Here is a 177,783-nt window from a genome sequence, read left to right as displayed (position 1 = left end):
GCCGACGGCGCTCCACGGACGTGATGACTTCAATTGGATGCTTGGTCATAGGACTACTCCTAGTGTTTGCACTAGGACTTCCGATGTTCGCATCAACCTCGCAAGGCGGCCTTCACCGGGCGCTTACCTCAAAATCTACGGCGGCAACTAAGCGGTGATCGTTGCCTTTGATGTTGAAGACGATCCTCTGAGCGCTGACGACGCTTGCAGTTGCATATAGTCGCTTCACGTCAGAGGAACTGGTCCAGTTCGCCTTGCTCACTTCGTCGAACCATGCGTCGAGGGCCGCTTTCACCGCAGGCTGCCCCTTGTCGCCATCCAGCTGTTCGACATATTCCCGCAGCGTGCGTCGGGCTATGATCCTCATGCTGCACCTATAGCATGAGACCGAATTGGTCTCAATTCGGAATCTCTCGATTGTCCCGCGAAGGCCATCGCGGCGCTTTCGGGTATTCGACCGCGTCGGCGGCTGAAGAACGTGATCCAGGTGCGCGAGTTCGGATCCGTGTCGCCAGGAGGCCAATGACCCGGCAGACGATAGCCTGCTTTCCCATCTTTGCTCGCTCGCACGTCAACCACATCGAGTGTTCCTAAGCCATGAAGACCGAGCCATTTTTGCCATTGGAGGACCTGCTCGGTCCTGGTGTCCGCCACAAAGATTGCGGGAACTGCTGGCTGCATACCGGTTGATACCGAGCACTCCTCGCGCGCGTTAGGTTTATATATTTTTTCTTTCTCTGGATTCGGTGGACGTATGTGACCACCTTTGTCGGACAGATGTGACTGCCTTCGCGGACGAATCTGACCGCCATCGTTCGGGCGTAGGGTGACAATTCTGTCCGTCTTTTCACGTGCCTCGGATGCCCGTAGGATCGACAACGCAGACGGACGATATTCTGTATTGTGGCCTGTGCCATTCCCGCGCCGGACGTCGAACCACTCTTTGGCTTCGAGTTCCCGGATCGCACGCTGGATGGTCTTGACGCTCTTGCCGGTCGCGTCGGCAATCGTTTGATAGGACGGCCACGCCTTCTCGGTGTGGCCGTTCATGTGCGTGGTGACGATGTACAGAGCCACCGATCGAGCGTTGTCGCTGAGTTCCTTGTCGCAGCTCAGTTGCTGGAGCCACTGCAGCTTCACTTCGCGAAAGGGACGGTGATTGGTCATGCTCCCCTCCCATTCGATTTCGCCCTAAGGGACGACGTGTCAGCATTTGAACTGGAGGTCGTTCTGGTCCATGGGGCGCCTTCATTGAGGAGGCGAAAAGCTTCACGAAGTCTTGACAGTATTGCTGTAAGTGATTGATTTATGGTTGGGTGTTTGACGGCGAATGTCAACCAAGTGTGCAGTATTGCGACAGCAAAATCGGATTGAAAATCCGCGTGTCGGTGGTTCAAATCCGCCTCCGGGCACCATTTTTCCAGTTTGAGAACAGCTTTCGTGCCAGGCGCGGGTTCAGGTGCCGTGGCTTTGTTCGCCGATCACTTCCCATTCGCCACGAAATCGCAAATCCACTGCCGCATGTGCCGCTGGGCCGGCAGGGGGGTGATGTTGTGGTCGGCGTCGGGCAGGGTGTCGAGGCGGACATGCTCGAACGCGCGAAGTCCGGCGCGGTCCTTGCCGAAATAGAGTGCGAGCTGTTCCAGGCTCTCGTCGCGCTCGCTGCAGAGGAAGTTGATCATTACCCCGCGCCGGTCGAGATCGCGGAAGATCGCGTGGCACTCGGCGCGGAACCGTCCGTATTTCGACAGGTTCGGGAAGATCGGCGCGAGCGCGTGCGAAAGACGCGACACGATATGGATCGACAGGCCGCGCAGCACGCCGCGAATGCTGATTTCGCCGGAAATAAGCCGTTTGAAGGTCTTCGGGTCGGTCAGACGCCGCTTGTATTCGCCGATCGGGCGTGGGCCCATGCGCGCCACCTCGACCAGGCTTTCCTCCGGGTCCCAGATCAGGCGCAACTGGTTGATGAGGGCGAGCGCGGTGACCCGGGCATCCCGGTGTCCGGCGTGGAATGCGCCATAGGCGCCGCTGCATCGCCCGATCAGTACATAGTCGCCGGGGCAGGCCTGATCCAGATAGTCCAAAGCGTCGCAGACGTCGCGGATCGGACCTTGGGTATAGAGGACCTGATCCGGATCGCCGGCTCGCGCCGGGCTGTCGCAGATGTTGGAGACGTCGAAACGCAGGGAGGGAATGCCGCGGCGGGCAAGTTCGCGGGCGGCCTCGACCCAGCAGCGCGCCCAGCCGCCGTGATGGTCGTAGCCGGAGTTGAGAAAGACCGCGACCTTGCCCCCTTGCCCCGCCGGCCTTGGGGAAGCCGGCCGGCACAAGACGCCGAAGAGCGGCGCTTCGGGGCGAAAGACGACGCCTTCCTCGGTGAACCCGTCGCCGACGAGACGTGCCGGTGCGTCGGGAACGCCCGCCGTCGCCTCGGCTCTGTCTTCGCGGGGAAATGTTGCCGAGCACCACTCGGCCATCTCGGCGATCAGCGCTTGCGGCACGATCGAGGCGGTCGGGTCTTCCATCAGCTTGTCGTAGCCGTCAAAGGGGAGCACCGTGACCTGATGGCCCGAGGCGCCGAACCGCGTCGCCGTTTCACTGTCGGAGGGGACGGCGGGGCGGGCGGCGACGAGGCAGGGCAGGGAGACTGCCCATGGTGTCATATCGATGCCGGTCGACTGGAGATCGACGGCAACGCCGCGCGGCAGCACCAGTCCGCCGATCGAGACTTCGCCCTCGGGCAGGGCCTCGGCGGGAAGTCCGAGCCCCTCGAGGATCACCTTGGCCCGAAGATTGGTCTCGCGCAGGAACCTTTTGCCGCTGGCGACCGGCGCGGCCAGAATGAGGCCCGCGACGTCGGATCGAAGATGCGCCACCCGCTCGGCGATCAGCGCGCCGGGACCAAGGCCGAAAACGACCACCTGCCGGCAATCGGCCGCGCCCTTCAGGCTGTCGCAAGCCGCGATCGCCGCATCCGTCCAGGATTGCAGATCCTCGCCGCCGGCGAGATCCAGCGAATCGACGGTGCCCGGATAGTCGAACCTGAGGACCGGGAAACCTTCGGCGGCCAGCGCGTCGGCGAGGCAGCGGAGAAATTTCCGGGTGCAGAGTTCGTCGAAACCCCAGCTGCGGCACAGGACGATCCCGGTCCGGCCTTGGCCTGCCGCGTCCGGGAGGGTCAGGTGTCCGGCGCAACCGGCAAACGCGATCGGTAAGGTTTGCGTCATGTCTTAGTCATCCGAGCGGCGGGTGGGAACGACGAGCAGCAGCAGGCGATAGATGAGATCTGACAGCCGACGCGGGAGTTTGGAAGGAAGATTGGTCGCCAGCGCAACGACATCGTTGTGCGGAACGACGCGAAGCACGCGCAAGGCGATCGCATAGACGAGTGCACCGCAGGCGACGGAAAGCACGAGGCCGACAAGGCCCTGGATCTCAAGCAGTACGCCATAGGCAACCGCCGCGCAGACAAGGGCGGCAAGTGCGATCAGCAGCAGGTCCTTGACGTTGAGACCGATCCGCAGGCGCATCCAGCAGAAGGCGATGAGCCAGGTCAGCCATAGCCCATGCACGCCCGTTCGAGCCCAGGCCGATCCGAGTCCGGCGCCCTCGGGGATGATGAGCGCGAAACTCAGCAGGGAAACGACGGCGGTAATGGGCGAGGCATAGACGAAGAAGCCGCTGCGCTCGCAGGCGCCGATGATGATCGTCGGAACGGTGGACAGCGCGGTGATGAAGGCGAAACCGACCAGCACCTGAGCCATGGGGACCGACTCGCGGAAATCCGGACCGAACAGCAGCGGCAGCAACTCACCCATGATGGCCGCGCCGCCGAAGCAGATGGGCAGGATGAGCAGGCTGAGCCAGCGCATGATGCGGTGATAGGTCAGCCGGATCCGGTCGAGATCGCCGCTGTCGTGATGACGGCCGATATGCGGCGTCAATCCGCCCAGCATCTGGGTGGGGAGTTGGACGACCAGCCCGGCCAGTGTCAGCCCGGCCGCATAGTGGCCGATTTCGGTCGTGCCGTAATAGAGGCCGAGGAAGAAGAACTCCATCCGCGTCCAGATGAACATGCCGACCGCGGCGGAGAACCAGCTGTCCCGGCCAAGGGCTTTCATTTTCGGCGTGACGACGATGCCGGGATCGGGTTTCTGGGCGATATAGCGCCACAGTCCCACAGCCTGGGGAAGATGGCGGCCCACATGACCGGCAAGGGCGCCGGCGACCCCGAACAGATAACCGCCGATGGCGATCAGCGGCAGCTGGATGAGGCAGCCGATGAAGGTGAGCCTGGTTGTCTCGGCAAAACGATTGAGCCCGCGGGCCGCGCTCTCCGAAAGGCTGGCGATCGCATAGGACAGGAGGATGAGGCTGGTCATCGCCCAGGTTGACGGCGCGTGTTCGGTGACGTGGTCGGAGACCTGCAGCCACAAGGCATAGGCGACGAGCCCCGCCGCGACAAGCACGGTCGGCACCAGGAAGTAGGGCAGAAGCACCCGCGCCAGGCCGCCGCCCGGATGGCCGGGCCGGTCATAGGTCGGTATGTAGCGCAACAGCAGGTTCGGTATGCCGAGACCGACCAGCGTCGAGGCGGTCATGGCGATGAACAGCGCGAAGGCGACCTCGCCGGACCCCTGGGGGCCCAGCAGGCGCGCGACGATCACGCTTCCGGCGAAACCGAAGGCCAGGGAAATAATGCCGGCAAGGGTGCTGAAAGCCGACGAGCGGATGAAGGTGGCCATGATTGTCCTGCTGATATCCGCTTTCGCGGACGTTCACGTGTCTAGATTGCGCCTTGGCCGAGACGCTCCGCCGGCCGCTTGCTGCAGCCGGCCTTGCGATGGCGATTGGCCATCGGTTTCCCGCAGCAATCGCGCGACAACCCTGCGTCGGATGACGGGTTCGGTCAGGAAGAGCTTGATCATGTCGAAATACCTGCCTTTGGCCCTGGCGCGGTGAAAGCGCCCGATGGGAGCCTTGGCGCGAAGGTCGGCGAGGCGCAGTTCGAAAGCCTGCCTTTCTTCACCCGTCAGGCGGGCCCACAGCTCGCTCCGTACCTGCTCTAGGGCCGTAATGAGCGGACGCGTATCGGCCGTGCTGCGGGAGTGGGGCGAGGACAGGCCACTGATCGCGCCGACCGGCGTCGTGTAGATATAAAGCGGCTCATCGACATAGTAGGCACGCCCGCCGGCGGCCAGGATGCGAAGGTTGAACAGCAGATCCTCGCCCGCCCTCACATCGTCGCGGTAGACGATGCGATGCCGCCGCAAGAAGTCGGTGCGCACCAGCGGCTGAAGATAGCCGAAATCGTGCCGGTCGGCAGCCGAGGGCAGGAGAAAGTCCGTCATCGTCAGATAGCCGTCGGACAAGCCGGTGTAGACGGGTCCGGCCTCCGCGCCCGCCGCAGCGTCATAGGCCATGAGATTGTCGGCGATGAACTCCGCCTCGTCCGCGTGGCGCAAAAGCCGCTGCAGCCGGTCGGGACGCCAGAGGTCGTCGGAATCGAGCAGGGCCGTCCATGTGCCCCTTGCGGCCTTGAAACCCGCATTTCGGGCAGCGGAGGGACCCATATTGCGGGGTTGGCGCATGACGAGCACGCGCGCGTCCCCGGCAAATGCGCGTTCCACCAGTTCGGGGGTTCCGTCGGTCGATCCGTCGTCGACGACGATCACCTCCATATGCACATCCCGCTGCGCGAGCGCGCTTTGCACCGCGTGTACGACGCAGTCTTTCGTGTTGAAACACGGAATGACAACGGACACCAGTGGTTCTGTCATGAATACTACCCCGTTCGCGGATCGGGATATTAAGGAATCATTTCTTTCGATTCCGTATACTGGCGCGGTCGACAGTCACACTATTGCACGGGTCTCTCATGCCGACGTCATTTTATCTCGACAATGTTCGAAATCTCCTGCGCAATCTGCGCCAGGAGCCGATCTCGGCATTGCCGGGTCGTCTGGCGGCCATTGCCAGGCCGAAGATGTTCAGGCTGTCGGAGGAAGCAGCCCACCGCACCGGTGCCGGCGCAATCCTTGCCCGCGCCTATCGCGGCAAGGGCATTGCCCTGATGTTTCACGAGATTCATTCCGACGTCGACGGCGAATTGCGCACGGGCTGCAGCGCCGCGCAACTCGCCCGGATCATCGATGCCGTGCGGGCCGACGGTCGCGACATCGTGCCGATCGGCGAGGGGCTGCGCCGGCTGGCCGAGCCGGACAGCACGCCCTTTGCCTTGCTGACCTTCGACGACGGCTATCGCGACAACCGGACGAACGCCCTGCCGGTGCTCGAACGGGCGCAGGCGCCGATGACGCTGTTTGCTCCGACCGGCATGATCACGCGCGAGATAAATGCGTGGTGGCTGGGTTTGCGCGAGCTCATCAAGACCTCGGCCGTGCTCGATCTTCCCGCCATGGGGCGCAGCTTCGATTGCGGGGATCTTGCCAGCAAGATGTCGGCCATGAGAATGGTCACGGGCTGGATCGGCACCGACCAGTCACGGGCGGACGCCTTGGCGCCCGTCTTCGCGGCCAAGGGCATCGATCTCGCGACCCTCGTCGAACGCTATGCGATGGATGAAGCCGAATTGCGGACGTTTGCGGCCCATCCCCTCGTCGAGATCGGCGCCCATACGCAAAGCCACCGTTTCTTATCCGCTCTCGATGAGGCGACCGTGCTCAACGAACTGAAGTCGAACAAGGCCTATCTCGAAAATCTGCTCGGCCGGCCGGTCCGCTACCTCGCCTATCCCTTTGGCACGCCTGGCGCCTGCGGCGAACGCGAGGCGCGCTTGGCGGCCCTGGCCGGTTTTGAGGCGAGCTTCACCACCCGCGCCGGCCATCTTTTCTCCGAGCATCTGCGACACCCTCAGCTTCTCCCCCGTATCGATGTCGGCTATGCGCCGCAAAGTCGTGCCGCTCTCGCCAGCCGCTTGAACGGCTTGCACCGGGCGATGACCACCGGCTTTGGCAATCCTGTCGCGATCGGCACCTGAAGCCGGCGGCTGCTGGCCGGCGACGTAAAAAATATCCCCATTCAGCTCCTGGGATCGGAACCATCCGGCGCTTCACGCGTTTGCCGCGATCAGGAGGAGTCTGGGATGACTGAAGTTTTTTGCGACATTGTTCCGCACGCCCGCGGGTGGGTCTTTCTCTCGGAAGGCGTACAGTCGCCGTCCTATCCGACCTATCGGATGGCCGTGGAGGCGGCGCAGCGCCACATGCAGACGGTGGCGAAACGCCGCTCGTTCGTGCTGCGGCAACAGAATTTGGATGGAAAAATGTTGGCGATCGCCGGCACGGCCGTCCTTTATCAGCCGCGCCTCTCGTTATAGCCGCTCATCGCACGATTTGGCCTCGAGCAAGGATGCGAAGTCGGGCACAGCGAGCCCGATCATAGTCCCGGCCCGCGTTCGGAACGCCGAAGCTTGGTCAACCGACCTGCAAGTCGTGGGTGATCTTCTCGACTCCCGGAACCGCCAGGACGATCTCTATCGCCCGGTCGATTTCGGACTCGTCCAACAGGCTGCCCGAAAGGAAGATCGTGGTTCCGGAGGCCGTGACAGAGATGCGGCTGGCGTCGATCCCCTGGGAAATGGCCAGCTGGCGCGCCACCGCGGTCTCAAGCGGTTCCTGATTGTCGTGCTCGAGCTCGACGACCGGCTTCTCGTCGTGAAAGCGCTGCGGTTTGAATACCATTGCCGTCTCCTTTGGCCGTTGATGCGCGGAAACGCGCCGGGGCGCTTCTTGTTCCGCGCGCCACGAATTTTTTCAGTAGCCGCCGATCACAGGCAGGATCTCTCCGGAAATGTAGCTGGAGCATTGCGGCGAGGCGAGGAAGACCTGGGCCGGCGCCAGTTCTTCCGGCTGGGCCGGACGCTTCATCGGCACCTGGCTGCCGAACTTGGCGACATCCTCGGCTTCCCGATCGGAAGGGTTCAGCGGCGTCCATACGGGACCGGGAGCAACCGCATTGACGCGGATGCCCCGCTTAATCAGGTTGGCAGCCAGCGAACGCGTAAACGCGTGTATCCCGCCCTTCGTCATGGAATAGTCGAGCAGATTGTCGCTGCCCTTGATACCGACCACCGAGCCGGTGTTGATGATCGAACTCCCGTTCTTCAGATGCGGCACGGCTGCCTTGGTCACGTGAAAATAGCCGTAGAGATTGGTCTTCAGGGTCTCGTCGAAGTGTTCGTCGGAAAGATCCTCGATCCGTTTCGAATGGACCTGGAAGGCGGCATTGTTGACCAGCACGTCGAGCTTGCCGAAGGTCTTGACCACGTCCGCCACCAGATCGCGGCAATAGCTTGCGTCCCGCACGTCACCGCGACTGACGAGGCACCGCCGCCCTTCCGCTTCGACCGCCTTGCGGGTCATGTCCGCATCGCGATCCTCGGCCAGGTGGGAGATTGCGACGTCAGCGCCTTCGCGGGCAAACAGTACGGCTACCGCGCGCCCGATGCCGGAATCGCCGCCGGTGATCAGCGCCACCATCCCGGCGAGTTTGTCCGACCCCTTGTAGAAAGGAGCGTCATACATCGGCGCCGGATCGAGGCCGTGCTCCATACCCGGCTTGGGCTTGTGCTGTTGCGGAAACGGCGGTTCGGGATAACGTCGCGCCCCCGCCTGGACCGCGCCGTCGCCGGTCTTCGCCGAAGCCTCGCGCGCATCGTCGGCGGCGACTTCGCGTTGGATGTCGCGCTGGCGTTCCGCTGTCTGGTCACTCTTGTCGCTCGTCCTGTCCATGATCGCTCCTTCGGTGTGGCCGGTTGCGATGAATGGCGTGGCGCCCGACACAGTGCCAGGCTGCCATTGCAAGGACAGAACCCGCCACGCGGGCCGATTGTTCCGCGCCAGACGTTCTGCCGGTTGGCAGCGATCGAGACATGCTATATTGCTCAATTAGATAGAGATATTGAGCGAGGGAGGACGAACAATGGAATGCGGTAAAGGTCGGCGTTCATCCTTGGTGAAGTCGAGGTTCCTCGGCAGGAATGGGTAGGCTCTCGCGGCTCTTCCCCACGGCCTCGATCGGGGCCTATCTCATCGCCATGGCGATCCTGGCGACGCTGCCTTTGCTCGCCTTCGTGATCTTCCTGCTTTGGCAGCTGGAACGCAGCGAATATGAAGCCTTGCGCCAGGAGACGGCGCAGGACGCGCAGACCATCGGACGAAATTTCGAGCGCGAGCTCGAGGACATGGAAACCACCCTTCGTCTCCTGGGCGGCGCCGCAGAATTGGCCACCGGCGATCTCCAATCCTTCCACAAGCGCGTCGCGTCGAGCCTCAGCGGAGGCTCGCTCTATGTGCTGCTCGCCGATGCACAGGGCAACCAGAAGCTCAACACGCGCGTTGCATTTGGTGCGCCGTTGAAGCGGATGACGGATATTTCGACACTCGAGTCGGTGCTCGCCTCCGGCGAGATCGAGGCATCGGGCATCTTTTTCGGCGCGACGAGCCGGCAATGGGTGTTCAACCTCATCCTGCCGCTTTCGCCGCCGGCTTCGGCATCGGGGGCCGCTCTCGTCCTGACACAGAATGCCGGAGACCTGGTCAGCCTGACCGCCACCGATATCCTGCCCCCCGCCTGGTCGGCCGCGGTGATCGATGTCGACAACAAGGTCATCGTGTCGAGCGGACCGGAGAACATCCCTTCCGGTGGGGACTTTCCCGGGCATCTGGTGGAACTGATGGTCGGCTCCAATCAGAGTGCGGTCACGCTGCACGACGGGCACGAAACCATGCTCGGTTATGCCCGCGTCGGCGATTGGCCCTGGCGCGTGGCAATCTGGGGCCCGGTCTCGACGGCGCAGGCCTCGCTCGCCAATACCTGGCAGAATCTGATCTACGGCAGCATCGCCCTGCTTGCGGTCAGCCTCGGCATCGTTCTCGTGGCGGCGCATCAATTGCGCTATTCGATCCGCCAGATCGCCCACGTGGCGGAACGCATCGGCCGCGGCGAGATCGTCTCGCCGGAGATGACCAAGATCACCGAGGCCAACCAAGTCGCCATCGCGCTGTCCAATGCCTCGTTCGATCGCGCCCAGGCGGAGGAACGGGTTCATTTCATCCTCCAGGAACTCGTCCATCGCACCAAGAACATCCTGTCGCTTGTTCAGGCCATGCTGCGCCAACTGGCCCGCGGGACCGACAGTGTCGACGAACTGCAGAAGGCCGTCAGCGGTCGCCTTTCCGGACTGGCGCAGTCGATCGAGGCACTCGCCCAGCAGCAATGGGGCGGCATTCCGCTTTCCAAGGTGATCGAATTGCAGCTTTCCGCCGTGGTGGGTTCGATGGGCCGGATCGAGACGCGCGGCGAGGACCTGTTGGCGAATGCCAATGCCGTGCAGAATCTCGGTCTTGTGTTCTATGAACTGGCGACCAATTCCGTCAAATACGGCGCACTCTCTGTTCCCGAGGGCCGGGTGCTGATCGAATGGACCTTCCTCGACGGCGAGGAGGGCACCAAGCGGCTCCAGTTGCGCTGGGTCGAGTCGGGCGGTCCGCCGGTGGTAAAGCCGTCGCGACAGGGCTTCGGCACTACGGTGGTCGAACGCCATGCGGCGGCCGCCTTCAGCGGCAAGGTGGTCATGGAGTTCGAGGACAGCGGCTTGCACTGGACGCTGACAGCTCCCTTGTCGGCCATCGAAAATCCGCTGGTCCACGGCGAGCTTTAAGCCCGCGTCGGCATTCCGCCTGCCTCGGCGCCAAGGAACCTTTGCCCCTGTTCGTCGGTTTGACAGTGTGCGCCGCCGGCGGCGCGACCTGACAATCACGACAGGTCCATGGCACGAAACGCTCCATGGATCGAAGCGAGGTTCCAATGCGAAAGAAGTCCTACGCCTATGATGCTGCCGGTGACATCCGCAAGGATGCAGCGCCGCAATTCGTCGGAACGCAGCATGGCGGCGATAACAATGGCGTGGCCAGCGCCAAGCCGACGGTGATCACCGGTTCCGAGGATGCAACGGTGAACAAGTGGCCTCCCGGCAAGAAGAATCCGCCCAAGGACTGGGATCCCAATTACGATCCGACCGATCGATCAGCCCCGGAATAATCTCCTGCAGACAACCGTGATCGTTTACGGACCGATGCGCCTGAGAGCTTCGGCCCGGTCGTTCGCGGCGGAGAGAATGGCGCGGATCTCGTCGGCCTTCTCAGCCCCCGAGGCGTAGCCGGCCGACGGCGTCAGGCCCGGATCCTCGGCGCCGTCTTTGGGCAGGACGTCCTCTCCCAGGCTGCGCACCATGCCGGAAACGGCTTCCGGACCATTTATCGCTGCCGAAAGGAGGGAAACGAGAATCTCCCTGTGGGCGTTCAGCCTGCCTTCGATTTCCTGTCTGGCCATATCGGTCATTTTTCGCTCCTGCGCTTGGCTTCGTCATGGTGGGCGACCACCCCCGACAGGGAACAATGAAGCCGCCGAAAAGTTTCCCCTGGAGGCAAAAGAAGAGTTCATTCTGGAGATTTTATCGTGACCGATACCGTTCGGCCGCCCCGCTGGCGGCGTCATCCCGATCCTCGAGATCGGCTGATCATCGCGCTTTATGCGCAACTGGAGGCCGAGCGGCAGACGCGTGAGACGCTGCGGTGGGCCATTCGCCATGGCGCGTTGAAACCCGAAGTGCTCGAAGCGATTGCCGGCGACCCGGTTCCCGCGGATTGCGAGGACATCGCAGCCCTGGAGCGGACCTTATCGGCACGACAGTCCAGTTCTTCCGACAATCCCGTCAAGGAGCTATGGAGATGAAAAAAAGACCGCCCTCTTGCTGCTCTGCGCCGGGTTGCTGACCGCCTGCGGCGAGGACCAGACATCGACCCAGCGCGATGCGACCCCGGCCTCCACGGACCCCGTTCCTGCGGAGACGATCGATCGCGATCCGACGCCTGAAACGGGCACCGGCGGCGAAAGCCAGGTGCAGGGCTCCGGCGCGACCACCAAGTGAACAAAAAACCGATCAGGAAGTGCCCGGCGACAACGCCGGGCATTTTTGCGTCGCACATCCAGCGTCAGGTCATCAGCGACCGGGTGGAAGCCAATCGCTCATAGAGCGACGCATAGGCTGCGGCACTGCGATCCCAGGAATAGTCGGCCTGCATCGCCCGCATTTGCAGGCGCGACCAGTGGGTGGGATGGCGATAGGCAGCGCAGGCGCGGCGGATTGCATGGCGCAAACCCTCCGCCGTTACCGGATGAAACTGGAAGCCGGTCGCAACGCGTGCCGAAAGTGCCGCGTCGTTCGCGTCGATGATCGTCTCGGACAGGCCCCCCGTGCGCGACACCACCGGCACGCAGCCGTAGCGCAGGGCGTATAGTTGCGTGAGACCGCAGGGCTCGAAACGGGAAGGCTGGATGATGGCGTCGGAACCGCCGTGAATAAGGTGGGCTGTCGGTTCGTCATAACCGATCGACACCGCCATGCGGCCCGGATAACGCTCCGCCGTGCGATGCAGCGCCGCCTCGATGTCGCGGTCGCCCTGGCCGAGCACGATCAGGCGCCCGTCCACCTGGAAGATCTCGTCGGCAACATCCGCCAGCATGTCCATGCCCTTCTGCCAGGTGATGCGGCTGACGGCGGAAAACAGCGGGCCCTTGCCGGGCTGCATGGCGAAACGCTCGAGCAGCGCCGGCTTGTTCCGCCTCTTGTTGCGGATCGAGCGGGCGTCGTAGCCGACCGGCAGGTGCGGATCGTTTGCCGGGTCCCAGATCTCCTGGTCGATCCCGTTGACGATGCCTTGCAGCCTGTCCATCCTCTGGCGCAAGACGCCCTGCAACCCCATCCCGAAGGTCGGCATCAGAATTTCGCGCGCATAGGTCGGGCTGACGACCGTGATGTGGTCGGCAGTCATCAGTCCGCCCTTCAGGTAGCTGATGTCGCCGAAATATTCCATGCAGTCGAGACTGTAGGCATGGGGCGGCAGTCCGATCGCACTCAGCACCTGCGCCGGGAACTGACCCTGGAAGGCCAGGTTGTGGATCGTCAGCACGACCGGCACCGCGCAGCCCATCGACCGCATGTAGACCGAGGTCAGTGCCGTCTGCCAGTCGTGGCTATGCACGAGATCAGGCTGCCAACCGGGAAGGGCGCCGGCGGCGATTTCGGCTGCGGCAAGCGACAGGACGGCAAAGCGCTTCCAGTTGTCGGGGTGGTCGTTGCCGTGACGATCGACATAAGGTCCGCCGTCGCGGTCGTAAAGCTGTGGCGCATCGAGAACGAACAGGCAGAGGCCGTCGATTTCGAGATGTCGCAATGTGGCCCGTTCGCCCAGCAGATTGTCGAATTCCATCAGCGGCGGATGACGCCGGGCCTGATCGAGCAAGGCCGGATAGCCGGGCACGAGGTTATGGGTATCGATGCGGAATGCCGACAAGGCCTTGGGCAGGGCGCCTGTCACATCGGCCAGCCCGCCGGTCTTGACCAGCGGATAGATCTCGGAGGTTACGGCGAGAACCTTCAACCTTTTGCGCGTGGCAGCGGAGGAAGGCATGCGGGACGTTAGCGCAGGGGGGCTTGCTTCCCTGGAGATCCGGAGGAACGGCGAGTCGGGCAGTGACGGGGCGATATGAACCGTTCCCATGTCCGCTATTCCTTGCGGCGGCCGCGCGGCGACGGCGGCTTTACCGCAGCCGCCGATTCGGAAGCGGGAACCTGTGTCGGTGCGGCGTTTCGCGCCTTCTTGATGCGACGTTCGGCATGTTCGGTGGTCGCACTGGCGCTGGCCTGCCACGTCTCCCAGGCCCGTATCGCCTCCTGCCAGTGAACGTCGTGGCGGCCATCCGGCCTGCCTTCTTCTTCCCACAGCGCATAGGCGCGTCTGGCTATCCAGTCGGTATCGATCTCTGCCATGGTCTAGGTCTCCCTCGTCGCCACCTGTCGAACGCATTTCAAGGCGATCGGTTCCCGTCATTGCCAATGAAATGGAAGCGGTCCGGGGAACCGCGAAGTGGCTGGGACGTTGACTGGCCAAAGCCGGTCAATTGCCGGCTATGAAGCAAGGAACAGAGAGGGCGGAGGCATGGCGCGGCGCGTCTACTGGAAAGGCTACCTGAAGCTTTCGCTCGTCACCTGCCGGGTCTCGATGACGCCGGCCGTGACCGAGAGCGCCAAGCTTCGCTTCCACAACATCAATTCCAAGACCGGAAACCGTGTCGTCAGCCGCTATGTCGATGCGGTCACCGGAAAGCCGGTGGATGATGACGACCAGATGCGCGGCTATCCGCAGGACGAGGACAAATACGTGCTGTTCGAGGAAGAGGAACTCGACGAGGTGGCGCTCGAGAGTACCCGCACCATCGACATCGAGCGCTTTGTTCCCGCCGGGTCGATCGACTGGATCTGGTACGACTCGCCCCATTATCTCGCCCCCGCCGACAAGGTGAGCGAAGAGGCCTTTTCCGTCATCCGCGAAGCCATGGCCAAGACCGGGACCGCCGGCATATCGCGCCTCGTCCTCTATCGGCGCGAGCACGCCGTTCTGCTTCTGCCGCGTGACCGCGGCATGCTGGCCTGGACCTTGCGCTATGGCGACGAGGTGCGCGGGGGCGAAGAATTTTTCGCCGACGCGGGCAAGGAGGCGCCATCGGCAAAGGCGCTGACCATGATGAAGAAACTGATCGGCGAGCGGCTCGACACCTGGTCGCCGGACCTCGTCCAGGACCCTGTCGAGGATCGGCTTCATGCGATCATCAAGGCCCGCAAGAAGGCCGCCAAACCCGCCAAACCGAAGAAATCGGAACCGCCGAAGCGCGACAATGTCATCGACATCATGACGGCGCTGCGAAAGAGCCTCGCTTCGGAAAAGAAGTCGACCGCTAAGGACTAACGCGACTTGCGTCGGGACCCGGAAGCCGGCTTGAGCACGGCCTCGGCCTTGCGGAAATCGCCCCATGGATCGGCGAACGATCCGGTTAGCCGGGCGATCGCATTGCCGATGGTGAAATGGGCGGGGCCGATGTCCGGCCCGAGTTCCTCCCAGGATAGCGGCATCGAGACGGGCGCGCCGGCACGCGCGCGCGGCGAATAGGGGGCAACCGCGGTCGCACCGCGCCCGTTGCGCAGATAGTCGATCAGGATCTTGCCCTCTCGCTTGGCCTTGCTGATCGTCGAGACATAGTCCGAGGGGCTGTCCTTAGCCATGCCGTCGGCCAGTGCCTTCATCGCCGCCTTCACCTGCGGCCATTCGGTCTTCGGCTTGACCGGGGCGACGACATGCAGGCCCTTGCCGCCGGAGGTCTTGACGAAACCGGTGAGCCCGATCGCCTCGAACCGTGCGTGGACCTCGTGGGCCGCGGCGATGACACGCTCCCACGATACGCCGGGACCGGGGTCGAGATCGATATTGACCATGTCGGGCTTCTCCAGTGCGTCGAGCGTCGCCCCCCAGGGATGGATCTCCAGCACCCCGCCCTGCACCAGTCCGAGCAACCCGTCGAGGTCGGTGATCGCGACATTGGGCTCGTCGTCCGGGGCGGCCGGATCGGGCGCGATCCGGATGTCCTTGCGCATGCCGCGCCAGGCGTGTTTCTGGAAAAAGCAGGTGCCGCCGACGCCCTCCGGGCAGCGCAACAATGCGAGCGGGCGGTTGACGACGAAGGGCGCCATCTTCGGCCAGACTTCGATGTAGTAATCCGCGAGCCCCGCCTTGGTCACGCCGGCGTCGGGCCAGTAGACCCGGTCTGGATGGGTCAGCGTCACGGTCCGCTTCGGCTCCGCCTCAACCGTCTTCATCTCGCCCTCCCGAACCACATCGCCTGCCGCCTTGTCCTCGCGCACCCCACGGAACGAAGCGTGCCGCAAATGGGCATCCGCCGTCCAGCCGCGAAACTCGATCTCCGCCACCGTCTCGGGTCTGACGAAGACGACGTCCTTTCGCTGCGGAGCGGTCAGGCGGCCGGCGAACGGGCTTTCGTCCTGGCGAAGCGGTTCCAGCCGGCGCATGAGCAGCCTTGCCGTCTCTTGCGAATAGCCGGTGCCGACGCGCCCGATATGCACGAGCTTGCCATTCTCATGGGTGCCCATCACCAGCGAACCGATGGCGTTCTTCGTCACCGAGGAGGGCACATAGCCGCCGATGACGACTTCCTGCCTGGCCGAACATTTCGACTTGACCCAGTCACGGCCGCGCCCCGAGCGATAGGGAGCGTTTCCCACCTTGGAAATGATCCCCTCGAGGCTGAGCCGGCAGGCATGTTTGAGCACCAGGTCGCCGCTTTCGTCGAAGTGTTCGCTGAATTTGAGCCGCGGCGGCGCCGCTTCCATCACTTGCTTCAATACCGCCTTACGCGCGGAAAGACCGACCGCGCGCAGGTCGAAGCCATCGAGATAAATGAGGTCGAAGGCGTAGAACACGAAGCGGTCCGAGCGCTCCTCGCTCAGATCGGCCTGCAGCAGGGAGAAATCGCTGGTGCCCGTACCGTTCTCCACCACGATTTCGCCGTCGATGATGGCCTGGCGGGAGGGGAGGGCGAGAAGAGCATCGACAATGCCCCGGCCGAAGCGGGTGGTCCAGTCGAGACCGGTGCGGGTCAGCAGTTGTACGTTTTCGCCGTCGCGATGCGCCTGGACGCGATAGCCATCGAGCTTGATCTCGTGCAGCCAGCGCTGGCCCTTCGGCACGTCCTTCACAAGCGTGGCGAGCGCCGGCTCGACGAAGTCGGGCTTCTCACCACGAACTACACCCTTCAGCTTGTCCGGAGCGATCTCCCTGGCCGGCGGAGCAGGGTCGCCCGCTGCGACGCTCTTTGACGCCGCGCTTTGCCTGGCTTTCGCCTTTGAGGCCGATCGCTTGGTTTTAGCCGGCGAAGGATCGTCGCCGATCTCTTCGATCGTCCGGCCGGTCTTCACCGATTCCGGTCGCTCTTCGAGGATGTCGGGATCATCCTCTCCGCGCGCGGCCTCGTCCTCCGCCTTGATCAACAGCCAGTTTTCGCGGCTCTCGCCCTCCTTGCCCGCCATGCGCACGAGGTGCCAGCGGCCGGAGAGCTTGACGCCTTCGAGCTCGAATTCCAGATGCCCCTCGAGATAGGCCTTCTTCAGGTCGCCGATCGGGGTCCATCGGCCGCGATCCCAGACAATGACGCTTCCCGCGCCGTAATGGCCCTTGGGGATCGTGCCCTCGAAGTCGCCGTAGTCCAGCGGGTGATCCTCGACATGGACGGAGAGGCGCTTTTCGCCGGCGACCAGGCTCGGCCCCCGGGTTACTGCCCAGCTTTTCAGCACGCCGTCCATCTCCAGCCGCAAGTCATAATGCAGCCGGCGTGCGGCGTGTTTGTGGATGACGAAGCTGTCGCCGCCCCGACGACCGGCCTTGCCCTGGGGTTCCGGCGTCGCCTTGAAATCGCGCTTCCTGCGATAGAGATCGAGCGACATGGATCAACCGGCCTTTCGTCCGGGCGGACGCTTGCTCTGGCTTTGCTTGGGCGTCGACCGCCTAGCGGTCGTCTTTTTCACCGGCTTGGCCGCCGCCTTGCGGTCTTCGCCCAGGCCCGCGCTCTTGCGTAGCGCCGCCATGAGATCGGTGACGTTGGATGCCTTGCGCTTTGGAAGTCGTTTGGGTTTGCGGCCGGCGATCTTCGCCTTGACCAGTTCGATCACGGCCTCCTCGTAGTGATCCTCGAAATCGGCGGGGTCGAACTCTCCCGTCTTCGTCTCGATGATATGGCGCGCCAGGTCGAGCATTTCGCCTTCGATCTTGACTGCGGGAATGTCTCCCAGGATTTCCTTGGCGGAGCGGACCTCATAATCGAAGTTCAGTGTCGTGGCGATCATGCCCTTGCCGTGCGGGCGGATCAACAGCGATCGCACACGGCGGAACAGGACGGTCTCCACCAGCGCCGCCACACCTTTCGCCTCCATCGCCTCGCGCACGAGATCGTAGACCTCGAGTGCCTGGCGATTTCCCGGAGCAAGAAAATAGGGGCGTTCGAAGAACACCGTGTCGACCTCGTCACAGGGGATGAAGCGCATCATGTCGAGGGTCTTGTCGGCCTCCGGCACAGCGTCGCGGATCTCCTCGGGTGAGAGGAGGATCGACTGGCCCTCGCTGGTCTCGTAGCCCTTGACCAGATCGTCATTGTCGACGCCGCGGCCCGTGTCGGCATCGACATATTCGCGCCGCACCCGGTGGCCGGTATCGCGGTTGACGATGTGGAAGGAAACGCGTTCCTGCGCGGTGACGGCCGAATAGAGCGCCACCGGGCAATTGAGTTCGCCTATGACGAGATCGCCTCTCCAGATTGCCCGCGCTGCCAAAGATCCATCTCCTTGAATGCCGGAGAAACGGGAAAGGCATGGCTTTGTTCCGCTCGGTGCGGCGACAAGGCACGCGTTCGGACGTTCGAGCGGCTCAAGGCGTCATGGCTTCGTCGAGCGCCGCCCGGCACTCCGGCTTTACGGAGGCTGCATTTGCCTGCAGGCACTGGGCGACCCGGCCTCCGCCATACTCGATGCCCTTGCAGAACTGCTGGATGTCGGCTTTGCAGGTGCGGATCACCTTGTAGGCCTTGGCGCGCATCTCGGGCGAAGCCTGGGATTGGGCGTGCGCCGGAAGGGCTAAGAGGGCCAGGCTGGCGGCGAGCGCTGCGAAGACCGGCAGGCGGCGGGGAAGAAGCTGGGGCATGGTTTGGTTCCTTGAGGTTGGCGTTGCTGAAGGCTTGCAGGTTGGTGGACCCGGCGGCGGATGCAGTGGAGAGAGACCCGCCGCCGGGCATCATGAAGGCGGGTGGGGGGGCACCAGCGGATATCGCCTTCACGATCAGTTGTCCCACCATTCGGCCCGTCGCGGTGCGGAGGCTCGGCAAGTGCTGACGATCCGAGATTGGCAGTGGAATGTAGGAGGCGCCTTTCGACCGGGTGTCGCTTCGTAGCGAAGCATTGTCCCGATGTTGCAATTTGTAACAGGGGCCTCGAACGTCTTGATCGGTAACGGTCTTCCCCTCATTCTGTGCCGATGACGAGCCACCCGATCAGCCAGCCGCAGACCATCCTGATCGTCGATGACGACGCCGACATCCGCCGGCTCGTGGCCGATCTGTTGCGCCGCGAGGGCTATCGCGTCGAACAGGCCGAGGACGGCGCCGAACTCGATGTGGTCCTGCGCCGGACACCTGTCGACCTGTTTATCCTCGATCTCATGATGCCGGGCGAGGACGGGCTCAGCCTCTGCCGCCGCATCCGTGCCGACCAGGATACGCCCATCCTGATGCTGACCGCCAAGGGTGACGAGACCGATCGGGTCGTCGGCCTCGAACTCGGTGCCGACGACTATCTCGTCAAGCCGTTCGGCACGCGGGAGCTCCTGGCCAGGATCCGCGCGCTTCTGCGCCGCGCCAGCCAGAGACCGCGCACCGCCGCGGCCCGCCGCTATGCCTTCGACCGCTTCGTCGTCGATCTCGACGCGCGCCTGGTGACCATCGATGATGTGACACCAGTGCCGCTCACCAGCAGCGAGTTCGACCTGCTGGCCTGTTTCGTGACGCGCCCCCGTCGAGTCCTGTCGCGCGACCAGATCCTCGACTGGACCCATGGACGCCTGTCCGATCCCTTCGACCGGACCGTCGACATTCTCGTCTCTCGCCTTCGCAAGAAGCTGGATGCCGCAAGCCCCGGCACGGGCCTCATCACGACGGTTCGCAACAACGGCTACCTGCTGACCGCCATGGTCCGGCAGGTGCCGTGATGCTCAAGCTCAGCCTTTCCGCACGTCTGGTCGCTATCATCGGCACCGCGATCCTGGTGATCTGGGTCGCGTTGCTGGCGTCCTATTATCTGGCGAATGGCCTGCGCAGCGCGGCGTCCCTGCCTGCACCGGAACAGGTGGCGGCGATCGTCGACATCGTCCGCGGGACCGATCCGGATCGGCGACCGAGACTGATCAAGGCTTTCAGCTCGACCATCCTCGAATTGCGGCTGGCCGAGGATCTTGCCGCATCGAATGCCGGCCTCGACGTCGACGTAATGTCGCAAGAGCGCTTCGCGCCTTATCGGCAGGTCCTCGGCGAAAGCCTGCTGGCCGTCACCATGCTCGCGCGCAATGGCGAGCGGTCGCAACTGCCGCGCCTGTTCGGGGGAGACGGCAATCCGATCGAATTGGCCGTGGCGCTCGACGGTGCGAACGTTCTCATCCTGCAAACGCGCACCCCGTTTCTCGTCTCCTGGTTCGGTTTGCCCGTCGGGCTCGGCGCCGGACTTCTCGGCACGCTATTCGCGCTGATCGCCCTGCTCGTCCTGCACCGCGAACTGCGTCCGCTGCGTCGCCTGGCCGCCGCAGTCGACGAGATGGATCCCGCTGCAGCACCCGTGCCGGTGCCCGAGGTCCGGTTCGGCGCACCGGAAACGCGCACGCTGATCCAGGCTTTTGCGCGGCTGCAGACCCGGCTGCATGCGATGATCGCGGCGCGGCTCGCGCTGATCGGTGGCGTCCAGCACGACGTGCGCACCTTCGCGACACGCCTTCGGTTGCGGGTCGAGCAGATCCCCGACGAGGCAGAGCGTGATCGCGCCATCGCCGACATCGGCGACATGATACAACTGCTCGACAATGCGCTTCTGGCCGCCCGGGCCGGCGTCGGTTCGCTCGACGAGGAACTGCTGGAAATCGCCCCGATCGTCGAGGCCGAGGTCCTGGAGGGCGCAATTCCGGCGGAAAGTCGAATGCTGTCGATAAGGCCGTCGGCGGCGACGGCTCTCATGATCGGCGACCGACTGGCCTTGCGCCGGATCGTCTCCAATCTGGTCGGCAACGCGATCAAATATGGGCGCGTCGCCCATGTCCTGCTCGACGTCGAGGATCACTGGATCGTCCTGACCGTCGATGACGAGGGGCCGGGCATTGCTCCGGCGGATCGCGAACTCCTGTTCGAGCCCTTCGTTCGGCTCGATGCCTCGCGGTCCCGCAAGACCGGCGGTGCGGGGCTCGGCCTGGCGGTCGTACGCAATCTCGTCGAGGCCCAAGGCGGCAGTATCGTGGTCGCCTCGGCGCCGCGCGGAGGCGCGCGCTTCGTGGTCCGCCTGCCGGTGTTCTCGGCCGGCCAGCCGCCAAAGCGGTGAGATTGCACACCTGAGCGGGTGCCGGCCAGGCTTCGCAACCCGGCGCCAGCGATTTTCCCTTGTCTTTCCGAAGACTAAGCATGTGATTGAAGTTTTATTAACCTTCGCGCAAGAAATTAACCATAAAGATTGAAGCATACGTCGGAGTGGGATCTGCCGAAGGCAGGTTACCGTCGGGCATGACGCCGTCCCGTCGTACCGGTTTTGGTCCGGTATGAAGATTTCATTGAAGCGGTTCCAGGAACAGTCTTCGGTGCGTGCGGACAGGGGCGAGCTCGCTCATGACAGGCTCCAAGTCCGCAATCCCGTCGATCGACCAGGAAAGTTGAATTCGGGCGGCCTTCCGTGAGGAAGCGGTCGCATGCGGGGATTGGCAGTGGGGCAGTTTTCGCCGGCAGAACGGACGGCAGGCGCACAGGCGGGAAGCCTGCGCGAGCGGCTGCGCTTTGCCGGCCTTGGCGACGCCGATTGTGATCTGCTGCGCCAGTATCGCCATGTGCTCGAGCCGAACCTCAAGACCGGTCTTCGCGACGTCTTCCAGCGGCTGCAATCCTTCCCCGATGCCGCCCGCAATTTTTCCAGCGAGCGGCAGTTCGACCGGCTGCACGACCTGCTTTCCTCCCATTGGGATGTGCTGACGGATGCCCGTTTCGATGCGCTCTATGCCGAACGCGTCAAGGTCCTCTCCGATGCCGAAAGCCGCATGGGGCTCGATCCGCGCTGGCATATCGCCGGCCACGCCGTGGTCATGGAACACCTCCTGCAGGCGGTGATCGCCGATCTCGCCGGCCGTGGCCTCCTGCCCGGCAACCGCAAGCGGCAGCGCGAGATCATCGACCTCGTCGGCGCGATCGTCCGGCTGGTCATGGTCGATGTGGAGATCGCCGTATCCCTGCGCTTCAACGAATTGCGGGTGAAGCACAGTCGCGACCTCGCCGCCCAGCGCGAGCGCGACCGGCTGGAGGTCGAAGAGATATTCGGCCCGGTCTTCCGTTCGCTGGCCGCGCGCGACCTCATGGTTCGCATTTCGGGCGACGTGCCCGCACACCATGCCGAGCTGGCCGACACGCTCAACGGCGCGATCGACCAGATGCAATCGGCACTTCTCGCCTCCGAGGAGAGGATCGCGATCGCCGGGACGGGAACGCAGGCCGTTTCGACCGCGGCGAACGAATATGCTGCCCGGGCCGAGAACCAGGCCGTCCGCCTCGGCGAAGCGACCTCGTCTCTCGAAACCGTGGCCGCTGGGGTTCGCGACAGCGCGTCGAGGACGCGGGCGGCGGAAGAACAGGTCTCGGTGACGCAGAAGGCGGTCGAAGCGAGCGGCACGGTCGCCGGTCAGGCGATCACCGCCATGTCCGACATCGAAGCCTCGGCCGAGCAGATCGGCCAGATCATCGGCGCGATCGACGAGATTGCCTTCCAGACCAATCTGCTGGCGCTCAATGCCGGCATCGAGGCGGCGCGCGCCGGCGACAGCGGTCGCGGATTTGCCGTCGTCGCCCAGGAAGTTCGCGCGCTTGCCCAGCGTTCGGCCGAGGCCGCGCGCGAGATCAAGGCGCTGGTGGCCACCACCAAGTCGCAGGTCGACAGCGGTGTCGATATCGTCGGACGCACCCAGAAGGCGATCGGCGACATTGTCGAGCAGGTCGGCGGCATCAGTGCGATGGTCTCCGACATTGCCCAGGCGACGGGCGCCCAGGCCGGCGAACTCGCATCGATCTCCGGCCTCGTCTCCGGCCTTGGCGGCGAGATTGCCGAGAGCGCCGATTTCGCCCGTCGATCGAGCAGCGGTTCCGACGACCTCCACAGGGTGATCCTCGAGCTGGGACACACTGTCAGGGAATTCCATTTCGAACGTCAGGCGCGCGGTGGCGAGCCGGCGAAGCCGGAAGGCCGGGTTGGAGCGACCGAGCAGCGCCAGGCGACGCCGCCAGCCGCGATCTTCTCGGGCGAGCCGGAAGGCGCGGACTTCGACGACGGTTTCGGCTTTCCGGCTCGCATTGCCGGACTTGGCGGCTGAGCGGGAGGTTGAGGGGATTGTTTACCAACTTCAGATACACAGGATGGATCGGGGCGGGCAATGCGACCTTCGGAACAACGGATGACAAGTCCGCGGGACGAACGGAACGGTCGGATTGTGCAAGGCCCTCCAGACAAGGAAAGAACTGATGGCAGCTAAGAAAGGCGAACAGAAGAGCTTGAAACTGTCCACTGTGCTCGACCTGAACGAGGCCTCCAACCTGAAGGCCAACCTCATGTCCCTGCGCGGCGGCGCGGTGGCGATCGATGCTTCGGGTGTCGAGCGCGTCGGCGCGCAGTGCGCGCAGATCCTGGTGGCAGGGGCCAAGGCCTGGGAAGCGGACAAGAAGCCCTTCACCTACGTCAAGGCCTCCGATGCCTTTCTCAAGACACTTCAACTGATAGGCGTGAACGTAGATCATCTGCTCGCCAAGGAGATCCGGCAATGAAGAAAAAAGTGCTTACCGTGGATGATTCCAGGACCATCCGGAACATGCTCCTGGTCACGCTCAACAATGCGGGCTTCGAGACCATCCAGGCCGAGGACGGCATCGAGGGGCTGGAAGTCCTCGAGGAATGCAATCCGGACGTCATCGTCACCGACATCAACATGCCGCGCCTCGACGGCTTCGGCTTCATCGAAGGTGTCCGGCGCAACGAGAAATACCGTGCCGTTCCGATCCTCGTCCTGACGACGGAAAGCGACGCGGAGAAGAAGAACCGCGCCCGCCAGGCCGGTGCGACCGGGTGGATTGTCAAGCCTTTCGATCCCACCAAACTGATCGATGCCATCGAGCGTGTAACCGCTTAAAGCCCAGGATTTTCTCCTATGGATATGAACGAAATCAAAGAGATCTTCTTCCAGGAATGCGAGGAGCAGCTCGCTGAACTGGAATCCGGTCTTCTCAAAATGAATGATGGGGATCGCGACCCGGAAACGGTCAATGCCGTGTTCCGCGCCGTGCACTCTATCAAGGGCGGCGCCGGTGCCTTCGGTCTGGATGACCTTGTGGCCTTCGCGCATGTCTTCGAGACCACTCTCGATTGCGTTCGTTCCAACAAGCTGGAGCCTGGCCCCGAGGTGATGAAGGTCATGCTCAAGTCGGCCGACGTACTCGCCGACCTGGTGACCGCCTCCCGCGATGGTGGAAGTGTGGATCCGTCCCGCTCGAGCGGACTGGTGAAGGAACTCGAGGCGCTGGCGAATGGCGAGGTCCCGCACGCGGCCGCAGCGCCTGCCCCGGTAGCAGCGCCGGCCGCCAAGGCCGCCGTGCCGGTTGCCGCACCCGCGCCGAGCGACGACAGCGGATTCCAGCCGATCCCGTTCTCCTTCGACGACGATTTTGGCGGTGAGCCGGAGAGCGCTACGCCGACCTTCGACGTTTCCTTCAAGCCGCGCCGCGAGCTCTACGCCAAGGGCAACGAGACCGCTCTTCTGTTGCGCGACCTGTCGCGCATCGGCGAACTCAGCGTCCATTGCGACATGGACAGCCTGCCTTCGCTCGACGACATCGATCCGGAGGCCTCCTATTTTTCGTGGAAGCTCCAGATTACCACCGACAAGGGCGAGGAGGGCATCCGCTCCGTCTTCGAATTCGCCGAGTGGGATTGCGATCTCGACATCAAGCTGCGCTCCGAGGCCGATGTGGCGCCGGCCGGCGAAGAGCCGCCGATGGTTCCGGTTCCCTTCGATCTGTCGATCCTCGACGGCGCCAGCGAAGGCACCGCCGTCGACCAGGCCGTTGCCGCAGCCGAGACCGCCAGCAACGTGGTCAAGCTCGCTGCCGGCGCCGCCAAGCACGAGAAGAAGGAAACGCCCGCCGCCGCAGCCGCCGCAGCGGCCGCCGCCGCCCAGAACAACGCCGCCGCCGGCCAGACCATTCGCGTCGATCTCGATCGCGTGGACCGCCTGATCAACCTCGTCGGCGAACTCGTCATCAACCAGGCCATGCTGTCGCAGAGCGTCATCGAGAACGATGCGACCGGCACGTCCGCGGTCAACATGGGCCTCGAGGAGCTGCAGCAGCTTACCCGCGAGATCCAGGACTCGGTCATGGCCATCCGCGCGCAGCCGGTGAAGCCGGTCTTCCAGCGCATGTCGCGCATCGTTCGCGAAGTGGCCGACATGGTCGGCAAGTCGATCCGCCTCGTCACCGAAGGTGAAAACACCGAAGTCGACAAGACGGTCATCGACAAGCTGGCCGAACCTCTGACCCACATGATCCGCAACGCCGTCGACCACGGCATCGAGAGCCCGGAAAAGCGCGCCGCTGCCGGCAAGGATCCGGAAGGCACGATCAAGCTGACGGCGAAGCATCGCTCCGGCCGCATCGTCATCGAACTGGTCGACGATGGTGCCGGCATCAACCGCGAGCGTGTCAAGCAGAAGGCAATCGACAACGAGCTGATCGCCGCCGATGCCAACCTGACGGATGAAGAGATCGACAACCTGATCTTCGCGCCCGGCTTCTCGACGGCCGACAAGATCTCCGACATCTCCGGCCGCGGCGTCGGCATGGACGTGGTCAAGCGTTCGATCCAGGCGCTTGGCGGTCGTATCTCGATCACCTCGCGTCCGGGCCACGGCTCGACCTTCACCATGAGCCTGCCGCTGACGCTCGCCGTTCTCGACGGCATGGTGGTCACGGTTGCCGGCCAGACGCTCGTCGTCCCGCTCACCGCGATCGTCGAGACCCTGCAGCCGGAAGCCCAGAACATCCATTCCTTCGGTTCCAACCAGCGTCTCATCTCGATCCGCAATTCGTTCTGCCCGCTGGTCGACGTCGGCCGGATCCTCAACTTCCGCAACATCCAGGCCAACCCGATCGAGGGCGTCGCCCTTCTGGTCGAATCCGAAGGCGGCGGCCAGCGTGCCCTGATGGTCGATGCCATCCAGGGTCAGCGTCAGGTCGTTATTAAGAGTCTTGAGGCAAACTACACCCATGTGCCGGGTATCGCCGCGGCAACGATCCTCGGAGATGGCCGCGTCGCGCTCATCCTCGACGTCGATGCGGTCGTCGCTGCCTCGCGCGGTCAGTCGCTCAAACAGGAAATGTCCTTAGCTGTCGCAGGTTAGTATGATGTCGTATGCGGTGAAAAACTTGGTTGAAGGTGGGCGCGAACTCATCGCCTTTCGTATCGGCGATCAGGAGTTTTGCGTGAACATCATGTCGGTGCGCGAGATCCGCGGATGGACACCCGCGACCCCGTTGCCGCATTCGCCGTCCTACGTCCTGGGCGTCATCAACCTGCGCGGCGCAGTGCTGCCGATCATCAACCTCTCGATCCGGCTCGGCATGAAGCCGGTCGAGCCGGAAGCGCGCCATGTCATCATCGTCGCCCAGGTCGGGGCGAAGGTGGTGGGCCTGCTGGTCGAAGCCGTGTCCGACATCCTGACCGTCAGCGACGACAACATACAGCCGACGCCGGAGATTTCCTCCGACCTCGAGAAACAATATGCCCGCGGCATTCTCGCGATCGACAAGCGGATGATCTGTCTCATCGAGCTTGGTGCTCTCTTCCCCGACGCTGAAAGCGAGGCCGCATGACGCTTGCCATCAACACCTCTTCCCGCCAATCGGATGATGAGGTCCTGGCCAGCGGCGAATATCCGCTGACCCGCCGCGACCTCAATGAGATCGCCGCGATGATCTATTCGGATGCGGGCATTTCCTTGAACGAATCCAAGGCGTCGCTGGTCTATTCGCGGCTGTCGAAGCATATCCGCAATCTGGGGCTTTCGGGTTTCCGCGCCTATTGCAGCCTGGTTGCCTCGCCGGAAGGGGCCCAGGAGCGGCGCGAAATGCTGTCGCATCTGACGACCAACTTCACCCGGTTCTTCCGCGAAAATCACCATTTCGACCACCTCAAGTCCGATGTCCTGCCGGGGCTCCTCAATCGCGCCAAGAGCGGCGGTCGCGTGCGCATCTGGTCGGCTGCCTGTTCCGACGGCCAGGAACCCTATTCGATCGCGCTCACCGTCCTGTCGCTGATGCCGAACGTCGCCGACTACGACTTCAAGATTCTCGCGACCGACATCGATCCGAAGATCCTCGCGCTCGCCCGGGCCGGTTGCTACGACGAGACCGCGCTCGAGACCGTCAGCCCGGCCATGCGCAAGCAGTGGTTCAGGGAAGTCGACGTCAATGGCCGCCGCAAGTTCCAGGTCGATGACCGCGTCAAGAAGCTGATCACGTTCAACGAGCTGAACCTGATGTCGCAATGGCCGTTCAAGGGCAATTTCGACGTGATCTTCTGCCGCAACGTCGTGATCTATTTCGACGAGCCGACGCAGCAGCGCATCTGGTCGCGTTTCGCCGGCCTGTTGCCGGATGGCGGCCACCTCTATATCGGCCATTCCGAACGCGTCTCCGGCGACGCGAAGAACCATTTCGACAATATCGGCATCACGACATATCGCTATACCGGCAAGTACACGGGAGGGCGCGCATGAGCGGTCCCGCCCGCGTCCTCGTCGTCGATGACAGCCCGACCATGCGCGGGCTCATCTCGGCGGTGCTCAATTCCGATCCCGAAGTCAGCGTCGTCGGCCAGGCCGGCGATGCGATGGAGGCGCGTGCCGCCATCAAGCAGCTCAATCCCGATGTCGTCACCCTCGACATCGAGATGCCGAACATGAACGGGCTGGAATTCCTCGACAAGATCATGAAGTTGCGGCCCATGCCGGTCATCATGGTCTCGACCATGACCCATCGCGGCGCCGAGGCGACCCTTGCCGCGCTGGAGATCGGCGCCTTCGACTGCGTCGGGAAGCCGGCGCCGGGCGATGCCCGGCCGTTCGGCGATCTGGCGGAGAAGGTCAAGGCCGCGGCGCGCTCGCAGCATCGCTATCAGACAGCGCCGAAGGCTGCCCCGCCGGCGAATACTCCGGCCAACGATTTCCGGGTCGGCCGCAAGATCGTCGCCATTGGTTCGTCCACCGGCGGCGTCGAGGCGCTGATCACCGTCCTGCAGAAGTTTCCGCGCAATTGCCCGCCGACGGTGATTACGCAGCACATGCCGCCGACGTTTACCAAAAGTTTCGCAGAACGGCTTAATCGTCTCTGCGCCCCGGTCGTGGAGGAGGCGACCGATGGAGCCAGACTTGAAATCGGCAAGATCTATCTCGCCCCGGGCGGCGACCGCCATCTGCAGGTGGTCAATGCCCACGCACCGAGCTGCCGGCTGGTCGATCGACCGCCGGTGAACGGGCACCGTCCTTCGGTGGACGTGCTGTTCGATTCCGTTGCGGAACTGGCGGGACGAAATGCTGTGGGGGTCATCCTGACCGGCATGGGCCGCGACGGGGCTTCCGGACTGCTGAAGATGCGCCACGCCGGTGCGCGCACCATCGGACAGAACGAGAAGACCTGCGTTGTCTATGGGATGCCCCGCGTCGCCCATGAATTAGGCGCCGTCGAACAGCAATGGCCGCTTGGTTCCATTGGCGAGGAAATCCTCAAACTTACTGCCGCCCGAAAAGAAGGTATCGAATAAATGTCTCTTGCCGAAAAAATCAAAGTTCTGATCGTCGACGATCAGGTCACCAGTCGTCTGCTTCTGAGCGACGCCCTGACCCAGCTCGGCTTCAAGCAGATCACTGCCGCCGGCGACGGGGAGCAGGGTATGAAGATCATGGAGCAGCAGCCCCATCATCTGGTCATCTCCGACTTCAACATGCCGAAGATGGACGGCCTGGTCTTCCTCCAGCATGTTCGCACCAATCCGAACACCAAGAAGGCGGCCTTCATCATCCTGACGGCCCAGGGCGACCGTGCGCTGGTGCAGAAGGCCGCCCAGCTCGGCGCGAACAACGTTCTCGCCAAGCCCTTTACCATCGAAAAGATGAAGGCTGCCATCGAGGCGGTATTCGGAGCGCTGAAATGATAGACGACAGTGCAGCTAGGCGCGTCCATATCATCCAGGGGGAGTTCAAGGTCGTCAACGATCCTCACGTTGTCTTGTCCACCATCCTGGGTTCGTGCGTGGCTGCCTGTTTGCGGGATCCGGTGACGGGTGTCGGCGGGATGAATCACTTCCTGCTGCCCGGTTCGGCCAATCCCGGCTCCGGAGGCGGGGATGCGACCCGCTACGGCGTCCATCTGATGGAACTGCTGATCAATGGTCTGCTGAAGCAGGGCGCACGCCGCGACCGGCTGGAGGCCAAGGTGTTCGGCGGCGCCAAGACGATCGCTACGTTTTCCAATGTCGGCGAGCAGAATGCGGCCTTTGCCATGCAGTTCCTGCGTGACGAAGGCATCAAGGTGGTCGGCTCCTCTACGGGCGGAGAGCACGGTCGCAAACTGGAATTCTGGCCGGTCAGCGGCCGGGCAAGGCAGTATCCGCTGACGGGGGCCGAGACCCAGAAGACCGTGGCGCTGGAGCAGCGTCCCGTTCCTGTCTCGAAGCCCGTCGAGAGCTCAATCGAATTCTTTTAAAAACTGGAATCCGGATGCCAAACGAAAACAAACTGGGGACGGCCGACGTGGAAGAGGCATTGCCGGAAATCATGATGCGCGTCGTGTCGGAACTGCACGATGTCGCCTACCTGATCGAACGTATCGAGCCGCAGCTCCTGGAGCTCGGCGGCTCCAAGGTGCTGGAGCATCCGGACAGCATCAAGGTGCTGCAGGGCATCGACCTTGCGGTCCAGAAGACCCGCGGCCTGGCCGAATTCATTGACACGATCACCGGTTCGATCCCCTCGGACTGGATGGTCGACATGAGCACGGCGCTGAGCCTGGTCAAGCTCGCCGAGATGCAGAAGGCTCTGGGCGCCGGCCTGCGTCACGGTCATTCGCAGCCGCTCAGCAAGGCTGCAGGGGATTTCGACTTCTTCTGATCAAGGCCGCCTCTTGTAGGGGGTATCGGAGCGGGTCGGGACGAATTGCCGCAATGAAGCCGGCAATTCTCCCGCCACGAAACGCTCGCACAAGTTTCGATTTCTAGTGTCGCGCCAAGGGCAAAAGCCCCAAGACCCTTCTTGTGATGGTGCGAGACAGAATGAATCTGTTAAATCAATTGCTTCAAGTCTTTAAGAACTTGGCGTCGCTGGGGCAGGCCCGGCTCCTGGCAATGGCCGGTGTCGGCGTCGTTTCTTTCGCTCTCATCATCGCGGCCGCGATATTCGTCAACAAGCCGGCCTACGAATCCCTCTATGTCGGACTCGAAACCTCGGATCTCAATCAGGTCAGCATCGCCCTTGCCGAGGCCGGCATCGATTTCGAAGTCGGAGCCGACGGCAAGAGCCTCCAGGTGCCGGTCGGCATGACCGGCAAGGCGCGCCTGCTTCTTGCCGAACGCGGGCTGCCCAACAGCGCCAATGCCGGCTACGAACTGTTCGACAATGTCGGTTCACTCGGCCTCACCTCCTTCATGCAGGAAGTGACGAGGGTCCGCGCCCTTGAAGGGGAAGTCGCCCGTACCATCCAGCAGATCAGCGGCATCGCCGCCGCGCGCGTCCATATCGTCATGCCCGATGTCGGCAACTTCCGCCGCGGCGACCAGAAGCCGACGGCCTCCGTCATGGTGCGCGCCTCGACCGAGACCGGCCGCAAGTCGGCCGCGTCGATCCGCCACCTGGTCGCCTCCTCGGTTCCCGGCCTCGACGTAGAGGATGTCACCATCCTCGATTCGACCGGCCAGCTCCTGGCTTCCGGCGACGAGAGCGGCGGCGCTGCGAACCGTTCGCTGGGCGTGGTTCAATCGGTGCAGCAGGAGATCGAATCCAACATCGACAAGGCGCTCGCGCCGTTCCTCGGCATGGACAATTTCCGCTCGTCGGTCACGGCCCAGCTCAATACCGACACACAGCAGATCCAGGAAACCATCTACGATCCGGAATCGCGGGTTGAGCGTTCGGTTCGTGTCACCAAGGAAAACCTGCGCTCGCAGAGCAAGCAGGCCGACAATGCCGCGACCGTCGAGCAGAACATTCCGCAGGGCGACGTCGAGGGCGCCACCGCCGGACCGCAGTCCTCCGACGAGCAGGACAAGAAGGAAGAACAGACCAATTACGAGATCAACAGCAAGACGGTCGCGACTGTGAAGAACAGCTACACCGTCGAGAAAATCTCGGTTGCCGTCGTCGTCAACAAGGGTCGCATTGCCACCATGGTCGGCGAACCGGTCGACCAGGCCAAGATCGATGCCTATCTTGCCGAGATGCAGAAGATCGTCACCACTGCCGCCGGCCTCGACACCGATCGTGGCGACCTGGTGACCCTGACGGCCATGGACTTCCTCGAGAACCAGTTGCTTCAGGAATCCGCCTCCGGTCCGGGCCTGATGGAAACCCTGAACCGCAATCTCGGCGGCATCATCAATTCGCTTGCCTTCGTCGCCGTCGCCTTCCTGATCGTCTGGATGGGCATCCGTCCGATGGTTCGCGCTGCCGGTGGCGGATCTGCCGCCATCGCCGGCGGCGTGGAAGAGGCCGCCGGTCTGGAACTGCCGGACTTCTCACCGGCGCTCGCTGGCCCCGCAGGCGGCTCGCTGATGGAGGGCTTCGGCGCCGACTTCGGCTTCGACAGCACCGACGACCTCCTGACCATGGGCGACGATGCCAACGGCGGCTTCAACCGCCGGGTCAAGGAAGGGCCGGAGCGCCGCCTGTCGCGCATGGTGGAGATCTCGGAAGAGCGTGCCGCCAAGATCCTGCGCAAATGGGCCATCGACAAGGCGGCCTGACGAAATTCCGATTATCAACACGACCGCGTCGGCAAGCCCGGCGCGGTTTTCGTTTGCGCGGTCCGCCGCCTGTCCGGCCTGGCACGGCAGGTAAGCCGTCCCCCGCGACAGGTCTTCGTGGCACCCTTGCCATGAATGCGCCAAAATCGGCAAGTTGGGGACATATCGATTCGAGACTGTGATCTTTGGCTCTTTATCTTCTAGGATGGCTATGATTCGTTAGCTGACAAGAACGAGCGAAGCGGCATTCGGGGCAGGGCGGTATCCCGGATGATTGGCGCGATACCATCGCGATCAGAGTTTCGTCCTTGAGGGGGCAACAGAATGAATGCGGAGCTAGCCGATGCAACGGCCGCGAGTGGAAGGGCGCCTGCGTCGGTGGCCGATCCCGCGCCGCGGCTTTCGTCACGGGACCAGTTGATCCGCAAGCTGGCGATCGCTTCCCAGGCCGAGCACATGAGCGCAAGCCTTGCGGTGCTGAGCGATTACGTGGGCGCCTCGCACTATTTCCTGGCGCGCTACGACCTGGTCCAGGAGCACGGCCTGGACTTCGTCGTCTCGTCCAACTGGCCCTTCGATCTGGTGCGCCGGCTGGAGAGCGAAATCACCGCCAACTATTCGCGTTCGACCGAGCTCGAGAAGTGTCTCTCCGTGGTGCAGCCGAAGTTCGACCTGCTCCCTGACGACGCCGGCGTGCCGCCGGGCATCAGCCGGCAATATGTCTCGCTGACCGTGAGCGTCGGCCGCACCCGCTTCGCCCTGATGCTGCTGTTCGAGGAGAATTTCGTCCTGTCGCCGGAACTGCTGCGCGAGGTCGGACTGCTCGCCGGCTATTGCGTCAGCCTGTCGACCCGCAAGGCGCAGAAGAGCGATCGCGATTTCGAGCTGACCGAACGGGAACTGGAATGCCTGTTCTGGATCGCCGAGGGCAAGACCAGCGACGAGATCGCAACCATCCTCGGCATTTCGAAGAACACCATCAACAACTACATCACCAGCGTCATGCGCAAGACGGCGACGAAGACGCGCTCCGAAGCGATCGCCTATGCGGTCCGAAACAATCTCGTTTAGCAAGAAGGAAAGCGCAGGCATGGCATATCCGGAAGGGCCGTTCGAAACCGTACGGGAGGACCTCAAGGCCTCGACCTCCCGTCAGGTGACGTCCCGCTCGGACATCTTCCCCAAGCTTGTCTCGCTACAGCGCGCCCTGCATGCGCGTGGATTTGCCGTGCTGCGCGTGACCGGTTCCGGCATGCTTTCGAAGCGCCGACTGGTGGCGGAATACGAGAACTGGCCGGCGGCCCACGGGATGGGCAGCGAACCCTTCATCGCCGCCTATGGGGAGACCTTGCTCGGGCACATCGAGACATCGCTGCTGCCGGTCCTGTGGAGCGCCGAGGAAAGCGACGGGTTCGCCGAGGCCTCCGACTTCGTGCCCTTCGTCGTGCAGCTCAAGCCGCGCGTGCTGGCCTATTCGGGCATTGCCTTTCCGGTGCGTCTGGGGGCCGTCGGCAACGGTTATGTGATGTTTCCGACAACCGGTTCGGTCGACCTGCCCGGCGAGGTGATCCTCGATGTGCACGGCCGCTGCTGCAAGATCATGACGGAAATCCTGCAGCTCGACGAGCGCCGGGCAATGCCGACGGAAGCGCTGAGCGAGCGCGAGATCGCCTGCCTGCAATTGGCAGGCGACGGCCGGATCAGCGATGAAATCGCCGTCCATCTCAAGCTTTCGGTGCACACGGTGAATTCCTATCTCGGATCAGCCACGCTGAAGCTCGATTCGGTCAACCGCATCCAGGCGATCGCCAAGGCGATCCGCCTCGGCTACATCATCTGACCATTTTGCGATAGGGCGTCGCCGCGCCGTGCTGAAACCGCAAGCGCTTTGGGCGCAGCCACCGGTTCAGGAATAAAGCTCGTCGGATCGCGACTTGACGAAGCGCGCCTCACTGAGCCGGCGTTCCAACATGCGGGTATTCTCGTCGGGGTCGCCCGACGGCTGCTGGAAGGCGATGTGGTTGATCTCGATCCCGGCATGCTCGTCGGCGAGCTTGAGCTGGGCATAGATCGTCACATCCCTCGGCTTGATCTCGAGGTCGAGAACGACCTCCGGAACACCGCCCCATTCGAGGCGATATTCGCCGCCCGCGCCGAAATTCACGGTTCCCGGGTGGAAGTAGAGCTCGGCCGCCGAGGAGACGAGATCCGCGATGTTCCCGTAGAGCTCGAAGCGCAGAAGGGAAATCAGGTCCGCCGCATCGAGCAGCCGCAATTCGGTGGCCACGGGGCTGATCGCCTCGGCCACGATGCGTTCACGCTGGGTGGTGTAGGGGCATTTTTTCATCGCAGTTAGCGCACCCGTCTCTTCTGCGCCTTCGCGGCGTAAACCCGATGGACGAGTTCCGCGACGGCTTTGTAAAATATCGACGGGATGACACTATCCACCGAGACTTGCGCAAACATGGAGCGGGCGAGCGGCGGGTCCTCAAAAATGGGGATATTGTTTTCGCGGGCGAGTTCGCGAATCTTCAGTGCCACCAGGTCCTGGCCCTTGGCGATCACCACCGGCGCCTCGTTTTCCTCGCGCACATAGCGCAGGGCCACCGCGTAATGGGTCGGATTGGTGATGACCAGCGTGGCACGCGGTACGTTTGCGATCATGCGGCGGCGGGCGCGGTCGCGGGCGATCGAGCGCTGGCGGGCCTTGATGATCGGGTCGCCCTGGGACTGCTTGTGTTCGTCCTTGATCTCCTGCTTGGTCATGCGCAACTGGCTGTACCAGTGATGCCGCGTCCAGAAGAAGTCGACCACCGCGAGAACGAAGGTGGCCAGCAGGATGACGATCATGATCTTCTTCAGGATCGCGGCGAACTTGACGAAGATCACCTGCGGGTCGGAGAACATCGCGTCCAGCGTGCCGAAATATTCCGATTTCAGGGCGAAGACCATGATCGTCGAGACGATGACGATCTTGAACAGCGACTTGCCGAACTCGACCAGGCCGTTGGCGCTGAACAGCCGCTCCCAGCCCTTGGCCAGCGAGACCCGCGAGGCTTGCGGCCTTATGCGCTCGAGCACGAAGCTCGGCATGTGCTGCAAGACACTCGCTGCGACGCCGAACAGCATGATGAGGGCCACGGCGGGAAGGAGCAGAGCGCTTGCTTCCCAGGCGAGATGGGTGAACAGCGAGACGACATCGGTCGATGTATCGATTCGCCACTGGTCGGGCTGCTCGAACAGGTCGCGCAATGATTCGCCAATGCGCGTGACGCCGGAGGGCAGGAAGAACACGAGGTAAAGATAAAAGGCGAGCGCCCCGGCGAAGATCGGCACCTCGCGCGACATCGGGGTGTTACCCTTCTCCGCCGCGTCGCGCATTTTCTTCTCGGTCGGGTCTTCTGTTTTGCTGTCTTTGTCCTCGGACACGCCTTTTGCCTCGTCTGTCAGGAATGCGGACGGAATGGCCGCACCGCTGTCCACTTCCGGGCGCTCGCCGCCGGTTCAGGTCGTCTGACCGACACCGGGGCCGGCTGTCGGAAATCCCGCCGATTTCCCCATGACGCTAAACGCCCGCCGATTGGCATACAATCGGCGGGCGCTGCAAGTCATCAGTTTTCAACAGTCGCTCGGGCCTCAGGCGGCCTGCTGGTCGCCTTCGGTGTCCTTGAGCTGGATCTGACCGGCATTGGCGAGGCGGATGGCTTCCTGGGCCACCGCACGGCGGGCAATCGCGATTTCGCGCGGATTGATGCCGGTGGTTCCGGTCTGCAGGTCCGATTCGATCATGCGGCGCGAGCGCGGGCTGATGGCCGAGAGCACGCATTCCTTGATTTCCGCAGAGGCGCCACGCAGCGCCATCGTCAGGATATCGCCGGAGATGTCGTTGAGCAGCATGACGCGGCTGCGCTGCGGCATGGCCAGCAGATCCTCGAACAGGAAGATCTTCGGGCGAACCTTGTCGACCGCTGCCTTGCTGATCGTCTCGAGCGAGTTGAGCAGCGTGTCGACGTCTGGCTTCTCCAGCTCGTTCATCAGTTCGGCAACCTTGGCCGAACCCGTCGAATTGCGCTCTGCCTCGATCTCGGCAATCAGGTCGTGGACCCGGTTCTCGATGATCTGGGCGGCCTTGGGGCTGACACCCTTCAGGTTGACGGTTCGGTTCATGATGTCGGCGCGCCGGCTTTCCGGCAGTTTCAGCAGCACCTTGGCCCCGAAAGACGATGGCAGCATCGACAGGATGTAGGCGACCGTCTGCGGATGCTCGCGCATCAGGAACTTGGCGATGAAATCCGGATCGGCATCCTGCAGGCGGTCCCAGATCGAGGATTCATAGGCCTGGAACGCGGTGCGGCGGCCGAGAAGGCCATCGACCTCTTCCGGGGTCAGGCCCTCTTCGAGAATGCTCTCGATAGCCTTGGCATTGTCCATCAGGCCTGTTCCTTCGGTGAACAGGTCCTCGAACTCGTTGACCAGGTCTTGCAGTTCGTCCGGCGGAATGGTCCGCAGCGTCTGGGCCGAGGCGATGATCGTCTGCAGTTCAGCCTGGGTGAAATATTTCAGCAGCTTCCCGGCCACGCCCTTGCCCATGGCCAGCAGCACCGCGGCCGCCTTGTCTGCCTGGGACAGCGGTTTTCCCGTCATGGGGCCGCCGAAATCGTCAAAGTCCATCATGGTCTTTCCTCTCTGGCCCCGGGAGCGGGTCAGGACATTTTGCTACCCATCACTTCGATCAGCTTGACGCCGAAGCGCGTATCGTCGTTCTCGAGCACGGTGATCTCGCCGCGCGCGATGCGCCGGCCGTTCACCATGATCTCGACGGGTTCGCCGATCTTCTTGTCGAGCGCGATGATGGCGCCCTCCTCGAGATTCATCAGACCGGAAACCTGCATGCGGCTCGACCCGAGGACGATCTGCACATCGATCGGAATGTCCATGATCAGGTCGAGATTGGCGTTCAGCGCGCTGCCCGGCTCCGAAGGCGCGCTTGGCATCGCGCCGAAGGATGTATCGCCGAAGGAAGTGTCGCCGAGGGTCGTATCGCCGAAGGCGCTGCCGGCAAAAGCGTCGCCGCCGCCGAAATCGGCCGATGGGGTGTCGAGCGCCCCGCCGCCGAAATCGCTTTCGAAGGCGGAAAGCGGGTCGGACTTGCCGGCGCCCATGGCGAAGTCGTCACCAATTCCGCCGAAATCGGCGCCGAGATCCGGCAGCGTTCCTTCGGCATCGCTCTTCAGCACGCCGCGCAGGTCGTCGATCGCCTGGTCGAAATCGGTATCGCTGCCAGGCATCGCCAGCGCGTCGTCTTCGATATTGGGGGTCTTCTTCGTAGCCATGGATTGATTATTCCCGTTGAAACTTGCCCCAACCTGCCTTGCCGCCAAGGCAGGCCGGATGGCTTAGCCCATCAAATGTTTCAGTATCTCGTCTTCGCTGCTGATATTGTCCTTGACCCGCACGGTATAGTGCTCCCCGGCCCGACCGAATTCGCAGCGGTACATTTCCTTGCCGTTGGCGCTGACATCCACCATCACGTCGCCCTTGTCGCGGAACGGGATGACGTCGCCGGCCGCAAGTCGCGAAATGGTGTTCAGCGTGAGGGTCTGAAGGCGGATCTTGGCCTGCAGCGTGACCTGCGAGCGGCGCACCTGTTCGGCGATCTGCTCGGCCCATTCCTTCTTGTTGCGGGACATCTGGTTCTTCGACTTCGGCACCGTCACGACGGTCTTCAGCAGAGCCTTCTGCGGCACGACGAGGTAGAATTCGGAGGACACCGTGCCCAGCTGGATGCGCAATTTGATGGTGGCGGCGAATGGGTCGATATGGTCGGCATCAGGCTTCGGGCGATCTTCTGCATTGTGCGGCATGTCGATCAATGGTTCGAAGCCGCCGGGCGCGTTGACGCCCGAACGCAGAACATTGGCGATCTTGTCGAACACCATCGATGAGAGGTCGAGCTCGATACGCGACAGCGGCCGATGGATCGGCTCCTCGATCGTCTCCGGCAGGGCGCCGAGCAGGTTTTCCATCAGTGTGATGATGAAACCGTTGCCGCAGGCGAGGGTGAAATGCGGGCACCAGTTGCGCAGCTGCGTATCGGCCAGGACGACGTTGTCGCCGAGGTCGGCGATCAGTTCGCTCATCAGGCCGCTTTCGTGGCCGGCATAGGCGACTTCCATCGCAAGCCCGGTCTCGCTGTGAAAGATGTCGGGCAGGAACTCCGTGTAGAGATCGCCGAATTCCGAGCAGAGCTTGGCGACGGTCGCCCGATCTCCAAGCGCCCCGGTCAGGCGGGCGAGCAGGGCGTGGTCCATGGCGGGCGCGGGTTTTGTCTCGAGCTCGGTCATCGTCATGCCGCCTTGTTCTCACCGCCGGGGTTCATCATTTCCTGCTCGACCGCGTCGATCGACGGACGCTCGTAGGAGGAGATGGTCTTGCGGCCGTACTCCAGCGCCACCTGCGGCACCGAGCCGTTCATGTAGGCGAGCAGCGTCTGCTTGACGATGATGTAGAGGCGATGCTGCTTGGTGCGGACGATCTTGATCTGGGCGGCGATCGGATTGCAGATCGAGTAGGAAAGCACGATGCCGAGCATGGTGCCGACCAGCGCCGCGCCGATCAGGCCGCCGAGCACTTCCGGCGATTCGTTGATCTTGCCCATCGCCTTGATGACGCCGAGAACCGCCGCGACGATACCGATCGCCGGGAAGCTGTCGCCCATGGCGATGATCGAGTGGTAGGGCTTCATCTTGTCGTGCAGGATGGTGTTGATTTCTTCGTCCATCAACGCCTCGATCTCATGGCTGCGGGCATTGCCGATGATGATCAGGCGGACGTAGTCGCAGATGAATGCGGTCAGGTCCTTGTTCTTGAGGACGCTCGGGGCGGCCTGGAAGATCGAGGACTCGTCGGGATTGTCGATATGGGCTTCGATCTCGTTGCGCGACTTGGTTCGCAGGTCGCGCATCAGCGAATAGAGGACGCCCAGCACGTCGAGATAGGCGCGTTCCTTGGGAACCGCGTGCTTGAAAGCCTCCATCAGCGCCTTGCCGGAGTCTTTCACGACCTTCATCGGGTTGGCCATGATGAAGCCGCCGAGGCCGGCTCCGCCGATGATCACCAGCTCAAACGGCTGCACGAGAACGTCGAGGTGGCCACCCATGGCCATGAACCCGCCGAGGACGCAGCCGAAGGTAATCACGAGTCCGATGATGATATTCATTTTGTGCCCGCATCTGAACGTTGCTTTTCAGCACAAGCGATACGGGCCTTGCCTTGCGTGAGGCTGAACCGCGGGCGTTGACGGTTTGTGAACCTACAGACAGCTTCGCGCAAGCCATTTGCCTCAAGAAGGGCGATAACGGACGCATTTTCCGATTGTCCATATCGAAAGGCGCAACGACCGTGACGACGACTTACACGAGCTACCAGCAGATTACGCAGAACATCGACAAGTCCATCGAGCGCGTCGCAAAGGCACCGGACGTGGCGCGCGAGACCGAATACTATTTGTCGAACATCGGCGACATCAAGTCCGTCGACGAATTCATGGCCGATACGCGTCTTTATAATTATGCGCTGAAGGCGCACGGGCTCGAAGACATGGCCTATGCCAAGGCCTTCATCCGCAAGGTCCTGACCGAAGGGGTCACCAAGGACGATGCCTTCGCCAACCAGTTGACCGACAGCCGCTACGCCAACCTTGCCACCTCGCTCAATTTCGAGGCCCAGGGTGCGGCGGCCACCTCTTTCGACAAGGCCCAGCAGGGCGTGGTCGACCTCTACATGCGCGAGACGCTCGAGCAGGAGGCCGGCAACGACAATACCGGCGTTCGCCTGGCGCTCTACTTCGAACGCAATGCCTCGAAGATAACCTCCGCCATGGACATCCTTGCCGATGATGCGCTGGCCCAGGTGGTTCGCACCACCCTGCAGCTGCCGACGGAGTTCGCCGCAGCAGACATCGACCAGCAGGCGGAATTCTTCGAGCGCGTGCTCGACATCGAAGATTTCCAGGACAGCGAAAAGACCGGCAAGTTCCTGGAGCGTTTCACCGCGATGTGGGAAATGGAAAACCCCTCGGAAAACTACGATCCGCTGGCGGTCTTCGGCTCCTCGTCGGGTTACGGCATCTCGCCGGACCTTCTCATATCCATCAATTCCCTGAAGCTCGGAGGCAGCTAAGTGCAATCCGGATTATATGTATCCCTGTCCTCGCAGATGGCGCTCGAGCGCCGTCTGACAACCATTGCCGACAACATGGCCAACCTCAACACGGTTGGCTTCCGCTCCACCGAGGTCAAGTTCGACGAGGTGTTGAGCAAGACGCAGAACGACATCAATGCGAAGATCGCCTTCGTCAACCAGGGCAACGACTACCTGTCGACCAAGAATGGCGAACTCGCCCAGACCGGCAATGCGCTCGATTTCGCCATCAAGGGTGACGCCTGGTTCGCCATCGACACGCCGGCCGGCCAGGTTCTGACCCGCGACGGGCGCTTTACCATGAAGGAGACCGGCGAACTGGTCTCGGTGCGCGGATATCCGGTGCTCGACGCCGGCGGTGCGCCGATCCAGTTGAACCGCGCGGGCGGCGTGCCTGCCGTCGGCGCCGATGGCAAGATCATCCAGGACGACCGCCAGGTGGCGACCATCGGTCTGTTCACGGCCGATATCAACAAGGGTTTCGTCCGCTATGACAACAGCGGCGTATCGATGGTCGACGAGCCGCAGCCGGTCGTGGACAATCCCGAAGTATCGATCATGCAGGGCTATCTCGAGAATTCCAATGTCAACGGCATCGGCGAGATGACCCAGCTCATCCAGGTCAATCGCGCCTTCGAAAGCATCAGCTCGTTGATGCGCGACAGCGAAACCTCTCTCAGCGACGCGATCAAGGTTCTCGGCGGTTCGAGCTGATCCCGGACCTGAGCCCGAAGCCCTCGATCCATGACGGAAGAGATGCCGCAGATGCCCGTGCTGTCCCCCAAGCTTACCCAGATGGCCGGGCTCGCCGCCCGTTACGCCAATCCGGATTATTCCGTCACCCACGGTGGCCATGTTCGCACCATTGCGGCCGGCCATTACACGGTGTCCGGTCTGTCGCGCCACCTGCGTCTCGGCGAGTTCGTCGCCCATCGCAGCCGCACGGGCGTTCATCTTGGCGAGGTCGTTCGGGTCGAGCCGGATCTCGCCTATGTCTGCCCGATCGAGCCGGGCGAGCCGATCGGCATCCATGACGTGGTGATCCGCAAGGGCGCCTTCCGCATTGCCCCTGGCGACAGCTGGTGCGGCCGCACCATCAACGCGCTCGGCGATCCGATCGATGGCGGCCCGGCTCTCGCCCCCGGCTCGGTTCGCCGCGCGATCTCCAACAGCGCACCGCCTTCGATGACACGCAGCCGCGTCGAGAAGGGGTTTCGCACCGGGGTGAGGGCGATCGACATCTTTTCGCCGCTCTGCCTCGGCCAGCGCCTCGGCATCTTCGCCGGCTCCGGCGTGGGCAAGTCCACGCTTTTGTCCATGCTGGCGCGTGCCGATGCCTTCGACAAGGTGGTCATCTCGCTGGTCGGCGAACGTGGCCGTGAGGTGCGAGAATTCATCGAGGACACGCTCGGCCCTAACATGGCGAAGTCGGTGGCCGTCGTCGCTACCAGCGACGAAAGCCCGATGCTGCGCAAGATGGCACCACTGACCGCCATGACCATTGCCGAGCATTTTCGCGACCAGGGCGAGAACGTGCTGTTCATCGTCGACAGCGTCACCCGCTTCGCCCATGCGATCCGCGAAGTGGCGACCGCCGCCGGCGAGCCGCCGATCGCCCGCGGCTATCCGGCCTCCGTCTTCACCGAACTGCCGCGCCTGCTCGAGCGCGCCGGCCCCGGAGAAGAAGGCACCGGCACCATTACCGCGATCATCTCCATCCTGGTGGACGGCGACAACCACAATGATCCGATCGCCGACTCCACCCGCGGCATTCTCGACGGCCACATCGTGCTCGACCGCAGTCTCGCCGACGAGGGCCGCTACCCGCCGATCAATCCGCTCACCTCGATCTCGCGTCTGGCGCGCAAGGCCTGGACGGGCGACCAGGAAAAGCTCGTCTCCCGGCTGAAGACGCTCGTCCACCGCTTCGAGGAGACCCGCGACCTGCGTCTCATCGGCGGCTATCGCCCCGGCAGCGATGCGGATCTCGACATGGCGATCAAGCAGGTGCCGGTAATCTATGAAGTCCTGAAACAGACGCCCGGCGAAAAGCCGGCCGCCGATGCCTATGCCGATCTGGCGAACGCGTTGAAGGCCGCCCTGGGTGGCAATCAGCCCGCCGGGGCAGCAAGAACGAGAGGGTGACCGTGACCGATTTCGACGCTGACGAGACAGTAGCGCCGCTGAAGCCCAAGGCGCCCAAGCGGAGTTTGACGAGCGACCGCGTGCTGGGCGCAATCGGCGTGGCGCTGGCCTGCGCTGCAGCCTTCTTTCCCTGGTACGTGTTCTTCAACGAGGAGAAGTTCGGTGTCCGCGTCGCCGACTGGGAGCGCACGCGCGATCTGCCCGAGGGACCGGGCCGCAATGTCTTCAGCGTCTCTCCGCTCGCCATGGTCGACAAGGATGATGATGGCGGCGGGGAGTCGACCGGCACGCAGGTCGATCCGCTCATAACTGCTACCGTGTCCAAGCTTGGCGCCGAAAAGCCCGCCGGGGACGAGATGCCGGAAGCCCAGCCCTTCCCGGGGCGCAGCGGCTTTCGCCTGTTGCACGTCGCCAATGGCCGCGCCCTCATCGAGGACAGCTCGGGCATGTTCATGGTCCGCGTCGGTTCCATCCTGCCGGACAACAGCCGCGTGGCGACGCTCGAGCAGCGCGACGGCAAGTGGGTGATCGTCACCTCGACCGGCGAGGTTTACGAGAACGACTGATCCGCCAGCTGCGGAACCCGGTTCAGGAGTTCTGGCCCGGGGTCCCCGCCGCGTCGAGCGCGGCAATCACGTCGGCATCGGACAACTGCGGGAAATCCCGATAGCTGAAGCCGATCGCGCCAAGGGCGCTCAACCCTTCGAGCACGACGACCTCGTCGGCGTCGTCCTTCAGCATGTCCAGTGCATCTTCGGAGGCGACGGGAACGGCCAGCACGATCTTCGCCGGCTTCCTCGCCCTCAATCCCTTCAGCGCCGCTCGAACGGTGGCGCCGGTGGCTATGCCGTCATCGACGACGATGGCCACGCGGCCTTCGATCGGCACCGGCTTGCGTCCGCCCAGATAGAGAGCCTGGCGGCGGTGGATCTCGGAAAGTTCGCGCGCGACGACCGCGTCGAATTCTGCCTCCTCCACGCCTGAAAAGCCGATGACGCTCTCGTTGCGGACGGTGATCGGCTTGTCGCCGTCGACGATCGCCCCCATGGCGAGTTCCGGCTGGCTCGGAAGGCCGATCTTGCGCACCATCAGCAGGGTCATCGGCGCGCCGAGGCGACGGGCGACGGGCAGTGCGACCTCGACGCCACCGCGCGGCAGGGCAATCACCACCACATCTTCGCCGCGCAACCGCTCCAGCGCGTCCGCGAGCCGTTCCCCGGCATCGATTCGATCCTTGAACGACATGGCCCGTGCGTCTCCCTCCCGCTTTGCGACCGCAAATCCCGGCTGTCTGTCTCCGTAAGTCCCACGCAAGTTTACCGCTCTAGGTTCGGGACAGAAAATGGCGGAGAAAAGTCCATGCAACCCATCCAGCTTTTCGAACTGGCGTCCAGGCAGGCCGAGTGGCTATCTGTACGCCAGGAGGTTGTGGCGAGCAACATTGCCAACGCCAGCACCCCGAAATACCTGTCCAAGGACATCACCCCCTTCAGCGCCGTCCTCGATACCACGACCACGGTGCAGATGGCGCGGACCAACCCCAATCACATGGCGCTGAGTGATCTCAGCGACGACAATATCGCGGTCAAGGAATCCGAACTCAATGACGAGATCGGCATGCAGGAATCCGGCAATTCGGTCTCGATCGCCGAGGAACTGACCAAGACCGGCGAGATCAAGCGGCAGCACGAGCTCAATACGAACCTCGTCGCTTCCTTCCATCGCATGATGCTGATGACGGTGAAGAGATAAAATGACTGATCCTTTGAGTGCAGCTCTCAAGATCGCCGGCAGCGGCCTGGAAGTCCAGTCCACCCGCCTGCGCATCGTCTCCGAAAACATCGCCAATGCCCGCTCGACCGGTGATACGCCGGGCGCCGACCCCTATCGTCGCAAGACGGTGACCTTTGGAACCGAGCTCGATCGCGCCAGCGGCACCGACGTGGTGAAGGTCAAGACGATCGGCGTCGATGATTCCGACTATATCGAGGAATATGAGCCCGGCCATCCGGCGGCCGACGAGAACGGCGTCGTCAAGATGCCGAACGTCAACATCCTGATCGAGATGGGCGACATGCGGGAAGCAAACCGCACCTATGAGGCCAATCTCCAGACCATCAAGCAGACCCGTGAGCTGCTGTCCCAGACCCTTGCTCTTCTGAAAGCCTCGCAATGATCGATCAAATCCAGAACGTCGGCTCGCTCACCAAGGTCTCCGGCCTCGGCAGCATCACGACCGATGCCACATCTTCCACCACCACCACGATGGTCGGCTCCACCCCCGGCAGGATGACCGGCGTCAGCTTCGCCAGCGTGCTCGGCGACATGGCCAACTCCACTGTGAACAACCTGAAGCAGGCCGAAGTGGCCTCGTTCGAAGGTATCACCGGCAAGGCCAACACGCGCGAAGTGGTCGATGCGGTTCTGGCGGCGGAACAGTCGCTGCAGACCGCGATCGCGCTGCGCGACAAGATCGTCTCGGCCTATCTCGAAATAACCAAGATGCAGATCTAGCGAATTTGAGGACGAACACATGAGAGCGCTCGCCATCGCAGCCACGGGCATGGATGCCCAGCAGACCAATCTCGAGGTCATTGCGAATAACATCGCCAACATCAACACGACCGGCTACAAGCGGGCCCGGGCCGAGTTTACCGACCTGCTCTACCAGACGGAGCGCGCCCAGGGCGTGCCGAACCGGGCCAACCAGGCGATCGTGCCGGAAGGCGCCAATATCGGTCTCGGCGTGCAGACGGCGGCGGTGCGCAACATCCATACCCAGGGCGAACTCGCCCAGACCTCGAACGAGCTCGACATGGCCCTTGTCGGCCGCGGCTGGTTCCAGATCGAATCGCCCGACGGCACGACGCTTTACAGCCGGTCTGGCGCCTTCAACACCAATGCCGATGGTCAGCTGGTGACGATCGACGGCTATGCCGTCGTGCCTGGCATCACCATTCCCCAGGATGCCAGCGAAGTCGTCGTCTCGCGCAGCGGCCAGGTCCAGGTGCGCGTCGGCAACAGCTCGGACTACACCGATGTCGGCCAGCTGACGATCGCCAACTTTGCCAACGAGGCCGGTCTTAAACCCCTCGGCGACAACCTGTTCGCCGAGACGGCCGCGTCGGGTGAGGCCATCGTGGCGGCTCCGGAAGATCCGGGCTTCGCTTACATCAAGCAGGGTTACCTCGAATCGTCGAACGTCGATTCCGTCAAGGAAATCACTGACATGATCTCGGCCCAGCGGGCCTACGAGATGAACTCCAAGGTCATTCAGACCGCCGACGAAATGGCTCAGATCGTCAGCAAGAACCTGAAGTAAACACGGAGGCAGGCAAACATGAGGTTTCGCCGGATGAAGAGACACCTGGCCCAGGCGGCGGTCGCCGTGACCGTCGCTGCGTCCCTGTCGTGCGCCGCGCCGCATGCCGCCTTGGCGCAGGGCTTTGCGGTGGTGCCGACCCAGACCATCTATCCCGGCGAAACCGTGTCGGCCACCCAGCTCGAGGAAGTCGCGGTCACCAACCCGAATATCGCCGGCGGCTATGCGCAATCGATCGCCGAGGTCGAAGGCATGATCTCCAAGCGCACGCTCCTGCCCGGACGCACCATTCCGGTCGCAAGCCTCAGGCCGCCCTATGCGATCAACCGCGGCGCCAATGTCCGGCTGACCTTCACCCTTGGCAACATGACGATCTCCGCCTCCGGCACGCCGCTTGCCGATGCCTCGGTCGGCGACGTCATCAAGGTCCGCAATCTCGATTCCGGCGTCATCGTCACCGGCACGGTGCTGGCGGACGGAACAGTACAGGTGATGGCGAAATGAAGACTCTCCGCTTGTCCAGGATCGCGCTCGTCGTTCTTGCGGCGCTGCTCTGGCCCGTGATCGGCGCAGAGGCCGCGGGTTCGCGCATCAAGGACATCGCCTCGCTGCAGTCCGGCCGCGACAACCAGTTGATCGGCTACGGCCTGATCGTCGGCCTGCAGGGCTCGGGCGACAGCCTGCGCTCCTCGCCCTTCACCGAGCAGTCGATGCGCGCCATGCTGCAGAATCTCGGCATCTCGACTCAAGGCGGCCAGTCCAATGCCAAGAACGTCGCCGCCGTCATGGTGACGGCGACGCTGCCGCCCTTTTCCAGCCCCGGCAGCCGCATCGACGCGACCGTCAGCTCGCTGGGCGACGCTACCTCGCTGCGCGGCGGCACGCTCGTCATGACCTCGCTTACCGGTGCCGACGGCCAGATCTATGCCGTGGCGCAAGGCTCGGTCATCGTTTCCGGCTTCAATGCCCAGGGCCAGGCGGCCAATCTCCAGGAAGGCATCACCACTTCCGGCCGCGTTCCGAACGGCGCGATCATCGAACGCGAACTGCCCTCCAAGTTCAAGGATTCGGTCAACCTCGTCCTGCAATTGCGCAATCCGGACTTCACCACCTCGATCCGCATCGCCGACACGGTCAATGCCTTTGCCCGCGCCGCCTTCGGCGCGCCGATCGCCGAGGCGCGCGACAGTCAGGAAGTGGTCGTGCAGAAGCCGCGCACCGCCGATCTCGCCCGCCTGATGGCGGATATCGAGAACCTGATGGTCGAGACCGATTCGCCGGCCAAGGTCGTGATCAACGAGCGTACCGGCACGATCGTCATCGGCGCGGAGGTCCGTGTCTCGCGGGTTGCCGTGAGCTACGGCACCCTGACGGTCCAGGTGACCGAGACGCCGCAGATCATCCAACCCGAGCCCTTCTCCCGCGGCCAGACGGCCGTCCAGGAACAGACCGACATCCTGGCCCAGAAGGAGGGCGGCAATGTCGCCATCGTCGAGGGGCCGGATCTGCGCACCCTCGTCAGCGGCCTCAACAACATCGGCGTGAAGCCGGACGGCATCATCGCCATCCTGCAGGGCATCAAGTCGGCCGGCGCACTGCAAGCGGAGCTCGTCCTGCAATGAAGTTCATGACCTCGACCGTATTTTCGCCCCGCCTGCGCAACCTGGCTCTCGTCGCCGGCATGGCGCTCCTGCCGCTTGCCTCCGGCAGCGCCCAGGAGCAGAAGCCTGCCCTCGACACGGCCTCGCAGGCCGAGATCCAGCAGTTCTGCACCAGCATCGCCGACCCGGCGCGCGATCAGCGCTACCTGTTGCAGAAGCAGGAGCTGGAAAAGCTCCAGGCCGACGTCGATCAGCGCATTGCCGTGCTCGAGCAGCGCCGCGCCGAATACGAGGATTGGCTGACACAGCGCAACGCCTTCATGAAGCAGGCGGAAGGCAATCTCGTCGAGATCTACAAGAAGATGAAGGCGGATGCCGCCGCGCCGCAGCTTCAGGAAGTCAACCCGCTTCTCGCGGCCGCCATCATCATGAAACTGCCGGCCCGCCAGTCGAGCCTCATCCTCAGCGAAATGGAAGCCGAAAAGGCCGCCATGGTCGCGGCCATCATGTCGAGCGCCGCCGATCCGAATACTTCGAAGGACCCGTCATGATCAAGCGTTCCCCGGCTATCCTGGCCGTGCTCCTTCTCGCTGGATGCCAAAGCCAGACCCTGAAGGAAATCGGCAACGCACCGTCGATGAGCCCGATCGGCAGCGGCCTGCGCTACAGCCAGACACCGCAGATGGCGCTCTACCCCAAGCAGCCGCGCGCCATGGCCAGCGGCTATTCGCTGTGGAGCGACAGCCAGTCCGCACTGTTCAAGGATGCTCGCGCCCTGAACGTGGGCGACATCCTGACGGTCAACATTCAGATCAACGACAAGGCCTCGTTCGAGAACGAGACCGACCGCAGCCGAACCAATTCGAGCGGCATGAACTGGTCGACCAGTGCCGATTTCTTCGGCTACAAGCCGCCGGAAACGACCGGCGAACTCGCGTCGGGCTCCGACACCAGCACCCAGGGCAAGGGCTCGACCGAACGCTCGGAAAAGCTGACGCTGCTCGTCGCGGCCGTCGTCACCGGCATCCTGGAGAACGGCAACCTGCTGATCTCCGGCTCGCAGGAAGTGCGCGTCAACCACGAGATCCGCATCCTCAACGTCGCCGGTATCGTCCGCCCTCAGGACGTCGATGCCGACAACACGATCTCGTATGAGCGGATCGCCGAAGCCCGCATCTCCTATGGCGGTCGCGGTCGCCTGACGGAGGTCCAGCAGCCACCGGTCGGACAGCAGGTCGTCGACCTCTTCTCGCCGATCTGACGCGCAACCCGGCAAGCTGGAAGGAACGGCAGGGCAGATGGAACAGGTCGAAGGCACCGAACCGAAGAAGAAATCGGCAACCTTGATGCTGATCGCGGCAATCGCCGTCCTGACGCTTGTCGCTGGGGGAGGGGGCTGGCTGATCGGCACCCTTCTGGCGCCGAAGATCGCCGCCGTCGAGGAAGCCGAAAAGGCGGCCGATGCCGAAAAGGCAGCCGGCGCCGAGGGCGAGGGCAAGGCGGAGGACGGCCTGCCGCGCATCGCCGCCGAGGCCAATGGCATCGTCCAGCTGGAACCTATCACCACCAATCTCGCCTATCCGTCGGAGAGCTGGATCCGCCTCGAAGTGGCGCTCCTTTTCAACGGCGCCATTGACGTCAAGATCGCCGAAGATGTTCACCAGGACATTCTCGCCTATCTGCGAACCGTTTCCCTGCAACAGATCGAAGGGCCGCGCGGCTTCCAGTATCTCAAGGATGACATCCAGGAGCGTGTTGACCTTCGCTCCGAAGGGCGCGTATCGAAGGTGATGTTCAGGACTTTTGTGATCGAATGATTCGGTTCCTCCTTCTTGCCGCCGTCATGATGATGGTGCCGGGACTGGCCGCGGCGCAACAACTGCCCACGGATCTCTTCAACGCGCCGATCGACGGTTCGGTCGCCGCCTGGATCGTCCGGACCTTCGGCCTTCTCACCGTTCTGTCGGTCGCGCCGGGCATCCTCATCATGGTCACGAGCTTCCCGCGCTTCGTGATCGCCTTTTCCATCCTGCGATCCGGCATGGGACTGGCTTCGACCCCGTCCAACATGATCCTGACCAGCCTGGCGCTGTTCATGACCTTCTACGTCATGTCGCCCACCATGGACCGGGCCTGGACCGAAGGCGTCCAGCCGCTGCTGGAAAACCGCATGACGGAGGCGCAGGCGGTCACCGCGATCGCCGAACCCTTCCGCGTCTTCATGACCGCCAATACCCGGGACAAGGACCTGAAGCTCTTCGTCGACATCGCCAACGAGCGCGGCCAGACGCCGGTCGTCGGCGACAAGGTCGACTACCGCGTGCTCGTTCCGGCCTTCATGCTCTCCGAGATCCGCCGCGGCTTCGAAATCGGTTTCCTGATCGTCCTGCCCTTCCTCGTCATCGACATGATCGTGGCGACCATCACCATGGCCATGGGCATGATGATGCTCCCGCCCACTTCGATCTCGCTGCCGTTCAAGATCCTCTTCTTCGTCCTGATCGATGGCTGGAACCTGCTTGTCGGGAGCCTCGTGCGCTCGTTTGCCTGAGGCCGGCGACGATTCGAGGCACGGGCCGGCCTGAGACCGCTCTTCTTCCCATTCCGGCACGCCGTGATTAACCATCCTGCGCCCGATTCCGCCGGAAGATGGTGAATTTTATCATAAAATTCAAATACCTGAGGAAAAAGTCCGTTTTTCTTCACAAATCGCGTGTGAAAACGACTTTTTAACCATTTGCCTTGAGGTGACGTTAAAGTCCGTGCTGTTTCTTAAGCGACAGAGGCGGATTAATTTAAACCACCAATTAATTGACATGATGTCGACTGCCTCTGCCGGTTCCAAAACCCGGCATGTCCCTCTCTCGTATTTTGTTTCCAAGGGGACACATCAATGACTAGCATTATGACCAATTCGGCTGCTCTTGCCGCCCTCGACACCCTCCGCTCGATCAACAAGGGCCTGAACGAGACCCAGAACCGCGTATCGTCGGGCTACCGCGTCGAGACCGCTTCCGACAACGCCGCCTACTGGTCGATCGCCACCACCATGCGTTCGGACAACAAGGCTCTCTCGGCTGTTTCCGACGCGCTCGGCCTCGGCGCCGCTAAGACAGACACGGCTTACACCGGTATGGAAGCCGCCATCGACGTCGTCACCGAAATCAAGGCCAAGCTGGTTGCCGCTCGCGAACCGGGCGTTGACAAGGACAAGATCAACAAGGAACTGACCGAGCTGAAGTCGCAGCTCTCGTCGATCTCCGAATCGGCCTCGTTCTCGGGCGAAAACTGGCTCTACAACGACACGACCACCGCAGTCGGCACCAAGGAAATGGTCGGCTCGTTCGTTCGCGCCACGGACGGCACGGTTTCGCTGCAGACCCTGTCCTTCGACGCATCGACCTCGGTCCTGATCGACACCGACAACGCGACCCGCGGTCTCTTAACCAAGGACTACACGGTCGCCGTCGATGATGGCACGGCTTCCGGCACCACCGCCACCTACTTCCTGATCGATGCCGACTCCACCACGGCTGCTTCGGGTACGGTCGTCGCGCTGTCCTCGGCCACCACCGACGACCAGGTTGAAGGCATGATCTCGGCTGTCGACGCCATGCTGTCCGACATGACGGATGCTGCTGCAACGCTCGGCGCCACCAACAGCCGCCTGGAAATGCAGGACGAGTTCGTCGCCGACCTCATGGACGTGATCGACACCGGCGTGGGCCGTCTCGTCGATGCCGACATGAACGAGGAATCGACCCGCCTGAAGGCTCTGCAGACCCAGCAGCAGCTCGGCATCCAGGCCCTGTCGATCGCCAACTCCAACTCGGAAAACATCCTCTCGCTGTTCCGCTAAGCGGACAAGCAGCGCCGGCCCTATCGGGACGGCAGGGATCTGGGGGCCGCGCCGGCATGGCGCGGCCCTTTTTTGTTAACGCCCGGGATACCTTCGTTAATGGATGGATAAAAATCACGTCGGGCATTTAGGTTTTGTTAACTCTGTTAGGGTCAAGTGCAGTCATTAACGGTGGATTAATTTAAAACACAGATCCGAATTAATTGGCATGAAGTCGCCCCACCGTCGCCGGAACCATTGACCGGCATGTCCCTCCTTCCCGGAACCTAAAGGGGCATTCAATGACCAGCCTGATGACCAACACCGCGGCAATCGCGGCACTCGATACCCTTCGCTCGATCACCGCGTCCATGAACGAAACGCAAAAGCGCGTCTCCTCCGGCTACAAGGTGGAAACGGCCTCCGACAACGCCGCCTATTGGTCGATCGCCACCACCATGCGCTCCGACAACATGGCGCTGGCCGCCGTGGAAGACGCACTCGGCTTCGGCGCCGCCAAGACCGACACCGCCTATACCGGTCTCGAAGCCGCAGTCGATGTCGTGACCGAAATCAAGGCCAAGCTCGTCGCGGCCCGCGAACCGGGCGTCGACAAGGAAAAGATCAACAAGGAACTGACGGAGCTCAAGGCGCAACTGTCGTCGATCTCCGAATCCGCCTCGTTCTCGGGCGAAAACTGGCTCTACAATGCCGCTGCCGCCGCCGTGGGAACGAAGGAAATGTCCGGCTCCTTCGTCCGCGCGGCCGATGGCACCGTCTCGGTCGAGACCCTGACGTTCGACACGGCCGACTCGGTCTTGATCGATACCGTCGATGCCACCCGCGGTCTGCTGACCAAGGATTATACGGTCAAGGTCGACGACGGCACGGCGACCGGAACGACCATGACCTACTTCCTGATCGACGCCGGCGGCACCGGTACGTCGGGTACGGTCGTTGAACTCTCCAGTACAAACACGGATGAAGAGGTTGAAGGAATGATCAGCGCAGTCGACGCCATGCTGGCCGATATTACCGATGCGGCCGCGACCCTCGGCGCGATCAACATGCGCGTCGAAATGCAGACGGACTTCGTCGCCGATTTGATGGACGTGATCGACACCGGTGTCGGCCGTCTGGTCGATGCCGACATGAACGAGGAATCGACACGCCTCAAGGCCCTGCAGACCCAGCAGCAGCTCGGCATCCAGGCCCTGTCGATCGCCAATACCAATTCGGAAAACGTCCTGGCGCTGTTCCAGTAAAGGCCGGCCAGGCCAGGCCATTTCCGACCCTTGGACAAGTCGGGCCGTGCACCGGAAGGTGCGCGGCCCGATGCCTTTTTGGGCAGTGGAACAGATTTTTCAAAATTCCGTCGATCGCTTCAGGACCTATTAACCTTAATCGGGTTGAATAGGATCATTAAAACGACGGATTAACCAACTGTAAACAATGGTTAATTGCATGACGCGGACCGTCGTTTCCGGTACTTAGACCCGGAATGTCCCTTTCCATATCCTGTCAACAAGGGGCAGTATTTTATGACGAGCATTATGACGAACTCTGCTGCAATCGCAGCACTCGATACCCTGCGCTCCATCAACTCCGGCCTGAACGAGACGCAGAACCGCGTATCGTCCGGCTACCGCGTTGAAACCGCAGCCGACAACGCCGCCTACTGGTCGATCGCCACCACCATGCGTTCGGACAACAAGGCTCTCTCGGCCGTCGAAGACGCACTCGGCCTCGGCGCTGCCAAGACCGACACGGCTTACACCGGTATGGAAGCTGCCATCGACGTCGTCACCGAAATCAAGGCCAAGCTGGTTGCCGCTCGCGAACCGGGCGTCGACAAGGAAAAGATCAACAAGGAACTGACCGAGCTGAAGTCGCAGCTGCAGTCTATCTCCGAATCGGCTTCCTTCTCGGGCGAAAACTGGCTCTACAACGAGTCCGCCACCGCAGTCGGCACCAAGGAAATGGTCGGCTCGTTCGTTCGCGCCGCCGACGGCACCGTTTCGGTCGAACTGCTGTCCTTCGACGCCGCCACCTCGGTCCTGATCGACACCGACACCGCGACCCGTGGTCTGCTGACCAAGGACTACACGGTCGCCGTCGATGACGGCACGGCTTCCGGCACCACCGCGACCTACTTCCTGATCGACGCCGGCGGCACCGGTACGTCCGGTACGGTCGTCTCGCTGTCCTCCGCCACCACCGATGACCAGGTCGAAGGCATGATCTCGGCTGTCGACGCCATGCTGACCGACATGACGGACGCTGCTGCAACGCTCGGCGCCACCAACAGCCGCCTGGAAATGCAGACCGACTTCGTCGCCGACCTGCGCGACGTGATCGACACCGGTGTCGGCCGTCTGGTCGACGCCGACATGAACGAGGAATCGACCCGCCTCAAGGCCCTGCAGACCCAGCAGCAGCTCGGCATCCAGGCCCTGTCGATCGCCAACTCCAACTCGGAAAACATCCTCTCGCTGTTCCGTTAAGCGTGAGGGGAGGGGAGGGCCTCGGCCCTCTCCGACACCTGAAGATAGTGCGCCGCGGCCTCCCAGGCCGCGGCGTTTCTTTTGTTTCCGCCGGCTAATTAACATGTGTTGTCCGGTGTTTAGCATTCATTAACCTTAATAGTGTTTTCTGTGACCATTGAAACGGTAGCCCGGCAGACGAACACTCGTTGCGGGCTTGCATGACGCTGAATTCCGTTGCCGGTCGCAAACCCGGCATGCCCTCGTGACTGATTTTTGCCGAAAGGGGCTTTATTAAAATGACGAGCTTGATGACGAACTCTGCTGCAATTGCAGCACTCGATACCCTGCGCTCCATCAACTCCAGCATGAACGAAACGCAGAACCGCGTATCGTCCGGCTACCGCGTCGAAACCGCAGCCGACAACGCCGCCTACTGGTCGATCGCCACCACCATGCGTTCGGACAACAAGGCCCTGGCTGCCGTCGAAGACGCGCTTGGCCTTGGCGCTGCCAAGACCGACACGGCTTACACCGGTATGGAAGCCGCCATCGACGTCGTCACAGAAATCAAGGCCAAGCTGGTTGCCGCCCGCGAACCGGGCGTCGACAAGGAAAAGATCAACAAGGAACTGACCGAGCTCAAGGCTCAGTTGGCCTCGATCTCCGAATCGGCTTCCTTCTCGGGCGAGAACTGGCTCTACAACGAGTCCACCACCGCAGTCGGCACCAAGGAAATGGTCGGCTCCTTCGTTCGTGCCGCCGACGGCACCGTCTCGGTCGAACTGCTGTCCTTCGACGCTGCAACCTCGGTCCTGATCGACACCGTCGACGCGACCCGCGGCCTGCTGACCAATGACTACACGGTCACCGTCGATGACGGTTCGGCTTCCGGCACCACCGCGACCTACTTCCTGATCGACGCCGGCGGCACCGGCACGACCGGTACGGTCGTCGCGCTGTCCTCGGCCACCACCGACGACCAGGTCGAAGGCATGATCTCGGCTGTCGACGCCATGCTGGCCGACATGACGGATGCTGCTGCAACGCTCGGCGCCACCAACAGCCGCCTGGAAATGCAGACCGACTTCGTCGCCGACCTGCGCGACGTGATCGACACCGGTGTCGGCCGTCTCGTCGATGCCGACATGAACGAGGAATCGACCCGCCTCAAGGCCCTGCAGACCCAGCAGCAGCTCGGCATCCAGGCCCTGTCGATCGCCAACTCCAACTCGGAAAACATCCTCTCGCTGTTCAAGTAAGATCGCGAGGGTCGCTCGCGACCCTCCCCGTCTTGCAGCGTAGGCACTAAGCCGCGGTCCCCTGGACCGCGGCTTTTCCGTTTGCGAAAAGGCTCGGACTTCATGCGAAATCTTGCCATGCTCTATTGACGAAATCTTCAGATAGATTAACAAATCCTTATTGCGTTAACTTTTTGTTAACTCTAAGTTCGTTAAGCATTCGTTAATAGCGTCGGGTCGGCCACCAGGGCAAACAGTGGCCGATGTGCATGAAGCAGTCCGTCGTCGCCGGCAGATTTTGATAGATCCGGCATGTCCCGTATTTCATTTTGGGGCACCAGATGACCAGCATCATGACCAATACCGCCGCGATGGCGGCTCTCCAGACCCTCCGCAGCATCGATTCCAACATGCAGGAGACGCAAGCGCGCGTATCCTCGGGTTATCGTGTCGCCACGGCCGCCGACAACGCTGCCTACTGGTCGATCGCGACCACCATGCGGTCGGACAATTCCGCTCTCTCCACGGTTCAGGACGCGCTGGGCCTCGGCGCCGCGAAAACCGATACGGCCTATACCGGTCTCGAATCCGCGGTCGAAGTGGTGACGGAGATCAAGTCAAAGCTGGTGGCCGCCCGCGAGCCCGGCGTCGACAAGAGCAAGATCAACAAGGAACTCTCCGAGCTCAAGAACCAGCTCGCCGCGATTGCCGAATCGGCGTCGTTCTCCGGCGAAAACTGGCTCTTCAACGAATCCGCCACGGCACCCGGAACGAAGGAGATCGTCGCCTCGTTCAACCGCGCGTCGGATGGCGCCGTCTCGGTCACCACCCTTGCATTCGACACCTCCGAATCGGTGCTGATCGACACCAAGGACGCCAATAACGGCGTTCTGACCAAGGGCTTCCAGGTGACGCAACCGTCCGGCTCCACCACCACGATCGCCACCTACTTCCTGATCGACGTGAGTGCGACGACAGGTGCCACGGGCTCGGAAGTCGTGCTGACCACCTCGATGAGCGAAGACGAGCTGGACGGCATGATCAGCGCCGTCGATGCCATGCTGCAGCGCCTGACCGACTCGGCCTCGACGCTTGGCGCGATTACCAGCCGTATCGAAATGCAGGACGAATTCGTCTCGACATTGATGGACGTGATCGACAAGGGCGTCGGTCGTCTCGTCGATGCCGACATGAACGAGGAATCGACCAAGCTGAAGGCGCTTCAGACGCAGCAGCAACTCGGTATCCAGGCGCTCTCGATCGCCAATACCAACGCGGAAAACATCCTCACCCTGTTCAAGTAATTGGCAGCAACGGACCGGAGTTGACCCTTTTCGTTTCTACCGTGCCGCCGGTCATCGGCATAAGGTGGAACCGTTGGACCGCGCAACTGCCCTGGCGCGGTCCAACACCTTCATCCTCGCACAAGTTTGGGCTTCTAGTCTCAGACGAGGCAAATGGCGCTTATGCCAGGCGCAGCGTGACACAAACGCGGCAACCGAAGCGGGCACTGGATGGCATGATGAGTATGCACGATCCGAAAATGTTTAGGGAGTTCAGGTCATTCTCATGTCGCCGCGACAGGATGTCGGCAATCCTCGCCATGGGAGCAGTTCGTCGATGAGCATGCCGCTCGCCCACTATCTCAAGGACTTTTCCGCGCCGTCCGGCACGCCCTCGGGTGTGATCGGTGGCGATTTCGCATCCCTCGACGACGCCGGATTCAATACGGATTTTCCCCGCATGTCGGAGCCCGAGCCGGAGCCCATCGACCTCGAGGCCGAGCGTCGCGAGGCCTATGCTCAAGGCCATGAAGCGGCGTCGACCGAGCTCGACGAGAGGCATGCGGCCGAGCTTCTGGCATTGCGGGCGGCCCACGAAGAGGCGATGGCGGCGCTTGAGGCGCGGTTGATGGGCGAAACCGCGAAGCGTCTGGCCGAGGGGCTGGAGCGCACGACCGCCGAGCTCGCGCTGGCCATCAGCGAACACGCAGCCGAAGCACTTTCCCCGTTCCTGTCGCAGGAGGTCGCGGCAAAGGCGGTGGCCGATCTTGCCGACTTGTTGCGGACCGCGATCGCCGACGGCGAGGCGGGCACGGTTACCGTGAAGGGACCGCGGGCGCTGTTCGACCTGTTGCTCGCCCACTTGCCCGAACAGCAAGGACGCCTGCGCCACGTCGAGGACCTTGACCTCGATCTCTCGGCGGAGATCGACGGTACCGTGCTGGTTACCCGGATCTCGGCCTTCGCCGCTAGCCTGAAGAAAGTGCTGGGATGAGCGACGGCGAGAATCACCATCACGGAAAGAACGAGATCGTCATCATCAAGCGCCATAGCGGTGGTGATCACGATGGTGCCCATGGCGGTGCCTGGAAGATCGCCTATGCCGACTTCATGACGGCGATGATGGCCTTCTTCCTGGTGATGTGGCTGGTCAATGCGGCGAACGAAGAGACCAAGGCCTCGGTGGCGAGCTATTTCAATCCGATCAAACTCTCCGACGAAAAGCCGACGGAAAAGGGCTTGAAGAAGCCCGTCGACCAGGCAGAAGGTGAGCAGAAGCAGGAACGCTCTCAGGTCGAAGAGGAACACGAGACTGTCGGTTCGGCTGCCGCAACCGGCGAGGACCAGACCGCGACCTCCGGCGACCAGGCCAACTATTCGGAAGCCGACTTCTTCGAGAATCCCTATTCCGTACTCGCCGAGATCGCCCAGGAGGTCGGCCAGCAAGCCAATGTCAGCGCCAAGGGCGAGGGCGGTGCGGCCGATTCCGGCCCGTCGACCGGCGCCGAAGGTGGCGAGGCCTATCGCGACCCGTTCGATCCGGATTTCTGGACCCAGCAGGTGCAGACCGTCCAGGGCGAGCCGGGCAAGCAGGAAACGCCCCCGGCCACGGTCGAGAACCTGGATCCGAGCAAGGCGGAACAGGAGGTCGCCCTGGCCGTGCCCGGCGAGAAGCCGGAGCAGCCTGCAGATCCGGCCACCGAGGCTGCAAACGCCGAAAAGAACCAGGCGGGTGACGAGACGAGCAGCAAGACCGATGTCGCTTCCGAGCCGAAGACGGCCGAGGGGCAGACCGCGGAACAAGCAGCCGAAAGCCTGAAGGCCGAGATCGAAAAGGAGATCGGCGGCGTTTCCGGCAAGCTCGCCGAGGGCCTGATCGTCAGCCCGGCCGAAGGCGGCCTGCTGGTGACGATTTCCGACCAATCCGAGGCGCCGATGTTCAATGTCGGATCGGCCGTGCCGCGCAAGGAGCTCGTCGTCGCCATGGAGCGGATCGGCAAGCTGTTGCAGGGGCGCGAGGGCCCGATCGTCATTCGCGGCCACACCGACGGCCGGCAGTTCAAGGGAACGGAAAACGACAACTGGCGCCTGTCCATGGCGCGCGCGCACAGCGCCTACTACATGCTCGTCCGGGGCGGCCTATCGGAAGGGCGGGTCAGGCAGGTCTCCGGCTTTGCCGACCGTCGCTTGCAGGTTCCCGACGATCCGCTCGCCGATGCCAACCGTCGGATCGAGATCCTGATTCAGGCGGACCAGGGATAATCACATGGGGTGCCCGAAACTGCAGCGGCTGGTACCGGCTCTTTCGCTCCTCGGCCTTGTATGGGCCGGGGCGGCGGCGGCCGAGGGCCTCGACGGCATCGCGCCGTACAAGATGCTGCGTTCGCTGCAATTCGTGCAGGATTCGGTCGTGCTCGGCGATCACTCGGCCGCTGAAATGCAGCGCTTCATGCTGTCGACGATCGACAAGCGTCTGCGCGAGGCCGACGCATCGCTGTTCGAGGAGCCGCGCAATGTCGATGCCGCGCTGATCTATGCGATGAGCGGCGGTAATCCGGCGACGCTGGAATTCCTCGTTGCCCGCGATGTTGATGGCAATTTCGACAATCGTGTCACCGACGCGCTGCGCAAATACCTCTCCGGCAAGGGCACGCTGATCGCCAAGACGCTGGGCGACATGGTGACGGAATACCGCGATACCAAGGTCGCGCCCTATCTGGCTCTGGTGGCCGGCAATGTGATGATCCCGCGCGATCCCGCAAAGGCGCTTGAATTCTATGACTGGGCCCGGTTGACCGCGCCGGGGACGATCGTCGAGGAGGCGGCGCTGCGCCGCTCGCTGGCCGTCGCGGTCGAGGGCGGCATGGTCGACAAGGCCGCTGCCTATGCCAATCGCTACGCGCGCCGCTTCCTGCATTCTCCCTATGCCAGCCAATTTGCCGATCTCTTCGTCCAGCTTGTCGTCGAGCACAATGATGCCTTCGACGAGGCGGCGATCGGGGCGACCCTCGTCTACATGGACGTTGACCGCCAGCGCGAGGTCTACCTGCGCATCGCGCGGCAGGCGGCGATCAAGGGGCGCAACGAACTGGCGCGCCAGGCCGCCGACAAGGCCCGCCTGCTGTCGGGTACCGAGGACGGCGCGGATGCGCTGGCCATGCTTTATGGCGGGCTTGCCGGCATTCCGACCAGCGAGGTCGGCGCGGCGATCAAGGCGATTGCGGCGATCCCCGACGAGATCCTCTCCCCGTCGGATCGCGCGCTGCGCGACGCCGCGGCCGCCATCGCGGAAGAGGTGATACGCAAGCCCGAACTGGACAGTCCGGCGCAAGCTCCAGAGCCGAGTGTTGCCCCTTCGAACGACGCATCCATTTCAGAGACGCCCGCCATCGACGAACAGCAGGATCCGACAGCGCCGGCTTCGGTTCCGCCAGACGTTTCGCCCGCCGAGGCGGAGGCGGTCGGCAGCAAGGATCAGGATCCGGAGTTCCGCTCCTTCGTCGATACCGGCCGTTCAAAGCTGGAGGCAATCGACGATCTCCTGAAGCAAGAAGGCACAAACTGATGATCGATCCGTCCTCCGCCCCCAAGATCTCGAGCATGGACGCCTCGCTCGCGGGGAGCGCCTCTTCGCAGCGGAACGACGCGAAGGCGGCCAACGGATTTGACGACGCGCTGTCGAGCGCCGGTCACAGCGGCCGAAACCGCCAGGACCGCGCGGACGCGGTGTCCGGTGGGGAAACCGAGGCGGAAGAGGCGCGCGGCGCGGAAGCCGAGGGCGCCGAGACAAGGGCCACCAAGGGGACCCGTCCGGCAATCGATGTGTCCGGCGCCCTTTCTCGTCCTAGCATCGCCGGGACCGTTGTCGGCCGGGCGACGACAGCCGCCGCTGCGGCGGCTGCCGGCCGGACGACGACAGCGATCGCTGCGACGACAGACACCCCTGCGGCGGCCACCGACGCTGCGCAAAGCGACACCGGGACCCAGGCTCTCGGCGAGGATGGGCCGGCAACCGACATCGCCGCCGCCCGCAAGGCGGCAAGGAACCTTGACAGCTCATTGGCGAACCCTGCCAACGGGACTACGGGCGAGACACTGGACGGGGTCCAGGTGGCCGCGGTCGTGCAGCATGTCCAGGCGGCGAAGGGCGACAAGACCGAGCGGGCGGTGAAGGCGGCCCACGGCGGCGATACCGACGCAGCCTCCGACACCGACACCGACACTAACACCGAGACCGAGGCCGGAGCCGCAGCAACGGGCGTCCCCGCTGGATCCGACCTTGGCGATATGCTGACACTGCTCACCCACGCGGCAGCTTCAGCCCCGCAGGTCGCGCCGCGTGGCGATCGTGCCGCAGGCCGTGCCGCCGCCAGCGAAGCGACGGCAGTCGTCGCGTCCTCCGGCGAGCTTTCGGCGGCCGGCGTCGAGGCCAAGGCCGATCTGCCATCCGTCGATACGGCGGACACCGGCACGGCGGGTGCCACCGAGGCAGACCGTTCCTTCCGCTTCCTGCGTGCCGACGGCAAGGGCCAGACACTCGCCATGCGCATCGGCCCGTCGGACGGCGAGACGGTCAAGTATGACATCGGCTCGGCGAAGGATGGCGGTCAGACCGTCGCGGTCCTCGATGCGCGCCGCTATATCGCTCCGGCCTCCACCAACGCCGCCACGATCACCGCCGCGATGATGGGTGACGGGGAATGGGCCAGCGCCATGTTGCCCGGCTCTGAGCTTGCCAATGCCGCCAGCCAGTCGAGCTCCGGCAAGGTCGTCAATACGCTGAAACTTCAGATGAGCCCGATTGAGCTCGGCAATGTCACGGCGACGCTGCGGCTGAGCGGCGACGAACTCACGGTTCAGATCACCGTGGAGACGCATGCGGCCCACAAGGCGCTGAGCGAGGACCAGGGCGACATGCTGAAGGCGCTGCGGGCACAAGGCTTCACCGTCGACCAGATTCAGGTCAGCCTGAACGTCGGTGCTGCGGATCGTGCCGACAGCGGCCAGACCGGCGCGCAGGGTCAGTCATCCGGTCAGCAGGCGCAGGGCGGGGCCCAGGGCGGCAACGGAAACAACGAGCGCCGCACGGCGACGACGCAGGCCGAGAGCGGCACCGGTATGGGGAAGACGACAGATGACGCGAGCGCGCTACAGGCGACCCCTGGCGGGGCTGGTGCTTCTCGTCCTGGCCACGTTTACATCTGAGGTCACGGCATCGACCGGTGCCTGCGAACGCGAGATCCAGGCGGCAGCGGCGAAATATGCGATCCCGGAAGGCATCCTCTACTCCGTCGGCCTGACGGAGACGGGGCGAAAGGGATCGCTGCAGGCCTTCGCGATGAACGTCGAGGGAAAGGCGATGTACTTCGACAGCGAAGCCGATGCCCTCGAGGCCTTCGTCCAGGCGCGACGAAAAGGCTCGAGGTTGATCGACATCGGTTGCATGCAGATAAATCAGCACTTCCACGGAGAGCATTTTTCATCGGTGCAGGCCATGTTCGATCCCCGCGCCAATGTCGAGTATGCGGCGCGCTTTCTACGCAACCTGCGCGATCGTCATGAAACCTGGACCATGGCGGTGGCGCGATATCATGCGGGCCCGAACAACGACCCGGCGCAGCAGCGATATGTCTGTCGGGTGATCGGAAATCTGGTGGCGACCGGTTACGGGAAATGGACCGAGAATGCCAAAAGATTTTGTGGTGAGTAGCCAGATTTGGGACTAGACAAGCGCCAATCTGCTGATTTGCAGATTGTGTCTGGAATGTGGACAAGTTTTGGCCGCACAAGCGCGGCGTTAACCATGCGTTAACTTTTCAACAAGAAAATTGTATCTGAGTCGCCATTGCACCACTATATATAGATCAAATCGCCATCGAAATCTTAATCAACTGTTAATACCTATCATTAACATCATCTAGTTGTCCGTGATTCGCCCGATTCGTACCGATAGAGCATCGAGGCACCACACACTGATTCGGAGGCGGACGATGATCGTAGTGGTAGACGAGCGAGAGCTCGTGAAAGACGGGTACACATCCTTATTTGGGCGTGAAGGCATTCCATCGACCGGATTTGATCCGGCCGAGTTCGGCGAATGGGTCAATACGGCGGCGGATTCTGATATCGCGGCCGTCGAGGCGTTTCTGCTGGGGCAGGGTGATTGCACGCATGAGTTGCCGCGGGCAATTCGTGACAGGACACAGGCACCGGTGATCGCAGTCAGCGACCAGCCGTCGCTCGAGGCGACGCTGGCCCTGTTTGACTGTGGCGTCGACGATGTCGTCAGGAAGCCGGTTCATCCGCGCGAAATCCTGGCACGGGCGGCGGCGATCCGGCGTCGGCTGAAGGCGATTGCGAACTTCACCGAGATCGGCCCGATCCGGGTGTTCTCGGATGGGCGCGATCCGGAAATCGCGGGTGAAATCTTCCCCCTTCCGCGGCGCGAGCGCCGTATCCTCGAATATTTGGTCGTCAACCGCGGTCGTCGCGTTTCCAAGACCCAGATTTTCAACGCGATCTACGGCATCTTCGACGAAGAGGTCGAGGAGAACGTCGTCGAAAGCCATATTTCCAAGCTGCGCAAGAAGCTGCGCAAGAAGCTCGGTTTCGACCCGGTCGATTCCAAGCGCTTCCTTGGCTACTGCATCGACTGGAGCTGATCTCTCAGCCCTTGGCCGCGCGCTGCGGGCCTTACGAGTGAATTCGCAAAGGCCCGCTATCTCCAGACAGCTTCACGCAAGGCCCACCTCCTATTCTCTGCAATGACTACGGAAACGAGGATTTTCAATGAGCCTTTACGGAACGATGCGAACCGGTGTGTCCGGTATGAACGCCCAGGCAAATCGTCTCGGCACAGTTGCTGAAAACATCGCCAACTCCAGCACCGTCGGCTACAAGAAGGCCTCGGTGCAGTTTTCCTCCATGATCCTGCCGACGACGTCGGGCGCCTACAATTCCGGTGGTGTCGAGACGGACGTCCGGTACTCGATCTCGAGCCAGGGCACGTTCAGCTACACGACCTCCTCGACCGACCTCGCCGTCAACGGCGACGGTTTCTTCATCGTCGAGGGCGCCGACGGCGTCGAATATCTGACGCGCGCCGGCTCGTTCGTGGTTCAGGACGACGGCACGTTGAAGAACTCGGCCGGCTACACCCTGATGGGTTACGAATATTCCTCGACCGCCGATCCGACCATCGTCGTCAACGGCTTCAACGGTCTTGAGCCGATTAACCTGTCCTCGGCCTCGATCTCGGCGACGGCATCGACGGCCGGCGAGCTCAACGTCAACCTCCCGTCGAACGCGGCGGTCGGCGACACGGAGGCCACCTCGCTCGTCGCCTATGACAGCCAGGGCAACAGCCGCCTGATCGAGTTCACCTACACCAAGACCGCGGACAATGTCTGGTCGATGACGGCGACCTATGCCGGTCCTCCCGCGACGACCGTCGTGCCGGCCACCACCGTGACCTTCGACTCCGACGGCCAGATCGTTTCGCCGACATCGCTGACCACGACGGGCTTCACTGTGTCGGGCGCCGACATGCTGTCGATGAACATCGACATCAGCACGTCGAGCCAGCTCGCCGCCGACTTCTCCGTCGAGGAAGGCGAGATCAACGGCAATGCGGCTTCCGAAGTGGTCGGCTACGAGATCGACGAGGCCGGCGTGGTCTCGGTCGTCTACGACAATGGCGATCTTACCCCGCGCTTCCGCGTGGCGCTCGCCAGCGTGCAGAGCCCGGACAACCTGAACCCGGTTGCCGGCAACCTCTACACCCAGAGCAATTCCTCGGGCGTCATCGTCATGGGCTATGCCGGCACCAGCGGCTTCGGCTCGATCATCTCCGGTGCCCTTGAAGACTCCAATGTCGACGTGGCCGAAGAACTGACCGCGATGATCGAATCCCAGCGGAATTACACCGCGAACTCCAAGGTATTCCAGACCGGCTCCGAATTGATGGAAGTCCTGGTCAACCTGAAGAGATAACCGGAAGGTTAAGGCAGCCACATGTCGCTTACGTCTGCACTCAATACGGCTCAAGCCATTTTCCGGAATACGGGGGAACAGACCTCCGTCATTTCCACGAACATTGCCAATGACGGAAACGCAAACTATGTGCGGCGCGCGGCTGTCGTAACCAACACGATCTACGGGGCATCGACGGTCACCACCGAACGCGCCCAGCAGATGGCCCTGCTTCGCCAGCTCACCAGTGCCACCTCGGCATCCAGCGCCCAGGATACGCTGCTCAACGGGCTGACCACCCTCTCCAACGCGCTGGGGGGGAACGACTACGAGCTTTCCCCCTCGACCTATCTCGCAGAGCTGCAGACCAGCCTGGAAGCATTCGCCGCTTCACCTGGCGAGTATACGCTGGCGGCCACCGTGGTTACCGACGCGCAGGACGTGGCCAATTCGCTCAACAATGCGGCTGCGACGGTTCAAAAGCTCCGGGTGGATGCCGATGCCGAGATCAATACCCAGGTGGTCGAACTGAACCGGCTTCTCGCCGAGTTCCAGATCGTCAACGATGCGGTCGTCAAGGCAAACGCGATCGGCGCCGATCCGAGCGATGCGCTCGATACCCGCGATACGCTGCTGAAAGACGTTTCGGAAATCATCGGCGTCGATGCCAGCACCCGCGCCAATGGCGATATGGTGCTCTACACGACCGAAGGCACGACGCTTTTTGAAACCGTGCCACGCTCGGTCACCTTCACCCGGACGCTGGCCTATGACGCGACGGTCACCGGCAATTCGATCTATGTCGACGGCATTGCGATCCAGGCCGGCGAGGGCGGCAATACCACCGCCGACGGCACGCTGGGCGCCCTTCTCCAATTGCGCGACGATATCGCTCCGACCTTCCAGACGCAGCTCGACGAAGTCGCGCGCGGCCTGATCGAGGCCTTTGCCGAGACGGATCCGCTCGGTGTCGCGCCCGATATGCCCGGCATCTTCACCTGGTCCGGCGGCACGGCGCTCACCTCGGGTGTGCTCGAGCCCGGTCTTGCCGGAACCATCACGGTCTCGACCGCTGTCATCGCTTCTTCCGGCGGCGATCCGCTGCTGTTGCGCGACGGCGGCATCAATGGTGCGGCCTACGTCTGGAACACGGGGAATGCGTCCGGCTACACGACCCTGCTGGCGCGCTATTCCGATGCCCTCGACGCCGATCGTGCTTTCGATGCCTCGGCCGACCTGAAGACGTCGATGAGCGTCATGACCTTCGCCAGCGGCTCGATCGGCTGGCTGGAGGAACTCCGTTCCAGCGCCACGACCGCGTCGGACAACAAGGTTGCGCTTTATGAGCGGTCCTTCCAGTCCTACTCGTCGGAGACCGGCGTCAATCTCGACGAGGAACTCTCGCTGCTGCTCGACGTGGAGCAGTCCTACAAGGCATCGGCCAAGCTCGTTTCGACCATTGACGAGATGCTGCAGGCCGTCCTGGCGATGGCGGGCTAAGACATGTCGACAGCAAACATCTCCAATCTCTCCATCCAGACCTCGATGCGCCTGACCATCCGTCAGGCCCAGAACGAACTGATCAAGGCGCAGCAAGAAGTCACGACCGGCATCTATGCCGATATCGGCGCCGAGATCGGCGGCGCCACCTCCACCGTCGTCGACCTGACCCGTGACAGCCTGCGCCTGCAGTCGATCAAGAGCACCAATGCGATTGCCACCCAGCGCCTCGAAGCCTCCCAGGAGGCACTCGACCAGATGGCGAGCGCCGCCGACGAGATGAACGAGGCGCTGATCGCGCTTTCCGGGACTTCGAACACCAGCAATCTCGAGACAGCGATCCAGACGATCACCAATTCGCTCGACACCTTTACCAGCATGGCCAACACCTCGCTCGGTGGCGAATACCTGTTCTCGGGCATCAATACCGACGTGCAGCCGATCCAGGAATATACGGATACCTCGGCCGCCAAGCTGGCCTTCGACGCGGAGTTCCTGACCTATTTCGGCTTCCCGCAGAGCGATCCGCAGACGGCGAGCATTGCCGCGACGGGCGCGGCGCCCAGCATGGATGACTTCATCACCAACGTCATCGAGCCGATGTATTCGGGCGCCGACTGGACCACCGATTGGTCGAGTGCGACCGACGAGGTGATGACCAGCCGGATCAGCCAGAGTGAAACGGTCGAAACCTCGGCAACCGCCAACGACAAGTCCATGCGTTATCTCGCGATGGCGGCGGTGGTCGCAAAGGAACTGCTGGCGATCGATCTCTCCGATGCGAGCCGCACCGTGGTGACCAACAAGGCGATCGAATACACCGGCGTCGCGACGACCGGCCTCAACAGCGTCCGCACCAAGCTCGGTCTGTCCGAGAACCGGATCGAAAAGGCCAATGAATCGCTCCAGGTACAGATCGACATCATCGACACGACGCTGACCAGCAAGATCGAGGTCGATGCTTACGAAGCATCGACCCGTGTGAACAATCTCCTGTCTCTGGTCGAGGCATCCTACACGTTGACGGCGAAAATCCAGGCGCTGAGCCTCGTCAACTACCTTTGATGACCAAAGGGAATGAATGAAAATGAAGGACAGATGAATGTACCAGTTTTCATATGCCGAGATCATGGAGGATGGCGTCGCCGACGCCAAGGATCGTGAACGGCAGGCGCTGACCCGCTCGATAGAGCTTCTGACGCTGGCGCGCCAGGAAGAGGGCTATACCCGCCAGGCCATCGAGGCGCTGTTTTATACCCGCCGCGTCTGGATCCGCCTCATCGAGGATCTGAAACAGCCGGAAAATCAGCTGGACGCCGAATTGCGCGCCAACCTGATCTCAATCGCCATTTGGATTTTGAAGGAATGCGACCGGATCCGGAAGCGCCAGTCCACCAATTTCCAGGGCATCATCGACGTGACAACCATCATCAGGGATGGACTGAAATGAAGAGCACTTTGCGCATCTCGCTCAAGTCGGGCGAACGGATTTTCATCAACGGAGCGGTTCTGCGCGTCGACCGCAAGGTTGCGCTGGAATTCCTCAACGACGTGACCTTCCTTCTGGAAAACCACGTCCTGCAGCCGGAGCAGGCAACCACGCCGCTCCGCCAGCTCTACTTCATCGCCCAGATGATGCTGATCAACCCGGAAGGGCGCGAACAGTCGATGGCGATGTTCCGCAAATCGATCATCATGCTGCTCACCTGCTTCGAGAACGAGGAAATCCTCGCCGAGCTGAAGCGCGTCGACGGCATGGTTTCCTCCGGTCGCGCCTTCGATGCGCTGAAGGCGATCCGCGGGCTCTACCCGATCGAGGACCAGATCCTCAACAGTCAGGAGATGACGCCGGCGACCGTCGAGCAGATTCGCAAGGAGATGGCACCATGGCGGTAGACGGCGTAACCTCGGCCACCAGCACGACCTCAACGGCCAGCAACTCCTCTGCATCGAGCGCGTCGGCCGCCGCTTCGCTGGACTATGATTCGTTCCTGAAGCTGCTGATCGCCCAGATGCAGAACCAGGATCCGACCGACCCGATGGACGCCAGCGAGCAGATCGCCCAGTTGGCAACCTTCTCCCAGGTCGAGCAGACGATCCAGACCAATGCCAATCTGGAAACCCTGATCACCGGCAACGCGCTCACCAACGCGACCAACTACATTGGCCAGACGATCACCAGCGCCGACGAATCCATCACAGGCGTCATTGAATCGGTCCGCGTCTACAGCGACACCATGGTCGCGACGACGACCGAGGGTGACGAAATCCCAATCACGGTCGGTGTCCGCGTCGGCGAGCCCTCGACGCCCGATCCCGACACTGATACGGACTCGGATGCCTGATGGTGCCGGGGGCTGATTCCCCCGGAAACAGGCCGGGAAGAGTTAGATCATGAATGAGGCAGACGCCCTCGACATCATGCAGGCCGCCGTTTGGACCGTGCTGGTCGCATCCGGTCCGGCCGTGCTTGCCGCCATGGTCGTCGGCGTCACCATCGCGCTCATCCAGGCGCTCACCCAGGTCCAGGAAATGACCCTGACCTTCGTGCCGAAGATCGTCGCCATTCTCGTGACCATCGGCATCAGCGCGCCCTTCGTCGGCGGGCAGATCGCGCTTTTCGCCAATCTCGTCTTTTCGCGCGTCCAGACCGGCTTCTGACCGGTCGCATCCGGCGGTCCCTGCGCCGGGACTGCCACCCTCGCGCAAGCTTCGCCCGCTATCGCTTCGTTGAACATGGCCGAATGCCCTTGGGCGTCGGCCGACCTCTCATGAAGAGACGGAACGATCAATGGCGCAACCATCCGCAATCACCATTCCGAAGGTCAGCCCGCAGGGCCGCGACATCGGCTTTGCCTTCGGCATCGTCGTCATCCTCTGCATCCTCTTCCTGCCCATCCCGCCCTTCCTGATCGACATGGGTCTCGCCTTCTCGATCGCGTTCTCGGTGCTGATCCTGATGGTCGCGCTGTGGATCCAGCGCCCGCTCGATTTCTCGTCATTCCCGACCATCCTGCTGATCTCGACGATGATCCGCCTGTCGCTCAACATCGCGACGACCCGCGTCATCCTTTCCAACGGTCATCAGGGGCATGAGGCCGCCGGCGGGGTGATCGCCGGCTTCTCCAGCCTTGTCATGTCCGGCGACTTCGTCATCGGTCTGATCGTCTTCATGATCCTGGTCACGGTCAACTTCATCGTCATCACCAAGGGCGCCACCCGCATCGCCGAAGTCGGCGCCCGCTTCACCCTCGATGCCATCCCCGGCAAGCAGATGTCGATCGATGCCGACCTGTCCGCCGGAATGATCGACGACAAGGAAGCCCAGCATCGCCGGCGTGAGCTCGAGCAGGAAAGCTCCTTCTTCGGCGCCATGGACGGTGCCTCGAAGTTCGTGCGCGGCGATGCGATCGCCGGCCTGATCATTACCGCCATCAACATCTTCGGCGGCATCATCATTGGCTATTTCCGCCATGGCATGGAGATCGGCGAAGCGGCCGACGTCTTCGTCAAGCTCTCCGTCGGTGACGGCATCGTCTCGCAGATCCCGGCGCTCATCGTCTCGCTCGCCGCCGGTCTTCTCGTCTCGCGCGGTGGCAATCCTGGCTCGACCGACCAGGCGGTGGTCAACCAGCTGAGCGGTTACCCGCGCGCGTTGTCGGTTGCCGCTTCGCTGATGGTCCTTCTGTCGATCGTGCCGGGTCTGCCGATGGTGCCTTTCCTGGCGCTCGGCGGCATCATGGCCTTCGGCAGCTGGTTCATTCCGCGCCAGATCGAGGCCGAGAACAAGGTCAAGCGCGAGCAGGAAGAGAAAAAGGTCATCCAGACCAAGGAGGCCGAAAAGGATTCGGTCAAATCCGTGCTCAAGACCGCCGAGATCGAACTGGCGCTCGGCAAGCTCGTCTCCACCCGGCTGCTCGGCGCCCACCAGGAGCTCGCCTTCCGCGTCGGCAAGATGCGCAAGAAATTCGCCAGCCAGTATGGCTTCGTCGTGCCCGAGATCAAGGTCACCGACGACATCGCCATCCAGGAAAAGTCCTACCAGATCCGCATTCATGGCACGACGGTCGCCTCCAACCAGCTGCGCGTCGGCGAAGTCCTGGTCGTCACCGGTTCCGGCCGCAAGCCCAAGGTGCCGGGCGACGAGATCCGCGAACCCGCCTTCGGCATGCCGGCGGTCTCGGTGCTCGAGACCTTCACCGAGGACCTGAAGCGCGAGGGCTTCCATCCGATCGACAATGTCTCGGTGGTGCTCACCCATGTGAGCGAGGTCATCCGCAACAACCTGCCGCAGCTTCTGTCCTACAAGGACGTCAAGATCCTGATCGACAGGCTCGATCCGGAATACAAGAAGCTCGCCGACGAGATCTGCTCGTCGCACATGTCCTATTCCGGTCTGCAGGCGGTGTTGAAGCTGCTGCTCGCCGAGCGCGTCTCGATCCGCAACCTGCATCTGATCCTCGAAGCGGTGGCAGAACTCGCGCCCCACGTACGCAAGACCGAGCAGATCGTCGAGCATGTGCGCGTGCGCATGGCCCAGCAGCTTTGCGGTGACCTGACCGACAACGGCGTGCTGCGTGTGCTGCGCCTCGGCTCGAAATGGGACCTCGTCTTCCACCAGGCGCTGAAGCGCGATGCCAAGGGCGAGATCGTCGAGTTCGACATCGATCCGCGCAGCCTTGAGGAGTTCTCCGAGCAGGCCAGCAAGGTAATCCGTGAATTCATGGACCGCGGCCTGCCTTTCGTGCTTGTCACGTCGCCGGAAACGCGCTCCTATGTGCGCATGATCATCGAGCGGCTGTTCGCTACCCTGCCGGTCCTGTCGCATGTCGAACTGGCCAAGGGCATCGAGATCAAGATCCTGGGCTCCATTTCATGATCACCGACCCCGAGGGGACAGTTCTGGCCATGTTCGTGGCCTTCTGCCGGATCGGCGCCTGCTTCATGGTGCTTCCGGGTTTCTCCTCGGCGCGTATTCCCGTCATGGTCCGGCTGCTGATGGCGGCGGCCGTTGCCATGGCCATCCTGCCGGTTCTGTGGGATACGATCTATCCGAAGGTGTCGGGCAGCGACTATGCCTATATCCACCTCGTCGTCGGCGAAACGCTGATCGGCACCATGTACGGCCTCATTCCCCGGCTCTATGTGCTGGGCCTGCAGTTCGCCGGCTCGGCGATCTCCATGTCGATCGGCTTCAACTCGCCGGGCGCACCGGACGTGATCGAGGATACGGCGGAAAACCAGCTGACCAACATGATCAGCTTCGGCGGCCTGCTGCTGCTGTTCATGCTGGATTTCCACCACGTCATCCTGCGGGCACTGATCGATTCCTACGGGCTGATGCCGCTCGGCGGATTTCCCGACGTGCAGAAGATGCTGATCACGCTGACCGACACGCTCGGCGCCACCTTCCTGCTGATGCTCAGGCTCGCCAGCCCGTTCATCATCTTCGGAATCATGTTCAATTTCTCCATAGGTCTGATCAACAAGCTCGCGCCGCAGATCCCGATCTACTTCATCTCGACGCCCTATCTGCTGATGGGCGGCCTGCTGCTGCTGTATTTCTCCATTGCCGCCATTGTCCGGCAGTTTGCCGACAATTTCGCCCGGATCTTTATCGGCTGAGAACGCCACGAGCCGCTTGCTGAAGGAGCGCCCATGGGGCCGACGAAGAAGTCCGAAAAGCTGAAACGCCTGGTCACGGTGCAGCGCCACATGGAGCGCATGGCCGAGAGCGACCTTGCCGTCACCGCCAAGCGCCGCGAGGAAAATGCCGCCTCGATGGCCACCGTCATGGAGGCGATCGGCTCGCTCGAACCCGTCCATCGCCTGTTCGCCCAGAACTATGCCGACCGCTTCGACCGTCTGTCCAATAGCGACAAACAACTCGCAAGCCTCCAATACGGCCAGGAGATCAAGCTCCTGCGCGAGCGCGCCAAGGGTGATCGGCTGGAGGAGCACATGAAGGACGCCCGGCTCCACGAGGATCGCGAGGCGGACGACAACGCGATCTACGATCTGGTCGACCTGCAGTTCGCCACGACAGCCTCCAGCAAGGTTCACGAGTGATACTCGTCACCTGAACAAACGTATCGGAGACCGGAACCGTGGCTATATCACCTCCGAGCGATCTCGTGCTGGACGTCGTCCGGGCCGCAGATCCGATGGTCCTGGCGGCAGCCCAGGAAAAACTGAAGACCAATCGCGCGGCTTTCGCCGCGACCAGCCTCGCCGAGAAGGGTGCCGGCTTCGGTGCCGCGGTCGAGGTGCTCAACAGTGCCGCCTTCGATGCCGGTCTCGGCAATGTCCAGAAGTCCTCAACCGCGGAGACGCCAAAGGTCTACCGTGACTTCGAGGCCGTCGTCCTGCAGAACTTCGTCAAGACGATGATGCCGGAGGACACCGAATCCGTCTACGGCAAGGGCAATGCCGGCGAAATCTGGAAGAGCATGATGGCCGAGCAGATCGGCGGGACGATCGCCGAAAGCGGCGGGGTCGGCATCGCCGACCAGATGTATTCCGAAGAACTGGCTCGCAAGCGCGGGGGCAATGTCGTCAACGCCGCCACCGATGAAACCGATCGGCGCGTGGCGTTCAACATGGTGACGGACCTTGAGCGTCGAACGCTCGGTGTCTCCGAAGCCGATGCCAAGACAGCATAACAACACTCATCCGGGGCAGGACCATGGAAATCATCAATAGCGATTATCGGATCAAGACGGTGCTCGGCCGCCTCGAGATGATCATCGACAACGAAAACCAGCGCATCGGCAAGGACCCGGAATTCGACCTCAAGGTGTCGAATGCCCACAAGAGCCGCTGCCTCTACGAACTGACCATGCTGTTTCGCGACACCGACCCGCGCGAACTCGCCGTCGGCTATGTCGAGCAGATGCACGCCTTGAAGAAAAAGCTGGCGATCAATGCCCGCCGCGTCGAGGCCCACATGAATGCCGTGCGCGCGGTGGCCGATCTCTTGAAGAACGCCGTGCGCGAAGCCGACGGTGACGGCACCTATTCCCAGGAACAGTTCCTGTACAGCGAGGTCTGATGGTCAAGATCCTGGCCGCCGGATTGTGGGTCTGCCTGGTCACGCTCGGCGCGGTCTATTTTTCCGTGCACATGGCGACGGCGCCTGCCGAAGTCAGCGAGGAGGACGCCAGAAAGGCGAAACTCGAACTGGTGCGCGGCGAGGCGATCACCATTCCGATGATCGCCGACGGCAGCGTGCGCGGCTATTTCCTCGGTCGCATCTCCTTCATGATGGACAAGGAAAAGATCAAGGGCGTCGAGCTGCCGCTCACCGAATTGATGACCGACGAGCTGTTCACGCTTTTGATCGGCAACAAGATGGTCGACATCTCCAACATGGCCGCCTTTGACGTCGCCGCGTTCCGGGAGAAGATCAAGACCGACATCAATGCCCATCTCGGCGAGGGCTTCGTCGAGGAAGTGCTGATCGAGCAGCTCGACTACATGTCCAAGGATGACGTGCGCGCGACCGGCGAGGGAACCGCCAAGCCGCCGGCCGAGCCGGTCAAGGTGATCGAGGGTGACGCTGTCGGGGAAGCAGCAAAACCGGCTCACTGACGTATCTCCCGCGAAAAAGACGACGGGCGGCGGGTCATCCGCCGCCGTTTTTTCGTTCGTCGGGAACTCCCTCCTGGTCTCCCCACGCGGTTGCACCGGGCAAGGTTAACGACCGGTCAATTGGTGCGCATGAATGCGACCGTTTCCTTTAAGTCGAACTTGATCTGCCGCTGATACAAGGCTTCGGTCACTCCTTGTATTGCGTGGTGTCATGCTGTTTCCAGTCGACGTTCTCCCCCTCCCGGCCTTTCACCGGGCTTTGCTGGCAGGCATTGCCGGCACACTCGCGGGTGGCTGGCCGCCGGCGGGCCAAGGCCAAGCCGCATCGGCCACGGGTCGGAGGCGATCATGAACCCGCAGCCCAGTCTCCCGCTGCCGGAGCCGCGTTTGCCTCTCTTTGGCATGCCGGTCTACGACCTCACCTGGGAAGGCGCACTTTCCTATGTGAACGAACTGGCGTCCCTGCCGCTCGGCCCGACCCACATGGCGTTTCTCAACGCGAACAATGCCAATCTGATGATGTCCAATCCGGACTATCGCAAGGCGCTCGCCCGCACCGTGCTGCTGCCCGACGGGATCGGTGTCGACCTTGCTTCGCGCCTGCTCAACGGCGAGCGGTTCATCGCCAACCTCAACGGCACGGATTTCATTCCCGCCATGCTGAGCTATATGGACACGCCCCGGCGGATCGGCCTGATCGGCGGGCGAGCGGACGTCCTGGCAAGGGCGGCGGTGAATTTCCGCAGGCATGCGCCCTGGCACGAATTCGTCGAGATATCCGACGGTTTCTTCGACAAGACCAACTGCGCGGGCGTGCTGGACGACCTCAAGGCCGCGCGGATCGACATTCTGCTGGTCGCCCTCGGCACCCCGCTGCAGGAGATCTGGATCGACCGCAATATTCGTCCGGAGCACGCCCGCCTCGTGATCGGCGTCGGGGCGCTGTTCGACTTCGTTTCGGGCGAGGTTCCGCGCGCGCCGCTGTGGATGCGCCACATCCGCTGCGAGTGGGTCTACCGGTTGTGGCTGGAGCCGAAGCGGCTTTGGTACCGTTACATCGTCGGCATTCCGGTGTTCCTCGGCCATGTCGCCCGCTTCAAGCTGTTCGGTCCGCCCCGCCATGCGGCCGGTGAAGACCCGCTTTCGAAGGGCCGCCGACGCACCGACAATCGTGTCGGACCGCGCAGCCGCCATGCCGCAACGCGCCAGGAGCCGACCAGCCGGCGCTATTCCTGATTGGCCGTCCTCGAGGGAGACGCATCCCTGGTGCCAGACCAAGGGAGGTTTGCCAGAGGTGCGGTTTCCCCTTGCAAAGCCCGTGCTTTTGACTCCATACGGCGGAGAGAGGCAATCAACCGCCAGGCAAGGCGGCTATGATGCCGGAAAACGCGAGCGAGGGATGCGATCGTGACAACGGTGATTGATGGCAAGCAGGCAGCCGCATCGGTGATCGAGGCGGTGACGGAGGCGGCGGCGACGCTGGAACGCGACACGGGGCGCAGGCCCGGCCTTGCGGTGGTGATCGTCGGCAATGACCCGGCCAGCCACGCCTATGTATCCTCCAAGAGCCGGATGGCCAAGCAGTGCGGCTTCAAGTCGGTGCAGCATACGCTTGCCGAGGAAACCAGCCAGGAAGTCCTGATGGCGCTGGTCGCCGAACTCAACGCCGATGCGGAAATCGACGGCGTGCTGGTGCAACTGCCGCTGCCCAGGCACCTCGATTCCGACGCCGTCATCCAGTCGATCCTGCCGGAAAAGGACGTCGATGGGCTGCATGTCGTCAATGCCGGCAAGCTCGCCACCGGCGATGCCGAGACCGGCCTCGTCTCCTGCACGCCGGCCGGCGCCATGATCCTGGTCCGCCAGATCCGCGGCCGCGATCTTTCCGGCCTGAACGCACTGGTGATCGGCCGTTCCAACCTGTTCGGCAAGCCCATGGCGCAGCTCCTGCTTGCTGCCAATGCTACCGTCACGATCGGTCATTCGAAGAGCCGCGATCTGCCGGCGCTCGCCCGCAATGCCGATATCCTGGTGGCCGCCGTCGGCCGCGCCGAAATGGTCAAGGCCGATTGGGTCAAGCCCGGCGCGACGGTGATCGACGTCGGTATCAACCGCGTACCGGCTCCGGACAAGGGCGAGGGCAAGACCCGGCTCGTCGGCGACGTTGCCTTTGCTGAATGTGCACCCGTCGCCGGCGCGATCAGCCCGGTCCCCGGAGGCGTCGGCCCGATGACCATCGCCATGCTGATGGCCAACACGGTGATCGCCGCCTACCGCGCCAATGGCAAGCCTGCGCCGAAATTCTGACGGTTTCCGTATCCGGTCGCGACGGGGTGCAGGGCGCCGGTTCAGGTCGGAGCCGGCCCTGTCGAGGCGCGGATCACCAGGTCGGTGGTCCACAGCTCGTGCGCCGGCGGCTGCGGCTGTGTCCGCTTGATCGCCGCGATCAGCCTGTGGGCGATGCGGATGCCGGCCGCCCGCAGCGACGAGCGGGTCGTCGTCAGCGGTATGGTGAAATGCTCCGGTTTCAGCAGCGGCAGCACGTCGTCATGGGCGATCAGCGATATGTCCTCGCCGAGCTTCAGTCCGGCGCGATTGATGGCGCGAACCGCGCCGAGCGCCAGCACAGTCGAGGCGCATAGAACCGCCGTCGGTCGATCCGGCTTCTCCAGCAGTTCCGCCATGCCGCGATATCCCGCTTCGTCGGTCATCGCCGTATGGCGCATCGAGCCTGGGTCCAGGTCGATACCCTTGTCCTTGAGCGCAGCCACGGTGCCGATCCTGCGGCGGATGGCGAAATCGAACTCTTCCGGTCCGTTCAGAAGCGCGAAGCGCCGGTGGCCGAGTTGCAGCAGGAGCCGAGCCGCATCGCGAAAGGCGCCCTCGTTGTCGACGTCGAGATAGGGAAAGTCATTGTCCGTGCCATAGGACCGGCCATGGACGATGAACGGGACGGGCAGGGATTTTGCCATGGCGATGCGCGTGTCCTTCTCCCGCATATAGGCGAGATAATACCCGTCGACGCTGCCGCTCGCCACCAGCCCGCGGATCGCCTGCTCCTCGTCGCGCGGCGAGGCTGGCATGATCACCAGATGGAAGTCGTGCCTGAGGGCCTCCTCGGCAAGCCCGCGCTGGAATTCGGCGAAATGCAGGTCGGAACTGTCGTTCGGCTCGATCGGCATGACGAGGCCGATCGAACCGGCCTTGCCGGTCGCCAGCCGCTGCGCCGCGCGGTTCGGCCGATAGCCGGTTTCCTTGGCAGCCTTCAAAACGCGCTGGCGCGTCTCTTCGCTCACTTCCGGATAGCCGTTGATCGCCCGACTGATCGTCGTCTGCGACAGGCCCAGCAATTCCGACAATTGCTTTAGGTTCACGGCTTGCTCCTCCCCGTCGTTCAGGATCGCCCGGCATGATACCGCCTCGCTGGCGTCCAAAGCGCTTGGAGTGCTTTTCTAGCAGCCGGGTTCGTCGCCACAAACAGGAAATTGGTCGAATGAATTGCAGTTGCCGAATTCTTCGCCGCTATGTTGCAAGCATTTGCGGCAATTTCCGAATTGTGCTTGACTCCCTTTCCAGGTCGGTGGGAAAACTAGCCCGCCAAAGCGCTTTGAATGAATGACTTTCAATCTGCGGGACGGGTTTTGTCCGTCCGCTATGTGATGGGAGGTAAATCACATGAAGAGACTTCTCCTGACGGCGGCTGCCACGGCACTGCTCGCCGGATCGGCGGGCGCCGCCGAACTCAAGTTCAAGCCCGGCGAGGACACCAAGTTCAACTGGGCGAGCTTCGAGGAGTTCAAGAAGGCCCATGGCGGTTCGAGCGGTCAGTCGGTGACCATTTTCGGGCCGTGGCGCGGCGAAGACCAGGCTCTCTTTGAGAGCATTCTCGCCTATTTCGAAGACGCCACCGGCATCGACGTCAAATATTCTTCCTCCGAGAACTACGAGCAGCAGATCGTCATCGACACCCAGGCCGGCAGCCCGCCGGACATCGCCATCCTGCCACAGCCGGGCCTGATCGCCGACCTCGCCTCCAAGGGTCATCTGGTGCCGCTCGGCGACGACGTGAAGACCTGGCTCCTCGAGAACTATGCGGCGGGCCAGTCCTGGGTCGACCTTGCCACCTACAAGGGCAAGGACGGCACGCCGGCCGTCTACGGCTTTCCCTACAAGATCGATGTGAAGTCGCTGGTCTGGTACGTGCCCGAGAACTTCGAGGATGCCGGCTACGAAGTGCCGAAGACCATGGAAGAGTTGAAGGCGCTGACCGAGAAGATCACCGCCGACGGCGGCACGCCATGGTGCATCGGCCTCGGCTCGGGCGGTGCCACCGGCTGGCCGGCCACCGACTGGGTGGAAGACCTGATGCTGCGCACGCAGCCGGCCGACGTTTATGACAAGTGGGTGTCGAACGAGATCAAGTTCGACGATCCGGCGGTTCTCGGCGCGATCGACGAGTTCGGCTGGTTCGCCAAGAACGACAAGTTCGTCGACGGCGGCGTCGCTGCCGTTTCCTCGACCGACTTCCGCGACAGCCCGAAGGGCCTCTTCGCCTCGCCGCCGAAGTGCTATCTGCACCACCAGGCCTCCTTCATTCCGTCCTTCTTCCCGGAAGGGACCGTGGTCGGTGAAGACGCGGATTTCTTTTACATGCCGCCCTACGAGTCCAAGGCAGACCTCGGCAATCCGGTGCTCGGCGCCGGCACGCTGGCGATGCTCACCAAGGACACCCCGGCTGCACGCGTCTTCTTCGAGTTCCTGAAGACCCCGATTGCCCATGAACTGTGGATGGCGCAGTCGAGCTTCCTCACGCCGTACAAAGCGGCCAACAAGGAAGCCTATGCCAATGCGCCGATGGCCAAGCAGGGCGAAATCCTGCTCAATGCCACGACCTTCCGCTTCGATGGTTCCGACCTGATGCCCGGCAAGATCGGCGCCGGCGCCTTCTGGACCGGCATGGTCGACTTCACCGGCGGCAAGTCGTCCGCCGATGTCGCGGCCGGTGTCCAGAAGGTCTGGGATTCGCTGAAGTAAACGTCCGCAACGCGACCCTTCGCCGGACACAGGTCCGGCGAGGCAACGATAGGAGCGGTTCTGCCGGCGGCTGTTTGCTGCCGCCGGCGAAGAGCCACCCGGGGAGGCGAGATTGGAACAGCTACTCTATGCCCTTTTGACCATCGTCATCGGCGTTGCCGGAGCGGTCGGCTATTTCTACGGCTCGAATCTTCTTCTCGACTGGATATTTCCCTCGAATATCGAGGATGCGGCTCAGGCGTCGCAGAACATTCACCGCGCCAACAGCATCCGCCCCTGGCTGTTCCTCGGGCCGGCGCTGGTGTCGCTGACGATCTACCTCGTCTATCCCTTCTTCTCCTCGGTCGCCTATTCGCTCTACGACCGCTCCGGCACCACCTTCGTCGGCCTCGTCAACTATCGCTGGATGTTCTTCGACGGCGAGTTCCGCCAGTCGATCTACAACAACATGCTGTGGCTGATCGTCGTGCCGGCCGCCTCCACGCTGTTCGGGCTGATCATCGCCGCGCTCACCGATCGCATCTGGTGGGGCAATATCGCCAAGTCGCTGATCTTCATGCCGATGGCGATCTCCTTTGTCGGCGCCTCGGTGATCTGGAAGTTCGTCTACGACTATCGCGACGTCGGCGCCGAACAGATCGGCATTCTCAACGCCATCGTCGTGGCGCTGGGCGGCGAGCCGCAGATCTGGATCACGCTGCCCTTCTGGAACAATTTCTTCCTCATGGTCATCCTCATCTGGATCCAGACCGGCTTTGCCATGGTGCTGCTGTCGGCGGCGCTGCGCGGCATTCCGGAAGAGACCATCGAGGCGGCGGTCATCGACGGCGCCAATCCCTGGCAGATCTTCATGAAGATCAAGGTGCCGCAGATCTGGGGCACGATCGCGGTGGTGTGGACCACCATCACCATCCTCGTCCTCAAGGTTTTCGACATCGTGCTCGCGATGACCAACGGTCAGTGGCAGACGCAGGTGCTGGCCAACCTGATGTTCGACTGGATGTTCCGCGGCGGCGGCGATTTCGGGCGCGGCGCCTCGATTGCCGTGGTTATCATGGTCATGGTCGTGCCGATCATGATCTGGAACATCCGCAACGCACGCCGCGAAATGGAGGGACGCTGACATGCACAAGGGCAGCATCCGCTCTCCGCTCACCTGGGCGGTTCACCTTTCCGTCCTTTTCCTCGTGGTCATCTGGACCCTGCCGACCGCCGGCCTGTTCATCTCGGCCTTGCGCGACAAGGACCAGATCGTCGCCTCCGGTTGGTGGACGGCGCTCTCGACCTCGACGCAGAACGCCATGTACCGGGCGCCCGGAGCCGAAAGCCAGGTCGAGGAAAACGGCGCCTTCGTCATTTCCGGCAACATCTTCGAAGGCGGCAAGGGCGTCGTCACGGCCTTCGGCACGTCGAGCCAGGACCCCGCCGCCTATGAGCCCGGCGCCACCGCCGAGCTGAAGGACGGCGAGAGGCTTACGGTTGCGGAGAGCGGCGATTTCCGCCTGACTTCGCCCAAGGCCTTCGAGGGCACGCGCGGCCAGCGCATCTTCTACACCGCGGGCATTCCGCCACGCTTCACGCTGGAAAACTACAAGACCGTGCTGACCGCCGAGGGCATCGGCAAGTCCTTCCTCAATTCGCTCACTGTCGCCGTCCCATCGACCATCATCCCGATCCTCGTTGCCGCCTTTGCGGCCTACGCTCTCGCCTGGATGAAGTTCCCCGGCCGGGCGATCATCCTCGCGGTCATCGTCGGCCTGCTCGTCGTGCCGCTGCAGATGTCGCTGATCCCGCTCCTGCGCATGTACAACAATGTCGGCGGCTTCTTCGGCGTGCCGTCCAAGACCTATCTCGGTATCTGGCTCGCCCATATGGGTTTCGGTCTGCCGCTCGCCATTTACCTGCTGCGCAACTATATCGCCGGCCTACCGCGCGAGATCATGGAATCGGCACGCGTCGACGGCGCTTCCGATTTCACCATCTTCATGAAGATCGTGCTGCCGCTCTCCTATCCGGCGCTCGCCTCCTTCGCCATCTTCCAGTTCCTGTGGACCTGGAACGATCTGCTGGTGGCCATGGTCTTCCTCGGCACCGGCGACAACGAACTCGTGCTGACCGGACGCCTGGTCAACCTGCTCGGTTCGCGCGGCGGCAAGTGGGAAATCCTCACCGCCTCCGCCTTCATCACCATCATCGTTCCGCTCCTCGTCTTCTTCACCCTGCAACGCTACCTCGTCCGCGGCCTGCTCGCGGGTTCGGTCAAGGGCGGTTGAGACGGCACGAATCTTACTGATTGCATCGACAAGGACTGACCATGACTGCAACGACCCAATCGACCTCCGCACCGGACAAGGACTGGTGGCGCGGCGCGGTGATCTACCAGATCTATCCGCGCTCCTATCAGGATTCCAACGGCGACGGCATCGGCGACCTGAAGGGCATCACCGCCCGTTTGCCGCATGTCGCAGCGCTCGGCGCCGACGCGATCTGGATCTCGCCCTTTTTCACCTCGCCGATGAAGGACTTTGGCTACGACGTGTCGAATTATGTCGACGTCGACCCGATGTTCGGCTCGCTCGCCGATTTCGACGCCATGATCGCCGAGGCGCACCGGCTCAACATAAAGGTGATGATCGATCTGGTGATCTCGCACACCTCGGACCAGCATGAATGGTTCGTCGAGAGCCGGTCGAGCCGCATCAATTCCAAGTCGGACTGGTATGTCTGGTCGGATCCGAAGCCCGACGGTACGCCGCCGAACAACTGGCTGTCGATCTTCGGCGGGTCTGCCTGGCATTGGGACCCGACGCGCATGCAGTATTACATGCACAACTTCCTGGCGTCGCAGCCGGACCTCAACATGCACAATCCGCAAGTCCAGAGTGCCGTGCTCGACGCGACGCGTTTCTGGCTCGAGCGCGGCGTCGACGGCTTCCGCCTCGACACGATCAACTTCTACTTCCACGACAAGCTCTTGCGCGACAATCCGGCGCTGGCGCCGGAGCGCCGCAATGCCTCGACCGCACCGGCGGTAAACCCTTACAATTTCCAGGAACACCTCTACGACAAGAACCAGCCGGAGAATCTCGAATTCCTCAAGCGCTTCCGCGCGCTGCTCGAGGAATATCCGGCGATTGCCGCCGTCGGCGAAGTCGGCGACAGCCAATACGGACTCGAGATCGTCGGCCAATATACGTCCGGCAACGACAAGATGCAGATGTGCTACGCCTTTGAATTCCTGGCGCCCGAGCCGCTGACGCCGAAGATCGTCGCCGAGACGCAGCAAGCCTTTGCCGCAGCGGCACCCGAAGGCTGGGCCTGCTGGGCCTTCTCGAACCATGACGTCGTGCGCCATGTCACCCGCTGGGGCGCCAGTGTCGCCGACCGCACGTCCTTCGCCAAGCAGATGGCGGCGATCCTCATGACCCAGCGCGGCTCGGTCTGCATCTACCAGGGCGAGGAACTGGGGCTGACCGAAGCCGATATCGCCTTCGAGGATCTGCAGGACCCTTACGGCATCCAGTTCTGGCCGGAATTCAAGGGCCGCGACGGTTGCCGCACGCCGATGGTCTGGGACAGCGCCGCCCAGCAGGCCGGCTTCTCGACGGCGACGAAGACCTGGTTGCCGATCCCGGTCGAGCACGCGATCAATGCGGTGAGCGTCCAGGAGGGCAAGGACGACAGCGTGCTGGAGCACTATCGCCGGTTTCTCGCCTTCCGCCGCGCCCATCCGGCACTGGTCAAGGGCGGCATGGAATTTCACACCATCGGCGAGACGGCGCTTGCCTATACCCGCACGCTGGCCAATGAAACCGTGCTTTGCGTCTTCAACATGAGCGCCGAGCCGGCGAGAATCCCGCTGCCGGAAGGCTCGTGGAACGTCCTGGAAGACCATGGTTTCACCAGCAAGATTGAAGATCACGCGGTCGAATTGCCGGCCTGGGGCGCATATTTCGCGCGTCACGCCTGATTGGGAGGAAGAGACATGACGGGCCTGGTTCTCAAGGATATCCGCAAGAACTACGGACAGGTGAAGGTGCTGCACGGCATCGACCTGACGATCGAGGAGGGCGAGTTCGTCGTCTTCGTCGGCCCGTCCGGTTGCGGCAAGTCCACCCTGCTGCGCATGATCGCCGGGCTCGAGGACATCACCTCGGGCGAGATGATCATCGACGGCCAGGTGGTCAACAACGTGCCGCCGTCCAAGCGTGGCATTGCCATGGTGTTCCAGTCCTATGCGCTCTATCCGCACATGACGGTCTACGACAACATGGCGTTTGGCATGCGGATCGCCGGGGAAAGCAAGGACGAAATCGACCGCCGCGTCAAAAATGCCGCCGAGATCCTGCAGCTCACCCCCTATCTCGACCGCCTGCCCAAGGCGCTCTCCGGCGGTCAGCGCCAGCGCGTGGCGATCGGTCGCGCCATCTGCCGCGACCCCAAGGTCTTCCTGTTCGACGAACCGCTCTCCAACCTCGATGCGGCGCTACGCGTCGCAACGCGCATCGAGATCGCCAAGCTCAACGAGAGCATGCCGGACACGACGATGATCTACGTGACCCACGACCAGGTCGAGGCGATGACGCTGGCCGACCGTATCGTCGTGCTTTCGGCCGGCAAGATCGAGCAGGTCGGCCCGCCGCTCGAACTCTATGAGCGCCCGGCCAATCTGTTCGTCGCCCGCTTCATCGGCTCGCCGGCGATGAACATCATGCCGGCCAAGATCGCCTCAGCCGGCAATCCGACCACGATCACTCTCAAGGACGGCACGTCCGTTCGCGTCGATATCGAGACGCCGGCGGCCGATGTCGGCAAGGCGGCGAGCTTCGGTGTCCGCCCCGAGGACCTGTCGATCGCCACCGGCGACGACTTCCTGTTCGAGGGTACGCTCACCATCGTCGAGGCGCTGGGCGAGGTGACCATGCTCTATGTCGACGGCCCCGTCGAGGACGAGCCGATCGTCGTCAAGCTTCCCGGCATCGTTGACGTGAAGAAGGGCGAGAAGCTGCGTTTCTCGGCCGACTGGACCAAACTGCACCTTTTCGATGCGACAGGACACACCTACAGGAAGTGACCCCCGAAAATTAAGATCCCGTTTGCCCTGACCGTAAACGGGATCGCCTTGTCCACAGGGCGCCATGGCGCAAATACCATCTGTTAAAGTCCCTCCTGCTAGGCTCCTTCCCATAACAACTGGAAACCAGGGGCAGGTACATCAGATGAGACAGGCGGTCGGTGGCAGCCATTATCTGCAACGCGAAGAATCCTTCATGTACGACCGCGAAGCGCGGTTTCCCATGGAGGACACGATGAACGCGGCGCGCATCGAATATACCGAGAAGGGCGTGATGCACATGGCCGCCCGCCGCTGCGATGTCATCAAGATCTCCATGAGCGGCGCGATCATCGGCCTGCTCACCCAGTACAATCTGCCGCAGCAATTCTATCTCGATCTTCCCGACGCCCGCATCACCAAAGTGGGCTGCCTGCTGATGAAGACCTTCGCCAACAACACTGCCGAGATCCGCTTCCTGCGCCTGCTGACGAAGAAGGAACTCGACCGCATCTTCGTCTTCTCGACCCATCCGGCGCATCGCGACCGGGTGCTCGACGTTCGCTCCTGGTAAGGCGCCGGGTAGCATTTATGCACGACATCAAAGGCCGGCGGAGCGCAAGCTTCGCCGGCTTTCGTTTTTCTGACTCGACTTTGCCGGCAAAGGACGAAATCCTCGCAGCCTCATTCAGCAGAGGGAATTCGTCATGTCGGAACAGAAGGTTGCCATCATCACCGCCGGTGGAAGCGGCATGGGAGCGGCTGCGGCAAAACGCCTCGCAGCCGATGGTTTCAAGGTCGTGATCCTGTCCTCCTCCGGCAAGGGCGAGGCGCTGGCCGCCGAACTCGGCGGCTTCGGCATCACCGGTTCCAACCAGTCGAACGACGACCTGAAGCGTCTGGTCGACGGCACGATGGAGCGTTTCGGCCGGATCGACGTCCTGGTCAACAGCGCCGGCCACGGGCCGCGTGCCCAGATCCTGGAGATCACCGACGAGGACTGGCACAAGGGCATCGACACCTATCTGCTCAACGTCATCCGTCCGACCCGCCTGGTGACGCCGGTCATGCAGGCCCGCAAGTCCGGCACGATCATCAACATTTCAACGGCTTGGGCGTTTGAGCCGAGTGCCATGTTCCCCACTTCCGCCGTCGCGCGCGCCGGCCTTGCGGCCTTCACCAAGATCTTTGCCGACACCTATGCGGCCGACAATGTGCGTATGAACAATGTTCTGCCAGGATGGATCGATAGCCTGCCGGCGACGGAGGAACGGCGCGGCAGCGTGCCGATGCAGCGCTACGGCAAGAGCGAGGAGATCGCCGCGACCGTCGCCTTCCTCGCCTCCGATGGTGCCGGCTATATCACCGGCCAGAACATCCGCGTCGACGGCGGCCTTACCCGCGCCGTGTAGCTGTCAGTTTTTGCCTTTATCTTGCCATTTCTGCCAGCGATAAAAGAATCACGCGGCGTAAACCTCTTGGTTACCAAGATTCTTCATTGTTTAGGACATCCGGAATAGCGGAGGTCCTGAGACAAGGTCTCTCGGCTCACCGGATGTGTACAGGCTGCGGCGATCAACCCCGCCGGGCCGTTCGGCCTCTGGTAGCGAGTGAGAGTATGGCGTTCTCGACCGAGACACACACCAAGGACAAACCGTCCACTGGTTCCAAATCCCGATCCGGAAAAGGTCGCAAGGCCTCCAAGAGCCCCGTCGCCATCGGCGTCGGTCTGGCCGCCATCCTCTGGGTGACGGCCGGCGTAGCAACCCTTCATTCGGTCATGTCGCAGCCCAAGCTTGAGGCGCCGAAGCTGACGCTGTCCGGGCAGGCGGCCGAGACTGGCAAGGTGCTGAAGCGCGGCGATCGCACAACCGCGGCGACCGAGGCGGAGGCTGCCCGCATGCGCATCGCTGCGGCGATCGCTGCAACCGAGGAGGCGGGCATTCTGATGCTTCCCGCCTCGATGGCGCTGGCCGCCGTCGACAAGGGCGACCGCATGCTGGAACGGCGCGAGCGCGCTTCGAAGGATCCGATGGCACGCGACATGCTGCGCATGGCGCTGGCGGAATCGATCGCCGAGCGCAATGCCAAGGCGATCGCCGGGCTTGGACCGCAGGATGACAACCATATCGTCGCGACCGGTGCATCGCTCCAGACCGCCTCGATCAATCCCGCAGCGCTGGCCCCCGGCGACAAGCTCTCGACCGGGGCCGAAACGCTTGGAAACGCGCCCGCAGTCCTCGCCTATGCCGCGCCACTGCCGGCCAAGGACGTGGTCAACCCTGGCCCGGATCCGCGCGAGGAACCTTTCGTCGAACTCCTGTCCGAACCCGAAGCGGAAGACCACGGCGCTCTGCCGGACGACGTGCCGCTGCCGAACGCCCGCCCGAGTGCGCCGGCGCGTATCACCGAAAAGCCTGATGCCAGCGCCAAGGCCAAGGCGAAACCGGAAAAGCCGGCGACACTGCTCGCCTATGCCAAGCCTGAAAACCCACTGGCCAGCAGCAGCGACGAGGAACGCCCGTCGCTCTTTTCCCGCAAGCCCAAGCTGCCGGGCCGGGGCGTCGCCGTCTATGATATTTCCGCCGGCATCGTCCACATGCCGAACGGCGAAAAGCTCGAGGCCCATTCCGGCCGCGCCCACATGCGCGACAATCCGAAATTCGTCCATGTCAAGAACCGCGGCCCGACGCCGCCCAACGTCTACAGCCTGCGGATGCGCGAGAGCCGCTTCCACGGCATCGAGGCGATCCGCATGACCCCGGTCGGCGATGCCAAGATGTACGGCCGCGACGGCTTCCTGACCCACACCTATCTCTTGCGCAAGCGCGGCGACAGTTCCGGCTGCGTGGTGTTCGAGGACTACAACAAGTTCCTCAACGCCTTCAAGCGCGGCAATGTGAAGACGCTGATCGTCGTGCCGCGCATGACCGAACTGCCGAAATATGTGGCGATGATGTAAGTGGCATAGAAGCTGGAGCAGAAAGAAGCCGGCCATGGCGATGGCCGGCTTCTTGCGTTTTCCGAGTTGGCAGCCAGCGTCTTCGCGGACTCAAGTCCGCGGGTGGATGCGTCGGGGCCCGGCCTGTGGGCCGGACAGTTCGGCATGAGCGGCGCGCTCCACGGCCCGTTCAGTACAAGACGCTGGCGCCCTCATCGGCCGGTCCCGCCACGCGGCGCAACGGCGCGAAAAGTTCGCGGCCCATGCCGAATTCGTTGGCCGAGAGATCGGCGACGATCGCCGGGCGGGCGGCGAATTCGGCGGCGGGGGCGAGGACTTCCAGTGTGCCGGCGATCGCATCGAGGCGGATCACGTCGCCGTCGCGGATCTTTGCGATCGCGCCGCCGTCGACCGCTTCCGGCGTGACGTGGATCGCCGCCGGAACCTTGCCCGACGCGCCGGACATGCGGCCGTCGGTGACGAGCGCCACCTTGAAGCCGCGGTCCTGCAACACGCCGAGCGGCGGGGTCAGCCGGTGAAGCTCAGGCATGCCGTTCGACTTCGGCCCCTGGAAGCGCACGACCGCGATAAAGTCGCGATCGAGCTTGCCGGCCTTGAAGGCGTCCTGCAGCTCCTGCTGGTCGTGGAAGACGATGGCCGGGGCCTCGATCACCTGGCGTTCAGGCTTTACAGCCGAGACCTTGATCACCGCCTTGCCGAGATTGCCTGTCAGCATCTTCAACCCGCCGTTTGGCTGGAACGGTGTTTCGATGCGGGCGAGAACCTTGGGGTCGGCACTCTCTTCCGGCGAGGGCTGGCGCTCGACGGTGCCGTCGGGGGCAAGCCTCGGGTCGATCGAGTAGGCTGCCAGCCCCTGGCCGTAGACCGTGCGCACGTCGTCATGCACGAAGCCGGCCTTCAGAAGCTGCTTGATCAGGAAGCCCATGCCGCCGGCGGCATGGAAATGGTTCACGTCGGCAAGCCCGTTCGGATAGACGCGGGCGAGAAGCGGCACGATGTCGGATAGATCGGAAATGTCCTGCCAGGTCAGCTGGATGCCGGCGGCGCGCGCCATGGCGACGAGGTGCAGCGTGTGGTTGGTCGAGCCGCCGGTGGCATGCAGGCCGACCACGCCGTTGACGATCGAGCGTTCGTCGATCATCTCGCCGGCGGGCGTGAATTCGTTGCCCTGCGCGGTGATTGCGAGCGCCCGCTTCGTCGCTTCCTTCGTCAGCGCGTCGCGAAGCGGCGTGTTCGGGTTGATGAAGGAGGCGCCGGGCATGTGGAAGCCCATGATCTCCATCAGCATCTGGTTGGAATTGGCGGTGCCGTAGAAGGTGCAGGTGCCGGGGCCGTGATACGACTTGGACTCGGCTTCCAGCAGTTCGGCGCGGCCGACCTTGCCCTCGGCATAGAGCTGGCGGATGCGCGACTTCTCGTCGTTCGGCAGCCCCGTGGTCATCGGACCGGCGGGGATGAAAACCGACGGCAGGTGGCCGAAGGTCAAGGCAGCGATGACGAGGCCCGGCACGATCTTGTCGCAGACGCCGAGGAAGACGGCGGCGTCGAACATGTTGTGGGAGAGCCCGATGCCGGCGGCCATGGCGATCACGTCGCGAGAGAAGAGCGACAGTTCCATGCCTGGTTGCCCTTGCGTGACGCCGTCGCACATGGCGGGAACCCCGCCGGCGACCTGGGCAATGCCGCCGGCTTCGGCGGCCGCCTTCCGGATCAGCGCCGGATAGGTCTCGAACGGCTGGTGCGCCGAGAGCATGTCGTTATAGGCGGTGATGATGCCGAGATTGGGGACCTGGTCGCCGGCGAGCGCCGCCTTGTCCCCGACGGAACAGGCGGCAAATCCGTGGGCGAGGTTGCCGCAGGACAGCACCGAGCGATGCACGCCCTTGGAGATCTGCATGCGCACGCGCTCGAGATAGACCTCGCGGCTCGGCTTCGAGCGTTCGACGATCCGGCGGGTGATGGCTTCGATACGGCTGTCTGCGGACATCGGTTGTCACTCCTTGGAAAAGGCGCGCTTCGGCTCATGTTCGATCGACGCGCTCAAAAGCCCGCTCAACGCGGGCATGTCGATTGCCGCCCCGCGCGCGGGGCGGCGGAAGGCGGGCAGATCAGGGTGCCCAGTAGATGTCGGGCGCTGTCGGTGCGCGTTCCAGCACGGCACGCACCGGCATTTCGCGCAGGTCGGTTCCGGCCAGTGCACGGTCGAGCACCGCTTTCTTTTCGGCACCCTCGATATGGAGGACGAGCAGGCGGGCATCGGCGAGCGCGGGATAGGTGAAGGTGAGGCGGGTTTCGCCAGCGCCTTCCGCTTCCATCGTCATTACGCGGCGGCCACCCAAAGGGTCGAGCGCCTCGTCGAGACGGTCGCCGCCGGGGAAGAAGGAGGCGGTGTGTCCGTCATTGCCCATGCCGAGGATCACCACGTCGAACGGCTTCCCAAGGTTAGCGGTTTCGGCCGTCGCAAGCGCCGCCGCATCCTCGGCATTGGCCGCGGCATGATAGAGCGGCACGAAGCGGGCGGGCGCCGCTTTGTCCTTCAGGAGATGGGTGGCGACCAGCAGGTGGTTGGAGCGCGGATGGTCTGCCGGCACGAAGCGCTCGTCGACCAGGGTGACCGTGACCCGGTCCCAGGCGATGTCGCGCGTGGAGAGGGCCTCGAAGAATAGTTTTGGCGTCGAGCCGCCGGATACGGCGAGCGAGGCTGCGCCGCGCGCGGCGACGGCGGCGCAAAGCAGGGCGGAGACGCGGTCGGCCAAGGCCTCGGCAAGGGCGGCGCGATCCTCGAACTGGTGCATCCTGTGAACCATGGCGCCCTAATCCGCTTCATGCCAGGTGCGGCCGTCGCGCTCGATCAGGGCGATCGCCTGGCTCGGGCCCCAGGTGCCGGCGGTATAGCCTTGCGTCTTCTGCCCGGTCTCCTCCCAGCCCTTGAGGATCGGATCGACCCAGTTCCATGCGGCCTCGACCTCGTCGCGGCGCATGAACAGCGTCTGGTTGGAGCGGATGACGTCCATCAGCAGGCGCTCGTAGGCATCCGCATTGCGCACGTCGAAGGCCTGGGCGAAGCTCATGTCGAGCGAGACGTGGCGAAGGCGCATGCCGCCCGGACCTGGGTCCTTGATCATCAGCCACTGCTTGACGCCCTCGTCGGGCTGCAGGCGTATCACCAACTGGTTGGCCTCGATCCGCCCGGCGGCGTCGTCGAAGATCGAATGCGGGATCGGCTTGAAGGAGACGACGATTTCCGAGACGCGCGAGGCGAGCCGCTTGCCGGTGCGCAGATAGAAGGGCACGCCGGCCCAGCGCCAGTTGGCGATCTCGGCCTTGATGGCGACGAAGGTCTCGGTGTCGGACGGTCCGCCGAGCTCTTCCGTATAGCCCTTGACTGGACCGCCGGCCGAGGCGCCGGCCTTGTACTGGCCGCGCACCGTGAGCTTCTCGATATTGCCATTGGTGATCGGCTTCAGCGAGCGCAACACCTTGAGCTTCTCGTCGCGCACGCTTTCCGCCTCCATCGAATTGGGGGCTTCCATGGCAACCAGGCAGAGCAGCTGCAGAATGTGGTTCTGCACCATGTCCCTCAGCGCGCCGGCCTTGTCGTAATAGCTGACGCGGCCCTCGAGCCCGACGGATTCGCCGACCGTGATCTGCACATGGTCGATATGGGCGGAGTTCCACAAGGGCTCGTAGAGCGCGTTGGCAAAGCGCAGCGCCATCAGGTTCTGCACTGTCTCCTTGCCGAGATAGTGGTCGATGCGGAAGATCTGCTCTTCCTTGAACACCTTGCCGATCGTGTCGTTGAGCGCCTGCGCCGACTCCAGGTCGCGGCCGATCGGCTTTTCGACGACGATGCGGGTCGACTTGGTGATCAGCTTGAAATCGCGGATCTTTTCGGCGATGTCGCCGAAGATGGCCGGCGAGACGGCGAGATAGAAAGCGCGCACCAGATCCTTGCCCTCGTCGAGCAGGGCCTTCAGCTTGTCCCAGCCCTCCGGCGACTTGGCATCGACCGAGACGTAGTGGATGCGGGCGCAGAACTTCGCCACTTCGTCATCGGCAAACTCGCCGGCTTTCAAGTGTTCCTTCAGCGCATTGGTGGCGAACTGGCGGTATTCGTCGTCGCTCATCGGCGTACGCGAGGCGCCGATGATCCGCGTCGGCTCGGTCAACTGGCCGGCGAGCTGGCGGTGATAAAGGGCGGGAAGGAGCTTGCGCTCCGCAAGATCGCCGGTGCCGCCGAAGACGACATAGTCAAACGGCTCGACGGGGATGATCTGGCTGCTCATAACAGGCTTCTCTCAATCGCAATCTTTGCGACCACCTGTAATCTAATCGATTTAAAAAAGCCAGTGGGCAGGTGCGAAAACCGCACCCGCACTGCAAAATTTCACAAACGGTCGCGCAGCGCGTACCAGGTGAGCGCGAGGAACAGCAGCGGACTGCGGAGCTTCGCGCCGCCGGGGAAGGGCGGGATTTTGAGGTCGAGCAGATGGTCGAGCTCGCGGCCCTTGCCCGTCACCATGTCGGCATAGAGCTTGCCGCAATAGTTGGAGAGCATGACGCCGTGGCCGGAATAGCCGCCGATCGAGATCACGCCGGGCATGACTTCGCGGGCAAACGGCTTGCGCGGCATGGTGATGCCGACCGAGCCGCCCCAGCCATGGGTGATCTCGATGTCCTTGAGCTCCGGATAGATCTCCGCGATCTGCCGGCGGATATGGGTGGAAATGTCACGCGGCGTGTCCGAGGTATAGGCCTCGCGCCCGCCGAACAGCAGCCGGCCGTCGCGCGTGCGGCGCCAATAGCGCACGACGAAGCGCGAATCGGCGATCGATTCCGAGCCTGGAATGATCGAGGGGAATTTGTCGAGCGGTACGGTCGCGCCGATGAAGGAGCGGATCGGCATGACATGGGCGGCGGTCACCGGCTCAAGATTGCCGATATAGGCGTTGGTGGCGATCAGCACCTTGTCGGCGGTGATCGTGCCGGTCGGCGTGTCGATCAGCGTCTTGCCCCCCGACTGGCGGATCGACGAGGCCTTGGTCATCTCATGGATGTCCGCACCCGCGGCGCTCGCCGCCCTGGCGAGCCCGACGATCAGCTTCAGCGGATGGATATGGCCGGTGCCGCTGTCGCGCACGCCACAGAAGAAGCGCTTCGAGCCGACGCGTTCGGCGGTTTCCTTGCCGTCCATATAGGCGAGATGCGGATAGCCATAGCGCGTTGCGGCGATTTCTGCCGTTCGCTGGTATTCCTTGTCGTGCCCCGGCTTGTGGCTGACATTCATCTGGCCGGGGATGAACTCCATGTCGATGCCGTGCGTCTCGGCAAAGGAGAGTACGTATTTCTTGGCGTTCTCGGCCAGATCGAAGAGGGCTTTGGACCGCTCGTAGCCGAGTTCGGCCTCCAGTTCTTCCGGATACCAGCGCTGGCCCGTGCCCATCTGCCCGCCATTGCGGCCCGAGGCGCCGTCGCCGATGCGGCAGCCCTCGATCACGACGACCGATAGCCCCGCCGTCGCAAGGTTGTAGGCGGCCTGCAGGCCGGTGAAGCCGCCGCCGACAATGGCGACGTCCACGGCCTTCGATCCGTCGAGGGCCGGATATTCCGGCCGCTCGGTCACGGTGGATTGATACCAGGATATCCCCGGTGCGATCGGGCTTTGCCAGGCCATGGGAAACTCCTTCAGCTCAAACGTTCAGCAGCAGGAATTCGCGTTCCCACGGACTGATGACCTGCATGAAGGTCTCGAACTCTCCCCTTTTGACCCCGGCATAGAGACCGATGAACTCCTTGCTCAGCACTTCACCCAGCGCCGGATCGGATTCCAGCAGCGACACGGCTTCCAAGAGACCGCGCGGCAGCTCGACCGAGCCTTCGTTAGCCGTGCCCTCGGAAGGCCCGGTCGGCTCGACGCCCTTGATGATGCCGAGATAGCCACAGGCAAGCGAGGCCGCGAGCGCGAGATAGGGATTGGCATCCGAACTCGGCAGGCGGTTTTCCACGCGCCGCGCCCTGGCGTCCGAGACGGGCACGCGGAAGGCGGTGGTGCGGTTGTCGTAACCCCAGGCATTGTTGACCGGGGCCGACATGTCGGGGGTCAGCCGCCGATAGGAGTTCACGTAAGGCGCCATCATCACCAGCGTCTTCGGCACGAAGGCCTGCATGCCGCCGATGAAGTGGAAGAATTCCTTGGATGGCGAACCGTCGGGGTTGGAGAAGATGTTCTTGCCCGTTTCGGCATCGACCACCGACTGGTGGATGTGCATGGCCGAACCCGGCTGACCCTGCATCGGCTTGGCCATGAAGGTGGCGTAGATGCCGTGCTTCAGGGCCGCTTCGCGGATGGTGCGCTTGAACAGGAAGACCTGGTCGGCAAGCTCGATCGGATTGCCATGGCGCAGGTTGATCTCGAGCTGGGCCGGGCCTTCCTCGTGGATCAGCGTGTCGATCTCGAGGCCCTGCTTTTCCGAGAAGTGATAGATGTCGTCGATCAACTCGTCGAACTCGTTGATGCCGGCGATCGAATAGCCCTGACCGCCGAGGATGGAGCGGCCGGAGCGGCCCTTCGGCGGATGCAGCGGATAGTCCGGGTCGTCGTTCATGGCGACGAGATAGAACTCGATCTCGGGCGCCACCACAGGTCGCCAGCCCTTGGCGTCATAGAGCTTCAGCACGTTCTTCAAGACGTTGCGCGGCGTGTAGGGCACGTCCTCGCCGTCCGTGGTGATGATGTCGCAGATGACCTGCGCGGTCGGGTCGGTTTCCCACGGCACGACGGAGAGCGTCGACAAGTCCGGCATCAGCTTGATGTCGCTGTCGCGGGAATCGTAGCGGAACTGGCCGCTTTCCTCCGGATACTCGCCGGAAATCGTGTGGCGGTAGAGGGCCGAGGGAAGGGCGAGCGAGGTGTCGCCGGTGAACTTCGAGGTCGGCATCATCTTGCCGCGCGGAACGCCCGCGAGGTCGGGCGTGATGCACTCGATGTCCTCGATGCCGCGGGCTCTGAGCCAGGCGGCGGCTTCCTTCCAGGTCTTGACGCCACGGGTGGAGTTGATGTCCGGAGGAATGCTCGCCTTTTTCGACGCTGCGCCTTTGGGTCTCAGCATATTCTTCTTCGGAGGCATGTCTCACCGGTTTGGTTGTTGATGGCGGCATCATAACCCGACTTCGGCGTTTGGCGAGGGGGCAAACGGCATTGACATTGCCCGATCGATCGAAAAGACAGATATTCTTTGTCGCAGGGACCCGAATTTGGCCCACATATTTGATGTTGCTATCATAGGAGCCGGTGCCGCGGGCATGATGGCGGCGCTTGTCGCCGGCCGGCGAGGACGCTCCGTCGTGCTGATCGACCATGCGAAGGCGCCGGGCGAGAAGATCCGCATTTCCGGCGGCGGACGCTGCAATTTCACCAATATCCACGCCGGCCCGAAGAACTATATCTCAGCCAATCCGCATTTCATGAAGTCGGCGCTCGCCCGTTTCACGCCGGCCGATTTCATCGCCATGGTCGACAAGCACAGGATCGCTTGGCACGAAAAGACGCTCGGGCAACTGTTCTGCGACGACAGCGCCCGCGACATCATCCGCATGCTGCTCGACGAGATGCGCTCGGGCGGGGTGGACTTGAGGCTCGGCGTCGAGATTTCCGCCGTCGAGAAGGGCGAGGGCGGCTTTCGCATCGCGACGTCCGAAGGTCCGATCGAGGCGCAAGCGCTGGTGATCGCCACCGGCGGCAAGTCGATCCCGAAAATGGGGGCGACGGGCTTTGCCTATAAGGTGGCGGAACAGTTCGGCCTTCGGCTGACGGAGACGCGGCCCGGCCTGGTGCCGCTGACGCTCGACCCCGCTCTGCTGGCCGAGCTTGCGCCGCTGGCCGGCGTCTCGGTCGATGCCGAGGTGCGCTACGGCAAGACGGCGTTTCGCGAAGCCCTGCTGTTCACCCATCGTGGCCTGTCCGGCCCCGCCATCCTGCAGATTTCCAGCTATTGGCGCGAGGGCGACGAGATCACGCTTTCGCTTGAGCCGGACGTGGATTTCGCCGCGGTGCTGAAGGCGGCGAAGAAGGAGAACGGCCGCCAGGCGGTGCAAACCGTGCTGGCGCAGCATCTGCCCAAGCGTCTGGCGCAATATGTCGCCGAGCGACAGAAGATCGACAAACCGCTTGCCGACCTGTCGGACAAGGCGCTGGAGGCGGTCGCCGTATTTCTCCATGGCTGGACGATCAAGCCGGCGGGCTCCGAAGGTTATCGCACGGCGGAAGTGACCATCGGCGGCGTCGACGTCAGGGGGCTGGATTCAAAGACCATGATGGCTAAGGCCGTTCCCGGCCTCTACTTCATCGGCGAATGCGTCGACGTCACGGGCTGGCTGGGCGGCTATAACTTCCAATGGGCCTGGGCATCAGGTCACGCGGCGGGAGAGAGCATTTGACCAGCGCGCGCGGAAGGGTTTGACGCATAGCAACAAATTTTAGTGAGCGCATTGATTTGCGCGCGCTTTCCGCCATAATTTAGCTCTTGTTAACGTGCCGGAGTCATTCTGGCTCGATGCCGGCATCCACAGCGGATGTGACATGACGTCGGACCGGATTGCCGCAATGCATCGGCATTTTTCCTCAACGGCTATTCCCAGGAAGGCGCCGATGATCATGAAGAACAGCAAGGCAAGAGCCATCGCCATCGCCAGAACGAGGGACGAAGAACTCGCACGGCTTCGCCGCCTGACCCTTCTCTGCCTCGGGGCCTCCGCCGCGCTCGCCGCCTTGGCCCTCGCCTTCGCCGGGTAAAGCGAGAGAGAGCGGCAACCTGACGCGCCGCCCTCTGCAGAGGCGGCATTCCGGTTGTCGGTCATTTTCCGTGACTTCATTGCGGGGCGGCTTTAGCTTCGCCAGGCCGGATGGTGCGAATGGCCGTCTGTGCCCAAGCCCGCATGGCCGAAGTGCCCAAAGGGCGAAATCGGCGGTTTTCCCTATACCCGCATGGCCCTCCAGCCTTTGGCGACGGATAGCGCCGAGCCGGGCGTGACCTGAACCGGATGTCGAGCGCTATTGCGCAGACGGGATGCGGGCGATCACCTTGATCTCGAAATCGAAACCGGCAAGCCAGTTGACGCCGATGGCCGTCCAGTTCGGATAGGGCCGCTGGCTGAAGACCCGCTGCTTGACCTCCATGATGGCCGGGAACTGGTTTTCCGGATCGGTATGAAAGGTCGTCACATCGACGATATCATCGAAGCTGCATCCGCCGGCATGAAGCGTGGCTTCGAGGTTGTCGAAGGCGAGCTGAACCTGGGCCGGGAAGTCGGGCTCCGGTGTGCCGTCCGTCCGGCTGCCCACCTGGCCCGATACGAACAGGAGATTGTCCGATCGGATTGCCGCGGAATAGCCGTGCTCCTCGTAGAGGACGTGACGATTGGCGGGAAAGACGGCGTGCCTGCTGGTCATTCTGTTTCTCCGGTCAGTGCCGGCCAGGCGATGGCTTGGCAAGCATGGTGGACATGGCTATTACATACGAGGTGTATGTGAAATACTGACATACGCATCGTATGTCAACTGGCATGCCTCGCGTATGTGAATTCAAGGGGCGGTATGGCAAGACGGCGCAGTGAAACCATGGAAGAAAACCGTGCCAAGCTCATTGCGGCGGCGCGAAGGGCCTTTGCCGAGCAGGGCTATGCCGCGGCGTCGATGGATGAGCTTACCGCCAGGGCGGGACTGACGCGTGGCGCTCTCTATCATAACTTCGGCGACAAGAAGGGCCTGCTGGCCGCCGTGGTGCACCAGATTGATTCCGAGATGGCGGCGCGCGCGCAGGAGCGGGCAGCACGCGCCAACAGCGCCTGGCAGGCCCTGTTGGACGAGGGCGTGGCCTATATCGAAATGGCGCTCGATCCGGAGGTGCAGCGCATCGTGCTTCTGGATGGGCCGGCTGTTCTGGGCGACCCTTCGCAGTGGCCGAGCCAGAGCAGTTGCCTGCAGGCGACGCGCGTGGTCGTTGAACGGCTGATCGCCGAGGGCACGATCAAGCCTGTCGATGCCGAGGCAGCGGCACGGCTGTTGAGCGGCGCCGCGCTCAATGCGGCCCTGTGGATCGCCGCAAGCGACAATCCGGAGGACGTGCTGCCGAAGGCCGTGGCGGCCTTCAAGGCTTTGGCCGAGGGCTTGCTCGTCAGGCCGCGCTAAGTCGCGCAAACGAAAATCCCGCGCAGCGACCGCGTGAAGCTCCCCCCGAAGCCAGCGATCATTGCGCGGGAGCCGACCCGGAGCTTTGACGCTCCGGATGGTCCTTGAAACTCTCTTATTTGCCCTGGGTCACGATGACCGGGATCAACAGGTCGCCCCAATTGCCTTCGCCACCGTGATGGCGGGCCGAACGGACGAGCTCGACCGATACGCCGGCATCAACCGCCTTCATGACGGACTGGTTGAGGCGGTGCAGGTCGTTGGCGACCATGCGGATCATGGCCTGCTGGTCGGCGGTCATGGCGGAAGCCTGTTCTTCGGCGCGTTCTTTAACTCGGGTCTGCGGGGTCATGGCATTTCTCCTCTTATATGCGGGGTTCTTGAAGTTTCAGTTTTGGTCGAAAGCCCCCTCCCAAACCCTCCCCACAAGGGGGAGGGCTTAACCCGGGGTGACGTTCTGCCGGGACCATGGAAAGCAACGCGTCGCATTGGTTCCTGGAGGCAGGGCGGTCGCCGCGATCTCCTGCCCCTCCCCCTTGTGGGGAGGGGTTGGGGAGGGGTAATTCCTTACTCGGCAGCCGGCTTGAACTGCTCGGTTTCGGTCGATTCCTTCATCGCCGTGGTCGAAGACTGGCCGCCGGTGATGGCCAGCGAGACGGCGTCGAAATAGCCGGTGCCGACTTCGCGCTGGTGCTTGGTGGCGGTGTAGCCGTTGACCTCGGCGGCGAATTCCGCTTCCTGCAGCTCCGAATAGGCCGCCATCTGGCGATCCTTGTAGCCGCGGGCCAGTTCGAACATGCCGAAGTTCAGCTGGTGGAAGCCGGCGAGCGTGATGAACTGGAACTTGTAGCCCATCGCACCCAGCTCCTTCTGGAACTTGGCAATCGTCGCGTCGTCGAGGTTCTTCTTCCAGTTGAACGACGGCGAGCAATTGTAGGCGAGCTTCTTGCCCGGATGCGCCTTGTGTACGGCTTCGGCGAACTTGCGGGCCTGCTCGAGGTCCGGCTTGCCGGTTTCCATCCAGATCATGTCGCAGTGCGGAGCATAGGCGATCGCACGGGCGATGCAGGGCTCGATGCCGTTCTTGACCTGGTAGAAGCCTTCAGCCGTGCGGCCGGCATCGTAATCGACGAAGGGACGGTCGCGCTCGTCGATGTCCGAGGTCAGAAGCTTGGCGGCTTCGGCGTCGGTACGGGCGACGATCAGCGTCGGGGTTCCCATGACGTCGGCTGCGAGACGCGCGGCGTTCAGGTTGCGGATATGGGCGGCGGTTGGGATCAGAACCTTGCCGCCGAGATGGCCGCACTTCTTTTCCGAAGCGAGCTGGTCTTCGAAGTGGACGCCGGCAGCACCCGCCTCGATGAAGGCCTTCATGATTTCGAAGGCGTTCAGCGGGCCGCCGAAACCGGCTTCAGCGTCGGCGACGATCGGGGCGAACCAGGTGTCGACCGAAAGGCCCTTGCCTTCGGCGGTCTCGATCTGGTCGGCGCGCTGCAGCGTGCGGTTGATGCGCTTGGCCAGTTCGGGAGCGGCATTGGCCGGATAGAGCGACTGGTCCGGATACATGGCGGACGCGGTGTTGGCGTCAGCGGCGACCTGCCAGCCGGAAAGATAGATGGCCTTCAGGCCGGCGCGAACCATCTGCATGGCCTGGTTGCCCGAGAGGGCGCCAAGAGCGTTGACGAAGGGTTCTTCGTTGATCAGCTTCCACAGGCGGTTGGCGCCCATTTCGGCCAGCGTATGCGTGATCTGGACCGAGCCGCGCAGGCGCTTGACGTCTTCGGCGGTGTACGGACGCTCGATGCCGTCAAAGCGGCCCTTCGGCGCATTCGGAACGACGTTGTAAAAATCAGTCATAGCAAACTCCCTCTTGCTCAGTTTCACGAAGCTTTTGTCCTTGGGTCAGCAAAAGTTCCGCTTTCGATGTGACTGGATTTACAGCGCACTGCACAAAACGTCCAGATAAATGAGAGAAATGACGCCCTGAAAGAGGTTAGCATGTCTTGTCTTTGACATTGCGGCGATGTAAATCTGTAAATGTTGTCAATTCTCGTTCCGGCTTCTTCATCGACCAAAGTTGTAAAAGGTGTGTCACAATGGCTGAGAACAAGATCTTCGCCGGCCCGAGGGTCCGGCGCATCCGCAACGGCTTGGGGCTAACTCAGACGGCGATGGCCGAGGCGCTGGAGATCTCTCCCTCCTATCTCAATCTGATCGAGCGCAACCAGCGGCCGCTGACCGTGCAATTGCTGCTGAAGCTCGCCGCCGTCTACAAGGTCGATCTCGACGAACTGCAGGGCGAGGCGGGCGGCATGGCCGGTCAACTGCGCGAGGTGTTCGGCGATCCGCTTCTGTCCGGCGAGGTGCCGGGCGATCAGGAACTGATCGAGGTGGCGGAGGCTGCGCCCAACGCGGCGGCGGGCGTCGTCAAGCTCTATCGGGCCTATCGCGAGCAGGCGGCAAGGCTCACCGATCTCGCCGAGCTCCTGGCGCGCGAGGGCCACGAGACCTCGATCTCCGGCACGCGCCTGCCGATCGACGAGGTGCGGGAGCGGTTCGAGAAGCGGGCAAACTTCCATGCGCGCATCGAGGATGCGGCGGAAGCCTTCCACGCCTCGCTCGGCCTGTCGCCCGGCGAGGATCTGGCGCCGGCGCTGAAAGGCTGGCTGCGGACCAAGCACGGCATCGTCGTGCGCACGCTTCCGATCCACACCATGCCCAATCTGCGCCGCCGCTACGACCGCCATTCGATGCGGCTTTTCCTGTCGGAGCGGCTGTCGCCCTTCGACCAGTTGCGCGAGGTGGCGATGGAAGCCGGTCTTCTGGCGTTTGGCGAGGAGATCGCCGCCGAACTGGAGGGGCTGGCCTTCTCGACCGGCGAGGCCAAGCGCCTCGGGCGCTTCGAACTGGCGCGCTATGCGGCCCATGCGGTGATCATGCCCTATGGCGCCTTTCTTGCGGCGGCACAGCGCGCGCGCTACGACATCGACATGCTGCGTTCGCGCTTCAACGTGTCATACGAGCAGGCGGCCAACCGCCTGACCATGCTGCAGCGACCGGGAGCATCCGGCGTGCCCTTCTTCATGCTCGAGGTCGACAATGCCGGTTATCGCTTCCGCAAGGCTGGCGCCCAGGGTTTCCCCCAGGCGAAGTTCGGCGGCAGCTGTCCCAAGCTCAATATTCATGCCGCCTTCGCCCAGCCGGGCCAGGTTCTGGTCGATCACGTGGAAATGCCGGACGGCACCGGCTTCCTCACCATGTCGCGCACGCTCGACGGACCGCAGGCCGGCTTCAACGAGCGGGTGCGGCGCACCGCCCTTCTCGTCGCCTGCGACATCGCCCATCGCGAGGAGGTGGTCTATGGCCAGGTGGTGGCGGGCTCGACGCTTGGCCCTGTGGCAGTGGGGACGGCCTGCCGGCTCTGCGAAAGGCAGGGCTGTCTCGCCCGTGCCGAGCCGCCGGTGACGCGCCCGCTTGGACTCGACGAAATGGTCACAGGCCTCTCCGCGTTCGATTTCCAGTAGCTCGGGCGAGGGTTTGCAGCTGCGAAGATTACCCCTTGTCGCCCGTCCATTTCCTTTCTAGTCTGTTAAAAAAAAGAGGGAATGGCTGATCGGGCGTCAGGCTCGGAGGCTGGAACAGGAGAGAAAATGAAGACCGATCTCATGCGTTTTTTGGCGTCCGCCGCGATGGTTACGCTGGCTATGGCATCCGCGGCAAAGGCCGAGGGCGTCGTGCACGTCTACAATTGGTCCGACTATATCGACGAGTCGGTTCTCGAGGACTTCACCAAGGAAACCGGCATCAAGGTCGTCTATGACGTCTTCGATTCGAACGAGATCGTCGAGACCAAGCTGCTCGCCGGCGGCTCCGGCTATGACGTCGTCGTGCCGACCGGTCCGTTCCTCGCCCGCCAGATCCAGGCCGGCGTCTTCCAGAAGCTCGACAAGTCCAAGCTGCCGAACCTGTCCAACATGTGGCCGGACATCATGGAGCGTCTGGCGAAGTACGACCCGGGCAACGAATATGCCGTCAACTACATGTGGGGCACCACCGGCATCGGCTACAATGTCGAGAAGGTCAAGGCGGCGCTCGGTGCCGATTTCAAGGTCGACAGCTGGGATGCCATCTTCAAGCCGGAGAACGCCGAAAAGCTGAAATCCTGCGGCGTCAACATCCTCGACGCATCCGACGAGACCTTCGCCATTTCGATGAACTACATCGGCAAGGACCCGGACAGCAAGGAAACGGCTGACCTGGAGGCCGGCGGCGATGTCTACATGAAGATTCGCCCCTTCGTGAAGACCTTCAACTCCTCCTCCTATATCGACGATCTCGCCAATGGCGATATCTGCATGACCATCGGCTGGTCGGGCGACATTCTCCAGGCCAAGGCCCGCGCCGAGGAAGCCAAGAACGGTGTCGAGATCGAATACGTGATCCCGAAGGAAGGCACCTATATGTGGTTCGACAATCTGGCGATCCCGGCGGATGCCAAGAACGTCGAGGAAGCCCATGCCTTCATCAACTTCCTGATGAAGCCAGAGGTCATCGCCAAGGCCTCGAACTACGTGCAATACGCCAACGGCAACCTGGCCTCCCAGGCCATGCTCGATGAGGAAGTGTTCAAGAACCCGTCGGTCTATCCGGATGCGGAAACGGTCAAGAAGCTCTTCACCATCTCGCCCTACGGACCGAAGGAACAGCGCGTCCTGAACCGGGTCTGGACCCAGATCAAGACCGGCAACTGATCGGATCAAGACCAACCGGGCGCCACAAGGCGCCCGGTTTCTTTGGACTGTTTTTTTCAATAGGCATTTGGATCGGGCGATGGCGAAATCTCTGGGACCGGTAAAGCGCAAATTTTCCCCGTGGACCGATCCCGCGTCGGTCCCCTTCATCCGGTTCGAGAACGTCACGAAGCGCTTCGGCGACTTCACCGCCGTCAAGGATCTCACCCTCGACATCTATGAGCGCGAGTTCTTCTCGCTGCTCGGACCGTCGGGCTGCGGCAAGACCACGCTGATGCGCATGCTGGCCGGCTTCGAGGAGCCGACCGAAGGCCGCATCCTGCTGCAGGGCAAGGACATATCCGGCGTCCCGCCCTATCGGCGACCGACCAATATGATGTTCCAGTCCTATGCGCTGTTCCCGCACATGACGGTGGCCAAGAACATCGCCTTCGGCCTGGAACAGGATCGCCTGCCGAAGGACGAGATCGATGCGCGCGTCGCCGAGATGTTGAAGCTCGTCAAGCTCCAGGAATTCGCCAAGCGCAAGCCGAACCAGCTCTCCGGCGGCCAGCGCCAGCGCGTGGCGCTCGCCCGCTCGCTCGCCAAGCGGCCGAAGGTGCTGCTGCTCGACGAGCCGCTCGGCGCGCTCGACCGCAAGCTGCGCGAGGAAACCCAGTTCGAACTGATGGATATCCAGCAGACTCTCGGCACCACCTTCCTGATCGTCACCCACGATCAGGAGGAGGCGATGACCGTGTCCGACCGCATCGCGGTCATGGACAAGGGCGAGATCATGCAGGTGGCGACGCCGGCCGAAATCTACGAGGCGCCGAACAGCCGCTATGTCGCCGACTTCATCGGCGACATCAATATCGTCGAGGGCAGGCTCGAGACGGTGGAGAAGGTGACGGAAGGTGCGCTGGCCACGGTGGTTTGCACCAATGGTCTCCGAGTAGTGGTCGATCAACCTACGTGCAAGGCAGAGCCCGGCGCTCCGGTTGCCTTCGCCATCCGGCCGGAAAAGGTCCGCATCGGCAGTGAGCCCCCGGCCGATACCTCGGTCAATGCGCTGTCCGGCGAGGTCTGGGACATCGGCTATCTCGGCGACTTTTCGGTCTTCATCGTCAAGCTTGCCGATGGCAGCACCTTCCGCGCCGCGCAGGCCAATACCCATCGCCTCGTCGACCGCCCGATCACGGTGGACGACAAGGTCTGGCTCAGCTGGCCGGTCGATGCCGGCCTCGTGCTGACGCGCTGAGGGATCAAGGCCATGAGCGACGCCACGTTAGCCCCATCACCGACATCCTCCCCGGCGCGCTGGCTGGTGGTGCTCATACCCTATCTGTGGATGGCGCTGTTCTTCATGGCGCCGTTCTTCATCATCGTGAAGATCTCGCTGTCGGACACGGCGATCGCCATGCCGCCCTATGTTCCGGTGTTCGACGGACTGTCGGCCATCGGATCGTTCTTTTCGGAACTGGATTTCGAGAACTACGTCTTCCTGACGCAAGATTCGCTCTACGTGAACGCCTATCTGTCGTCGCTCAAGATTGCGGTGATCTCGACCTTCCTGCTGCTCTTGATCGGCTATCCGATCGCCCTTTCCATGGCGCGCGCGCCGGTTTCGATCCGGCCCACCCTGCTGATGCTGGTGATCCTTCCATTCTGGACCTCCTTCCTGATCCGCGTCTATGCCTGGATCGGCATCCTGAAGCCGGAAGGCCTTTTGACGCTGCTGCTGCAGGCGATCGGCCTCTACGGCCCCGACGAACAGGTGCAGATCTACCGCACCGACATCGCCGTCTATATCGGCATCGTCTATTCCTATCTGCCCTTCATGGTCCTGCCGCTCTATGCCGCGCTGGAAAAGCTCGACGGCACGCTGCTCGAGGCGGCAAGCGATCTCGGCTGCCCGCCGTGGAAGGCCTTCTGGCGGATCACTTTCCCGCTGTCGATCCCCGGCGTGATCGCCGGCTCGATGATCTGCTTCATCCCGATCACCGGCGAATTCGTCATTCCCGACCTGCTCGGCGGCGCCGAGACGCTGATGATCGGCAAGACGCTGTGGACCGAGTTCTTCAGCAACCGCGACTGGCCGCTCGCCTCGGCCGTGGCCGTCCTGCTGCTGCTTTTGCTGGTGGTGCCGATCGCCATCTTCCAGAACCAGCAGCAGAAGGTGTGAGGGCGAAACGATGAAACCCGGCAAATTCGACGCGACCATCCTCACCTTCGGCTTCGCCTTCCTCTATATCCCGATCATCATCCTGGTGATCTATTCCTTCAACGATTCCAAGCTGGTCACCGTATGGGGCGGCTTCTCGCTGAAATGGTACAGCCAGATGTGGTCCAACGAGGGCCTGATGAGCGCCGCCTGGGTGACGGCCCGCGTCGGCCTGCTCAGTGCGTCGCTCGGCACGATCCTTGGAACGCTGGCGGCGCTGGCGCTGGTGCGCTATGGCCGCTTCCCCGGTCGTCTGCTGTTTTCGGGCATGGTCTATGCGCCGCTGGTCATGCCGGAGGTCATCACCGGCCTGTCTTTGCTGCTGCTGTTCGTCGCGCTCGGCATCGACCGTAGCCTGATGACCGTCACCATCGCCCATACCACGTTTACCATGTGCTACGTGGCGATCGTCGTGCAGTCGAGATTGCTCACCTTCGACACCAGCCTCGAGGAGGCGGCGCTCGATCTCGGTTCACCGCCGGTCAAGACCTTCTTCAGGATCACCCTGCCGCTGATCATGCCGGCCGTGGTGTCGGGCTGGATGCTCGCCTTCACCCTGTCGCTCGACGACCTGGTGATCGCCTCCTTCACCACCGGCCCCGGCGCCACCACGCTGCCGATCAAGATCTACAGCCAGGTGCGGCTCGGGGTGACGCCGGAGATCAATGCAGTGTGTTCGATCCTGATCGGCCTCGTCACCATCGGTGTCATCATCGCCTCGATCACCACCAAGCGGCGGGAACTGCAAAGACAGCGCGACGAGCATGTGGCGGCCCAGGCCGCCTGAGCGCCGCTTCACGCCCTGGTCAGCCGTCGTGACGTGGCATGAGCAGGTAGGTGAGAAGCCAGACCGGCAGGACGACCAACGCGCCGAGCAGGATGCGGGGGCTCGCCCAGGCGCCGGCAGCTTGCACCCCGCTCCAGAATTCCTCCGCCGTCATCCCGAAGAGGGCGAGCATGCTGTCGGTCGAAATGCCGATGAAGGCCATGAGGCTGCCCGCCAGCAGCGAAGCCAGCGCGATCTTGATGAGACCCGTGACAAACCGATACACCGCAAGCCCCTTTGAGCTCGTGCACCGGGCCGCTCATGCTCCGGTCCACCGTTGATTCGCGCTTATTTTAGGGGATTTGCAGGCGGGAGATAGATGGGGGTGATGACCGGGTCCGGCCAGGCCCCACCGATGAAGAAACGCAGGCGCGGATAGGCTGCCTCGTCGTCCGGATCGGTCGCCGACAGCTCGCCCAGAAGCGCCAGTGCATTGTCGGCATAGGGCACGATCCCACTGACGGTCAGCGTCTCGTCCGGGCCGACGAGGCGGGCTTTCAGCACTTCGGCCGTGCCGCTGGCGAAGCGGGCGCTGTAGTCGAGCTGGTCATAGGGCATCGACCCGTCGCCACCGGCGCTCAGCTGGAAATAGGCGCTGGTCGACGCCAGCCTGCGGATCGCCGGCGCGTCGATGCCGGTCAGCACGCCCCCTTGTGAGGCGAAGGTGAAGATGCCGGACATGTCTGACAGGCCGGTCTCCCAAGGGGGCTGCCGGATATTGACGGTGAGGTCGACCGAGCCCTTGCCGCGCGCCACCGGTCCGGCGACCTTCAGGTGATCGGCAACGGCGGAGAAATCGGCATTGCGGATCGAAAGCGTCAGGTCGCCGCCGCGGGCAAAGCCGCTGCCGGCTCCGATGAAGCTCGCGGTCAGGTCGCCGCCTTCGAAGGCCGCGTCAGCAATGTCGAACTGCGCCGCCTTGCCGGTGGCGAGGATGCTGGCGGCGACGTCGCCCAGTTCGAATGGGGGCAGGTCGGCGCGCGTGGCCGATAGCGTCAAGTCGAAATCCAGCCACTGCAGCAGGCGCGGCGGACGCTCCGTCGCCTGGCTCTCCTCGTCAGCCGAGGGAAGGTCGAGCGAGAAGGCGGAAAGCAGCCGTGTGATGTTCAGCCGGTCGAAGGCCAGCGTACCGCTGACCCGCGGTTTTGCCCCAGCCGGGCGCGAAAGCGACAGGATGCCGGTGCCATGGATGTCGTTGACGTCGAATTCCAGGCCGTCGAGGCGCAGTTCCTCGCCGACCCGCGCCAGTTCGGCCGTCAACTGCGCCTGCTTGACATTATCGAGGCCGGCAAGGCGGATGCCGCTCCACGCCTTGAGTGCTGCGATGTCCTTGGCGCTGAGCGCGAGCGCGCCCGAGCGGAAGAGGCCGTCGGTGAGATTGACGATGCCGTCGAAGCGCGCGGCAAAGGCGGCGGCATCGAGCGTGGCGCTCAAGCTCGCGTCTCTGCCGGAGAACAGCAGTAGTGGCTGCGGCGAGGAGAAATCCAGCTTGATGGCGAGCCCGCCGGCATCGAGCTGGGCGGTGGCCTTGAGCGCCTGTGACAGTCTCGGCCAGGCGATCTCGGCCGATATACCATTGACCACGAGCAGATGACCGGAGGTCTCGTCGGTGAGTTCGATCGAGCCGTCCTCGATCGTGACCGCGCCGACGGATGCGTCGAATTCGGCCCCGAGCATCTGCGCATCCCCGTCGCGTGGCTCTACCTCGCGTACCGCGGCGCTCAACAGGCCTTCGCTCGCCCAATCGAGCCGGCCGTTGCTATCCCGGTCCACATGGAAACGCGGGCGCAGCAGGTGGAATGCGTCAAACTGTGGCCGGCCGCGCATCGCCGAATAAAGGCCGAAGGTCGCTGACAGCTTTTCGATCCGTCCGAGCACCTCCATCCCGTCGGCGCCGGGCTTGCTGATCGTGACGCCATTGAGCGACACGCGCGGCTTGGGCCAGAATTCGATCTCCGGCGTGCCGGACATCGTCACCTGATGGCCGGTCCATTGCGAAACGGCCCGCTCCATGGCGGAGCGCACGAGGCTAGAGGAGACGAGATAGGGAGCGGCGATGCGCGATACGACGAACAGCGCCGAGACGACGACGAGCGCGACGAGGACCACGCGCAGGATGCGTCGCACGACCGGTTGTCGGCGCCGGCACTCTTCGCCTGGTCTGCGCTCGTCGGGCATGAAGGACCCCGGGCTCCATCGGCCGGGCAACGGCCCGGTCTCATCGTTCTGCCGGATATAGGAATTGCCGCCGGCATGCAAACCGGCTGTCTCCTCCGGGACTTTATATTGCGTTGCAAACTGCTATACAGGCTATGTTTTTGAGGAGGAACGCATGCAACAGGAAATGCCGCTCTGGACCCCGTCCGACAGCCAGATCAAGTCGTCGCCGATGTACCGCTTCATGACCTGGTGCAGTACGCGCGTCGGTCGCGATTTCTCCGACTATGATGCCTTCCATCAATGGTCGGTCGCCGACCGCGCCGCCTTCTGGTCGGCGGTCTGGGACTATTGCGGCGTCAAGGGGGAGAAGGGCGAGCGGCTGCTGGAAAACGGCGACGTCATGCTGGAGGCGCGGTTTTTCCCCGACGCCCGGCTGAACTTTGCCGAAAACCTGCTGAGCCTGAGCGGCGACGACGACGCGATGATCTTCCGTGGCGAGGACCAGGCCGAGGACCGCTGGTCGTGGGATCGCCTGCGCCATGCCGTTTCCCGTCTGCAGCAGGCTTTCCGCGCCATGGGCATCGGGAAGGGCGACCGCGTCGCCGCCATGGTGCCGAACATGCCCGAAACCGTGGCGCTGATGCTGGCCGCCGCCTCGATCGGCGCCATCTGGTCTTCCTGCTCTCCCGATTTCGGCGAGCAGGGCGTGCTTGATCGGTTCGGCCAGATCGAGCCCAAGCTGTTCCTTGCTGTCGACGGCTATTGGTATAACGGCAAGCGGCAGGATACGGCGGAGAAGGTTAAGGCGGTCTCGGCCAAGCTCGGCGTGCCGCTCGTCGTCATCGCCTATGCGGGCGACGCTCCGGCGATTGCCGAAGCAGTGCCGGGAGCAAAGACGCTTGCCGATTTCGTCGCACCCTACGAGGCCGGCGAGATCGCCTTCGAACCTCTGCCGTTTTCGCATCCGCTCTACATCCTGTTTTCCTCCGGCACGACGGGTGTGCCGAAGTGCATCGTCCATTCGGCCGGCGGCACGCTTCTGCAGCACCTCAAGGAGCAGCGTTTCCACTGCGGGCTGGAGCAGGGCGAGCGGTTCTTCTATTTCACCACCTGCGGCTGGATGATGTGGAACTGGCTGGTCTCGGGGCTCGCCTCCGGCGCGACGCTCTGCCTCTATGACGGCTCGCCCTTTTATCCCGACGGCAATGTGCTGTTCGACTATGCGGCGGAGGAGCAGTTTGCCTTCTTCGGTACCTCGGCCAAGTATATCGACGCCGTGCGCAAGGGCGGCTTCACGCCGAAGACCACCCATGACCTGTCGTCGCTCAGGATGATGACCTCGACCGGATCGCCGCTGTCACCGGAGGGCTTCTCCTTCGTCTACGAGGGCATCAAGTCAGACATCCACCTCGCCTCGATCTCGGGCGGAACCGACATCGTTTCCTGCTTCGTCCTCGGCAATCCGCTGAAGCCGGTCTGGCGCGGCGAGATCCAGGGGCCGGGCCTCGGTCTCGCGATCGACGTGTGGGACGACGAGGGCCGGCCGGTGCGCGGCGAAAAGGGCGAACTGGTCTGCACCAAGGCCTTCCCGTCCATGCCGATCATGTTCTGGAACGACCCGGACGGCGCCAAGTATCGCGCCGCCTATTTCGAGCGTTTCGACAATGTCTGGTGCCATGGCGATTTTGCGGAATGGACCGCGCATGACGGCATCGTCATCCACGGCCGATCCGACGCCACGCTCAACCCGGGCGGCGTGCGCATCGGCACGGCCGAGATCTACAATCAGGTCGAACAGATGGAAGAGGTGCTGGAGGCGCTGTGCATCGGCCAGGACTGGGACGACGACGTGCGCGTGGTGCTGTTCGTCCGGCTCGCTGCCGAGCGCGCCCTCGACGAGGATCTGGTCAAGGCGATCAAGACCCGCATCCGCACCGGCGCCTCGCCACGCCACGTTCCGGCCAAGGTGATCCAGGTCGCCGACATTCCGCGCACCAAGTCGGGCAAGATCGTCGAACTGGCGGTACGCGATGTCGTGCATGGTCGCGTAGTGAAGAACAAGGAGGCGCTGGCCAATCCGGAGGCACTCGACCTGTTTTCCGGGCTCGAAGAGCTGAAGTCCTGAAACAAGAGGGATTTGGCTGCCGAGGAACAAGGCGTCGGCTCGGAATTGCGTCAATCGGGGTGACATCCGTCACCTAGGGTAACGACTTGTTAAGGCGCATTTGGCATACCTTGACCAAGTTGGAGGCCCACCATGAACGTGCGGCTTGGAACCTCTGGTTCACGATACATGATGTTGATCGACCCAAGCTCCAGTTGAACAGCATGAATTTTCAGGGCGGCGCAAGCCGCCCTTTTTTCATGGGCTCGCCCCGGATCAGCGGGGGCGGTCGAGCGAGCGGGACACCAGGATGACCGGGATCAGGCCGGCCAGGATGATGATGATCGCCGCCACCGAGGCATCCTGCACCTTCGAGCGCGAGGCATCCTCGTAAACCAGCGTCGCCAGCGTGTTGAAGTTGAACGGCCTGAGCAGGATGGTGGCCGAGAGTTCCTTCAGCGTTTCGATGAACACCAGCAGAGCCGCGGTCAAGACGGCGGGGCGCATGTTCGGCAGGAGAACCTGCCGGAAGGTCTGCCACGCATTGCGGCCCAGCGTGCGCGCTGCCATGTCGAGATGCGGCGAGAGCTTCTGGAAGCCGGCGTCGATCGTGCCTTCGGCCATGGTGAGGAAGCGCACGGTCGCCGCATAGACGATGGCAAAGCCGGTGCCGGAAAGAAGCAGGCCGGAGGAGACACCGAACGCGGAGCGCAGGGCGCCATCCATCAGGTTGTCGAGCATGGCGAGCGGGATCAGCACGCCGATGCCGAGCACGGTTCCGGGAATGCCGTAGCCGAGAGAGGCGAGGCGGCTTGCGCCGGCAGTGAGCCGCGATCGTTCTGTCCGGACGGCATAGGCCAGCACGAAGGCGAGGATGACGGTGAGCAGCGCCGCCGCCGAGGAAACGAGGACCGAATTGCCGAGTGCCTCGAGGAGGCGCGGCTCGGCGAAATCGTCGAGGCGGCGCAGGGCAAATCCGGCCAGCACCGCGACGGGGATGACGAAGCCGACAAGGACGGGCAGGGCGCAGAGGAGGGCCGCGCCCCAGCCGCGCCAGCCGGTAAGCTTCAGCCGCACGGCGTCGATGGTGACGGCTGTCGTCTTGTGGCTGGCGAAGCGCTGGCGGCGCCGCGCCCGGCGCTCGATCCACAGGAGAAGCACGACGAAGACGAGCAGGACGGAGGCGATCTGGGCGGCGCCTGCGAGACTGCCGCGGTTGAGCCAGGTGTCGTAGATCGAAAAGGTCAGCGTCTGGACGCCGAGATATTCGACCGCGCCGATGTCGTTCAGCGTCTCCATCATCACCAGCGTCAGCCCGACCATGATGGCGGGCCGCGCCATCGGAACCTGGACCTGCGAAAAGACGCGCCACGGACCGGCGCCGAGGGTGCGCGCCACATCGGCCGCGGCCCGCCCCTGCATCAGGAACATCGATCGGCAGGCGAGATAGACATAAGGGTAGAGCACTGCCGTCATCACCAGCACGGCGCCACCGAGCGAGCGTACATTGGGAAAGCTGTAGTCGCGCGCCGAGGCAAAGCCGAACAGGCCGCGATAGAGGCTCTGCACGGGGCCGGTGAAATCGAGGAATTCACCGAAAGCATAGGCTGCGAGGTAGGACGGTATGGCGAGCGGCAGCACCAGCGCCACCGAGAGAAGGCGGCGGAACGGGAAATCGCAGGAGGCGACCAGCCAGGCGCTGACAATGCCGATCGAAGCGGTCAGCGCGCCGGTCAGCGCCAGCAGGAGCAGGGTGCGACCGGTGGCGCGCGGCACGACATTGGTCAGCATGTGCTGCCAGTTCTCGCTGCCGCCGCTCAAGCCGATCAGGAAGATGGCAATGATCGGCATGGCGACGAGAGCCGAGGCGGCGATCGCCGCGATCGTCGCCAGGGAAAGCCGGCGCCGCACCGGACCGCAATCCGTTTTCTGCGCTATGCGCGCTTCCGCTGCCAAGGCTTCGTCTCCTGCGTTTCCCATTGTCGCCGCGGCGCTGGACGCCACCGTGCCTGAGCCGGTCTAGCCGAAACCGGCTGGGAAGGAAACGGGCTTGGCAAAAGCCCGGCAGACGGTCCGCATGGGCCGCTTTTCCCCAAGGGGTAGGAAACGCCCGTGAACGGGTCTTGCCGTACCACGTATCGGATCTGTCGCCGGCCTTCGCCGGCTCAGTCGGCCAGCACGCGCTGCGACGGGAAGGTGATCTCCACCAGCGTGCCCTCGTTCGGGGAGGACGAGATTGAGAAATGGGCGCGGTTGGCGTCGACCATGGCCTTGGTCAGCGGCAGGCCGAGCCCGGTGCCGTCGCCGCGATTGCGCGCCCCGGTCTGCACCTGGCGGAAAGGCTTCATCGCTTGTTCCAGCTCGGTGCGGCTCATGCCGATGCCGGTGTCGCGGATCCTCAGCGCCACGCTGCCGTTCGCCTCATAGGCGGTCGAGACGATGATCTGGCCACCCGACGGGGTGAAGCGGATGGCGTTGGCCAGGATGTTGAGGACGATCTGCTTGATCGAGCGCATGTCGGCGACGACGTTGGGCACGGCCTGCGACAGCGCGGTCCGGATGATGACGCGCTGGCCGTTGGCCTGCGGCTGGATGATCGAGACCGCCGCCTGGACCGTTTCGTTCAGCCCGACGGCGGTGAAGTCGAGATCCATCTCGCCTGCCTCGATCTTGGAAATGTCGAGCAGGTCGTTGACGATGTCGAGCACGTGCCGGCCGGAGCGCACGATGTCATTGGCATATTCGCCATAGCGCGGATGGCCGAGCGGGCCGAAATGCTCGTTGGCCATCATGTCGGCAAAGCCGATGATCGCATTGAGCGGCGTACGGATCTCGTGGCTGACGCGGGCGAGGAAGTCGCTCTTGTGGGCGTTGGCGGTCTCGGCGGCGCGCTTGGCGTTGCGCAGTTCTTCCTCGGTCCGCTTCCATTGGGTGATGTCGCGGATCACCGCGCAATAGCCGTTCGACGAGGTGAGCTTGCCGATCGTCATGAACAGCGGCAGGAAGCCGCCCGAGGCTTCGCGGCCGATCACCTCGCGGCCGTCATTGAGGACGCTTGCAACCCCATGGCCGGAGAGCCCGCCGAGATAGTCGAGGATCGACTTCTGGCTCTCATGGGCAAACAGCATGACGAACGGCTTGCCGCGCGTTTCCGTCTCGTCGAAGTTGAACAGCGCGCTGGCCGCCCGGTTGAGCGAGCGGATGTCGCCATTGGCATCGAGTATGACGACGCCGTCGGTCGCCGTCTCGAGGATCGATCGCAATTCGTCGACCTCCACCTGCAGGCGGGCCAGCTGTTCGGCGCGGGCCTCGCCCTGCAACTCGGCGACGGGGAGCGGGACGACGGTCGAAGTTGCCGCCTCCGCAGTTTTTTCGGGTGTGCTCTGCGTTGCGCTGCCTGCCGGGATCAGCGCCAGCATCAGCGCGGTCGCGCGCTCGAAGCGCACCGATTGCAGGCGCGCCGTGACCGGCACCAACTGGTCGTCGGCGCGCACGATGACGACCCGTCCGGCCTCTTCGCTCGCCCCTTCCAGGTCCTGCCGCTGGATCAGCACGTCGAGGCCGCCGGCGGTATCGAGATCCTCGATCGAGGCATAGCCGGTCAGCGCCAGGAATTCCGGATTGGCGTGGATCAGCCGGTCGCCGACATGGATCAGAAGCGCGACCGGCATGAGGTCGACGATTTCGGCCGAGAGCGCATTGTCGCGCTTGAGACGCAGCGTGGCGAATTCCTCGACGGCCGGGTCGACCGGCCAAGGCCCTGTCGCGTCCGGCGCCTGGGGGGCGGGAATGTCGGCGATGGGCGCAAGCGGAGCCGATTGCAGAGCATCCGGCGCTTTGGACAATTCACCCGTCTCGATCTCGCCTGTCTTGACCTCACCGGTCTCGATTTCGCCCGTCTCGATTTCGGCGGTCTCCAGCTCGGCTGCGCGCTCCTCGGCAGCGTCCGGTTTGGACTTGTTCCCCTCCGAAGTCTCCGTCGCCGAGGCGGCCTCGTTGCGGCGGATCTCGCTTAAGGCCTCGGCGGCCTTTTCGCGCAAACCTTGCGGGTCGAGCTTGCGGGCGATCTCCAGGAAGGCTGCCTGTTCGCCGGGCGTCAGGCCCTCCTTGCCGCGGGCGCGGCGTTCCTCGAGTTGCACCACCTTGTCGGAATGGCGGCGGCCGGGCGTCTCGACGATCTGCAGCGCCGGAGGCTCCACCGCGCCGCGCTCAGTCGGTCTAGCTGCCTCTGTGGCGGTCTCTGGGAGCATTTCGAAGAGGTCCGGCTCGCCCTTGGTTGCCGGCACTTCGGCGAGGGGCGCGGGCGCGGCGCTCTGCGACCCATCGGCAACGGCCGGCGCCTCGGACGCGCTGATCGACGGCTCGCGCAAGGACACGGGCTGTTCGCCCTCGGACGCATCGTCCGCCAGATCCTCGATGGGCGCGTCCTGCGGCAGGCCATCGAGCAGCGAGACGACGGGCACGGGTTCTGCCGTCGGCTCGATCATGCCAGCCGCCACCGATTCGCTCGGTGAAGCGGGCGCGGCGAAGGTCAGGCCGGTGCGGTTCGGGTCTTCGACCGCATCGGCCAGCCGGACGATGCCGAAGCCGCGAAAGCCGTCGAAGTCGCGGCTGCGGGTATAGGTCGGCAATGCGGCGAGATCGACGGGCACCATCAGGGTCGTGCCTTCCACCGGCCAGTGGATCGTCTTGCCCGACCAGGTGTCGCGCTTCTTCAGCAGTTCGCCGATCTTTCCCTCGGGATCGAGGTTGAACAGGGCGGCGAGGTCGGTAAAGGCGATGCCGTTGATGTCGGCGGCACGCGGGCCGACGGCCTCGGCGAACTCGGCCGAGACATCGCAGAACCGCCCGTCGGCGTCGATCTTCCAGACGAACCGAGTGGCGCGCCGTTCCGGCGAAAAGACGAAGGCGGCGCCTGGCGCAGCATGCGCGCGTGCGGACGGTGCGGCCTCGACCGGAGCGGGAACGAGCGGGGCGCCGACCGGCTCGGCCGAAGTTCCGGCAACGGTGTCCGACTCCTCGGCTTTTGCGTCGGGGCCCATGTCGGCTGCAGGAGGCGCGTCCGGCGCGATCTCCGGCGTGGCGGCGGCGGCAAGTGGCGGGACGGCGTCGGGGGCAGGCGCCTCGACCATCTCGCCGGCATCCGCCGAAAGGGTGTCGGCCTCGGCTCCGGTGTCGGCGAGCGGGCCGGCTTCCTCCTCGAAGGTCTCGACCACTTCGGCCGCCGCTTCGGCAAGCACCGCGTCGTCCGGCGTGGCGACCTCGGCCGGACCCTCTTCGGAACCGCGGTCTTCGGCCGCTTCGTCTTCGGAAGTCTCGTCCAGCGCCTCGATCTCGTCGCCGTCGAATTCCTCGATCTCGCCGATCGCTTCGACGACGTCGGCAAATCCGGCCTCGGCCTCGACCACGCCGGCCGTAACCACGGCCGCGGTCTCGACGGAGACGGCCGGCTCGCCCGCGGGCATCTTCTCGACGGCGGGGGCGATCGGGCCGGTGGGTTCCTCTGTCTGGAACTGGTCGGTCGGGTCCATGGTGCCCAGGATGGTTTCCACCGCGAACAGCAGATGCAGCGCCGGATCGTCGCTGAGCTTGCCGATGGCCGCCGGCAGATAGCCGCGCCCGGTCGGGATCGGCCGCTTGACCAGATGGTCGGCATCGGTGCCGGCCAGCGTCACCAGCGTGCGGGCGGTCTGCGGGGTGATGCCGAGACCGGCAAATTTCGCCGAGGCGACGACCACCCGGCCCTCGCCGTCGAGCACGGCCATGTGGGTATCGGGATCGTCGAAGCCGCTCAGCATGTCGCCGGCGCGTTCGGTAAGGCTGCCGGCCTTGCCGAGCGGCGGAACGGACAGGAGGATGACGGGCTCGCCGCGGCGGATCTCGACCATCTCCGCCGTCGCCGTCACGGGAACGCGTTGGAAGCCGGAAGCGATGCGCAACAGCAGCGAACGGCGGTCGCCAACCGCACTCAGTTGGCGGGCCACGCCCTCGATCTGGCGGAAGGCGACGTCGCCGCGGTTCGGTCCTTCCTCAAGGAGATCGTAGATCGAGGCATTGCCGAAGAAGCGTGCGCCGGCGCCATTGGCCCACAGAACCCGGTCGAGCGCGGGCGAAAACACGACGAGCGCCTCGCCCCGGGCAAAGCGCGGGCGGATGCTGTCGTGAACGGCGACGTCGATGAACGGGTATGGAGCGGGCATCCTGGGACCTGTCTTAGCAATTGCCGTCACCTGCGGCAAATTAACAGATTTTTAATAGCTAGGCACGGCTTTCGGGTCCAGCAAGGTGCGACTGTTTCGACCAACAGGGTTAATCCGCAAGGCAGGCGAGAAAATTCATGTTGCAGCGCACAATAATATTGCAATGCACAATGGGTGGTGCTATATGGAGATCATCGAACACAACCGGGCCCGCCCATCGCTGACCCGCTCAAAGATGAGGATCACTGACATGGCTGCCAATTCCCAAAAGGACGTCTTCTCCTTCTCCGCCACCGCATTCGACCCGGCAAAGGTCAATGAAACCTTCCGCGACTTCGCCGAAAAGGGCGCAGCCCAGTCGAAGGACGCCTATGCCAAGATGAAGACCGCGACCGAGGAAGCCACCAAGACCGTCGAGACCACGCTCCAGACCGCCCAGGCCGGCACCGTCGAACTCGGCCTCAAGGCCATCGACGCGCTGCGCACCAATGCCGAAATGTCGCTGTCGCACATGGAAGCCCTGCTCGGCGTGAAGTCGATCGCCGAACTGGTCGAACTGCAGACCTCCTTCATCCGCAAGCAGGCCGAAGTCACCGTCGAACAGGCCAAGACCATGCAGGAAGCCGTCAAGAAGGTTGCCGAAACGGTCGTGAAGCCGGGCAAGGAAGCCGCTGAAAAGGTCATGTCGACCTTCAAGGCCGCCTGATCAAAGACACATGTCCTCCCAAGGACTTGAGGCCGGGACACCTTGTCCCGGCCTTTTTTCGTTTCGCGCAAAAAAGGCTTGAAAAAGACGCGAACTGCCCGTATGTGACCCCCCAAGGCGTCGTTCGCGCCTGATGTGCGGTTGTAGCTCAGTTGGTTAGAGCGCAGGTTTGTGGCACCTGAGGTCGGAGGTTCGAGACCCCCCAACCGTACCATTTTTTTCTTAGTGGATGACGGCGATCACTCGATCGCTTCTAAGATGACCCGATCCAACTATGGGGCAGACGAGCCACCGTGCGGACATAGCCTAGCCGAATATGTCACGCCCTTTGTAGGTGAAGGAGACGGTGACGTTGAAGGTCATCCTCCGAAACGCTAGCCATGCGTCAAGAAGTTGGCCAACGTAGTCCTTCTCTGAAAGTACTAAAAGATGTCGCGGATAGTCGACTTTGCAGCTCCATGGAAACGGCAGCGACGGGTTCTCGAAGCTGCCTTCTTCGATCCATCGTCGCCTGTACCAGTAAGCGGCCATATCCGCCGCCTGTAAGGGCATAAGCATCACGCTTTTCCCGAACATTGGTAACTGGCCCATATTCTCCCGAATGAAAGGGTCGGCATTCTTCAGGTATGTAGGCCAAGTCTCACAGACTGTTTTAGAGATCTGGTCCTGTTCATCAAAAGTAAAATCGACAGGGTCTCGGTACATTTGTGCCAGGGTGTCAGTTAAGGCTTTCGATGCCATGTGGTATGGCAGGTCGTTAGAATAAGGAAGGCCGACCGTTTTGCAGGCACTCTTAAGTGGTTCGATTGGTGCGGCAATGCATAGCAGGCAATGAACGTGCTCCTCTATGGCCTTATACAGATATCCGTTCATTTCCGGATAGCTGTGCACACGCTGAACCATCTTAAATTCTGCCAAGCGCAGTTCACCCAGCCGCGTTTTCCATTTAACTGAAAATGCGTCCCACTCCTTGGCACACGCGATGTATCCCGCCAATATCAGTACTTTGTCGGTCTCTAACGAGTCGTCAATGTAGGCTTTCCAGACCAAGAGGTTCTCCATCCAAAAGCGACAGATCCGGGAAACATACACAACGGTCAGGCGCGCTATTAGATGCTTGTCACTGACCAAGAGTCGCGTAATTGTACGCGACTTTCTCCCTCGATGGCAGTGCGCTAAATTGAGCTACGGGGAGACGGCGCGATCCGCATTCTGGAGCGGCACCTTACCTCACCCCCCGCCTTGACCACGCCCGCGCCCGGCGATAGTCAGCTTACGTCCTACCCCATTCCCCTCCACCGCCGCCGCGCGGATTTTCCAGGCCCCCCATGAAGCCCAAGGATCTTGCCGTCTATGTGTTCCTGGCTGTCGCCTGGGGCTTGTCGTTTCTGCTGGTGCTGAAGATCGTTGCTGCCTTCGGCTGGGTCGGCGCCGTCACCTTTCGCTCCTTCATCGCCGGGATCACGCTCTTCCTCCTGGCGCGCGTCAGCGGGCGAAGTCTGACATTCCGGGCCGGCTGGTGGCCGTTTGCGGTGGTCGGGGCAACGACCGTGGCCGGGCAGTTGATGGGATTGTCCTATGCCACGCCGCTGATCGGCACGGCCATGGCGGCGATCCTGGTGGCGACCATTCCGATGTTTGCCATGGTGATCGGCCAGCTCCTGGGCCTGGAGCGGATCACGCCGGAGCGTCTGGTCGGGCTCGTCATCGGTTTCGTCGGCGTGGTGCTTCTGGTCGGCTTTCCGGCCGTGCCGGTCGATACGGCCTTCGTGCTCGGCTGTGCCGGCGCGCTGTTTGCCTGCGTCTGCGCCGCCTTCGGCAGCAATTATGCCAGCCACAGGCTGAAGGGCACCGGCGCCTGGGAGGTGACGATCGGCGCCTTCCTGATGGGCGGGCTGATGACCCTGCCTTTGCTCTTCGTCGTCCCGGTGCCGGATGTGCCGCGGGTGATCGACTACGGCTATCTGCTGATCGCCGCGGTGGTGATGAGCGCCATGACCTATGTGCTCTATTTCGGCCTGGTGGCCTCGATCGGCGCGACGCGGGCGATCAGCGTGGAATTTGCCGTCACCGCGATCGCCGTCCTGGTCGGGGCCGTCTTCCTCGGCGAGCCGCTGTCGATCGTCCAAATGGTCGGCGCGGTGGTCATCATCGCCGGCTGTGCCGTCGTGCTCGGCCTTGTTTCGGGCCGCAAGGTCGCTCCTCTGGAAGGCTGAACCGCGAAAAGGCGGTACGTCGCCGCCTGCTCAGGTGACGAGGAAATAGACGCCGCAGGCGGCAATGACGAGGCCGAGCGCCCGCACGATCTTGCCCTCGAAAAACCGTCCGAGACCGAAGCCGACGCCGATGCCGAGGATGTGAATGAGGCCGGTCGAGACGACGAAGCCGACGGTATAGGCGGCCGGATCGACGGCCCGCGGCGCCTCCTGTCCGTGCGGATAGCCGTGGAAGAAGGCGAAGACCGCGACGATTGCGAGCGCCGCCCATTCCGGGGCGACCCAGCGCGCCGCGATCGAACCGCCGAGCACGATCAGCGAGAGCGCGATGCCGGTTTCGATATAGGCGCCGGGACCGATGCCGAGCATGCCGAAGATGCCGCCGATGCACATGATCAGCGGGAACGTAGCTGGCAGCGTCCAGACGGAACGCCCGCCCATCTGCGCACCCCAGAGGCCGACCGCCAGCATGGCGAGAAAATGGTCGAAGCCCGCCAGCGGATGGCCGAAACCGCTGCCGAACCCGCCCATCACGCCGCCCAGCGCGTGCGCGGAGGCCGGGCTGGCCGAGAGGCACGTCGCGATGACGACGAGGAAAGGGCCGGCGAAGGCCGTCCCGGTCGATTGGAGCTTTCCGCTTGAGCGCCGCGCACGAGTCATGCGTCGTCCCTTTTTTGTCTGCGGTGAAGAAGGCGAGGGCGTTTGCGCCGGTGCTTCGCTGTATAGTCCGCGCGCCCGGATGCAGCAACGCCGGAAAAACAGCGGTCAGACGAAGATCCGCCGGTTCTCGTCCACCAGTTCCTGCAGGAACTGCACCACGGTGCGCACGCGCACGAGCTCGCGCGCGCTCTCGTGATAGGTCGTCCAGTAGGCGCGGCGGATGGTGACCTCGGGCAGGATGCGGACCAGCTCGGCATGCTGGCGGGCGATGTAGTCGTGCAGGATGCCGATGCCGGAGCCGGCGCGCACGGCCTCCGTCTGGCCGATCGCCGACGAGATCTCGAACGAGCTCTCCCAGCCGCGCATGATTTCGCCGGTATAGGATAGCGAGGCGGAATAGACGAGATCCTCGACATGGCCGATCAGCGTGTGCTCGCGCAGGGCGTCGATGTCGAGAGGCGTGCCGGCTTCCGTAAGATAGGCCCGCGAGCCGTAGAGCCCGAGCGTATAGTCGGTGAGCTTGGACGAAATGAGGCGACCCTGTTCCGGCCGCTCGATGGTGATCGCGATGTCGGCCTCGCGCTGCGACAGCGAAAAGGCGCGAGGCACCGGCACCAGCTGGATCTTCAGGGCCGGATAGCGCCGCGTCAGCGTGCCGAGATGCGAGGCGAGGAAGGCCACGCCGAACCCGTCGGGCGCGCCGATCCGGACCGTGCCGGCGACCGCGCTGTCGACCCGGCCGATATCGGATTGCGCCGCCAGCATTTCCGTCTCCATGCGCTCCGCCGCCCGGCTGAACACCTCGCCCTCGGGGGTCAGTTCGCAGCCATTCGTGCGGCGGATGAGAAGCCGGGTCTTGAGCGACTCTTCCAGCGCGGTGATGCGGCGCGACAGCGTGGCATGGTTGATGCCGAGCCGCCGCGAGGCCGAAAGGATCTGGCCGGAGCGGGCGACCGCGAGAAACATGCGCACGTCATCCCAGTTCATGGGGTATCTCCCGTCTTCGTGTCATTTTCCCCTCCCCAACCCCTCCCCACTAGGGGGAGGGGCTTGACCCCGCCCGCAGCGCTGGCGTCGCTATACTCCGACGCCCCATGAAACGTGGTGACGGAGCGGGCGTCGAACCCAAGCACCTTTGGTCCGTTACCAGTGGACCCACTGGCTCAAATCCGAGCGCCAGGCCGGACCGAAGGATCGCCGCTCAAGCCTGAAGGACGGCTCGAGCGATCCAACGGATGCAAGCCTAGCCCCTCCCCCTTGTGGGGAGGGGTTGGGGAGGGGGATGCCAAACAGTCGAACTTCAATTCCTGCACAACGGATGCGTAGAACATCCTGTTGCGTTGTGCAAATCGAAGCGCATACTCGAAACCAGTCAAAAGACCCCTGAGGAGGCACATCCATGCGTGAAATCGGCCATTACATCGGCGGCAAGCACGTCGCCGGCACGAGCGGACGCTCGAGCAACGTCTTCAACCCGGCAACCGGCGAGGTCCAGGCGACCGTGGCGCTGGCAAGCGAGGCTGAACTCGATGCCGCGGTGCAGAACGCCAAGGAAGCGCAGCCGGGCTGGGCCAATACCAATCCGCAGCGCCGCGCCCGCGTGTTCATGAAGTTCGTCCAGTTGCTGAACGACAACATGGCCGAACTGGCCGAAATGCTCTCCAAGGAGCACGGCAAGACGATCGAGGACGCCAAGGGCGATATCATCCGCGGGCTGGAAGTCTGCGAATTCGTCATCGGCATTCCGCATCTGTCCAAGAGCGAGTTCACCGAAGGCGCCGGCCCCGGAATCGACATGTACTCGATCCGCCAGCCGGTCGGCATCGGCGCCGGCATTACCCCGTTCAACTTCCCGGGCATGATCCCGATGTGGATGTTCGCGCCGGCGATCGCCTGTGGCAACGCCTTCATCCTGAAGCCCTCCGAGCGCGATCCGTCGCTGCCGATCCGCCTTGCCGAACTGATGATCGAAGCCGGTCTTCCGGCCGGTGTTCTGAACGTCGTCAACGGTGACAAGGGCGCGGTCGACGCGATCCTCAATCATCCGGACATCGGTGCCGTCTCCTTCGTCGGCTCGACCCCGATCGCCCGCTACGTCTATGCGACGGCGACCGCGAGCGGCAAGCGCGCTCAGTGCTTCGGCGGCGCCAAGAACCACATGATCATCATGCCGGACGCCGACCTCGACCAGGCCGCCAACGCCCTCATCGGCGCGGGCTACGGCTCGGCCGGCGAACGCTGCATGGCGATCTCGGTCGCCGTTCCGGTCGGCGAGGAAACCGCCGATCGCCTGATCGCTAAGCTCGCCCCGATGGTCGAGAAGCTGCGCATTGGTCCGTATAACGACGAAAAGGCCGATTTCGGCCCGGTCGTCACCAAGGAAGCCCAGACCCGCATCCTCGGCCTGATCGACCGCGGCATCGAGGAAGGCGCCAAGCTCGTCGTCGACGGCCGCGGCTTCAAGCTCCAGGGCTATGAGAACGGCTATTTCGTCGGCGGCTGCCTGTTCGACGACGTCACCCCGGACATGGACATCTACAAGACCGAAATCTTCGGACCGGTTCTCTCGGTCGTTCGCGCCAAGAACTACGAGGAAGCCCTCTCGCTGCCGATGAAGCACGAATACGGCAACGGCGTCTCGATCTACACCCGCGATGGCGATGCCGCCCGCGACTTCACCAGCCGCATCAATATCGGCATGGTCGGCGTCAACGTTCCGATCCCGGTTCCGCTCGCCTATCACACCTTCGGTGGCTGGAAGGCCTCGTCCTTCGGCGACCTCAACCAGCACGGCACCGACTCGATCAAGTTCTGGACCCGCACCAAGACGGTCACCTCGCGCTGGCCCTCGGGCATCAAGGACGGCGCCGAGTTCTCCATCCCGACGATGAAGTAAGCCGGTTTGCACGGCTGACAAACCACTCAAACAAAAACGGGCCCGACTGGGGCCCGTTTCCTTTTGTGCACGTTCCGGCGTCGATCAGTTCGTCGGGCCGTCATTGAGGCCGACCTTGTCGACCAGTTCGGAGGCCGTCTTGCGGTTGGCGGCGATGTCGACGAGAGGCAGGGTGTCCGGCTTGATCTCGCCGAAGGAGGCGACGACGTCGGAGACCTTGGCGCCCGGCAGGACCGGATATTCGAACACCTGCTCGGCATAAATCTCCTGTGCCTTGCCGGACGACAGGAATTCCATGAACTTCACCGCATTGTCCTTGTTCGGCGCATGCTTGGCGAGCGCCATGCCGGAAATGTTGACATGGGTGCCGCGGTCAGCGGCATTGGGGAAGAGGATCTTGGTGGCGGCCGCCCATTCCTTCTCTTCCGGGTCCTTCTCGTTGGTCATCATCAGGCCGACGTAATAGGTATTGCCGAGCGAAATGTCGCATTCGCCGGCCATGATCGCCTTGGCTTGGCTGCGGTCGTTGCCGTCGGGCTTGCGGGCGAGGTTGTTCTTCAGGCCGGTCAGCCACTTTTCCGTATACTCGGCGCCGTGATGGGCAACCATGGAGGCGAACAGGCCGATATTGTAGGAATGCTGGCCGTCGCGAATGCAGATCCGGCCCTTCCACTTCGGCTCGGCCAGTTCCTCATAGGTTATTGCGGTTTCCGGCACGCGTTCCTTGGAAGCATAGACGACACGACCGCGGGTGGTCAGCCCGAACCATTCGCCGGCCGGATCGCGATATTGCGCCGGGATGTCCTTGTTGATGACCTCGTTTTCGAGCGGCTGGGTGACCCCGCCATCCTTGGCTTCGACCAGGCGGCCAATGTCGACGGTGAGGATCACGTCGGCCGGCGAATTGGCGCCCTCGGCGGCGATGCGTTCGACCAGGCCCTTGTCGAGGAACAGGACATTTGCGGTAATCCCGGTCTCCTTGGTGAAGGCATCGACCAGCGGCTGGATAAGTTCAGGCTGGCGATAGGAGTAGACATTGACCTCGCGGTCCGCCAGGGCAGCGCCGGACGTAGCCGCGATTGCCGTCATTCCCAGTAGGGTGGCGTACAGTTTTTTCGTCGCAGACATGGTAACTCCTTCCTTGGGTGCTTATATTTGTTGAGCGGCATATTCATGAATTGCGTGACGCTGTCAACGGCGCTGAAATGGCGTCACAAACACGTGAAGCGTGAACATGAGTATTTTGGAATTGTTCAAAACTACGAAATCCGCTATATGAGTCCCGCAAAGCCTTCAGGGAGATCCGCATGCGATTGACAAAACAGACGAATTACGCGGTTCGCATGCTGATGTATGCGGCAGCCAACAAGGATCACCTGAGCCGCATCCCGGAAATCGCCAAGGCCTATGGCGTATCCGAGCTCTTCCTGTTCAAGATTCTTCAGCCGCTGACCAAGGCCGGCCTGGTCGAGACCGTGCGGGGCCGCAATGGCGGCATTCGCCTTGGTCGTCCGGCCGACAAGATCACCCTGTTCGATGTGGTGCGGGTCACCGAGGACAGTTTCGCCATGGCCGAATGTTTCGAGGACGATGGCGACAGCGATTGCCCGCTGATCGACAGCTGTGGCCTCAACTCGGCGCTGCGCAAGGCGCTCAACGCCTTCTTCGACGTACTCTCCGGCTACACGATCGACGATCTGGTCAAGACCCGGCCGCAGATCAATTTCCTGCTCGGCATCGACGAATTCAGCGGTCGCCAGACCATTTCCGCTCCTGCAGCACCTGTTGCCACTGTACCAGCCCCGGTCGCCTGAACCGTCTGACGGATACATGCATTCCTTCGGCCCCGTCGCTCTTGCCGAGCGGCGGGGTTTTTCGTCAGGCGGCTCAAATCGAGGGTTTGACCGGAAAAGTCTGGCCTTGCCGCACAGCCCCCTTGAGTGGTGGCACCGGCCGACGTACGCTTACGTAAACGGAAGATGTGCGGGCTAAGGCGCGCTGGGTGGCTTTGGGAGGGGCGCTCATATGTTCGATTACGTAATCGTCGGCGGTGGTTCGGCGGGTTCGGTGCTGGCGGCGCGGCTGAGCGAGGATCCCGACGTCAGGGTCTGCCTGCTGGAGGCGGGCGGCAATGGTCGTAGCCTGCTGCTGCGTGTTCCCTCAGGTGCTGCGGCAATCGTGCCGGGACGGCTGCGCTCGGCCAATTGGTGCTTCGAGAGCGAGCCGCAGCCGGAACTCAACGGCCGGCGTGCCTACCAGCCGCGCGGCCGCGGGCTCGGTGGCTCGAGCCTGATCAACGCCATGCTCTACGTGCGCGGCAATGCCGCAGACTATGACGACTGGGCGGCGGCCGGCTGCAAGGGCTGGTCTTATTGCGACATGCTGCCCCATTTCCTCAAATCCGAGGACAACGAGCGCGGCGCATCTGCGCTGCATGGTGCCGGCGGCCCCTTGCAGGTCTCCAACGCCGACTGGGTCCGGCCGATCAACCAGGCTTTCATTGAGGCGGGTGTGTCGCGGGGCTTCAGGGCCAATGACGACTTCAACGGCGAGGACCAGGAGGGTCTTGGCCTCTATCAGGCGACGCAGTTCTGGAAGGGGCCGAAGAAGGGCGAACGCTGCTCGGCCTCGGCCGCCTATCTGCACGATCATCTCGACCGGCCGAACCTCACCGTCGTCACCGGTGCCAGGGCGAGCCGCATCCTCACGACCAAGGGCCGCGCCACCGGCGTCGCCTATCGCATCGGGCGGCAGGAACTTACCGCACTCGCCGCCCGCGAAGTGCTGGTCTCGAGCGGCGCGCTGCAATCGCCGCAGCTTCTCATGCTGTCGGGCATCGGACCGGCCGAGGAGCTTCGCCGCCACGGCATTGCCGTCGTCGCAGACCGCCCGGAGGTCGGCGCCAATCTGCAGGACCATCTCGACTACACCAGCGTCTACCGCTCCGCCGACACCGACCTGCTCGGCATCGGCTTCACCGGCCTTAGGGCCATGGGCAAGGCGGCGGGGGAATGGAAGCGCGAGGGGACCGGCCTGCTGCGCTCGACCTTTGCCGAATCCGGCGCCTTCCTCAAGACCGATCCGGCGCTCGACCGCCCCGACATCCAGCTGCATTTCGTCGTCGCCATGGTCGACGACCATGCGCGGCGCATGCACATGGGCTACGGCTATTCCTGCCATGTCTGCCTGCTCAGACCCCATTCGCGCGGCCGCGTCGGATTGAGGAGCGCCGACCCGATGGCCGCGCCGCTGATCGATCCCGCCTATCTGTCCGACCGGCGCGACCTCGACGGCCTGATCGCCGGCACAAGACTGATGCGCGACATCATGGAAGCCGCCCCGCTGGCCCGCTATCGCAAAAGCGAACTTTATCCGGCCGGAAGCTCTAACGCGGACCTGGAGGCCGCGATCCGGGCTCGGGCCGAAACCATCTATCATCCCGCCGGGACCTGCCGGATGGGAGGAGATGAGGGCTCGGTCGTCGATCCGGATCTTAAGGTGCGCGGCGTGGACGGCCTGCGCGTCGTCGACGCCTCGGTCATGCCCACCCTGATCGGCGGCAATACCAATGCGCCGGTGATCGCCATGGCGGAAAAGATTGCAGCGGAAATCCGGGCTGGCTGACAGCCCAAGCCGCCAAGGTGGTGGACGGTCGGATCCGTTGTCTTGGAATCAACGGCGTCGCTCAGTAAGGTCGCGGCGAAACGGCATGGCGCCGCATCAGGGAGCACGCGAACTTGCAGGAAATTCCGACCGGCCGCCTGGCGGCGATCATCGTCATGGGGGTGAGCGGCTGCGGCAAGTCATCGGTCGGCGCGCTGCTCGCCGAGCGGCTGGGCCTCGCCTTCGTCGAGGGCGATGTGCTGCATCCGGCGGTCAATGTCGACAAGATGGCCAGGGGCACGCCCTTGACCGACGACGATCGCTGGCCGTGGCTCGATATCATCGGTGCGAAAATGGCCGCCTCGCTTAAGCGCGGCGAGGGGATCGTCGTCTCCTGCTCGGCGCTGAAAAAGGCCTATCGGGACCGGTTGCGCGCGGCCACCGGCGGTGCTCTAAGCTTCGTCTATCTCCACGGTTCCCGTGACCTGCTCACCGAGCGCATGGGCGCCCGCACCGGCCATTTCATGCCGCTCTCGCTGCTCGACAGCCAGCTTGCGACGCTCGAGGTTCCGACCGGCGAGCCGGGCGTGGTGACGGTCGACATCGACCAGAGCGTCGAGGGGATTGTCGCAGATGCGATGCGGGGGCTGGGGTAGGTGGGCCCACGGGGCCTCGTCGACAATGTGCTGGCGGGCTGCAGGACACGGAAGCCTGGGCTTCCGCCGCTTCCCCCTCACCAACAAAATCTACGACTTAGCTGCGCTAAGATCGTGATTTTGTAACCTCTCCCACAAGGGGAGAGGCGGAGCGTCGTGCAGGGCAGAAAGTCTCCTCTCCCCTTGTGGGAGAGGAAGCAATTTCAGCGTCTTGGCGCAAGCCAAGTGCTAGAAATTGCAGGTGAGGGGGCTTTGTGCGTCCGATCTGCCGGACCGTTCACTCAAACCCGCCCATCCATCGTCAACAGCCGCGCATAAAGCTCCGGCCGGCGGTCGCGGAAGAGGCCCCAGTTGCTGCGCTGGCGGGCGATGCCGTCGAGGTCGAAGGTGGCGGTGAGGACCGCTTCGCTTGCCCGGTCTGCCTCGGCGACCTTGTTCCCCGTCTGGTCGGCGATGAAGGAGGAGCCGTAGAAGGTGAGTTCCGTGCCCTTGCGGCCCGGCTCCGTGCCGATGCGGTTGGATGCGATCACCGGCATGATGTTCGCCGCCGCATGGCCCTGCATCACGCGCTGCCAGTGGGCGGCGCTGTCGATGGTCGGATCCTGCGGTTCCGAGCCGATCGCGGTGGGGTAGAACAACAGCTCGGCGCCCTGGAGCGCCATGGCACGCGCCGCCTCCGGAAACCACTGGTCCCAGCAGATGCCGACGCCGATGCGGGCGTGTTTCGTCTGCCACACCCGGAAACCGGTATCACCGGGCGAGAAATAGTATTTTTCCGTATAGCCCGGACCGTCGGGAATATGGCTCTTGCGGTAGAGCCCGAGCACCGTTCCGTCCGCATCGACGATCGCCACGCTGTTGAAGTAAGTCTGTCCGGCCTTCTCGAAGAAGCTTATCGGCAAAACGACGTTCAGCTCGGCGGCGAGGCGGGAAAAATGCCCGATCAGCGGATTGTTCTCCACCGGCCTGGCCATGTCGAAGAATTCGCCGATCTGGTCCTGGCAGAAATAGGGGGCCTCGAACAGCTCCTGGACCAGCACGATCTGGGCGCCTTCGGCGGCCGCCTTGCGGATCAGCTTTTCGGCGCGGGCGATATTGCCGGGAATGTCCCAGGTGCAGGCCATCTGGGTGGCGGCAACGGTGACGGTACGGCTCATGGCGTGCTCTTCAGATCCCGAGCTTGTCGCGCATGCCGTACCACCAGGCGCCGAGCACGGTGAGCGGCACGCGGAAGGTCTTGCCGCCGGGGAAGGGCAGGGCGGTCAGCGACGACCAGACGTCGTAGCGGCCGGAATGGCCGGCAACGGCCTCGCCGAGGATCTTGCCGAGCAGGTGCGTCGTGGTCACGCCATGGCCGCTGTCGCCATGCGAGAAATAGACATTGTCGGCGAGCTTGCCCATGTGCGGGATGCGGGTCAGCGTCAGCGCAAAATTGCCGCTCCAGGCGAACTCGATCTTGGTATTGGCGAGCTGCGGGAACGTCTTCAGCATGTTCGGGCGGATGACGCCGGTGAGGTTGGCCGGGTCCTGGCCGCCATAGCCGATGCCGCCGCCGTAGAGCAGCCGGTTGTCGGCGGTGCGGCGGTAGTAGTCGAGCACATAATTGGCATCCTCCACGCAGTAGTTGGCCGGCAGCAGGTCTTCGATCAGCTTGGCATCGAGCGGTTCGGTCGCCATGACCTGGGACGAGACCGGCATCATCTTGTCGGTGATCTTCGGCAGCAGGTCGCCGAGATAGGCATTGCCGCAGACCAGCACGTATTTCGCCGTGACCCGACCCTTGGCGGTGCGCACCACGGGATTGGCACCCATGTCGACGCCGGTGACGCGCGACTGTTCGAAGATCTTGCCGCCGAGGCTCTCGACCGCCGCCGCCTCGCCGAGCACCAGGTTCAGCGGATGGATATGGCCGCCGAGCCTGTCGATCATGCCACCGACATAACGGTCGGACTTCACATATTTGCCGACCTCGGCCTTCGAGACCATTTCGAGGCCCGTATGGCCGTGCGTCTCCCAATGGGCCTTCACATGCGCCATCTCGCGCACCTGCTTGTCGGTGAAGGCGGCGAAGAAGCCGCCGTCCACCAGATCGCAGGAGATTTTGTACCTGGCGACGCGCTCGCGGATGATCCGGCCGCCCTCCAGCGACATTTCGCCGAGGCGGGCCGCCCTTTCCGGGCCGTAGCGCCGGGCAATGGTTTCGAGGTCGCGGCTGTAGCCGTTGACGATCTGCCCGCCATTGCGGCCCGAGGCGCCGAAGCCCACGCGCTCGCCCTCGACGACGATGACCTTGTAGCCGTTCTCCGCCAGCTGCAGTGCGGCGGAAATGCCGGTGAAACCGGCGCCGATCACGCAGACGTCGGCCGAGTGCTCGCCTTCGAGGCTGGGGCGTACCGTCTTGTCATTGGCCGAATGGGCATACCAGGAAGGGGCATGGCTGGGATTGGTTTCGGAAGTCCTGTTCTTGTCGCTCATGTCACACCGTCCTGATGTAGGCGTCATATTCGACATCGGTTACGCGCAATGCGAATTCCGACAGTTCCTGCTGCTTGCAGGCGGCATAGAGGCCGCGATATTGCGGCCCGAGCGCCGCATAGGCGAAGCTCGATTTGGCGAAGCGCTGGAGCGCATAGTCCCAGTTGGTCGGCAGCGGCTCATGGCTGATGGCGTGCTCGTCGCCCGAGATCGCCCCGCCGGGCGAGGTCTTTTCCCTCATGCCGGCCAGCGCTGCCGACAGGATCATCGCGATGACCAGGTAGGGATTGGTGTCGGCACCGGCGACGCGGTGCTCGATGCGGGTCGCGGGCTTGGAGGCGGTAATCACGCGCACGGCGGCCGAGCGGTTGTCGAAGCCCCAGGACGCGTAGGTCGGCGCGTGTTCGGAAGGGGTGAGCCGGCGATAGGAATTCTGGTGCGGGGCGAAGATCGCCATGCTCTCGCCCATGGCTTCGAGCAGCCCGCCGACCGAATGCATGAGGCGATCCGAAGGCGCGTCCTCGCCGACATAGATATTCTTGCCATTCTCGTCGAGCACGGAGAAATGCACATGCATGCCGCTGCCGGCCTGCATGCCGTAGGGCTTGGCCATGAAAGTGGCGTCGAGGTCGTTGCAGCGGGCCACACCCTTGACGATGCGCTTCAAAAGAACGGCGTAGTCGGCGGCTGCGAGCGCATCCGGCACATGGTTGAGGTTGATCTCGTACTGGCCGGGGCCGTTCTCGCGCAGCGTCGTGTCGGCGGGTACGTTCTGGGCGCGGGCGGCGGCGGAGATGCCGTAGAACACCTCCTCGAAATCCTGCAGTTCGGAGATCGACAATACCTGTGTCTGGCCGGTGTGCCAGCGTCCGTCGCGGGTGTTTGGCGGACGCACCGGATCGAGCGCCGAGCGGACCGGATCGATCAGGTAGAATTCGAGTTCGGTCGCAACCACCGGGGTGAGCTTCAGCTTCTTGTAGCGCTCCAGCACGGCGGCGAGCACCTGGCGCGGATCGGCGTAGAAGCCGGTGCCGTCCGGATTGCGCATTTCGAGCAGCACCTGCGCGGTCGGCCGCGACAGCCAGGTGACGCGCGACAGCGTGCCGGGGACGGGAAAGCAGATGCCGTCCGGATCGCCGGTGCCCTCGGCCAGGCCCGCGGCATTGACGTCGCGGCCCCAGACGTCGAGCGCATAGACCGAGCGCGGGATCGCCATGCCCTTGGTCAGAACGTCCAGCGCCCGTTCGCGCGGGATCCACTTGCCGCGGGGAACGCCGTTGACGTCGATGACGAAGGCTTCCAGCACTTCGATGTCGGGATTTTCGGCAAAAAAGGTTCGTGCGTAACTATCAATGTCCATGAGGCACCGTCGTTGAAAAGGTCGATCTGATCCTGGCCTGCGTGTAAACACGCGCGCAAAGGTGCACCGCTAACGGTGCGGCGACTTCGCGTTGTAGATCAGAAAGCGTATCATGACCTTGCCAGTGCCTGCGAACCCCTCGACCGGTGACACATCGGGTGCGTCGCTTCTTGTCCGGTCTGCCGCCCGCAGGGGCGGCGAAATTGGTCGAATGACCAAAATGACAATAGCACCGAAGTTCCGGCATTTCCAGCCTGCGGCTTAAGGCAAAGTCGCAATGGAGCAACTTTTGCCTGGGTGGCACCGGTTTGCCGGTTGCCCGCAGGCACGGCCGAGAACTGGGGCTGGAGCCTTGAATGAAGGATGCCCCCGGCCTGTTGTCGGGACCGGGGGCACGGGTTTTCATCCTGCGGATGTCGGGGAAGGCTTTACGGGTTGAAGCGCTCCGGTCGATAGGCCGAGATGTCGAGGAACGGCTTTTCCCCCGTCATCGCCTCGGCGATCAGGCGACCGGTGACCGGGCCAAGGGTGAGGCCATGATGGGCGTGACCGAAGGCGAACCAGACGCCCTGGTGGCGCGGCGCCTTGCCGATGATCGGCATCATGTCCGGCGTGCAGGGGCGTGCGCCCATCCACGGCTCGGCATCCAGGCGCTCGGCGAGCGGGAAGATGGTGCGGGCTACCCGTTCGGCGCGATCGAGCTGGACCGGCGACTTCGGCGCATCACGATAGGCGAATTCCGCGCCGGTGGTCAGACGAATTCCCTTGTTCATCGGCGCAAGGAAATAGCCGCGCTCCTTGTCCATCAGCCAATTGTTGAGCTTGGCATTGCCGGCGGGAGCATAGTGCATGTGGTAGCCGCGCTTGACGCCGAGCAGGAACTTGTAGCCGAGCTTGCGGGTGACTTCCTCCGCCCAGGGACCGAGCGCCAGAACGACCTCCTTGCCTTCGACCAGGCCCTCGTCCGTCTTGACCTGCCAGCCGGCGCCGCTGGCGCGGGGCGAAAGCGTGGTCGCGTCGCCGGTGACGAAACGGCCGCCGAGGCTCTCGAAATATTTGAGATAAGCCGCCGTCAGGCCATGTGGATCGCGCACGGACCACGGATCGTTCCATTTCAGGCCGCCGATGAAATCGCGGCTGAGATGCGGCTCGGCCTTGGCGAGTTCCGCCTTGTCGAGACGGGTGTAGCTGATGCCATATTCGCGGACGAGACGGTCGGCCTCGGCGAACTCGGTATCGCGCACGCTGTTGCTGCGGAAGGCCTCGACCCAGCCGTCCTTGCGGATCAGGTGCTCGGCGCCGGCGGCCTCGACCAGGTCCTTGTGTTCGCTGATCGAGTTCTCGATCAGCGGCGCATAGGCGCGCGCGATCGCCTCGTGGCGTGACTTGTTCGAATGCCACCAGTAGCGCGACAGGAACGGCACGAGCTTCAGCATCGCCTGGATGTGGTAGTGCGCGTCGATGCGGTTGTTCAGGCCGTAGCGCAGGATCAGACCGAGATTCTGGGGGAAGCCATAAGGAACGACGCCTTCGCGCTGGATCAGGCCGGCATTGCCGAAGGAGGTTTCCTCGCCCGGAGTGCGGCGATCGATTAGAACCACCGACCTTCCACGACGCGCCAGGTGAATGGCAGTGGAAACACCGACAATGCCGGCGCCGAGAACGATGGTATCTGCAGTCATGGTCCTTGAATTCCGTCTGGATGAAGAAACCCGGACCATGCAATCGCGCCCCTTGTTGTGCAAATGAAAAATTGCCGCAATTGGCGAATTCCGGCCCGCGTTGCAGAAATGTGGAACGCCGAGCTGGAGTGCCGATCGGGATCGCCGCCTGTGGCTGCGGCGTGTTGGTCGTATGCGACCCAAACGGGGGCGGCCCGGTTCCGGCCGAGGTTCCGGCGTGAGGGAGCGAGGGGACCCGGCTGCTGCATTTTACCGCGTTCATGGCCCATGCCAGCATATTGATTTCTTGCTATTGTGTATCAACTATTGTCGCAGCGGCCGGACCATAAGGGACCGCGGCGGAATTGACGGAGAGACGCAATGCGCATGCTGATGCTGGCGGGCGGCTGGCTGATGGTCGGGATCGGTGTGGTCGGCGTCTTCCTGCCGGTCTTGCCGACGACGCCCTTCATGATCTTGGCCGCCGCGCTTTTTGCCCGCTCCTCGCCGCGTTTCGAGCAATGGTTGCTCGACCATCCGCGCTATGGCCAGCCGCTGATCGACTGGCGCCGGCAGGGAGCGATCTCGCGCAATGCCAAGATCGCCTCGGTCTCGTTGATGACGGCGAGCTATCTCATCGTCTGGTTCGCCGGTCCGCCGCAGCTCTGGCTGAAGCTTCTGGTCGGGGCGATCCTGGTGGCCTGCGCCGCTTTCGTTCTCACCCGACCGATGCCGAGCAACTGAGCCGTCAGCACCTGTTACCCGCTATTCGCCCAGCGCGCGGCGCAGCCGCCGGATGATCACTGCCCGTGCCTTGTCGTCGCCGGCCTTGGCCAGTTCGTCCTGCAGGTCGAGCACAAGCGACTGCAGGTCGTTGTGCCAGTCCTTGTGGCCGGGGCGGGCCGGATCGATGCGCGGCGGTCTCGTTTCGGAGATGTCCACGGCTCCGTCGGCCGTCAGTTCGAAGGCACCGTCGATATGCGGCACCATGATGCGCTCGGGCGGCAGGAAACCGGCCAGACGCTGGCTGAACGCGGCAAGCGCGCTTTCTTCACCGTGGACGAGGAAGGTTCCCGCGCGGATCGGCTGGCGGCCCTTCACCCATTCGGTGAGTTCGCGGCCGTCGGCATGGCCGCTATAAATGTCGAGTTCGCGGATGCGGGCCCGAACCGTGATCTCGTCGCCCTGGATGCGCACGGTCGAGGCGCCGTCCTGGAGAATCCGGCCGAGCGTGCCGGTGGCCTGGTAGCCGACCAGAAGCACGGTTCCCTCCTCGCGCCACAGCCAGTTCTTCAGCCGGTGGCGGATGCGGCCGGCGTCGCACATGCCCGACGCCGCAATGACGATGTGGAAGCCGCGCATGTTGTCGATCGCCTTCGACTGCTCGACCGTCTCGGTGAAGCGTACATTGCGCGCCTCCATCGCCTCGGCCAGCAGCTTGCCGTTCTCCAACTCCCGCGAATGACGGTGGAAGATCTCGCTGGCACGGGTGGCGAGCGGCGAATCGATCAGGATCGGGCAGGTCTCGATCGCGCCGCTGCGCATCAACTGGACGAGATCGGCCAGCAGTTCCTGGGTGCGCTCGACGGCAAAGGACGGGATCAGCAGCGCGCCGTTCGGATTGGCCGCCATGCGCACTTCCGCTTCCAGCGCATGGCGCCTGGCCCGCTCGTCGACGATCTCGCGATCGGTGTCGCCATAGGTGCTCTCGCAGATCACGTAGTCGAAATCCTGCGGTGCCTCCGGATCATATTGCAGCAGCTTGTGGCTCGGGCCGATATCGCCTGAAAACATCAGCCGCAGTGTCTTGTCGCGGGTCTCGATCTCCATTTCGACCGAGGCCGAGCCGAGCAGGTGGCCGGCATTCCAGAAGCGGAAGCGCACGCCCTCCACCGCCTGTTGCCAGTTCTTCAGCGGCACGCTGCGCATCATCGTCACCGCACGGGCGGCGTCCGCCGCATCGTAGATCGGCTCGACGGTGTCGCGGCCACGGCGCTGGTTGCGGCGGTTGAGCTGGTCGACTTCACTTTCCTGGATATGCGCCGAATCCGGCAGCATCACCGAGCAGAGATCGACGGTGCCCCGCGTGGCAAAGATCGGTCCGTCAAAGCCGGCCTTGGCAAGTTTCGGCAACAGGCCGGAATGGTCGATATGCGCATGGGTCAGGATGACCGCGTCGATCTCGGAGGCGACAAAGGGAAACGCGCGGTAGTTCAGTTCCTTTTCGCTCTTCGACCCCTGGAACATGCCGCAATCGACCAGCACCTTCGCCTGGCCCAGATCGATAAGGAAACACGACCCCGTCACCGTACCGGCGGCGCCATGGAAACGAAGGACGGGATGGCTGGTCATGGGGCTGATCCTGATCTGTCTGCGGCGGTCTCCCGACAGTGTCCGGCAAGGGTCCACCACGGGTACGCCGTAGTGGAACCTATATCTATTTGAGGCCTGCCGCCAATCGGCAGCCAGACTAATTGCTGGCGCGCCGTTCCATGATCATGCGGATGATGTCGAAATCGAGTTCCTCGTCGACATCGATCGAGCGGTCGCGTGGCATGACGTAGAGCTTCGTGTCGGGATAGAAGATGCCCGGGTCCACCTTCAGGGCTTCGCGCTTCCACCCGTAGACGGAGCCGTTCATGTCGAAGCATTCAGGGCTGTCCTGCCGGCGCAGCACGGGATCGGGAAGCTGCTTGCTGAGAGAAATGCTGCCGTCCTTGGCCCGTTCCAGAAGGTTGAAATAGGGCGAGCGATGCGCGGGATAACCCGTCAGCACGCAGCTGCATCCGGTCTCCGTCAGGATATCGGCGCAGGCCTTGATGTCTTCGGGAAAACGCAAGGGCGAAGTGGCGTCCAGGTCGATGAGGTAGTCGGCTTCGAAGCCGAGCTGACGTTCGACTTCACCGAGCGCGTGAAGGATGGCGGGCAGTTTCCCCGATTCGTCGGTTGCCAGCTCGTCCGGACGCCGGATCAGGATGTCGGCACCGTATTGACCGGCGACCTCGAGAATCTCGGGGCTGTCGCTGCTGACGGCCACCGCCTCGAAAAGACCGGTGGCCTTTGCCTGGGCGATGGTGTGCGCAATGAGCGGCTTGTCGATCAGCATGCGGATGTTCTTGCCCGGCACGCCTTTCGAACCGCCGCGCGCGCAGATCGTGCAGACGAATTTGGGGGATGAAGCTGTGCTTGTCATGACGGTAAAGTCCTATCGGAAAACGATATGCGTGAGGTGACGTGATCCCTGTCCGGGGCAAACGCGGCGGCGGATCGCCATCGGTGAACCAGGATCAGCCGAGCACCTGCTTGATCCAGGCATCGGCCAGGAGCTCGTGGCCGACCGGTGAAAGGTGCATGCCGTCCTTGTTCAGGGTCCGCACCACATTGTTCTGCCACATGAGCCGGTCGACATCCAAGACATTGGCGCCGACCTGCAATGCGACATCCATCATCGCCAGATTGTAGGTGGTGAAATTGTGACAGACACCCGGTGTCGCCGGCCAGAACTTCCACGGGACGACGATGACGGTGGTGAAGGACAGGCTGGCCGCACCGGCGTCCTGGGCGATGGATGCGATGCGATGCAGATTGGCGCGGTATTGCGGCACGGGCACGTAGCAGAAGCCGGGAAAGGCCTTGATGATTTCCTTGCGGTATTGGCGGCTGAACGCCAGCACCTTGTCGGAAATGGCCGGCGGCAGCAGCGCAATGGCCAGACGCTGGTTCTCCATGAACATGCGCAGAGCCGCATCATTCAGGCCCAGATGCAACAGGACATGCGCGCCTGTCAGGATGTCCGGATCTTTCTCCAGCAATTCGACCGCATCGCTCGTCGAAAAATACCGCTGGCAGTGGGCCCAGACGCTGACCCTGCGGTCGTCCCCGGCAGACTGCAGGCGGTTCAACACCACCCCTGGATAAGCCTGGTCCAGGCAGGCCGGGAAGTTTTCCATCTCCTCCGGGCGCGGCAGGGCCAGCGAGTCCCCGATGATGACCATGCGCGTATCGGCATCGCTCGCCGAGCGATTCAGCAGCGCTTCGTGACAGCGTTTTGTCTCGTCGCAGATGGTCTGCATGTTGGAGTCGACGCGCAACTTCAGTTTTACTGCCGGCGTAGACGTGGTCAGAAGCGTGCGGCACAGGTCGAACCACCGCACCGCCTCATCGAGCTCACCCTTCGTGGCAGCAGCATTGGCGGCGTCGATGGCGAACTCGATCGCGCCAGGATAACCCAGATCCGCAAAATTCGGTCGCGTCATCTCGTTCATTCGGCGGGCTCCAGGGCAAGGACGGCGCTGCTGGGGATGTTGACCAGTCGCTGCTCGATGGCGCGGGCGACGGGCAGGGGCATGGACGGGCTCGTCTCGTACATCGGCAGGTCGCACATCAGCGCCCAGCAGGGACGGGTCATCAGGCCGGCATCGTTGGTGGCAGCCAGGAAGTCGTCCCGTTGCGCGGCGTCGTCGAGGATCACGGCGTTCAGCCAGTAATTGCTCTTGGCGCCCTCCGGTTCGACGAAGAAGCGAAGGCCCTCGATCCCGTCGAAGGCCTGCTTGTAGCGCTCGGCCAGACGCCGTTTGGCGGCGAGGAAGGTCGGCAGCTGTTGCAGCTGCGCGCAGCCGAGCGCGGCGTTGAGATTGGGCAGGCGGTAGTTGTAGCCCAGTTCGTCGTGCCAGAATGCCCAGCGATGCGGCCGCTTGGCGGTCGTCGTCAGATACTTGGCGCGCGCGCCGAGTTCCTCGTCATTGGTCAGGATCGCGCCGCCGCCGCCGGTGGTGATGATCTTGTTGCCGTTGAAGCTGGTGATGCCGACCAGGCCGCGCCCGCCGAGCGGGCGCCCGTTCGACAGGGTTCCGAGCGATTCCGCGGCGTCCTCGACGACCGGAATGCCCCATTTTTCGCAGACCTCGAGCAGCCGGTCGATCGCCATCGGATGACCGAAGGCGTGCATCGGCACGACGGCGGCCAGCCGGCGGCCGGTCTTGCGGTTGACCGGACCGTCTGCCCCCGGTTCGGCAATCTCCGAAAGCCAGGCGTCGAGCGCTTCGGGATCGAGCCCGAGCGTTTCCATGGTGCTGTCGACGAAGTGGGGAATGGCACCGCAATAGGCGACCGCATTGGCGGTTGCCGCGAAGGTCAGTGCCGGGATCAGAACCTCGTCGCCGGGTTTGACGCCGGCGAGCATTAGGGCGATGTGCAGGGCGGCCGTGCCGTTGACGGCGGCGATGGCGCGGCGAACGCCGAAGGCCTCCGCCAGCTCCTTCTCGAAGCGGTCGACATAGGCGCCGACCGACGAGACCCAGCCGGTGTCGAGGCAGTCCTTGACATATTCCCACTCCGCCCCGGCGAAGCGCGGCTCGTGCAGGACGACGGACTGGCCGTCGGGGGCGGCGGTCTCGCGCAGGATTTGGACGGCGCGTGCGATATCCAGGTTTGCCATGTCAGATTCCGTAGGTGTCGGCCTTGTACAGGGCCAGATTGCTCGGATTGCTGAACCATTCGATCGTTTCGCGAATGCCGCGGGCAAAGCCCTCGTGGCCCGAATAGCCGGGCTTCCAGTCGGTCAGGCGCTTGGCCTTGTCGATACCGGCCCACAGGCGATCGACTTCGCTCAGTTCCGGGCGCTGGCGCTGTTCTTCGGAAACGATCTGGGCGTTCACGCCCATGATGTCGATGATGGTGCTGACCGCGTTCTCGATCGAGATCTCGAAGCCGCTGCCGAAATTGACCACTTCGCCCAGCACGTTCGGGCTTTCGGCCATGGCCTGGAAGGCCTTGACGGTATCGGCGACGTAGGTGAAGTCGCGCGTCGGGCTGAGCTTGCCGAGGCGGACTTCCTTCTTGCCCGCGGCGAGCTGGGTGATGATCGTCGGCAGCACGGCGCGCGTCGACTGGCGCGGGCCGAAGGTGTTGAACGGGCGGATTACGGTGACCGGTGTGCCGAACGAGCGGTAGAACGACAGCGCCAGCTGGTCCGCGCCGATCTTCGAGGCCGAGTAGGGCGACTGGCCGACCAGCGGGTGTTCCTCGGTGATCGGAACGAACTGGGCGGTGCCGTAGACTTCGCTGGTCGAGGTGTGCACGACCCGCTCGGTTTCCAAGAGGCGCGCCGCCTGCAGCACGTTGAGTGTGCCCTTGATGTTCGTGTCGATATAGGTGTCGGGCGAATGGTAGGAATAGGGAATGGCGATCAGGGCCGCCAGATGCAGCACGACATCGCAGCCGCGCATGGCGGTCGCCACCCCGTTCGGATCGCGAATGTCGCCGCTGAACACTTCGAACGAGCCCTGCACGTCGGGCGCGACGCGATCGAGCCAGCCCCAGGTACCGAAGCTGTTGTAGAGCGAGAAGGCGCGGACCTTGAAGCCCTGGCGCACCAGATGCTCGACCAGATGCGAGCCGATGAAGCCGTCGGCGCCGGTCACGAGGATGGTTTTGCCAGACAGGTTGCTCATGACCGGATGTCTCCTTCGAAGTTCGAGATGTTGCCGTCGCGGATGACGGTGTAGTCCTTGAAAGCCTTGGCCTGTTCCGACAGGCTCATCAGGCGGGGATCGGGCTTGCCGGACAGGAACGCTTCCGTCTGCCGGTAGAGGCCTGGCTTGAATTCCTTGTCCAGGGCGTCGTCGATCGCCACGGCTTCCACGGCGAAACTCTGCTGGTTCTGCAGGAACAGCTGCTCCATGGGCTGCAGGACGAGCCGGCTCTTGGCCGTCATCACCTCGACGCCCCAGCGACCCGGCGCGAGCCAGTTGGCATGGTAGGAAAAATCGGCGCCCTTGTCGGTCGTGCCGCAGCCGGTGAAGATCGCTCCGGACGGGTGCCAGCCAAGCCCGCCGCGGCTCTGGGCGAATATCGTCTTCGGGTGCCCCCCGAGGAAGAAGGCGAGATCGATCACATGGGTCGAATTGCCGTAGAGCCAGCCGGCAAGCTCGGCCGGATCCTTGTCCAGCGCCTCGATTCGCGTACGTGCCTCGGTGAAGTCGAACTTGACCGACAGCACGCCGCCATCGGCGTCGATGATCTTCCGGGCGGCCTCGACCGACGCATAGAAACGGCGATTGTAGGCCACATGGACTTCGGCGCCCGCATCGCGTGCGAGGGCGTCCAGCTTTTCGGCATCGGCCTGATTGAGGGCGACCGGCTTTTCCACCAGCAGGCGGCGCACGCCGGCCTTGATGAGTTGAGCCGTCGCTTCGGCAAGATTGACGGCGCTGACGGCGACGATCGCGGTTTGCGGAACGGTCTTGAACCGTGCGATCTGCTCGGTCAGCGGGCCGTGGTCCGCCTCGACGCCCCATTCCCGGGCAAAGGCTTCGGCGCGCTCTGCGCCGCGACCGGCTGCGAAAAAGGGCTGGCCGAGCGCCTTCAGCACCTTGGCATAGGCGCCCGACATCGCGCCGGTCCCGACGAGGAGCAAGGTGGTCAGCTGATCGGGCAAGGCACGTCCTCCGAGTTGGAAAGATCGAGACGCCGGCGAAACACGTCGAGGAACAGCGCGTGCTGCGCTGCCGACTGTTCGTAGGGCGTCAGGCGACATCCCTTGCCGTCGAGAATTTCGGTATAGAGATGGGGCATGCCGCTGACGAACAGCGGTTCGAAAACCTGCACGTTCTCTTCGCCGGCCGCATTGCGATGAACGAGCCTTTTCGCGCCTTCCTCCACCCGCCAGCTTTCCCCGTCGCCGAAAAAGGTGATCGAAACCGGTTCGCCCGGAGCGCGCTCCTGGGTGATGGCAATTGTGCCGCCGCCTGCCAGCTTGCCGCGCAGCGTGCCGAACAGGTCGACGCATCCCGCGATGCGTGCCGGCTCCGGCTTGGGGTCGAGACCGGTTTCGTCCAGCGCGACGGTCCGGTCCCCAAGAACATGCTCGGCAAGGTCGATGAAATGGATGGCATTAGAGCCGAGGTTCCAGCCGGGGCCGGTGACCTCCATCGACAGGCCGCGCCGGCCCGCCAGCTGATCGCGCAGCCGGTCATAGGCGGGAAAGCCGCGGCGGCCGCAATTGACGAAGGCGGGGATTGCCCGCGCAGCCAGCATCTGGCCGACGGCGTCCAGGTCCGCGCGTGTGGTGAAAAGCACCTTCTCGAAAATAACCGCTTTCGGTGTGCAGCGTGACAACAGTGCCTCGAAGGCCGACCGGCGATGGGCCGCCGAGGTGGCGATGATCGCCAGATCCGCGACATCCGGCACGCCGTCCATGTCGGCAAGCACCGTTGATCCATTGGTAAAAGGGGCAACGAGTGCCGCGGCCTGGGCGCGTGCGCCCTCGCCGGGCTCTATGCCGATCACCCGCATTGGCCGGCCCGCGGCGGCAAGCGCTTCAATGTGGCGGCGTCCGATATTGCCGCAGCCAACGACCAGGATTGTTGGAATCACGCGGAGATGACCTCGCTTATCAGTGACTGGAAGAGACTATGTTCCGCCTGCCAATTATGGCGGCTGGGCCAGGAGCTTGTATGGCGCTTACCATAATAATGCGAGACGGCGGAAGTATTGCGGCCCAGGGAATAGCCGAAAACCTGTGCGGGTGACAATTTTCTTCCCACCGCCTCATGGGTCCACGCAAGCCCGATCAGGCCAGCACTTGGCGAGGCGTCGAGGGCAGCGAACAGACGGGCATACAGTTCCTTCGGCACCAGTTCGACCGGCAGCTCTGCGTGCACATAGGGTTCGAGCACTTGTAGTCCGTTGGAATACCGGTTTCGGATGTTACAGCCGGTGAGCGCCATGAGTTCGGGAGCAGGCGCCTCGCGCATCGGCACGTGGGTAAATTCGGTCGGCCGGAACCAGATGTTCGTCCGCTCCCCCTGATCGGCGGATCCCGGTTTTGCGGCGTGGTTGTTGAAGCGAACGACGAGCTGGTGCGAATCGATGATGCGACCGAGCGCCAGACCTTCGAGGGACGGTCCGTTGGCAACGACCGCCACATGTCCGGCGGTGCCCGCAATCATCTGTGTGAACGTCCCTTCGAAACGGGACAGGTGGGCGGCAACGGCGCGCGCCCGTCCGGCCTGGGGAAGTTCCGCCGCGCCATCGTCAGCGATCGCGAGGATCAGATCGAGATAGCCCATCGACGGCAGGGCCGCCGGATCGTTGTGGCCAACCCGGTTCAGCAGGTCAAATGCCTTCCTCGTTTCTCCGGCCTCATGGGCAAGCGCTGCGGCCCGCAAAAGGAGACGCGCCGTCGTCTTTTCATCGCCAACCAGAGGCGCGAACCATTCCATGGCCGCGTCAGCACCCCTGCGCTCCCACAGCAGATTGATCATGCTGACGAGTGCCTGCCGGGCAGCGGCGTGCGGCGCCTTCGTAGCGATACGCCGCAGCAGCGACAGGGCCTCTTCGAGGGGCAGCAGGCCGAAGCGTGAAAGGTTCGCCACCTGTAACATCAATTGCGCGTCGTCCGGCGTTGCCTCGAGGGCCTGCCGCAAGGCCAGTGCGGCCTCCTCGAACTGACCCTGCTGATAGAGACGCACGTAACGCTTGCGGCTCAACCGGCCCGGCGCGCCCTCCATCCACCAGCGAACGGTCTGACCGATCTTGCGCAATCCGCCCTCCAGTCCAAGCTCGCGATGCATATGCGGAAAAGTAGAAAGCATGTGATTCCGGAAATCCTGTTGCCTGCGCCGCTTGAATGTCCTCTTGGCGCGCTGGTAACGATCAAAGGCTTAGTGGATGCCTCGATGAGTGGCAAGGTTTAGGCGAGGCGGAGAGACGCTGGTCCCGCCGCAACGCGTTGTTCAGAACCGGCCGCGCAACAGCATGAAGGCCTCCGCCGCTTTCGTTCCCGATGCCGCTCCCCGTGTCATCGCCAGCGCCCGGATGGCCTCGAGGCTGCGGGGGAAGGGGAATTCGCCGATCTCGTCATTGAACATCTTGGTAATGCGCAGCTTCTCCTCCAACTGTTCGCTGATATCGACGAAGATGTTGGGAAGGAACGGATCAGCGGCAAATAGACCCGCATCGGTTTCGGACAGTGTCTCGTAGACCAGCGTCCAGCGCACCGAAGGGTAACGGAACCATTTTGCGCAGGCCGTCGCCGCCGCATGGACCACGTGGTGGTCCGAATGGGCATCGCCGCGATGCGGAACGAGGATAATCTCCGGCTTGACCTCATTGACGATCTTGCCGATGCCGCCGATCACCTCGCCGAGGGCAAGGGTTTCGAGCTTGGCGGACGGTAGGTCGAGGCGGTGGACGCCGGCAAAGCCGAAGGCCTTGGCCACCGCGTCGATCTCGGTTTCGCGACGAGCGACCTTCTCGGCCGGCCAGCCCTGTTCTGTGGTGATGCCGGTGACGATCAGCCAGTGGATCGGACGTCCGGCCGCGCGGGCGCGCAGCAGGAGGCCACCGGCACCGAGTGTCTCATCGTCCGGATGAGGGGCAATGACCAGGATCGGTCCATTTCCGCTTTCCAACAGCATTATCGTACTCCCTGAACCCATTTCTTATCGAGCAGGCCACGGCCCAATTCGACAGTGCGCAAGACCTCGGCGATCCGCTGCCCGGCCTTGCCGTCGCCATAAGGCGTGCGCCGCTGCGCGACCAGCGCACGGAAACCTTCGTCCATCGTGGCCCTGGCAATGGCCGCGGCGATTTCCCCGGCATCGTAGTCGGTGAAGATCACGTTGTCGCCGTGCTCGCGCCCTCTCTGGCGGATGCCGATATTGACCACCGGCAGGCCCATGCTCGGCGCTTCGAGGATGCCGGCGGACGAATTGCCCACCATCACGCGCGCATGGCGCAGCATGTTGATGAACACCTTGCGTTCGAGGAAGGTGAAGGCCTTGGCCTTCGGGCAGCGGGCAATCAGCGCGTCGATCTCCAGGGTGATCGCCTGGTTGCCGGGGTCGGAATTGGGGGCCATCACCGCAATGTTCAGGCCGCTCGCCTCGAGCACGCGCGTGATCGACGCCATGTGGGAGCGCGCTTCGGAAAAGTCGGTGATCGTCGGATGGTAGAGCAGCACCGCATAGGGCTCGCCATGCCAGTCGACGCCGAGTGCGGTCTCGAGTTCGTCACGTGTCATGTCCGGGGTGGCGATGATCCGGTCGAGGCCGGAGGCGCCGGTGACGTGGATGCGCCAGGGCTCCTCTCCCAGCTGGCGCAGGCGCTGGCCGCTGAGCTCCGTGGTCGCCATGTGGAGATGGGCCATCTTCGACACGGCGTGGCGGACGAGATTGTCGACATTGCCGTCGTCGGCATGGTCGCCGCCACCGACATGGACGACCGGGATGTGGTGATAGATGGCCGCTACGGCGCCGGTCATGACCTCCTCGCGGTCGCCCATCACAACGAGGAAGTCCGGACGCTCTCGGGCGAACAGGTCGGTCAGGCCGGCCAGTTGCAGCGCCATGCCCTTCACCCGCCCGCCCAGGCCATCGGAGGCGAGCAGCGAATCAATGCGGGCGGCGATGCGATAGCCGTCGGCCTCGATCTGGCGGACGGATTGGCCGTGCAGTCCGGTCAAGTGCGCTCCGGTGACGATCACGCCGGCATCGAGGTCCGGCTGTGCGTCCACGGCCGCGATGATCGGGGCGAGAATATCGTATTCGGAGCGAATTCCGGTCAGGAAATGGACTGTTCTGGTCATATTGCTTTCGTTCAGTAGAGATCGGAATCCAGCATGGAGAGGCGCCAGAGGCGGCCGTCGGTCAGGTCGGCGGGAAGGGGCGTGAAGGTTCTGCCGCCGAAATAGGTAACGGGCGCCGACGCCTTGAAGCCAGCCATTTCGAGCGGCAGGCGGTGCAGGTCGTTGGGCAGGCACCAGGTGGCGATGCGCGTGCGACCGGAGGCGGCCGCATCTGCGGCAACGGTGTTGATCAGCGCACGGGCCGCGGCCCCGCTTGCGGCGCGCAGTTCCACGAGATCGAGCATGTCCGCGCCATAGGCCTTGGTCAGCGCATAACCGGCAATCTCGTCGCCCTCCTCCAGCACGTAACGCCTATAGATGTTGTCGGGATTGCGATCGATCCGCCAGGCCAGGATTTCGCTGTCGCGGTGCGGTGCGATCGGCAGGTCGGGGGCGACCTTGGCGAAGAAGCGTCCGAACCGTGCGTCGATGCGCTCGGCGATGCGGACGGCGGGGTCTGGTTGAGCCGGATGACGCAGCGAAGCCATGTCGAGCGTGAGCGTCGGGACCTCGTAACTGTCATACCAGCCGGCCCGCATGATGCGAAGGGCATGCACGGCCGGGTTGGGAAAGCCATAGACCGCCGCGATCTCCTGCGCCGGAAGCGTGGCGTAGAGCGCTTCGGCTGTCTTCTCGAACAGCCGACGGCCCCGCCAGTCCGGATGGGTCATCGTCGTCATCGAAAGAGCGGCGGGGTGGTATTCCCCATTAAGGCTGAGGGGCGCCCGGCTCGCCGCATAATGACCAACCAGCGTGCCTTCGGCGAAAGCGAGCATGACGAGCGGGCCGCCGGCCGGGTGGTCGAGGAAGCGCCACCGCCAGAATTCAAGGCTCATCGGGCGACCGAAGACGATCTCGAACAGGGCCGTAATCGCCGGCTCATCCCCGCTTCGGTAGGGTCGAAACTCAAACATCCTCTACTCCGCTATCGGGGCGACCTGCGATCGCCGCGAGGCCTTGAGTTGGGTCCCCTCGCTGAGGTCGTTGACGACAGTGGTTCCGGCACCGACAAAGGCGCCCCTGCCAATGTGAATGCCGGGGACCAGGACAGCGCCCGCGCCAACAAATGCGTGGTCTCCGACGTGGACGGCGCCACACAACACCGCCCCAGGCGCGATCATCGAGCCGGCGCCGATCGTGCAGTCATGATCCACTTGCGCCCCGGTATTGATGATCGCAGCAGGACCGACCACGCTGTCGGCCTGGATGATGGCGCCGGCCATCACGACGGCACCTGCTTCGATCCGTGCCGAGGGCGAGACGATCGCGCTCGGATGGATCAACGAAGGCACGCGCGCGCCGGCTGCGGCGAGCCGCACGAATTCGCGCCAGCGGATCTCGCCCTCGCCGATCGCCGGAAACAGGTCGTTCTGTTCAAGCCAGGACGGGTCCGCGGTCAGATCGGCACCGTTGCCGAGCAGCGGAGCGCCAAGATTTTCCTCGCCCCGTTCGCTGCGGGGAGCGAGGAAGCCGGCGATCTCCCAGCCCGCCGCGCGGGCGAGTTCGGCGATGACCTTGGCATGGCCGCCGGCTCCCAGCAGGATCAGTCGGTTCGCTCGCGTCATGCCAGATCCTCAAGCGCGAGCAAGGTATTCTCGGCGATGTCGCGGCGAAGCGTGCGACCGACGACCAGTCCCTCCATTCGAGGGGGCAGGCCGGTGCCGGGACGCAGCAGCGTGAGATCCTCGGCCGTGAGCCTGTGGCCGGCCGCGAGATTGCGGGAGACGGCGACGCTCCGCCGGCCGAGTTGCCGCGCCGAGGCCTCGCAGGGCTGGGGTGCCTTCACCGGGCTTCCGAGCGCCTGTTCGACGCTGCGGATGCCGGCGACCATCGCGGCGAATTCGGTCGGTTCCAGGGACGCCTTGTGGTCAGGGCCGGGCAGGTTGCGGTCAAGCGTCATGTGCTTTTCGATGACGCAGGCACCAAGCGCCACCGCTGCGATCGAAACGGCGATCCCGTCCGAGTGGTCGGAATAACCCACCGGCAATCCGGTCACGTCGGCAAGCGCGGGAATGACCCGCAGATTGAGTTCGTCGGACGGTGCCGGATAGCAGCTCGTGCAGTGCAGGAGCGCGATATCCTCGCTGCCGGCCTTGCGCAGCGTCTCCACGCCGAAGGCAACCTCCTCGAGGTCGCACATGCCGGTGGAGAGTATGACCGGGCGCCGCTTGGCGCCCATATGCGCCAGGTAGGACTGGGAAATGCAGTCGGGCGACGGCACCTTGAACGCGGGCACGTCGAGCCGGTCGAGCATGTCGATGCTCTCAACGTCGAAGGGCGAGGAGAGGAAGATGATGCCTTCCGCACGGCACTGCTCGAGGAGAACGAGATGGGCCTCTTCGCTGAGTTCCAGCGCGGAGAGCATGGCGTGCTGATCGGTCAGGTTGGTATTGGCCTTCTGGTAGGCGGCCGTTGGCGTGGCGCGCACCACCAGCCGGTCCGCCCGGAACGTCTGGAACTTCACCGCATCGGCACCGGCGTCGCGCGCCGCGGTGACGAGCTTTGCCGCGAGCTCCGGATCGCCGTTATGGTTCACGCCGATCTCGGCGATGATGAAACAAGGGTGGTTCCGGCCTATGCTTCTATCAGCGATGGAAAATGACTTGTTCATACCAGATACTCTTGGAAAGGGGCGGTTACGAAAAGGGAGGCGGGCAGGTCCTCGTGGCGGCGGATGCCTTCGCGGCCCTTGGCAATAACGTCCGCGATGATAGTGGTCAGGCGATCGAAGGTCGAATTGTCGAACAGATGGGGATTCTTCGCCATGAAGTCCTTTGCACCGGACTTGGCATCTCTGCCCAAGGTCATGGCCTCGAGGATGGCGGTCTTCGTCTCCTGCTCGGTGCCGCAAAAAGGAATGCCGAGGATTTTGTCGTATTCCGTGGGATAGACAACCCCGGCCCTGCCGACGATCGCCACGTTACGCTCCAGCACCACCGCTTCCAAGGCCGTGACGCTGTAGGCCGTAAGCACAAGTTCGCTGGCGATCAGCAGGTCCTTGATGTCGACGTCGGCCACGAAGCAGACTTGCGTGGCATTCTCCTCACTAATGACCTGACGATAGCGATCGACGTGGCCGGAGCCTTCCTCGGGATGGGTTTTCAGCATGACACGCACCGGCATATCGAGTGCCATGACTGCACGTATAATCATCCTCCAGACTGCAAGGATGTGATCTGCAGGCATTGGCTGGGTTGGCACCGCGATCACCGGTGGATCACCCTCATGCAGGCCTATCCGCCGACGTGCCTCCCGACGCGAGGCGATCGGGTCATAACCGAGAGGCCGCAGGATTCGAGGTGAGCCAAACGGGTAACAGCGATTCTTGGGTATGCCAAAGTACCGATCATACTCCTCCGTATAATAGTCGGAATAGACTGCTGCATAGTCGCTGAGGACCGTGCCGTAGCGGCAATAAGCGGCATTCAGGCAATGAGGTTCGACGGCGATAGTCGGTATTCCGGCTTCGCGCGCCAGCGTGGTGAACTGCGCATTGCGCGGGGTCCGCACGGGGGAGATCGCGATGGCAGAGTAATTTTGTTGCTCGAAGAGCGCGGCAATAGCGCGAGCGTTCCCCATAATGTTCAAAATCGCTTGCGCCAATCCGTCCGTGAGCAGGAAATCAATTGCCGAAGACACCGCATGATCCTGCTGGTTGGCCCAGAGCAGCGCCTTTACCGTGTCGTCTACCACTACATTAAACTGGTCGGAGAAGGCCTTTATGGCCGCCCGGTCGGGGGCCGGGGCTGCCAGCTTCAGATAGCCCGGCTGACGGCCTTTTGCGGACGTCGCCAGAAATGGGTCCTTCTGTGCTAACGCCAGAGATTTCTGCAGGCCGGTCGCGCTTCCTAGAGTGAGAATGACGTCGACATTGTAGCGGGCGTGAAGATGCGTTGCCATCTGGAACGCGGTTGGGCCATATGCGCGGCCCTCTTGCGCAATGAACGCAATTGTCTGGCGATTCGGCATATGACTCGTCGTCGTGGGTGCCGAGACCTTGCTTGCTGCCTCCAAATATTGCCTGACGGTTTCCGGCGCGGAGTGATGGGCATCCGGTCTTGCACTTTCTTTCAGAGAGGCAATATGCGCAAGGATCGGCGCTGAACTCCCGACGGACGCGTGTCGTCGCATTTCAGAAACGCGCGAGGCGAATTTTGTCACGGTATTAATCTTGCGGGATCGGCAGCAGCCCGTGATACGCGGATCTCGCCAAAGCGTGGCGTCAGAATAGAACAATCGGTACAGCTCAAACCCGTCACCGAACGAGACGATCACGCTGTCGAAAGACGGATCAACGACTGCCCGATACACCCCTTCGAGACGCAATGCCTTGAAGAATACCTTGTCAGCGAGGTCGAGCGTCAGGTCCTTGCCGAAGCCCTCGAGAGCTGGAACAAGCTCGCCTAGCCAAGGCGTGTTCGCGATGAAACTGTTGCTCAATGCCTCCGCCGCGCCAAGGGTCTTCTGGTGAAGCTCGAAATACCGTTGGTGGAAGCGGTCCACGCGAGAGCGAGCGTGCTCGACGTTGATTTCGCAGTCCGGAATTTCGGCCTGAATGGCGCTGAGGTCGATCCGCCCGTATAGATCCCGGTATTGCAGCAGGGTGATCTTTTCCGCTCCGGCCGCAAGGCTCTTGATCGCCGCCGGCGACAGTTCTTCATCCATGATGATGAGGCGGCTCTTGCTCGGCTGCGGCTTCAGGTCCTTCACGCTACTCAGGCCGCGGCCAGGGGTCCCTGTCTCGAAGAGCGGCCTGGGGGTCAGTGAGAGAAGCAAGGACGGCCAGTCCACCGATGAATTGACGCGGGCGTCATTCATGTGCTCGGCGATCACCTTGAGTGCAAGTTCGATGTCGCCACGATCGAGAAGGGTGGAAACCAGCGCCACCGATGCATCGGCGCTCTTGGCGGCGGTCTTAATGATAGCGGGGAGGGATGCTGCGACCTTGTCGGTGCCGGGGCGATTGGCCCCCGTGCCCACCAGAAGATTGCTGTAGTCTTGAACTCTCGGCCGGGCGGACAGATAGTCGAATGCGAAGGCGTCGGCCGCATCCTGCCCTTTGCGCGACCTGATCTGCTCATGGAACCAGAGAATGCGGGCCTGCGTCCTGCGGACGATCGGAGAATGAATGAAATAGCTTCCAGCTGCCTTGGCCCCGAGCAGTGCCAGTAGGATTGTCAGGGAGAAGCGGGAAAACTTTCGTTCGATCACGCCCAGGTAGTCGACAATTGATTTCAACACCGGCCTCCTTCTCGAAAACATGCCCGCGCAGTTCCGCACCGGGTTACATCGGTAGTCACAAACAGCCGAAACTGAGGGCCCGGATCTCCTGCCGGGCTTGCGTCTCGGCGCGGTCGCGGCCGTTCAGCATCAATAACTGGAGATTTTCGAAATCTCCCGACGCGCCCGCTCCAGGTCGGCAACCTGGCCGATGTCGCACCAATATTCCCGCAACGGGAATACGGCCGCAGCGCTCGGATCCTTCTGCATGAGGCTGTCGAAAAGCGAAGGCATGTCGAAATATCCGCTGTCGGGAAGCAGATCCAGAATAGCCGTGTCCAACACGTAGATGCCACTGTTCACATAGTGGCGATGCATCGGTTTTTCCTCGATGCCGACAAAGCGCCCGCCGGCTTGCGCCACCACGCCGTAAGGCACCTGGACGGTATATTCGCGCAGGCACATGGTTGCGTCGACGCCCGTCTCCAGATGATAGTTGGCTATGGCCGCAAAATTGGCGGCGGTCAGGAGATCGCCGTTCATAACGAAGAACGGTCCTTCGAGATCCCTTGGAAGCAGGCGAAGGCTCCCGGCAGTCCCCAGACGTTCCGTCTCCTCGAGGTAGACGATCTGCGCGCCGAAGGCTCGCCCATCGCCGAAATGCTCCTTGATCACATGGGACAGGTAGTTGACGGAAATGTAGAACCGGTTGAAGCCTTGGCTGACGAACCGCCGGATGATGTGTTCGAGGATCGGTCGCCCGCCGACATCGATCATCGGCTTGGGAATGTTGTCGGTAAACGGCCGCAGGCGTGTGCCAAGCCCGCCGGCCATCAGCACGACCGGCAGTTCGTGGCTGAACGGGTTGGCGACGAGATCCTCGGTGCGGTAGAGGCCGACGACGAAGCCGCCCTCGTCAACCACCGGAAGACGCGTGATGCGCTCGTGACTCAACAGGGTCCTGGCGAGTTCTTCCCGGCTTGCCGTGCGTTTGCAGACGGTCGGCTTGTCGTTGAGGATCTGCGATACCTTGCCCGAAAGATCGACCCCCCTCAGGATCGCCCTGCGGATGTCGCCATCGGTTACCACGCCTAGAAGGCGTCCATCGTCATCGACGGCGATGGCTATCTGTTGCGCGCCGGCATCGATGACGCGGATGGCATCCAGGATGCTCGCTTCCGGTCTGACCAGAAGCGGCTCGGCCGGATGCAGGACCGGCTTCAGAGACAAATCATCGTGCATTGGCATCCTCTGGCAAATGTTCATTTTGCTCCGTCACGACTAGCGGGGAGTATCCCTTCTCAAATCAATCGAACAATTACAACCGCCGACATTGGTTCTCATTCACATTTGTAAGCGAGGAACCGGCCAGCCGATTTGCGCGGCCTGTGGAGGCACAGCATCATCGCCAACGTCGTTTCCAAAAGAAACACTTTGATGACAAATGAGAATGAAATTTCAGTTTCTTGTATATTTCTAATTTGTGATCCTCTGGGGTCAAGCTATTCCTGTGCCTACCGCCATGTCCATGATCCGGTGACGAGGCGAATCTTGCGTAGCTGTCTCACCCAATGGCTGAGCATATCGCTGGGTCCATTGTCCAAATTTGGGCGGAACTCCATGATCCTGTGCAACGTCGCCTCGCAGGTGGCGTAGGTTTTGAGCTCCCAGTCCCAGTAGAGCGGGTATTTCAGCAGCGTGCCGGCGACCAGTTCGTCAAGGGAGAGCTTGCGCGAGCGGCGTTCAAATGCCTCCGCGCCGGTCATGTCCTCGGTGAGGCCCCAGCCGGCGTAGAACGGCACGCCATGGACAATGACGCGTTTGCCGCGCAGGAGCGCGTCGTAGCCGGTCAGCGAGGTCATGGTGTGGATCACGTCGCTGGCCTCGATACAGCCGATCACCGAGTGTCGGGTTTCAACATGGTCGGCAAGGGCCGCCGTCAGGCTCGGTGCGACATGGCCATTGCGATTGCCCGATGCAACGTCCGGATGCGGCTTGTAGACGATAAAGGCATTCGGATGGGCGGCCCGCGCGGCGGTCAGAAGCTCCGCATTGGTCCGGATGCCGGGACAGCCGTAGCGGATCGAAGCATCATCCTCGACCTGGCCGGGCACCAGAACCACCAGACGTTCGCCGCGTCCCCAGTCCGGCGTGTCCGGGGCGCCGACATTGTATTTCGTGATGCTGTTGTCGACAATTGTCCGGCGCAGTTCGGCGGCGCGTGCAAGATCGCTCTCGGTGAACTCGACTGCGTTCAGGATCTCTTCCAGATCGGAAGGGCGGCCCGGGTCGAAATAGATGCCGCGCGAATCCAGCACGATCGAGAACGGTCTGATGAAATCGGAACCGAGACCGACCGAGCGGATGAAGCCGTCCTCCATGTGCACGATCCGTGCCCCCGTTTGCGCCGCAAGGGCCTCGAGACCGGCGGGAAGGTCCCGGCCCCATACGACCAGGCAGTCGGTTTCTTGCGGCGCGAGCGCGCGTGCGGCCGTCAGGTTGGCGACGAAATGCACGCGGTCCTGATGGAGTGACAGCAACGGGCGCAGCGCGGCGGCCTTCCAGCGGCGGAAGCCGAGGCAGATCATGCGCCCGGAATGGCGCGCCGCCATCCGTTTCTGCAGGATGAGCCAGTCGATCACGTCGAAGATGGAGCCGCGCGTCCGGGTAACGGGATCGAGATAGGTCGTGTAGTGGAAATAGGCCGCGGCAAACAGTTCCTCGATGGTCCGATACCGGGTGCGGCGCTCGCAGCGCTGTCGGTCATCGGTCACGCCCCAGCCGGCATACCAGGGCAATCCGAAGACGGTGACCGGCTTGCCTGCGAGCAGGGCCTCGAAACCCATGGTGGAGGTCACCGTGTAGACGCCGTCCATCGTCTCGATCAGGCTGATCGGATTGATCGGGTGGCGCAGCAGGACGGTGCGCTCGTCGTCAAGGATGTGGCTGAGATAGCCGCGCTTCCGGCCGGAACTGACTTCAGGATGGGTTTTGACGTAGATGGTCGCGTCGGGGTTTTCAGCCCGCGCTGCGGCCAGCATCGCCTCGAAGGTCTCTGGTCCGGCCCCGCCCATGGCGACGCTGTTGTCGCCTGCAGTCTGGTCGATGACGAGGACACGCCGGATGTCGTCCTTCCGGAGGACTTCTTCATCGAGATCGGGCGCGTGATTATACTTGCTCAATCGGTTTTCGAGGATCAGGGCCCTGGCCCTTTCGACATCCGCTTCCAGACCGGCAATCAGGTCGACCTCGGAATTCAAGAGCTTTTCCAGCGAAGACGGCCGGCGGCTGTCATAATAGATGCCCTCCTCATCCCGCACGATGGAAAGAGGTGGTGAGTTCTGCCCGGCGAAGTAGGAGCGCAGGAAGCCGTCCTCGAGGAAAAGGGCAGGGACATCCAGGCGGGCGGCGATCTGCGCCGCGCTCAGACCACTTGGCTTGGTGCCCCAGCCGGCGACGGCAACGAGATCCGCCGCCGCCAAGCGAGACGAGACGCGACAGACCTGGGCGCCAAGAAACACGTCGATAAACGGAATTGACAGAATGCCGCTCGACGTGACGCCGATCTTGCCTGTCGCGGATGATTTCATGAACTGCGTTCCACATCCCATTTGCGGCGACCGGCACCGAAAACCTGAAGGGAGCCCGCTGCATGCGGTTTCCTACGACGACCACTTAATGCTTCGGATCGATGGCGGCAAGCGCAAGACCGGCGCGCGCGGGACGTCAGCTGGCTTGTGGGGATAGGTGCTGCGCCGTTAGGGAATCGATTTCATCACCCGGCAATCAACAGCGCGACATAGATCACCACCGTGGCGATCAGACCGCGGAAGGCGAAGGACACGAACCTGTACTTCTGTCGGCAGATCAACGACAGCACGTCGGCATTGCGCATGTATTCGTTGAAAAGATAGTTGATGTCGGCCTTTTCCGCTGCCTGTTCGAGCAGCGGCCGGTGATGAGCCCATGTGCCCCAGAACAGCGAGGATGATGTCTTAATGTGCCGGGGTAGCACCACCAGCAAGGCGGACAGGATCGAGAAGGTCGAGGCGAGCGCGAGCATGGCGGAAAGGCCGTTGACGACGATGTCGCGCTCCAGATAGCGGGCAATGGTGAAGACATTGCGGACCTCGCTGGAGGTAACCAGAAAGGCCAGCATGAAGGTGAAGATATAGGCGGCCTTCTGGTCGGATATCTTCACCTGATCGTAAAAGACGTCGTTTATCTTCTTGACGTGGTTGAAATATTCCTGATTGACATCGCCGATGGTGATGGGGGTCTCGATCAATTCTGTCGGTGTGGTGTCGAAGTCGCTCAAGGTCCGCCGGCTCCAGTTCTTTCCTGTCTTCCTGTTAATACACTGCTGTTGGAAAGCAAGTCATGTCTCGTGAAGATGCTTGACTCGTCTTCCGGAAATGGCCACTTCTGGGCGCATGTGGGGGCTTTTTACTAGATCCGGTTCCGCAGCCATGGTGCTGCTTGTGGGGGCGAGTTGGCCGTGTTTGCCGGCCCGTGCGGAGCCTGTCGTGCGCGCAGCTGATTCGGTGGCATCCGTTATTGCGCGCAAGGTCGGCGAGGAAGTCCGCTTCATCGACGTGTCGAGCTGGCGCTTCGTCGATCTCCAGCAGGACCTGCTGACCGGCGACGTTCTGCGCACCAATGCGACGGGCCAATTGGCGATCCTGTTTGCCGACCGCACGCAGATCCGCCTCGGGCGCAATTCATCTCTTCGCGTTCGGCAGATGACGCCCGGCAGCGACGCGGTACTCGAGCTGGAGACCGGAACCCTCTGGGCGCGCGCCGAACGCGGCGGACCGGGCGTCGAGGTGGTGACGCCGGCGGCAACCGCGGCGATCCGCGGCACCGACTGGACCATGACGGTGAAGGGGGCCGAGACCTCGCTCACCGTACTCGAGGGCCTGGTCGAGCTCAGCAATCCGCAGGGCAGCGTCCAGGTGGCCGAGGGCGAGGCGGCGGCCGCGACGATCGGCCAGGCGCCGCGCAAGATCGTCATTGTCGATTCGGACGACCGCGAGCAGATGCTGTTTTATCTGGCGCCGCGCAACGCTTTCAATTTCATGCCGGCCTCGCCGCTGCCGGTCGCCGACATGCGGCGCCAGGCGGATCGCATCGCAGCCATTCCGCCTGATCGGCGCAGCACAGACGACCTGCTGGTTCTCGCCGAGACGCAGCTTTCGCTGGAAGGCCGCGAGGCGGCGAAGGAAACCCTGGCGCTCGTTCGTGCCCGGTCATTGTCCGAGGCGGAGCGGGCGCGGGCCGATCTCGTCGAGGCGATCATCGCCGCGGCCGAGATGCGCTATGACGAAGCGGAAAAACTCTTCGAACGCGCCGGCCGAAGGCTCGATGCGCGCCGCAGGGATGTTGCCGAATATGGCCGTTACTACGCGCGTTCGTTGGCCAATCCCAACCGCAGCGAGCCCCAGCCGCGCCCCGCGTCGAGCCCCTATGGCGCTCTGCTCCAGGCCTATGCCGCCGGCTTCCTTCAGGACATCCGCGCGGCGATCGACGTGATCAAGGAGGCCGAGCGGCGCCATCCGGACGATCCGGCCCTTCCGGCCTATCGTGCCCAACTGGCGCTGTTGCTCAACGATCGTGACCAGGTCCGTGAGGCGATCGACCGGTCGCTTTCACTCGATCCTTCGGAGCCGACTGCGCTGGAGGCAAGGGCGAACTATCGCGGCGGCTTCGAAAGCGACCTCGACGGGGCGCTTGGCGATCTACAGGCGGCGGTGAAGATCGCGCCGGGCTCGACCTCGATGTGGAACGCGATCGGCGAGATCCAGTCGGCGCGCGGCGACATGCGGGCCGCTGAAGCCGCGCTGAAGAGGGCCATCGCCCTCGATCCCCAGGATCCGGTGTCGCATGGCAATCTCGCCATCCTCTATCTCGACCAGTCGCGGGTGGAAGAGGCCCGGCGCGAACTCAAGCTGGCGCTCGCCGCCGATCCGACCTTCGACATCGCGCTCGTGGCCCGTGGCCGCTACCACATGCAGACCGGCGAACTGGACAAGGCGGTCGACGACCTTCTGGCCGGAACCGTCTCCAACCCCGCCTATGCCCAGGGACAGATCCTGCTCGCCGCCGCGCATTACGAGAAGGGCGACCGGGTGCCCGCCGAGCAGGCGCTCGACAATGCCGAACGACTGGACGACAACGATCCGGTGATTTCTTCCTTCCGTACGGCGGTTGCGATCGACGACTATGATTCCGAGGGCGCGATCCGCAACGCACAGGAATTCCTGCGGCGCGCCAAGGCGAGAGGCGGCAATTTCGGCTCGCTGAGTGCCAATCAGGACGCCGGCTCGACGCTGAACAACGCCTTCCGCCTGCAAGGGCTGAACGCCTGGGGCGAATATTACGGCGACGCCGTGTTCAGCCCGTTCGCCGGCAGCGGTTACGTTGACCAGACGGTTCGCGGCAGCGCCAATCCCTTCGCCAACGGCTACGCCCATGGCGGCAATGTCGTCACCAACGGGCAGAACAGCCTCAGCTACTCGTCCTTCATCCAGGGCCTGCTGCTCGATCCGCACATGTTGTCCGGCCGGTCCCGCTCGGCCAACCTGATCCGCCGTCCCTTCTTCGAGGGCGCGCTCGGCGGCGGTTTCACGCAAGGTAATGGCGACACCGGCTATGTGGCGGAAGGCGAGGCACAGGGCTTCAGCAATCTGCCTTTCCCGATCAGCTTCTATGGCAATGTCGAGTGGGAGACGGATTTCGATCAGCGAACCGGCGCCCTCGACCTCGACACCGAGGAGCGCCTGCTGCGTGGCAACGGCTATGTGACCGCCAGTCCGAGCCCACATGACCGCATCGTCGCCTATGTCAATCATTCGGATACTGCGACGGAGCTGGACACGGCTCTCGGGGCAATTCCTCTGGGGATAGAGACCGACACACGCCAGACCAATGCAGGCCTTGGGCTCAGCCATACGATTGGTTTTGAGAATGTCGTCAACGCCGCGGTGTTCTACAGTGAGATAAAGGCCGAGAGCGAGGATACGATTACCTTTCCTGCCGTGCCCATGACGTCGGAATCCTCCCAGAAGACCTATGTCACTGCAGTCAGCCATTCGGTTGGTATGGACGATCTCACCTGGCGCTATGGCGTCGAGGGCGGCTGGATCGAGACCTATAACCAATCTTGGATCCTCGGGGTGCCGACTATCGCGGAGCCCGACGAGAGTGCCACCTACGGCCGCGTCTATGTCGATCTGCTGCACGAGATCACGCCTGATCTGAAGGCCGAATATGCCCTGTTCGGCACCTTCCTCGATGGCGACGATGACGACGTGGCGCGGCTCGAGCCGCGCGTGGGTGTGGCCTGGGCGCCGTCCGACCAGCACTGGCTGCGTGCCGCCTATTCGCGACAGAGCCTCTATGTGAATACCCCGACGCTCTCCCCGGTCGGCGTGCTTGGCCTGCAGCCGAACGAGATTTCCACCGGGCTCGACGGTTACGTCGACACGGTCGCCCTGCGCTGGGATGCGGAGTGGACGCAAGACTTCTTCACCTCGGCCGAGTTCCAGCATCAGGCGATCGAGGAGCCACGCATCGCCATTCCGCTTTCGGCTGCACCATTTTCGGCCTCCGAAGGCCGGATCGATCGCGGCAGCCTGACGGCGAACCTGCTCATCGGCCATGGTTTCGGCCTGTCCTCGACGTTCGCCTATTCGACGTCCGAGAACGAGGACCCGACATCCGCGACCTATGGCGGGCCCTTGCCCTTCGTCCCGGACTGGGCGGGGCAGGTGGCGCTGACCTGGGTCAACGGGGCCAATGTCTCGGCGACGCTCGCCGCCAACTATATCGGCGAACGCGACAGCGAAACCGGCGACACCTTGGACGATTACTGGACGCTCGATGCCAACCTCACCTGGGAGCCGTTCGACAAGCGTTTCGCGCTCGAACTCGCGGCCTTCAACCTGCTCGACGAGGATTTCGAGGTGAATAGCGGCGTGCCCGGCTGGGGTCCCACCTACACGGGTTCGCTGAAAGTCCGCTTCTGATGGCAGCCGGATTGCCGTCGAGCCTGGCTTCGCGCCCGACGCTGGGGAGCCGCCGGGTGCAACTGGCCCTGCTCGCCGCCGCCGTCTTCCTTTCGGTAGCGACGCTCACCCGTCTGCCCGGATGGCCGCTGGTCGATGCACGCGCCTTCGACTATCTGTCGACGCTGTGGCACGAGCCTCTGCCGGACGAGGGACCGGTGATCGTTGCCATCGACGAGCCGTCCTTTGCCGACCTCAATGCGCAATGGCCCTGGCCGCGCAGCGTTCATGCCCGCCTGGTCACGGCCCTGCGGGCCGCGGGCGCCAGGGTGATCGCGCTCGACATCATCTTCTCCGAGCCGACGACAGCGGCCGAGGACGCCGCGCTGGCTGAGGCGCTTGGGCCCGACGTGGTGCTAGCCGGAGACGAGACCCTGATCTCGTCTTCCCAGGCCGACCAGTTCGTCCGCACATTGCCGCTTGGCCTCTTCACCGATACGGGGGCCAAGGCCGGCATCGCCTCGATCGCCCTTGGCGGCGACGGCGTGGTCCGTGAACTGCCGAGCCTCGACGACAGTTTCGCCGCCCGTATCGCCGAGACTGCCGGCCTGCCGACAAGACTGCCGGAGAGCGGCACGCTGATGCAGGCCTTCGGCGGTGCGCGAACCTATCCTACCGTGTCCTATTATCAGGCGCTCGACCCGGAAAACCTCCTGCCGCCGGACACGTTTCGCGATCGCGTGGTCATCGTCGGGCTCAGCCTGCAGAACACGCCGACCGTCACCGGGGGCGGCGCCGATGCCTTCGCCACCCCCTATACCGTCCACACAGGGAGGCTCGTGGCCGGCGCCGAGATCCACGCCACCATCTTCGACAACCTGAAAACGGCAAGCGGCATAATCACAGCCAGTCCGCGCCTCGCCCTTGCCCTGCTGTTGCTCTCGTCGCTTGGCGCCGTCGCGCTGGTCTGGCGCGGCACCGGATGGATGGCGGTGATCGGCGTTGTGGCGGCCGTTCTCGGCTTCTCGGTGGCGAGCTATCTGGCGCTTCGCTTCGGCCGGGTCTTTACTTCGCCGATCGCCCCGTCGCTTGCTTTCGTGGCGATTGCGGCGGGCCAGGCGACGCTTGACTATGCCGCCGAACGGCGCAGCCGGCGGCAGATCACCCAGGCCTTCGGCCAATATCTTTCCCCGGACCTAGTGGCGCGACTGGCCGAGGATCCGGGCCAGTTGAAGCTGGGAGGGGAAAAACGCACACTGTCGGTGCTGTTCTGCGACGTGCGCGGTTTCACCACCATCGCCGAAGGGTTGAAGGACGACCCCGAGGAATTGACACATCTGATCAACCGGCTGCTGACGCCGCTGTCGGATGTGGTTCTCGCCCATGGCGGGACGATCGACAAATATATCGGCGACTGCATCATGGCCTTCTGGAACGCACCGCTGGAAAACGAGGCCCATGCCCACGAAGCCGTTGCGGCCGGGCTGGACATGCTGGCCGCCATCGATCGCCTCAATCTCGAACTCGAGGCCGAGGCAAGGGCTGAAGACAAGGTCTTCATGCCGCTGCGCATCGGCATCGGCATCAATACCGGAGAGTGCGTCGTCGGCAATATGGGCTCGACGCGGCGGTTCGACTATTCGGCGCTCGGCGATGCAGTCAACCTCGCCTCGCGGCTGGAGGGCGCCTCGAAGCAGTTCGGCGTTCCCCTTCTGCTTGGGGAAGTGACCGCCGCCCTGGTCGCCGACCGCTTCCCCGTGCTCGAACTCGACCGCATCACGGTGAAGGGACGCAGCATCGGCACGGCGGTCGCGACCGTGCTTCCCGGGACCGACCACGCCGCCCTTGCCCTGCATCGCCGCTTCATTGCCGCCCGCTACGCCGGCAATGTCCCCGAATGCCGCCAACTCGCCGACAACCTCGCCGAAGCGATCCCGGCGCTTGCCGGGTATTATCGGCAAGGATCGGGGAACTGAGGGGGGAGGCCACCGGCTAACAGGGCATCGACAGGACGGGCGATCTCCCCCGGCGGCTTGTCTGCGAACCGCTCGGCGATTTTCTGCCGAATCTCTGGGACTGCGGAGATTAGAGCAGCAGACGCAGTGCGATTGTTTCCTATCGCTTGGCCATGAAGCCACAGGCTCTCGTCCACGTTTGCTGCGTCGTCAGAACATGTATGTCGGGGAACCACGTCCCGACGCTATCTGTTCGGAAGCCCATCCTTGAGACACCCTGCCGCTTCGACCGAACTGCTCCAGTCGATGAACAGCACCGATAGACCGAGAGAGTGGGCGAGCGGCAGCCCTCGCTCGCGGCCCAGCACCATCATCGCCGTTGCCCAGGCGTCCGCCATCATGCAGGTCTCGGCAAGGACGGTGACGGATGCCGGGGCGTTCAAGAGCGGCATGCCGCGTCCCGGATCCATGGTGTGGCCGAGACGACGCCCCCCGACCTCCACCCAATGGCGATAATTGCCGGAAGTGGCCACGGCAATGTCGGTGAGTTCGAGGATCGAATGCGCGGCGCGTCGTTTGGTGTCCGGTGCCTCCACGGCGACCGTCCACGCAGAGCCGTCCGGCTGCGTACCGATGGCGCGCACTTCGCCATCGATCGCGAGCAGCGCGTCGCCGATGTCGAAAGCCCGTGCGGTCTCGGCGAGCCGGTCGACGCCATAGCCCTTGGCGATGCCGTTCAAATCGAAAGCCATGGCTTGCGACTTGCGGGCGCGCGCGTTCGCCGGATCGAGCTCGAGAATCTCATGGGCCGGGCGGCGTGGCTTCGTGCGGGCAGCACGGATGCCGGCCTCGTCGGCCGGGCTGGGGCCAAAACCCCAGGCACTTACCGCATCGGCCATGCCGATGTCGAAGGCGCCGCCCGAGATGCGTCCGAGCTCGAGACCAGCGGCAAGCACGTCCATCAGCGCCGGCGGTAGCGATACCCATTCGCCCGGTCCGGCAGCGCTCAGGCGATTGAGGTCGCTGTCCGGCTTCCAGGTCGACATCTGCCCATCCACCTCGGTCACGGCCTCGGTCATGGCGACCCGGACAGGCTCGGGGTCGAACCCGGCCGGCGCATGGAACAGGGCGGACCAGCGGGTTCCCATCGTCGGCCCGTTCAGGGCATGGCGAGCAAGGTCAGTAAACGTCTTCCGCATAGCGTCCCTCCGCTTTCAGCGACGCAAGGCTCATGCCCTTGCCCGCAAGGATCTCGCCAAGGGCCTGGGCGACACCGGCAGCCATGTCACGCCCGCCGCAGACCATGACCTGTGCCCCCTCCCGCAGCAGCCGCGCCACGCGTTCGCCATCGCGGCGCAGGACGTCCTGAACGTAGATCGGCGCGGATCCGCGGGAATAGGCGGTGGTAAGAGAGCAAAGCCTGCCGTCCTCCTGCCATGCCGCGAGCTCTTCGGCGTAGAGCGCATCGCTCGACGGGTGCCGGGCTCCGAAGAACAGGTGCATCGGCCTGGCTTTCGCGTTGTTACGGGCAAAGCCTGCGAGCGGGCCGATGCCGGTGCCGGCGCCGATCAAGATGACCGGCGTCCTGCCGCGCCGCGGCCGGAAGGCAGGATTGTGGCGCAGGAAGACCTGCACGCGGTCGCCGGGCTCCATCAGCGTCAGTTGGGTCGAGCACAGCCCGCCCGGCTGCTTGCGCACGCAGATCTCGGCGAAGCCGTCGCGGCTTCCCGAAGCGAGCGAGTAGAAGCGGGGCACGACCGAACCTTCGGGGACGATGCCGATCAGGTCTCCCGCCTCGAAGGCCGGGAAGGCACGGCCCGTCAGCCGCTGCCAGAACGGCACCTTCGGCAAGGCAAAGCGCAGGATGGACGTCGGAGCCTGGACCTCGGCGCCGTAATCGCGCCGCGACACCAGAACCAGGTCACGCGTCTTAGGCTTGGTCGGCTGGTGGTTGAGATCGAACGCGGTCCCGATTGCAGCCGAAAGGGCGCGGCCCCAGCGGGCAAAATCCTGTGGTGACTGACGATCTACCGTGTCCATGGGCAGCAAGAGCTTCCAGCCCTTCGCTTCTGCTGCACGACCAATCTTTTCCGCGAAGCCGCAGAAGGAGGGGAAGCTGCGGTCGCCGAAGCCGAGGATCGCGACTGGCGCGGCCGGAGGCTCGGGCAGTGCGGCGAGACGGTCGAGGAAGTCGCTGGCCGAGGCCGGCGCTTCCCCCTGGCCATAAGTGGCGGCGAGGAGGATGATGCGGCGAGCCTTTTTCCACTCATCCGGGGCAAAGGCCGACATGGCCGCGGTATGGACCCGCGCGCCGGTTGCGGTCAGCGCCGTTTCGAGCGTGTGGGCAAAGCCCCAGGTACTGCCGCCTTCGCTGCCGACGAGAATGATGGTTTCGGCTCCGCCGGCAGGGGTGCCGACCCGCTTGCGGCCGGTGCGGCCAGCAAGCCAGAGCCTCAGGCCGGACCAGCCCATCAGCGGCACGCCAAGAGCCGAGAACCCGAGGACGAGCCCGAGCACCGCCGCGCCATGGCCGGTATGCAGCAGCATGATCATGTCGCTGGTGCGCTGCCAGACATCCGCATCGTTCCAGACCAAAAGCGCGCCGGTTCCCTGGTCGATGTAGCCTTCGCCGGACGCGGTCCTCAGCGTGAAGACGTCGGTCTTGTCGCCGGCGACGGGGAAGGTGAGCGAGCGGAAACCATCAACGGAAACCTGCTGAAGGGCCGCTATGTCTGCCGGTACAAGCCCGACTTCGCCGCTCACCACGGCCGGAAAAGCGGGAGCGCCGGCGCCTTCGGGCACGAAGCCGAAGGTTGCCGCCGACATCCAGAGCGCAGTTGTCGAGGAAAGCATCAGGCCCCAAACCGACAGTCGGGCGATCGCAGAATGACGGCGTCCCTGACCCTGGCCGCGCAGGGGAGAGAACAGTTGCTGCCAGCCACCGGCACGCCGGGTGAGGAGAAGGAGCCCGGAGAGGCTGAGTGTAAGCATGGCGGCGGCACCCGCGGCGACGACGATGCGCCCGCCGTCGCCGAGGAACAGCGAACGGTGGAGGTTGGTCAGCCAGCGCTGCAGGGCCGGGACATCGGCGGCTCCGAGACTTGCGCCGGTCTGGGGATCAATGATGGCGGCGGCGGGCTGGTCGCCCTTATAGAAATAGGCGGTGATCTTGCCGGAGGGCGCCCGCCGGATCTGCTCCACCGTCGGCTCAGCGGCCTGAACACGGCTGGCCAGTTCGGCCACGCTCATGCCGGAGGCGCCCGGTGCCTTCATGGCCTCCATGGCGGGATAGACCGACAGGGCCGCGCCGCTCAACGCAATGATGGCGAGGAGAATCGCGGCGACGAGGCCTGGCCAACGGTGAAGCGTCCGGATCATGGCGGGCACCCTTTCTGCTTAAAGTCCGTAGGTGAAGTCGGCGATGTAGCGGCTGCCGGAGACGGGCTTGCCGGCGCCTTCGGTCGTCAGCGGAACGACGATCTCCGACGGGCTGTCGCGCATGTCCTCGACGGCGGCGTCGATGTGCAGTTCATAGCCGGCGTCGAACAACGTGTCGGCGAGGTCGAGCGTGATGGCGAGCGAGCGGCCGGCGCCGACGCTCGCACCGGTGATACCGCTGATCTCGGCGGTATTGCCGCCGGAGGCTCGGTACCACCCGCTCAGGTGCTCGTAGTATTTGGCCTTGCCGCCCGCCATCCACAGGCTGCCGACATAGGTCCCGTCTGTGGCGGTGACGTAGTAGGCGAGATAGGCGCCGTCGCCGCCGTAGTTCTTAAGGTTGGTGGTGAGCGTGACCTCGCGGGCGAGAGCCATGCCGGGCAGGACGAGCGCGGTGGTGACTGTGAGGGCTGCAAGAATGGACTTCATCGTCTGTTTCCTTTGATCAATGGGAGGAGATCAGTTGACCTGGACCTTCGGGGTCGAGCCCTGGAGGATCAGCCCGTTATTCGGTGGTGCGACCGTACCGACGGGGGCCGGCGAGGGCTGCGAGCGACCGTTCCGGCCGTCGTCATCGTCGTCATCATCGTCATCGTCATCATCATCGTCGTCGTCGTCGCCGTCGTCGTGGCGCCGCTGGTCCTTCTGCCAGCCGTCGTCATCCTCCTCGTCCCAGTCGACGTGGACGGGTGCGCCGGCTGCGACGTCGCCGGAGACGGGCGGACCGAAGACGGCGAAGGGACCTGCGATGGCGCCGGCGGCCGCAAGCACGGTGCCGGACAGGAGGGCTGCGAGGAGAAATCTGCGGTTCTTGTTCATGGGTAGGCTCCTTTGATGAGGGATAATTCTGGAATACCCGCTCTGCCTGATCGCTTCCTGACGGCGGCAGCCGATCTTCTTCAGCTTCCCGTCAGGGAGCGATCGGCAGGCTCGGCTAGCGATGGTGGTGGCGGTCGTCGTTCTCGAACTCTAGGACCGTGAGCGTCTGCGGATCGATCTTTGCCTCGAACGCCCGGCCCTCGGCATCGACCGCATGGATCTCGTAGCAGCCGTCATCGATCTTGATGCGCCTCACCTGCCAGCCGCGCTGCTCGGCCATGGCGCGGACGGCTTCACGCGGCTGCCAGTTCGCCATCGGAATGTTGCAGTCGTCCTCGGCGAGCGCCGGGCCGGCTGCAAGTGCGATCAGTGTCGCTGTCAGGACGGTTCGAGATGTCACGGTCATGTCTCCGCTTCGGACGAGAGGAGATTGGCGACTTGAACCTGACCGGTCGCTGACAGAGGGTACGACCCGGCTTCAGCTTCCCGTAAGCTGGGCGATGGACTAAAGCTGGTGACGGAATGACGAGGAAGAGCGATGAGGGTGCTGCTGGTCGAAGACGATACCGTGCTGGGCGCTGCCGTTCGCGACCAGATCGCCGCCGACGGCCATTCGGTCGATTGGGTGATGCGGCTCGACCGGGCGGGCGACGCGCTGACAAGCGCCGTCTACGACCTCGTTCTCCTTGATCTGATGCTGCCCGACGGGCGCGGCATTCCCTTCCTCAAGGTTCTGCGCGGGCGAGGGGACGTCACCCCCGTCATCATCCTCACTGCGCTCGACCAGGTCTCCGACCGGATCGAGGGCCTGAATGCCGGGGCTGACGACTACATGGTCAAACCCTTCGACCTTGCCGAACTCTCGGCGCGCATCGGCTCCGTGGCCCGGCGCTATGTCGGCAATCCAAATCCGTTGATCACGCTCGGCCCGCTGGAGATCGATGTCGCGGCGCGCAGCATCCTCAAGGATGGCCGGCCTGTGGTCCTGACCGCGCGCGAATGGGTGTTGTTCGAGGCTTTCCTGCAACGTCCCGGACAGTTGCTTTCCAAGAACCAGCTTGAGGAAAGGCTCTATTCCTTCGACACCGAGATCGACAGCAACGCGATCGAGGTGCATGTCAGTCGCTTGCGCAAGAAGCTTGGCGCGCACGTGATCGAAACCGAACGCGGTCTCGGCTATCGCCTGGGGCGGTTATGAGAGCGCCGCGTTCGCTTCAGGCACGGCTGGCGCTGGCGGTCGGCCTCTCGGTTACGGTCCTGTGGCTTGCCGCAGCCTCCGTGACCGCCAACCGGCTCGGCCACGAAATGGAGGAGGTCTTCGACAAGGACCTCGAAGCAACGGCGCAAAGGATCCTGCCGCTTGCTTTGCACGACCTTCGAAAGCGCAATGACGATGATCCTGGCGACGACGACGACGAAGAGGACGAGGACGCTCGACATATCGAGCGGCTGGACGAGCGCGAGGAGCCGGTGACCTACGTCGTTCGGGACCTGAAGGGCAAGATTCTGCTGCAATCCCGCGGATCGGACGGCTTCCAGTTCCCGCCCTTCGAGAGTGTCGGGTTCAGCAATACAAAGACCCATCGCATCTATTCGGACCAGGCGCGCGACGGGCGCGTCACGATTTCGGTGGCCGAGCCGGTCGATCACCGGGCGGAGGTGTGGCGCAGCATGCTGCTCAGCCTCGCGCTGCCGCTGCTCGTGGTGATCCCGTTCAGCCTCGGCGCCATTGCCTTTGCGACGCGCGACGGCCTGCGTCCGGTGCGCAAGCTCAAGGGCGCTCTCGAAACGCGCGGCGTGCAGGATCTGTCGCCGCTTCCCGATACCGGGCTTCCGAGCGAACTGGAGCCGATCACCGGCGCCGTAAACCAGTTGCTCGCACGGCTGAGGCAAGCCTTCGAGGCGGAGCGCAATTTCGCCGCCAATGCTGCCCATGAACTGCGCACACCGGTTGCCGGCGCCATCGCCCAGGCGCAGCGCATCCAGTCGGAAACGACGGACGCTATTGCCGCGCAGCGAGCGATCGAGATCGAGTCGACCCTCAAGCGGTTGATGCGCATGTCGGAGAAACTGATGCAACTGGCAAGGGCCGAGGGCGGCCGCCTGAGGCTGGAGGCTCCATCCGATCTGCGGCCCATTCTGCGTTTGGTCGCGGAGGATTTCGCCCGCTGCGGCGCCGGCCACCGGATCGAGGTGTCGCTACCGTCCGGTCCTGTGCTGTCGGACCTCGATCCCGACGCCTTCGGCATTCTCTGCCGCAACCTCATCGAGAACGCCCTGCGTCATGGCCCGGAGGATCGGCCCGTCATCGTCTCGCTCGATGCGGCAGGCGAGCTTTGCGTCTGCAACGAAGGGCCGGCGCTATCGCCCGAGATCATAGGCAAGCTGGTCCAGCGCTTCGAGCGTGGCACGACGACCGCAGAGGGCAGCGGGCTGGGTCTTGCCATCGTCAAGGCAATCACCGAGCGCGCCGGTGGGCATTTCTCGATCACCTCTCCCATCCCCGGGCGCGACAGCGGGGTCCGGGCGGCGGTCCAGCTTCCAATTTCTCGAGCGGAAAGAGCCTGAACTGGCCGATACGGTGTTCAAGGGCGCGCCACAGGCAAATACAAGACCCGAATTCTCCGTCTCAGGCCAAGGCCTCGCGAATGGCGTGCAGCGCCGCCAAGGTGGTGCGCGAGCGTCTGACATCCAGAAACTCCGGCCAACTGGAAAGTACGACGGCTGAGAATTCGGCGCCGGGATCCAGGTAGATCATCTGGCCGAAGACGCCGCGCGCCATATAGGTCTGCCGGCGAGGTTCCTCGATCCAGAACTGGTTGTGATAGGCGCCGTGCGGCAGCACTTCACGGTAGACCCCGCCGAATGGACCGCCTCCGCCACGGCGCGTGTTGTCGATCCAGGTGGCCGGCACGATGCGCCTTCCGTTGATTTCTCCATCACCAAGATGCAGCAAAGCGAAGCGGCCATAGTCCCGCAAGGTTGCATTGAAGCCGCCGCTGGCGAGCGCGTAGCCTGACGGATCGACGGTGAAACAGGCGTCCTCCTGTGCGCCCATCGGCGCCCACAATTCACGTGCGACCAGATCCGCAAGCGCGATGCCGCTGATACGCTGCAGTATGAAGGCGAGCACGTCCGTTTCAATCGAGCGGTAGCGAAAAGACGTCCCGTGAGCGCATTCGACTTCCTTCAGGGTCAGGATCAGTTCCCAGACGGTCTTCGGCCACGACGGGTCACTGCCCGCTTTCCATCCGCAGGCGACATCCAGTTTGGCCATGTGGGAATCGCGCGCGGTATAGGTTTCGTCGAACGCTACGCCGCTCGTCATGTCCAGCACGTGCTGGACCGTAGCGCCGCGATAAGCCGTGTCTTCCAGTTCCGGAAGGTATCGGGTGACGAGCGCCTCGACATCGAGTTCGCCGCGATCGGCAAGTATGCCCGCGACCGTGCCCGCAATCGACTTGGAGACCGATTGCGACAGATGCAGAGTGCGCTCGGTCATGCCGTTCAGATATCGCTCGGCGACGACCTCGCCGCGGTGCAGGACGAGAAAGCCATCCGCAAAGTTCGCCTCAATATGGCGACCGATCGTATCGCGATGCCCGTCGATTTCGAAGGCGAGAGAATCGATATCCCGAGGCGACGCCGGCAGCGGGCTTACCGGTCCTTCGCCGCGCCAAACCCGCGCGGTCGGGACGATTTCACGCAGGTTCTGGAACGACCAGCGGTTCCAGGGTGCGCGGTCCCAATCTTCCCTGGGAATGAGGGAGGACCCGGGCTGGGTCGGATCGCGGAACGCAATATCACTGTCGGCTCTCATGTTCGCTTGCTCTCGCTGCAGTTTGTATTCTTGGCGGCTCAATCCTTGCGCCGCAGATAGCTTCCACCCACGAACTCGCCAAACAATGTCCCGAGTTCGCTCATCTCCGCGAAGTTGCGCTTGGCTTTCGGTCCGAGCTTGACCGCAACGGAGTCGATCATGAGGTTGAGGATGACCCCGAGGCTCGCGGTCGAATCCCAGAATGTCTTCACATGCGTATGCGCCTCGAAAACGAGCCGGGTGAAGGTGAAGCCCCAGTGGCTGTATTTGTCGGTGACGATGATGAGCGGCATCTCCATAGCCTTCAGCTTTTCCGCCAGTTTCACCCCGCGCGTCGCATAGGCGGCCGTGTCGACCAGGACGACAAGAGTCTGCTTCGGATCGGCGAAGATGATTTCGCCGAAGGTGCCGGTGGCGTTGTCCGCGAAGATGACGTTTGGGCGTGCCCAGAGCAGGCGCGTGGCGAAATCCGTCGCCAGTCCCTTGGATGCCTCGAAGCCCACGACGTAGATTGTCCGGGTCTTGGCAAGCAAGGTGGTTGCCTCGTCCCAGAGGTCGGTTGACGCGAGCGCATACGCCTTCACGATGGCGTCCAGTTCCAGCCGGAGGCTTTCCTGCAGTTCCCGCTGTCGGTTGTTGCGGACCTGGAAGCGGCCCATGTAGTCGTCGACTTCCCCATCCTTTTCGGTCACCGATTCGCGCATGCGGTTCTTCATGTCCCGCAGGCTTTCGAATCCGAGGCTCCGCACAAAGCGGGTGACGGTCATTTCGCTGACGCCGACAGCGCGTGCGATGCTGGCGCCTGTCTCGAAGGGCAGGAGCTGGATATTGTCGAGCATGTAGGCACCAAGGCTTTGCTCGGACGGGGAAAACTGATCCATTCGAGCGCGCAGTATCGCCTCGATGTCCAGCTTTTCCCCGCCCTGTTCCTGCCCGTCGGCCGGCCGCTCGTCATTTGTCCCTGTCACGTTGAAAGCTCCTGAAATTTCACTGCATGCGCGATTGATACTACCTTTTTCCGCATGCTTTCGTTCGACGTTTCAAGTTGGCTTGAGCTTGTTCCGTCATGACGACCGTGATCATCACGCCGCATGGCCAGCTCCTTCCGATGGCGGAAGTGGCGGCCAATGATGCGTCACCGAACCGACGAGTTCCTGCGTGTAGGGATGTTGCGGGTCGTTTAGAACCTGCTGTGTCGGCCCGCTCTCCACGATCCGTCCCCCTTTGAAGACATATACCCGCTCGCAGATGCTGTTCACCACCGCAAGGTCATGGGAGATATAGAGAAGCGTGAGCTCCTGTTCGCGTTGCAGGCGAGCCAGGAGTTCGAGGATCTGCACCTGTGTCGTCACGTCCAGGGCGGACGTGATCTCATCGGCGATCAGCAATTGCGGTTTCAGGGCAAGCGCTCTGGCCAGACCGACACGCTGGCACTGGCCGCCCGAGAGCTGGCGCGGCCTGCGATCGTGCAATGCACTTGGCAGATCGACCATTTCAAGCAGTTCATCGACACGAAGATAGGCGCTGCGACGATCGGTTATTCCATGCCTCCAGAGCGGCTCGGCGACCGCTTCGCGCACGCTCATCCGCGGATTGAGCGAATCGTAGGGGTTCTGAAAAACCATCTGGACGCGTTGCCTGAAGCGGGTCAGGTCCCTGCCCTGTAGGGCATGAACGTCCTGGCCATCGAGGCGAACGACCCCGGCGCTCGGTCTGTTCTGGCGGACGATCGCCCGGGCGAGCGTGCTCTTGCCGGACCCGCTTTCGCCCACGATACCGATCGTTTCTCCGGCTGAAATCTGCATGTCGATCCCGTCCAGGGCCAGGAAAGATCGCGCATCCTTGCTGTCCCGTCTTCCAATCAGACGGTGTCTGGCAGGAAAAGACACGGAGAGCCTTTCGATGCTGAGCAAGGGCGCAACGGCCTGCGGAGGGCTGTCAACCGTAAAACTCGCGCGTTCGGGCTGGGAAGCGACGAGAAGCTTGGTATAGGCATGTTTCGGTCGGCTGATGATCTCGTCCGCGGGTCCTTGCTCGACGATTTCGCCATTGCGCATCACGACAATTCGCGTGCAGATCGCGGCAATTGCTGCAAGATCGTGAGAAATCAGGATCACCGCAAGTCCGCGCTTCCGGTTCAACTCCTGCAGGAGCTTGAGGATGCGTGCCTGGACCGTGACGTCGAGCGCCGTCGTCGGTTCGTCGGCGATCAGCAGTTTCGGACCGCAACCGATCGCCGCGGCGATCATCGCGCGTTGTTTCATCCCGCCGGAGAACTCGTGCGGATAGGATCGGGCCCGCTTTTCCGGATCGCGTATGCCGACATCCTCGAGAAGGCTCACCGCCCGGCGCATGCCTTCCCGTCTGGAAAGCCCCAGATGCCGGATCATGGGCGCGGCGATCTGCTGGCCTATCCGGCGCAGCGGGTCGAGATGGGAGGCGGGATTCTGGAAGATCATTCCAATTTCGCTGCCACGCAAGGAGCACCACTCGTCCTCCTCCAGGCCGAGCAAGTCGCGGCCCCGGAATTGCACGCTTCCTTCCGCTGTGGCGAGCGCGGGCAGGAGGCCCATCAGGGCACGGCACGTAATCGATTTCCCCGAACCGCTCTCCCCGACGATGCCGAGAATTTCCCCTTCCATGACCTGGAACGAAACCCCCTTCACGGCGATGAAAGATCCGAAGGCGACGGTGAGGTTTTCCACTTGCATGAGGGGTGGCATGTTGCTCGTCATGTTCAAATGGCCACCTTGCTGCGTTGCATTTGTCCTATGCCGTCTCCGAGGAAGGCAAAGCCGAGCCCGAGCGAAATGGCGGCAAGGCCGGGAAACAGGCAAATCCACCAGGCCTGTTGTACGAAGGCCTGTCCATCGGCGATGATCACGCCCCATTCTGCGAGCGGCGGCTGGGCGCCCATGCCGAGGAAACCGAAACTTGCGCCAGCCAGCATCACGAGCACCGCGTCGCTGACGGCATAGGCGATGACCGGTCCGAAGGCATTCGGCAGGACATGACGGAAGAGAATGGCTCTCCGTGGATAGCCGAGGCATTCCGCTGCCCGGATGTATTCGCTTTCGCGGACCGTCAGTACTTCCGCCCTGACCAGCCGCGCATAGCTGACCCATCCGACGAGCGTGAGGGCGATGACGAAGTTGACGAGGCCCGGTCCCAGGACGCCAACGATCGCCAGGACGAGGACGAAGAACGGAAAGGCCACCGTCAGATCGTACAGCCGCATGAACAGGCTATCGATCACCCCGCCAAAGTAGCCGCTCAGCAGGCCGACGACAGTGCCGATCAGGAGTGGTGGCAATACGCCGACCACGCAGAGAAACAGATCGACGCGCGCGGCGTGGATGACCCGCGAAAAGACGTCGCGGCCGACCTGGTCGGTACCGAACCAGTGCGCACTGTTGGGACCGGTCAGCATGTTGCTGATATCGATCGCGTCAGGATCATAGGGCGCGATCAGCGGGGCCATCAGCGCGACGAGCGACCATCCGCCCAGTATGGTGACCGCGATCATCATCAGCGGGCTGAGGTTGACTGCACGCGGCGCTGCCTCGGTGGAGGCTGGAACATTCGACATGATGGTTTTCCTCACAATCGGATACGCGGATCGATGAATGCCGATATCAGATCGACCGCCAACGTCACGAGAACCGTCGAGCAGGCGAAGACGAGGGTTAGTCCCTGCACGACGTAATAGTCCCGCCCGAGAAGCGAACTCACCATGAGGGAGCCGAGGCCGGGGACCGCATAGACGGTTTCGACGATGATGGCGCCGCCGATCATGAAGGCCACCAGGACGCCGAGCAGGTTCAGCGTCGGCAGAACCGCATTCGGCAGGATCGTGCCCCAGAATATTTCTCGCTCGCTCGCCCCTTGAGCCCGTGCAGCCGTGACAAAATCGGCGGTAGTCTTCTCGATCAGGGCGGCGCGCAGGCTCTGTGTCAGCACCGGCACAAGCCAGATGGCCGTTGAAAGTGCGGGCAGAAACAGGTGGTGCAGATGGCCGGTGAAGCCGTCTCCGTAGCCCGAGACGGGAAACCAGCCGAGAGCCACCCCGAAAAAGCGCGACATCATGATGCCGAGCCAGAAGACGGGAATGGTGAGGCCGACAATGCCGATAATGCGGATGGCCTGGTCTGCGGCGCTACCCGGTTTGCGAGCGCTGGCGATCGCCAGAGCGACCGTCGTCGGGACCGCGAGCACCATCACATAGCCCGTCAGGAACAGGGTCGGCCACATGAACTGCGAAATCAATTCGCTGACCGACCGCTGGAACCGCAGGGATTGGCCGATATCGCCCCCGAGCAGGCTCAAGAAGTAGGTCGCGTATTGCCGCCACAGCGGCTGGTCCAGTCCATACTCCGCGCGGATAGCCGCGATCGTTTCGGGGGTCGCGCGGGCGCCCGCAAGCAGGCGGGCAGGATCGCCGGGCGCAAGATGCAGCAGCAGGAAGGTCACGACGCTGATCCCGATCAATACGCCGGAAAGCTGGAACAACCGCCTCATCACGAGAAACAAAAGGCTCAATCACATTCTCCACGGAAGGAGGAACGGCGGTGTGCCTGCCGGATGGGCACACCGCCGTTTCGCTTTTGCCTACTTGGCGATGGTCGTCTCTTCGAGCGTCCACTGCAACGACGGTGTCAGCTTGATCCCCTCGAGGCGCTTCGAATAGGCGACTGCATTCGGGGCGTAGTAGAGGGGAATCTGCGCGACCTCCTCGGTGGTGATCCTCTGGATCTCCTTGTAGATTTCGGCGCGCTTGGCGCGATCGCCCTCCTTCGTCCCCTGTTCCACGAGTTCATCGACCTTGGGATTGGAATAGAAGGTGTTGTAGGAATTCGAACCGCATGATCCGCACACGGCCCAGCGAACGGCGAGATCCGGGTCCGGGGTTTCGTTATACCACCAGTTGGCGGCCGCATCGTAGTCGCCCTTGCCGGTGGCGTCCCACCAGGCGCCGGAATCGACGTTCACGATCACCGGCTTCAGGCCGATCGCCTGCCACTGCGCCTGGAGGAGAAGTGCCATCTGCTGCTCGGTGGCTCCGGAGGTCGCGAGGATCTTCACCTCGCGGCCCACCATGCCGGATTCGGCCAGCAATTGCTTCGCCTTCGCGACATCGTAGGGAATGCCCGGATAGTCCTTGTCGTGGAAGTCGATGCTGCCCGGCAGGGTCGTATTGGCGGGCTGGGCATAGCCACGGGTTATCGCCGCCGCCATCGCCTTGTTGTCGATCGCGTAAGCGGCCGCTTGCCGGGCCATCATATTGGAGAAGGGGTCGCGCTTGCTGTTGAGCAAGGTGATATAGATCGTGGTCGATGGCTCGAGCCGCATGTCGATCTTTTCGGCTGTCTTCAGATCATCGATCTGCGCCCACTGGACAGCGCGCATGACGTCGGCTTCTCCGGCCTTCAGCATTGCGATCCGTGTCTCCGGTGAAGCGACTTCGCGAAGTTCCACGGTCGCGTCGGACTTCGGATAGCCCTGGCGCCAATAATGGGCATTCGGCTGCAATACCAGCATCTCGTTGGGCTTCCACTCCTTGACGGCATACGGCCCGGAGGTCACGGGCTCGGTGGAAAATGCCTTCTCAGGCCCCCGTTTTTCGACGTCGGCCTTGGACACGATGCCCATGTTCCAGATTTCGAGATTGCCGAGGAACGGCGCGAAGGGGGACTTCAGCTTGACCACGACCGTCTTGGGATCGGCTGCCGACATCGATTCGACGGCGCCCAGGGGAGCGGGATATGCGGACTGCTTGTCGCCACGGATGCGCTCGAGGCTGAACACCACGTCGGAAGCCGTTATCGGCGAGCCATCCGAAAAGAGGGCGTCGCGCAGATGGAAAGTGTATGTGAGCCCATCGGCAGAAATGTCCCAGCTTTGCGCCAGTCCGGGCTCGAGGGCGCCGGTGGACGGATTGCGCAGCAACAGGCGCGAATAGAGCTGGCCATAGGTCTCGATGTTGCCGGCCGCGGCGGAACGCATCGGATCGAGCGTCGTCGTCTGGTACGGCGAGACGATCCTGATGGCATCGGCTGAATATGCCGGCAAGGCGCCAAGCCCCGCGATCGCGGCGACGAGCCCGGCGGTGATCAGGCTGACTTTTCTAAAGTTCCCCATTTTTATGTTCTCCTGGCTTTGTTCGGCATCAGTGTTCTGAGCCCTTGCAGGTAGCCTATGTTATATTTTCAACAGGAGTCAACTGAATTGATGGTTTTATATCATTCGCGCTCACGGGTGCGAGAACGGCAACATGGACAGGGCACCCAGGCCGTCCTCCCGAGGATTCCGCCTTCGGCCGCATGGCGAACTGACCACTGGCAATGCAGGGAGGCACTCGGTCTATCCAAGGCTGGGACCGATTGCGGTGGTTCGGCCAAATGGGGGAATTCGTGGACGCCGGCAGGAGACGTTGTCGCGGCGAACGGGGTTCGCAGCCTCGTGAAGGACGCCAACTGGCTCTTGACCTTTGAAACCGGATCGCAGGCTGTCCCCGCGCATGGATAACGGACATCACCTGTGGCCATCAGGTCGCCAATGATGCCAAAACGATATCCGGCACGACTGGAAAATCAAGGAACTAAGGTCTTTTAGGGATAGTTGGCTGGGGAACCTGGACCCTCATGGGGTACGCACCTAAGCATTTGATGTTGAAAAACATTCATTGATTTCATAGAGGTAGGGTACATTCAACAGGGCATTTTGAGGTACATTCCTTGTCTCGCAGTCGTGCGCCAACCTACCTTGAGAAGATGAACAACGGGGGCTGGAGGGTGACGGTTCCTGTCCCCCGAGAGCTGGTCAAGACCATCGGCAAAACCCGCCTGAAGCGCTCCCTTGAGACCCACAGCCAAGCCGAGGCGGAGCGGAAGAAACATGCCGTCGTGGCCGAGTTCCTCGCAATGATCCAAGCCGCCCGGGAAGGAAGGCTGCCGAAGGCCACAGTCGCGGGGATCGCTGCCGCACCTTCGATGTCTGATCGGGAGCTTACCAGTCTGGCCCTTGATCTTCGAAGCAATCTCCAGTCCCAAGACGAAGGCACCGACGACTTCGAGCTGGAGAAGGAAGGCATCTTTCAGTTGGCCGAACGGATCAGGGGGCCTGAAATCGGGATTGACGAGGAGACGGACCGTCCGGTGTTCGACCCGCACAGCGAGAAGAAGGCTGGCCAGTTTCTCCGCGTTGCCCTCGGAAAGGAGACGCCCGTTCGTGAGCCGCTGGATCTCTTCCATGCTCAGGTCAAGTGGTCGCCGCGTACCAAGAGCGACAGCGGCAGGGCGATCAACGCGCTGGAGGACTGGTGCAAGGACAAGCGTGTGCCCTTCGTTATCGAGGCCATCACCCGCAAGAGGGCTGGCCAGTTCATCGGTGACCTCGCGGCCAACCCTGACAGACCGCTCACCAACCGGACCATCAACAAATATCTGTCCTGCCTGTCACAGTTCTGGTTCTGGCTGGAGAAGCGCGGCTATGTCGAGCTTGATAGCTCTCCTTGGTCCCGTCAATCGCTGCCGAAGGTCCAGCCGAAGGAGGACGAGAAGGAGCGGCCCTTCACTGACGACGAGATGGTGAAGCTGTTCAGCGGCCAACCCAACCAACCCTATCTCAAGGACGTGATGTTGATCGGTGCCCTGACAGGTGCCCGCATCGATGCCATCATCAGCCTCAAGCGCAAGGACATCACCGAGGACGGGAACATCCGTTTCAAGCCACAGAAGCGGGAGAAGGCTTCCCGACTGGTTCCCATTCACAGCGCCTTGAAATCGACAATGGAGCGGCTTGTGGAGGGCAAACAGCCTGACGACGATCTATTCCCCGAATGCCCTCCCGTGGCCGCTGACAAGCCGCAGGAACGGTCCATGCCGGCAGTCAAGGCCTTCACCTACTACCGCAGGGCCTCCGGCATCGTTGATCCGGTGGAGGGCAAGCGCAGAGATCGCGTCAACTTCCACTCGTTCCGCCGATGGTTCATCACGAAGGCGCTTCAAGCGGGCCAGCCTGAACTGGTGGTTCAGATCGTGGTCGGGCACAAGCCGCAGAGCGTGGCGGCTGGCGTGTATCTTGGAGGGCTCACAGTGGAGCAGATGCGGGAATGTATTGAAGCGGTTAAGATGCCTCCGATGTGATCAGCTCTCAGTACTAAACGCTCGGTCTTCTGCCGTTCACGCCGCGGCCACGTTTTCGTGCGCTATGGCTGCAGCCGACTCTTGCGCATTCGTGGGGCGAGAGAACAATCAGGTATTTAGGGCCTTCTTTAAGGTCTTAGGAAGCGCATCGCTGACCAAGTCAAAATGACGGTGATGAAGACCTCTGTATGTTTTCTCAGCTACGATGCAGAATAAATACAGAATTTTACTGCAGACCTCGGAGATCGCGGCGAAAGTTTCATCCGCCTCCTTCTCCACGTAACGAGGATACTCCCCTGCGGCTATTACAAGCGCCATATGTGACGCGTTCGCCGTGTGGACATAGCCACACAGAGAGGCATATCGGCTCCTCAAATCGTTGAAGTAACCTTTTGCTATCTTGTTGTCCTTGATGGCAGGGACGCTACCTACCAAATCGAGCAGCTCGTATGTCGACTTAAGGGCCAGTACTGCCTGGTCCTCAGCAAGGCCTAAACACCGCATCCAGTTCTCTAGCCCGCTCCTCAACGTCAGTTGGGACGATTTATAGAAGCCGCTGCTTGCCAAGAAGATGGATTGGCATATGTCAGATATCGCCTCGCGAAAATATAGGTGGAATTCCTCGTTCTTATCTTTCTTTTTCCATGGTGTTTTTTTAGGGAAGTGCGCCTCAAGCAGCAGCAATGGATAATAATATCTGAAGCACTTTCCAATATTGCTCTGCAGTTTTGGCGTTTCCGAAATGGGCCCTAGATCGAATTTTCGAAGAAAATCCACGAACTCCAGTTCTGCCTCCTTCTTGTTAAGCTTCATCGAGGCCGCGCTGTGTAAGAATTTGGATCAGCTCATTCCAACTTAGGCTGTTGGCTCGACGATCTGCCACTATGGCGTCAATGCCCGGGTCTTCTTGTGTGACTCGAGTTATGGCCTCTACGAGACGCCCCAACCTTTGATCATCCAGCTTTGCAGTTTCGCAGACAATTAGGCCAATTAGCTCGTAACGAGAGCGCTTCTCCCAGCGCGGGATGTTTAAGCCTAGAGCGCCATTTGCAAAGTCTGCAATGTCCTCATTGCTGGGAAAATAGCGGACATTGTTGAATATGATTGGCAACGAGCCAACCAAGAACTGGATGTTACCGTTGCTGGAGGCGGCTTTTCGCAGCGACTCAGGCGGAGCGGTCTGAAAGTTTGCCTCGCCTAACACCTTGAAGTCCAGATGTGAGTACGATTGAAGGAGCCATGACAACTCTTCCAGAAAACGCCCAGCAGTGCGCACATCACGCGTTTTGTCGGACCGTGAGCTCGGTTTTCTCTCCGCTCTTTTAGCCATCAGCTCTCTCCGTGAACTCTTTGGCAATACCGGCTATACCGCGTTTGAGGTCACTATCGTCCAGGTCAAAAATCAAGGCTTGGTTTCCCTGCGCTCTCGCAAGCTTTACTCTTTTGGGCAACGAGGCTGCATATCGCTTTCCGGCCCACACTGGGTTCTTATCTAGAAAATCCACCGCTTCTCTATACACAAGGGTGTTCGTTTCCACGATTGTCAGGACAACCCCGATGCATTCAATAGGGTGCCCATAGTTTTGAGAAAACCGTTCAACAACTCCTCGCAACAAATCAATGCCGGTCCGAGAAAGGGGCTCCGGTTTAACAGGTACGATGTAGCCATCTGATGCGAGCAGTGCGGCCATCATCCAATGGGAAGGTGTCGGTGGCGTGTCGATGATGACAAAATCATACTTCTCGTCTGCGCCGATAGCTTCGAGATATCTCTTGAGACGTTGCTCTCTGCCCTGACCTCCACCCATCTCCAGACGATATAGCTCTAGATCGCCCGGCACCAGGTCGAAATTCTCCTTTATTTTCCAAGGCTTAATATCTTTGAGCACAAGGGGCGCTTGTGATTTTGCGCCTCCTACAGCACTGACCGCCATAGGTGCGTCATCAAAAATGTTGACGATTGTGGGCTGTCCAGCGGAACGTGCTTTCACGTATTTTTCCGGAGAGATCAGGCACTGCGTAGCGTTGAATTGGGGGTCGAGATCGACAAGAAGGACTTTGCATTGATGCCTTCTCACTAACGTGTCAGCAAGGTTAGTCGCCAACGTTGTCTTCGCCACGCCCCCCTTCATGTTCACAACGCTTATGACTGTCATGCGCACCCCCCCGAAGCTGTCGACAATCCAATGGGTATAAAGTCCATCCTCAACTGTCAATTGTTGCCTCTTGCAGCGGACTACTACTCGAATACCCCGTCGCACCAATGAGCCTTCCCTAAAGAGGGTTTCGTATTGCTATGAAAAACCACTATCGCCCCCTCCAAGTTTCGCGCTATCTCGTCCGGCCGCCTCCTCAATATGCTCAAAACGCTGGATCGGCTGATGCCAAACGCCTCCATGATCTGTTCCGCCGTTCTTCATTAGGTCTTCGCTGGGCGGCACCTCTCTGCAAAGATTGATCACCCTTTTCACTCTGATTGGTGAAACCCTTATTGCAAATTGACGGCCTGCAATCCAAAGATGAATTTAGAGTGGAGGTAGTGATGTCCCGTGTGCAAGTTACAAAAGATGAATTGTTGCTACATCTCAAAGAGCAACTGGAATTCCTGCGGGCATCAGCAGCGTCATTCGATGCGGGCTTCACTGGAGAAGCGAAGAGAATGGCCGCTACAACCCGGGTATTACTTCACCAAACTGCCAATTCCCACTCGCTGTTAGCTCAGCTCGGTATGCGACAACGGCGTTTTCTAAACACCGCCCTTCCATATGACCCGAGGAACCTCCTTTCGACCCACGGTCTCGTGGGGCTGGAGTTTGGACCCGCCGGAGTCTCGTATTATGCCCACCTAGACCGCAATCCGAAGGGCACTCGGCTGACGAACTTCAAGGATTGGTGGGAGGAGATTGTGATTGCAGACAGGGAAAAGCGATCATTTACTCGTAGATCGTTGGTCTTGACGCTTTCGAATAAGGACGGCGGAGCGCACGTCGATCCCGAACTTGACGAGGCCTACAGCGACCTCAGAAAACGGAACTCGATTGGGTGGTTGGCCACCCATTCAGGGGGGACGGACTTGCCGATACTCGGTGTCGAGCTTTACTCCATGCGGCAGATTGCTCATGAGGTAATCCGAACTCTGGAGCAAGCAGACCTGCAAGTCAGCACTCCCCGTGAAGAAAATACATAATCTCCCCATCGGACTGCCTGACCGGGCTATTACGCCCCCTTCAGTATCCTGAACACGCTGGAGCGGCTTACCCCCAGAGCCTCCACGATCTGTTCCGCCGTCTTCCCTTCGGCCTTCAATTTCCTGACATCATCGGCCTTGCGCTGGGCAGTCGGTGCGCGGCCCTTGTACTTGCCTTCCTCCTTGGCCTTGGCAATGCCTTCCCGCTGCCGCTCCAGCATGATGTCCCGTTCAAACTCGGCAATGGACCCCAGCAGGTTCATCATCAGCTTGCCGGTGGGTGTCGAGGTATCGATCCCAAGGGCCAGGATCTTCAGCGTCACGCCCTTGGCCTGAAGGGTATCCCTGATCCTGACCAGATCGGGCATGGAACGGGCAAGGCGGTCCAGCTTGGTGACAACGAACACGTCTCCCTCTCGGGCATACTCCAAGGCCCGCTCCAGTTCTGGCCGGTTCTTGTCGACTGAGGAGACCTGTTCCTGAAACACCTTATCACAGCCGGCAGCCTCAAGATCGCGAAGCTGGGCAGCAAGGCCATAGGTCTGATCGAGGGTAGAGGTACGGGCATAGCCGATGACGGTCGAGGGCATGGGTGAAGCTCCGAAAGTGCCAGATGAATTTTAGACATTGTGGCACTATCAGTTTCAAAAGTCAATAACCACTCATGTGGCACCATTCCCGATCCCAGACCGGGGGAGTCACTAGGGCGTGGTCTATTGGCACCTAGCGTCTGTCTGGCCACCCGGTCTTCCCCGTCACTGCACTCGGACGACCAACCCCAAGGGGGGGATGTGGCGAGTTCCACCCTTCTGATTGGGCTCTCGGATTTTTGCCATGAACATCCGCCCCCCCCATAAGCTCCAGCCCCAGATCATGGGGACGGGGGCCGACAAGGGGGACGCAAAGGGG

At 63.0% G+C, this 177,783-nt stretch carries 165 protein-coding genes and 1 tRNA gene; 93 read left to right on the top strand and 73 right to left on the bottom strand.

The window, feature by feature from the left end:
* Positions 1 to 112: 112 nt before the first annotated feature.
* From DYZ14_RS14235 to DYZ14_RS14215, 5 genes are all read right to left on the bottom strand, one after another.
* Positions 113 to 367: a type II toxin-antitoxin system HigB family toxin gene (locus DYZ14_RS14235; RefSeq protein WP_154721286.1), complete on the bottom strand. Its 255-nt coding sequence runs from the start codon at positions 365 to 367 to the stop codon at positions 113 to 115.
* Complete coding sequence (locus DYZ14_RS14230; protein WP_154721285.1) at positions 364 to 1,167, bottom strand: helix-turn-helix domain-containing protein; 804 nt, start codon at positions 1,165 to 1,167, stop codon at positions 364 to 366. The genes DYZ14_RS14235 and DYZ14_RS14230 overlap by 4 nt, the downstream gene beginning before the upstream one ends.
* 314 nt (positions 1,168 to 1,481) lie before the next feature.
* Entirely contained in the window at positions 1,482 to 3,230 is a 1,749-nt protein-coding gene (locus DYZ14_RS14225; protein ID WP_154721284.1) for an alpha/beta hydrolase, read from the bottom strand.
* Between the two features lie 3 nt (positions 3,231 to 3,233).
* Positions 3,234 to 4,748, bottom strand: a complete 1,515-nt coding sequence (locus DYZ14_RS14220; RefSeq protein ID WP_154721283.1) for a lipopolysaccharide biosynthesis protein — start codon at positions 4,746 to 4,748, stop codon at positions 3,234 to 3,236.
* A gap of 33 nt (positions 4,749 to 4,781) precedes the next feature.
* A complete protein-coding gene (locus tag DYZ14_RS14215; protein WP_154721282.1) occupies positions 4,782 to 5,783 on the bottom strand; it encodes a glycosyltransferase family 2 protein in 1,002 nt (333 codons plus the stop codon).
* Between the two features lie 98 nt (positions 5,784 to 5,881).
* Here DYZ14_RS14215 and DYZ14_RS14210 point away from each other — a divergent pair, with 98 nt between their 5' ends.
* Together DYZ14_RS14210 and DYZ14_RS14205 are read left to right on the top strand one after the other, a co-directional pair.
* Entirely contained in the window at positions 5,882 to 7,003 is a 1,122-nt protein-coding gene (locus tag DYZ14_RS14210; RefSeq protein WP_154721281.1) for a polysaccharide deacetylase family protein, read from the top strand.
* Positions 7,004 to 7,108: 105 nt separating this feature from the next.
* On the top strand, positions 7,109 to 7,342 hold the full coding sequence (locus DYZ14_RS14205; RefSeq protein ID WP_115668480.1) for a hypothetical protein: 234 nt from the start codon (positions 7,109 to 7,111) through the stop codon (positions 7,340 to 7,342).
* A gap of 97 nt (positions 7,343 to 7,439) precedes the next feature.
* Here DYZ14_RS14205 and DYZ14_RS14200 read toward each other — a convergent pair whose 3' ends face one another.
* Both DYZ14_RS14200 and DYZ14_RS14195 read right to left on the bottom strand, forming a co-directional pair.
* A complete protein-coding gene (locus DYZ14_RS14200; protein WP_154721280.1) occupies positions 7,440 to 7,706 on the bottom strand; it encodes a BON domain-containing protein in 267 nt (88 codons plus the stop codon).
* A 72-nt stretch (positions 7,707 to 7,778) separates the two neighbouring features.
* The gene (locus DYZ14_RS14195; protein ID WP_154721279.1) at positions 7,779 to 8,756 is read right to left on the bottom strand and encodes an SDR family oxidoreductase; all 978 of its coding nucleotides are present in this window, start codon (positions 8,754 to 8,756) and stop codon (positions 7,779 to 7,781) included.
* 248 nt (positions 8,757 to 9,004) lie between these two features.
* On the opposite strand from DYZ14_RS14195, the gene DYZ14_RS14190 reads away from it, so the two are divergent.
* Positions 9,005 to 10,687, top strand: a complete 1,683-nt coding sequence (locus DYZ14_RS14190) for a sensor histidine kinase (protein ID WP_154721278.1) — start codon at positions 9,005 to 9,007, stop codon at positions 10,685 to 10,687.
* A gap of 146 nt (positions 10,688 to 10,833) precedes the next feature.
* Positions 10,834 to 11,067 carry a hypothetical protein gene (locus DYZ14_RS14185; protein WP_154721277.1) on the top strand — a complete coding sequence of 78 codons (234 nt, stop codon included), beginning with the start codon at positions 10,834 to 10,836 and terminating at the stop codon, positions 11,065 to 11,067.
* 24 nt (positions 11,068 to 11,091) lie between these two features.
* Here DYZ14_RS14185 and DYZ14_RS14180 read toward each other — a convergent pair whose 3' ends face one another.
* On the bottom strand, positions 11,092 to 11,367 hold the full coding sequence (locus DYZ14_RS14180; RefSeq protein WP_154721276.1) for a hypothetical protein: 276 nt from the start codon (positions 11,365 to 11,367) through the stop codon (positions 11,092 to 11,094).
* A gap of 117 nt (positions 11,368 to 11,484) precedes the next feature.
* Here DYZ14_RS14180 and DYZ14_RS14175 point away from each other — a divergent pair, with 117 nt between their 5' ends.
* Both DYZ14_RS14175 and DYZ14_RS14170 read left to right on the top strand, forming a co-directional pair.
* Positions 11,485 to 11,760, top strand: coding sequence for a hypothetical protein (locus DYZ14_RS14175; RefSeq protein WP_154721275.1), 276 nt, complete (start codon positions 11,485 to 11,487; stop codon positions 11,758 to 11,760).
* 16 nt (positions 11,761 to 11,776) lie between these two features.
* Entirely contained in the window at positions 11,777 to 11,956 is a 180-nt protein-coding gene (locus DYZ14_RS14170) for a hypothetical protein (RefSeq protein ID WP_154721274.1), read from the top strand.
* A 64-nt stretch (positions 11,957 to 12,020) separates the two neighbouring features.
* Here DYZ14_RS14170 and glgA read toward each other — a convergent pair whose 3' ends face one another.
* Both glgA and DYZ14_RS14160 read right to left on the bottom strand, forming a co-directional pair.
* Positions 12,021 to 13,469: a glycogen synthase GlgA gene (glgA, locus tag DYZ14_RS14165; RefSeq protein WP_195949956.1), complete on the bottom strand. Its 1,449-nt coding sequence runs from the start codon at positions 13,467 to 13,469 to the stop codon at positions 12,021 to 12,023.
* A 125-nt stretch (positions 13,470 to 13,594) separates the two neighbouring features.
* On the bottom strand, positions 13,595 to 13,858 hold the full coding sequence (locus DYZ14_RS14160) for a DUF2934 domain-containing protein (RefSeq protein ID WP_154721272.1): 264 nt from the start codon (positions 13,856 to 13,858) through the stop codon (positions 13,595 to 13,597).
* Positions 13,859 to 14,027: 169 nt separating this feature from the next.
* On the opposite strand from DYZ14_RS14160, the gene ku (DYZ14_RS14155) reads away from it, so the two are divergent.
* Positions 14,028 to 14,834, top strand: a complete 807-nt coding sequence (gene ku / locus DYZ14_RS14155) for a non-homologous end joining protein Ku (protein WP_154721271.1) — start codon at positions 14,028 to 14,030, stop codon at positions 14,832 to 14,834.
* Here ku (DYZ14_RS14155) and ligD read toward each other — a convergent pair.
* From ligD to DYZ14_RS14140, 3 genes are all read right to left on the bottom strand, one after another.
* On the bottom strand, positions 14,831 to 17,380 hold the full coding sequence (gene ligD, locus DYZ14_RS14150) for a DNA ligase D (RefSeq protein WP_154721270.1): 2,550 nt from the start codon (positions 17,378 to 17,380) through the stop codon (positions 14,831 to 14,833). The genes ku (DYZ14_RS14155) and ligD overlap by 4 nt on opposite strands.
* A gap of 3 nt (positions 17,381 to 17,383) precedes the next feature.
* Complete coding sequence (ku, locus tag DYZ14_RS14145; RefSeq protein WP_154721269.1) at positions 17,384 to 18,262, bottom strand: non-homologous end joining protein Ku; 879 nt, start codon at positions 18,260 to 18,262, stop codon at positions 17,384 to 17,386.
* 94 nt (positions 18,263 to 18,356) lie between these two features.
* The gene (locus tag DYZ14_RS14140) at positions 18,357 to 18,629 is read right to left on the bottom strand and encodes a cysteine rich repeat-containing protein (RefSeq protein WP_154721268.1); all 273 of its coding nucleotides are present in this window, start codon (positions 18,627 to 18,629) and stop codon (positions 18,357 to 18,359) included.
* A 330-nt stretch (positions 18,630 to 18,959) separates the two neighbouring features.
* Here DYZ14_RS14140 and DYZ14_RS14135 point away from each other — a divergent pair, with 330 nt between their 5' ends.
* From DYZ14_RS14135 to visR, 15 genes are all read left to right on the top strand, one after another.
* A complete protein-coding gene (locus DYZ14_RS14135; protein ID WP_154721267.1) occupies positions 18,960 to 19,688 on the top strand; it encodes a response regulator in 729 nt (242 codons plus the stop codon).
* The gene (locus tag DYZ14_RS14130) at positions 19,688 to 21,058 is read left to right on the top strand and encodes a sensor histidine kinase (RefSeq protein ID WP_154721266.1); all 1,371 of its coding nucleotides are present in this window, start codon (positions 19,688 to 19,690) and stop codon (positions 21,056 to 21,058) included. The genes DYZ14_RS14135 and DYZ14_RS14130 overlap by 1 nt, the downstream gene beginning before the upstream one ends.
* A gap of 361 nt (positions 21,059 to 21,419) precedes the next feature.
* Positions 21,420 to 23,081 (top strand): globin-coupled sensor protein, encoded by a 1,662-nt coding sequence (locus DYZ14_RS14125; RefSeq protein WP_154721265.1) that lies wholly within the window; start codon positions 21,420 to 21,422, stop codon positions 23,079 to 23,081.
* A 148-nt stretch (positions 23,082 to 23,229) separates the two neighbouring features.
* Complete coding sequence (locus tag DYZ14_RS14120) at positions 23,230 to 23,529, top strand: STAS domain-containing protein (RefSeq protein ID WP_154721264.1); 300 nt, start codon at positions 23,230 to 23,232, stop codon at positions 23,527 to 23,529.
* Positions 23,526 to 23,891: a chemotaxis response regulator CheY1 gene (cheY1, locus tag DYZ14_RS14115; RefSeq protein WP_075641521.1), complete on the top strand. Its 366-nt coding sequence runs from the start codon at positions 23,526 to 23,528 to the stop codon at positions 23,889 to 23,891. The genes DYZ14_RS14120 and cheY1 overlap by 4 nt, the downstream gene beginning before the upstream one ends.
* Before the next feature lie 18 nt (positions 23,892 to 23,909).
* Positions 23,910 to 26,156: a chemotaxis protein CheA gene (locus DYZ14_RS14110; RefSeq protein WP_154721263.1), complete on the top strand. Its 2,247-nt coding sequence runs from the start codon at positions 23,910 to 23,912 to the stop codon at positions 26,154 to 26,156.
* Between the two features lie 4 nt (positions 26,157 to 26,160).
* Positions 26,161 to 26,628 (top strand): chemotaxis protein CheW, encoded by a 468-nt coding sequence (locus DYZ14_RS14105; RefSeq protein WP_115669017.1) that lies wholly within the window; start codon positions 26,161 to 26,163, stop codon positions 26,626 to 26,628.
* On the top strand, positions 26,625 to 27,533 hold the full coding sequence (gene cheR, locus DYZ14_RS14100) for a protein-glutamate O-methyltransferase CheR (RefSeq protein ID WP_154721262.1): 909 nt from the start codon (positions 26,625 to 26,627) through the stop codon (positions 27,531 to 27,533). Before DYZ14_RS14105 ends, cheR begins: the two co-directional genes overlap by 4 nt.
* Positions 27,530 to 28,576: a protein-glutamate O-methylesterase CheB gene (gene cheB, locus DYZ14_RS14095; RefSeq protein ID WP_115668465.1), complete on the top strand. Its 1,047-nt coding sequence runs from the start codon at positions 27,530 to 27,532 to the stop codon at positions 28,574 to 28,576. The genes cheR and cheB overlap by 4 nt, the downstream gene beginning before the upstream one ends.
* Positions 28,577 to 28,966, top strand: coding sequence for a response regulator (locus tag DYZ14_RS14090; RefSeq protein WP_115668464.1), 390 nt, complete (start codon positions 28,577 to 28,579; stop codon positions 28,964 to 28,966).
* Positions 28,963 to 29,517 carry a chemoreceptor glutamine deamidase CheD gene (cheD, locus tag DYZ14_RS14085; protein ID WP_115668463.1) on the top strand — a complete coding sequence of 185 codons (555 nt, stop codon included), beginning with the start codon at positions 28,963 to 28,965 and terminating at the stop codon, positions 29,515 to 29,517. The genes DYZ14_RS14090 and cheD overlap by 4 nt, the downstream gene beginning before the upstream one ends.
* Positions 29,518 to 29,531: 14 nt before the next feature.
* The gene (cheT, locus tag DYZ14_RS14080) at positions 29,532 to 29,921 is read left to right on the top strand and encodes a chemotaxis protein CheT (protein WP_154721261.1); all 390 of its coding nucleotides are present in this window, start codon (positions 29,532 to 29,534) and stop codon (positions 29,919 to 29,921) included.
* Between the two features lie 161 nt (positions 29,922 to 30,082).
* Entirely contained in the window at positions 30,083 to 31,768 is a 1,686-nt protein-coding gene (gene fliF, locus DYZ14_RS14075) for a flagellar basal-body MS-ring/collar protein FliF (RefSeq protein WP_195949955.1), read from the top strand.
* A 324-nt stretch (positions 31,769 to 32,092) separates the two neighbouring features.
* Positions 32,093 to 32,839, top strand: a complete 747-nt coding sequence (visN, locus tag DYZ14_RS14070) for a transcriptional regulator VisN (protein ID WP_154721259.1) — start codon at positions 32,093 to 32,095, stop codon at positions 32,837 to 32,839.
* A gap of 19 nt (positions 32,840 to 32,858) precedes the next feature.
* Positions 32,859 to 33,608 carry a transcriptional regulator VisR gene (gene visR, locus DYZ14_RS14065; protein ID WP_115668459.1) on the top strand — a complete coding sequence of 250 codons (750 nt, stop codon included), beginning with the start codon at positions 32,859 to 32,861 and terminating at the stop codon, positions 33,606 to 33,608.
* A gap of 66 nt (positions 33,609 to 33,674) precedes the next feature.
* Here the strand turns inward: visR and DYZ14_RS14060 are convergent, their stop codons facing one another.
* From DYZ14_RS14060 to motA, 6 genes are all read right to left on the bottom strand, one after another.
* A complete protein-coding gene (locus tag DYZ14_RS14060; RefSeq protein WP_154721258.1) occupies positions 33,675 to 34,115 on the bottom strand; it encodes a hypothetical protein in 441 nt (146 codons plus the stop codon).
* Positions 34,116 to 34,120: 5 nt separating this feature from the next.
* Positions 34,121 to 35,218, bottom strand: coding sequence for a flagellar biosynthesis protein FlhB (flhB, locus tag DYZ14_RS14055; protein WP_445292488.1), 1,098 nt, complete (start codon positions 35,216 to 35,218; stop codon positions 34,121 to 34,123).
* A 186-nt stretch (positions 35,219 to 35,404) separates the two neighbouring features.
* On the bottom strand, positions 35,405 to 36,442 hold the full coding sequence (fliG, locus tag DYZ14_RS14050) for a flagellar motor switch protein FliG (protein ID WP_115668457.1): 1,038 nt from the start codon (positions 36,440 to 36,442) through the stop codon (positions 35,405 to 35,407).
* A 29-nt stretch (positions 36,443 to 36,471) separates the two neighbouring features.
* Positions 36,472 to 37,101, bottom strand: coding sequence for a flagellar motor switch protein FliN (gene fliN / locus DYZ14_RS14045; RefSeq protein WP_154721257.1), 630 nt, complete (start codon positions 37,099 to 37,101; stop codon positions 36,472 to 36,474).
* 63 nt (positions 37,102 to 37,164) lie between these two features.
* On the bottom strand, positions 37,165 to 38,118 hold the full coding sequence (locus DYZ14_RS14040) for a FliM/FliN family flagellar motor switch protein (RefSeq protein ID WP_154721256.1): 954 nt from the start codon (positions 38,116 to 38,118) through the stop codon (positions 37,165 to 37,167).
* Positions 38,115 to 38,987: a flagellar motor stator protein MotA gene (gene motA / locus DYZ14_RS14035; RefSeq protein WP_115668454.1), complete on the bottom strand. Its 873-nt coding sequence runs from the start codon at positions 38,985 to 38,987 to the stop codon at positions 38,115 to 38,117. Before motA ends, DYZ14_RS14040 begins: the two co-directional genes overlap by 4 nt.
* A 182-nt stretch (positions 38,988 to 39,169) precedes the next feature.
* Between motA and DYZ14_RS14030 the strand changes: the two genes are divergently transcribed.
* Genes DYZ14_RS14030 through DYZ14_RS14015 form a run of 4 tightly spaced genes read left to right on the top strand, consistent with a single transcriptional unit; the run spans position 39,170 to position 42,681 of the window.
* A complete protein-coding gene (locus DYZ14_RS14030) occupies positions 39,170 to 39,949 on the top strand; it encodes a DUF1217 domain-containing protein (protein ID WP_154721255.1) in 780 nt (259 codons plus the stop codon).
* A complete protein-coding gene (flgF, locus tag DYZ14_RS14025; protein WP_154721254.1) occupies positions 39,950 to 40,684 on the top strand; it encodes a flagellar basal-body rod protein FlgF in 735 nt (244 codons plus the stop codon).
* A gap of 30 nt (positions 40,685 to 40,714) precedes the next feature.
* Positions 40,715 to 42,115 (top strand): flagellar protein export ATPase FliI, encoded by a 1,401-nt coding sequence (fliI, locus tag DYZ14_RS14020; RefSeq protein ID WP_154721253.1) that lies wholly within the window; start codon positions 40,715 to 40,717, stop codon positions 42,113 to 42,115.
* Between the two features lie 2 nt (positions 42,116 to 42,117).
* Positions 42,118 to 42,681 carry a flagellar protein gene (locus tag DYZ14_RS14015; RefSeq protein WP_154721252.1) on the top strand — a complete coding sequence of 188 codons (564 nt, stop codon included), beginning with the start codon at positions 42,118 to 42,120 and terminating at the stop codon, positions 42,679 to 42,681.
* Positions 42,682 to 42,703: 22 nt separating this feature from the next.
* On the opposite strand, the gene DYZ14_RS14010 is transcribed toward DYZ14_RS14015, so the two are convergent.
* Positions 42,704 to 43,360 (bottom strand): phosphoribosyltransferase, encoded by a 657-nt coding sequence (locus DYZ14_RS14010; protein ID WP_154721251.1) that lies wholly within the window; start codon positions 43,358 to 43,360, stop codon positions 42,704 to 42,706.
* 114 nt (positions 43,361 to 43,474) lie between these two features.
* Here DYZ14_RS14010 and flgB point away from each other — a divergent pair, with 114 nt between their 5' ends.
* The 36 genes from flgB (at position 43,475) to folD (ending at position 75,251) form a co-directional block, all read left to right on the top strand.
* Positions 43,475 to 43,867, top strand: a complete 393-nt coding sequence (gene flgB, locus DYZ14_RS14005) for a flagellar basal body rod protein FlgB (RefSeq protein ID WP_154721250.1) — start codon at positions 43,475 to 43,477, stop codon at positions 43,865 to 43,867.
* Between the two features lies 1 nt (position 43,868).
* Positions 43,869 to 44,291: a flagellar basal body rod protein FlgC gene (flgC, locus tag DYZ14_RS14000; protein ID WP_115668448.1), complete on the top strand. Its 423-nt coding sequence runs from the start codon at positions 43,869 to 43,871 to the stop codon at positions 44,289 to 44,291.
* Entirely contained in the window at positions 44,288 to 44,629 is a 342-nt protein-coding gene (locus tag DYZ14_RS13995) for a flagellar hook-basal body complex protein FliE (protein WP_154721249.1), read from the top strand. The genes flgC and DYZ14_RS13995 overlap by 4 nt, the downstream gene beginning before the upstream one ends.
* Before the next feature lie 19 nt (positions 44,630 to 44,648).
* Complete coding sequence (gene flgG, locus DYZ14_RS13990; RefSeq protein WP_154721248.1) at positions 44,649 to 45,437, top strand: flagellar basal-body rod protein FlgG; 789 nt, start codon at positions 44,649 to 44,651, stop codon at positions 45,435 to 45,437.
* A gap of 18 nt (positions 45,438 to 45,455) precedes the next feature.
* The gene (flgA, locus tag DYZ14_RS13985) at positions 45,456 to 45,941 is read left to right on the top strand and encodes a flagellar basal body P-ring formation chaperone FlgA (protein ID WP_154721247.1); all 486 of its coding nucleotides are present in this window, start codon (positions 45,456 to 45,458) and stop codon (positions 45,939 to 45,941) included.
* Positions 45,938 to 47,059: a flagellar basal body P-ring protein FlgI gene (locus DYZ14_RS13980; RefSeq protein WP_154721246.1), complete on the top strand. Its 1,122-nt coding sequence runs from the start codon at positions 45,938 to 45,940 to the stop codon at positions 47,057 to 47,059. The genes flgA and DYZ14_RS13980 overlap by 4 nt, the downstream gene beginning before the upstream one ends.
* On the top strand, positions 47,056 to 47,589 hold the full coding sequence (locus DYZ14_RS13975) for a MotE family protein (RefSeq protein ID WP_154721245.1): 534 nt from the start codon (positions 47,056 to 47,058) through the stop codon (positions 47,587 to 47,589). Before DYZ14_RS13980 ends, DYZ14_RS13975 begins: the two co-directional genes overlap by 4 nt.
* Positions 47,586 to 48,299, top strand: coding sequence for a flagellar basal body L-ring protein FlgH (gene flgH / locus DYZ14_RS13970; RefSeq protein ID WP_154721244.1), 714 nt, complete (start codon positions 47,586 to 47,588; stop codon positions 48,297 to 48,299). Before DYZ14_RS13975 ends, flgH begins: the two co-directional genes overlap by 4 nt.
* A gap of 37 nt (positions 48,300 to 48,336) precedes the next feature.
* On the top strand, positions 48,337 to 48,855 hold the full coding sequence (locus tag DYZ14_RS13965; protein WP_154721243.1) for a flagellar basal body-associated FliL family protein: 519 nt from the start codon (positions 48,337 to 48,339) through the stop codon (positions 48,853 to 48,855).
* Complete coding sequence (gene fliP / locus DYZ14_RS13960) at positions 48,852 to 49,589, top strand: flagellar type III secretion system pore protein FliP (RefSeq protein ID WP_154721242.1); 738 nt, start codon at positions 48,852 to 48,854, stop codon at positions 49,587 to 49,589. The genes DYZ14_RS13965 and fliP overlap by 4 nt, the downstream gene beginning before the upstream one ends.
* Positions 49,590 to 49,931: 342 nt before the next feature.
* Entirely contained in the window at positions 49,932 to 50,897 is a 966-nt protein-coding gene (locus DYZ14_RS13955; protein WP_154721241.1) for a flagellin N-terminal helical domain-containing protein, read from the top strand.
* Between the two features lie 281 nt (positions 50,898 to 51,178).
* Positions 51,179 to 52,141 (top strand): flagellin N-terminal helical domain-containing protein, encoded by a 963-nt coding sequence (locus tag DYZ14_RS13950; RefSeq protein WP_154721240.1) that lies wholly within the window; start codon positions 51,179 to 51,181, stop codon positions 52,139 to 52,141.
* Positions 52,142 to 52,417: 276 nt separating this feature from the next.
* The gene (locus DYZ14_RS13945; protein ID WP_154721239.1) at positions 52,418 to 53,380 is read left to right on the top strand and encodes a flagellin N-terminal helical domain-containing protein; all 963 of its coding nucleotides are present in this window, start codon (positions 52,418 to 52,420) and stop codon (positions 53,378 to 53,380) included.
* Positions 53,381 to 53,658: 278 nt separating this feature from the next.
* The gene (locus DYZ14_RS13940) at positions 53,659 to 54,621 is read left to right on the top strand and encodes a flagellin N-terminal helical domain-containing protein (protein ID WP_154721238.1); all 963 of its coding nucleotides are present in this window, start codon (positions 53,659 to 53,661) and stop codon (positions 54,619 to 54,621) included.
* 320 nt (positions 54,622 to 54,941) lie between these two features.
* Positions 54,942 to 55,904 carry a flagellin N-terminal helical domain-containing protein gene (locus DYZ14_RS13935; RefSeq protein WP_154721237.1) on the top strand — a complete coding sequence of 321 codons (963 nt, stop codon included), beginning with the start codon at positions 54,942 to 54,944 and terminating at the stop codon, positions 55,902 to 55,904.
* A gap of 316 nt (positions 55,905 to 56,220) precedes the next feature.
* Positions 56,221 to 56,877, top strand: coding sequence for a GTPase (locus tag DYZ14_RS13930; RefSeq protein WP_154721236.1), 657 nt, complete (start codon positions 56,221 to 56,223; stop codon positions 56,875 to 56,877).
* Complete coding sequence (locus DYZ14_RS13925; protein ID WP_154721235.1) at positions 56,874 to 58,145, top strand: MotB family protein; 1,272 nt, start codon at positions 56,874 to 56,876, stop codon at positions 58,143 to 58,145. Before DYZ14_RS13930 ends, DYZ14_RS13925 begins: the two co-directional genes overlap by 4 nt.
* 4 nt (positions 58,146 to 58,149) lie before the next feature.
* Positions 58,150 to 59,448 carry a chemotaxis protein MotC gene (gene motC, locus DYZ14_RS13920; protein WP_154721234.1) on the top strand — a complete coding sequence of 433 codons (1,299 nt, stop codon included), beginning with the start codon at positions 58,150 to 58,152 and terminating at the stop codon, positions 59,446 to 59,448.
* Positions 59,448 to 61,088: a flagellar hook-length control protein FliK gene (locus DYZ14_RS13915; protein WP_154721233.1), complete on the top strand. Its 1,641-nt coding sequence runs from the start codon at positions 59,448 to 59,450 to the stop codon at positions 61,086 to 61,088. Before motC ends, DYZ14_RS13915 begins: the two co-directional genes overlap by 1 nt.
* The gene (locus DYZ14_RS13910; RefSeq protein WP_154721232.1) at positions 61,018 to 61,593 is read left to right on the top strand and encodes a lytic transglycosylase domain-containing protein; all 576 of its coding nucleotides are present in this window, start codon (positions 61,018 to 61,020) and stop codon (positions 61,591 to 61,593) included. Before DYZ14_RS13915 ends, DYZ14_RS13910 begins: the two co-directional genes overlap by 71 nt.
* A gap of 280 nt (positions 61,594 to 61,873) precedes the next feature.
* Complete coding sequence (gene rem / locus DYZ14_RS13905; protein ID WP_154721291.1) at positions 61,874 to 62,545, top strand: transcriptional activator Rem; 672 nt, start codon at positions 61,874 to 61,876, stop codon at positions 62,543 to 62,545.
* A gap of 127 nt (positions 62,546 to 62,672) precedes the next feature.
* Positions 62,673 to 63,875: a flagellar hook protein FlgE gene (locus DYZ14_RS13900; protein ID WP_154721231.1), complete on the top strand. Its 1,203-nt coding sequence runs from the start codon at positions 62,673 to 62,675 to the stop codon at positions 63,873 to 63,875.
* Positions 63,876 to 63,896: 21 nt separating this feature from the next.
* Positions 63,897 to 65,354: a flagellar hook-associated protein FlgK gene (gene flgK / locus DYZ14_RS13895; RefSeq protein WP_154721230.1), complete on the top strand. Its 1,458-nt coding sequence runs from the start codon at positions 63,897 to 63,899 to the stop codon at positions 65,352 to 65,354.
* A 3-nt stretch (positions 65,355 to 65,357) separates the two neighbouring features.
* On the top strand, positions 65,358 to 66,419 hold the full coding sequence (locus tag DYZ14_RS13890) for a flagellar hook-associated family protein (protein WP_154721229.1): 1,062 nt from the start codon (positions 65,358 to 65,360) through the stop codon (positions 66,417 to 66,419).
* A gap of 37 nt (positions 66,420 to 66,456) precedes the next feature.
* A complete protein-coding gene (gene flaF, locus DYZ14_RS13885; protein ID WP_115668426.1) occupies positions 66,457 to 66,804 on the top strand; it encodes a flagellar biosynthesis regulator FlaF in 348 nt (115 codons plus the stop codon).
* Positions 66,801 to 67,250 (top strand): flagellar biosynthesis repressor FlbT, encoded by a 450-nt coding sequence (gene flbT / locus DYZ14_RS13880; protein WP_154721228.1) that lies wholly within the window; start codon positions 66,801 to 66,803, stop codon positions 67,248 to 67,250. Before flaF ends, flbT begins: the two co-directional genes overlap by 4 nt.
* On the top strand, positions 67,241 to 67,699 hold the full coding sequence (flgD, locus tag DYZ14_RS13875; RefSeq protein ID WP_154721227.1) for a flagellar hook assembly protein FlgD: 459 nt from the start codon (positions 67,241 to 67,243) through the stop codon (positions 67,697 to 67,699). Before flbT ends, flgD begins: the two co-directional genes overlap by 10 nt.
* A 49-nt stretch (positions 67,700 to 67,748) precedes the next feature.
* Positions 67,749 to 68,015, top strand: coding sequence for a flagellar biosynthesis protein FliQ (gene fliQ, locus DYZ14_RS13870; protein WP_154721226.1), 267 nt, complete (start codon positions 67,749 to 67,751; stop codon positions 68,013 to 68,015).
* A 130-nt stretch (positions 68,016 to 68,145) separates the two neighbouring features.
* Positions 68,146 to 70,233, top strand: coding sequence for a flagellar biosynthesis protein FlhA (gene flhA / locus DYZ14_RS13865; protein WP_154721225.1), 2,088 nt, complete (start codon positions 68,146 to 68,148; stop codon positions 70,231 to 70,233).
* The gene (fliR, locus tag DYZ14_RS13860; RefSeq protein WP_115668421.1) at positions 70,230 to 70,979 is read left to right on the top strand and encodes a flagellar biosynthetic protein FliR; all 750 of its coding nucleotides are present in this window, start codon (positions 70,230 to 70,232) and stop codon (positions 70,977 to 70,979) included. The genes flhA and fliR overlap by 4 nt, the downstream gene beginning before the upstream one ends.
* A gap of 33 nt (positions 70,980 to 71,012) precedes the next feature.
* Entirely contained in the window at positions 71,013 to 71,423 is a 411-nt protein-coding gene (locus DYZ14_RS13855; protein ID WP_154721224.1) for a hypothetical protein, read from the top strand.
* Between the two features lie 38 nt (positions 71,424 to 71,461).
* Positions 71,462 to 72,016, top strand: coding sequence for a rod-binding protein (locus DYZ14_RS13850; protein WP_154721223.1), 555 nt, complete (start codon positions 71,462 to 71,464; stop codon positions 72,014 to 72,016).
* Positions 72,017 to 72,039: 23 nt separating this feature from the next.
* Positions 72,040 to 72,405: a hypothetical protein gene (locus DYZ14_RS13845; RefSeq protein WP_181903910.1), complete on the top strand. Its 366-nt coding sequence runs from the start codon at positions 72,040 to 72,042 to the stop codon at positions 72,403 to 72,405.
* A complete protein-coding gene (locus DYZ14_RS13840) occupies positions 72,405 to 72,944 on the top strand; it encodes a flagellar basal body-associated FliL family protein (RefSeq protein WP_115668417.1) in 540 nt (179 codons plus the stop codon). The genes DYZ14_RS13845 and DYZ14_RS13840 overlap by 1 nt, the downstream gene beginning before the upstream one ends.
* A 348-nt stretch (positions 72,945 to 73,292) precedes the next feature.
* Positions 73,293 to 74,180 (top strand): WecB/TagA/CpsF family glycosyltransferase, encoded by an 888-nt coding sequence (locus DYZ14_RS13835; RefSeq protein WP_154721222.1) that lies wholly within the window; start codon positions 73,293 to 73,295, stop codon positions 74,178 to 74,180.
* A 171-nt stretch (positions 74,181 to 74,351) separates the two neighbouring features.
* Entirely contained in the window at positions 74,352 to 75,251 is a 900-nt protein-coding gene (folD, locus tag DYZ14_RS13830; RefSeq protein WP_154721221.1) for a bifunctional methylenetetrahydrofolate dehydrogenase/methenyltetrahydrofolate cyclohydrolase FolD, read from the top strand.
* 41 nt (positions 75,252 to 75,292) lie between these two features.
* Here the strand turns inward: folD and DYZ14_RS13825 are convergent, their stop codons facing one another.
* A complete protein-coding gene (locus DYZ14_RS13825; RefSeq protein ID WP_154721220.1) occupies positions 75,293 to 76,318 on the bottom strand; it encodes a LacI family DNA-binding transcriptional regulator in 1,026 nt (341 codons plus the stop codon).
* A gap of 301 nt (positions 76,319 to 76,619) precedes the next feature.
* Here DYZ14_RS13825 and DYZ14_RS13820 point away from each other — a divergent pair, with 301 nt between their 5' ends.
* The 8 genes from DYZ14_RS13820 to DYZ14_RS13785 all read left to right on the top strand — a co-directional run bounded on the left by DYZ14_RS13820 (position 76,620) and on the right by DYZ14_RS13785 (position 85,993).
* Entirely contained in the window at positions 76,620 to 77,978 is a 1,359-nt protein-coding gene (locus DYZ14_RS13820; RefSeq protein WP_154721219.1) for an ABC transporter substrate-binding protein, read from the top strand.
* A 112-nt stretch (positions 77,979 to 78,090) separates the two neighbouring features.
* The gene (locus DYZ14_RS13815) at positions 78,091 to 79,101 is read left to right on the top strand and encodes a carbohydrate ABC transporter permease (protein WP_154721218.1); all 1,011 of its coding nucleotides are present in this window, start codon (positions 78,091 to 78,093) and stop codon (positions 79,099 to 79,101) included.
* A gap of 1 nt (position 79,102) precedes the next feature.
* Complete coding sequence (locus DYZ14_RS13810; protein WP_154721217.1) at positions 79,103 to 80,251, top strand: carbohydrate ABC transporter permease; 1,149 nt, start codon at positions 79,103 to 79,105, stop codon at positions 80,249 to 80,251.
* Positions 80,252 to 80,292: 41 nt separating this feature from the next.
* Positions 80,293 to 81,948 carry a beta-galactosidase BglA gene (gene bglA, locus DYZ14_RS13805; protein WP_154721216.1) on the top strand — a complete coding sequence of 552 codons (1,656 nt, stop codon included), beginning with the start codon at positions 80,293 to 80,295 and terminating at the stop codon, positions 81,946 to 81,948.
* A gap of 15 nt (positions 81,949 to 81,963) precedes the next feature.
* Complete coding sequence (locus tag DYZ14_RS13800; protein WP_154721215.1) at positions 81,964 to 83,052, top strand: ABC transporter ATP-binding protein; 1,089 nt, start codon at positions 81,964 to 81,966, stop codon at positions 83,050 to 83,052.
* 196 nt (positions 83,053 to 83,248) lie between these two features.
* Complete coding sequence (locus tag DYZ14_RS13795) at positions 83,249 to 83,605, top strand: hypothetical protein (protein WP_181903929.1); 357 nt, start codon at positions 83,249 to 83,251, stop codon at positions 83,603 to 83,605.
* A gap of 133 nt (positions 83,606 to 83,738) precedes the next feature.
* Positions 83,739 to 84,443: an SDR family oxidoreductase gene (locus DYZ14_RS13790; protein ID WP_154721214.1), complete on the top strand. Its 705-nt coding sequence runs from the start codon at positions 83,739 to 83,741 to the stop codon at positions 84,441 to 84,443.
* 206 nt (positions 84,444 to 84,649) lie between these two features.
* Positions 84,650 to 85,993: a tlde1 domain-containing protein gene (locus tag DYZ14_RS13785; RefSeq protein WP_154721213.1), complete on the top strand. Its 1,344-nt coding sequence runs from the start codon at positions 84,650 to 84,652 to the stop codon at positions 85,991 to 85,993.
* 169 nt (positions 85,994 to 86,162) lie between these two features.
* Here the strand turns inward: DYZ14_RS13785 and edd are convergent, their stop codons facing one another.
* The 5 genes from edd to DYZ14_RS13760 form a co-directional block, all read right to left on the bottom strand.
* Positions 86,163 to 87,980 carry a phosphogluconate dehydratase gene (gene edd, locus DYZ14_RS13780; protein WP_154721212.1) on the bottom strand — a complete coding sequence of 606 codons (1,818 nt, stop codon included), beginning with the start codon at positions 87,978 to 87,980 and terminating at the stop codon, positions 86,163 to 86,165.
* A gap of 121 nt (positions 87,981 to 88,101) precedes the next feature.
* On the bottom strand, positions 88,102 to 88,800 hold the full coding sequence (gene pgl / locus DYZ14_RS13775) for a 6-phosphogluconolactonase (protein ID WP_154721211.1): 699 nt from the start codon (positions 88,798 to 88,800) through the stop codon (positions 88,102 to 88,104).
* Between the two features lie 6 nt (positions 88,801 to 88,806).
* Positions 88,807 to 90,279, bottom strand: a complete 1,473-nt coding sequence (gene zwf / locus DYZ14_RS13770) for a glucose-6-phosphate dehydrogenase (RefSeq protein WP_154721210.1) — start codon at positions 90,277 to 90,279, stop codon at positions 88,807 to 88,809.
* 101 nt (positions 90,280 to 90,380) lie between these two features.
* A complete protein-coding gene (locus tag DYZ14_RS13765; RefSeq protein WP_154721209.1) occupies positions 90,381 to 91,667 on the bottom strand; it encodes an NAD(P)/FAD-dependent oxidoreductase in 1,287 nt (428 codons plus the stop codon).
* Positions 91,668 to 91,683: 16 nt separating this feature from the next.
* The gene (locus DYZ14_RS13760) at positions 91,684 to 93,120 is read right to left on the bottom strand and encodes a glutamine synthetase family protein (protein WP_154721208.1); all 1,437 of its coding nucleotides are present in this window, start codon (positions 93,118 to 93,120) and stop codon (positions 91,684 to 91,686) included.
* 127 nt (positions 93,121 to 93,247) lie between these two features.
* Between DYZ14_RS13760 and DYZ14_RS13755 the strand changes: the two genes are divergently transcribed.
* Both DYZ14_RS13755 and DYZ14_RS13750 read left to right on the top strand, forming a co-directional pair.
* Complete coding sequence (locus tag DYZ14_RS13755) at positions 93,248 to 94,429, top strand: BaiN/RdsA family NAD(P)/FAD-dependent oxidoreductase (protein WP_154721207.1); 1,182 nt, start codon at positions 93,248 to 93,250, stop codon at positions 94,427 to 94,429.
* A 211-nt stretch (positions 94,430 to 94,640) separates the two neighbouring features.
* Positions 94,641 to 94,784: a hypothetical protein gene (locus DYZ14_RS13750; RefSeq protein WP_154721206.1), complete on the top strand. Its 144-nt coding sequence runs from the start codon at positions 94,641 to 94,643 to the stop codon at positions 94,782 to 94,784.
* Positions 94,785 to 95,042: 258 nt separating this feature from the next.
* Here the strand turns inward: DYZ14_RS13750 and DYZ14_RS13745 are convergent, their stop codons facing one another.
* The gene (locus tag DYZ14_RS13745) at positions 95,043 to 95,441 is read right to left on the bottom strand and encodes a RidA family protein (protein ID WP_154721205.1); all 399 of its coding nucleotides are present in this window, start codon (positions 95,439 to 95,441) and stop codon (positions 95,043 to 95,045) included.
* Between the two features lie 144 nt (positions 95,442 to 95,585).
* On the opposite strand from DYZ14_RS13745, the gene DYZ14_RS13740 reads away from it, so the two are divergent.
* Complete coding sequence (locus DYZ14_RS13740) at positions 95,586 to 96,179, top strand: TetR/AcrR family transcriptional regulator (RefSeq protein WP_154721204.1); 594 nt, start codon at positions 95,586 to 95,588, stop codon at positions 96,177 to 96,179.
* A 115-nt stretch (positions 96,180 to 96,294) separates the two neighbouring features.
* Here the strand turns inward: DYZ14_RS13740 and DYZ14_RS13735 are convergent, their stop codons facing one another.
* Positions 96,295 to 96,531 (bottom strand): SMc00767 family acetate metabolism repressor, encoded by a 237-nt coding sequence (locus DYZ14_RS13735; protein ID WP_028739060.1) that lies wholly within the window; start codon positions 96,529 to 96,531, stop codon positions 96,295 to 96,297.
* Between the two features lie 215 nt (positions 96,532 to 96,746).
* Positions 96,747 to 98,036 carry an isocitrate lyase gene (gene aceA, locus DYZ14_RS13730; RefSeq protein ID WP_154721203.1) on the bottom strand — a complete coding sequence of 430 codons (1,290 nt, stop codon included), beginning with the start codon at positions 98,034 to 98,036 and terminating at the stop codon, positions 96,747 to 96,749.
* A 239-nt stretch (positions 98,037 to 98,275) separates the two neighbouring features.
* Between aceA and DYZ14_RS13725 the strand changes: the two genes are divergently transcribed.
* From DYZ14_RS13725 to DYZ14_RS13705, 5 genes are all read left to right on the top strand, one after another.
* The gene (locus tag DYZ14_RS13725) at positions 98,276 to 99,703 is read left to right on the top strand and encodes a helix-turn-helix domain-containing protein (RefSeq protein ID WP_154721202.1); all 1,428 of its coding nucleotides are present in this window, start codon (positions 98,276 to 98,278) and stop codon (positions 99,701 to 99,703) included.
* A gap of 126 nt (positions 99,704 to 99,829) precedes the next feature.
* Positions 99,830 to 100,930 carry a polyamine ABC transporter substrate-binding protein gene (locus tag DYZ14_RS13720; RefSeq protein ID WP_154721201.1) on the top strand — a complete coding sequence of 367 codons (1,101 nt, stop codon included), beginning with the start codon at positions 99,830 to 99,832 and terminating at the stop codon, positions 100,928 to 100,930.
* 79 nt (positions 100,931 to 101,009) lie between these two features.
* Positions 101,010 to 102,170, top strand: a complete 1,161-nt coding sequence (locus DYZ14_RS13715; protein ID WP_154721200.1) for an ABC transporter ATP-binding protein — start codon at positions 101,010 to 101,012, stop codon at positions 102,168 to 102,170.
* Between the two features lie 12 nt (positions 102,171 to 102,182).
* A complete protein-coding gene (locus tag DYZ14_RS13710) occupies positions 102,183 to 103,094 on the top strand; it encodes an ABC transporter permease subunit (protein ID WP_154721199.1) in 912 nt (303 codons plus the stop codon).
* A 10-nt stretch (positions 103,095 to 103,104) separates the two neighbouring features.
* Entirely contained in the window at positions 103,105 to 103,920 is an 816-nt protein-coding gene (locus tag DYZ14_RS13705) for an ABC transporter permease (protein WP_154721198.1), read from the top strand.
* Positions 103,921 to 103,939: 19 nt separating this feature from the next.
* On the opposite strand, the gene DYZ14_RS13700 is transcribed toward DYZ14_RS13705, so the two are convergent.
* Together DYZ14_RS13700 and DYZ14_RS13695 are read right to left on the bottom strand one after the other, a co-directional pair.
* Positions 103,940 to 104,185: a DUF6460 domain-containing protein gene (locus DYZ14_RS13700; protein ID WP_232365547.1), complete on the bottom strand. Its 246-nt coding sequence runs from the start codon at positions 104,183 to 104,185 to the stop codon at positions 103,940 to 103,942.
* A 62-nt stretch (positions 104,186 to 104,247) separates the two neighbouring features.
* Positions 104,248 to 106,137, bottom strand: coding sequence for an AsmA family protein (locus tag DYZ14_RS13695; protein WP_154721197.1), 1,890 nt, complete (start codon positions 106,135 to 106,137; stop codon positions 104,248 to 104,250).
* 154 nt (positions 106,138 to 106,291) lie between these two features.
* On the opposite strand from DYZ14_RS13695, the gene DYZ14_RS13690 reads away from it, so the two are divergent.
* On the top strand, positions 106,292 to 108,244 hold the full coding sequence (locus tag DYZ14_RS13690; protein WP_154721196.1) for an acetoacetate--CoA ligase: 1,953 nt from the start codon (positions 106,292 to 106,294) through the stop codon (positions 108,242 to 108,244).
* A gap of 255 nt (positions 108,245 to 108,499) precedes the next feature.
* On the opposite strand, the gene DYZ14_RS13685 is transcribed toward DYZ14_RS13690, so the two are convergent.
* Positions 108,500 to 110,074, bottom strand: coding sequence for an ABC transporter permease (locus DYZ14_RS13685; protein ID WP_232365550.1), 1,575 nt, complete (start codon positions 110,072 to 110,074; stop codon positions 108,500 to 108,502).
* A gap of 314 nt (positions 110,075 to 110,388) precedes the next feature.
* Positions 110,389 to 114,423, bottom strand: a complete 4,035-nt coding sequence (locus tag DYZ14_RS13680; RefSeq protein WP_154721194.1) for an ATP-binding protein — start codon at positions 114,421 to 114,423, stop codon at positions 110,389 to 110,391.
* A gap of 250 nt (positions 114,424 to 114,673) precedes the next feature.
* Here DYZ14_RS13680 and DYZ14_RS13675 point away from each other — a divergent pair, with 250 nt between their 5' ends.
* Positions 114,674 to 115,129: a phasin gene (locus DYZ14_RS13675; protein ID WP_115668386.1), complete on the top strand. Its 456-nt coding sequence runs from the start codon at positions 114,674 to 114,676 to the stop codon at positions 115,127 to 115,129.
* A gap of 137 nt (positions 115,130 to 115,266) precedes the next feature.
* Positions 115,267 to 115,343, top strand: a tRNA-His gene (locus DYZ14_RS13670).
* A gap of 92 nt (positions 115,344 to 115,435) precedes the next feature.
* On the opposite strand, the gene DYZ14_RS13665 is transcribed toward DYZ14_RS13670, so the two are convergent.
* On the bottom strand, positions 115,436 to 116,179 hold the full coding sequence (locus tag DYZ14_RS13665) for a DUF3800 domain-containing protein (RefSeq protein WP_154721193.1): 744 nt from the start codon (positions 116,177 to 116,179) through the stop codon (positions 115,436 to 115,438).
* A gap of 278 nt (positions 116,180 to 116,457) precedes the next feature.
* Between DYZ14_RS13665 and DYZ14_RS13660 the strand changes: the two genes are divergently transcribed.
* Complete coding sequence (locus DYZ14_RS13660) at positions 116,458 to 117,345, top strand: DMT family transporter (RefSeq protein ID WP_154721192.1); 888 nt, start codon at positions 116,458 to 116,460, stop codon at positions 117,343 to 117,345.
* A gap of 30 nt (positions 117,346 to 117,375) precedes the next feature.
* Here DYZ14_RS13660 and DYZ14_RS13655 read toward each other — a convergent pair whose 3' ends face one another.
* Both DYZ14_RS13655 and DYZ14_RS13650 read right to left on the bottom strand, forming a co-directional pair.
* Positions 117,376 to 118,005 carry a HupE/UreJ family protein gene (locus tag DYZ14_RS13655; RefSeq protein ID WP_154721191.1) on the bottom strand — a complete coding sequence of 210 codons (630 nt, stop codon included), beginning with the start codon at positions 118,003 to 118,005 and terminating at the stop codon, positions 117,376 to 117,378.
* A 105-nt stretch (positions 118,006 to 118,110) separates the two neighbouring features.
* Positions 118,111 to 118,992, bottom strand: coding sequence for a LysR family transcriptional regulator (locus tag DYZ14_RS13650; protein WP_154721190.1), 882 nt, complete (start codon positions 118,990 to 118,992; stop codon positions 118,111 to 118,113).
* 412 nt (positions 118,993 to 119,404) lie between these two features.
* Between DYZ14_RS13650 and DYZ14_RS13645 the strand changes: the two genes are divergently transcribed.
* Positions 119,405 to 120,901 (top strand): CoA-acylating methylmalonate-semialdehyde dehydrogenase, encoded by a 1,497-nt coding sequence (locus DYZ14_RS13645; protein ID WP_154721189.1) that lies wholly within the window; start codon positions 119,405 to 119,407, stop codon positions 120,899 to 120,901.
* A gap of 84 nt (positions 120,902 to 120,985) precedes the next feature.
* On the opposite strand, the gene DYZ14_RS13640 is transcribed toward DYZ14_RS13645, so the two are convergent.
* On the bottom strand, positions 120,986 to 121,990 hold the full coding sequence (locus DYZ14_RS13640) for a Fe(3+) ABC transporter substrate-binding protein (protein ID WP_232365549.1): 1,005 nt from the start codon (positions 121,988 to 121,990) through the stop codon (positions 120,986 to 120,988).
* Between the two features lie 218 nt (positions 121,991 to 122,208).
* Here DYZ14_RS13640 and rirA point away from each other — a divergent pair, with 218 nt between their 5' ends.
* The 3 genes from rirA (at position 122,209) to DYZ14_RS13625 (ending at position 125,160) form a co-directional block, all read left to right on the top strand.
* Positions 122,209 to 122,715, top strand: coding sequence for an iron-responsive transcriptional regulator RirA (gene rirA / locus DYZ14_RS13635; RefSeq protein WP_154721187.1), 507 nt, complete (start codon positions 122,209 to 122,211; stop codon positions 122,713 to 122,715).
* Between the two features lie 211 nt (positions 122,716 to 122,926).
* Positions 122,927 to 124,525 (top strand): GMC family oxidoreductase, encoded by a 1,599-nt coding sequence (locus DYZ14_RS13630; protein WP_154721186.1) that lies wholly within the window; start codon positions 122,927 to 122,929, stop codon positions 124,523 to 124,525.
* A gap of 155 nt (positions 124,526 to 124,680) precedes the next feature.
* Positions 124,681 to 125,160: a gluconokinase gene (locus DYZ14_RS13625; RefSeq protein ID WP_154721289.1), complete on the top strand. Its 480-nt coding sequence runs from the start codon at positions 124,681 to 124,683 to the stop codon at positions 125,158 to 125,160.
* Positions 125,161 to 125,441: 281 nt separating this feature from the next.
* Here DYZ14_RS13625 and aguB read toward each other — a convergent pair whose 3' ends face one another.
* The 4 genes from aguB to DYZ14_RS13605 form a co-directional block, all read right to left on the bottom strand.
* Positions 125,442 to 126,317 carry an N-carbamoylputrescine amidase gene (aguB, locus tag DYZ14_RS13620; RefSeq protein ID WP_154721185.1) on the bottom strand — a complete coding sequence of 292 codons (876 nt, stop codon included), beginning with the start codon at positions 126,315 to 126,317 and terminating at the stop codon, positions 125,442 to 125,444.
* 10 nt (positions 126,318 to 126,327) lie between these two features.
* A complete protein-coding gene (locus DYZ14_RS13615) occupies positions 126,328 to 127,635 on the bottom strand; it encodes an NAD(P)/FAD-dependent oxidoreductase (protein ID WP_195949954.1) in 1,308 nt (435 codons plus the stop codon).
* Between the two features lies 1 nt (position 127,636).
* Positions 127,637 to 128,995 (bottom strand): glutamine synthetase family protein, encoded by a 1,359-nt coding sequence (locus DYZ14_RS13610; protein ID WP_154721183.1) that lies wholly within the window; start codon positions 128,993 to 128,995, stop codon positions 127,637 to 127,639.
* A gap of 428 nt (positions 128,996 to 129,423) precedes the next feature.
* Entirely contained in the window at positions 129,424 to 130,677 is a 1,254-nt protein-coding gene (locus tag DYZ14_RS13605) for an NAD(P)/FAD-dependent oxidoreductase (RefSeq protein ID WP_154721182.1), read from the bottom strand.
* A 360-nt stretch (positions 130,678 to 131,037) separates the two neighbouring features.
* On the opposite strand from DYZ14_RS13605, the gene DYZ14_RS13600 reads away from it, so the two are divergent.
* Entirely contained in the window at positions 131,038 to 131,400 is a 363-nt protein-coding gene (locus DYZ14_RS13600) for a YbaN family protein (protein WP_154721181.1), read from the top strand.
* Between the two features lie 21 nt (positions 131,401 to 131,421).
* Here DYZ14_RS13600 and DYZ14_RS13595 read toward each other — a convergent pair whose 3' ends face one another.
* The 17 genes from DYZ14_RS13595 to DYZ14_RS13515 all read right to left on the bottom strand — a co-directional run bounded on the left by DYZ14_RS13595 (position 131,422) and on the right by DYZ14_RS13515 (position 151,823).
* Positions 131,422 to 133,008: an MBL fold metallo-hydrolase RNA specificity domain-containing protein gene (locus DYZ14_RS13595; RefSeq protein WP_154721180.1), complete on the bottom strand. Its 1,587-nt coding sequence runs from the start codon at positions 133,006 to 133,008 to the stop codon at positions 131,422 to 131,424.
* A 118-nt stretch (positions 133,009 to 133,126) separates the two neighbouring features.
* The gene (locus DYZ14_RS13590) at positions 133,127 to 133,849 is read right to left on the bottom strand and encodes an acylneuraminate cytidylyltransferase family protein (RefSeq protein WP_154721179.1); all 723 of its coding nucleotides are present in this window, start codon (positions 133,847 to 133,849) and stop codon (positions 133,127 to 133,129) included.
* Positions 133,850 to 133,943: 94 nt separating this feature from the next.
* Complete coding sequence (locus DYZ14_RS13585; protein ID WP_154721178.1) at positions 133,944 to 134,921, bottom strand: SGNH/GDSL hydrolase family protein; 978 nt, start codon at positions 134,919 to 134,921, stop codon at positions 133,944 to 133,946.
* Entirely contained in the window at positions 134,918 to 136,093 is a 1,176-nt protein-coding gene (locus DYZ14_RS13580) for a LegC family aminotransferase (protein ID WP_154721177.1), read from the bottom strand. The genes DYZ14_RS13585 and DYZ14_RS13580 overlap by 4 nt, the downstream gene beginning before the upstream one ends.
* 1 nt (position 136,094) lies before the next feature.
* Positions 136,095 to 137,108: an NAD-dependent 4,6-dehydratase LegB gene (locus tag DYZ14_RS13575; RefSeq protein ID WP_154721176.1), complete on the bottom strand. Its 1,014-nt coding sequence runs from the start codon at positions 137,106 to 137,108 to the stop codon at positions 136,095 to 136,097.
* Positions 137,105 to 138,094, bottom strand: coding sequence for a Gfo/Idh/MocA family protein (locus DYZ14_RS13570; protein ID WP_195949953.1), 990 nt, complete (start codon positions 138,092 to 138,094; stop codon positions 137,105 to 137,107). The genes DYZ14_RS13575 and DYZ14_RS13570 overlap by 4 nt, the downstream gene beginning before the upstream one ends.
* The gene (locus DYZ14_RS13565; RefSeq protein WP_154721174.1) at positions 138,079 to 139,032 is read right to left on the bottom strand and encodes a Gfo/Idh/MocA family oxidoreductase; all 954 of its coding nucleotides are present in this window, start codon (positions 139,030 to 139,032) and stop codon (positions 138,079 to 138,081) included. Before DYZ14_RS13565 ends, DYZ14_RS13570 begins: the two co-directional genes overlap by 16 nt.
* Positions 139,029 to 140,252 (bottom strand): tetratricopeptide repeat protein, encoded by a 1,224-nt coding sequence (locus DYZ14_RS13560; RefSeq protein WP_154721173.1) that lies wholly within the window; start codon positions 140,250 to 140,252, stop codon positions 139,029 to 139,031. Before DYZ14_RS13560 ends, DYZ14_RS13565 begins: the two co-directional genes overlap by 4 nt.
* A 141-nt stretch (positions 140,253 to 140,393) precedes the next feature.
* Positions 140,394 to 141,077, bottom strand: a complete 684-nt coding sequence (locus DYZ14_RS13555; protein WP_154721172.1) for a PIG-L deacetylase family protein — start codon at positions 141,075 to 141,077, stop codon at positions 140,394 to 140,396.
* Entirely contained in the window at positions 141,077 to 142,246 is a 1,170-nt protein-coding gene (gene neuC, locus DYZ14_RS13550) for a UDP-N-acetylglucosamine 2-epimerase (protein ID WP_154721171.1), read from the bottom strand. Before neuC ends, DYZ14_RS13555 begins: the two co-directional genes overlap by 1 nt.
* Positions 142,247 to 142,257: 11 nt before the next feature.
* A complete protein-coding gene (locus DYZ14_RS13545) occupies positions 142,258 to 143,199 on the bottom strand; it encodes a GNAT family N-acetyltransferase (protein WP_154721170.1) in 942 nt (313 codons plus the stop codon).
* 3 nt (positions 143,200 to 143,202) lie between these two features.
* Positions 143,203 to 143,850, bottom strand: coding sequence for an acetyltransferase (locus DYZ14_RS13540; protein ID WP_154721169.1), 648 nt, complete (start codon positions 143,848 to 143,850; stop codon positions 143,203 to 143,205).
* Positions 143,847 to 144,896 carry an N-acetylneuraminate synthase gene (gene neuB / locus DYZ14_RS13535; RefSeq protein WP_154721168.1) on the bottom strand — a complete coding sequence of 350 codons (1,050 nt, stop codon included), beginning with the start codon at positions 144,894 to 144,896 and terminating at the stop codon, positions 143,847 to 143,849. Before neuB ends, DYZ14_RS13540 begins: the two co-directional genes overlap by 4 nt.
* Positions 144,893 to 147,523 (bottom strand): hypothetical protein, encoded by a 2,631-nt coding sequence (locus DYZ14_RS13530; protein ID WP_154721167.1) that lies wholly within the window; start codon positions 147,521 to 147,523, stop codon positions 144,893 to 144,895. The genes neuB and DYZ14_RS13530 overlap by 4 nt, the downstream gene beginning before the upstream one ends.
* Before the next feature lie 132 nt (positions 147,524 to 147,655).
* Positions 147,656 to 148,747: a nucleotidyltransferase family protein gene (locus DYZ14_RS13525; protein WP_210209293.1), complete on the bottom strand. Its 1,092-nt coding sequence runs from the start codon at positions 148,745 to 148,747 to the stop codon at positions 147,656 to 147,658.
* A gap of 272 nt (positions 148,748 to 149,019) precedes the next feature.
* Positions 149,020 to 151,095, bottom strand: a complete 2,076-nt coding sequence (locus DYZ14_RS13520) for a capsular polysaccharide biosynthesis protein (RefSeq protein ID WP_154721166.1) — start codon at positions 151,093 to 151,095, stop codon at positions 149,020 to 149,022.
* Positions 151,096 to 151,280: 185 nt separating this feature from the next.
* On the bottom strand, positions 151,281 to 151,823 hold the full coding sequence (locus DYZ14_RS13515) for a Pycsar system effector family protein (RefSeq protein ID WP_115668354.1): 543 nt from the start codon (positions 151,821 to 151,823) through the stop codon (positions 151,281 to 151,283).
* Positions 151,824 to 151,938: 115 nt separating this feature from the next.
* Between DYZ14_RS13515 and DYZ14_RS13510 the strand changes: the two genes are divergently transcribed.
* Both DYZ14_RS13510 and DYZ14_RS13505 read left to right on the top strand, forming a co-directional pair.
* A complete protein-coding gene (locus DYZ14_RS13510) occupies positions 151,939 to 155,532 on the top strand; it encodes a FecR domain-containing protein (RefSeq protein ID WP_154721165.1) in 3,594 nt (1,197 codons plus the stop codon).
* Positions 155,532 to 157,487, top strand: coding sequence for an adenylate/guanylate cyclase domain-containing protein (locus DYZ14_RS13505; RefSeq protein WP_154721164.1), 1,956 nt, complete (start codon positions 155,532 to 155,534; stop codon positions 157,485 to 157,487). The genes DYZ14_RS13510 and DYZ14_RS13505 overlap by 1 nt, the downstream gene beginning before the upstream one ends.
* 224 nt (positions 157,488 to 157,711) lie before the next feature.
* Here the strand turns inward: DYZ14_RS13505 and DYZ14_RS13500 are convergent, their stop codons facing one another.
* From DYZ14_RS13500 to DYZ14_RS13480, 5 genes are all read right to left on the bottom strand, one after another.
* Positions 157,712 to 158,665: an FAD:protein FMN transferase gene (locus DYZ14_RS13500; RefSeq protein WP_154721163.1), complete on the bottom strand. Its 954-nt coding sequence runs from the start codon at positions 158,663 to 158,665 to the stop codon at positions 157,712 to 157,714.
* The gene (locus DYZ14_RS13495) at positions 158,646 to 160,844 is read right to left on the bottom strand and encodes a PepSY domain-containing protein (RefSeq protein WP_154721162.1); all 2,199 of its coding nucleotides are present in this window, start codon (positions 160,842 to 160,844) and stop codon (positions 158,646 to 158,648) included. The genes DYZ14_RS13500 and DYZ14_RS13495 overlap by 20 nt, the downstream gene beginning before the upstream one ends.
* An 18-nt stretch (positions 160,845 to 160,862) precedes the next feature.
* Positions 160,863 to 161,333 carry a DUF2271 domain-containing protein gene (locus DYZ14_RS13490; protein ID WP_154721161.1) on the bottom strand — a complete coding sequence of 157 codons (471 nt, stop codon included), beginning with the start codon at positions 161,331 to 161,333 and terminating at the stop codon, positions 160,863 to 160,865.
* Between the two features lie 30 nt (positions 161,334 to 161,363).
* Positions 161,364 to 161,723 carry a hypothetical protein gene (locus tag DYZ14_RS13485; protein ID WP_154721160.1) on the bottom strand — a complete coding sequence of 120 codons (360 nt, stop codon included), beginning with the start codon at positions 161,721 to 161,723 and terminating at the stop codon, positions 161,364 to 161,366.
* A gap of 115 nt (positions 161,724 to 161,838) precedes the next feature.
* Positions 161,839 to 162,129 carry a PepSY domain-containing protein gene (locus tag DYZ14_RS13480; RefSeq protein WP_154721159.1) on the bottom strand — a complete coding sequence of 97 codons (291 nt, stop codon included), beginning with the start codon at positions 162,127 to 162,129 and terminating at the stop codon, positions 161,839 to 161,841.
* Between the two features lie 132 nt (positions 162,130 to 162,261).
* Here DYZ14_RS13480 and DYZ14_RS13475 point away from each other — a divergent pair, with 132 nt between their 5' ends.
* Both DYZ14_RS13475 and DYZ14_RS13470 read left to right on the top strand, forming a co-directional pair.
* Positions 162,262 to 162,921 carry a response regulator transcription factor gene (locus tag DYZ14_RS13475; protein WP_154721158.1) on the top strand — a complete coding sequence of 220 codons (660 nt, stop codon included), beginning with the start codon at positions 162,262 to 162,264 and terminating at the stop codon, positions 162,919 to 162,921.
* Complete coding sequence (locus DYZ14_RS13470) at positions 162,918 to 164,291, top strand: ATP-binding protein (protein ID WP_154721157.1); 1,374 nt, start codon at positions 162,918 to 162,920, stop codon at positions 164,289 to 164,291. The genes DYZ14_RS13475 and DYZ14_RS13470 overlap by 4 nt, the downstream gene beginning before the upstream one ends.
* 61 nt (positions 164,292 to 164,352) lie before the next feature.
* Here DYZ14_RS13470 and DYZ14_RS13465 read toward each other — a convergent pair whose 3' ends face one another.
* From DYZ14_RS13465 to DYZ14_RS13440, 6 genes are all read right to left on the bottom strand, one after another.
* A complete protein-coding gene (locus tag DYZ14_RS13465) occupies positions 164,353 to 165,543 on the bottom strand; it encodes a serine hydrolase domain-containing protein (protein ID WP_154721156.1) in 1,191 nt (396 codons plus the stop codon).
* 38 nt (positions 165,544 to 165,581) lie between these two features.
* On the bottom strand, positions 165,582 to 166,511 hold the full coding sequence (locus DYZ14_RS13460) for a MurR/RpiR family transcriptional regulator (protein ID WP_232365545.1): 930 nt from the start codon (positions 166,509 to 166,511) through the stop codon (positions 165,582 to 165,584).
* Positions 166,512 to 166,625: 114 nt separating this feature from the next.
* A complete protein-coding gene (locus tag DYZ14_RS13455; RefSeq protein ID WP_232365544.1) occupies positions 166,626 to 168,266 on the bottom strand; it encodes a dipeptide ABC transporter ATP-binding protein in 1,641 nt (546 codons plus the stop codon).
* Positions 168,267 to 168,280: 14 nt separating this feature from the next.
* Positions 168,281 to 169,132 (bottom strand): ABC transporter permease, encoded by an 852-nt coding sequence (locus DYZ14_RS13450; protein ID WP_154721154.1) that lies wholly within the window; start codon positions 169,130 to 169,132, stop codon positions 168,281 to 168,283.
* A gap of 11 nt (positions 169,133 to 169,143) precedes the next feature.
* Positions 169,144 to 170,082 carry an ABC transporter permease gene (locus tag DYZ14_RS13445; RefSeq protein ID WP_154721153.1) on the bottom strand — a complete coding sequence of 313 codons (939 nt, stop codon included), beginning with the start codon at positions 170,080 to 170,082 and terminating at the stop codon, positions 169,144 to 169,146.
* Between the two features lie 69 nt (positions 170,083 to 170,151).
* Positions 170,152 to 171,681 carry an ABC transporter substrate-binding protein gene (locus tag DYZ14_RS13440; protein WP_154721152.1) on the bottom strand — a complete coding sequence of 510 codons (1,530 nt, stop codon included), beginning with the start codon at positions 171,679 to 171,681 and terminating at the stop codon, positions 170,152 to 170,154.
* Between the two features lie 632 nt (positions 171,682 to 172,313).
* Between DYZ14_RS13440 and DYZ14_RS13435 the strand changes: the two genes are divergently transcribed.
* Positions 172,314 to 173,687 carry a tyrosine-type recombinase/integrase gene (locus DYZ14_RS13435; RefSeq protein ID WP_332308682.1) on the top strand — a complete coding sequence of 458 codons (1,374 nt, stop codon included), beginning with the start codon at positions 172,314 to 172,316 and terminating at the stop codon, positions 173,685 to 173,687.
* A gap of 108 nt (positions 173,688 to 173,795) precedes the next feature.
* Here DYZ14_RS13435 and DYZ14_RS13430 read toward each other — a convergent pair whose 3' ends face one another.
* From DYZ14_RS13430 to DYZ14_RS13420, 3 genes are read right to left on the bottom strand one after another with little or no spacing between them, the layout of a single operon-like run.
* Entirely contained in the window at positions 173,796 to 174,500 is a 705-nt protein-coding gene (locus tag DYZ14_RS13430) for a hypothetical protein (protein WP_154721150.1), read from the bottom strand.
* Positions 174,490 to 175,017 carry a hypothetical protein gene (locus DYZ14_RS13425; RefSeq protein ID WP_154721149.1) on the bottom strand — a complete coding sequence of 176 codons (528 nt, stop codon included), beginning with the start codon at positions 175,015 to 175,017 and terminating at the stop codon, positions 174,490 to 174,492. The genes DYZ14_RS13430 and DYZ14_RS13425 overlap by 11 nt, the downstream gene beginning before the upstream one ends.
* A complete protein-coding gene (locus tag DYZ14_RS13420; protein WP_210209292.1) occupies positions 175,010 to 175,903 on the bottom strand; it encodes a ParA family protein in 894 nt (297 codons plus the stop codon). The genes DYZ14_RS13425 and DYZ14_RS13420 overlap by 8 nt, the downstream gene beginning before the upstream one ends.
* A gap of 326 nt (positions 175,904 to 176,229) precedes the next feature.
* Here DYZ14_RS13420 and DYZ14_RS13415 point away from each other — a divergent pair, with 326 nt between their 5' ends.
* Complete coding sequence (locus tag DYZ14_RS13415) at positions 176,230 to 176,874, top strand: hypothetical protein (protein WP_154721148.1); 645 nt, start codon at positions 176,230 to 176,232, stop codon at positions 176,872 to 176,874.
* A 29-nt stretch (positions 176,875 to 176,903) separates the two neighbouring features.
* On the opposite strand, the gene DYZ14_RS13410 is transcribed toward DYZ14_RS13415, so the two are convergent.
* The gene (locus DYZ14_RS13410) at positions 176,904 to 177,464 is read right to left on the bottom strand and encodes a recombinase family protein (RefSeq protein ID WP_154721147.1); all 561 of its coding nucleotides are present in this window, start codon (positions 177,462 to 177,464) and stop codon (positions 176,904 to 176,906) included.
* Between the last annotated feature and the right edge of the window lie 319 nt (positions 177,465 to 177,783).

Origin of the sequence: Ciceribacter sp. T2.26MG-112.2 (genome assembly GCF_900492205.1) — a bacterium.
Taxonomy (GTDB): domain Bacteria; phylum Pseudomonadota; class Alphaproteobacteria; order Rhizobiales; family Rhizobiaceae; genus Allorhizobium; species Allorhizobium naphthalenivorans_A.
Note: the sequence above shows the minus strand (reverse complement) of the source record. Positions and strands in the feature narration are given on the sequence as shown.

Excerpts from the sequence above, each read along its gene's own strand:
- DYZ14_RS13480 (WP_154721159.1), bottom strand. The coding sequence starts at position 162,129 with ATGACCGTGACATCTCGAACCGTCCTGACAGCGACACTGATCGCACTT.
- DYZ14_RS13470 (WP_154721157.1), top strand. The coding sequence starts at position 162,918 with ATGAGAGCGCCGCGTTCGCTTCAGGCACGGCTGGCGCTGGCGGTCGGC.
- DYZ14_RS13980 (WP_154721246.1), top strand. The coding sequence starts at position 45,938 with ATGAAGACTCTCCGCTTGTCCAGGATCGCGCTCGTCGTTCTTGCGGCG.
- flhA (WP_154721225.1), top strand. The coding sequence starts at position 68,146 with ATGGCGCAACCATCCGCAATCACCATTCCGAAGGTCAGCCCGCAGGGC.
- DYZ14_RS13495 (WP_154721162.1), bottom strand. The coding sequence starts at position 160,844 with ATGATCCGGACGCTTCACCGTTGGCCAGGCCTCGTCGCCGCGATTCTC.
- DYZ14_RS13745 (WP_154721205.1), bottom strand. The coding sequence starts at position 95,441 with ATGACCAGCAGGCACGCCGTCTTTCCCGCCAATCGTCACGTCCTCTAC.
- DYZ14_RS14210 (WP_154721281.1), top strand. The coding sequence starts at position 5,882 with ATGCCGACGTCATTTTATCTCGACAATGTTCGAAATCTCCTGCGCAAT.
- motC (WP_154721234.1), top strand. The coding sequence starts at position 58,150 with ATGGGGTGCCCGAAACTGCAGCGGCTGGTACCGGCTCTTTCGCTCCTC.
- neuC (WP_154721171.1), bottom strand. The coding sequence starts at position 142,246 with ATGACCAGAACAGTCCATTTCCTGACCGGAATTCGCTCCGAATACGAT.
- DYZ14_RS13820 (WP_154721219.1), top strand. The coding sequence starts at position 76,620 with ATGAAGAGACTTCTCCTGACGGCGGCTGCCACGGCACTGCTCGCCGGA.
- DYZ14_RS13425 (WP_154721149.1), bottom strand. The coding sequence starts at position 175,017 with ATGGCTAAAAGAGCGGAGAGAAAACCGAGCTCACGGTCCGACAAAACG.
- flbT (WP_154721228.1), top strand. The coding sequence starts at position 66,801 with ATGAAGAGCACTTTGCGCATCTCGCTCAAGTCGGGCGAACGGATTTTC.
- DYZ14_RS13695 (WP_154721197.1), bottom strand. The coding sequence starts at position 106,137 with ATGCCCGACGAGCGCAGACCAGGCGAAGAGTGCCGGCGCCGACAACCG.
- DYZ14_RS13585 (WP_154721178.1), bottom strand. The coding sequence starts at position 134,921 with ATGAACGAGATGACGCGACCGAATTTTGCGGATCTGGGTTATCCTGGC.
- DYZ14_RS13750 (WP_154721206.1), top strand. The coding sequence starts at position 94,641 with ATGATCATGAAGAACAGCAAGGCAAGAGCCATCGCCATCGCCAGAACG.
- DYZ14_RS14235 (WP_154721286.1), bottom strand. The coding sequence starts at position 367 with ATGAGGATCATAGCCCGACGCACGCTGCGGGAATATGTCGAACAGCTG.
- DYZ14_RS14225 (WP_154721284.1), bottom strand. The coding sequence starts at position 3,230 with ATGACGCAAACCTTACCGATCGCGTTTGCCGGTTGCGCCGGACACCTG.
- fliP (WP_154721242.1), top strand. The coding sequence starts at position 48,852 with ATGATTCGGTTCCTCCTTCTTGCCGCCGTCATGATGATGGTGCCGGGA.
- DYZ14_RS13910 (WP_154721232.1), top strand. The coding sequence starts at position 61,018 with ATGACGCGAGCGCGCTACAGGCGACCCCTGGCGGGGCTGGTGCTTCTC.
- DYZ14_RS13835 (WP_154721222.1), top strand. The coding sequence starts at position 73,293 with ATGAACCCGCAGCCCAGTCTCCCGCTGCCGGAGCCGCGTTTGCCTCTC.
- DYZ14_RS13595 (WP_154721180.1), bottom strand. The coding sequence starts at position 133,008 with ATGACCAGCCATCCCGTCCTTCGTTTCCATGGCGCCGCCGGTACGGTG.
- fliQ (WP_154721226.1), top strand. The coding sequence starts at position 67,749 with ATGAATGAGGCAGACGCCCTCGACATCATGCAGGCCGCCGTTTGGACC.
- ligD (WP_154721270.1), bottom strand. The coding sequence starts at position 17,380 with ATGTCGCTCGATCTCTATCGCAGGAAGCGCGATTTCAAGGCGACGCCG.
- cheT (WP_154721261.1), top strand. The coding sequence starts at position 29,532 with ATGCCAAACGAAAACAAACTGGGGACGGCCGACGTGGAAGAGGCATTG.
- DYZ14_RS13450 (WP_154721154.1), bottom strand. The coding sequence starts at position 169,132 with ATGTCGAATGTTCCAGCCTCCACCGAGGCAGCGCCGCGTGCAGTCAAC.
- DYZ14_RS13975 (WP_154721245.1), top strand. The coding sequence starts at position 47,056 with ATGAAGTTCATGACCTCGACCGTATTTTCGCCCCGCCTGCGCAACCTG.
- DYZ14_RS14215 (WP_154721282.1), bottom strand. The coding sequence starts at position 5,783 with ATGACAGAACCACTGGTGTCCGTTGTCATTCCGTGTTTCAACACGAAA.
- flgK (WP_154721230.1), top strand. The coding sequence starts at position 63,897 with ATGTCGCTTACGTCTGCACTCAATACGGCTCAAGCCATTTTCCGGAAT.
- DYZ14_RS13655 (WP_154721191.1), bottom strand. The coding sequence starts at position 118,005 with ATGACTCGTGCGCGGCGCTCAAGCGGAAAGCTCCAATCGACCGGGACG.
- DYZ14_RS14130 (WP_154721266.1), top strand. The coding sequence starts at position 19,688 with ATGCTCAAGCTCAGCCTTTCCGCACGTCTGGTCGCTATCATCGGCACC.
- DYZ14_RS13615 (WP_195949954.1), bottom strand. The coding sequence starts at position 127,635 with ATGAGCGACAAGAACAGGACTTCCGAAACCAATCCCAGCCATGCCCCT.
- DYZ14_RS13485 (WP_154721160.1), bottom strand. The coding sequence starts at position 161,723 with ATGAACAAGAACCGCAGATTTCTCCTCGCAGCCCTCCTGTCCGGCACC.
- DYZ14_RS13795 (WP_181903929.1), top strand. The coding sequence starts at position 83,249 with ATGTACGACCGCGAAGCGCGGTTTCCCATGGAGGACACGATGAACGCG.
- DYZ14_RS13935 (WP_154721237.1), top strand. The coding sequence starts at position 54,942 with ATGACCAGCATCATGACCAATACCGCCGCGATGGCGGCTCTCCAGACC.
- DYZ14_RS13765 (WP_154721209.1), bottom strand. The coding sequence starts at position 91,667 with ATGGCCTGGCAAAGCCCGATCGCACCGGGGATATCCTGGTATCAATCC.
- DYZ14_RS13995 (WP_154721249.1), top strand. The coding sequence starts at position 44,288 with ATGATCGATCAAATCCAGAACGTCGGCTCGCTCACCAAGGTCTCCGGC.
- DYZ14_RS13430 (WP_154721150.1), bottom strand. The coding sequence starts at position 174,500 with ATGAAGCTTAACAAGAAGGAGGCAGAACTGGAGTTCGTGGATTTTCTT.
- DYZ14_RS14195 (WP_154721279.1), bottom strand. The coding sequence starts at position 8,756 with ATGGACAGGACGAGCGACAAGAGTGACCAGACAGCGGAACGCCAGCGC.
- DYZ14_RS13435 (WP_332308682.1), top strand. The coding sequence starts at position 172,314 with ATGAACAACGGGGGCTGGAGGGTGACGGTTCCTGTCCCCCGAGAGCTG.
- DYZ14_RS14090 (WP_115668464.1), top strand. The coding sequence starts at position 28,577 with ATGTCTCTTGCCGAAAAAATCAAAGTTCTGATCGTCGACGATCAGGTC.
- DYZ14_RS13725 (WP_154721202.1), top strand. The coding sequence starts at position 98,276 with ATGGCTGAGAACAAGATCTTCGCCGGCCCGAGGGTCCGGCGCATCCGC.
- DYZ14_RS14180 (WP_154721276.1), bottom strand. The coding sequence starts at position 11,367 with ATGACCGATATGGCCAGACAGGAAATCGAAGGCAGGCTGAACGCCCAC.
- DYZ14_RS13810 (WP_154721217.1), top strand. The coding sequence starts at position 79,103 with ATGCACAAGGGCAGCATCCGCTCTCCGCTCACCTGGGCGGTTCACCTT.
- fliF (WP_195949955.1), top strand. The coding sequence starts at position 30,083 with ATGAATCTGTTAAATCAATTGCTTCAAGTCTTTAAGAACTTGGCGTCG.
- DYZ14_RS13525 (WP_210209293.1), bottom strand. The coding sequence starts at position 148,747 with ATGCACGATGATTTGTCTCTGAAGCCGGTCCTGCATCCGGCCGAGCCG.
- DYZ14_RS13630 (WP_154721186.1), top strand. The coding sequence starts at position 122,927 with ATGTTCGATTACGTAATCGTCGGCGGTGGTTCGGCGGGTTCGGTGCTG.
- DYZ14_RS14185 (WP_154721277.1), top strand. The coding sequence starts at position 10,834 with ATGCGAAAGAAGTCCTACGCCTATGATGCTGCCGGTGACATCCGCAAG.
- neuB (WP_154721168.1), bottom strand. The coding sequence starts at position 144,896 with ATGAACAAGTCATTTTCCATCGCTGATAGAAGCATAGGCCGGAACCAC.
- DYZ14_RS13440 (WP_154721152.1), bottom strand. The coding sequence starts at position 171,681 with ATGGGGAACTTTAGAAAAGTCAGCCTGATCACCGCCGGGCTCGTCGCC.
- DYZ14_RS13925 (WP_154721235.1), top strand. The coding sequence starts at position 56,874 with ATGAGCGACGGCGAGAATCACCATCACGGAAAGAACGAGATCGTCATC.
- rem (WP_154721291.1), top strand. The coding sequence starts at position 61,874 with ATGATCGTAGTGGTAGACGAGCGAGAGCTCGTGAAAGACGGGTACACA.
- DYZ14_RS13605 (WP_154721182.1), bottom strand. The coding sequence starts at position 130,677 with ATGACTGCAGATACCATCGTTCTCGGCGCCGGCATTGTCGGTGTTTCC.
- visR (WP_115668459.1), top strand. The coding sequence starts at position 32,859 with ATGGCATATCCGGAAGGGCCGTTCGAAACCGTACGGGAGGACCTCAAG.
- flgH (WP_154721244.1), top strand. The coding sequence starts at position 47,586 with ATGATCAAGCGTTCCCCGGCTATCCTGGCCGTGCTCCTTCTCGCTGGA.
- rirA (WP_154721187.1), top strand. The coding sequence starts at position 122,209 with ATGCGATTGACAAAACAGACGAATTACGCGGTTCGCATGCTGATGTAT.
- DYZ14_RS13800 (WP_154721215.1), top strand. The coding sequence starts at position 81,964 with ATGACGGGCCTGGTTCTCAAGGATATCCGCAAGAACTACGGACAGGTG.
- cheB (WP_115668465.1), top strand. The coding sequence starts at position 27,530 with ATGAGCGGTCCCGCCCGCGTCCTCGTCGTCGATGACAGCCCGACCATG.
- DYZ14_RS13900 (WP_154721231.1), top strand. The coding sequence starts at position 62,673 with ATGAGCCTTTACGGAACGATGCGAACCGGTGTGTCCGGTATGAACGCC.
- DYZ14_RS13680 (WP_154721194.1), bottom strand. The coding sequence starts at position 114,423 with ATGCCCGCTCCATACCCGTTCATCGACGTCGCCGTTCACGACAGCATC.
- DYZ14_RS13930 (WP_154721236.1), top strand. The coding sequence starts at position 56,221 with ATGAGCATGCCGCTCGCCCACTATCTCAAGGACTTTTCCGCGCCGTCC.
- DYZ14_RS13415 (WP_154721148.1), top strand. The coding sequence starts at position 176,230 with ATGTCCCGTGTGCAAGTTACAAAAGATGAATTGTTGCTACATCTCAAA.
- flgB (WP_154721250.1), top strand. The coding sequence starts at position 43,475 with ATGCAACCCATCCAGCTTTTCGAACTGGCGTCCAGGCAGGCCGAGTGG.
- cheR (WP_154721262.1), top strand. The coding sequence starts at position 26,625 with ATGACGCTTGCCATCAACACCTCTTCCCGCCAATCGGATGATGAGGTC.
- DYZ14_RS13710 (WP_154721199.1), top strand. The coding sequence starts at position 102,183 with ATGAGCGACGCCACGTTAGCCCCATCACCGACATCCTCCCCGGCGCGC.
- fliN (WP_154721257.1), bottom strand. The coding sequence starts at position 37,101 with ATGGCTACGAAGAAGACCCCCAATATCGAAGACGACGCGCTGGCGATG.
- DYZ14_RS13640 (WP_232365549.1), bottom strand. The coding sequence starts at position 121,990 with ATGACGGCAATCGCGGCTACGTCCGGCGCTGCCCTGGCGGACCGCGAG.
- DYZ14_RS13840 (WP_115668417.1), top strand. The coding sequence starts at position 72,405 with ATGGTCAAGATCCTGGCCGCCGGATTGTGGGTCTGCCTGGTCACGCTC.
- DYZ14_RS13785 (WP_154721213.1), top strand. The coding sequence starts at position 84,650 with ATGGCGTTCTCGACCGAGACACACACCAAGGACAAACCGTCCACTGGT.
- DYZ14_RS13575 (WP_154721176.1), bottom strand. The coding sequence starts at position 137,108 with ATGAGCAACCTGTCTGGCAAAACCATCCTCGTGACCGGCGCCGACGGC.
- flgA (WP_154721247.1), top strand. The coding sequence starts at position 45,456 with ATGAGGTTTCGCCGGATGAAGAGACACCTGGCCCAGGCGGCGGTCGCC.
- DYZ14_RS14120 (WP_154721264.1), top strand. The coding sequence starts at position 23,230 with ATGGCAGCTAAGAAAGGCGAACAGAAGAGCTTGAAACTGTCCACTGTG.
- DYZ14_RS13940 (WP_154721238.1), top strand. The coding sequence starts at position 53,659 with ATGACGAGCTTGATGACGAACTCTGCTGCAATTGCAGCACTCGATACC.
- visN (WP_154721259.1), top strand. The coding sequence starts at position 32,093 with ATGAATGCGGAGCTAGCCGATGCAACGGCCGCGAGTGGAAGGGCGCCT.
- DYZ14_RS13965 (WP_154721243.1), top strand. The coding sequence starts at position 48,337 with ATGGAACAGGTCGAAGGCACCGAACCGAAGAAGAAATCGGCAACCTTG.
- DYZ14_RS13740 (WP_154721204.1), top strand. The coding sequence starts at position 95,586 with ATGGCAAGACGGCGCAGTGAAACCATGGAAGAAAACCGTGCCAAGCTC.
- DYZ14_RS13500 (WP_154721163.1), bottom strand. The coding sequence starts at position 158,665 with ATGCGGAAGACGTTTACTGACCTTGCTCGCCATGCCCTGAACGGGCCG.
- DYZ14_RS13675 (WP_115668386.1), top strand. The coding sequence starts at position 114,674 with ATGGCTGCCAATTCCCAAAAGGACGTCTTCTCCTTCTCCGCCACCGCA.
- DYZ14_RS13650 (WP_154721190.1), bottom strand. The coding sequence starts at position 118,992 with ATGAACTGGGATGACGTGCGCATGTTTCTCGCGGTCGCCCGCTCCGGC.
- DYZ14_RS13945 (WP_154721239.1), top strand. The coding sequence starts at position 52,418 with ATGACGAGCATTATGACGAACTCTGCTGCAATCGCAGCACTCGATACC.
- DYZ14_RS13625 (WP_154721289.1), top strand. The coding sequence starts at position 124,681 with ATGGGGGTGAGCGGCTGCGGCAAGTCATCGGTCGGCGCGCTGCTCGCC.
- fliI (WP_154721253.1), top strand. The coding sequence starts at position 40,715 with ATGACGGAAGAGATGCCGCAGATGCCCGTGCTGTCCCCCAAGCTTACC.
- DYZ14_RS13600 (WP_154721181.1), top strand. The coding sequence starts at position 131,038 with ATGCGCATGCTGATGCTGGCGGGCGGCTGGCTGATGGTCGGGATCGGT.
- zwf (WP_154721210.1), bottom strand. The coding sequence starts at position 90,279 with ATGAGCAGCCAGATCATCCCCGTCGAGCCGTTTGACTATGTCGTCTTC.
- DYZ14_RS13760 (WP_154721208.1), bottom strand. The coding sequence starts at position 93,120 with ATGCCTCCGAAGAAGAATATGCTGAGACCCAAAGGCGCAGCGTCGAAA.
- DYZ14_RS13855 (WP_154721224.1), top strand. The coding sequence starts at position 71,013 with ATGGGGCCGACGAAGAAGTCCGAAAAGCTGAAACGCCTGGTCACGGTG.
- aceA (WP_154721203.1), bottom strand. The coding sequence starts at position 98,036 with ATGACTGATTTTTACAACGTCGTTCCGAATGCGCCGAAGGGCCGCTTT.
- bglA (WP_154721216.1), top strand. The coding sequence starts at position 80,293 with ATGACTGCAACGACCCAATCGACCTCCGCACCGGACAAGGACTGGTGG.
- DYZ14_RS13660 (WP_154721192.1), top strand. The coding sequence starts at position 116,458 with ATGAAGCCCAAGGATCTTGCCGTCTATGTGTTCCTGGCTGTCGCCTGG.
- DYZ14_RS13705 (WP_154721198.1), top strand. The coding sequence starts at position 103,105 with ATGAAACCCGGCAAATTCGACGCGACCATCCTCACCTTCGGCTTCGCC.
- DYZ14_RS13955 (WP_154721241.1), top strand. The coding sequence starts at position 49,932 with ATGACTAGCATTATGACCAATTCGGCTGCTCTTGCCGCCCTCGACACC.
- DYZ14_RS14160 (WP_154721272.1), bottom strand. The coding sequence starts at position 13,858 with ATGGCAGAGATCGATACCGACTGGATAGCCAGACGCGCCTATGCGCTG.
- flgD (WP_154721227.1), top strand. The coding sequence starts at position 67,241 with ATGGCGGTAGACGGCGTAACCTCGGCCACCAGCACGACCTCAACGGCC.
- DYZ14_RS13490 (WP_154721161.1), bottom strand. The coding sequence starts at position 161,333 with ATGAAGTCCATTCTTGCAGCCCTCACAGTCACCACCGCGCTCGTCCTG.
- DYZ14_RS13475 (WP_154721158.1), top strand. The coding sequence starts at position 162,262 with ATGAGGGTGCTGCTGGTCGAAGACGATACCGTGCTGGGCGCTGCCGTT.
- DYZ14_RS14205 (WP_115668480.1), top strand. The coding sequence starts at position 7,109 with ATGACTGAAGTTTTTTGCGACATTGTTCCGCACGCCCGCGGGTGGGTC.
- DYZ14_RS13690 (WP_154721196.1), top strand. The coding sequence starts at position 106,292 with ATGCAACAGGAAATGCCGCTCTGGACCCCGTCCGACAGCCAGATCAAG.
- DYZ14_RS14135 (WP_154721267.1), top strand. The coding sequence starts at position 18,960 with ATGACGAGCCACCCGATCAGCCAGCCGCAGACCATCCTGATCGTCGAT.
- DYZ14_RS14110 (WP_154721263.1), top strand. The coding sequence starts at position 23,910 with ATGGATATGAACGAAATCAAAGAGATCTTCTTCCAGGAATGCGAGGAG.
- DYZ14_RS13580 (WP_154721177.1), bottom strand. The coding sequence starts at position 136,093 with ATGGCAAACCTGGATATCGCACGCGCCGTCCAAATCCTGCGCGAGACC.
- DYZ14_RS13890 (WP_154721229.1), top strand. The coding sequence starts at position 65,358 with ATGTCGACAGCAAACATCTCCAATCTCTCCATCCAGACCTCGATGCGC.
- DYZ14_RS14060 (WP_154721258.1), bottom strand. The coding sequence starts at position 34,115 with ATGAAAAAATGCCCCTACACCACCCAGCGTGAACGCATCGTGGCCGAG.
- DYZ14_RS14220 (WP_154721283.1), bottom strand. The coding sequence starts at position 4,748 with ATGGCCACCTTCATCCGCTCGTCGGCTTTCAGCACCCTTGCCGGCATT.
- flgC (WP_115668448.1), top strand. The coding sequence starts at position 43,869 with ATGACTGATCCTTTGAGTGCAGCTCTCAAGATCGCCGGCAGCGGCCTG.
- DYZ14_RS14230 (WP_154721285.1), bottom strand. The coding sequence starts at position 1,167 with ATGACCAATCACCGTCCCTTTCGCGAAGTGAAGCTGCAGTGGCTCCAG.
- DYZ14_RS14140 (WP_154721268.1), bottom strand. The coding sequence starts at position 18,629 with ATGCCCCAGCTTCTTCCCCGCCGCCTGCCGGTCTTCGCAGCGCTCGCC.
- cheD (WP_115668463.1), top strand. The coding sequence starts at position 28,963 with ATGATAGACGACAGTGCAGCTAGGCGCGTCCATATCATCCAGGGGGAG.
- flgG (WP_154721248.1), top strand. The coding sequence starts at position 44,649 with ATGAGAGCGCTCGCCATCGCAGCCACGGGCATGGATGCCCAGCAGACC.
- ku (WP_154721271.1), top strand. The coding sequence starts at position 14,028 with ATGGCGCGGCGCGTCTACTGGAAAGGCTACCTGAAGCTTTCGCTCGTC.
- DYZ14_RS13590 (WP_154721179.1), bottom strand. The coding sequence starts at position 133,849 with ATGACAAGCACAGCTTCATCCCCCAAATTCGTCTGCACGATCTGCGCG.
- DYZ14_RS13410 (WP_154721147.1), bottom strand. The coding sequence starts at position 177,464 with ATGCCCTCGACCGTCATCGGCTATGCCCGTACCTCTACCCTCGATCAG.
- cheY1 (WP_075641521.1), top strand. The coding sequence starts at position 23,526 with ATGAAGAAAAAAGTGCTTACCGTGGATGATTCCAGGACCATCCGGAAC.
- DYZ14_RS13520 (WP_154721166.1), bottom strand. The coding sequence starts at position 151,095 with ATGAAATCATCCGCGACAGGCAAGATCGGCGTCACGTCGAGCGGCATT.
- DYZ14_RS13715 (WP_154721200.1), top strand. The coding sequence starts at position 101,010 with ATGGCGAAATCTCTGGGACCGGTAAAGCGCAAATTTTCCCCGTGGACC.
- DYZ14_RS13845 (WP_181903910.1), top strand. The coding sequence starts at position 72,040 with ATGGAAATCATCAATAGCGATTATCGGATCAAGACGGTGCTCGGCCGC.
- DYZ14_RS14010 (WP_154721251.1), bottom strand. The coding sequence starts at position 43,360 with ATGTCGTTCAAGGATCGAATCGATGCCGGGGAACGGCTCGCGGACGCG.
- DYZ14_RS13610 (WP_154721183.1), bottom strand. The coding sequence starts at position 128,995 with ATGGACATTGATAGTTACGCACGAACCTTTTTTGCCGAAAATCCCGAC.
- DYZ14_RS13915 (WP_154721233.1), top strand. The coding sequence starts at position 59,448 with ATGATCGATCCGTCCTCCGCCCCCAAGATCTCGAGCATGGACGCCTCG.
- DYZ14_RS14200 (WP_154721280.1), bottom strand. The coding sequence starts at position 7,706 with ATGGTATTCAAACCGCAGCGCTTTCACGACGAGAAGCCGGTCGTCGAG.
- pgl (WP_154721211.1), bottom strand. The coding sequence starts at position 88,800 with ATGGTTCACAGGATGCACCAGTTCGAGGATCGCGCCGCCCTTGCCGAG.
- DYZ14_RS13545 (WP_154721170.1), bottom strand. The coding sequence starts at position 143,199 with ATGTTTGAGTTTCGACCCTACCGAAGCGGGGATGAGCCGGCGATTACG.
- DYZ14_RS13510 (WP_154721165.1), top strand. The coding sequence starts at position 151,939 with ATGTGGGGGCTTTTTACTAGATCCGGTTCCGCAGCCATGGTGCTGCTT.
- DYZ14_RS13540 (WP_154721169.1), bottom strand. The coding sequence starts at position 143,850 with ATGACGCGAGCGAACCGACTGATCCTGCTGGGAGCCGGCGGCCATGCC.
- DYZ14_RS13645 (WP_154721189.1), top strand. The coding sequence starts at position 119,405 with ATGCGTGAAATCGGCCATTACATCGGCGGCAAGCACGTCGCCGGCACG.
- fliG (WP_115668457.1), bottom strand. The coding sequence starts at position 36,442 with ATGATGGACTTTGACGATTTCGGCGGCCCCATGACGGGAAAACCGCTG.
- aguB (WP_154721185.1), bottom strand. The coding sequence starts at position 126,317 with ATGAGCCGTACCGTCACCGTTGCCGCCACCCAGATGGCCTGCACCTGG.
- flaF (WP_115668426.1), top strand. The coding sequence starts at position 66,457 with ATGTACCAGTTTTCATATGCCGAGATCATGGAGGATGGCGTCGCCGAC.
- DYZ14_RS13455 (WP_232365544.1), bottom strand. The coding sequence starts at position 168,266 with ATGCCACCCCTCATGCAAGTGGAAAACCTCACCGTCGCCTTCGGATCT.
- DYZ14_RS14105 (WP_115669017.1), top strand. The coding sequence starts at position 26,161 with ATGTCGTATGCGGTGAAAAACTTGGTTGAAGGTGGGCGCGAACTCATC.
- DYZ14_RS13685 (WP_232365550.1), bottom strand. The coding sequence starts at position 110,074 with ATGCCGATCATTGCCATCTTCCTGATCGGCTTGAGCGGCGGCAGCGAG.
- DYZ14_RS13950 (WP_154721240.1), top strand. The coding sequence starts at position 51,179 with ATGACCAGCCTGATGACCAACACCGCGGCAATCGCGGCACTCGATACC.
- DYZ14_RS13560 (WP_154721173.1), bottom strand. The coding sequence starts at position 140,252 with ATGCTTTCTACTTTTCCGCATATGCATCGCGAGCTTGGACTGGAGGGC.
- DYZ14_RS13465 (WP_154721156.1), bottom strand. The coding sequence starts at position 165,543 with ATGAGAGCCGACAGTGATATTGCGTTCCGCGATCCGACCCAGCCCGGG.
- DYZ14_RS13720 (WP_154721201.1), top strand. The coding sequence starts at position 99,830 with ATGAAGACCGATCTCATGCGTTTTTTGGCGTCCGCCGCGATGGTTACG.
- DYZ14_RS13735 (WP_028739060.1), bottom strand. The coding sequence starts at position 96,531 with ATGACCCCGCAGACCCGAGTTAAAGAACGCGCCGAAGAACAGGCTTCC.
- fliR (WP_115668421.1), top strand. The coding sequence starts at position 70,230 with ATGATCACCGACCCCGAGGGGACAGTTCTGGCCATGTTCGTGGCCTTC.
- DYZ14_RS14190 (WP_154721278.1), top strand. The coding sequence starts at position 9,005 with ATGGGTAGGCTCTCGCGGCTCTTCCCCACGGCCTCGATCGGGGCCTAT.
- motA (WP_115668454.1), bottom strand. The coding sequence starts at position 38,987 with ATGAATATCATCATCGGACTCGTGATTACCTTCGGCTGCGTCCTCGGC.
- DYZ14_RS14040 (WP_154721256.1), bottom strand. The coding sequence starts at position 38,118 with ATGACGATGACCGAGCTCGAGACAAAACCCGCGCCCGCCATGGACCAC.
- DYZ14_RS13555 (WP_154721172.1), bottom strand. The coding sequence starts at position 141,077 with ATGCTGTTGGAAAGCGGAAATGGACCGATCCTGGTCATTGCCCCTCAT.
- DYZ14_RS14125 (WP_154721265.1), top strand. The coding sequence starts at position 21,420 with ATGCGGGGATTGGCAGTGGGGCAGTTTTCGCCGGCAGAACGGACGGCA.
- DYZ14_RS13790 (WP_154721214.1), top strand. The coding sequence starts at position 83,739 with ATGTCGGAACAGAAGGTTGCCATCATCACCGCCGGTGGAAGCGGCATG.
- edd (WP_154721212.1), bottom strand. The coding sequence starts at position 87,980 with ATGTCCGCAGACAGCCGTATCGAAGCCATCACCCGCCGGATCGTCGAA.
- DYZ14_RS13505 (WP_154721164.1), top strand. The coding sequence starts at position 155,532 with ATGGCAGCCGGATTGCCGTCGAGCCTGGCTTCGCGCCCGACGCTGGGG.